205 protein-coding genes, 2 tRNA genes and 1 pseudogene (2 of these 208 cut by a window edge) are annotated in these 228835 nt (G+C 65.5%); 106 read left to right on the forward strand and 102 right to left on the reverse strand.

Annotation, left to right across the window (positions count from 1 at the left end):
• From SJY41_RS09600 to SJY41_RS09610, 3 genes are all read right to left on the reverse strand, one after another.
• Nucleotides 1-633, reverse strand: partial view of a tyrosine-type recombinase/integrase gene (locus SJY41_RS09600; RefSeq protein WP_380781177.1) — the 5' portion only. It extends 300 nt beyond the left edge of the window; the window shows 633 of its 933 coding nt (coding positions 1-633); it begins with the start codon at nucleotides 631-633; its stop codon lies off the left edge, out of view.
• 19 nt (nucleotides 634-652) lie between these two features.
• Nucleotides 653-2254, reverse strand: a complete 1602-nt coding sequence (locus tag SJY41_RS09605; protein ID WP_380781179.1) for a hypothetical protein — start codon at nucleotides 2252-2254, stop codon at nucleotides 653-655.
• A gap of 244 nt (nucleotides 2255-2498) precedes the next feature.
• Nucleotides 2499-2633 carry a hypothetical protein gene (locus SJY41_RS09610; RefSeq protein ID WP_258191373.1) on the reverse strand — a complete coding sequence of 45 codons (135 nt, stop codon included), beginning with the start codon at nucleotides 2631-2633 and terminating at the stop codon, nucleotides 2499-2501.
• Between the two features lie 79 nt (nucleotides 2634-2712).
• Here SJY41_RS09610 and SJY41_RS09615 point away from each other — a divergent pair, with 79 nt between their 5' ends.
• From SJY41_RS09615 to SJY41_RS09625, 3 genes are read left to right on the forward strand one after another with little or no spacing between them, the layout of a single operon-like run.
• Nucleotides 2713-3267, forward strand: coding sequence for a shikimate kinase (locus tag SJY41_RS09615; protein WP_380781182.1), 555 nt, complete (start codon nucleotides 2713-2715; stop codon nucleotides 3265-3267).
• Nucleotides 3264-4364, forward strand: a complete 1101-nt coding sequence (aroB, locus tag SJY41_RS09620) for a 3-dehydroquinate synthase (RefSeq protein WP_380781185.1) — start codon at nucleotides 3264-3266, stop codon at nucleotides 4362-4364. Before SJY41_RS09615 ends, aroB begins: the two co-directional genes overlap by 4 nt.
• A complete protein-coding gene (locus SJY41_RS09625) occupies nucleotides 4364-4504 on the forward strand; it encodes a DUF2256 domain-containing protein (RefSeq protein WP_121904050.1) in 141 nt (46 codons plus the stop codon). Before aroB ends, SJY41_RS09625 begins: the two co-directional genes overlap by 1 nt.
• 159 nt (nucleotides 4505-4663) lie before the next feature.
• On the opposite strand, the gene SJY41_RS09630 is transcribed toward SJY41_RS09625, so the two are convergent.
• From SJY41_RS09630 to radA, 5 genes are all read right to left on the reverse strand, one after another.
• Nucleotides 4664-4993, reverse strand: a complete 330-nt coding sequence (locus tag SJY41_RS09630; protein WP_380781187.1) for a DUF423 domain-containing protein — start codon at nucleotides 4991-4993, stop codon at nucleotides 4664-4666.
• The gene (locus tag SJY41_RS09635; RefSeq protein WP_380781190.1) at nucleotides 4990-6753 is read right to left on the reverse strand and encodes a cation:proton antiporter; all 1764 of its coding nucleotides are present in this window, start codon (nucleotides 6751-6753) and stop codon (nucleotides 4990-4992) included. The genes SJY41_RS09630 and SJY41_RS09635 overlap by 4 nt, the downstream gene beginning before the upstream one ends.
• A complete protein-coding gene (locus SJY41_RS09640; protein ID WP_380781193.1) occupies nucleotides 6753-7184 on the reverse strand; it encodes an iron-sulfur cluster assembly scaffold protein in 432 nt (143 codons plus the stop codon). The genes SJY41_RS09635 and SJY41_RS09640 overlap by 1 nt, the downstream gene beginning before the upstream one ends.
• Nucleotides 7181-7750, reverse strand: a complete 570-nt coding sequence (locus SJY41_RS09645) for a CvpA family protein (protein ID WP_380781196.1) — start codon at nucleotides 7748-7750, stop codon at nucleotides 7181-7183. The genes SJY41_RS09640 and SJY41_RS09645 overlap by 4 nt, the downstream gene beginning before the upstream one ends.
• Before the next feature lie 379 nt (nucleotides 7751-8129).
• On the reverse strand, nucleotides 8130-9500 hold the full coding sequence (gene radA / locus SJY41_RS09650; RefSeq protein ID WP_380781199.1) for a DNA repair protein RadA: 1371 nt from the start codon (nucleotides 9498-9500) through the stop codon (nucleotides 8130-8132).
• Nucleotides 9501-9603: 103 nt separating this feature from the next.
• Between radA and SJY41_RS09655 the strand changes: the two genes are divergently transcribed.
• Complete coding sequence (locus tag SJY41_RS09655; protein ID WP_380784100.1) at nucleotides 9604-10755, forward strand: glycosyltransferase family 4 protein; 1152 nt, start codon at nucleotides 9604-9606, stop codon at nucleotides 10753-10755.
• Nucleotides 10756-11067: 312 nt separating this feature from the next.
• On the opposite strand, the gene SJY41_RS09660 is transcribed toward SJY41_RS09655, so the two are convergent.
• Entirely contained in the window at nucleotides 11068-11358 is a 291-nt protein-coding gene (locus SJY41_RS09660) for a DUF2218 domain-containing protein (RefSeq protein ID WP_380781201.1), read from the reverse strand.
• Complete coding sequence (locus SJY41_RS09665; protein WP_380781202.1) at nucleotides 11355-11945, reverse strand: PadR family transcriptional regulator; 591 nt, start codon at nucleotides 11943-11945, stop codon at nucleotides 11355-11357. Before SJY41_RS09665 ends, SJY41_RS09660 begins: the two co-directional genes overlap by 4 nt.
• Nucleotides 11946-12238: 293 nt before the next feature.
• Between SJY41_RS09665 and SJY41_RS09670 the strand changes: the two genes are divergently transcribed.
• The 5 genes from SJY41_RS09670 to SJY41_RS09690 all read left to right on the forward strand — a co-directional run bounded on the left by SJY41_RS09670 (nucleotide 12239) and on the right by SJY41_RS09690 (nucleotide 16021).
• The gene (locus SJY41_RS09670; RefSeq protein ID WP_380784101.1) at nucleotides 12239-13558 is read left to right on the forward strand and encodes a replication-associated recombination protein A; all 1320 of its coding nucleotides are present in this window, start codon (nucleotides 12239-12241) and stop codon (nucleotides 13556-13558) included.
• Nucleotides 13555-13896 (forward strand): MmcQ/YjbR family DNA-binding protein, encoded by a 342-nt coding sequence (locus SJY41_RS09675; protein ID WP_380781204.1) that lies wholly within the window; start codon nucleotides 13555-13557, stop codon nucleotides 13894-13896. The genes SJY41_RS09670 and SJY41_RS09675 overlap by 4 nt, the downstream gene beginning before the upstream one ends.
• Entirely contained in the window at nucleotides 13880-14755 is an 876-nt protein-coding gene (locus SJY41_RS09680) for a hypothetical protein (RefSeq protein ID WP_380781206.1), read from the forward strand. The genes SJY41_RS09675 and SJY41_RS09680 overlap by 17 nt, the downstream gene beginning before the upstream one ends.
• 32 nt (nucleotides 14756-14787) lie before the next feature.
• A tRNA-Thr gene (locus SJY41_RS09685) sits at nucleotides 14788-14863 on the forward strand.
• A gap of 234 nt (nucleotides 14864-15097) precedes the next feature.
• On the forward strand, nucleotides 15098-16021 hold the full coding sequence (locus tag SJY41_RS09690; RefSeq protein WP_380781207.1) for an acyltransferase family protein: 924 nt from the start codon (nucleotides 15098-15100) through the stop codon (nucleotides 16019-16021).
• A 223-nt stretch (nucleotides 16022-16244) separates the two neighbouring features.
• Here SJY41_RS09690 and SJY41_RS09695 read toward each other — a convergent pair whose 3' ends face one another.
• Entirely contained in the window at nucleotides 16245-17450 is a 1206-nt protein-coding gene (locus SJY41_RS09695) for an MFS transporter (RefSeq protein WP_380781209.1), read from the reverse strand.
• A gap of 102 nt (nucleotides 17451-17552) precedes the next feature.
• Between SJY41_RS09695 and SJY41_RS09700 the strand changes: the two genes are divergently transcribed.
• Nucleotides 17553-18461, forward strand: a complete 909-nt coding sequence (locus SJY41_RS09700; protein WP_380781211.1) for a LysR family transcriptional regulator — start codon at nucleotides 17553-17555, stop codon at nucleotides 18459-18461.
• A gap of 120 nt (nucleotides 18462-18581) precedes the next feature.
• Here SJY41_RS09700 and SJY41_RS09705 read toward each other — a convergent pair whose 3' ends face one another.
• Entirely contained in the window at nucleotides 18582-21668 is a 3087-nt protein-coding gene (locus tag SJY41_RS09705) for a TonB-dependent receptor domain-containing protein (protein WP_380781213.1), read from the reverse strand.
• A 248-nt stretch (nucleotides 21669-21916) separates the two neighbouring features.
• Between SJY41_RS09705 and SJY41_RS09710 the strand changes: the two genes are divergently transcribed.
• From SJY41_RS09710 to nagE, 6 genes are all read left to right on the forward strand, one after another.
• Entirely contained in the window at nucleotides 21917-22912 is a 996-nt protein-coding gene (locus tag SJY41_RS09710; protein WP_380781215.1) for a N(4)-(beta-N-acetylglucosaminyl)-L-asparaginase, read from the forward strand.
• A gap of 13 nt (nucleotides 22913-22925) precedes the next feature.
• Entirely contained in the window at nucleotides 22926-23702 is a 777-nt protein-coding gene (locus SJY41_RS09715) for a copper homeostasis protein CutC (protein WP_380781217.1), read from the forward strand.
• 79 nt (nucleotides 23703-23781) lie between these two features.
• Nucleotides 23782-24846, forward strand: a complete 1065-nt coding sequence (locus SJY41_RS09720; protein WP_380781219.1) for an SIS domain-containing protein — start codon at nucleotides 23782-23784, stop codon at nucleotides 24844-24846.
• On the forward strand, nucleotides 24843-25985 hold the full coding sequence (gene nagA, locus SJY41_RS09725; RefSeq protein WP_380781221.1) for an N-acetylglucosamine-6-phosphate deacetylase: 1143 nt from the start codon (nucleotides 24843-24845) through the stop codon (nucleotides 25983-25985). The genes SJY41_RS09720 and nagA overlap by 4 nt, the downstream gene beginning before the upstream one ends.
• A 71-nt stretch (nucleotides 25986-26056) precedes the next feature.
• A complete protein-coding gene (gene ptsP, locus SJY41_RS09730; RefSeq protein WP_380781223.1) occupies nucleotides 26057-28552 on the forward strand; it encodes a phosphoenolpyruvate--protein phosphotransferase in 2496 nt (831 codons plus the stop codon).
• Nucleotides 28549-30252 (forward strand): N-acetylglucosamine-specific PTS transporter subunit IIBC, encoded by a 1704-nt coding sequence (gene nagE, locus SJY41_RS09735; RefSeq protein ID WP_380781225.1) that lies wholly within the window; start codon nucleotides 28549-28551, stop codon nucleotides 30250-30252. Before ptsP ends, nagE begins: the two co-directional genes overlap by 4 nt.
• Nucleotides 30253-30402: 150 nt before the next feature.
• On the opposite strand, the gene galA is transcribed toward nagE, so the two are convergent.
• Together galA and SJY41_RS09745 are read right to left on the reverse strand one after the other, a co-directional pair.
• The gene (gene galA / locus SJY41_RS09740) at nucleotides 30403-33315 is read right to left on the reverse strand and encodes a beta-galactosidase GalA (protein ID WP_380781227.1); all 2913 of its coding nucleotides are present in this window, start codon (nucleotides 33313-33315) and stop codon (nucleotides 30403-30405) included.
• Nucleotides 33316-33333: 18 nt separating this feature from the next.
• Nucleotides 33334-34071, reverse strand: coding sequence for a GntR family transcriptional regulator (locus SJY41_RS09745; RefSeq protein WP_380781229.1), 738 nt, complete (start codon nucleotides 34069-34071; stop codon nucleotides 33334-33336).
• A 251-nt stretch (nucleotides 34072-34322) separates the two neighbouring features.
• On the opposite strand from SJY41_RS09745, the gene SJY41_RS09750 reads away from it, so the two are divergent.
• The 9 genes from SJY41_RS09750 (at nucleotide 34323) to SJY41_RS09790 (ending at nucleotide 48803) form a co-directional block, all read left to right on the forward strand.
• Nucleotides 34323-36644, forward strand: coding sequence for a beta-N-acetylhexosaminidase (locus SJY41_RS09750; protein ID WP_380781231.1), 2322 nt, complete (start codon nucleotides 34323-34325; stop codon nucleotides 36642-36644).
• Nucleotides 36644-39229, forward strand: coding sequence for a glycoside hydrolase family 2 protein (locus tag SJY41_RS09755; protein WP_380781233.1), 2586 nt, complete (start codon nucleotides 36644-36646; stop codon nucleotides 39227-39229). The genes SJY41_RS09750 and SJY41_RS09755 overlap by 1 nt, the downstream gene beginning before the upstream one ends.
• Nucleotides 39226-41760 (forward strand): glycoside hydrolase family 3 C-terminal domain-containing protein, encoded by a 2535-nt coding sequence (locus tag SJY41_RS09760; RefSeq protein WP_380781235.1) that lies wholly within the window; start codon nucleotides 39226-39228, stop codon nucleotides 41758-41760. The genes SJY41_RS09755 and SJY41_RS09760 overlap by 4 nt, the downstream gene beginning before the upstream one ends.
• 11 nt (nucleotides 41761-41771) lie before the next feature.
• Nucleotides 41772-43202 carry a glycoside hydrolase family 125 protein gene (locus SJY41_RS09765; protein WP_380784102.1) on the forward strand — a complete coding sequence of 477 codons (1431 nt, stop codon included), beginning with the start codon at nucleotides 41772-41774 and terminating at the stop codon, nucleotides 43200-43202.
• The gene (locus tag SJY41_RS09770) at nucleotides 43199-45496 is read left to right on the forward strand and encodes a GH92 family glycosyl hydrolase (protein WP_380781237.1); all 2298 of its coding nucleotides are present in this window, start codon (nucleotides 43199-43201) and stop codon (nucleotides 45494-45496) included. Before SJY41_RS09765 ends, SJY41_RS09770 begins: the two co-directional genes overlap by 4 nt.
• A gap of 19 nt (nucleotides 45497-45515) precedes the next feature.
• Nucleotides 45516-47438 (forward strand): alpha-L-fucosidase, encoded by a 1923-nt coding sequence (locus tag SJY41_RS09775; protein WP_380781239.1) that lies wholly within the window; start codon nucleotides 45516-45518, stop codon nucleotides 47436-47438.
• 42 nt (nucleotides 47439-47480) lie between these two features.
• Nucleotides 47481-47774, forward strand: coding sequence for a DUF1330 domain-containing protein (locus SJY41_RS09780; protein WP_380781241.1), 294 nt, complete (start codon nucleotides 47481-47483; stop codon nucleotides 47772-47774).
• Between the two features lie 133 nt (nucleotides 47775-47907).
• Complete coding sequence (locus tag SJY41_RS09785) at nucleotides 47908-48180, forward strand: hypothetical protein (protein WP_380781243.1); 273 nt, start codon at nucleotides 47908-47910, stop codon at nucleotides 48178-48180.
• 77 nt (nucleotides 48181-48257) lie between these two features.
• Nucleotides 48258-48803: a glycine zipper 2TM domain-containing protein gene (locus tag SJY41_RS09790; RefSeq protein WP_380781245.1), complete on the forward strand. Its 546-nt coding sequence runs from the start codon at nucleotides 48258-48260 to the stop codon at nucleotides 48801-48803.
• 153 nt (nucleotides 48804-48956) lie between these two features.
• Here SJY41_RS09790 and SJY41_RS09795 read toward each other — a convergent pair whose 3' ends face one another.
• Entirely contained in the window at nucleotides 48957-51083 is a 2127-nt protein-coding gene (locus SJY41_RS09795; RefSeq protein WP_380781247.1) for a prolyl oligopeptidase family protein, read from the reverse strand.
• A gap of 58 nt (nucleotides 51084-51141) precedes the next feature.
• Between SJY41_RS09795 and SJY41_RS09800 the strand changes: the two genes are divergently transcribed.
• Nucleotides 51142-52557, forward strand: coding sequence for an MFS transporter (locus tag SJY41_RS09800; RefSeq protein WP_380781249.1), 1416 nt, complete (start codon nucleotides 51142-51144; stop codon nucleotides 52555-52557).
• 339 nt (nucleotides 52558-52896) lie between these two features.
• Here SJY41_RS09800 and SJY41_RS09805 read toward each other — a convergent pair.
• Nucleotides 52897-53376, reverse strand: a pseudogene (locus SJY41_RS09805) (DUF885 family protein); the annotation flags it as partial.
• A 60-nt stretch (nucleotides 53377-53436) separates the two neighbouring features.
• On the opposite strand from SJY41_RS09805, the gene SJY41_RS09810 reads away from it, so the two are divergent.
• Complete coding sequence (locus SJY41_RS09810; protein WP_380781251.1) at nucleotides 53437-54261, forward strand: alpha/beta fold hydrolase; 825 nt, start codon at nucleotides 53437-53439, stop codon at nucleotides 54259-54261.
• Nucleotides 54262-54399: 138 nt separating this feature from the next.
• Here SJY41_RS09810 and SJY41_RS09815 read toward each other — a convergent pair whose 3' ends face one another.
• Together SJY41_RS09815 and eno are read right to left on the reverse strand one after the other, a co-directional pair.
• Nucleotides 54400-54726: a septum formation initiator family protein gene (locus SJY41_RS09815; RefSeq protein WP_380781253.1), complete on the reverse strand. Its 327-nt coding sequence runs from the start codon at nucleotides 54724-54726 to the stop codon at nucleotides 54400-54402.
• 133 nt (nucleotides 54727-54859) lie between these two features.
• Nucleotides 54860-56140, reverse strand: a complete 1281-nt coding sequence (gene eno, locus SJY41_RS09820) for a phosphopyruvate hydratase (RefSeq protein ID WP_380781255.1) — start codon at nucleotides 56138-56140, stop codon at nucleotides 54860-54862.
• 169 nt (nucleotides 56141-56309) lie between these two features.
• Between eno and SJY41_RS09825 the strand changes: the two genes are divergently transcribed.
• The 5 genes from SJY41_RS09825 to SJY41_RS09845 all read left to right on the forward strand — a co-directional run bounded on the left by SJY41_RS09825 (nucleotide 56310) and on the right by SJY41_RS09845 (nucleotide 58275).
• A complete protein-coding gene (locus SJY41_RS09825) occupies nucleotides 56310-56825 on the forward strand; it encodes a hypothetical protein (protein ID WP_380781257.1) in 516 nt (171 codons plus the stop codon).
• Between the two features lie 4 nt (nucleotides 56826-56829).
• Nucleotides 56830-57183: a phage holin family protein gene (locus SJY41_RS09830; protein ID WP_380781259.1), complete on the forward strand. Its 354-nt coding sequence runs from the start codon at nucleotides 56830-56832 to the stop codon at nucleotides 57181-57183.
• Nucleotides 57180-57452 carry a phosphatase gene (locus tag SJY41_RS09835; RefSeq protein WP_380781261.1) on the forward strand — a complete coding sequence of 91 codons (273 nt, stop codon included), beginning with the start codon at nucleotides 57180-57182 and terminating at the stop codon, nucleotides 57450-57452. Before SJY41_RS09830 ends, SJY41_RS09835 begins: the two co-directional genes overlap by 4 nt.
• Nucleotides 57453-57521: 69 nt before the next feature.
• Nucleotides 57522-57983: a hypothetical protein gene (locus SJY41_RS09840; protein WP_380781263.1), complete on the forward strand. Its 462-nt coding sequence runs from the start codon at nucleotides 57522-57524 to the stop codon at nucleotides 57981-57983.
• 64 nt (nucleotides 57984-58047) lie between these two features.
• Nucleotides 58048-58275 (forward strand): DUF4170 domain-containing protein, encoded by a 228-nt coding sequence (locus tag SJY41_RS09845; RefSeq protein ID WP_380781265.1) that lies wholly within the window; start codon nucleotides 58048-58050, stop codon nucleotides 58273-58275.
• 438 nt (nucleotides 58276-58713) lie between these two features.
• Here the strand turns inward: SJY41_RS09845 and SJY41_RS09850 are convergent, their stop codons facing one another.
• The 5 genes from SJY41_RS09850 to SJY41_RS09870 form a co-directional block, all read right to left on the reverse strand.
• The gene (locus SJY41_RS09850) at nucleotides 58714-59364 is read right to left on the reverse strand and encodes a rhomboid family intramembrane serine protease (RefSeq protein ID WP_380781267.1); all 651 of its coding nucleotides are present in this window, start codon (nucleotides 59362-59364) and stop codon (nucleotides 58714-58716) included.
• 5 nt (nucleotides 59365-59369) lie between these two features.
• Nucleotides 59370-59846 carry a transcription elongation factor GreA gene (greA, locus tag SJY41_RS09855; RefSeq protein ID WP_056052861.1) on the reverse strand — a complete coding sequence of 159 codons (477 nt, stop codon included), beginning with the start codon at nucleotides 59844-59846 and terminating at the stop codon, nucleotides 59370-59372.
• A gap of 75 nt (nucleotides 59847-59921) precedes the next feature.
• On the reverse strand, nucleotides 59922-63254 hold the full coding sequence (gene carB, locus SJY41_RS09860; RefSeq protein ID WP_380781269.1) for a carbamoyl-phosphate synthase large subunit: 3333 nt from the start codon (nucleotides 63252-63254) through the stop codon (nucleotides 59922-59924).
• A gap of 2 nt (nucleotides 63255-63256) precedes the next feature.
• Nucleotides 63257-64048 (reverse strand): hypothetical protein, encoded by a 792-nt coding sequence (locus SJY41_RS09865; protein WP_380781271.1) that lies wholly within the window; start codon nucleotides 64046-64048, stop codon nucleotides 63257-63259.
• Nucleotides 64041-65354, reverse strand: coding sequence for a carbamoyl phosphate synthase small subunit (locus SJY41_RS09870; RefSeq protein ID WP_380781273.1), 1314 nt, complete (start codon nucleotides 65352-65354; stop codon nucleotides 64041-64043). The genes SJY41_RS09865 and SJY41_RS09870 overlap by 8 nt, the downstream gene beginning before the upstream one ends.
• Nucleotides 65355-65495: 141 nt before the next feature.
• Between SJY41_RS09870 and SJY41_RS09875 the strand changes: the two genes are divergently transcribed.
• From SJY41_RS09875 to SJY41_RS09900, 6 genes are read left to right on the forward strand one after another with little or no spacing between them, the layout of a single operon-like run.
• Nucleotides 65496-65948 (forward strand): GatB/YqeY domain-containing protein, encoded by a 453-nt coding sequence (locus tag SJY41_RS09875; protein WP_380781275.1) that lies wholly within the window; start codon nucleotides 65496-65498, stop codon nucleotides 65946-65948.
• A 59-nt stretch (nucleotides 65949-66007) separates the two neighbouring features.
• On the forward strand, nucleotides 66008-66493 hold the full coding sequence (locus SJY41_RS09880) for an endonuclease domain-containing protein (RefSeq protein ID WP_380781277.1): 486 nt from the start codon (nucleotides 66008-66010) through the stop codon (nucleotides 66491-66493).
• Nucleotides 66484-68346, forward strand: a complete 1863-nt coding sequence (dnaG, locus tag SJY41_RS09885; RefSeq protein ID WP_380781279.1) for a DNA primase — start codon at nucleotides 66484-66486, stop codon at nucleotides 68344-68346. Before SJY41_RS09880 ends, dnaG begins: the two co-directional genes overlap by 10 nt.
• Nucleotides 68346-70373: an RNA polymerase sigma factor RpoD gene (gene rpoD / locus SJY41_RS09890; protein ID WP_332799572.1), complete on the forward strand. Its 2028-nt coding sequence runs from the start codon at nucleotides 68346-68348 to the stop codon at nucleotides 70371-70373. Before dnaG ends, rpoD begins: the two co-directional genes overlap by 1 nt.
• A 40-nt stretch (nucleotides 70374-70413) precedes the next feature.
• Nucleotides 70414-71979, forward strand: coding sequence for an AbiV family abortive infection protein (locus tag SJY41_RS09895; protein ID WP_380781281.1), 1566 nt, complete (start codon nucleotides 70414-70416; stop codon nucleotides 71977-71979).
• Nucleotides 71980-71988: 9 nt separating this feature from the next.
• Nucleotides 71989-72528, forward strand: coding sequence for a pseudouridine synthase (locus tag SJY41_RS09900; RefSeq protein WP_380781283.1), 540 nt, complete (start codon nucleotides 71989-71991; stop codon nucleotides 72526-72528).
• Nucleotides 72529-73497: 969 nt separating this feature from the next.
• Here SJY41_RS09900 and rplS read toward each other — a convergent pair.
• Nucleotides 73498-73890, reverse strand: a complete 393-nt coding sequence (gene rplS / locus SJY41_RS09905) for a 50S ribosomal protein L19 (RefSeq protein WP_031395442.1) — start codon at nucleotides 73888-73890, stop codon at nucleotides 73498-73500.
• Nucleotides 73887-74618 carry a tRNA (guanosine(37)-N1)-methyltransferase TrmD gene (trmD, locus tag SJY41_RS09910; protein ID WP_093399579.1) on the reverse strand — a complete coding sequence of 244 codons (732 nt, stop codon included), beginning with the start codon at nucleotides 74616-74618 and terminating at the stop codon, nucleotides 73887-73889. The genes rplS and trmD overlap by 4 nt, the downstream gene beginning before the upstream one ends.
• A gap of 108 nt (nucleotides 74619-74726) precedes the next feature.
• Between trmD and SJY41_RS09915 the strand changes: the two genes are divergently transcribed.
• Nucleotides 74727-75632, forward strand: coding sequence for an NAD(P)/FAD-dependent oxidoreductase (locus SJY41_RS09915; RefSeq protein WP_380781286.1), 906 nt, complete (start codon nucleotides 74727-74729; stop codon nucleotides 75630-75632).
• Between the two features lie 87 nt (nucleotides 75633-75719).
• Here the strand turns inward: SJY41_RS09915 and rimM are convergent, their stop codons facing one another.
• From rimM to ffh, 3 genes are all read right to left on the reverse strand, one after another.
• Nucleotides 75720-76220: a ribosome maturation factor RimM gene (gene rimM / locus SJY41_RS09920; protein WP_380784103.1), complete on the reverse strand. Its 501-nt coding sequence runs from the start codon at nucleotides 76218-76220 to the stop codon at nucleotides 75720-75722.
• 283 nt (nucleotides 76221-76503) lie between these two features.
• The gene (rpsP, locus tag SJY41_RS09925) at nucleotides 76504-76950 is read right to left on the reverse strand and encodes a 30S ribosomal protein S16 (RefSeq protein ID WP_187504196.1); all 447 of its coding nucleotides are present in this window, start codon (nucleotides 76948-76950) and stop codon (nucleotides 76504-76506) included.
• Nucleotides 76951-77073: 123 nt separating this feature from the next.
• Nucleotides 77074-78627: a signal recognition particle protein gene (gene ffh / locus SJY41_RS09930; protein WP_380781288.1), complete on the reverse strand. Its 1554-nt coding sequence runs from the start codon at nucleotides 78625-78627 to the stop codon at nucleotides 77074-77076.
• 343 nt (nucleotides 78628-78970) lie between these two features.
• Here ffh and SJY41_RS09935 point away from each other — a divergent pair, with 343 nt between their 5' ends.
• From SJY41_RS09935 to ispZ, 4 genes are all read left to right on the forward strand, one after another.
• The gene (locus tag SJY41_RS09935; protein WP_380781290.1) at nucleotides 78971-80596 is read left to right on the forward strand and encodes a putative bifunctional diguanylate cyclase/phosphodiesterase; all 1626 of its coding nucleotides are present in this window, start codon (nucleotides 78971-78973) and stop codon (nucleotides 80594-80596) included.
• Nucleotides 80597-80843: 247 nt separating this feature from the next.
• Entirely contained in the window at nucleotides 80844-82091 is a 1248-nt protein-coding gene (gene mtaB / locus SJY41_RS09940; RefSeq protein WP_380781292.1) for a tRNA (N(6)-L-threonylcarbamoyladenosine(37)-C(2))-methylthiotransferase MtaB, read from the forward strand.
• Nucleotides 82088-83023: a signal recognition particle-docking protein FtsY gene (gene ftsY, locus SJY41_RS09945; RefSeq protein ID WP_380781294.1), complete on the forward strand. Its 936-nt coding sequence runs from the start codon at nucleotides 82088-82090 to the stop codon at nucleotides 83021-83023. The genes mtaB and ftsY overlap by 4 nt, the downstream gene beginning before the upstream one ends.
• A 186-nt stretch (nucleotides 83024-83209) precedes the next feature.
• On the forward strand, nucleotides 83210-83812 hold the full coding sequence (ispZ, locus tag SJY41_RS09950) for a septation protein IspZ (RefSeq protein WP_380781296.1): 603 nt from the start codon (nucleotides 83210-83212) through the stop codon (nucleotides 83810-83812).
• A 224-nt stretch (nucleotides 83813-84036) separates the two neighbouring features.
• On the opposite strand, the gene SJY41_RS09955 is transcribed toward ispZ, so the two are convergent.
• Nucleotides 84037-84651: a superoxide dismutase gene (locus SJY41_RS09955; protein WP_380781298.1), complete on the reverse strand. Its 615-nt coding sequence runs from the start codon at nucleotides 84649-84651 to the stop codon at nucleotides 84037-84039.
• Nucleotides 84652-84855: 204 nt separating this feature from the next.
• Here SJY41_RS09955 and SJY41_RS09960 point away from each other — a divergent pair, with 204 nt between their 5' ends.
• A complete protein-coding gene (locus SJY41_RS09960; RefSeq protein ID WP_380781300.1) occupies nucleotides 84856-85278 on the forward strand; it encodes a BLUF domain-containing protein in 423 nt (140 codons plus the stop codon).
• A gap of 4 nt (nucleotides 85279-85282) precedes the next feature.
• Here SJY41_RS09960 and SJY41_RS09965 read toward each other — a convergent pair whose 3' ends face one another.
• The 6 genes from SJY41_RS09965 to SJY41_RS09990 all read right to left on the reverse strand — a co-directional run bounded on the left by SJY41_RS09965 (nucleotide 85283) and on the right by SJY41_RS09990 (nucleotide 91904).
• Nucleotides 85283-86434, reverse strand: coding sequence for an energy transducer TonB (locus tag SJY41_RS09965; protein ID WP_380781302.1), 1152 nt, complete (start codon nucleotides 86432-86434; stop codon nucleotides 85283-85285).
• Nucleotides 86435-86493: 59 nt separating this feature from the next.
• Nucleotides 86494-87291 carry an SDR family NAD(P)-dependent oxidoreductase gene (locus tag SJY41_RS09970; protein WP_380781304.1) on the reverse strand — a complete coding sequence of 266 codons (798 nt, stop codon included), beginning with the start codon at nucleotides 87289-87291 and terminating at the stop codon, nucleotides 86494-86496.
• Nucleotides 87292-87306: 15 nt separating this feature from the next.
• A complete protein-coding gene (locus tag SJY41_RS09975; RefSeq protein WP_380781306.1) occupies nucleotides 87307-88071 on the reverse strand; it encodes an SDR family oxidoreductase in 765 nt (254 codons plus the stop codon).
• Nucleotides 88072-88348: 277 nt separating this feature from the next.
• Nucleotides 88349-89392 carry a phosphotransferase family protein gene (locus tag SJY41_RS09980; protein WP_380784104.1) on the reverse strand — a complete coding sequence of 348 codons (1044 nt, stop codon included), beginning with the start codon at nucleotides 89390-89392 and terminating at the stop codon, nucleotides 88349-88351.
• Nucleotides 89393-89409: 17 nt separating this feature from the next.
• Entirely contained in the window at nucleotides 89410-90492 is a 1083-nt protein-coding gene (locus SJY41_RS09985) for a Zn-dependent alcohol dehydrogenase (RefSeq protein ID WP_380781308.1), read from the reverse strand.
• Between the two features lie 128 nt (nucleotides 90493-90620).
• Complete coding sequence (locus tag SJY41_RS09990; RefSeq protein ID WP_120299191.1) at nucleotides 90621-91904, reverse strand: acyl-CoA dehydrogenase family protein; 1284 nt, start codon at nucleotides 91902-91904, stop codon at nucleotides 90621-90623.
• Nucleotides 91905-92060: 156 nt separating this feature from the next.
• On the opposite strand from SJY41_RS09990, the gene SJY41_RS09995 reads away from it, so the two are divergent.
• Nucleotides 92061-93305, forward strand: a complete 1245-nt coding sequence (locus SJY41_RS09995) for a TetR family transcriptional regulator (protein ID WP_380781310.1) — start codon at nucleotides 92061-92063, stop codon at nucleotides 93303-93305.
• A 223-nt stretch (nucleotides 93306-93528) separates the two neighbouring features.
• On the opposite strand, the gene SJY41_RS10000 is transcribed toward SJY41_RS09995, so the two are convergent.
• From SJY41_RS10000 to SJY41_RS10010, 3 genes are all read right to left on the reverse strand, one after another.
• Nucleotides 93529-94836: a spinster family MFS transporter gene (locus SJY41_RS10000; RefSeq protein WP_380781312.1), complete on the reverse strand. Its 1308-nt coding sequence runs from the start codon at nucleotides 94834-94836 to the stop codon at nucleotides 93529-93531.
• A gap of 706 nt (nucleotides 94837-95542) precedes the next feature.
• On the reverse strand, nucleotides 95543-96340 hold the full coding sequence (locus SJY41_RS10005) for an SDR family NAD(P)-dependent oxidoreductase (protein ID WP_380781314.1): 798 nt from the start codon (nucleotides 96338-96340) through the stop codon (nucleotides 95543-95545).
• Nucleotides 96337-96951: a glutathione S-transferase family protein gene (locus tag SJY41_RS10010; RefSeq protein WP_380781316.1), complete on the reverse strand. Its 615-nt coding sequence runs from the start codon at nucleotides 96949-96951 to the stop codon at nucleotides 96337-96339. Before SJY41_RS10010 ends, SJY41_RS10005 begins: the two co-directional genes overlap by 4 nt.
• A gap of 74 nt (nucleotides 96952-97025) precedes the next feature.
• Between SJY41_RS10010 and SJY41_RS10015 the strand changes: the two genes are divergently transcribed.
• The 5 genes from SJY41_RS10015 to SJY41_RS10035 all read left to right on the forward strand — a co-directional run bounded on the left by SJY41_RS10015 (nucleotide 97026) and on the right by SJY41_RS10035 (nucleotide 102128).
• Entirely contained in the window at nucleotides 97026-98612 is a 1587-nt protein-coding gene (locus SJY41_RS10015) for a class I adenylate-forming enzyme family protein (RefSeq protein WP_380781318.1), read from the forward strand.
• On the forward strand, nucleotides 98609-99385 hold the full coding sequence (locus tag SJY41_RS10020; protein WP_380781320.1) for a thioesterase family protein: 777 nt from the start codon (nucleotides 98609-98611) through the stop codon (nucleotides 99383-99385). The genes SJY41_RS10015 and SJY41_RS10020 overlap by 4 nt, the downstream gene beginning before the upstream one ends.
• A 110-nt stretch (nucleotides 99386-99495) precedes the next feature.
• Nucleotides 99496-99996, forward strand: coding sequence for a hypothetical protein (locus tag SJY41_RS10025; protein ID WP_380781322.1), 501 nt, complete (start codon nucleotides 99496-99498; stop codon nucleotides 99994-99996).
• Between the two features lie 66 nt (nucleotides 99997-100062).
• Entirely contained in the window at nucleotides 100063-100782 is a 720-nt protein-coding gene (locus SJY41_RS10030; protein WP_380784105.1) for a response regulator, read from the forward strand.
• 38 nt (nucleotides 100783-100820) lie between these two features.
• Nucleotides 100821-102128, forward strand: coding sequence for an ATP-binding protein (locus tag SJY41_RS10035; RefSeq protein ID WP_380784106.1), 1308 nt, complete (start codon nucleotides 100821-100823; stop codon nucleotides 102126-102128).
• A 121-nt stretch (nucleotides 102129-102249) separates the two neighbouring features.
• Here the strand turns inward: SJY41_RS10035 and SJY41_RS10040 are convergent, their stop codons facing one another.
• From SJY41_RS10040 to SJY41_RS10050, 3 genes are all read right to left on the reverse strand, one after another.
• The gene (locus SJY41_RS10040; RefSeq protein ID WP_380781324.1) at nucleotides 102250-103530 is read right to left on the reverse strand and encodes an MFS transporter; all 1281 of its coding nucleotides are present in this window, start codon (nucleotides 103528-103530) and stop codon (nucleotides 102250-102252) included.
• A complete protein-coding gene (locus SJY41_RS10045; RefSeq protein ID WP_380781326.1) occupies nucleotides 103530-105653 on the reverse strand; it encodes a M3 family metallopeptidase in 2124 nt (707 codons plus the stop codon). Before SJY41_RS10045 ends, SJY41_RS10040 begins: the two co-directional genes overlap by 1 nt.
• Before the next feature lie 233 nt (nucleotides 105654-105886).
• Entirely contained in the window at nucleotides 105887-106603 is a 717-nt protein-coding gene (locus SJY41_RS10050; RefSeq protein WP_380781328.1) for a Crp/Fnr family transcriptional regulator, read from the reverse strand.
• A gap of 101 nt (nucleotides 106604-106704) precedes the next feature.
• Here SJY41_RS10050 and gntA point away from each other — a divergent pair, with 101 nt between their 5' ends.
• Together gntA and SJY41_RS10060 are read left to right on the forward strand one after the other, a co-directional pair.
• Nucleotides 106705-107421 (forward strand): guanitoxin biosynthesis heme-dependent pre-guanitoxin N-hydroxylase GntA, encoded by a 717-nt coding sequence (gntA, locus tag SJY41_RS10055; protein WP_380781330.1) that lies wholly within the window; start codon nucleotides 106705-106707, stop codon nucleotides 107419-107421.
• A complete protein-coding gene (locus SJY41_RS10060) occupies nucleotides 107414-108001 on the forward strand; it encodes a DUF1989 domain-containing protein (protein WP_380781331.1) in 588 nt (195 codons plus the stop codon). The genes gntA and SJY41_RS10060 overlap by 8 nt, the downstream gene beginning before the upstream one ends.
• Nucleotides 108002-108016: 15 nt before the next feature.
• Here SJY41_RS10060 and SJY41_RS10065 read toward each other — a convergent pair whose 3' ends face one another.
• From SJY41_RS10065 to SJY41_RS10075, 3 genes are all read right to left on the reverse strand, one after another.
• On the reverse strand, nucleotides 108017-108688 hold the full coding sequence (locus SJY41_RS10065; RefSeq protein ID WP_380781333.1) for a cell wall hydrolase: 672 nt from the start codon (nucleotides 108686-108688) through the stop codon (nucleotides 108017-108019).
• A gap of 87 nt (nucleotides 108689-108775) precedes the next feature.
• Nucleotides 108776-108860 (reverse strand) — tRNA-Leu (locus SJY41_RS10070).
• 67 nt (nucleotides 108861-108927) lie between these two features.
• The gene (locus tag SJY41_RS10075; protein ID WP_380781335.1) at nucleotides 108928-110436 is read right to left on the reverse strand and encodes a YifB family Mg chelatase-like AAA ATPase; all 1509 of its coding nucleotides are present in this window, start codon (nucleotides 110434-110436) and stop codon (nucleotides 108928-108930) included.
• 168 nt (nucleotides 110437-110604) lie between these two features.
• On the opposite strand from SJY41_RS10075, the gene SJY41_RS10080 reads away from it, so the two are divergent.
• The 11 genes from SJY41_RS10080 to SJY41_RS10130 all read left to right on the forward strand — a co-directional run bounded on the left by SJY41_RS10080 (nucleotide 110605) and on the right by SJY41_RS10130 (nucleotide 119436).
• Nucleotides 110605-110856, forward strand: coding sequence for a hypothetical protein (locus SJY41_RS10080; RefSeq protein ID WP_380781337.1), 252 nt, complete (start codon nucleotides 110605-110607; stop codon nucleotides 110854-110856).
• An 87-nt stretch (nucleotides 110857-110943) separates the two neighbouring features.
• Nucleotides 110944-111078, forward strand: a complete 135-nt coding sequence (gene rpmH / locus SJY41_RS10085) for a 50S ribosomal protein L34 (protein WP_031393806.1) — start codon at nucleotides 110944-110946, stop codon at nucleotides 111076-111078.
• Between the two features lie 56 nt (nucleotides 111079-111134).
• Entirely contained in the window at nucleotides 111135-111491 is a 357-nt protein-coding gene (rnpA, locus tag SJY41_RS10090; protein WP_380781339.1) for a ribonuclease P protein component, read from the forward strand.
• A gap of 196 nt (nucleotides 111492-111687) precedes the next feature.
• Nucleotides 111688-111945 carry a membrane protein insertion efficiency factor YidD gene (yidD, locus tag SJY41_RS10095; protein WP_380781341.1) on the forward strand — a complete coding sequence of 86 codons (258 nt, stop codon included), beginning with the start codon at nucleotides 111688-111690 and terminating at the stop codon, nucleotides 111943-111945.
• Entirely contained in the window at nucleotides 111942-113651 is a 1710-nt protein-coding gene (gene yidC, locus SJY41_RS10100; protein WP_380781343.1) for a membrane protein insertase YidC, read from the forward strand. Before yidD ends, yidC begins: the two co-directional genes overlap by 4 nt.
• A 71-nt stretch (nucleotides 113652-113722) precedes the next feature.
• The gene (gene yihA, locus SJY41_RS10105; protein ID WP_093399584.1) at nucleotides 113723-114340 is read left to right on the forward strand and encodes a ribosome biogenesis GTP-binding protein YihA/YsxC; all 618 of its coding nucleotides are present in this window, start codon (nucleotides 113723-113725) and stop codon (nucleotides 114338-114340) included.
• Nucleotides 114341-114422: 82 nt separating this feature from the next.
• The gene (locus tag SJY41_RS10110) at nucleotides 114423-115847 is read left to right on the forward strand and encodes a S41 family peptidase (protein ID WP_380781345.1); all 1425 of its coding nucleotides are present in this window, start codon (nucleotides 114423-114425) and stop codon (nucleotides 115845-115847) included.
• A 368-nt stretch (nucleotides 115848-116215) separates the two neighbouring features.
• Nucleotides 116216-117211 (forward strand): phosphatase PAP2 family protein, encoded by a 996-nt coding sequence (locus SJY41_RS10115; protein ID WP_380781347.1) that lies wholly within the window; start codon nucleotides 116216-116218, stop codon nucleotides 117209-117211.
• A gap of 9 nt (nucleotides 117212-117220) precedes the next feature.
• Nucleotides 117221-117892, forward strand: coding sequence for a glutathione S-transferase family protein (locus SJY41_RS10120; protein ID WP_380781348.1), 672 nt, complete (start codon nucleotides 117221-117223; stop codon nucleotides 117890-117892).
• Nucleotides 117893-117902: 10 nt separating this feature from the next.
• Nucleotides 117903-119030 (forward strand): succinyl-diaminopimelate desuccinylase, encoded by a 1128-nt coding sequence (gene dapE, locus SJY41_RS10125; protein ID WP_380781350.1) that lies wholly within the window; start codon nucleotides 117903-117905, stop codon nucleotides 119028-119030.
• 130 nt (nucleotides 119031-119160) lie between these two features.
• Nucleotides 119161-119436: a hypothetical protein gene (locus SJY41_RS10130; RefSeq protein ID WP_380781352.1), complete on the forward strand. Its 276-nt coding sequence runs from the start codon at nucleotides 119161-119163 to the stop codon at nucleotides 119434-119436.
• Nucleotides 119437-119458: 22 nt separating this feature from the next.
• On the opposite strand, the gene SJY41_RS10135 is transcribed toward SJY41_RS10130, so the two are convergent.
• On the reverse strand, nucleotides 119459-119716 hold the full coding sequence (locus tag SJY41_RS10135; protein ID WP_380781354.1) for a hypothetical protein: 258 nt from the start codon (nucleotides 119714-119716) through the stop codon (nucleotides 119459-119461).
• A gap of 362 nt (nucleotides 119717-120078) precedes the next feature.
• Between SJY41_RS10135 and SJY41_RS10140 the strand changes: the two genes are divergently transcribed.
• A complete protein-coding gene (locus SJY41_RS10140) occupies nucleotides 120079-121152 on the forward strand; it encodes a lactonase family protein (RefSeq protein WP_380781356.1) in 1074 nt (357 codons plus the stop codon).
• On the opposite strand, the gene SJY41_RS10145 is transcribed toward SJY41_RS10140, so the two are convergent.
• From SJY41_RS10145 to SJY41_RS10175, 7 genes are all read right to left on the reverse strand, one after another.
• Nucleotides 121145-121420 carry a hypothetical protein gene (locus SJY41_RS10145; protein ID WP_380781358.1) on the reverse strand — a complete coding sequence of 92 codons (276 nt, stop codon included), beginning with the start codon at nucleotides 121418-121420 and terminating at the stop codon, nucleotides 121145-121147. The two genes, SJY41_RS10140 and SJY41_RS10145, sit on opposite strands and share 8 nt — an antisense overlap.
• Before the next feature lie 133 nt (nucleotides 121421-121553).
• Nucleotides 121554-123098 (reverse strand): DHA2 family efflux MFS transporter permease subunit, encoded by a 1545-nt coding sequence (locus SJY41_RS10150; RefSeq protein WP_380781360.1) that lies wholly within the window; start codon nucleotides 123096-123098, stop codon nucleotides 121554-121556.
• 286 nt (nucleotides 123099-123384) lie between these two features.
• Nucleotides 123385-124569, reverse strand: coding sequence for an efflux RND transporter periplasmic adaptor subunit (locus tag SJY41_RS10155; protein ID WP_380781362.1), 1185 nt, complete (start codon nucleotides 124567-124569; stop codon nucleotides 123385-123387).
• Nucleotides 124566-125975, reverse strand: coding sequence for an efflux transporter outer membrane subunit (locus SJY41_RS10160; RefSeq protein WP_380781364.1), 1410 nt, complete (start codon nucleotides 125973-125975; stop codon nucleotides 124566-124568). The genes SJY41_RS10155 and SJY41_RS10160 overlap by 4 nt, the downstream gene beginning before the upstream one ends.
• A complete protein-coding gene (locus SJY41_RS10165) occupies nucleotides 125972-126442 on the reverse strand; it encodes a MarR family winged helix-turn-helix transcriptional regulator (protein ID WP_380781366.1) in 471 nt (156 codons plus the stop codon). The genes SJY41_RS10160 and SJY41_RS10165 overlap by 4 nt, the downstream gene beginning before the upstream one ends.
• Nucleotides 126443-126593: 151 nt before the next feature.
• Nucleotides 126594-130118, reverse strand: coding sequence for an autotransporter domain-containing protein (locus SJY41_RS10170; RefSeq protein WP_380781368.1), 3525 nt, complete (start codon nucleotides 130116-130118; stop codon nucleotides 126594-126596).
• Nucleotides 130119-130394: 276 nt separating this feature from the next.
• Nucleotides 130395-130535 (reverse strand): hypothetical protein, encoded by a 141-nt coding sequence (locus tag SJY41_RS10175; protein WP_380781370.1) that lies wholly within the window; start codon nucleotides 130533-130535, stop codon nucleotides 130395-130397.
• A gap of 131 nt (nucleotides 130536-130666) precedes the next feature.
• Here SJY41_RS10175 and SJY41_RS10180 point away from each other — a divergent pair, with 131 nt between their 5' ends.
• Nucleotides 130667-131029: a hypothetical protein gene (locus SJY41_RS10180; RefSeq protein ID WP_380781372.1), complete on the forward strand. Its 363-nt coding sequence runs from the start codon at nucleotides 130667-130669 to the stop codon at nucleotides 131027-131029.
• A gap of 212 nt (nucleotides 131030-131241) precedes the next feature.
• Complete coding sequence (gene acnA / locus SJY41_RS10185) at nucleotides 131242-133926, forward strand: aconitate hydratase AcnA (protein WP_380781374.1); 2685 nt, start codon at nucleotides 131242-131244, stop codon at nucleotides 133924-133926.
• A 592-nt stretch (nucleotides 133927-134518) separates the two neighbouring features.
• On the opposite strand, the gene SJY41_RS10190 is transcribed toward acnA, so the two are convergent.
• From SJY41_RS10190 to SJY41_RS10235, 10 genes are all read right to left on the reverse strand, one after another.
• Nucleotides 134519-135391 carry an S-methyl-5'-thioadenosine phosphorylase gene (locus SJY41_RS10190; RefSeq protein ID WP_380781376.1) on the reverse strand — a complete coding sequence of 291 codons (873 nt, stop codon included), beginning with the start codon at nucleotides 135389-135391 and terminating at the stop codon, nucleotides 134519-134521.
• The gene (locus SJY41_RS10195; RefSeq protein ID WP_380781378.1) at nucleotides 135388-136779 is read right to left on the reverse strand and encodes an amino acid permease; all 1392 of its coding nucleotides are present in this window, start codon (nucleotides 136777-136779) and stop codon (nucleotides 135388-135390) included. Before SJY41_RS10195 ends, SJY41_RS10190 begins: the two co-directional genes overlap by 4 nt.
• A gap of 305 nt (nucleotides 136780-137084) precedes the next feature.
• Nucleotides 137085-137438 carry an iron-sulfur cluster assembly accessory protein gene (locus SJY41_RS10200; protein ID WP_332754289.1) on the reverse strand — a complete coding sequence of 118 codons (354 nt, stop codon included), beginning with the start codon at nucleotides 137436-137438 and terminating at the stop codon, nucleotides 137085-137087.
• 112 nt (nucleotides 137439-137550) lie between these two features.
• Nucleotides 137551-138012 carry an SUF system Fe-S cluster assembly protein gene (locus SJY41_RS10205; protein ID WP_380781380.1) on the reverse strand — a complete coding sequence of 154 codons (462 nt, stop codon included), beginning with the start codon at nucleotides 138010-138012 and terminating at the stop codon, nucleotides 137551-137553.
• The gene (locus SJY41_RS10210; RefSeq protein ID WP_380781382.1) at nucleotides 138009-139256 is read right to left on the reverse strand and encodes a cysteine desulfurase; all 1248 of its coding nucleotides are present in this window, start codon (nucleotides 139254-139256) and stop codon (nucleotides 138009-138011) included. Before SJY41_RS10210 ends, SJY41_RS10205 begins: the two co-directional genes overlap by 4 nt.
• Entirely contained in the window at nucleotides 139253-140374 is a 1122-nt protein-coding gene (locus SJY41_RS10215; protein WP_380784107.1) for a SufD family Fe-S cluster assembly protein, read from the reverse strand. Before SJY41_RS10215 ends, SJY41_RS10210 begins: the two co-directional genes overlap by 4 nt.
• A 2-nt stretch (nucleotides 140375-140376) precedes the next feature.
• On the reverse strand, nucleotides 140377-141120 hold the full coding sequence (gene sufC / locus SJY41_RS10220; RefSeq protein ID WP_056489234.1) for a Fe-S cluster assembly ATPase SufC: 744 nt from the start codon (nucleotides 141118-141120) through the stop codon (nucleotides 140377-140379).
• On the reverse strand, nucleotides 141107-141475 hold the full coding sequence (locus SJY41_RS10225; protein ID WP_380781384.1) for a hypothetical protein: 369 nt from the start codon (nucleotides 141473-141475) through the stop codon (nucleotides 141107-141109). The genes sufC and SJY41_RS10225 overlap by 14 nt, the downstream gene beginning before the upstream one ends.
• Nucleotides 141472-142962 (reverse strand): Fe-S cluster assembly protein SufB, encoded by a 1491-nt coding sequence (sufB, locus tag SJY41_RS10230; protein ID WP_380781386.1) that lies wholly within the window; start codon nucleotides 142960-142962, stop codon nucleotides 141472-141474. The genes SJY41_RS10225 and sufB overlap by 4 nt, the downstream gene beginning before the upstream one ends.
• A gap of 130 nt (nucleotides 142963-143092) precedes the next feature.
• Nucleotides 143093-143521, reverse strand: coding sequence for an SUF system Fe-S cluster assembly regulator (locus SJY41_RS10235; RefSeq protein ID WP_380781388.1), 429 nt, complete (start codon nucleotides 143519-143521; stop codon nucleotides 143093-143095).
• A 439-nt stretch (nucleotides 143522-143960) separates the two neighbouring features.
• Between SJY41_RS10235 and SJY41_RS10240 the strand changes: the two genes are divergently transcribed.
• The 3 genes from SJY41_RS10240 (at nucleotide 143961) to SJY41_RS10250 (ending at nucleotide 149089) form a co-directional block, all read left to right on the forward strand.
• Nucleotides 143961-144989, forward strand: coding sequence for a quinone-dependent dihydroorotate dehydrogenase (locus tag SJY41_RS10240; RefSeq protein WP_380781390.1), 1029 nt, complete (start codon nucleotides 143961-143963; stop codon nucleotides 144987-144989).
• Nucleotides 144990-145358: 369 nt separating this feature from the next.
• Complete coding sequence (gene ggt / locus SJY41_RS10245; protein WP_380781392.1) at nucleotides 145359-147107, forward strand: gamma-glutamyltransferase; 1749 nt, start codon at nucleotides 145359-145361, stop codon at nucleotides 147105-147107.
• Nucleotides 147108-147304: 197 nt separating this feature from the next.
• Nucleotides 147305-149089 (forward strand): AMP-dependent synthetase/ligase, encoded by a 1785-nt coding sequence (locus SJY41_RS10250; protein ID WP_380781394.1) that lies wholly within the window; start codon nucleotides 147305-147307, stop codon nucleotides 149087-149089.
• A gap of 157 nt (nucleotides 149090-149246) precedes the next feature.
• On the opposite strand, the gene SJY41_RS10255 is transcribed toward SJY41_RS10250, so the two are convergent.
• Nucleotides 149247-152159, reverse strand: coding sequence for a M16 family metallopeptidase (locus tag SJY41_RS10255; RefSeq protein WP_380781396.1), 2913 nt, complete (start codon nucleotides 152157-152159; stop codon nucleotides 149247-149249).
• A 250-nt stretch (nucleotides 152160-152409) separates the two neighbouring features.
• On the opposite strand from SJY41_RS10255, the gene SJY41_RS10260 reads away from it, so the two are divergent.
• The 13 genes from SJY41_RS10260 (at nucleotide 152410) to SJY41_RS10320 (ending at nucleotide 162170) form a co-directional block, all read left to right on the forward strand.
• The gene (locus SJY41_RS10260; protein WP_380781398.1) at nucleotides 152410-153195 is read left to right on the forward strand and encodes an aspartyl/asparaginyl beta-hydroxylase domain-containing protein; all 786 of its coding nucleotides are present in this window, start codon (nucleotides 152410-152412) and stop codon (nucleotides 153193-153195) included.
• Between the two features lie 315 nt (nucleotides 153196-153510).
• On the forward strand, nucleotides 153511-154083 hold the full coding sequence (locus SJY41_RS10265) for a NifU family protein (protein ID WP_380781400.1): 573 nt from the start codon (nucleotides 153511-153513) through the stop codon (nucleotides 154081-154083).
• A complete protein-coding gene (locus SJY41_RS10270; RefSeq protein ID WP_380781402.1) occupies nucleotides 154083-154673 on the forward strand; it encodes a malonic semialdehyde reductase in 591 nt (196 codons plus the stop codon). The genes SJY41_RS10265 and SJY41_RS10270 overlap by 1 nt, the downstream gene beginning before the upstream one ends.
• Nucleotides 154674-154796: 123 nt before the next feature.
• The gene (gene tsaB, locus SJY41_RS10275; RefSeq protein ID WP_380781403.1) at nucleotides 154797-155414 is read left to right on the forward strand and encodes a tRNA (adenosine(37)-N6)-threonylcarbamoyltransferase complex dimerization subunit type 1 TsaB; all 618 of its coding nucleotides are present in this window, start codon (nucleotides 154797-154799) and stop codon (nucleotides 155412-155414) included.
• Complete coding sequence (locus SJY41_RS10280) at nucleotides 155414-155902, forward strand: GNAT family N-acetyltransferase (RefSeq protein WP_380781405.1); 489 nt, start codon at nucleotides 155414-155416, stop codon at nucleotides 155900-155902. The genes tsaB and SJY41_RS10280 overlap by 1 nt, the downstream gene beginning before the upstream one ends.
• A gap of 74 nt (nucleotides 155903-155976) precedes the next feature.
• Nucleotides 155977-156399: a Fur family transcriptional regulator gene (locus SJY41_RS10285; protein ID WP_056047123.1), complete on the forward strand. Its 423-nt coding sequence runs from the start codon at nucleotides 155977-155979 to the stop codon at nucleotides 156397-156399.
• A gap of 43 nt (nucleotides 156400-156442) precedes the next feature.
• A complete protein-coding gene (locus tag SJY41_RS10290; RefSeq protein ID WP_380781407.1) occupies nucleotides 156443-157117 on the forward strand; it encodes a lysophospholipid acyltransferase family protein in 675 nt (224 codons plus the stop codon).
• Between the two features lie 295 nt (nucleotides 157118-157412).
• On the forward strand, nucleotides 157413-158729 hold the full coding sequence (gene miaB, locus SJY41_RS10295; protein ID WP_380781409.1) for a tRNA (N6-isopentenyl adenosine(37)-C2)-methylthiotransferase MiaB: 1317 nt from the start codon (nucleotides 157413-157415) through the stop codon (nucleotides 158727-158729).
• A gap of 305 nt (nucleotides 158730-159034) precedes the next feature.
• Nucleotides 159035-160039, forward strand: coding sequence for a PhoH family protein (locus SJY41_RS10300; RefSeq protein ID WP_380781411.1), 1005 nt, complete (start codon nucleotides 159035-159037; stop codon nucleotides 160037-160039).
• 48 nt (nucleotides 160040-160087) lie between these two features.
• The gene (locus tag SJY41_RS10305) at nucleotides 160088-160345 is read left to right on the forward strand and encodes a type II toxin-antitoxin system VapB family antitoxin (protein WP_380781413.1); all 258 of its coding nucleotides are present in this window, start codon (nucleotides 160088-160090) and stop codon (nucleotides 160343-160345) included.
• Between the two features lie 2 nt (nucleotides 160346-160347).
• Complete coding sequence (locus tag SJY41_RS10310) at nucleotides 160348-160737, forward strand: type II toxin-antitoxin system VapC family toxin (RefSeq protein WP_380784108.1); 390 nt, start codon at nucleotides 160348-160350, stop codon at nucleotides 160735-160737.
• A 9-nt stretch (nucleotides 160738-160746) separates the two neighbouring features.
• Nucleotides 160747-161262, forward strand: coding sequence for an rRNA maturation RNase YbeY (gene ybeY, locus SJY41_RS10315; protein ID WP_380781415.1), 516 nt, complete (start codon nucleotides 160747-160749; stop codon nucleotides 161260-161262).
• An 8-nt stretch (nucleotides 161263-161270) separates the two neighbouring features.
• Nucleotides 161271-162170, forward strand: coding sequence for a hemolysin family protein (locus SJY41_RS10320; protein ID WP_380781417.1), 900 nt, complete (start codon nucleotides 161271-161273; stop codon nucleotides 162168-162170).
• A gap of 236 nt (nucleotides 162171-162406) precedes the next feature.
• Here SJY41_RS10320 and SJY41_RS10325 read toward each other — a convergent pair whose 3' ends face one another.
• Nucleotides 162407-163888, reverse strand: coding sequence for a glycosyltransferase (locus SJY41_RS10325; protein WP_380781419.1), 1482 nt, complete (start codon nucleotides 163886-163888; stop codon nucleotides 162407-162409).
• A 143-nt stretch (nucleotides 163889-164031) separates the two neighbouring features.
• Here SJY41_RS10325 and SJY41_RS10330 point away from each other — a divergent pair, with 143 nt between their 5' ends.
• Nucleotides 164032-165360, forward strand: a complete 1329-nt coding sequence (locus tag SJY41_RS10330) for a PQQ-dependent sugar dehydrogenase (protein WP_380781421.1) — start codon at nucleotides 164032-164034, stop codon at nucleotides 165358-165360.
• Between the two features lie 51 nt (nucleotides 165361-165411).
• On the opposite strand, the gene SJY41_RS10335 is transcribed toward SJY41_RS10330, so the two are convergent.
• A complete protein-coding gene (locus tag SJY41_RS10335) occupies nucleotides 165412-165957 on the reverse strand; it encodes a pyridoxamine 5'-phosphate oxidase family protein (protein ID WP_380781422.1) in 546 nt (181 codons plus the stop codon).
• A gap of 88 nt (nucleotides 165958-166045) precedes the next feature.
• Here SJY41_RS10335 and SJY41_RS10340 point away from each other — a divergent pair, with 88 nt between their 5' ends.
• Together SJY41_RS10340 and SJY41_RS10345 are read left to right on the forward strand one after the other, a co-directional pair.
• On the forward strand, nucleotides 166046-166252 hold the full coding sequence (locus tag SJY41_RS10340; RefSeq protein ID WP_380781424.1) for a type II toxin-antitoxin system CcdA family antitoxin: 207 nt from the start codon (nucleotides 166046-166048) through the stop codon (nucleotides 166250-166252).
• Entirely contained in the window at nucleotides 166252-166548 is a 297-nt protein-coding gene (locus SJY41_RS10345; RefSeq protein ID WP_380781426.1) for a CcdB family protein, read from the forward strand. Before SJY41_RS10340 ends, SJY41_RS10345 begins: the two co-directional genes overlap by 1 nt.
• A gap of 3 nt (nucleotides 166549-166551) precedes the next feature.
• On the opposite strand, the gene tldD is transcribed toward SJY41_RS10345, so the two are convergent.
• Both tldD and SJY41_RS10355 read right to left on the reverse strand, forming a co-directional pair.
• Entirely contained in the window at nucleotides 166552-167979 is a 1428-nt protein-coding gene (gene tldD / locus SJY41_RS10350; protein WP_380781428.1) for a metalloprotease TldD, read from the reverse strand.
• Between the two features lie 18 nt (nucleotides 167980-167997).
• Nucleotides 167998-168231 carry a zinc-finger domain-containing protein gene (locus tag SJY41_RS10355; protein ID WP_380781430.1) on the reverse strand — a complete coding sequence of 78 codons (234 nt, stop codon included), beginning with the start codon at nucleotides 168229-168231 and terminating at the stop codon, nucleotides 167998-168000.
• A gap of 286 nt (nucleotides 168232-168517) precedes the next feature.
• On the opposite strand from SJY41_RS10355, the gene SJY41_RS10360 reads away from it, so the two are divergent.
• The 3 genes from SJY41_RS10360 (at nucleotide 168518) to SJY41_RS10370 (ending at nucleotide 172260) form a co-directional block, all read left to right on the forward strand.
• Nucleotides 168518-169456 carry an ABC transporter ATP-binding protein gene (locus tag SJY41_RS10360; RefSeq protein WP_380781432.1) on the forward strand — a complete coding sequence of 313 codons (939 nt, stop codon included), beginning with the start codon at nucleotides 168518-168520 and terminating at the stop codon, nucleotides 169454-169456.
• Entirely contained in the window at nucleotides 169453-171030 is a 1578-nt protein-coding gene (nadB, locus tag SJY41_RS10365; protein WP_380781434.1) for an L-aspartate oxidase, read from the forward strand. The genes SJY41_RS10360 and nadB overlap by 4 nt, the downstream gene beginning before the upstream one ends.
• Before the next feature lie 117 nt (nucleotides 171031-171147).
• Nucleotides 171148-172260 (forward strand): serine hydrolase, encoded by a 1113-nt coding sequence (locus tag SJY41_RS10370; protein ID WP_380781436.1) that lies wholly within the window; start codon nucleotides 171148-171150, stop codon nucleotides 172258-172260.
• 54 nt (nucleotides 172261-172314) lie between these two features.
• Here the strand turns inward: SJY41_RS10370 and SJY41_RS10375 are convergent, their stop codons facing one another.
• The 5 genes from SJY41_RS10375 to hflK form a co-directional block, all read right to left on the reverse strand.
• A complete protein-coding gene (locus tag SJY41_RS10375) occupies nucleotides 172315-173559 on the reverse strand; it encodes a M20 family metallopeptidase (protein WP_380781438.1) in 1245 nt (414 codons plus the stop codon).
• A 173-nt stretch (nucleotides 173560-173732) separates the two neighbouring features.
• Entirely contained in the window at nucleotides 173733-175376 is a 1644-nt protein-coding gene (locus SJY41_RS10380) for a helicase HerA-like domain-containing protein (RefSeq protein ID WP_380781440.1), read from the reverse strand.
• 110 nt (nucleotides 175377-175486) lie between these two features.
• Nucleotides 175487-177043, reverse strand: a complete 1557-nt coding sequence (locus SJY41_RS10385; protein WP_380781442.1) for a Do family serine endopeptidase — start codon at nucleotides 177041-177043, stop codon at nucleotides 175487-175489.
• A gap of 103 nt (nucleotides 177044-177146) precedes the next feature.
• Nucleotides 177147-178013: a protease modulator HflC gene (gene hflC, locus SJY41_RS10390; protein ID WP_380781444.1), complete on the reverse strand. Its 867-nt coding sequence runs from the start codon at nucleotides 178011-178013 to the stop codon at nucleotides 177147-177149.
• Complete coding sequence (gene hflK / locus SJY41_RS10395) at nucleotides 178010-179140, reverse strand: protease modulator HflK (RefSeq protein ID WP_380781445.1); 1131 nt, start codon at nucleotides 179138-179140, stop codon at nucleotides 178010-178012. Before hflK ends, hflC begins: the two co-directional genes overlap by 4 nt.
• A gap of 70 nt (nucleotides 179141-179210) precedes the next feature.
• On the opposite strand from hflK, the gene SJY41_RS10400 reads away from it, so the two are divergent.
• The 4 genes from SJY41_RS10400 (at nucleotide 179211) to SJY41_RS10415 (ending at nucleotide 181515) form a co-directional block, all read left to right on the forward strand.
• A complete protein-coding gene (locus SJY41_RS10400; protein ID WP_380781447.1) occupies nucleotides 179211-180161 on the forward strand; it encodes an Mrp/NBP35 family ATP-binding protein in 951 nt (316 codons plus the stop codon).
• A 110-nt stretch (nucleotides 180162-180271) separates the two neighbouring features.
• Nucleotides 180272-180703: a CoA-binding protein gene (locus SJY41_RS10405; protein ID WP_380781449.1), complete on the forward strand. Its 432-nt coding sequence runs from the start codon at nucleotides 180272-180274 to the stop codon at nucleotides 180701-180703.
• Between the two features lie 55 nt (nucleotides 180704-180758).
• Nucleotides 180759-181094, forward strand: a complete 336-nt coding sequence (locus SJY41_RS10410) for a hypothetical protein (protein ID WP_380781451.1) — start codon at nucleotides 180759-180761, stop codon at nucleotides 181092-181094.
• 10 nt (nucleotides 181095-181104) lie between these two features.
• The gene (locus tag SJY41_RS10415; protein ID WP_380781452.1) at nucleotides 181105-181515 is read left to right on the forward strand and encodes a hypothetical protein; all 411 of its coding nucleotides are present in this window, start codon (nucleotides 181105-181107) and stop codon (nucleotides 181513-181515) included.
• A gap of 285 nt (nucleotides 181516-181800) precedes the next feature.
• Here SJY41_RS10415 and SJY41_RS10420 read toward each other — a convergent pair whose 3' ends face one another.
• Nucleotides 181801-183090 (reverse strand): homoserine dehydrogenase, encoded by a 1290-nt coding sequence (locus SJY41_RS10420; protein ID WP_380781454.1) that lies wholly within the window; start codon nucleotides 183088-183090, stop codon nucleotides 181801-181803.
• Nucleotides 183091-183181: 91 nt separating this feature from the next.
• On the opposite strand from SJY41_RS10420, the gene SJY41_RS10425 reads away from it, so the two are divergent.
• Nucleotides 183182-185929 carry a [protein-PII] uridylyltransferase gene (locus tag SJY41_RS10425; protein ID WP_380781456.1) on the forward strand — a complete coding sequence of 916 codons (2748 nt, stop codon included), beginning with the start codon at nucleotides 183182-183184 and terminating at the stop codon, nucleotides 185927-185929.
• Nucleotides 185930-186080: 151 nt separating this feature from the next.
• On the opposite strand, the gene SJY41_RS10430 is transcribed toward SJY41_RS10425, so the two are convergent.
• From SJY41_RS10430 to SJY41_RS10445, 4 genes are all read right to left on the reverse strand, one after another.
• Entirely contained in the window at nucleotides 186081-189008 is a 2928-nt protein-coding gene (locus SJY41_RS10430) for a TonB-dependent receptor (RefSeq protein ID WP_380781458.1), read from the reverse strand.
• Between the two features lie 519 nt (nucleotides 189009-189527).
• Complete coding sequence (gene infC / locus SJY41_RS10435; RefSeq protein WP_031396176.1) at nucleotides 189528-190058, reverse strand: translation initiation factor IF-3; 531 nt, start codon at nucleotides 190056-190058, stop codon at nucleotides 189528-189530.
• A 100-nt stretch (nucleotides 190059-190158) separates the two neighbouring features.
• Entirely contained in the window at nucleotides 190159-192150 is a 1992-nt protein-coding gene (thrS, locus tag SJY41_RS10440) for a threonine--tRNA ligase (protein WP_380781460.1), read from the reverse strand.
• Between the two features lie 240 nt (nucleotides 192151-192390).
• Nucleotides 192391-193206, reverse strand: coding sequence for an LD-carboxypeptidase (locus SJY41_RS10445; protein ID WP_380781462.1), 816 nt, complete (start codon nucleotides 193204-193206; stop codon nucleotides 192391-192393).
• Nucleotides 193207-193258: 52 nt separating this feature from the next.
• Here SJY41_RS10445 and murC point away from each other — a divergent pair, with 52 nt between their 5' ends.
• The 7 genes from murC (at nucleotide 193259) to SJY41_RS10480 (ending at nucleotide 198235) form a co-directional block, all read left to right on the forward strand.
• Nucleotides 193259-194683, forward strand: a complete 1425-nt coding sequence (gene murC, locus SJY41_RS10450) for a UDP-N-acetylmuramate--L-alanine ligase (protein ID WP_380781464.1) — start codon at nucleotides 193259-193261, stop codon at nucleotides 194681-194683.
• 25 nt (nucleotides 194684-194708) lie between these two features.
• The gene (locus tag SJY41_RS10455) at nucleotides 194709-194963 is read left to right on the forward strand and encodes a DUF6356 family protein (RefSeq protein ID WP_380781466.1); all 255 of its coding nucleotides are present in this window, start codon (nucleotides 194709-194711) and stop codon (nucleotides 194961-194963) included.
• A gap of 192 nt (nucleotides 194964-195155) precedes the next feature.
• Nucleotides 195156-195560, forward strand: coding sequence for a hypothetical protein (locus tag SJY41_RS10460; protein ID WP_380781468.1), 405 nt, complete (start codon nucleotides 195156-195158; stop codon nucleotides 195558-195560).
• Complete coding sequence (locus SJY41_RS10465; protein WP_380781470.1) at nucleotides 195557-195766, forward strand: helix-turn-helix transcriptional regulator; 210 nt, start codon at nucleotides 195557-195559, stop codon at nucleotides 195764-195766. Before SJY41_RS10460 ends, SJY41_RS10465 begins: the two co-directional genes overlap by 4 nt.
• Nucleotides 195763-196698: an alpha/beta fold hydrolase gene (locus SJY41_RS10470; protein ID WP_380781472.1), complete on the forward strand. Its 936-nt coding sequence runs from the start codon at nucleotides 195763-195765 to the stop codon at nucleotides 196696-196698. Before SJY41_RS10465 ends, SJY41_RS10470 begins: the two co-directional genes overlap by 4 nt.
• Nucleotides 196699-196718: 20 nt before the next feature.
• Nucleotides 196719-197489, forward strand: a complete 771-nt coding sequence (locus SJY41_RS10475) for an alpha/beta hydrolase family protein (protein ID WP_380781474.1) — start codon at nucleotides 196719-196721, stop codon at nucleotides 197487-197489.
• Nucleotides 197486-198235 carry a hypothetical protein gene (locus tag SJY41_RS10480; protein ID WP_380781475.1) on the forward strand — a complete coding sequence of 250 codons (750 nt, stop codon included), beginning with the start codon at nucleotides 197486-197488 and terminating at the stop codon, nucleotides 198233-198235. Before SJY41_RS10475 ends, SJY41_RS10480 begins: the two co-directional genes overlap by 4 nt.
• A gap of 40 nt (nucleotides 198236-198275) precedes the next feature.
• On the opposite strand, the gene SJY41_RS10485 is transcribed toward SJY41_RS10480, so the two are convergent.
• Entirely contained in the window at nucleotides 198276-199379 is a 1104-nt protein-coding gene (locus SJY41_RS10485) for a fatty acid desaturase family protein (RefSeq protein ID WP_380784109.1), read from the reverse strand.
• Nucleotides 199380-199579: 200 nt separating this feature from the next.
• Between SJY41_RS10485 and SJY41_RS10490 the strand changes: the two genes are divergently transcribed.
• Nucleotides 199580-200731, forward strand: a complete 1152-nt coding sequence (locus tag SJY41_RS10490; protein WP_380781477.1) for an N-acetyltransferase — start codon at nucleotides 199580-199582, stop codon at nucleotides 200729-200731.
• Nucleotides 200732-200825: 94 nt separating this feature from the next.
• On the opposite strand, the gene SJY41_RS10495 is transcribed toward SJY41_RS10490, so the two are convergent.
• The 9 genes from SJY41_RS10495 to SJY41_RS10535 form a co-directional block, all read right to left on the reverse strand.
• A complete protein-coding gene (locus tag SJY41_RS10495; RefSeq protein ID WP_380781479.1) occupies nucleotides 200826-201623 on the reverse strand; it encodes a transporter in 798 nt (265 codons plus the stop codon).
• Nucleotides 201624-201634: 11 nt separating this feature from the next.
• Nucleotides 201635-202405, reverse strand: a complete 771-nt coding sequence (xth, locus tag SJY41_RS10500) for an exodeoxyribonuclease III (RefSeq protein WP_380781481.1) — start codon at nucleotides 202403-202405, stop codon at nucleotides 201635-201637.
• 5 nt (nucleotides 202406-202410) lie between these two features.
• Nucleotides 202411-202749, reverse strand: coding sequence for an iron-sulfur cluster insertion protein ErpA (gene erpA / locus SJY41_RS10505; RefSeq protein ID WP_380781483.1), 339 nt, complete (start codon nucleotides 202747-202749; stop codon nucleotides 202411-202413).
• 276 nt (nucleotides 202750-203025) lie between these two features.
• Complete coding sequence (locus SJY41_RS10510; protein ID WP_380781485.1) at nucleotides 203026-203844, reverse strand: M23 family metallopeptidase; 819 nt, start codon at nucleotides 203842-203844, stop codon at nucleotides 203026-203028.
• 248 nt (nucleotides 203845-204092) lie between these two features.
• The gene (locus tag SJY41_RS10515) at nucleotides 204093-204545 is read right to left on the reverse strand and encodes a peroxiredoxin (RefSeq protein ID WP_380781487.1); all 453 of its coding nucleotides are present in this window, start codon (nucleotides 204543-204545) and stop codon (nucleotides 204093-204095) included.
• Nucleotides 204538-207222 carry a bifunctional [glutamine synthetase] adenylyltransferase/[glutamine synthetase]-adenylyl-L-tyrosine phosphorylase gene (locus SJY41_RS10520; protein ID WP_380781489.1) on the reverse strand — a complete coding sequence of 895 codons (2685 nt, stop codon included), beginning with the start codon at nucleotides 207220-207222 and terminating at the stop codon, nucleotides 204538-204540. The genes SJY41_RS10515 and SJY41_RS10520 overlap by 8 nt, the downstream gene beginning before the upstream one ends.
• Nucleotides 207223-207522: 300 nt before the next feature.
• Nucleotides 207523-208176 (reverse strand): sigma-70 family RNA polymerase sigma factor, encoded by a 654-nt coding sequence (locus tag SJY41_RS10525; RefSeq protein ID WP_380781491.1) that lies wholly within the window; start codon nucleotides 208174-208176, stop codon nucleotides 207523-207525.
• 97 nt (nucleotides 208177-208273) lie between these two features.
• Nucleotides 208274-208411 carry a hypothetical protein gene (locus SJY41_RS10530; RefSeq protein ID WP_380781493.1) on the reverse strand — a complete coding sequence of 46 codons (138 nt, stop codon included), beginning with the start codon at nucleotides 208409-208411 and terminating at the stop codon, nucleotides 208274-208276.
• A 76-nt stretch (nucleotides 208412-208487) separates the two neighbouring features.
• Entirely contained in the window at nucleotides 208488-209291 is an 804-nt protein-coding gene (locus SJY41_RS10535; RefSeq protein WP_380781495.1) for a response regulator, read from the reverse strand.
• Nucleotides 209292-209354: 63 nt separating this feature from the next.
• On the opposite strand from SJY41_RS10535, the gene SJY41_RS10540 reads away from it, so the two are divergent.
• The 3 genes from SJY41_RS10540 to SJY41_RS10550 all read left to right on the forward strand — a co-directional run bounded on the left by SJY41_RS10540 (nucleotide 209355) and on the right by SJY41_RS10550 (nucleotide 211805).
• Nucleotides 209355-209744 (forward strand): NepR family anti-sigma factor, encoded by a 390-nt coding sequence (locus SJY41_RS10540; protein ID WP_380781497.1) that lies wholly within the window; start codon nucleotides 209355-209357, stop codon nucleotides 209742-209744.
• Between the two features lie 95 nt (nucleotides 209745-209839).
• The gene (locus tag SJY41_RS10545) at nucleotides 209840-211372 is read left to right on the forward strand and encodes a sensor histidine kinase (protein ID WP_380784110.1); all 1533 of its coding nucleotides are present in this window, start codon (nucleotides 209840-209842) and stop codon (nucleotides 211370-211372) included.
• A 298-nt stretch (nucleotides 211373-211670) separates the two neighbouring features.
• Nucleotides 211671-211805, forward strand: a complete 135-nt coding sequence (locus SJY41_RS10550; protein ID WP_380781499.1) for an entericidin A/B family lipoprotein — start codon at nucleotides 211671-211673, stop codon at nucleotides 211803-211805.
• Nucleotides 211806-211866: 61 nt separating this feature from the next.
• Here the strand turns inward: SJY41_RS10550 and tatC are convergent, their stop codons facing one another.
• The 8 genes from tatC to SJY41_RS10590 all read right to left on the reverse strand — a co-directional run bounded on the left by tatC (nucleotide 211867) and on the right by SJY41_RS10590 (nucleotide 222545).
• Complete coding sequence (gene tatC / locus SJY41_RS10555; protein ID WP_380781501.1) at nucleotides 211867-212655, reverse strand: twin-arginine translocase subunit TatC; 789 nt, start codon at nucleotides 212653-212655, stop codon at nucleotides 211867-211869.
• Nucleotides 212656-212698: 43 nt separating this feature from the next.
• The gene (gene tatB, locus SJY41_RS10560) at nucleotides 212699-213211 is read right to left on the reverse strand and encodes a Sec-independent protein translocase protein TatB (RefSeq protein WP_380781503.1); all 513 of its coding nucleotides are present in this window, start codon (nucleotides 213209-213211) and stop codon (nucleotides 212699-212701) included.
• Between the two features lie 53 nt (nucleotides 213212-213264).
• A complete protein-coding gene (locus SJY41_RS10565) occupies nucleotides 213265-213510 on the reverse strand; it encodes a Sec-independent protein translocase subunit TatA (RefSeq protein ID WP_380781505.1) in 246 nt (81 codons plus the stop codon).
• A 35-nt stretch (nucleotides 213511-213545) separates the two neighbouring features.
• A complete protein-coding gene (gene scpB, locus SJY41_RS10570) occupies nucleotides 213546-214136 on the reverse strand; it encodes an SMC-Scp complex subunit ScpB (protein WP_380781507.1) in 591 nt (196 codons plus the stop codon).
• A complete protein-coding gene (locus SJY41_RS10575; protein WP_380781508.1) occupies nucleotides 214133-214873 on the reverse strand; it encodes a segregation and condensation protein A in 741 nt (246 codons plus the stop codon). The genes scpB and SJY41_RS10575 overlap by 4 nt, the downstream gene beginning before the upstream one ends.
• A 257-nt stretch (nucleotides 214874-215130) precedes the next feature.
• Entirely contained in the window at nucleotides 215131-216132 is a 1002-nt protein-coding gene (locus tag SJY41_RS10580) for a glycoside hydrolase family 3 N-terminal domain-containing protein (protein ID WP_380781510.1), read from the reverse strand.
• Between the two features lie 228 nt (nucleotides 216133-216360).
• A complete protein-coding gene (locus SJY41_RS10585) occupies nucleotides 216361-220455 on the reverse strand; it encodes a translocation/assembly module TamB domain-containing protein (RefSeq protein WP_380784111.1) in 4095 nt (1364 codons plus the stop codon).
• Nucleotides 220456-220520: 65 nt separating this feature from the next.
• Nucleotides 220521-222545 carry a BamA/TamA family outer membrane protein gene (locus tag SJY41_RS10590; protein WP_380781512.1) on the reverse strand — a complete coding sequence of 675 codons (2025 nt, stop codon included), beginning with the start codon at nucleotides 222543-222545 and terminating at the stop codon, nucleotides 220521-220523.
• A gap of 130 nt (nucleotides 222546-222675) precedes the next feature.
• Here SJY41_RS10590 and SJY41_RS10595 point away from each other — a divergent pair, with 130 nt between their 5' ends.
• Nucleotides 222676-222873, forward strand: a complete 198-nt coding sequence (locus SJY41_RS10595) for a hypothetical protein (protein ID WP_380781514.1) — start codon at nucleotides 222676-222678, stop codon at nucleotides 222871-222873.
• 256 nt (nucleotides 222874-223129) lie between these two features.
• On the opposite strand, the gene SJY41_RS10600 is transcribed toward SJY41_RS10595, so the two are convergent.
• Genes SJY41_RS10600 through nadC form a run of 3 tightly spaced genes read right to left on the reverse strand, consistent with a single transcriptional unit; the run spans nucleotide 223130 to nucleotide 225220 of the window.
• Nucleotides 223130-223843 carry a ribonuclease T gene (locus tag SJY41_RS10600; protein WP_380781516.1) on the reverse strand — a complete coding sequence of 238 codons (714 nt, stop codon included), beginning with the start codon at nucleotides 223841-223843 and terminating at the stop codon, nucleotides 223130-223132.
• Nucleotides 223833-224294, reverse strand: a complete 462-nt coding sequence (locus SJY41_RS10605; RefSeq protein WP_380781518.1) for a hypothetical protein — start codon at nucleotides 224292-224294, stop codon at nucleotides 223833-223835. The genes SJY41_RS10600 and SJY41_RS10605 overlap by 11 nt, the downstream gene beginning before the upstream one ends.
• Nucleotides 224295-224344: 50 nt before the next feature.
• On the reverse strand, nucleotides 224345-225220 hold the full coding sequence (gene nadC, locus SJY41_RS10610) for a carboxylating nicotinate-nucleotide diphosphorylase (RefSeq protein WP_380781520.1): 876 nt from the start codon (nucleotides 225218-225220) through the stop codon (nucleotides 224345-224347).
• A 162-nt stretch (nucleotides 225221-225382) separates the two neighbouring features.
• Between nadC and SJY41_RS10615 the strand changes: the two genes are divergently transcribed.
• Nucleotides 225383-225532 (forward strand): hypothetical protein, encoded by a 150-nt coding sequence (locus tag SJY41_RS10615; RefSeq protein WP_380781522.1) that lies wholly within the window; start codon nucleotides 225383-225385, stop codon nucleotides 225530-225532.
• A gap of 51 nt (nucleotides 225533-225583) precedes the next feature.
• On the opposite strand, the gene nadA is transcribed toward SJY41_RS10615, so the two are convergent.
• The 4 genes from nadA to grxD all read right to left on the reverse strand — a co-directional run.
• Nucleotides 225584-226567: a quinolinate synthase NadA gene (gene nadA / locus SJY41_RS10620; protein ID WP_380781524.1), complete on the reverse strand. Its 984-nt coding sequence runs from the start codon at nucleotides 226565-226567 to the stop codon at nucleotides 225584-225586.
• 27 nt (nucleotides 226568-226594) lie between these two features.
• Nucleotides 226595-227320 (reverse strand): DUF4230 domain-containing protein, encoded by a 726-nt coding sequence (locus SJY41_RS10625; RefSeq protein ID WP_380781525.1) that lies wholly within the window; start codon nucleotides 227318-227320, stop codon nucleotides 226595-226597.
• The gene (locus tag SJY41_RS10630; protein ID WP_380781527.1) at nucleotides 227302-228159 is read right to left on the reverse strand and encodes an MBL fold metallo-hydrolase; all 858 of its coding nucleotides are present in this window, start codon (nucleotides 228157-228159) and stop codon (nucleotides 227302-227304) included. The genes SJY41_RS10625 and SJY41_RS10630 overlap by 19 nt, the downstream gene beginning before the upstream one ends.
• 507 nt (nucleotides 228160-228666) lie before the next feature.
• Nucleotides 228667-228835 carry the 3' portion of a Grx4 family monothiol glutaredoxin gene (gene grxD, locus SJY41_RS10635; protein WP_380781529.1) on the reverse strand. 155 nt of this gene lie beyond the right edge of the window, so the window shows 169 of its 324 coding nt (coding positions 156-324); the start codon falls outside the window, past its right edge — the gene reads right to left on this strand; the stop codon is at nucleotides 228667-228669.

A 228835-nucleotide genomic window follows, 5' to 3' on the forward strand; every position in this document is an offset into this window, starting at 1 on the left:
CTTGCCGGAGGGAAACAGCCAGGCGCGGTCGGCGGGAACGTGCATCCGCCAGACCGCGACCGCTGCGCGCGCGCGATCGGATATCGGGACGAGCCGCTCGCGGCCACCCTTGCCCCGCAGGATCAGGAAGGGGCGGTCGGGATGGACCGCGTTACGCGGCAGGCTGACCAGTTCGGTCGCGCGCAGGCCCGAGCCGTAGAGAAGCTCGAACAAGGCCGACAAGCGCAGGTCGTTCGGGTCGAGCGGGTCTCGCTCCTCGCGCTCGGCAACCGCGGCGAAGAGGCGGTCGACGTCGGCATGGCTCAAGACCTTCGGCAGCGGGCGTGCGGTGCCGGGGCGGGGCAGCGCCTTGCCGGGGTCGTCGGGACGGTGACCTTCATCGGCGAGGAACGCGTAGAAACGCCGCAGCGAGGCCGACTTCCGGCCGACCGTCGAGCGGGAAAGCGAAGACCAGCCCCCGGCAAGCGTCTCGATCGCCGCCGCATCCGCCTCGACCAGATTGCCGTCGAGAGCTTGCGAGGCGAGCGACAGGTCGCTGCGGTACGCGGCGATCGTGTTCGGCGCCGCGCCCGCCTCCGCTGCCATCATTTCCAGGAAACGGTCGATCAGCGCGCGGTCGCCGGCCAGACTCATGCGCTTGCGCTCGATAGGTTCACGCTCTCGCGATCGCCTCGGCAGCGATCATTCGCGCTTCGCCATCAAGGCCGACGCCGCGGAGTGCGCCGACGATTCGGTACAAGGCCTCGGGCGGAATATCCTTCCAGCTCGCAGCCTGCATGCCGATCGCGGCGAGCAACACGACAGTGCCCGGCTGCCCGTCGCGCGCCGCCCGGTCCAGTGCGCGGGTCCAGGCGTTCTCCGCACCGATCCGGACGTTGAGCGATTGTGCCGCGCGTTCGATGTCGCCCTGGCTCAGCCGGCCCAGCCCGGCCAGGCCCGCGAACAGCATGCGTTGCTTGAGTGCCGAATCGCCCTCGCCGCCCGTGTAGGACGCAAGGTCACCATAGCTCAGTCGACGATAAGTGTCGGGGTCGCTGAGCATGATCATTGCCCAGGCATCGCTGCCGACCGGGACCGTTCCCAGCCACCGCGCGGCGGTCCGATCCATTCCTGCCGACAGCATCGACGCGACCAGGTGATCCGCATCCGCCTTGCCAAGCGCCGGATTCATGCGCGCCGCCGCGCGCGCCGTGAGCACCAGCCGGGCATAGGTGGGCCGCGCGTTGGCGCCCCCCCAAAGCTGGCGCATCGCGGTCAGGCGTGCGTCGGGGTTGCGGTCGACATACGCGGTCTGGAGATCGGTCGCGGTGGCGCTGGCAGCGCTCTGCACGTCGTCGTCGTTCGCCGCCGCGGCGTAGATATCCACGAGCGCTGCATTGGACAGAACACCCTGCCCCGCAGCGGCTTCCGCGGGCACGAGCCGATTACCCAGCGCAACCGAAGGCGACAGCGCCTGCCAGTATCTGACCTGCGGGCCGGCCGTCGCATAGAGTTCGTCCGGCACCGTGACGCCGGTCGCCATAGCGAGGCCGAATCGCCATGCGGTCAACTGGTCGACACCGTTCCATTCGATCGTGACGGCCTGGCGTCCCTGGGCGCCGGCGCCGACGACTTTTTGGGCCAGCAGCATGTCGATGCCACTGGCCACGCCCCGGCGTTTGGCGGTCGCGATCAGCGGCCCGGCCTGCGCGGGATTGCCGGAAAGTCCGGCGCACATCGCTTGTGCCATCGTCCAGCCGCGTGACGGCGCGTAGCGCATCGCGCCGGAGACCAGCGGACACAGTCCGGCCGGATCGCCAGCCGCAAGCGCCGCGTTCATCGCGACCTGGAAAAGCTTGGGCGTGTAGTTGTTGGTATCGACGCTCTGCGCGACCGCGCGCGCGGCGTTCGATTCCCCCATGCGCAGCAGCAGCCAGCTACGTTCGGCGGCAAAGTCCGCGCCGTTGGTTCGTCTCGGCGTATCGACGCGGGAGACCAGCGCGCGGCGCAGCAGGATCGACAGCCAGCGCGACGGGAGCGGCGCGCTGAGGCGGCGCATCAACGTCTCGACATATTGCCCGTCGGCATCGCCGAATGCAGCGGTGTCGAAACCACCGTTACCCGACGTGACGGGGCCGACGCTGGCCAGCGAGCGCCGCGCAAAATCCGGCATCTCGTACTGCGCCGTCGTCGCCGGATCGATGGCCGGCGGCGCAGTGACGGCCGTCGTGGCCGGTGCCGCATCCACCGTCGTCGGCGGCAGCGGCTGAACCATCGCGCCCGGCTGGCCCGACGCCGGTGGCGCCACCGGCGACGCAGGCGCGGGCACCGCGCCCGACGGCTGCGACGGGCCGGTCGGACGACCCGGCTGTGCCGGCCGCGGTGCTGGAGCCGGCGTCGGCTCACCGAACCCGGGCGGCAAAATCGATTCGGGGCGATCTTGTCCGATTGCCGGCGCCAGCGCGATCGCCCCGGTGACCACCAGAGCGCCGACGGCAACCGCCGCCGTCAGCGTCGCCTTAAGAGAGGTTCGCAAGCGTCACGGCCTTTTCGACGTGGCTTTGCGGACGCTCGGTCGCACGCCCTGCCAGCAGGAACAGGCCGCCGACCACCACGACCAGAACGACGACGACCGAGACGATGAAACGGGACATGGCGGCGTAACCTTGCAATAAAACAACACGCGCCAAGGCTTTTGCCCTCGCGCGGTGCCGCTGTATAGCGCCCCTTACGATGTTGCAAAGCCACAACCCCGCCTCGGGTGGCCCCCGCCCCTCCCCGATCGATCGGCCGATCGTGCTTGTCGGGCTGATGGGCGTCGGCAAGACCACCGTCGGCCGCCGCCTGGCGGTGCGCATGAACCTGCCGTTCGTCGATGCCGATCACGAGATCGAGGCGGCCTCGGGGATGACCGTGGCCGAGATATTCGCCAAATACGGCGAGGACTATTTCCGCGACGGCGAGCGCCGCGTCATCGCCCGGCTGATCGATGGCACGCCGAAGATCATCGCGACCGGTGGTGGTGCGTTCATCAACGACGACACGCGCGCACTGATCCTGCGCGACGCGGTGTCGGTGTGGCTCAGCGCGCATCCCGACATCCTGGTCGAGCGGGTCGGGCGGCGCGATACGCGGCCGCTGTTGCGTAACCGCGATCCGGGCAAGGTGCTCGCCGAACTGGCGCGCGTCCGCAACCCGATCTACGCGCAGGCGCATATCCATATTGTCAGCAACAAGACGCCGCACGAAGCGACCGTCGCCGCTATCCTGAGAGCGCTTGGCCGATGAAGACCGTTACCGTCGAACTGGGTGCGCGGACCTATCCGATCCATATTGAGGCGGGCATTCTCGCACGCGCTGGCGAGTTTCTCGCGCCGCTCGCGAAGGGCCGGCGCGTGGCGATCGTCACAGACGAGAATTTAAGCGTACATATGGCGACCGTGCAGGCTTCGTTAATTGCGGCGGGGATCGCCTCCGAGGCTATCGTCCTGACGCCGGGCGAAGGCAGCAAGAGCTGGGCGACGCTGGAGATGCTGTGCGACCGGCTGCTCGGATTAGGGGTCGAACGCGGCGATCATGTCGTGGCGCTGGGTGGTGGCGTGATCGGCGATCTGGTCGGGTTCGCATGCTCGATCCTGAAGCGCGGCTGCCAGTTCGTGCAGATTCCGACGAGCCTGCTCGCGCAGGTCGACAGCTCGGTCGGCGGCAAGACCGCGATCAACACGAAGGCCGGCAAGAACCTGATCGGTGCGTTTCACCAGCCGGCGATGGTGCTGATCGATCCGCAGGTGCTCGACACGCTGCCGATTCGCGAGTTGCGCGCCGGCTATGCCGAGGTCGTGAAATACGGGCTGATCGACGATTTCGCGTTCTTCGAATGGTGCGAGGCCAATGGCGCCGCGCTGCTGGCGGGCGATCTGGCGCTGCGTGAGTACGCGATCGCGCACAGTGTTTCGGCCAAGGCTCGGATCGTTGCGGCGGACGAGCATGAGACGAACGGGATCCGGGCGTTGCTCAACCTCGGGCACACGTTCGGACATGCGCTGGAGGCCGAGACCGGGTTCTCGCAGGCACTGATTCACGGTGAAGGCGTGGCGGCAGGCTGTTCGCTCGCGTTCGGATTTTCGGCCGCGCAGGGGATTTGCTCAGGGCAGGACGCCGAGCGAGTCGCCGCACATTGGCGTGATGCAGAGCTTCCGGACGGTCTGGCGGCCGCAGGCGTCGGCGCGAGCGGGGCACGGCTGGTGGATCACATGCGGCACGACAAGAAGATGGCGGCGGGAACCCTGCCGTTCCTGCTCGCGCGGGGGATCGGGCAGACGTATCTCGACAAGTCCGTGGACCTAGCCGACGTCGAGGCGTTCCTCGACGCGCAGCCACGCTGATGCCGAACGGTGTCGCCAAGCAGAACCTGCCGACCAAAATGTGTCCGGCTTGCGAGCGGCCGTTTACGTGGCGCAAGAAGTGGGCGCGGGATTGGGACAGCGTGATCTACTGCTCCGACGCGTGTCGGAAGAAGCGGTAGTTCTTTGATCCTCCCCCGCTAGGGGGAGGTGGCTGGCACTTGCCAGACGGAGGGGGAGGCAAGCGATAACCACCGTTGCGCGTTCCTCCCCCTCCGTCACCTGCGGTGACACCTCCCCCTGGCGGGGGAGGATCGTAAGAGCGAGCTGCCGTTCGCTGGTCAGGTCCGCGCTGCACTCCAGGCCAGCCATAACCAGCCACCGATCAGCAGCGCGCCGCCGATCGGCGTGATCGGTCCGAGCCATCGCCCGCCACCGGCCGCAAGACCATACAGCGACCCGGCGAAGAGCGCTCCTCCGATAACGAACAACCAAGCCGCACCACGCGCGTCCATCTTCAGCGCAACCAGCGCGGCGACCGCGTGGATGAGCTGATAGTGGCTGCCGGTTTTTAACAATTCGCGCGCGGCGTCGCTTGCCCAGTGGGAGCCCATCGCTCCCGCCGCGACCGCGATCGCGCCTGACAGTGCCGCGAGAATGGCGATAATCATTGCGGGTCGTTCCCCCAGGGAAAGCGTTGCGCGGTCTCGGTGCGGGCGGCGCGGATGTCCCCGGACGCGATCTGGAACTGCAACCGTTCCTTGTCGCGCGCGCGGTACATTTCCTCGGCACGGTCGATGTCGGCGGTCGCGATACCCAGGCCCTTCAGCGCCAGCCGTGCCATCTTCACCGCCGATTCGAGCACCTCGCGGACGACCGCGTTCGCCGACGTGTTCTTCAGCTTGACCAGCGCCCGGCGGTCGAATGCCCGGACATAGATGGCCGCGTTCGGGAACGCCTCATGCACGCCCTCGATCGTGTCCGGCTCGAGCTGATCGCCGTCCATGCAAAAGCAGATCAGCTCCGCCTCGGCAGCACCCGCTTGCCGCAACAGGTCCAGCCGCGTGCCGTCGCCGTAATAGACCTTCGCGCCGAATTCGCTGGCGATGTCGATCATCTCGATATCCGTGTCGATCAACGTGACCGGGATATCCTGCGCGAGCAGCATCTGGCCGACCGTCTGGCCGAAGCGACCATAACCGACGATGATCGCGTTGGCGCCATCGACCTTCGGCCCATCGCGCTCCTGGTTCGCGGCGATCGGCTCGGTGCGGAAGCGCGTGGTAATGCCCATCAGGAACGGCGTGGTCGCCATCGACAGCGTGATGATCGCGCCGAACAGGCTGGCCGCCTGCGGTTCGATCAGCAGCCCGGCCTGCGCCTGCGCGAACAGGACGAAGCCGAACTCGCCGCCCTGGCTGAGCAACAGGCCGAGCGCGAATGCCTGGCGCCAGGTCATCTTGAACGCCATGCCGATCGCCATGATGACGCCGGTCTTGGTCAAAATCAGCGCCGCCGCCATCGCCATCACGAACAACGGGCGCTCGGCGATCGCGTTCAGATCGAGCACCATGCCGACCGCGAGGAAGAAGAGGCCGAGCAGGATCGAGCGGAACGGCTCGACGTCGGCCTCCAGTTCATGCCGATACGGGCTGTCCGCCAGCATCACGCCGGCGATGAACGCGCCCAGCGCAGTGGAAAGCCCGAGCCATTCCATGATCGCGGCGCTGGCGATGACGGTGAACAGGCCGGCGAACACGAACATCTCGCGCTCGCCGAGATTGCCGATCAGGCGAAAGAACGGCCGCAGGAGGAACCGTCCGGCGATCACGAGCCCGACGACCGCGAGCACCGTGTAGATCGCGAGCAGCCAGCCGGGAGGTGCATGCGCGTCGGCAGGGTTGCGGCTCATCGCGGCGACGATCGTGATCAGCGGCACGATCGAGAGGTCCTGGAACAGCAGGATCGAGAAGGCGCGTTCGCCGAACGGGGTCCGCATCCGACCGGACGAGCGCAGCATCGGCAGCACCTGCGCAGTCGACGAGAGCGCGAGCGGGAGACCTAGTGCGAGCGCTGCCGGGAGCGAGAACTTCGCGCCGACCCAGACGATCGCGGTGATCGCGAGCCCGCAGATCACGACCTGCAACGCGCCGAGCCCGAATATCTCCTCCTTCATCCGCCACAATCGCGACGGATTGAGTTCGAGCCCGACGATGAACAGGAGCAGCGTGATGCCGAGTTCGGCGAACCCGAGCTTCGATTCCGCATCGCCGACCAGGCCGAGCACGTGTGGCCCGACGACCGCACCCGCGACCAGATACCCCAGCGTCGCGCCGAGCCCGAGCCGCCGGAACAGCAGCACGAACATCAGCCCGAAGCCGAGCAATACGACGCCGTCCCGCAGCAGCGACGGCGACGTTCCCTCCGCCATCAGACTTTCGCCTTTGCAGCGGCATCGGCAGCCTCGGCCGCGGCTTCGAACGCGAGCCGGATCGACGGGTGACGCGCGGTATAGTCGAGCGCGGGGGTGAAGATATCCATCCCCGGCCAATCGGGTGCATCGCCTTCGCGCGCAAGCCAGGCCGTCAACGCATCGCGCGCCGCGGCGAGTTCGGCGGGCGTGCGGCCGAGGATGTTCGACGCCAGCAGCGACGAAGATGCCTGGCCCAGCGCACAGGCGCGGACCAGCAGGCCAACTTCGCTGACCTTGCCTGCATCGTCGACGGCGACGTCGATCGTCACGCGACTGCCGCAGATCGGCGAGCGGCGTTCGGCGGTCGCCATTGGCTCGGACAGGCGTTCGTGATGCGGGATCGAGGCGGCGAGGCGCAGGATCTCGGCGTTGTAGAGGGGCGCGCTCATGGTTTCGGCTCGCTTGCGGTATCGGATTTGGGAGGCGTCGGCGTGTGCGCGCCGAACACCGGCTGGCCGCGACGACGGCGATCGACGAAATCGGCGATGCTGGCGCTGGTCGCGTTGAGCAGCGGATAGGTGCGCGACTTGGTCATCCATTCGGGCCGGCGCGAGGCTCCACCGCTCATCGTGTCGATGACGAGGGTCGCGAGCAGGAACACGAGGCTGGCGAGGATCAGGCCTTTCAGAGCGCCGAAGCCGAAACCGAGCGCGCGGTCGACGGGGCCGAGGATCGAGGTCCGCGTCCGCGCGCCGATCGCGTTGGCGACCAGGCGGCCGCCGATATAGGTGACCCCGGTGATGATCGCGAAGGCGAGCACCGCGGCGCCGCTGACCGTGCCGATCATCGGCGTCAGCGCGGCGGCGAGCGGGATGTGAAACAGCTTGAGCATCGCCACCATCGCGACCCAGGCGAACATCGACAGCACTTCGGTGACGAACCCGCGGATCAGCCCGAGTACCGCAGACCCGGCGACGGCGATCAGGACGACGATGTCTAGGGCGGTGAGGTTCATGGGTGATGGAATAGGGACGCCGGAGGCGAACCGCTAGTGCGAGGTTGGGTTTGCGGCGGGACATTGGGCGACTCGACACTTGCACCCTCTAGGCAAGCCCCTCCCCGGCGGAGGCCGGGGTCCAGTTGGGGAACGTTGCCAACTGAAGTCCGCGCCTCGTTACTGCGACCTTGCCAACTGGGCCCCGGCCTCCGCCGGGGAGGTACATTTGTTCGTCTGAGTAGCCACCGAACAAGTCCGGGGTGACGGGGGAAGAGTGACCGCGGGAAGAAGGCAGTCGTCCGCCTACCCCACACCCCACACCCCCTCTCTTGTTCTCCCGCGAAGGCGGGAGCCCAGACTGGATCCCCGCCTTCGCGGGGAAACAATGTTCGAACGCCTACCCCCGCCCCATCATATGGTCGACGAACGAGGCCAGCGTCTTGAAGCCCGACAGCTTCATCCCACTCTTCTCGCCCGTCATGGATGCGGGCACGAGCGCGCGTTCGAAGCCGAGCTTGCTCGCCTCCTTCAGTCGCAACGGGCCATGCGCGACCGGGCGGATCTCGCCCGACAGCGCAACCTCGCCGAACGCGACCGCATCGACCGGCACCGGCCGCTCCGACATCGCCGAGATCAGCGCCGCCGCCACCGCCAGATCCGCCGCCGGATCCTGCACGCGGTAGCCGCCGGCGATGTTGAGATACACTTCGGCGCTGGAGAAGCTCAGCCCGCAGCGCGCCTCCAGCACCGCGAGAATCATCGCCAGACGCCCCGAATCCCAGCCGACCACCGCACGCCGCGGCGTCGCACCGGACGCGAGGCGTACGGTCAGCGCCTGGATCTCGACCAGCACCGGCCGCGTGCCCTCCAGTGCCGGGAACACCGTCGCCCCCGTCATCGCATCGTCGCGGTGCGTCAGGAACAGCGACGACGGGTTGCCGACCTCCGCCAGCCCTTCGGTCTGCATCGAGAACACGCCGATCTCGTCGGTTCCGCCGAAGCGGTTTTTGATCGCGCGGAGGATGCGGTACTGGTGGCTGCGCTCGCCTTCGAACGACAGCACGGTGTCGACCATGTGCTCCAGCACGCGCGGGCCAGCGATCGAGCCGTCCTTCGTCACATGTCCGACCAGCACCACCGCAGTGCCACGCTCCTTGGCGAACCGGATCAGTTCCTGCGCCGACGCGCGGACCTGGCTGACCGTGCCGGGTGCGCCCTCGATCAGGTCGGAGTGCATCGTCTGGATCGAATCGATCACCAGCATCGCGGGCGGCCGCGTCTGCAACGTCGTCAGGATGTCGCGCGTCGAGGTTGCCGCGGCCAGCTGCACCGGCGCATTGCCGAGCCCGAGCCGACGCGCACGCAGGCGCACCTGGTCCGCCGCTTCCTCGCCAGAGACGTACGCGACCGACTGCCCCGCGAGCGCCATCTTCGCCGCCGCCTGCAACAGCAACGTCGACTTGCCGATCCCCGGATCGCCACCGATCAGCGTCGCCGATCCCTCGACGAAACCGCCGCCCAGCGCACGGTCGAGTTCGGCGATGCCGGTCGCCATCCGGTCGGGCAGCTTGATCTCCGCATCGAGCCCGACCAGCTGGATCGCGCGGCCGCCGGTCTGCAGGTTGTGCTTCGAATGGAACGGCGTGGCGGCGGTGTTCGCCTCCTCGACCAGCGTGTTCCACTCGCTGCAATCGCTGCATTGCCCTGCCCAGCGGTGCGACACCGATCCGCAGGCCTGACATACGTAACGCTTCTGGGGTTTCGCCATGGGCCCGATGTACGAGAACGATACGGGAACATCAATGGCGGGCGGCCAGCGTATGGTACAGATTCAGTGGCGCTTGGCGGCACACGGCGTTATCCGCGCGACGATGCACGCCACCGATCTGCGCATCGCCCTGTTCAGCGGCAACTATAATTACGTTCGCGATGGCGCGAACCAGGCGTTGAATTTGCTCGTCGGCCATCTGCTGTCGCAGGGCGTCACGGTGCGGGTCTATTCGCCGACCAACGCCAAGCCCGCCTTCCCGCCGACCGGCGACCTGGTCGCGGTGCCGTCGTTGCCGCTCCCCGCAGGACGCGGCGAATACAAGATGGCGCGCGGGCTGCCGGCCGCGATCCGCCGCGATCTCGATGCGTTCGCGCCGAACATGATCCACGTGTCGGCGCCCGATTTCCTCGGGCATCGCGCGATCAGTTATGGACGCCGCAACGGCATCGCCACGGTCGCCTCGCTGCACACGCGCTTCGAGACCTATTTCCGCTATTACAAGATGGCGTTCTTCGAGCCGATCATGGTGAAGATCCTGACGCGCTTCTACAACCGGGTCGACGAAGTGCTGGTGCCGGGGCGCGGCATGGCCGAGATCGTCCGCGACTGGGGCGTGGCGACGCCGACCGCGATCTGGTCGCGCGGGGTGAACCACGACCGCTTCACGCCGACGCGCCGCGATCTGGCGTGGCGGCGCGAGCGCGGGATCGCCGACGGTGAAATCGCAGTCGGTTTTCTCGGGCGTCTGGTGAAGGAGAAGGGTCTCGACGTCTTCGCCGACGTGATCCGGACGCTGGAGCAGCGCGGCGTGCCCCACAAGGTGCTGGTGATCGGCGAGGGTCCGGCGCGCGACTGGTTCGCAAGCCACGTGCCGGGCGCGGTGTTCGCAGGCTTCCAGTCGGGCGACGACCTGGGCCGTGCCGTTGCGTCGATGGACGTGTTCTTCAACCCCAGCGTGACCGAGACGTTCGGCAACGTGACGCTCGAGGCGATGGCGGCGGGTGTCCCGGTGGTCGCCGCACGCGCGTCTGGAGCGGTCGGGCTGGTCGACGACGGCGTGACCGGATTTCTGGTGCCGCCGACCGATATTGCCGGGTATGCCGATGCGATCGGGCGGATCGTTTCGGAGCCGGGGCTGCGCGAGACGATGGGGTGGGCCGGGCACGACAAGGCCGCCGGCTATCGTTGGGACACGATCAACCAGGCGGTCTTGGATGCGTATATCGAGGTGATGGCCCGGCGCGGGGCGTAAGCCGCACCATCGTCTCCGGTCGCCTTGCCCGTATTTGCACCCAAACCCCGAGCCACCTCGACCCCGTCACCCTCCCCCAATAACCGTCACCCTCCCCCAATAACCGTCACCCTCCCCCAATAACCGTCACCCCAGCGAAAGCTGGGGTATCCCTGTTGGCGGGGGCTGCGACCCGAATAGGGAGATCCCAGCTTTCGCTGGGATGACGGTACGGGGTGATGACGGTCGGGGGACTGACGGTCGGAGGCTGATGGTCCGAGGCCGATGGTCGGGAGCCGATGGTCGGGGGCCGATGGTCGCGGGAGCGTCCGCTTAAACCGCCACCCAGTCGAACGTCAGCGGCGCCTCGCGAAACGCGAAGCGGTCGAGGTGGCTGGAGACCACCCCGCGCATCCGGTCGACGTCCTCGCCCTCCGGCACCGTCAGCGCGACGTCGAGCGTCTCGCTGTCGGCGCGCATCTCGAGCACCGCGCCGCTCGGGAAGGCGATGCGACCTTCTTCCTCCGAGAACGTCACCTCCATCTTGTGGCTCCAATGCTTGGCAAGCTGCTGGAGATACTTGCTCGCCGAGTGCGTCGGGACGCGTGCTACCGAGACGCTCACTTCAAACGCTCGATCTTCTGCGCGGCCTCATCGAGCAACGCCGCGACTTCGTGCAGCGTATCTTCGTTGACGTCCTCACGCATCAGCCGGTGCTGGAGCACCTGCCGCAGATTGCCCATCGCCCGCCGGATCGGCGCGCCATCGGTCCGCTCGGACTCCGCCCCGACCGCTGCCAGCCGGGCGAACAAGCCGTCCACCACGGCCGCATTCTCGGCCAGATGCGCGCGGCCCTCGTCGCTTGCCGCAAAGCGCTTCTTCGCGCCTTCCGACTGCTGCTCCTCGATCAGCCCCATCTCGTCGAGCATGCTGAGCGTCGGATAGACGACGCCCGGGCTCGGCGCATAGCCACCCCCGGTCAGCCCCTCGATCTCGCGGATCAGGTCGTAGCCGTGGCGCGGTGCATCCGCGATCAGCTTCAGCATCACGAGCTTCAGCTCGCCGCCGTCGAACAGCCGCCGCCGACCACCGGGGCCACCGCGATGACCGTGTCCATGCCGGCCGTGACCGTCGTGACCCGGCCGACCCCGACCTTCGCCGTCAGCCCGCGGGCCGCTGGTCCAGGCTCCATATCCCATACCAAAACGCATTTGAGTGTTCTCCGATATATCTTTGTTCATGAGTTGCGATATATCGCAGACTGTTTCTGGTTCAAGGGGTGGACGAAAAGATTCGCCTTTCTCCAGTCCGTCATCCCCGCGCAGGCGGGGAATTAGACCCTCGGACCGAGCGAGTGGCGTTGCCGCCAGCCAGTATGGATCCCCGCCTGCGCGGGGATGACGGACGGGTGTGGGTGGCGATCGGATGACGAGGCCTGAAGATGACGCGCGCGCGCGGGCCCAGACGGATGGGCAAACCGCCACCCCGCCCCTATCTTGCCGGAATGGCCGACCTCTTCGCGGGCTTCGAACCCGCCGCCCCTACCGAAACGCATCCCGAAAACGCGCCGCTCGCCGATCGCCTGCGCCCGCGCACGCTAAGCGAAGTCGTCGGGCAGGATCACATCACCGGCCCCGAAGGCGCGATCGGCAGGATGGTGTCGGCAGGACGACTGTCCTCGATCATCCTGTGGGGCCCGCCCGGCACCGGCAAGACGACGATCGCCCGGTTGCTGGCCGACGCGGTCGACCTGCGTTTCGTCGCGATCTCGGCGGTGTTCTCCGGCGTCGCGGACCTCAAGAAATCCTTCGCCGAGGCGCGCGAGCACGCCAAGATCGGCAAGCGCACCTTGTTGTTCGTGGACGAGATCCACCGCTTCAACCGCGCGCAGCAGGACGGATTCCTGCCCTATGTCGAGGACGGCACGGTGACTTTGGTCGGCGCGACCACCGAGAACCCATCGTTCGAACTCAACGCCGCTCTGCTCAGCCGCGCGCAGGTGCTGATCCTCGAACGGCTCGGCCGCGGTGCGCTCGAACAGCTGCTCGACCGCGCCGAGACGGAGATGGCGCGCCCCCTGCCCCTCACCCCGCCCGCCAAGGATGCGCTGATTGCCAGTGCGGACGGCGACGGCCGCTTCCTGCTCAATCAGGCGGAGACGCTGTTCTCGGTCAACCTGCCCGAACCGCTCGATCCCGCCGGGCTGTCGGCGTTCCTGCAACGCCGTGTCGCGGTGTACGACAAGGATCGCGAGGGCCATTACAACCTCATCTCCGCGCTCCACAAATCGATCCGCGGGTCGGACCCGCAGGCCGCACTCTATTACCTCGCGCGGATGCTGACGGCGGGCGAGGAACCGCTGTTCCTGCTCCGTCGCCTGACCCGCGCCGCGGTCGAGGACATCGGCCTCGCCGACCCGCAGGCGCTGGTCCAGTGCATCGCCGCCAAGGACACCTACGACTTCCTCGGCAGCCCCGAAGGCGAACTCGCGATCGCGCAGGCCTGCGTCTATCTCGCGACCGCACCCAAATCGAACGCGGTCTACAAGGCGCAGAAAGCGGCGTGGAAATCGGCCCGCGAGACGGGCTCGCTGATGCCCCCCGCGTCGATCCGCAACGCGCCGACCAAGCTCATGCGCGATATCGGCTACGGCAAGGGCTATGCGTACGATCACGATGCGGAGGATGCGTTCTCCGGCTCGGACTACTGGCCCGACGAGATGAGCCCGCAGACTTTCTACACCCCCACCGAACGCGGTTTCGAGAAGCGCCTGTCGGAGCGGCTCGCCTATTGGGACGGCCTGCGCACGGAAAAACGGTCGTGAAGGATTGGGATGCGGTCGCGAAGTATGCGCTGTCGCTGCCCGATACCGAGGCATCGACGTCCTACGGCCAGCCCGCGATCAAGACACGGGGCAAGATGTTCGTCAGCACCGGCCATGTCGACGGCAGCTTCCATGTCCGCAGCCCGCACGACGAGAAGGCCGTGCTGCTCGCGACCGATCCGGACAGTTTCTGGCAGACGCCGCATTACGAGCCCTGGCCCGGCCTGCAGGTGCGCTACGGCACGAGCAATCCGGTCCGGGTCGCCCGCGTGATCGCCCGCGCGTGGTGGGATCAGGCCGCCGCGAAGCAGCGAAAGGCCTATGGCGATCGCCCCTGACCGGTTCGGCCATTTTGCCGCGATCGACTGGTCGGGGGCGGTCGGTCCTCGCCAGCCGGGGATCGCCGTTGCGATCTGCGCGCACGGGTCCGAAGCACCGACGCTGATCGAGCCCGACCGCGGCTGGTCGCGCACCGCCGCGCTGGACTGGCTCACCAACGCGATGCCGACGGACACGCTGGTCGGGCTCGATCTCGGGCCGTCGCTTCCGTTTGTCGACCGGGATGCGTTCTTTCCGGGCTGGGCGGACAGTCCAGCAGAGGCCCGATCGCTATGGGCAGTGGTCGAGCGCATCTGCGCGGACGATCCGCATCTCGGCGCCAGCAGTTTCGTCGATCACGACGAGATCGCCCGGCATCTGCGTCGCCACGGCGGGCGCAAGGGCGAGTTCTTCGAAGGCCGCGGCCGGCTGCGCGTGACCGAGGAGGCACAGCGTCGACAGGGACTTAGCCCTACCAGCAACCTGAATCTTGTCGGTGCGGCGCAAGTCGGCAAGTCGAGCCTCACCGGCATGCGCGTGCTGCACCGCCTCGCCGGCCGCATACCGATCTGGCCGTTCGACCCGCTGCCGTCGCAAGGCGCGGTGATCGTCGAAATCTACACCACCATCGCCGCGCGTGCCGCCGGTATCCGCAAAGGGCTCAGCAAGATCCGCGACGCCGCCTCGCTCGACGTGGCACTGGCCAACCTCGGCAGCCAGCCGCATCGGCCGCTCGCCCGCTACGACGACCACGCGACCGATGCGATCCTCACCGCCGCCTGGCTCCGCGCCAACGCCGATCGCGCCGAACTGTGGACGCCGACCGCGATGACGTCGCATATTGCGCAAACCGAGGGCTGGACCTTCGGCGTTTCTTGAAGCATTGGGCGCTCACGCCCGACGCGCACCGGGCCGGTTTAGCTCAGTTGGTAGAGCGCCAGTTTTGTAAACTGGATGTCGCGGGTTCGATTCCTGCAACCGGCACCATCTTTTACCGCCATACCCACCGCATCCCGCGGCACGAACGATCCGCCAGCTTCCGCGAGGCGAGCGCCTTCGCCTCGTGCGCCGATGCACGAGATCCTTGCTACGGGCCGCCGCGTGCGGCGGACCTCCGGGTCAATCACCTAGCATAATCTTGGCAAATAGCTCAAAGATGAAATCGTGGCGAAGAGCTGCGGGCTCCGCTAATTTGTCCAAGATTCTGTTGCTGGGGAAATAATGGCAAACGAGACAAGCGATTCGCAGCGAATCCAAAAGTCTCGATCCGATCGCAATCAATGGATCGAGACGCTTCGTGTCATAGCAGCTTTCGGGATCGTCTGGTTCCATGCAGCAGCACCTGGTTATTCGATTGCCTATGCCGGATTGGTTGTATTCCTTGTTTTATCATCATATTTTGAGACGCTTCGAACGACCAATAGTATAAGTGCGGGTGCACTTTTATTCAGGCTGGGTGTACCCTGGCTATTCTGGATGGTGGTGTTCGGCGCCTTCCGTATTGCGCGGCATCTTCCTTTGTTTCCAACGGAGTTAGGTCTTGTATCCGGCTTGCTCTACGGAACAAAAGCGCATCTGTGGTTTATGCCGTACCTTCTTGCGAGCACACTGGCGCTGCGCGTGTTACGCCGAACACGTATCTGGAGCATGCTGCCGGTTATAGCGTTCGGTCTGTCGCTAGTCGCCTTGGCCACCGTCAGCGTCTGGAGACCGGGATCCCTGTCGGCCGGACCGCCATGGGCGCAGTATGCGCAGGCGCTCACGCCGACATTATTTGGAATCATACTCATCCGCGGCCGGGGCATGGCCAGATGGATGACCGCCGTCATCATAACAGCGATGCTGGGCATTGCGTTGCTGCCGTTCTCCGGCGTGGGCATCCCGTATTTTATCGGTTGCGGGGCGGTGATGGCCGCGTTGATCGCGCAAGCGTGGAGGCCTCTTCGCACGACCATCCCAAGTCGCATTTCGACCCTTCTACTCGGCGTCTATCTTATCCATCCCGCGATATTGATGGTGACCCGGCCACTGACAACGCGTTTCGCCCTGGCGGGCGTCACGGTGACGTTTCTGCTCTCGCTCGGCATCGTCTGGACGATGCGCCGTTTCGGCGGTCGTTTCGGCAGATTCGTCACCGGCAGCTGACGGGGTAAGTCCTGTGCTTCGTACGCCGCGCTGACGATACCTACCGTTGATGTTGACTCGGCACTTTTCTCCGCCGGGGTCGCCGCAGGTCTGCTACGCGACAACCAACACCGATCGTGATGGTCGACAGGTCCCCGCCCAAGCGGCCGACGCCAGAGCGACGCACGGGACTGGTCGCGCCCAAGCTCAGCCATCAGCGTCCCCTGCGCCAAGACCACGTCGGTCAGTCGTTATTCCGAACCTTCAGCCGGTTCACCACCGGCGTGACCAGCACCGCGAGGATCGCGATCGCCGCGGCGACATAGCCGACCGCCCCCAGCCCGAGATGCTGGATCACCGAGCCGCCGATGATCGCGCCCAGGCCGATCCCGGCATTGGCCATCGACACGTTGAGCGTGCCGGCCAGCGCCTGTGCATGGCTCGCCGACTGCATCACGCGGACCTGGCAGATCGGGTAGAGCGCGGTATTGGCGATACCCCATACGGCAAGCGCGATCGCGAGCCAGACGTGCGAGCCGGCGGCCAGCGTCGTCGCGGCCATGCCGACCGCCAGTATCAGCGAGGTGATCGCCGTCACCATCAGCGGCCCGCGCCCGACAAACTGTCCGCCGAGCCAGTTGCCGGCGAGCCCGACGATGCCGAAGCCCATCAGCCACCAGCCGACCTGCCCGACCGGGATGTGCGCGATCTGCTCCAGCGTATCGGCGAGATAGGTGTAGGCGGTGAACATCGCGGTGAAGACGATCACCGACAACACCACGTTGCCGAGGAAATACGGGTCCTTGAGGATTCGCGCCTGCTCCGCGAGCTTCACCCGCGCAGGACGCGCCAGGGTCGGCATCACGACGAGCAGCAACACCGCCATCAGCAACGACAGCCCCGACAGGCCCCAGAACGTCCCGCGCCAGCCGAACGCGGTCGACGCCAGCGTGCCGAGCGGAATGCCCAGCACCATCGCCCCGGAGATGCCAAGATAGACGTTGGCGACCGCCTTGCCCGCCTTTTCCGGTCCGGCGAGTTCGCCTGCGGTCTCGCTGGCCGTGCCCCAGAACACCGGCAGGGCGAGCGCCGGCAGGAAGCGGGCGAGGCCCAATACCCAGATATCCGGCGCGGCCGCGGCGAGTGCGTTGGCGCCGGCGAAGATCACCAGGATCACCACGAACAGCCGCTTGCGCTCGAAATGCGAGAGCATCGCGGTCAGGAACGGCCCAGCCAGCATGACGGTGAACGCGAACAGCGTCACCAGCTGACCAGCGACGGCGACCGATATGCCGAGATCGCGCGACAGGCTCGGCAACAGGCCGACGATGATGAACTCGGTCGTGACGATGACGAAGGCGGAGATCGCCAGCAGCAGCACGGCCAGGCCATGCCCCGCGGATTTCGCATCCGGCGATGCGGCGGTGACGGGACGGACGGGGGACGACATGGGCAAGCTCCTGAATCGTGCCTCCTCTACGCGCGACGAAAAGCAACGTCGTGCGGCAAGTTTTCGCGTATGGCGGGACAATAATTCCAGAATAGGCGTCCCATGATCCCCTCCGAACGCCTCAAGGGCATCGAAGCTTTCGTCTGCACCGCCGATGCGGGCAGCTTCACGGCTGCGGGCGTGCGCCTCAATCTGACGAATTCCGCGGTCAGCAAGAGCGTGGCGCGGCTGGAGGCGCGGCTCGGCAGCCGGCTGTTCGAGCGTACCACGCGCAAGCTGACGCTGACCGATGTCGGCGCGGCGTTCTACGAGACCTGCGTCCGCGTGCTGGGCGATCTTGCCGATGCGGAGGCCGTGCTGGCTTCGCACCGGTCGGAGATCGTCGGGCGGCTGAAGGTGGACGTGCCGATCGCGTTCGGGCGGATGCGGGCGATGCCGCTCTTGCTGGCGTTTGCCGAGCGGCATCCGAACCTGCGCCCGAGCATCACCTTTACCGACCGGAAGGTCGATATCGTCGAGGAGGGTATCGATGTCGCGATCCGGATCGGCGCATCGGAGCCATGGCCGGACAATCTCGGCCATCGCCACATCGGCAGCGAGCGCGTGATCTTCTGCGCGGCGCCCGCCTATCTCGATCGGCGCGGACGACCGAAGGTGGCCGACGACCTGGCGCGGTTCGACTGCATTCTCTATGGTCGCGGCGACGGCAGCACGATCAACTGGCGCTTTGCCGACGGCAATGGCCGGATCGAGGAAAGGCCGATGGAGGCGCGCATCATATTGGGCAGCGCGGAGGCGCAGGTCGGCGCGGTCAAGGCAGGGTTCGGCATCGCGCAACTCGCGACGTGGCTGATCAAGGACGAACTGGAGCGCGGCGAACTGGTCGAGATCCTGCCCGAACTCGCGACCGTCGGCCTGCCATTGAACCTCGTCTGGCCGCGGAGCCGACAGCTGAGCCCGAAGGTGGATGCGTTGCTGGCAACATTGACCGCCGGTCTCAGCATCGACTGACCGACGGAGACGCCCTGGGGTTCGGGCGCCGTCACCGGTCCCGCTTGGAAACGTCGACGGCGCCGGTACCCTGCAACGATCGTTGCAGGGTACCGGCGCCGGGAGAACGTCCGACGTCGATCAGAACTTCATCGTTGCGCCGACCGCGAGGTTACGGCCGAGCGAGTCGTAGCGCGCGGGGATCGTGTTGCTGCGGGCAAGGCTGATGTCGTACGAATTCGCCAGGATCGGCGGGTTCTTGTCGAGCAGGTTGTTCGCGATCAGGCGCAGCGAGAAGCTGCGGTCGATCTGGAACGTCATCGCAAGGTCGAAATAGCTTGCAGGGGCGATGTGGTAGAACGTCGTCCGTGCCCGCTCCGGCGTGCCGCCGATCGCTTCGTCACCCGAATTGTCGGCGCTGGTGAGCGAACCGACATAGCGCCAGTTGAACGAGGTGCTGAAGACGCCGTCGCCGGTCGTGTAGGTCGTGCGCAGGCCATGTGACCACTTCGGCAGCAACTGGCCGCAACCATTGCCGTAATAGCCGACGCAGTTGCGCTTGGGCTGGAGCGGCGAATCCTGGCTGCCCGCGAACGTCGTCAACGAGCCGTTGAAGTTCCAGTCGACCTTGCCAGCGCCGCCGAGGCCGAGCGTGTATTGTGCTTGGAAATCGATGCCGCGTGCGATCGACTTGTAATAGTTGGTCGTGCCCTGGCGGATGAAGCCGCTGGTCGGGTTGCTGCTGGCCGGTGCGTAGAGGATGCCGGTACCGGGCTGACGGACGATGCCCGAGCAGAAGAACGGATCGCCGTTCGAGCGCTGGCAGCCATCGGTGTAATAGGTATAATCGTTATACCCCAGCGAGTTGTCGATCTTGATCTGATAGCGATCGACCGAGAACACCAGCCCGCGGATGAAGCTGGGCTTCACCACCAGGCCATAGGTCAGCGTGTAGGCGGTCTCCGGGTCTGCGGTGTAGCCCCCCGACTGGACGGTGCACTGGTTGCCGTCGCCCTGGTTACACAGCAACGTCGGGCTGCCGTACAACGCGTCGGACAGCCCCGTGGCGCGGCAGACGTCGCGCGATGCGACCGGCGAGCCGTAGGTGATCGCGCCGGTGGTCGGATTGGTCGTGACGGTGGGTGCGCAGAAGTCGTTCTGCGACCCGCCCTGAAGGCCGTAGCTGATGTTCTTCGCCTGCGCGGTCTCGATGACCGTCGGTGCGCGCTGCGCCTTGTTGTACGATCCGCGGAACGTCAGATCGCTGACGGGGGCGTAGATGCCCTCGATCTTCCAGGTGTTGAAGGTGCTGGGGTTGCCGCTGTACTTCGACACGCGGTAGCCGCCGTTCGCCTGCAACAGGTGCGCGAAGGGACGATCCTCGATGAGCGGGGCCTGTACCTCGATGTTCGATTCCCAGACGTTCTGCGACACGTCGAGGTCGCTGCCGCCATTCATGTCGCGGTACGCGGCATCGGCGGTCGAGGTGTAGTTGTCGTTACGGTATTCCGCGCCAAGTGCGATCGCCACGCCCTGGTTGGCGAACGGCGACGTGATGCCGTATTTGCCGAGATCGCCGGTGACCGAGATCAACCCGTCCCACAGCGTACCGACACCCTTGGTGCTGCCCCCGGCGGTGGTGAACAGCCACTCGGCGAGCGGCTGGCCAGGCGTGTTGGCGGTAAACGCGTTGAACGGAACGCAGCCCGCCACGCCACTTGCGCAGGTCGCCACGCCGTTGACGTTGACGACGTCGAGCGACTGGTTGACGCGGTCGTAGTTCGGCAGGTTGCCGTAGTTCACGACCTGCTTGTTGCGCGCATAGACGCCGCCGACATCCCAGGTCCACGCATCGCCGACCTTGCCGCGGAAGCCGCCGGTCGCCCGGATGCCGCTGTTGATGTAGGTATCGGGAATGTCGGCCAGGTCGCTGAAGCGATAGCGGAGTTCGATCGGTGCCTTCGTGTTGGTACCGGCCGCGGCACCGCAGATCGCGGTCGCCTGAGACCCCGACAGATACGGGTTGTTGCAGTTCACCTGGTAAGGCTGATCGCCATAGACGGTGTAGCTGTAGATCCGCGCCGGATAGACGTTCTCGGACTTGTCGCGGAACCAGATGCCGGACGCGTATGCCTCGATATCCGAGGTGATATCCGCGCTTATGAAGCCACCGGCGTTCCACCGCTCCGATGCGCGCTGATAGGAATAGCCGTCATACGGATTGGTCGCGTTGCCCGCGCCGACGCCGTAGGGAACGAAGGTGTGGGTACCTTTCGGGTCGTTCACATAGGCGGCACCGCTATTCGCACCCGAACGCGGCGAGATATAGCCGCTCGGCGAATAGGTCGACAGCGAGCACGACAACGGACCGTCCTTGCCGGTCTGGATGAGCTGGCACGCCGAGCTCGAACGCGCGTCGTAATCGACGATGTCGGTGTGACGATAATTGACGAAGCCCGACAGGCGAACCGCACCGTCGAACAGCTTCTTGCCGGCGGTGACGGTGATGTCGGCCCGGCCGCCGTCATCGGTCATGCCGCGCGGGCTGCCGAAGCTGTTTGCGCGCGCCAACGACGACACGATCGTGTCCTTGTTGTCATGATTGTAGAAATTATAGTTGCCGTCGACCTGAAGCCCTTCGAAATCCTTCTTGAGGATGAAGTTGACCACGCCGGCGACCGCGTCGGAGCCATAGACCGACGAAGCGCCGCCGGTCAGCACGTCGACGCGCTCGAGCAGCGACGGCGGGATGATGCCGACGTCCTGGCCGTTCTGCGTGCCAAGCCGCTTGCCGTCGATCAGGACGAGCGTACGCTCGAAGCCGAGGCTGCGCAGCTTGATGCGCTGGCGACCGTCGGAATCCTGGTAATTCTGCTGTGCGTCCGGCGCGATCTGCGGCAGCCGGTTCAGCACGTCCTCGATGTTCGTCGGAGCCTGTGCGCGGATGTCCTGTGCGGTGATCGAGGTGATCGGCGCCGCCGACGTCATGTTCGGACGCTGGATGCGCGAACCGGTGACGACGATCGAATCGTTCGATCGGTTATCATCGCCGACCGCCGCGGTTGCGGTCGTCGCGTCGGCTGCAACCTTGGCTTCGGCCGGAGTCGTTGCCGCAGCCTGAGCCGGCGTTACGCCGCCTGCCGGAACGTCCTGCGCCATGGCAGGCAAGGCCGAGAACGCGAGCGATCCCACGAGGGCGATCCGCGAAACAGAATGTCCGAACTTCATATTTACCCCTTTTTTGGCCCGATCGCGCGATGACGCTGTATCGGGTTGCAACGACAGGTTCGGTCGATTCTGGAATTCAGTCAATGCCTAAACAATACCTCTTTGGAACATTTACGTTAAAATGTTTCAAATCGGCGTCATGACTGGCGGAGGCGACTATCGTGCGATAGCGTAGCCTTCGAATGCTGATGGGGGATTCCATGTTCAACACGCGACGATCGCTGCTCGCAGGCTTGGGTAGCCTGGGTATGATACCATTCGTGACGATCCCGGCGAAGGCGCGTGGTCGCGCCGCGGCCACCGGAACGGCGCCCATGTCTGCCGGTCGGGTATCGGGCGCGGTCATCCTGTCGACCTGGGATTTCGGCGCCGCCGCAAACGCCGCGGCCTTTGCGCGACTGCGTTCCGGCGGGACGTTGATCGATGCGGTCGAAGCCGGCGGGATGGTACCGGAAGCCGATCCGACCAACCACAGCGTCGGGTATGCCGGCTATCCGGACCGCGACGGGCACGTGACGCTCGACGCGGTCATCATGGACGATGCCGGTGGCGTCGGTGCGGTCGCCGCGCTGGAAAACACGGTACACGCGATCTCGGTCGCCCGCCGCGTGATGGAGCGTACGCCGCACACCCTGCTCGTCGGCGAAGGCGCGACCCGGTTCGCGCGCGACCAGGGGTTTCCGCAACAGTCGTTGCTCACGCCGGACTCCGAGAAGGCGTGGCGCGACTGGTTGAAGACCGCGAAATACCAACCTGAGGCCAACAGCGAAAACCGGATCACGCGAACACCCGGCGGGGCGCTCGACCACGATACCATTGGCCTGCTCGCCCGTACCGCCGACGGACGCATGGCGGGGGCGTGCACGACCTCCGGCATGGCCTTCAAGATGCGTGGTCGGGTCGGCGACTCCCCGCAGGTCGGGTCGGGCCTGTATGTCGAGGCCGGCGTCGGCGGCGCGACGTCGACCGGGCTCGGCGAGGAAGTTACGCGGGTCGCGGGATCGGCGCGCGTCGTCGCCTCGATGCGCGCCGGCGCGACGCCGCAACAGGCCTGCGAAGAGGTCGTCCGCCACATCGCCAAGCTGCGCGGCGACGCCATTCGCGGCGTCCAGGTCGGCTTCCTCGCGCTCGACACGAAGGGCAATGTCGGTGCGTTCTGCCTGCTGCCGGGCTTCACCTACGCCGTCACCGACGCGCAGGGCACGACGACGGTGCTGAAGGCCCGATCGCTGTTCCAGGCGTGATGCAGCCGTGAGAATGCTCGAAGTCTGCGTTGAAGATCTCGACGGCATCGACGCCGCCCTCGCGGGCGGCGCCGATCGCATCGAATTGTGCGCGGCGCTTTCGGTGGGCGGTCTCACGCCGCCCGCGTCGCTGGTCCGCGCGGCGGCGCAGTTCGACCGAGACATAACGGGTGACGTTCGCGCCCTGCCCGCTCACCTGCTCGCGCGGCCACGCGAAGGCGGGTTCGTCTACACGCCGCGCGAGCAGGCGCTGGTCGCCGACGACATCCGCACCGCCGCCGAAGCCGGGCTGGCCGGCGTCGTGCTCGGCGCGCTCGATGACGACCGCCGCCTCGATCTGGCCGCGCTGTCGGCATGGGTCGCCCACGCTCGGATGCTTGGGGACGCACGCGGGCGCGCTCTCTCTTTGACCCTGCACCGCGCGTTCGACCTTTGCCGAGACATGCCCGCGGCGATGGAGGCCGCCATCGCGTTGGGTTTCAATCGGATCCTGACCTCGGGCGGCGCCCCGAAGGCGATCGACGGCGCCGCCATGCTCGCCCGGCTGCATCGGCAATCCGCCGGCCGCATCGTCATCCTTGCCGGCAGTGGCGTCTCGCCAGCGACGTTACCGGCGATCCTCGAAACCGGTGTGCTCGAAGTCCACGCATCCTGTCGGATACCCGTGACGCTGGACCCCGATCCGGACGCGATCCGCTTCGGTTTCGTGTCCCCCGGGCGCGGTGCCACCGACCGGAACACGGTGCGAACACTGGTAAATATGATAGCGGCGCAAGCCACGCTTGAATAATACCAATCTATAACTTACTCAAACTGGTCTGGGTTGGGAGTTCCTGTGTCTCCGCCCACAACAATCGAAGCGAGCCGCAATGCACGAAGCCTCTTCCCCGCCACCGATCGCCGAACACGCGACTCTGATGTTCCGCGAGGCGGCTGAGTTGGCCGACGCGGTCGCGCGGATGCTCGCTGCCAATGCCGCGACGTTTGCCGCGCTCGGCGCGCGATTGCGCGATACGCCGCCAGCGGTCGTCGTGACCTGCGCGCGCGGCTCGTCCGACCATGCCGCGGTGTATGGCAAATACCTGATCTGGACCAAGACGGGGATCCCGGTCGCCGCGGCGGCACCGTCGGTCATCTCGCTCTATGACGCGCCGATCGGTACCCGCAACACGCTGTGCATCGCGATTTCGCAGAGCGGTCGCAGCCCGGACCTGCTTGCCACGGTCGCCGCGCAAAAGGCGGCCGGCGCGCATGTCGTCGCGCTGGTCAACGACGAGACCTCGCCGCTCGCCGCCACTGCCGACACGCTGATCCCGCTGAACGCCGGCGCTGAAAAGTCGGTCGCCGCGACCAAGTCGTATATCTGTTCACTCGCCGCGCTGGCTGCGTTGACGACCGAATGGGCGGACGACGATGCGCTGCGTGCCGCGGTCGCCGCACTGCCGGCCGACCTCGCGCGAGCGTGGACGCTCGACTGGTCCGCCGCGGTCGAGCCGCTGCGGACCGCGACCAACCTGTTCGTCATCGCGCGTGGCTTCGGCTTCGGCATCGCCAACGAGGCGGCGCTGAAAATGAAGGAAACCTGCGCGCTGCACGCCGAATTGTTCAGTTCGGCCGAGGTTCGCCACGGCCCGATGCAGCTCGTCGACGATGGCTTCCCGCTGCTGGCGCTCGCCACCTCCGACAGCGTTGGCGACGGCGTTCGCAGCGCGGCACAGGAATTCGCGGCGCGCGGCGCCCGAGTCCTACTCGCCGATGCTGGCCTCGACGGAAGCTCGGACGACACCGTGCTGCCGGCACTCGCCGCGCATCCGGCGATCGAACCGATCCTGATGATCCAGAGCTTTTATCGCATGGTCAACGCGCTGTCGCTTGCGCGAGGGCTCAACCCCGACGCACCGTCGCATCTCAGCAAGGTGACGCGCACGCTATGACGATCTTCCGGTTCTTCAACGGCCATGTGGCTGCCGCAACGGGTGTCCTGACCGACGCGACGATCGTCGTCGAGAACGGGCGGATCGTCGATATCAGCGCATCGTCCGCCGACCATGACGCCGCCACCGCGATCGATCTCGACGGCGGCTGGCTGATGCCCGGCTTCATCGATACGCAGGTCAACGGCGGCGGCGGCGTGCTGTTCAACGATACGCCTACGGTCGAGGGTATCGCCGCGATCGGCGCGGCGCACCGGCCGTTCGGCACCACCGCGTTCCTGCCGACGCTGATCAGCGACACGCCCGACGTGATCGCGCTCGCGCTCGATGCAGTCGATGCAGCGATCGAGGCCGGTGTCCCCGGCGTGCTCGGCATCCATATCGAAGGACCCGTGATCAGCCCGGACCGCAAGGGGATCCACGATCCCGCGCGGTTCCAGGACCTCGACGATGACCTGCTCGCGCTGCTGACCCGCCCCCGCCTCGGCCGGGTCATGGTGACGCTCGCACCCGAGCGCGTGACCGCGGCGCAGATCGCGACGCTGACGGCGGCCGGCGTGCTGATCAGCATCGGCCACAGCAACGCCGACCACGCGACCGCCTCGGCCGGCATTGCGGCCGGGATCACCGGCGTGACGCACCTGTTCAACGCGATGTCGCCGCTGGTTCACCGTGCGCCGGGCGTCGTTGGTGCGGTGCTCGACGACCAGACGGTGTATTGCGGGATCATCGTCGACGGCTTCCACGTCGAGGACTCGGTCCTGCGGATCGCGTTGCGCGCCCGGCCGCACGACCGGTTCATGCTGGTGTCCGATGCGATGCCGTGCGTCGGTGCGGCGGAGAAGTCGTTCGTGCTGCAAGGCCGCGAGATCCATGTCGAAGGCGGTCGCTGCGTCGGCGCCGACGGCACGCTGGCAGGCTCCGATCTCGACATGGCGGGCGCGGTCCGCAACACCGTCGATCGGCTCCGCGTGGCCCCGGAAACCGCGGCGGCGATGGCGGCGACCTATCCGGCGGCGTTCCTGCAACTGTCCGACGATCGCGGCACGCTTCGCGCAGGGCTGGTGGCCGACTGGGTCGTCCTCACCCGCGACCTGCAACCCGCAAGCACCTGGATCGGCGGCGTCGTCCAGGACTGACCTGCCGCCGTCCGCCCGTCGCGCTTCCCCGTCGGCGTCGAGCCCATCCCTTCTGGCATCGAGAACGCACCATGGCCTCCATCCTCCTGACCGCGCCGATGCAGGGCTGGGCAACGCCGATCGAGGAGGTGCCCGACGCGGTCTTCTCGGAACGGATGCTGGGTGACGGCGTCGCGATCGATCCGACCGGCGACTGTCTCTATGCTCCGTGCGCCGGCACCGTGCTGACGCTGTTGCCGAGCGGCCACGCGATCACGCTCGCGACGCCCGAGGGTGCGGAGATCCTGATCCACATCGGGCTCGACACGGTCGCGCTCGGCGGACGCGGGTTCACCCCGTGCGTCGCGGTCGGCGACACGGTCGAGCGCGGTGCACCGCTGATCCGCTTCGACCTCGACCTGCTCGTGCAAGAGGCTCGCGCGGTCGTCACGCCGATCGTCGTCGTGAACCCAGACCGGTTCAGCATCGTCCACGCAGTCTCCAGCGAACTGGTCGCGGTCGGCGATCCGCTGATGACCCTGGAACCCAGCGATGTGGTCGCACGCCGCGAGACGAATCAGGACGGCGCGACGCACGAACGGGCGGTCGTCGTTCCGCTCCCGCACGGCATCCACGCCCGCCCCGCCGCGCGCCTTGCCGCGACCGCGAAGCGCTTCGACGCCGACGTGACGCTTGCATCCGGCGACAAGACCGCCAACGTTCGCAGCCCGATAGCCCTGCTCGCCCTGGCAATACGCCACAACGAGACGATCATTGTCACCACAGCCGGCGCCGATGCCGCCACCGCACTCGCCGCGATCTGCGACCTGATCGAAAGCGGCATGGACGAGTCCGCCGAAGCCCCCGCCCGCGCGCCCGTCGCCGCCCCCGTGCCGGCCCGCCCCGCAGTCGACGGCGCGTTGACCGGCGTCACCGCGGCACCCGGCCTGGCAATCGGCCGTGCGCGCTGGTTTCGCCCCGCCGACATCGTCGTCCCCAAACAGGGCGAATGCATCGCCGTCGAGGAAGCTCGCTTCGATGCGGCCGTTACCACGCTCTCGACCCGGTTCGCGGACCGCGCTCGCACGGCGACCGGTCCCGAACGCGCGATCGTCGAGGCGCACGCGGCAATGCTCGACGATCCCATGCTCCACGAGACGACGCGCAGCGGCATCGCCCGCGGCGAGAGCGCCGGCCATGCGTGGCGCGCCGCGATCCGTCCGCAGGCCGACGCGTTGCGCACCAGCAGCGATCCGCGCCTCGCGGAGCGCGCCGACGACATGCTCGATCTCGAACGCCAGCTGCTCGCGCTGATCGCCGGGGTCGAGAACACGCCTCTGTCGTTCCCGCCCGACACGATCCTGCTCGCGGAGGACCTGCTGCCGTCGCACGTCTTGTCGCTGGACCGTGCGAACATCGTCGGCTTCTGCGTCGAGCGCGGCGGCCCGACCTCGCACGTCGCGATCCTCGCCGCGACGATGGGCCTCCCCGCGCTGGTCGCGATCGGGTCGCCGTTGAACGCCGTTACCGATGACACGCCAGTAATCCTCGATGCCAGCGAAGGCCTGTTGCGGATCGATCCCGACGGCGACACGCTCGTCGCCACGCAGGTCCGGATCGTCCAGGCGCAGGTCCGCCGCACCGAAGCGCTCGCGCGGGCCGGCGAACCCTGCCGCATGGCCGACGGCACCAGGATCGAAGCGTTCGCCAATCTCGGCGCGCTCGGCGATGCGCATCTCGCTGTCGAGAACGGCGCGGAAGGCTCGGGCCTGTTGCGCACCGAATTCCTGTTCCTCGAACGCGATGCCGCGCCGACGGTCGCCGAACAGACCGCCGATTACCAGGCGATCGCCGACGCGCTCGACGGCCGTCCGCTGATCGTCCGCCTGCTCGACATCGGTGGCGACAAGCCCGCGTCGTATCTGCCGATGGCGCCGGAAGAGAACCCCGCACTAGGCTTGCGCGGCATCCGCGTCGGGCTCGCGCACCCGCAGATCCTGGAGGACCAGGTTCGCGCGATCCTGTCGGTAAAGCCCGCCGGACAATGCCGCATCATGGTGCCGATGATCGCCAGCCTCGACGAACTGCGCGCGGTCCGCGCGGTGGTCGACCGCGTCGCCGCAGAGATCGGCATCGTCGACCGCGTGCCCGTCGGCGTGATGATCGAGACGCCCGCCGCCGCCGTTACCGCCGACCTGATTGCCGCAGAGGCCGATTTCCTGTCGGTCGGCACCAACGACCTCACCCAATATACGCTGGCGATGGACCGCGGCAACGCGGCCGTCGCGAGCGGGATCGACGGACTGCACCCCGCCGTCCTCCGGCTGATCGCACAGACCTGCAAGGGCGGCGCGGCGCATGGCCGCTGGACCGGCGTGTGCGGCGGGCTCGCGTCAGACCCGCTCGCCGTCCCCATCCTGATCGGGCTCGACGTCACCGAACTCTCGTCCGCACCATCGCTGGTCCCCGAGATCAAGGCGCTGGTCGCGACGCTGACGATGGAGGCGTGCCGCGCGCATGCCGCCGCCGCGCTGCAATGCGGGTCCGCCGCCGAAGTCCGCTCGCTCGCCCGGGAGTTCACCGCATGAAATCGATCCTCGAAGCCCTCCAGCCGCTCGGCCGCGCGCTGATGCTGCCGATCGCGGTGCTGCCGATCGCCGGCCTGCTGCTGCGCCTCGGCCAGCCCGACCTGCTCGACATCGCCTTCATCAGCGCGGCGGGCGACGCGATCTTCTCGCACCTCGGGCTGCTCTTCGCGATCGGCGTCGCCACCGGGTTCGCGCGCGACGGCAACGGTGCCGCGTGTCTCGCCGGCGTCGTCTGCTTCCTGGTCGCGACCGAAGCCGGAAAAGTCCTGATCACCGTTGCGCCCGAAGTATCCGCAGGGCTGACCGGCGTTTCCGCCGACCTCGCCGTCGCGGCGTGGAAGGCCAAGGCGATGGCGCGGCTCGACGTGCCGATCGGCATCCTGTCGGGGCTCGCGGGCGGGACGCTCTACAATCGCTATTCGACGATCAAGCTGCCCGAATATCTCGCTTTCTTCGGTGGGCGCCGGTTCGTGCCGATCGTCAGCGGCGTGGCGGGTCTCGTGCTCGCGGCGGTGTTCGGCTTCGGCTTCTCGCTCCTGAGCCAGGGCGTCGACCAGTTGAGCGTCGCGATCACCGGCAGCGGTGCGATCGGCGTGTTCGTGTTCGGGCTGCTCAACCGCCTGCTGCTCGTCACCGGGCTGCATCACCTGCTCAACAACATCGTCTGGTTCGTCGCCGGCGATTACCACGGCACCTCGGGCGACCTGCGCCGCTTCTTCGCAGGCGATCCGTCGGCCGGGATCTTCATGGCCGGCTTCTTCCCGGTGATGATGTTCGGCCTGCCCGCCGCGTGCCTCGCCATGTACCATTCCGCCAAGCCCGAGCGCCGGAAGGCGGTCGGCGGCATGCTGCTCAGCCTCGCGCTCACCTCGGCGCTGACCGGCGTCACCGAGCCGATCGAGTTCAGCTTCATGTTCCTCGCGCCCGTGCTCTACGCGGTGCACGCGGTGCTGACCGGCCTGTCGATGGCGCTGATGGACCTGCTCGGCGTCAAGATGGGCTTCGGCTTCTCGGCGGGGCTGCTCGATTACGTGCTGAATTTCGGCAAGGCGACGCGACCGCTCGTCCTGCTGCCGGTCGGCGCGGTGTATTTCGTGCTGTATTACGGGCTGTTCCGCTTCTTCATCCGCAAGTTCGACCTCGCGACGCCGGGGCGAGAAACCGAGACCGTCGCCGCGGTGACGACCCCCACGGCAGGCGGGCGCGGGGCGGCGTTCGCGCAGGCGCTCGGCGGCGGGGCGAATTTGACCACGGTGAGCGCGTGCACGACGCGGTTGCGGTTGATCGTGGTCGACCAGTCCGCGGTCGACGATGCCGCGCTGAAGGCCCTCGGCGCGCGCGGTATCCTGCGCCCGTCGAACTCCGCGCTTCAGGTTGTGCTCGGGCCAATCGCCGATGTCGTCTCGATGGAAATCCGCGATGCGCTGGCACTGGGTGGCGATGTGGCGATCAAGCCGGCGGCGGCTTTCGTGGAGGATATGATCAGCCTGTCGTCCGCAACCGAGGGCGCGCTCGGCGGTGCGGCGAACATCCGCAGAGCCAGCCGCCACATCGGTCGTTTGCGCGTCGAGCTGACTGACGCCGGGCTAGCGGATGATGCAGGGCTGGTGAAACTCGGCGTTCGCGCGATCGCGCGGCCGGCACCCGGTCAGGTGCATCTGCTCGCGACCGATGTCGTGCTTATCACGCTGGCACGCTAGACTCTGATACTGATCCTCCCCCGCCAGGGGGAGGTGGCTGGCGCTTGCCAGACGGAGGGGGAGGAAAGGGAAACGCCCGTTGCGTGTCCTCCCCCTCCGTCGCCTCCGGCGCCACCTCCCCCCGGCGGGGGAGGATCGAGCATGTATGCTTTAGCGCGCTAACGGCTCCATCGTTACCGCGCCGAGGATGCCCGAAACCCCATCCGCAGCCGCTTCCACCACCAGCACGATCTGGCGCACGCCGCCGCCCGCCGGCAACGCCGCCTCGAGCGGCCCAGCCTCCACCCCAGTCTTCAAGGCGAGCCGCCGGCCATCGACCCACAGCTCGGCCTTACCCGCGATCGCGGCGAAGCGGATCGTGCCGCCCTCCGCACCGATCCGCCGGCACGGCGTCACGCTCGCGCGGTACAGCCGCCAACGCCCCTCCGCCGCAGCCTGAACCGGCGTACCGCTCCGCACGAACGCCCAGCTGTTATTATCCCCATCGATCGGCGCCAGCGCAGAATCGGGCCGCGCAGCGAACGCCGGCGAGCGTCGCCACTCCCGGATCGCCTGCCCACCATAGGTCGCAGCCATCTGCGCCCGCGGTACGATCGCTGCCCGGTCGATCACCAGCCGCGCAGGCTTGAGCCCCGGCGCGGTAGCGGTCATCACGATCCGCCCCCGGCCCGTCCCCGCCTGCACGATGACCTGCGCCAGCCCGTTGAACAACGACCGCGCATTGCCCTTCTCCGGCTCATGGCTGTTCGGATCGCCATTCCCGACACCGATGATCGCCGCGCCATCGACCGAGAACCGCGTCGGCAGGTTCGCGGTCGGTACGTGACGCCCGGCGGCATCGATCGCGTCGATCGTCACCGGCTGCGTATCCTCGTCGTCGCCCGCCATCACGGTCCGCGCCGGCGTCAAGCGCAACGCAACCGGCTTGCCGACAGTCTCGTGCGCCGCAGTAGCGACGACCTTGCCGCCACGCATCGCGACAACCTCGATCCGCCCCGGCGCGTAGAGCACGCTGAACTCGTTGCCCATGATCCGGTCGACCGCCTGCTCGCCGACCGTCTGCCCGTTCAGCCGCAACGCGACGCGCTCGGCATTGCTCATCACCAGCACCACGACCGGCTGCCCCTCGCGTCCAGGCCAAGTCCAGTGCGGCGTAAGACTGACGACCGCAGCATCATCCACCCAGTGCGCACGATGAATATCGAACGCAGTCTTCGGGAACCCGCACAGGTCGAGGATCCCGAAGAAACTCGAGATCGTCGGCCATTCATGCGGCGTCGGTTCGCCGTGATAATCGAACCCGGTCCACACGAACCCGCCCGCGACGAACGGGCGATCGGCGATCTTCTTCCACGTCGCGCGGTGCGTATCGCCCCAGCTCGCCGCCTCGACGTCGTAGGACGACTGGACATGCTCGGCCGGATCGCTCGCGAAGGCGCCGCGCGTTTCATAGGCGCTGGTATCCTCCGAGCTCGTCATCGGCTTGGTCGGGTTGAGCTGGTGGAACCGGTCGTAATCGCCCTGGTAATAGTTGAAGCCGACCACGTCGAAAATGCTCGACACGTTGATCGGATCGAAGAACGCGCCGTTCATCGCGCCCGTCACCGGCCGGCTGTCGTCGAGCGCATGCGCCGCGTGCGCCATCCGCCGGAGCATCTCGACGCCCGCCTCGGTGCCCTGCATCGGCTCCTCGTTGAACACCGACCACAGGATGACGCTCGGATGGTTGCGATCGCGGCGGACCATCCATTCGAGCTGCGCCATGTAGTCGGGCGCCGGATTGAACTGGCGGTTCTCGTCCATCACGACGAAGCCCATCGCGTCGCACAGGTCGAGCAGTTCGGCGGCCGGGGCGTTGTGCGAACAGCGGATCGCGTTACAGCCCATCGCCTTCAGCCGCTCCAGCCGCCAGCGCAGCAGCGCATCGGGGATCGCCGTGCCGACCCCGGCATGATCCTGATGCAGGCACACGCCCTTGAGCTTCACCGACGTGTCGTTGAGCAGGAAGCCCCGGTCCGCATCGAAGCGGATCGTGCGGAAGCCGACCGGTATCCGCCGCTCATCCACGATCGCGCCGTCGCGCAGGACATGCGTCACGACGGTATAGAGCGTCGGCGTCTCGATCGACCAGATGCGCGGGGCAGGCACGGCCAGCGTGACCATCGCGGTCGCGCGCTCCAACGACAGGACCGTCGCGGTCGCCTGCGCCCCCGCCACGCGCTTGCCCTCGGGATCGAGCAGCGCGACGTCCACCGTCACGCCGACCGACGCGTGATCGATGCTGCCGAGCGTCACTTCGACCGGCACGCTCCAGGCGCCACTCGCGGCGCGCCTCGGATCGCAGTGCACGCCGTCCGTCACGATCGCCACTGATGCCCGGCGGATCAGCCACGCATGGCGATAGATCCCCGCGCCTTCGTACCACCAGCCCTCCATCGCCTGCGCATCGACGCGCACCGCGATGACGTTAAGGTCGTCGCCGAACCGCCCGAATGGCGTCAGGTCGATCTCGACGCTGTTATACGCCGACCAGTTATGCGCCACGACGCTGCCATTGACCCAGACCGTCGCGTTGGTCGCGATCCCGTCGAACTGCAGCCCGATCGTCTTGCCGCGGTCCGCCGGGTCGAGCCGCAGCGTCCGTCGGTACCAGCCGATACCGCGTGCACGGAAGCCTTGCGAGATGCTTGCGGTCTTCACGAACGGCTGCGCCGACGCCCAGTCATGCGGCAGGCGGACCGACTGCCAGTCGGAATCGTCATACGCCATCGCCGCGGCGCCGAGTGCGTTGCCCGCCTTCACGCTCAGATACGTCGTGTTGTGGCCTTCGGGCGCGGGCGCGATCACGTCACCCTCGTGGAACAGCCACCCGCGCTCGATCAGTGTCCGCGACGGATCCTGCACTAGCGCGCGCGACGGCAAGGTCCGCGACGGCTGCGGCATGGGCAGCGCGCCGGCACTGCCCTGCGCCTTGATGCTAGCCGCGAACCCGGTCTCGATCGGCCCTACGACCAGAGAAGCACCGGCGCCCGCCGTGCCAACAAGAAGCTCACGTCGGTTCATCGGTGCTCTCGGTAAAGGTCAGATATCGGCGAGTTCGGCGACGAAGTCGTACGCATCGCCGCGGTAATAGGAGCGGGTGAACTCCGCGGCGCGGCCATCGCGCAGGAAGCCGCGGCGCTCGATCAGCAGCCCGGCATGGCCCGCGTCGACGCCCAGCATCCGCGCATGCTCGCCGCCGAACGGCACCGCGCGCAGGCGTTGCAGCGCGCGTACCGGCCGGCTGCCGGCGTTCTCGAGCGCGGTGTAGAGCGAGTCATCGACCACCTCGACCGACGGGAGGCAATATCCCGCGATGGTCGAGAATTCGAGCGCCATCGCCTCTTCGTCGGCATAGCGTATGCGGTTGAAGCGGAACACCGCCGCGCCCGGCGACAACCCCAGCGCCATCGCTTCCTCCGGGTTCACCTGCCCCGCCGAACGCGAGATCCAGCTGCTGCTCGACGTTCGGCCGCGCGCCGCCATGTCCTCGCTGAACGACGACAGCTTCGAGAAGCTTTTCTCGACGCGCCCGGCGACGAACGTCCCCGCCCCGCGCCTGCGCGTGAGGAGCCCTTCCTCGACCAGTCCGCCGATCGCCTTGCGCACGGTGATGCGCGAAACGTCGTACTCGACCGCGAGATCGCGCTCGGCCGGGATCGCATTGCCTTGTACCAACAGCTTTTCGCCGATCGCGTTGCGGATCAGTTCCTGCAACTGGAGGTAGAGCGGCGATGGATTTCCCTTGCGAAAGCGTCCGATGTCATCGGAAAACGCCATGTATTCCCCCTCCGACCGGCAACCCAAAGCGAGCCTTGCCGCGTCCTTTGCGGTAGCGTAGCCAAGGACCGCGTGCTGGGCAACCAGACTAAATCCATGGGCCATATTGGTATGTTCGGTGACCGCGTCACATACGATCGCCGGCCCTAGTAGCGCAACCTTGCCGCCAAATGACAGGGTTGTGTATGGACTTATATTGGTTACATTCCTCGACCAGTGGCCGTCAGGAGCCGATACAGGGAGCAGTCGACATGCGCGCAACCGCGAACCGAAATGCCGGGCGCTTGCTGGTGGCGACGGCACTGCTTCCCGCCGCTCTCTGCGCGGTCCCGGTCTGGGCGCAGGACCGCCTGCCGCTGGTACCGCAGCCCTCGACAATCACCCGCACCGCCGGCAGCTTCACGGTCGCCAACGGTGCGACGATCGCCGCGGATCCGTCCGACGCCGGTGCCGCCGCCGCAGTGCGCCTGCTCGTCGCGCATGTGAAGACCGAGCGCGGGCTTGCTCTCCAGATGTCGCCGAATGGCACGATCCGCTTCGTCCGCGATGCCGCGATCAAGGGCGCCGAAGCGTACCGGCTGACCGTCGACACTTCGGGCGCCAGGATTACCGCGTCGGGCGACGCCGGGCTTCTCTACGGCGCGATGACGCTCGCCCAGCTCATCAGCCCCGATCGCGCGTTCGGCCAGCCGGTCCGCATCCCGGCAGTGACGATCGACGACGCCCCCCGCTTCGGCTGGCGCGGGCTGATGGTCGACACCGCGCGGCATTTCCAGTCGCTGCCGTCGATCTACGCGATCGTCGACCAGATGGCGTCGGTGAAGCTCAACACACTCCACCTCCATCTGTCGGACGACCAGGGCTGGCGGTTCGAGGTGAAGGCGTATCCCAAGCTCACCGAGATCGGCAGCATCCGCACCAGCCCCTCGACCGGCGAAGCACCCGGCACGCGCGTCGGCGGTTTCTACACGCAGGACGAACTGCGCAAACTGGTCGCCTACGCCGCCGAGCGCGGCATCGTGATCGTCCCCGAGATCGACCTGCCCGGCCACGCACAGGCGCTGGTCGCGGCCAATCCCGAGCTCGGCGTGATCGGCGACACGCCTGAGGTCAGCAACGCATGGGGCGTCAACCCGTACCTCTTCAACCCCGGCCCCAAGGGCATCGCCTTCGTCAAGACGGTGCTCGACGAACTGATGGCGGTGTTCCCCGGCACCTATGTCCACCTCGGCGGTGACGAGGCGGTCAAGGACCAGTGGGAACGCAGCCCCGAGGTCCAGGCGCAGATGGCGAGGCTCGGCATCAAGGACGAGAACGGCCTGCAAAGCTGGATGATCGACCAGTTCGGCACTTATCTGGCGAACAAGAAGCGTCGCCTGATCGGCTGGGACGAGATCCTCGAGGGCGGCCTGCCCGCGTCGGCCTCGGTGATGTCGTGGCGCGGCGAGAAGGGCGCGGTCGATGCCGCCAACCAGAACCACGACGTCGTGCTATCGCCTGCCCCGACACTGTATTTCGACAATCTGCAGAGCGACCGGCGCGACGAACCACCCGGTCGCCTCGCAATCCAGTCGCTCGCAACCGTCTATAACTACGAGCCGATGCCGGCGGGCATCTCGGCGGACAAGGCGCAGCACGTGCTCGGCGCGCAGGCCAATCTGTGGAGCGAGTACATCGTTACGCCATACCAGATGCAGCACCTGATCTTCCCACGCGCCGCCGCGCTCGCGGAAATCACCTGGTCGGGCAAGGACAAGCGCGACTTCGCCGGCTTCCTCGACCGGGTCCAGCCGCAGATCCGGCGCTGGCGCAAGTCGGGGCTGGAGGTCGCGGACAGTGCGTTCGCGGTCGGCTACACGCTCGACGGCACGCGCGGCGATGCGCTCCGTACCAACCGCGCGAAAGTCGTGCTCGCCACGCAAGCGCCGTACGGCACGATCCGCTACACGCTCGACGGCAAAATGCCGACCGCACGCTCGCCCGCCTACACCGCACCGCTGTCGGTTAAGCCCGGCGTGTCGATCCGCGCCGCCGCGTTCGATGCGAGTGGCCAGCCGGTCGCCGAACCCAGCCTGTTCGAGACCGGTCGCCAGGCCCTGCTCACCCGCACCGCGTCCGACATGATCGCCTGCCCCGAGGGATCTCTCGGCCTGCGCCTGCCGCTGACGTCAGAGGCGCAGGGCAATGCGCCGGTGTTCAACGCCGACATCTTCGACACCTGCACCGCCTACCCGGCCGCGCCGATGGACGTCGCCAAGGGGTTCGCGATCGATATCGCCCGCCTACCGCGCAACTGGGGCCTCGCGCACGACGTCTCCAAGGTCCGCCAGCATTACAACGTGACGCCGCACGGCGAGCTGATGGTGCTGGTCGGCTGCACCGTGAAGGGCACGAAACCGGTGATCGCGGGCACGTTCCCACTGCCCGATCCAAAGACCGCGCCGACCCGCTTCAGCGTGAAGGGGAATTTGCCGACGATCACCGGAGACCGCGACATCTGCCTGCAATTCACCGCCCCCATTTCCGACCCGTTCTACGCGGTCGAGCGCATGACCCTGTCGGAGACACGCTGATGCGTCGCTGGTTCGTCCTCCCCCTGATCGCGCTCGCCGCGCCTGCGCTCGCCTCGCCCAAGACCGTCGTGCCGCTCGACGGCGCGTGGCAGGTGCGGATCGATCCGACCGACACCGCCGCGACCGCCGCGCACAAGCGCGAGGCCACGTGGCTGCCGGCGGCCGTCCCCGGATCGGTGCAGCAGGACCTGATCGCGGCGCACCGCGTGCCCGATCCGTTCAAGGGCACCAACGAGGCGGCGATCCAGTGGGCCGGGCTGACCAAATGGCAGTTCCGCCGGGAGTTCGATGTCACCCCGGCGATGATGCAGCGCAATCACCTCGACCTCGTGTTCGACGGGCTCGACACGTTCGCGACGGTCAGCGTCAACGGCACGGTCCTGCTGACCACCGACAACGCGCACCGGCGCTGGCGCGTGGACGCGCAGCCGGTGCTGAAGGTCGGGCGCAACGAGGTGCTGGTGACGATCGCCTCGCCGATCCGCACCCTCCAGCCGATGGTGCTCGCCGAGAAGAACCCGCTGCCCGGCGAATATGACAGCGCGTTCGGCGACGAGCCGAAGGGCAAGCAGACCTCGCCCTATATCCGCAAACCCAAATACAATTACGGCTGGGACTGGGGTCCCCGCATCGTCAACACCGGCATCTGGCGGCCGGTCCGGCTGGAGATCTGGGACGACGCGCGGATCGACACGCTCCGTGTCGACCAGGAAGCACTGACGCCGACCGAAGCGCGGCTGTCCGCCAAGCTCGACATCGCCGTCGAGACGCCCGGTGTCGCGACGATCCGCGCCGCGGTTACCGGGCCGGACGGCAAGACGGTCTCGGTCGACCGGACGGTGACGCTCGTCAAAGGCAACAACGCGGTCTCGATCCCGCTGGCGATCGCGGATCCGAAACGTTGGCAGCCGGTCGGTTACGGCGCGCAGCCGCTCTACACCGTCACCGCCTCGCTGGGCGGCGCGGAACCGACGCCCGAGGACAGCGTGACGAAGCGGATCGGCCTGCGCACGGTCGAGTTGATCCGCAAGGACGGCAGCTTCGGGTTCAAGGTCAACGGCACGCCGATCTTCGCCAAGGGCGCGAACATCATCCCGTTCGACAGTTTCCCGGCGCGCGTCACGCCCGCCTACATGGAAACGATCCTGAAGGGCGCGCGCGACGCCAACATGAACATGGTCCGCATCTGGGGCGGCGGGACCTACCTCAACGACGCGTTCTACGACATCGCCGACCGCATGGGCCTGATGGTGTGGCAGGACTTCATGTTCGGCGGCAGCGTCACCCCGCCCGACGCAGCCTTCCGCGAGAACGTCCGGATCGAGGCCGAGGAACAGGTCGCGCGGATCGGATCGCACCCCTCCGTCGTGCTGTGGGCCGGCGGCAACGAGGTTTTGTCGGGCTGGGAAAACTGGTCCGACCGGAAAGCGTTCAAGAAGGCGGTCGGCGCCGACGAACAGGAGCGCATCGGCGCTGGCATGGCCGTGCTGTTCGACCGCGTGCTGCGTGAAGCCGTGACGCGCAACGCGCCCGGCACACCCTATTGGCCCGGCTCGCCCTCGACCAACTACGAGGGTCCCGTGGACACCGACAAGGACGGCGACCGCCATTTCTGGGACGTCTGGTCGGGCTCCAAGCCGGTCGAGAACTATCTCGACAGCTGCCCGCGCTTCATGTCCGAATACGGCTTCCAGTCGATGCCGGACCTGTCGACGATCCGCGAATTCGCCGGCAAGGGTACGCTCACCGCGGACACCCCAGTAATGAAGGCACACCAGAAGTTCCTCGCCGGCGAAGGCAATGAGCGCCTGATGATGTACCTGCGCGATCGGTTGCGCCCCGCGCGCGATTTCGCCGATCTCGTCTACCTGACGCAGGTCAACCAGGCCGAGGCGATCCGCATCGCCGCCTCGCATCACCGCGCCTGCCGCCCGGTGACGATGGGCTCGCTCTACTGGCAGCTCAACGACGTCTGGCCATCGATCAGCTGGGCGAGCATCGATCATGCCGGCCGTTGGAAGCTGCTCAACTACGCCGCCCGGCGGTTCTTTGCGCCGCAAGCGATCGTCGCCGAGCGGAAAGACGGCGCGACGCGTATCTCGCTGATCTCCGACGCGACCACGCTGGTCGACTCCCGCTGGCGGGTCCGGACGATGACGATGGACGGCAAGGTGTTGAAGGACACCACCGCAGCGCTGATGCTCGAGCCGCTCTCGTCGAGGCTGGTCGCGACGCTGTCCGACGACGCGCTGTTCGGTGCTGCCCCGCCGACCGGCAGCTACGCGGTCGCCGATCTGCAGCTCGATAACGGTGCCACGAGCCGGGCGATCATCGAACGCGCGCTGCCCAAGGACATGGCGTACCCCGACCCCGGCCTCAGCGTTCGCTGGACTGGCACCGACGTGAAGATCACCGCGACCAACCTGGCCCGCGCGGTCATGCTCGATTTCGGCGTCGTCGCCGCCCAGCCCTCCGACGACGGCTTCGACCTGCTGCCGGGCGAGAGCGTCACCATCCATGTCGTCTCCGACGCCTCCGCCGCTACCTTGCGAAAAGCGCTTACCCTGAGGACCCTCGCCCGATGATCTGGCTCCTGCTCGCATCCGCCGATCCGGTGGCCACTGCCGTCGCGCAAATGTCGCTCGAACAAAAGGCGGCGCAGTTGCAGAGCACCGTCCCCGCCGATCCGAAGGCCGGACTGCCCGCGTACGACTGGTGGAACGAGGGGCTTCACGGCCTCGCGCGCAACGGCCACGCCACCGTCTTTCCACAGGCGATCGGCATGGCCGCGACCTGGGATACCGCGCTGGTCGCGAAGATCGGCGACGTCGTCGCGACCGAGGCCCGCGCGCGCTTCAACGCGCAGGACGTCGGCGCGAACCGCCGGATCTACGAAGGGCTGACGATCTGGTCGCCCAACATCAACATCTTCCGCGATCCACGCTGGGGCCGCGGCCAGGAAACCTACGGCGAGGACCCGTATCTGACCGGTCGCCTCGGCGTCGCGTTCATCGGCGGGTTGCAGGGCCCCGACCCGCTCCACCCCAAGGTCATCGCCACCCCCAAGCATTTCGCGGTGCACAGCGGCCCCGAAGCCGGACGCGACAGCTTCGACGTCGATCCCAGCCCCTATGACCTGGAGGCGACCTACTTCCCCGCGTTCCGGCTCGCCGTGACCGAAGGCAAGGCGCAGTCGCTGATGTGCGCCTACAACTCGATCCACGGCGTCCCCGCCTGCGCATCGTCCGCATTGATGGTCGACCGGCTGCGGCGCGACTGGGGGTTTAAGGGCTTCACCGTGTCGGACTGCGACGCGGTGTCGAACATCAGCCTCTATCATCACTACCGCCTCGACGCCGCCGGCGCCGCCGCCGCCGCGATCAAGAGCGGCACCGACGTGAATTGCGGCAGCGCCTATGCCGCCCTCCCCGCCGCGGTCCGTCAGGGTCTCGTCACCGAAGCCGAGGTCGACACCGCCCTCACCCGTGCGTTCGAAGCCCGTCGCGCGCTCGGCATCGCGTTCGGCGGCGCCAATCCGTGGCGCAGCATCGGCACCAACCAGGTCGACACCTCCGCCCACCGTGCGCTCGCGCTCGACGCGGCGCGGAAATCGATCGTCCTGCTCAAGAACGACGCCAACCGCCTGCCGTTGAAGCCCGGCAGCCGGATCGCGGTGATTGGCGCGGACGCCGACGATCTCGGCGTGCTGCAAGGCAATTACCACGGCACCGCGGTCGCGCCCGTCACCCCGCTGGAGGGCATCCGCAAGCAGTTCGGCGGCGCCAACGTCCGCTACGCGCAAGGCTCGTCGCTCGCCGACGGTGCAGCCGTCCCCGTCCCCGAGACCGTCTTCGCCGGCGGCCTGAAGACCGAATATTTCACCGCACAAGCGGGCGTCGGCGCACCGACCCTGACGCGCACCGATCGCCACATCGACATCGACCACAACCGCGCGAGCCCCGCCCCTGGCCTCGCCAAGACGTTCGGCGTGCGCTGGACCGGGACCTTCACGCCTCCCGCCGCCGGCACCTATCCGCTGGTCGTCGACGTCCCCGCCTGCTGGAAGGATTGCTCGACGCACGACGCGGTCCGGCTCTGGATCGGCGATCGCCAGCTCTCGGCCGGCGAGGTCAAGAAGGGCCGCGTTGAGGTCACGGTGACCAGCGATGGCAAGCCTGTCCCGTTCCGCCTCGAACTCGATCACCGCAGCGACGACGAAGGCGTCCGCCTGCTCTGGAGCCCCCCCGCACAGCCGTTGCTCGATCAGGCCGTCGCCACCGCGCGTGATGCCGACGTGATCGTCGCCGTGATGGGCCTCTCGCCCGATCTCGAAGGCGAAGCACTCTCGGTCAGCGTCCCCGGCTTCGTCGGCGGCGACCGCACCGACATCGGCTTGCCTCCAGCGCAGGTCCGCCTGCTCGAAGCACTGAAGGCCACCGGCAAGCCCATCGTCCTCGTCCTCACCAGCGGCAGCGCGGTCGCGGTCGATCCGGCATCGGCCGACGCGATCCTCGCTGCCTGGTATCCGGGCCAGGCCGGCGGCACCGCGATCGCCGAGACGCTGGCGGGGCTCAACAACCCGTCGGGCCGCCTTCCTGTCACCTTCTACAAGACCACCGGCGACCTGCCCGCGTTCACCGACTACACGATGAAGGAGCGCACCTATCGCTACTTCACCGGCACGCCGCTCTGGGGTTTCGGCCACGGCCTGAGCTATACCAATTTCGCCTACGCCGCGGCCAAGCCCGCCCTCAGCGTCGCCGCCGGACAGCCACTCACCGTCACCGCCAAGCTGTCGAACACCGGCAACCGCGCCGGCGAAGAAGTCGTCCAGGCCTACCTCGTAGCGCCCCCGGCCAAGGCCGGCGGATCGACCACCCCCGTCCTCCAGCGCCAGCTCGTCGGCTTCGGCCGCGTCGCGCTCAAGCCCGGCCAGTCGCGCGCCGTACCGATCACGATCGATCCCCGCTCGATGAGCAGCGTCGCACGCGACGGCACGCGGACGATCGTCCCCGGCGCCTACCGTCTCTATATCGGCGGCGGCCAGCCCGGCGACGGCGCGGGCCAATGGAGCGACCTCACGATCACCGGCGCGACGGTGGAGTTGCCCAAGTGAGCGCGTCGACCATGGACCGCCGCACTGTCATGGCCGGCGGCGTCGCCGGTGGCCTCGCGCTCGTCGGGACGCCCGCCTTCGCCGCCCGCCCCTCACTGCCGAGCAAGCGCCCCACGCTCGCCGACCGCAACGTCACCAGCCGCTCGGTCGAACGCGAGATCGCGCGCGTTTCCGCCCGGATCGGCGACCCGAAGCTGCGCTGGATGTTCGGCAACTGCTACCCGAACACGCTCGACACCACGGTTCGCATGTCGACGATCGGCGGCGCCCCCGACGCGTTCGTCATCACCGGCGACATCCCCTGCCTCTGGCTTCGCGATAGCTCCGCGCAACTTCGCCCCTATCTCCATCTCGTCCGCGACGATCCGGCGTTACGCACGCTCTTCCGCGGCCTGATCGCGCGCCAGTCGCGCTCGATCCTGATCGACCCGTACGCCAACGCGTTCATGGAAAGCCCGACGGCGAAGACCAATCTCAGCTGGGCGCTGAAGGACCAGACCGAGATGAAACCCGGCGTCGCAGAGCGCAAATGGGAGATCGACTCGCTCTGCTATCCGATGCGCCTCGCCTACGGCTATTGGCAGGCGACGCGCGACGCGACCCCGTTCGACGCGACCTGGGCCGAGGCGGCGCGCGCGAGCATCCGCACCTACCGCGAGCAACAGCGCAAGGACGATCGCGGCCCCTACAGCTTCCTCCGGTCCTCGAACCGCAATATCGAGACGATGGCGCTCGAAGGCTGGGGCAATCCTGCCAAACCCAACGGCCTGATCCAGTCGGGCTTCCGCCCCTCGGACGATGCTTGCCTCTACCCGTATCTGATCCCGTCCAACCTGTTCGCGGTCACCACCCTGCGCGAACTCGCGGTCGTCGCGAACGAAGCGCGTCACGACACCGCGCTCGCCGCCGATGCGACCGCGCTCGCGAACGAAGTCGAGGCGGCGCTCGTCGCGCACGGCCGGATGCGCCTGCGCGACGGTAGCGAGGTCTGGGCATACGAGGTCGATGGCTTCGGCAACGCCGTCTTCATGGACGACGCCAACGTGCCGTCGCTTTCCGCGCTCGCGTATATGGGCTGCGTCCCCGCCACCGATCTGCTCTGGCGCCGCACCGCCGATGCCGCCTGGAGCGACGCCAACCCCTATTTCTTCAAGGGCAGCAAGGCCGAGGGGATCGGCGGACCGCATGTCGGGCTTGGCCAGATCTGGCCAATGTCGCTGATCGTCCGCGCGTTGTCCGGCGCCGACGACACAACCGTCCGCGCGTGCCTGCGGATGCTGCGCGACACCGATGCCGACACCGGCTTCATCCACGAGGCGTTCGACAAGGACGATCCCGCCAAGTTCACGCGCTCCTGGTTCGCCTGGGCCAACGGCCTGTTCGGCGAACTGATCGTTCAGCTTGCGAACACCCGCCCCGCACTATTGGCGAGCGCACTATGAAGATCACCCGACGCGCCCTGCTCGGCTCCAGCGGTGCGCTGGCGATCACCGGCGCGATCCCCGCCGCCGCACGGTCCGGAAAGGCCGCGCCCAACCTCTGGATCGGCACCGGCGGCGACGGCCATACCTATCCCGGCGCGACGATGCCGTTCGGAATGGTCCAGGTCAGCCCCGACACCGATACCGAGAATTGGGCCAACTGTTCGGGCTATCATCACGGCGACCCGACCATGATGGGCTTCTCGCACACGCATCTGTCGGGCACCGGCATCGCCGACCTGATGGACGTGCTGGTCGTCCCGGGCCGCGGTGCGGTCAAGCTGCTGCCCGGCGCACCCGACAAGCCCGGCGAAGGCTATCGCCAGACTTACACGCAAGAAGTCACCGAGCCCGGCTATTACGCGGTCACGCTGGGCAACGGCGTCCGCTCCGAACTGACCGCGGAGACGCGTGTCGGCTGGCAGCGTCACCACTTCCCCGCCGGCCCCGGCCACCTTCTGGTCGATCTGGGCAACTACCGCGACAGTCGCCCCGGCGAAGGTCCGCTGATCGACGAGGGCCGGATCGAACTCGATACCGACGGCACGCTGACCGGCAGCCGCCGGACGTTCCGCTGGGCGAAGGGCCGCCGCATCCATTTTGCGATGCACGTGTCGCCAAAGCCCGACCGGATCACGCTCTACGCCGACACGCAGAGCGTCAACGGCGCGATCGTCACCGCCGACCGCGTCCGCGCGGTGCTGCATTACGACAATGCGGGCGCCGCACCGATCGTCGTCCGCACCGCCGTCTCCGCGGTCGACATGGCCGGCGCGCGCACCAACCTCGCCGCGTCCTATTTCCGCGAGTTCGACGTCGCGCGGCGCCAGGCGATCCGGAACTGGGCCGACACGTTGAAGGTCGTGAAGGTCGAGGGCGGCACCGACGATGCGCGCGTCATCATGACCACCGCACTCTACCACGCGATGATCGCGCCGACGCTCTTCTCCGACGTCGACGGCCGCTATGTCGGGCTCGATCGCGAGGTTCACAGCGTGCCCGCCGGCGAGCAGGCGTACAGCACCTATTCGACCTGGGACACGTATCGCACGCTCCACCCGCTGCTGACTTTGGTCGCACCCGACCGCGCGAAGTCGCTGGTCCGCGACCTGATCCGCCAGACGCAGCAAAGCGCGTACGGTCCGCCCTGCTGGCCGCTCCAGGGAGTCGAGACCGGCACGATGATCGGCTGGCATTCGGTCGCGATCATGGCCGAGGCCGCGGCAAAGCGCATCGACGCCGACTATGCCGCCGCATGGCCCGCGATCCGAAAGCGCGCGTTCGATCCCGCCGCCCCCGACCTCGTCAACAGCCGCGCGCGCGGCACCTATATCGAGCGCGGCTACCTCCCCGCGGACGTCGTCGACGAGTCGGTCAGCCGGACTCAGGAATACGCCTATGACGACTGGGCGATGGCAACGCTCGCGCAGAAGGCCGGCGCGAAAGAAGACGCCGATCGCCTGCGTCTCCGCAGCCGCAACTACCGCAACGTACTCGATCCAACGATCGGCCTTGCGCGACCAAAGCTCGCCGACGGCAGCTGGCTGACGCCCTACGACCCGATCCAGCTCGGCCATACCAAGCGCTACCGCGATTATACCGAAGCGAATGGCTGGCAGACGACCTTCCTGAACCAGCACGACCTCTACGGCCAGATCGCGCATTTCGGCGGCGACGCGAAGTTCGCCGCCAGGCTCGACGCGCTGTTCGCCGCGCCGTCGACGCTACCCAAGGACGCGCCGCCCGACATCTCCGGTCTGCTCGGCCAATACGCGCACGGCAACGAGCCCGATCAGCATGTGCCGTATCTCTACGCCTATGTCGGCCAGCCGTGGAAGACGCAGGCGCTCGTCCGCAAGCTGCTCGCCACGATGTACCGCAACGCGCCCGACGGGATCATCGGCAACGACGATTGCGGCCAGATGAGCGCGTGGTTCGTGATGTCCGCGCTCGGCGTCTACCCGGTCGATCCGGTCGCGGCGGTCTACGTGTTCGGCTCACCGCTGTTCACCCACGCCGAGGTCCGCGTCGGCAAGGGTCGCAAGCTGGTCGTCGACGCCCCCGGCAACCGCGCCGACACGCCCTACGTCGCGGCGGTCCAGTGGAACGGCAAGCCGTGGACGAAAAGCTGGATATCGCACGCCGATCTCGCGGCTGGCGGCACGCTCCGCTTCACGATGTCTGCCACGCCGAACCCTGCATTCGGCGCCAAGCTCGCCGACCGACCGCCCTCGTTCGGCCAGCCCGCTGCCTGAGCCTCTCCCGGAGACGATGATGACCGAAGTTTCCCGCCGCCTGCTGCTCGCCTCGGGTCTAGCCGCCAGCGCCACGCCCGCGATCGGTGCCGGCCGCGAAACCGCGCCGAAGCCTTGGGGCGCGACGCCCTCGAAACGCCAACTCGCCTGGCACGCGCGCGAGCAATACGCGTTCGTCCATTTCTCGATCAACACCTTCACCGATCGCGAATGGGGCTATGGCGACGAGGATCCGAAGCTGTTCGATCCGTCGGACTTCTCGCCCGACCAGATCGTCGCCGCCGCCAAGGCAGGCGGGATGCGCGGCATCATCCTGACCGCCAAGCATCATGACGGTTTCTGCCTCTGGCCGACGATGCTCACCGAACACTGCATCCGCAACAGCCCCTACAAGGACGGCAAGGGCGACATCGTCGGCGAGATGGAACGCGCCACGCGCCGCGCCGGGCTCGATTTCGGCCTGTATCTCTCGCCCTGGGATCGCAACCACGCCGAATATGGTCGGCCGGCCTATGTCGAGTATTTCCGCAAGCAGGTGGTCGAACTCTGCACGCGCTACGGCACGCTGTTCGAATTCTGGTTCGACGGTGCGAACGGCGGTGACGGCTATTACGGCGGCGCACGCGACACGCGGAAGATCGACGCGCCGAAATACTATAACTGGCCGTCGATCGTCGCGCTGGTCCACGAGCACCAGCCGATGGCCTGCACCTTCGATCCGCTCGGCGCGGACCTGCGCTGGGTCGGGAACGAGGACGGCGTCGCGGGCGATCCGTGCTGGCCGACCATGCCGAACCACCCCTATGTCCAGTCCGAGGGCAATTCGGGCGTGCGCGGTGCCACGCTCTGGTGGCCTGCCGAGACCGACGTTTCGATCCGCCCCGGCTGGTTCTACCACGCCGACGAGGATTCGAAGGTCAAGACGCCCGCGCGCCTGATCAAGCTCCACGACGAATCGGTCGGTCGCGGCACCAACCTCAACCTCAACCTGCCGCCCGACCGTCGCGGCCGCCTCGCCGACATCGACGTCGAGACGCTGAAATCGTTCGGCACGGCGCAGGCCGCGACCTTCGCCACCGATCTCGCAAAGGGCGCCGTCGCATCGGCCAGCCACGTCCGCGGGAAGACCTATGCGGCGAACACGGTGCTCGACGGCAACCGCGACACCTACTGGTCGACGCCCGACGCCGTCACCACGCCGACGCTGACGCTCGACCTCCCGCCGGGTCGCGCGTTCGACCTCATCCGCCTCCGCGAGTATCTCCCGCTCGGCATACGCGTCACCCGCTTCGCGATCGATGCGGAGATCAACGGACGATGGGAAAAACTCGCCGAGCATTCGGGCATCGGCCCGCAACGCATCGTCCGCCTGGAATCGCCGATCGCCCCTCGCCGCCTCCGCTTGCGCATCCTCGAAGGCACCGCCTGCCCCGCGGTCCGCGAAATCGCGCTGTTCCGCCAGGTCGCACCCGCTCCCGTCGCCCCGGTCCGAAACACCGACACGACCACCGTCGTCACCAGCCGCTGGTCGATCGTCACCGCGACCGCGCCGGGCGCCAAGGCGCTGCTCGACGACGACAGCGCGACCGCCTGGACCATGCCCGCGCCCGCGCCCGGCACACCCGCCTCGGTCACGATCGACCTCGCCGCGACCGAAACGCTCGCCGGGTTCGTCCTCATCCCCTCCCGCGCGGTGATGGCAAAGACCGCCCCGCCGAAAGGCTGCCAGGTCGAGGCGAGCACCGACGGCAAGACCTGGCAGGACATCGCCAAGGGCGAACTCCCGAACATTGCCTACGCGCTTGCCGCTCAGCGTATCGCCTTCGCCCGACCGATCGCCGCCCGCTACCTGCGCTTCTCGTTCGCCGAAACTGCCATCCCAGCGCAACGGCTGGCGATCGCGGGCCTTGGCGCGTTCAGGCCGAAACCTGGCGCATCTTGATCGGCAACGATGTAATCGTGCCGGTGCAGAAGGAGAATGATGATGGCGGCCTATGTCGTGTTCGTGCGTAACGAGATTACCGATCCTGCCGAGATGAAGCAGTATCAGGCGAAGGCGCCGGCGGCCCGTGAAGGGCGCACGCTGAAGCCACTGGCGTTCTACGGTGCCGTCGAGACGCTCGAAGGGCCGACCGTGGACGGTGCGGTCATCCTGGAATTTCCGGATCTGGCCGAGGCGCATGCCTGGTATGACAGCCCGATCTATCAGGATGCCTTGCAGCACCGCCTCAAGGGCGCCGATTACCGGGTCTTCGTGATCGAGGGTGTTGCGGCCTGACCACCGCGCGGGGGTCGCAAACTGCGGCTCGAGCGGACAACCTGTACGCCAGCCGACAATGTCGTTCAGGAACGATGTCTCTCGACAGCCGTATCACCGGCACAGCCCGATCGTCGGGCCGAGAGGACGTATCATGAAGTTCACGCACATCATTGCCGCCGGGCTTGCCTTCGCGACGCTCGGCCTCGGCGCCGCAGCGCCTGCCGAAGCACAGCGCGACCGCGGCTACAGCCAGCAGCACGACAACCGCGGCGACCATCGCGATTTCCGCGGCAACGACCATCGCGGCGATCGCCACGACGACCGTCGCTATCGCGGCCGCGGCAACGATCGCCGCAACTGGAACAATCATCGCCGCTGCCGCACCGAATGGCGCCATCATCGTCGCGTGCAGATCTGCCGCTGATAGATCTTGAAATCGAGCGGGTGGTGGCGCGATGCTGCCGCCCGCTCTCGTTGTGACCATCTAGAAGGATCCGGATCATGAAGCGTTTTCTCGGCACGGCTGCACTGATCGCTGCCACCTGCCTGTCCGCTGCAACGCCCGCGCTAGCACAGAGCAGCGCCGACGACGCGCGCTTTGCCGCAGCTCAGTCGCGACTCGACAGCGAATTGCAGATCTTCCGCCAGGAATTCGATCGCTACCAGTCGGTCCGCGGCAACCGTGGCGGTTACGCACCGCAGGGCGGCTATCGCCAGGCACCCGACCGCGCGGGGCAGGATCAATATCTCGACGAGCGCGATGAGGGCAATTACGATCCTTCGCGCTACTACCGCGCCGGCCCGAATTATCAGGAGCGCACGCTGTCGTCGAACGACCGCGTCTATGCCGGGCAGGACGGCAAATATTACTGCAAGCGCAACGACGGCACGACCGGGCTGATCATCGGCGCGGCTGGTGGCGGCATCCTCGGCAACGTGATCGACGGCGGTCGTTCGCGCACCGTCGGCACGTTGCTCGGCGCGGCTGTCGGAGGGCTCGCGGGCCGCAGCGTGGATCAGAACAATAGCCAGGTCCGCTGCCGCTGATCGGTCGCCGGACCTGATCCTCCCCCGCAAGGGGGAGGTGGCGCCGAAGGTGACGGAGGGGGAGGACACGCAACGGCGGTGTCGCTTACCTCCCCCTCCGTCAGGCTGTGCCTGCCACCTCCCCCTGGCGGGGGAGGATGAGGATAGCAGCTACTATTTCGCCGGCCCGACCAGCTTCTGCGTGAAATACGTCATCTGCAGCGCCTGCAACCTAGCCCCCTGCTCGATATCCGCATCCCCCGAATGCCCGCCGGCGGTATCCTCATAATAGAGATACGGCAGCCCGTACTCCTTCAACCGCGCCGCGAACTTGCGCGCATGCTGCGGCCCGACCCGGTCATCCTTGGTGGTCGTCCAGATATACGGCTCCGGATACGCGACGCCCTTCCTGATGTTCTGATACGGCGAGATCGTCTCGAGGAACGCCTTCTCCGCCGGCACCGTCACCGAGCCATATTCGTCGACCCAAGACGCCCCAGCCGCGATCCCCTCATACCGGATCATGTCGAGCAGCGGCACCTGGATCGTCACCGCCTTCCACAGGTCCGGATGCTGGTTGAACTCGACGCCCATCAACAACCCGCCATTCGACCCGCCATAAATCCCCAGCTTGGCCGGACTCGTCAGCTTCCGCGCGAACAGGTCCTTGGCCACCGCCGCAAAGTCGTCATAGATCACCTGCCGCTTCGTCTTCCGCCCGGCATCATGCCACTTGGGCCCGAACTCGCCACCACCACGGATGTTGGCGAGCACATACGACCCGCCCCGCTCAAGCCAAAGCTTGCCGGTGCTCCCCGAATAGCTCGGCGTCATCGACACCTGGAAACCGCCATACGCCGTCATGATCGTCGGCGTCGTCCCGTCGAGCGTGATGCCCTTCTTGTGCACCACGAAATACGGCACCTTCGTCCCGTCGGTGGACGTCGCCTCGAACTGCTCGACTACGTCGTTCGACGCATCGAACTTCGGCGGCAGAGTCTTGATCGGCTTCGGCGCAGCACCCGTCGCCGCATCCAGCGAATAGAGCGAGGTCGGCGTCAGGAACCCGGTCACCGTCAGATACGCATCGTCGCTGCGATCGGTCGTGCTCGCGACGTCGATCGAAGCATTGTCGGGTAGCGCGATCGGCTTGGCGGTCCAGCCCCCCGCCCCATGCGTGTAAACCGACGCGCGGCCACGGACGTTGTCCGACACCACCAGCAACAGCTTCGACTTGGTCAGCGCCATCCCATCGACCGACTGGCGCGGCCCCGGTGCGAATACGATCGTCGGGTTGATCGTGCCCTTCTCGACCTCGGCAAGCGGCGCCGACGCGACCGCCCCCTCGGGGATTTTGCCCCAAGGGTCACTGGTCGAGAAGATCACCTGTCCGTCGATCATGCCAACCGGAAACGTCCGGTCGGGCAACGCCAACGGCCGCGTCCCCGCCGGCGTCCACACCAGCTTGTCCGCACCGAAGAACGTCTTCCGCCGCTGGATCACGACCAGCCGATTGCCCTTCTCGTCGGTCAGCACGTCCGCGCCGGTCGCCCCATGGTCGGTCGCCGCGCCGCGATACACCTCGGTCGCGGCGGTCAGCGGCTGGCCGCGCTTCACCTGCTTCAACACGAAGGCGTAACCCGACTGCGTCGTTGTCCCCGCCCCCCAGTCGCGCGCGACCAGCAGCGTATCCTTGTCGACCCAGCTCGCATCCTGTTTCGACTTCGGCAGCGTGACGCCGCCCTCGACGAATGCCCCGGTCGACAGGTCGAACTCGCGATACGTCACCGCATCCTCGCCACCCTCCGACAGCGCGACGAGGCACAGCCGCTCCTCGGGCTGGAGGCAGGTCGACCCCTTCCACACCCACTGCTTGCCCTCGGCCTTGCCCAGCGCATCGAGGTCGAGCGCGGTCGTCCATTTCGGCGTCGCCGACGCGTAGTCCGCCGCGCTCGTCCAGCGCCACAGCCCATGCGGATGCTCGGCATCGCGCCAGAAATTATAGATCCGCCCGAACATCTGGTTCGGCATCGGGATGCGATCCTTTGCCGACGCGATCGCCAGCGCCTCGGCATAGAAGGTCTTGTAGCGCGGATCGTTCTGCAGCCGCGGGAGAGTCTTCGCATTCTCCGCCTCGACCCAGGCGAGCGGCTTCGCGCCGTCCTTGTCCTCGAGCCAGATATACGGATCGGCAGTGTTCGTTTTGGTCATCGGTGCGACTTGGGCAAGCGCGGCACCGCCCGCAAGTCCGGCGCCACCGCTCAATATCGTCGCCGCAAGCATCGAAGCCAGAACCCGCATCACCGTATCTCCCTGATTTGCTTGGCGGGATACATGCCGAGGTCTATCGCGGTCCGCAATGCAACCGGAACAGATATCGGCGGCCGACGGCCTGCCCAAACCGCGCCGCTTCGTCGCGATCGCCGCAATTTCGGCAGGCACCGCGCTCACCATCATCGACGGCGGCATCGCCACCGTCGCGCTGCCGACGATCGCGCGCGACCTGCACGTCGGCAACAGCGCGGTGGTGACGGTCGTCACCGTGTACCAGCTGATCCTGGCGATGGCGCTGCTCCCGTTCTCCGGCCTCGGCGACCGCATCGGCCTGAAGCGCATGTACCAATATGGCCAGCTGCTCTTCACCGTCGCGACATTGCTGTGTTTCTTCGCGAAGAGCCTGCCGTTCCTGCTCGTCGTCCGCGCCGCGCAAGCCCTGGGTGCCGCAGCCGCGCTCAGCGTCTCCTCAGCGCTGATCCGCTCGATCTACCCGACCAAGCAGCTCGGCCGCGGACTCGGCATCAACTCGGTGGTCGTCTCCAGTTCCGCGGCACTCGCCCCGACGATCGGCGGTCTGGTCCTCGCCATCGCCCCCTGGCCCTGGGTGTTCGCCAGCGCCGTACCGTTCGCGATCGCGTCGCTCTTGCTCGGCCGCGCACTACCCGAACCACGGAAACACGACGAACCCTTCGACGTCCTCGGCGCGGTCATGTGCGCAGCGATGATAGGCCTCGTCATCGGCGGCGCGGAAAGCGCGGTCCACGGCGACAGCCCGATCGTCTCCGCCGCGATCGTCCTGACCGGCGCGGTGATCGGCTGGTTCTTCGTAAAGCGCGAACAGGGCGAGACCAAGCCGATCCTGCCGATCGACCTGCTCGCGCGGCCGGTGCTCGCGCTGTCGGCGATCGGTGCGTACACCGCGTTCATCGCGCAGATGACATTGCTGCTCTCGACGCCGTTCCGCCTGACGCACGCCTACGGCTTCAGCGCGGCGGAAGTCGGCGCCGCGATCGCGCCTTGGCCGCTCGCCAACATGTTCGTCGCGCCGCTGTCGGGGTGGTTGTCGGATCGCTATCCGGCCGGGCTGCTCGGCGGGATCGGCATGGGCGTATCGATCTGCGCGCTGCTGCTGATCGCGTTCATGCCGGTCGACCCGAGTTATTTCGACATCGCCTGGCGAATGGCGTTGTGCGGCTCGGGGTTCGGGATGTTCATGGCCCCGAACGCGCGGTTGATCATCGGCAGCGCCCCCCGCGAACGCGCAGCAGCGGCTGGCGGCCTCGTCTCGACGGTTCGCCTGGTCGGCCAGACGACCGGCGCGACCCTGGTCGCCGCCCTCTTGGCGATGGGCGTAGGCGCGGGCATGACCCCGCCTCTCGTCGCAGCGGGCCTAGCGCTGGTGGCAGGCCTATGCAGCCTGAGCCGCCTCCGCCCCTCGATCCGCAACCCGCCGACCGAAGAAACACAGGACGTCCAGCCGGCTTCCCAAGCGCGGTGACCTACTCCCTCTCCCCTCCGGGGAGAGGGTCGGGGTGAGGGGCAGCCAAGCAGCGCTCCGCCCGGAACAGCCCCTCACCCCAGCCCTCTCCCCGGAAGGGGGAGAGGGAGCAGCAAGAAGATGTTCACCCGCGAAGGCGGATGCCAAGCCTAGGTCCCTACCTTCGCGGGGACACAAGCTTTGGTTTGGGAAGCCTTTACCCCAGATGCACCACCCCGGCGGAGGCAGGGGCCCAATTGGAAAGGTCGGCATAACGGAGGACTGCGCTTCGTTAGCGACGCTCCCCAATTGGGCCCCGGCCTTCGCCGGGGTGGATGGGAGAACGATCGCTCCCCCCCCTCAGAAAGCAGCCGTCGCCTTGGCCTCCCCCATCATCGCCGCCCGAACCAAAGGAATCGGTGGCCCGCCATAACTCAGGAACTGATCATGGAACGCCTTCCAGGCCTTCCGCCCGCCCCGCGTCGCGGTCCAATCCGCCCGCAGCTTGCGGATCATCAGCTTGCCCATAGTATAATTCAGATACGCCGGATCATACGTCCCCCGCGCCGCCTGCTGCTTCGCGTTCCCCTCGTCCTGGTAACACTCGTCGACGAACATCCGGAACGACTGCTCCTGCGTCATTCCCTTCGCATGCATACGGATCGCCGAAAGATACCGGCAATCCCGCAGCAGAGCGTTCGAGATCTGCCCGACATGCGTCTCCGCATCACCGTTGTTGAGCCCCGCTTCCCACATCATTTCCTCGGCATAATGCGCCCACCCTTCCGCAAACGCATACCCCACGAACAGCCGCCCAAAGAGCGACGGACGCCAGTGTGCGGAACGGCAAAAGCGTTCGGCCGTTAAGGCTGCATCTACCACGAGAGACTGGACAGCTTCATGCCCTATGTAAAAACCCGTGACGGTACAGACATTTACGTCAAGGACTGGGGCACGGGTCGCCCGGTGATCCTTACCCACGGCTGGCCGCTCAACGCCGACAGCTGGGACGCGCAGGCGATGGCGCTCGCGCAGGCCGGCTTCCGCGCGATCGCCTACGACCGCCGCGGTTTCGGTCGCTCGGGTCAGCCCTGGACCGGCTATGATTACGACACGCTGACCGACGACTTGGCCGACGTCATGGAGGCCACCGGCGCGACCAGCGACGCGACGATCGTCGGCTTCTCGATGGGCGGCGGCGAGATCGCCCGTTACATGAGCCGCTACGAGGGCAAGGGCGTGATCGCCGCCGGGCTGATTTCGTCGGTCGTCCCGTACATGCTGAAGACCGACGACAACCCGGACGGCGTGCCCGAAGAGACGCTTGCCAGCATCGGCGCAGGTATCGAGAAGGACCGGCCAGCGTTCTTCAAGACGTTCCTCCAGCAGTTTCTCGGCGTCGGGTTCATCACTTCGCCGGTCAGCGACGAGGTCGTCGACTGGGTCTGGGGGCTCGCGATGCAGGCCGGGCTTCATCCAACGCTGGAATGCGCCAAGGCGTTCGGCCACACCGACTTCCGTCAGGATCTGGCGGCATTCCGCGTACCGACGCTGGTTGTCCATGGGACGAGCGACAAGACTGTGCCGATCGACGCCACCGGCCGCGCCGCCGCCAAGGGCATCGCGGACTCGCAACTGGTGGAATATGACGGCGCCCCGCACGGCCTGACGATTACGGAGAGCGATCGCTTCACCAACGACCTGCTGACGTTCCTGGGTCGGTAATTTCTGAATCCTCCCCCGCAAGGGGGAGGTGGCAGGCGCTTGCCTGACGGAGGGGGAGGAACAGGAAACCGCTGTTCCGTATCCTCCCCCTCCGTCACCTGCGGCGACACCTCCCCCTGGCGGGGGAGGATCGAAAGACTAGTTCCCCAGTGGCACGATGACCTCGTCCGGATGCGCGACGTTCAGCTCCTTCCGGACCATTTCGTCGACCATATCCGGGTTCGCATGGTCCGGGTTCAGCAACGCCACCCGGTTCTTGAGGACCTCGCGCTTGCGGTCGAGCGCTGCGTAGTCCAGCTCCCGTTTCGCAAGCTGGCGCTTATAGTCGCCATAGGCGAACATCCCGTTCGGCCCGAGCACGGCATACGCGCCGAAGAACGCCATCAGCGTCAGCCCCAGCGCCGGCCACGCGGCCTTGCGCATCGTCTTCCGCAGCTTGCTGGTCTTCGTCGTCACGCGCGCCATGTCGTCCTCCGGTACTCCAAACCCACTTCGTCACCCCGGACTAGTTCCGGGGTCCACCGTCCCGCACAATCAAGTCTGTCGATCATGCGGGACCGTGGATGCCGGAACAAGCCCGGCATGACGGATGGGGCAATCAGCCCCCGATCAGGATGTCGCGACCCGCATAGCGCGCGGCATCGCCCAGTTCTTCCTCGATCCGGATCAGCTGGTTGTACTTGGCCAACCGGTCCGACCGCGCAAGGCTGCCCGTCTTGATCTGCCCGCAGTTGGTCGCAACCGCCAGATCGGCGATCGTCGAATCCTCGGTCTCGCCCGAACGGTGCGACATCACCGCGGTGTACTTGGCCCGCTGCGCCATCGACACCGCCTCCAAAGTCTCGGTCAGCGTGCCGATCTGGTTGACCTTCACCAGCAGCGAGTTCGCATAGCCGCCGTCGATCCCACGCTTCAGACGCTTCGGGTTGGTCACGAACAGATCGTCGCCGACCAGCTGGACCTTGTCGCCGATCAGGTCGGTGAGCGTCTTCCAGCCCTCCCAATCGTCCTCGCCCATGCCGTCCTCGATCGAGAAGATGGGGTAACGACGCGTCAGGTCCGCAAGATACTCCGCCATCTCCGCGCTTTCGAGGATCCGGCCCTCGCCCGAGATGTCGTACTTGCCGTTCTTGTAGAACTCGGTCGCCGCGCAATCGAGCGCGAGCATCACGTCCTCGCCGGGCTTGTACCCTGCCTTCTCGATGCTCGACATGATGAAGTCGAGCGCCTCGGTGGTGCTGCCGATGTTCGGTGCGAAGCCGCCCTCGTCGCCGACGCTGGTCGACAGGCCCTTCTCGCTCAGGCCCTTCTTCAGCGTGTGGAAGATCTCCGAGCCGCAGCGGACCGCCTCGAGGATGTTCGACGCGCCGACCGGCACGATCATGAATTCCTGGAAATCGATCGGGTTGTCGGCATGCTCGCCGCCGTTGATGATGTTCATCATCGGCACCGGCAGCAGATGCGCCTGCACGCCGCCGACATAGCGGTACAGCGGCAGGCCACGCGCCTCGGCCGCAGCCTTGGCGACCGCGAGGCTGACGCCGAGGATCGCGTTCGCGCCCAACCGGCCCTTGTTCTCGGTGCCGTCGAGTTCGATCATCGCGCGGTCGAGGTCCGACTGGTCCTCCGCGTCCATGCCGAGCACGGTGTCGGTGATCTCGTCGTTGACCGCGTCGACCGCCCCGTCGACGCCCTTGCCGCCCCAGCGGCTCTTGTCCCCGTCGCGCCGCTCGACCGCCTCGTGCGCGCCGGTCGATGCGCCCGACGGCACGGCCGCGCGACCGAAGCTGCCGTCTTCGAGCAGGACGTCGACTTCGACGGTGGGATTACCCCGGCTGTCGAGGATCTGGCGTGCATGAAGGTCGATTATTGCGGTCACGTAACGATGCTCCTACAAATCCCGTGATAGTCGGGTACCCGGGTCGTTCGCGCAGCCTCTACCGTCTCGCGCCGACACGGGCAATCATATCGCGCAATCGCGCCCACAGCAGGGAACCGCGCGCCGACCGACGGGGTTTGAGACTGTAACAATTTCGAAAGGGATGGCCATGGCCGACACCAACGCAACACCGATGAGCGATGCCGATGTCTCGACCTCGACGGACCTGACGTCCACCGAGCCACTGAAGGGTGCCACGAACGACGGCTCTGGCGACAATGTCGATGGCGCGGCGACCAGCAAGGCATCGGATGCCAAGCAGTTGATCAAGGACAATGCGAGCAAGTACGGCACGCAGGCTGCCGACAAGGCGCGCACCTTTGCCGAGGACGGCAAGGCTCGCGCCGGCACGGCACTCGATCAGCTCGCACAGCTGCTGACCGACGCCGCCGGCCAGGTCGATGACAAGCTCGGGTCGCAATATGGCGGCTACGCCCGCACCGCCGCCGACAGCGTCTCGACGTTCTCCGAACAGGTTAAGGCAAAGGACGTCGACCAGCTCGTCGACGACGCCCGCGAACTCGTTCGCAAGTCGCCCGGTGTCGCGGTCGGCGTAGCCGCCGCCCTCGGGTTCGTCGTCGCCCGACTGGTTCAGTCGGGCATCGACTCGAACACGAAGGCCTGAGCGCTTGTCGGATCCGGTGAAGTTCGCGGTCGAGGAGGACGAGAGCCTCGCGTCGATCGTCGGCCGTCTGGCCGGTGAGGCACGCGGTCTCGCGACCGCCGAGGTCGCGGTCTACAAGGCAAAGTTCGGCGAGACCGCCAGTGCGTACAAGACGGCGGCGATGTTCTTCGCGGTCGCCGGCGTGCTGGCGCTGGCCGCGCTGATCGCACTGCTGGTCGGTGCGATCTTGACGCTGGCGACCCTGGTAGGGCCTGGTTGGGCGACCGCGATCGTCGTCGTTGCGGTGCTGGCGATTGCCGGCATCCTGGCGATGATCGGCAAGTCGAAGCTTCAGACCAAGAGCGAGCCCGCATCATGACATCCGCCAAAGTCGCCGCCGCAGAGATCGAAGCCGCCCTCGCTCGCCAGCGCGTCATGATGACGCTCGAACAGTTGCAGGACCGGCTCAATCCCAGGAAACTCGCGCTGAACGCCGGCCGCGACGTCGCCGATGCTGGCACGGCCGCGCTGAACGCCAGTGTCGACACGGTGAAGCGCAATCCCGGCCCCGCCGCGGGCTTTGCCGCGGTCGCCGGGCTGTTCCTCGCGCGTCACCAGATCGTTGGCCTGTTCCGTCGAGGCCGTTGAAATCCTTGAAACCTACACGTCCCGGCTTGCGTTGAAACCGACGCAGCTCGCCACCGGAAGGACCGTATCATGACCGACTCCGACACCAATCATTCCGACAGCCGCCTCCGCGACGGCTATGACAGCGTTCGCGAGACCGCCTCGAAAGTCTATCACGACGCCAGCGACAAGGCCGCCGAAGCGCTCGAAGCATCGAAGTCGACCGCCAAGCGAACCGTCGGCAGCCTCGAATCCAACCCGCTCGGTATCCTCGTCGGCGGTCTGGCAGTCGGCGCGCTCGCCGGCGCGCTGATCCCGCGTTCGGCGCGCGAGAAGGAATTGCTGGCACCGATCGGCAAGCGCATCGGCGAGACGATCGTCGCAGCGACCGCCGCCGCCAAGGACGCCGGGCGCTCCGAGCTGGGCGAACTCGGCCTGACCAAGGACAATGCGCGCGATCAGGCCAAGGGCTTGCTTGAGGGTATCGTCAAGGCCGTGACGACGGCCGGTACCGCAGGTGCGAAGGCGGTTTCGCAAAAGCCTGTAGCCTAAGGGTTCAAACCGCGGGTCGAACACGCTAGGGAGGCGGCAACCCCCTCCCTAGGAAAGCAAGCCCATGAGCAAGCTCCACCTCGTATTCGGCGGCCGCGTCAGCGACCCGCGCACCCTGGATTTCAACGATCTGAGCAAGATCGAATTCGTCGGCGTCTATCCCGATTACGCCAGCGCCGAAAAGGCCTGGCGTGCTGCAGCGCAGCGCACCGTCGACGACGCCGAGATGAAATTTGTCGTTGTACACCTCCACCGCATGCTCGAACCGAACCTCGGTGCGACTGCAGCTTGAGCTACTCCGGATCCGTCATTCCCGCGAAGGCGGGAACCCATACTGGCTGGCGTAGCAACCTGATCGCAACGACATAAGCTATGGATCCCCGCCTTCGCAGGGATGACCGTTTTGGCAATACCCGCCTGACGATCAAGTTCGCGTGAAGCGGCCTCTCTCGTCCCTCTCCCATCGGGAAGAGGGAGAGACGCCAAAGGCGGCGATAGGTGAGGGCACGCCAAGCAGGACTACGGCTACGAGCCCCCGCGGTCTCGCTAGTTCGCGGCTTGGGCAGTAGCCCTCCCCCACCGCGTTCGTGCTGAGTAAAGACCGAGTAGCTCCGCAAGGAGCGTATCGAGAGCTCGTATCGAAGCACAGGCCCGGTACGCCAACCCATCCTTCGATACGCCGCTTCGACAAGCTCAGCAGCTACTCAGGACGAACGGTGTGGCCGGCTGCTCAAGCCGCCCGGTAATGCCACAGCAGCAAAGGCCGAGCCAGTACCAGCCCCGCCAAAAACCCACCGATATGCGCGCCAATAGCAATCGGCCCACTAGCTCCAACCGAAGCCCCAAACCCGGCCAGCCCCATCAGCAGCTGGATCCCGATCCACGCGGCAGCCAGCCAAACGACATGCACGACCCCAGCCGGCACCGGCCCGATCGCCCGCGGCCGCCGCTCGCCATACAACAGCGCATAAGCCCCAACGACCGCCGAAATCGCGCCCGAAGCGCCAATCATCGGCGCGGTAGACTCAGGCCCGAACGCCCAATGCCCCGCCGCCGCCGCATACGCGCCCAGCACATACAGCACGACCAACCCGACCGTCCCCAGCGCCTTCTCGACGAACTGCCCGCAATACACCAGCATCACGAGGTTCAGCGCGATGTGCGCCCAACCGCCATGAATCAACGTCGCAGTCAGCGGCGTCGCCCAGGACGGCACCACGAACATATGCTCGCTAGGAATACCAAGATCGGTCATCCGCAACGGGATAAACCCGGCGTTCACCGCCCAGTAGCCAAGCGATCCGCTTAGCACCAGGAATCCCGAGACGATGACCGTCACGATCGTGATGATCGCCGTCGCCCGCGTCTCGAAGAATTGCATAAGGCTCAGATGAACTCGATCTTGGAGACGACGTAATAGCGCTCGCCAGCCGGCACCGTGACCTCGACCTCTTCGTCGAGCTTGCGGCCGATCAGCCCACGCCCAAGCGGCGAATTATACGAGATCCGCCCGGTCTTCGCATTCGCCTCGGTCTGGCCGACGATCTGATACTTCACCGGCTTGTCGTTCTCGTCGAGCAACGTCACCGTGGCGCCGAACACGACCTTGTCGCCCGACAGGTCCTTCGGATCGATGATCTGGGCACGCGACAGCTTGTCCTCGATGTCGGAGATCGATGCCTCGACCTGTCCCTGACGCTCCTTCGCGGCATGATATTCCGCGTTTTCGCTCAGATCGCCGTGTGCGCGCGCCTCTTCGATCGCGTCGACGATCGTCGGACGTTCGGCTTTCAGGCGCTTCAGATCCGCACTCAGCGTCTCATAGCCTTCCTGCAGCATCGGCATCTTTTCGACGGTCGCCATCATCTCGTCCCCAAATCCATTTCCCCGCGCGAGGCCCTGTACCAGCCCCGCCCACACATCATTCTCATGTCGGGATCAGTCGTGCGACTGCGAATAATAGGATTGCAGCGGCCGTACTTCAAGGCTGTGCGTCGAAAGCTTGGCGATCGCCTTCGCCGCTTCGAGCGAAGCGGGCGCGGTCGTGAAGTACGGAATGCGTTGTCCCAGCGCGGACGCGCGGATCGGCTGCGAGTCCTTCAGGCTCTGCCACCCCTCAGTGGTGTTGAAGATCAGCGCGATATCGCCGTCCTTGATCCGGTCGACGATATGCGGCCGCCCCTGCGCGACCTTGTTGACCTTCTCCACGGACAGCTCAGCGCGCGCCAGATGATCCGCCGTGCCCCCCGTTGCGACGATCGAGAACCCGGTATCGATCAAGGCCTTAACCGCCTCGACGATCATCGCCTTGTCGCCGTCCTTCACGCTGACGAACACACAGCCCTTGGTCGGCAGGATCGTCCCGGCGCCAAGCTGAGCCTTCGCGAACGCGATCGTGAAGTCGGGATCAATCCCCATGACTTCACCGGTCGACTTCATTTCCGGCGACAACACCGGATCGACGCCCGGGAAACGATTGAAGGGGAACACCGCCTCCTTCACCGCATAATAGTCGATATGCCGGTCGATCTTGGGGAGGTTGACCAGCTTCTCGCCCGCCATCACGCGTGCGGCGATCTTGGCGATGGGCGCACCGATCGCCTTGGCGACGAACGGCACGGTGCGCGACGCGCGCGGGTTGACCTCGATGAGATAGACCAGGCCGTCCTTTACCGCGAACTGGATGTTCATCAGGCCGACCACCGACAGGGCATGCGCAAGCGCCACCGTCTGCCGCTCGATCTCGGCGATGATCTCCGCCGACAGCGAATAAGGCGGGATCGAGCACGCCGAGTCACCCGAATGGACGCCCGCTTCCTCGATATGCTGCAACACGCCCGCGACCACCACGTCGGTCCCGTCGCAGATCGCGTCGACATCGACCTCGATCGCATCGCGCAGATACTGGTCGATCAGCACCGGCGAGTCGCCCGACACCTGCACCGCGGTCGCGATGTAATGCTCGAGCTGCCCGATCGTATCGACGATCTCCATCGCCCGGCCACCAAGCACATAGGAAGGCCGCATCAGCACCGGATAGCCGATCCGCTCCGCCGCCGCGACCGCCTCGTCCCGGCTCCGCGCGAGGCCATTGGCCGGCTGCAACAGCCCGAGCTTGGTGATCAGCGCCGCGAACCGCTCACGATCCTCCGCCAGATCGATCGCGTCCGGCGTCGTCCCCAGGATCGGGATGCCCGCAGCCTCGAGCGCCCGCGCCAAGTTCAGCGGCGTCTGCCCGCCGAACTGCACGATCACGCCCACCAAAGTGCCGTTCTGCTGCTCGACATGCAGGATCTCCAGCACGTCCTCGGCGGTCAGCGGCTCGAAATACAGCCGGTCGCTAGTGTCGTAATCGGTCGACACCGTCTCCGGGTTGCAGTTGACCATGATCGTCTCATAGCCCGCATCCGCCAGCGCGAAGCACGCATGGCAGCAGCAATAATCGAACTCGATCCCCTGCCCGATCCGGTTCGGGCCGCCGCCGAGAATGACGATCTTCTTGCGATCGGTAGGCTCGGACTCGTTCTCGGGCTCGCCGAAGCTCGGCGCCTCGTAGGTCGAGTACATATACGGCGTCTTCGCATCGAATTCGGCCGCGCACGTATCGATCCGCTTGAACACCGGCCGCACGCCGAGCTTCAGGCGATGCTGGCGCACCTCCTCCTCGGTCACGCCACCGGTCATCGCCTTGACCACCTCGTGGATCAGCCCCGAGCCGCGCGCGATCCCGCGGTTCATGCCCCGCAGATTGGCGGATTGCAGCGCCAGCCACGCGAGCCGCTTGTCGCTGAACCCCATGCTCTTCAGACGGCGCATGCCGGGCGCGTCGATCGGCAAGCCGTCCTTCATCACCTCGGCCTCGGCCGCGATGATCTCGGCGATCCGCTCCAGGAACCATGGATCGTACTTGGCGATCGCATGCACCTCGGCAACCGTGAAGCCCTCGCGCAAAGCCTGCGCCGCGACCAGCAACCGGTCCGGCGTCGCGACGGCCAGCGCCGCCTCGATTTCCGCCCGCGGCGCCCCGACCAGATGATCGACCTGGTTGAACCCCGACAGGCCCGTCTCGAGCCCGCGCAACGCCTTCTGCATCGATTCGTGGATGTTGCGACCGATCGCCATCACCTCGCCGACCGACTTCATCGCGGTGCCGAGCGTATTCGACGCGCCCTTGAACTTCTCGAACGCGAACCGCGGAATCTTCGTGACGACGTAATCGATCGTCGGCTCGAACGCGGCAGGCGTTGCGCCGGTGATGTCGTTCTCGATCTCGTCGAGCGTGTAGCCGACCGCCAGCTTCGCCGCGACCTTCGCGATCGGGAAGCCGGTCGCCTTCGACGCCAGCGCCGACGAGCGCGAAACACGCGGGTTCATCTCGATGACGACCAGCCGGCCGTCCTTCGGATTGACCGCGAACTGAACGTTCGAACCGCCTGTTTCGACACCGATTTCGCGCAACACCGCGATCGATGCGTTGCGCATGATCTGGTATTCCTTGTCGGTCAGCGTCAGCGCTGGCGCGACCGTGATCGAGTCGCCGGTGTGGACGCCCATCGGATCGACGTTCTCGATCGAGCAGATGATGATCGCGTTGTCGTTACGATCGCGCACCACCTCCATCTCGTATTCTTTCCAGCCGAGCAGCGATTCCTCGATCAGCACCTCGGTGGTCGGCGACAGATCGAGCCCGTTGCGGACGATCGCGATGAACTCCTCGCGGTTGTACGCGATGCCGCCGCCCGATCCGCCCATCGTGAAGCTCGGCCGGATGATCGACGGAAGCCCCGTCTTCTCAAGGCCTTCGAGCGCTTCCTCGACAGTATGTGCGATCGCCGAGCGCGCGCTTTCCAGCCCGATCCGGTCCATCGCGTCGCGGAACTTCAGCCGGTCCTCCGCCATGTCGATCGCATCGGCATCCGCCCCGATCATCGTCACGCCGAACTTCTCCAGCGTACCGTCATGGAACAGCGCGAGCGCGGTATTCAGCGCGGTCTGGCCGCCCATCGTCGGCAGGATCGCGTCCGGGCGCTCCTTCTCGATGATCTTGGCGACGATCGCCGGCGTGATCGGCTCGACATAGGTCGCGTCGGCCAGCTCGGGATCGGTCATGATCGTGGCGGGGTTCGAATTGACGAGGACGATACGATAGCCCTCCTCCTTCAACGCCTTGATCGCCTGCGTGCCCGAATAATCGAACTCGCACGCCTGGCCGATGACGATAGGTCCTGCGCCGATGACGAGGATCGAGGAGATGTCGGTGCGTTTTGGCATGTTCAGAATCCTAGGAACTTTGCTATCAGCAGCAGCAGAGCGGTCGCGGCTGTGCCTACGAGCGCTCCACCGGCCTCTTTTCCAATCCATTCGAGAGTATCACGGGCGCGCCGATAGGCTAAATTTGCGCGCACGGCTTGTCCCGAAAACGCAACCCTTATTTCAGCAACTTCGGAGGCCGCCGCCTGAGCTTGATCGGGCGTCAGATTTCCTAAATCGTTTCCGGTAGCCAACTGATGATGAAGCGATTGAGCACTCGCGACAATTTCAGCAACCTCGGGACTGTTGTGTGACAGCATCACCACCCGATCACTCGCGGGAATAACACTGCCTAAGGCGAACCCGGCCTTCAGCTTTTCAATCATTAGAGCGGCCCAATCATCGCCGAACTGGGCATATTTACGAAGCGCGTCGTATCGATCATACAACTCTAGATATTTAAACGAACGGCGCTCTGCTGCGTTAATACCAGAATGTGGATCCTCAGCGGTATCGATGATCTGATTGTATGCCGCCTGTTCCCGAGTCACTGCTTCAATAAAAGAACCGAATTTGTCCGGCGAAACTCTTATAAAAGATCCAGTTATGGGATCATCTTCAATGTACGAAATGTCGCAACGGTTTAGCATCCTGACTGCGGACCGAACTACATCACGATCGATTTGACGATCGAGTACAAAGCTAATCCGCTCGTCTATTTCATCTCGGGGCACGGACAAACCGTGGCCTCCTGCTCCCTTGGCCATATAGAGCAGAATGACACCACAGTACCCTGCCAGCTGGTCATCAGTCACCGCGTAACTGCCCAACAAACCGTTCAAAGAGATACAAGCTGTCCTGCGGCCCTGGACTCGCTTCCGGATGATACTGTACGGAGAACGCGGGCTTGTCGGTAAGTTCCAGCCCCGCATTCGACCCGTCGAACAGCGACACGTGCGTCTCGCGGACATTCGCGGGCAGGCTCTCCCGCTCGACCGCGAAGCCGTGGTTCATGCTGGTGATCTCGACCGCGCCGTCGGACAGGCGCTTGACCGGGTGGTTGGCGCCGCGGTGGCCCTGGAACATCTTGGTCGTGGTCGCGCCGACCGCGAGGCCGAGCAACTGGTGGCCGAGGCAGATGCCGAACAGCGGCTTGCCCGTCTCGAGCAGCTGGCGGATCACCGGGACGGCGTATTCGGCGGTCGCGGCGGGATCGCCGGGGCCGTTCGAGAGGAAGATGCCGTCGGGGGCGAGCGCCATCACGTCTTCGAAGCTGGCGGTGGCGCTCACGACGGAGACTTTCGCGCCTGCCTCGACAAGGTTGCGGAAGATGTTGCGCTTCGAGCCGTAATCGATCGCAACGACGTGGGGCTTCTGGCCTCCCCTCCCGCTTGCGGGAGGGGATTGAGGGGTGGGCTCGCGCTCACCTGTTGGTGCGACCGTGGAAGAAGGCTCAATCGCGCCGTCGTCTGTCGAGGATGGCGCGAGCCCACCCCCGGCCCCTCCCGCTTGCGGGAGGGGGGAAGAAGAATAGCCGAAGCCCAGCTTCCAGACACCGCCGGGCGCATCCTCGCCCCAGCCATAATGCATCTCGGTCGACACGTCCTTGGCGAGGTCCATGCCCTCCAGCCCCGGCCACGCGCGCGCCATCGCCAGCAGCGCAGCCACGTCGAACTCGCCGCTCGCCGAATGCGCGATCACGCCGTTGGGCGCGCCCGCCACCCGGATCCGCCGCGTCAGCGCACGCGTGTCCACCCCCGAAAGGCCGATCCGCGCATGTCGCTTCATCCAGCCATCGAGACCCTCGACCGCGCGAAAACTCGAGGGCTGCGTCACGTCCTCGCGGACGATGATGCCGAGCGCGTGCGGGTCGTCCGCCTCGACGTCGTCGGGGTTCGCGCCGACGTTGCCGATGTGCGGAAAGGTGAAGCAGATCATCTGCCCGGCGAACGACGGGTCGGTCAGCACCTCCTGATAGCCGGTCATCGCGGTGTGGAAGCACACTTCGCCGACCGCACTGCCCTCTGCGCCGAACCCGCGACCCCAGATCACGTCGCCATTGGCGAGGACCAGGACGCCCGTAGCTCCAGCGGGCATGGCAATAGGATTGGTGTCGGCCATCAGGCTGGGCACTCTCTTTACGTTGACGATGTCGCTAAGTGGTGTCCGCTAAGGCCGGCGTGCCGCAGCGTCAATCTGTTAAACGGGCGGCGGACGCGCTATCCCGTCTGGCTACGCACGAACCACCTGAAAGACCAGTACATGATTCGCGACGACATCAAGGCTGCGCAGCTGACCGCCATGAAGGCCGGCGACAAGCCGAGCCGCAACGCTATCTCGTTGATCCAGGCTGCGATCAAGAACCGCGACATTGAGGCGCGTACGGGGAAGGCGCCCGAGAGCGACGACGCGCTGGTGGTCGAAGTGCTCCAGAAGATGGTCAAGCAGCGCCGCGAGTCGATCGAGATGTTTTCGAAGGGCGGCCGCCAGGAGCTCGCCGATGCGGAGACGGCCGAGGTCGCGGTGATCGAACGCTTCCTGCCGCAGCAGATGAGCGAGGCGGAAACGAGCGCTGCGATCGAGGCGATCAAGGCGGAACTCGGCGCGACCGGAATGAAAGACATGGGCCGCGTAATGGCGGAGCTGAAGGCTCGCCACGCAAGCGAGCTGGACATGAGCAAGGCAAGCGGCCTGGTAAAGGCGGCGCTGTCGTAAATTCTGCTCCGCTCGCGGGAGGGGTCGGGGGAGGGCAGCGCCACACAGGAGACGGAGCATTGGAACAACGCACCCGCATCCGAACACTCCGCACCAACCCCACCCGCGCCGAAAGCGCGCTGTGGCAGCACCTCGCCGCACGCCGAACCTCCGGCGTGCGGTTCAACCGCCAAGTCCCGATCGGCCCGTTCATCTGTGACTTCGTTTCCCGCGCAACGAAGCTCGTGATCGAGGTCGATGGCGGCCAGCATGACTGGCAATCCGACGACGACGCCCGGCGAACGCACTTCATCGAACAGCAAGGCTACCGTGTGATCCGGTTCTGGAACAACGATGTGTTGGAGCGGATGGAAGGCGTGGTGGCCGAGATCGGGCGTGTGCTTGCGGAACGCCCCTCCCCTAACCCCTCCCGCAAGCGGAAGGGGGACTCGGTTCCGCTCGCCGCAAACGCAACCCCCATTCTACTCCCCTCCCGCCTGCGGGAGGGGTCGGGGGAGGGCTTGGCCGCAAACCCCACCCCCACCAAAGTCACCCCATGGCGCTAACCCCACAATTCCTCGACGAGCTCCGCGGCCGCACCTCGCTCTCGGCGCTCGTCGGCAAAACCACCAAACTCACCAAGGCCGGTCGCGAGCACAAGGGGTGCTGCCCGTTCCACAACGAGAAGACGCCCAGCTTCTACGTCAACGACGAAAAGGGCTTCTACCACTGCTTCGGCTGCTCCGCGCACGGCGACGCGATCAAGTGGATGACCGACCAGCGCGGCCTCCCCTTCATGGACGCGGTGAAGGAGCTCGCGCAGGCCGCCGGGATGGACATGCCCGCGATGGACCGCCAGTCCGCTGCCAAAGCCGAACGTGCCAAGGGCCTGCACGAGGTGATGTCCGACGCCGCCGACTGGTTCACCGAACAACTGAGCGGCCTCCCCGGCACCGAAGCCCGCGCCCTGCTCGACCGCCGCGGCATCAAGCCCGAGACGGCGCGCGCGTTCGGCATGGGGTTCGCCCCCGACAGCCGCGGCAAGCTCAAGACCGCGCTGAAGGATTACGGCGACCCGATGCTGGTCGAGTCCGGCATGCTCATCTCGGTCGAGGGCAAGGACCCGTACGACCGGTTCCGCGGCCGCCTGATGATCCCGATCCGCGACCCCCGCGGCCGGACGATCGCGTTCGGCGGGCGCGTGCTCGACGGCGGCGAGCCGAAGTACCTCAACTCCCCCGACACGCCACTCTTCGACAAGGGCCGCACGCTCTACAATCTCGACAAGGCCGCCCCCGCCTCGCGCAAGTCCGGCCGCGTGCTGGTGGTCGAGGGCTATATGGACGTCATCGCGCTAGCCCAGACCGGCTTCGGCGAAGCGGTCGCGCCACTGGGCACCGCGCTCACCGAAGCGCAGCTCGAACGGCTGTGGCGGATGGTCGACGTCCCCCTGCTCTGCTTCGACGGCGACGGCGCCGGCCAGAAGGCATCCCTCCGGGCCGCCCACCGCGCGCTCCCGCTACTCGCGCCCGGCCGCAGCCTCGCCTTCGTCACGCTCCCGCAAGGCCAGGACCCCGACGACCTCGTCCGCGCTGGCGGTCCCGCCGCGTTCGAGGCGCTGCTGAAAACCCCCGAACAGCTCGTCGACCGGCTCTGGGCGTCCGAAGTCGCCGCCGAGGCGCTCGACACCCCCGAACAGCGCGCCGGTCTCAAGCGCCGCCTCCACGAACTCGCGGAAGGCATCGCCGACCCGTCGGTGAAGCAGCAATATCACGCAGAGTTCAAGAACCGCTTCTACGAGCATTTCAAACCCGTCCGCGCCCCCTTTGTGCCCAGAGGCGAGCGACCGAAAGGCGGCTGGAAGCCCCCGGCGGCCCCCGTCACCGAAGACGCGAAGGCCTTCCTCGCCACCGGCATCGACCGCGTCCTGGCGAAGGCGGTGCTCGCCGGGCTGATCCGCCACCCGGTCGAGATTGCGCGCCACATGGAGGTGCTCGGCTCCCTCCAAATGATCGACGGCGCGCTCGGGCGATTGTTCGAAGCGGTCGTAGATGTTGCACTTGAGGACCAGAAGCTTGATAGCGGGCGACTTCTCACCATATTGGCGAGGTCCGGTTTCAATTCAGTCGCGAGTGACCTGTTGAGAGCCGATACGATGCCCTATTCGTTCACGCAGACCACGGCCGATCCAGCCCGCGTCCGTGCCGACCTCGACGAGGCGATCGCGATCATGGTCGCCCGCCCTGAGGTAGACGCGGCACTGAAGCAGGCGACCGCGGCGATGCAGACGCACTTCACCGAAGATGCGTTCGAACGACAAGTGGCTATGGTAAGAGAGAAACAGGCGTTGGAAGTCCGACTTGCAAATCTTGTACAGTCGAACGAAGACGCCCGAGCGTTGGGTACCGAGGGCGATTGATGGCTAAGGCGAACATGGCGGAACCCGCCGAGACGAACGAAACCGGCGATGCGCCGCTGATCGACATGAACGATGCGTCGATCAAGAAGGTCATCGCGCGCGCCAAGAAGCGCGGCTACATCACCTATGAGCAGCTCAACGAAGCGCTGCCGCAGGGCGAGATGTCGTCCGACCAGATCGAGGACATCAGCGCCGCGCTGAGCGAGATGGGCATCAACATCGTCGAGAACGACGAAGCCGGCGAGGACGGCGAGACCGAGCCCGCCAAGGACGACGAGGACGAGCCGGAGGCCGCCGACGCGGATGCCGACACAGGCCCCGCGATCGAGAAGAAGAAAGAGACCATCGATCGCACCGACGATCCGGTCCGCATGTACCTGCGCGAGATGGGCGCGGTCGAGTTGCTCAGCCGTGAGGGCGAGATCGCGATCGCCAAGCGCATCGAGGCGGGTCGCGACACGATGATCCTCGGCCTGTGCGAATCGCCGATCACCTTCAACGCGATCATCGACTGGTCGACCGCGCTGAACGAGGGCACGATGCAGCTGCGCGAGATCATGGATCTCGACGCCATGCTGTCGAAGGACCCCGCCCCCGAAGCGATGGCCGAGGACGGCGAAGCCGACGACGGCGAGATCAGCGAGAAGAACGCGGGCCCCTCGTTCAAGGAAGAGGCCGAGCCCGAAGAACCGTCCGCCGACGAGGACGAGGACGGCGAGCGTCGCACCCCGCGCGCATCGGACGACGAGGAGGAGGACAACACCCTCAGCCTCGCGCAGATGGAAGAGCAGCTCAAGCCGATCGCGCTCGAGCGGTTCGCCAGCATCACCGCGCTCTACAAGAAGTTCAGCAAGATCCAGCAGAGCCGCGTCGACGCAATGGGCATCGGCGGCGATTTCTCCGCGGCCGACGAGCGCAAGTATCAGAAGCTGCGCGAGGAACTCACGGCGGAAGTCGAGAGCGTCCAGTTCCATAACGCCAAGATCGAATATCTGGTCGATCAGCTCTATGCCTATAACCGTCGCCTGACCGCGCTGGGCGGCCAGATGCTGCGCCTCGCCGAGCGCCACAAGGTGCCGCGCAAGGACTTCCTCGATCGCTATATCGGTCACGAGATCGACGAGAACTGGCTGACGACGGTCAACAAGGTCGACAAGAAGTGGACCGCGTTCGTCGCCAACGAGGGCGAGGCGGTCGAGCGCATCCGCGCCGAGATCGCCGACATCACGCAGCAGACCGGCATGGCGCTCACCGAGTTCCGCCGGATCGTCAACATGGTCCAGAAGGGCGAGCGCGAGGCGCGCATCGCCAAGAAGGAGATGGTCGAGGCGAACCTGCGGCTGGTGATCTCGATCGCCAAGAAATACACGAACCGCGGCCTTCAGTTCCTGGATCTCATCCAGGAGGGCAATATCGGCCTGATGAAGGCGGTCGACAAGTTCGAGTATCGTCGCGGCTACAAGTTCAGCACCTATGCGACGTGGTGGATCCGCCAGGCGATCACCCGCTCGATCGCGGACCAGGCGCGGACCATCCGTATCCCGGTCCACATGATCGAGACGATCAACAAGCTGGTCCGCACCAGCCGCCAGTTCCTCCACGAGCAGGGCCGCGAGCCGACCCCGGAGGAGATGGCCGAGCGCCTCTCCATGCCGCTCGAGAAGGTGCGCAAGGTGATGAAGATCGCCAAGGAGCCGATCAGCCTCGAAACGCCGATCGGCGACGAGGAGGATTCGCATCTCGGCGACTTCATCGAGGACAAGAACGCGATCATCCCGGTGGACGCCGCGATCCAGGCGAACCTGAAGGAGACGGTTACGCGGGTGCTGGCGTCGCTCACCCCGCGCGAGGAGCGCGTGCTGCGCATGCGCTTCGGCATCGGCATGAACACCGATCACACGTTGGAAGAGGTCGGCCAGCAGTTCTCGGTCACCCGCGAGCGCATCCGCCAGATCGAGGCGAAGGCGCTGCGGAAGCTGAAGCATCCGTCGCGTAGCCGGAAGATGCGGAGCTTCCTCGACCAGTAATTGGTTTGAAAGTTGCTGACAGAGAGACGGGCTGCGGGCAATGTACCGCAGCCCTTTTTCTGCTGAAACGGGCACAATGATGCCCCGATTTCGGCAAAGGATAGAAATGAGTGAAAACTTACTTCGCAACCGGCAACATTGCTTAGATCACGCTCAAGGCTTCGTGACCGCAGCCGAACGCATTGTCGCGACGGGTTTTCACCATATTGTGTATCATTTGAGCCTGCTAGCGCTCGAAGAAGTTGGCAAGTCCAGCATGATCGCAGGTATGATCGCGAACGCCGGAAGAGCCGACGACGGGTGGCTTACGAAGGCTTTTGGAAACCATGAACGCAAACTTCAGTGGGCTATCTGGTCGCCATTAACAAAAATTGATCCTGCAGATTTCGAGAATGCACGTAACTTTGCTGAGCGCGCGCACGCAATGCGTCTTGCTTCACTTTACGTTGATCCCAAAGCTGAAATCGCCGACATCCCAGCGCGCGATGTAGTGACGGCGGATGATGCAGCAAACGCGCTAGCGCTAGCTAAAGTACGTTTAGAACTCGAGTGCGCCCGCGGCTCTCCAGACCCCCTCAACTGCGCTACCGATAAAGATCTTAACTGGTTCCTTGACACGATGGCAGATGCTGACCGAGCAGGTCAGTTGCTCAGCAAGCATTTTGTCGATCGCTATAATGAGTTTGATGGCAATGCTCGGGAATGGATCGAATGGGCACGTGAAGAATTTGATCGCAACGAAAAAGAATCACAGGCACTTATACAATCCGAACTAGCCAAACCAGCTATTCCCGTTGGAAAGTCTAAGCCAAAATGGCGCGCGAGTACGACGGTATACTCGTCATCTCACTCACTGCGGCCTAAAGTTCTTCAGCACTGGAACAAAAATATTGACGTAGTTCAATTAATTTGGACCGGTAAAAAGAATCAGTTTACGGTTCAGGTCAATCTCAATGATAACTTACCGCTACCTACGCTTGCAGCGCGGGCTGTATCACTCGCAAAGCTCGTAACGGCCTGCTTGAATATTGGCTCGATTGGCTATTTTTGGTTTCAGCAATCGGGCTTTGAGCGCCGTATGTTTGACGAAGTCCGAGACCTTGAGAATAATCGGCGAATAGATTTCGAACCGAAATGCAGTTTTTGGGACGACTCCAAGGCGGTGGCTCTTACCGATGAACATATTGACCATGCTACCCGCTGCATGATGGCGTTCGCCCCCTTGTCCGAGGAGGATGCTCAGTCGATCTTTCGTCCGTACTACGACGGCCTTGCTTTGATGGCAAAATCAGACATCTTCTATGATTTTGATACGACCGCTCGGCGAGCCTTTACTGGAAGCCTAGCTGGTGCCTTCGCAAAATATGAAAACTGGAATGGAAAAGACGAAGACTTTCGGGCCTGCTATACGAAAGCTTTTGAACCCATTATCAAAGCCGAAGAAGACAGAAATCAGATGTTCAAGGTGCTGACCCTCGAAGGCGATCCAAATGAGACCTCACTAGCGAACCTGCGCTCAGCAAAACAATTAACGGATTTATATCTTATAACGGTGAGCAAACGTACCTGGAAGACCATACTTGGCAGTGGTCAAGCAGCGCAATAAAGCCCTGACATGCCCCGGGTAATCCTGTTCAACAAACCGTACGACGTGCTCAGCCAGTTCACCGACGTGAACAGTCCGACCCCGCGCGCGACGCTGTCGCAGTTCGTCGATGTGCCGGGCGTCTATCCGGCGGGGCGGCTCGACCGCGATAGCGAGGGGCTGTTGCTGCTGACCGACGACGGCCGCCTCCAGGCGCGGATCGCGGACCCGAAGTTCAAGCTGGCCAAGACCTATCTCGTGCAGGTCGAGGGCGATGCCGGCGAGGACGCGCTCGATCGGTTGCGCGGCGGCGTACTGCTGAAGGACGGCCCTGCCCGCGCCGAGGTCGAGCGGATCGCCGCGCCTGACCTCTGGCCGCGCGTGCCGCCGATCCGGGTCCGCGCGAGCATCCCCGATTGCTGGCTGAAGATAACGATCCGCGAAGGCCGCAACCGGCAAGTCCGCCGCATGACCGCCGCGATAGACCACCCCACGCTGCGGCTGGTCCGGTGGAGCATCGGCGACTGGACCCTGGCGGGTCTGGCGCCCGGCACGTGGCGCGACGCCTGACGGGGGCTTGAGGCGGGCTGACGGGTGCGTGGGGGCCACCTGCGGCGCGGGCGCTCATAATGCACGCCCATCAGCTGCGCAGCGTTCGCGACTGCGAGCGGAACGCCTCCCCACCCACGCCGTCATCCTGACGAAAGTCAGGACCCAGAGCCAAGCAGCGCGGCGTTTGGGATCCTGGGTCCTGACTTTCGTCAGGATGACGGAGAAGGGCATGTTCACGCGAAGGCGCTAAGGCGCAAAGAGAAGCAGCTTATTTAGCGCACTTGCCCGGTCTTCTCTTCGCGCCTTAGCGCCTTCGCGTGAATCCAGTCCTTGAGCTGCGCTCCGTGGCGCAATGTGATCATAAGTCCCGAGGATAGCGTTCCCCGCCCGCGAGGGGAGTGCGTTGCGTGACGCGCCGAAATTGCATGGTGCCACGACGAAAACTCCCTCCCCTTCAGGGGAGGGTCGGGGTGGGGCATGTCCACGCGAGCGCGCTATATGTGGCAAGGCCTCGTGCGGTCCAGACAGAGGCGATCCCGATCCGCCAGCAAGACGTGTTTCCCCGCGAAGGCGGGGACCCAGACTGGGCTCCCGCCTTCGCGGGAGAACAAGGAAGCGCAAGTCGCGCCTGCAAAGGAAGCGCGTCCCTGTCCGACCGAATAACCTCCCCCATGCTCTGAAGGACTGGGCAAGCGTGCAAACACCACCACCGCCGCTGGCCGACGCGCCAATCCGCTGTCCTACACGCGCCTCGGAGCGCACCTTCAGCGGATGCCCAACCCCGCCCCTATCCCGCATGCATCACCCTCGGCCCAGAACGCCCCTATCGACCCCCATATCAGGCGATGTGCAGAACGCTGTGAGACTGTGAACTTCGTGCACTTCCGCACTGCAGCATCGGCGCAAAACACTGATTTCAGGCGCACAACGAAAAAGGGCGCGGGGACCATCGCCCCCGCGCCCTTCTTCAACTCGAACAGGCTCCGATTACTCGGCGGCTGCGGTGCCCTTTGCAGGGCGCATGTCGCGACGCTCGGCGATACGCGCTGCCTTGCCGGTGCGGCCACGCAGGTAATACAGCTTGGCGCGACGCACGGCGCCCTTGCGGACGACTTCGATCGAATCGACGTTCGGCGAGTAGAGCGGAAAGACGCGCTCGACGCCCTCGCCGAAGCTCATCTTACGCACGGTGAAGTTCGAGCCCATTCCCTTGTTCGAGCGCGCGATGCACACGCCCTCGTAGTTCTGAATACGCGTGCGCTCGCCTTCGACGACCTTCACGCCGACCTTCAGCGTGTCGCCGGGGCGGAAATCGGGGATCGTCTTGTTGGCCAGGAACTTCGCGATGTTCTCGGCTTCGATCGTCTGCAACAGGTTCATGTCTCGTCCTCGTGTCGCTGCGCGCCAGAGGGCGACTGGACCCGAACGCCCTCATGGCGCTCCCAAAGGTCCGGTCGCCGTGACCGTGTATCGATCTCCGCGCGGCGTTTGCGCCATGCAGCGATCTTCGCATGATCCCCCGATCGCAGCACCTGCGGGATCGTGCGCCCTTCCCATTCCTGAGGTCGGGTATAATGCGGATATTCGAGCAGCCCCGTTTCGAAGCTCTCGTCATCCCCACTAGAAGCCGCGCCCATTACGCCGGGCAGCAGCCGAATGCAAGCATCGAGCAGCACCAGCGCCCCCATCTCGCCGCCCGACAGGATGTAGTCGCCGATCGAGACCTCCTCGATCTCCCGCGCCTCGAACAGCCGTTCGTCGAACCCCTCGAACCGGCCACAGAGAATGGTGACGCCGGGGCCCTGCGCGAGTTCGCGAACCCGCTCCTGCGTGAGAGGCTTCCCCCGAGGAGTCATGGCCAGCACCGGCCGCCCATCGGCAACGCTATCGATCGCCGAGGCTACGACGTCGGCACGGAGCACCATCCCAGCGCCGCCCCCCGCCGGCGTGTGGTCCACCGACTTGTGCTTGTCCGTCGCAAAGTCCCGGATCTGCACCGGCGAGCAGGACCACCGCCCCTCCCCCAGCGCGCGGCCCGCAAGCGACGTCCCCAGCGGCCCCGGAAACATCTCCGGATACAGCGTCAATATCGTGGCAGCGAAAGTCACAGCGTCCAATTCTCTATGCGTTTGCGCCAGCGTGCGGCGCCGAATGCGCCCAGCACCTATACGGATCGGCGCGGTGGAACAATTACGCTGGCGAAACGCTCGCGGCGAATGGACGATTGCATCATCATCGGCGCCGGCCCGGCAGGCCTCACCGCGGCGATCTATCTCGCGCGCTTCCACCTCTCGATCCGCCTGTTCGATTGCGGCAGCAGCCGCGCCGCGCTGATCCCGTGCACGCACAACCATGCCGGCTATCCCGAAGGCATCCGCGGCACGGACCTTCTCGCCCGTATGCTGGCGCAGGCGGAAACCTATGGCGCAGTCCGCGAGGGTGTGCGGGTAGACGCGATCGAGGTGGACGACGACGGCTTCACCGTACGACTCGGCGATCGCCGCGCGCGAGCCCCTAGCGTGCTGCTCGCCACCGGAGTCGTGAACAACCGTCCGAACATGCCCGACGCCATCCACGACGAAGCGCTGGAGGCGGGGTTGCTCCGCTACTGCCCGATCTGCGACGGCTACGAAGTCACCGACAAGCGCGTCGGCATAATCGGCACCGGCGACCACGGCATGCGCGAGGCGCTGTTCCTGCGCGGTTACACAAAGGACGTAACGCTGATCGCGCCCGAGGGGAGCCACGATCTCGATCCGGCATGCGATGCGGCGCTCGATGAAGCCGGGATCGTCCGCGTTGGGGGGCCATGCGGCGGCTATGCGATCGAGGGCGACAAGCTCGCGCTAGACACGGTCGAGGGGCGATTGTCGTTCGACAGCATCTATCCGGCGCTCGGATCGGTCATCCGCTCCGAACTGGCGGTCGCTGCTGGCGCGCGTGCCTCGGACGATGGCTGCTTGGAGGTCGACTCGCATCAGCGCACATCAATCCCCGGGTTATTCGCCGCCGGCGATGTCGTGAAGGGCTTGGACCAGATCAGCCACGCGATGGGTGAGGCAGGCGTCGCCGCAACGACGATCCGCAACATGCTCGCCGAGCAACGGCCTTTACGTCGGTAGTCGCTACTCTACTTGTTCTCCCGCGAAGGTGGGGGCCCAGACTGGGCTCCCGCCTTCGCGGGAGAACATTGGAACGCTAGTTCCGGTCTACTCGACGGTGAAAGACGATTCCACGACTAGCCGCTCTGCATTCCACTCCGGCACCGCCTCGACGCGCATCGGCACCATAAAGCGCTTGCCGGGCTTCTCGTCCACCGGAAGGCGTTCGATCTCGATCACGTCGCCCGCACCGAAATTATCGATCGCGACCACGCGGCCAATCGCCTCGCCATCCGTCGAGACAACGTCGAGCCCAATCAGATCGGTGTGATAATATTCGTCGTCTGCCAGCGGAGGCAGTGAGGACCGCGGCACCGTCAGTTCGGTTCCGCGCATCGCCTCGGCGGCGTTGCGATCCGCGACCTCGGCGAAGCGCGCGATCATGCCGTTGTTGCCGTTGCGGGCGGATTTCAGCGACAGCGCACCGTTGTTGAAGCTCTTATAGTTGCCGAAATTCTCGGCGAAGACCTTCAGCCGCACTTCGCCACCGATGCCGTGCGCACCGATGACGACGGCGAGCGTGACATCAGCCTTGCGCGGAGCCTTCATCGCGACCGGGAGTGTCGTCGGAGCCTTCGGCGGGGTCGTCGGCGGAGACGCCTTGGTTGGTGGCATCTTCGATGTCCTCGGGTGCGGGGGCTGTGCGGGGGTCGGTTTCGGGGGCCATCATGCGCTCCTGTTCGGGGTTACCGAAAAACAACGCACGAACGGCCGATCGGGTGCGGTCGGCGACCCGTGGTCGGCGCGGGAGATGCCTCCCGCCCGCCGTCACACCGGAGGTGTTCCGGCATGACGAAGAAAGGGCGGAGCAATCAAGCCCCGCCCCCAGATTTTACGAAGCGCTGGTGGCGTCTTCGATTTCGGCAGCAGCGACCTGCTCGGTCTCTTCGTTGCTGCCCGTAGCAGGTGCAGCCTTCGCAGCAGCTTCCGCCTCAGCAGCTTCAGCCGCCTTGGTCGCACGCTCTTCAGCGCGCTCGGTGGCCTTTTCGCCGGGCTTGCCCTTGTTCGGGTTGTTGCGGGCCGAACGCTCGAGCACGCCAGCCTGGTCGAGGAAGCGCGCGACGCGGTCGGTCGGCTGCGCGCCGACGCTCAGCCAATGCTTCGCGCGGTCGGCGTCGAGCTGCACGCGCTGCTCGTTGTCCTTGGCGAGGAGCGGGTTGTAGTTGCCGATCTTCTCGATGAAGCGGCCGTCACGCGGGCTGCGCGCGTCGGCAACGACGATCTTGTAATACGGACGCTTCTTGGAGCCACCGCGCGCGAGGCGAATGTTGATTGCCATGATATTTTCCTTCTGGATTTAAACGTCACCCCGGCGAAAGCTGGGGTCTTGTGGTTGTCAGGTCCCTCGCCCTCACCGGGAGATCCCAGCTTTCGCTGGGATGACGGTTAGGTTGGGGGTTGGTTATTTCTTCTTCAGAAAATCGTCGAAACCGGCAGGCATCTGCGGCATCTTGGGGCCACCAAGCCCCGGCAGCCCCCCGCCAGACATGCCGCCGCCGCCCGGCAGGCCACCGGCACCAGCCTTGTTGAGCATGTCGCCCATCTGCGGCCCGCCGATCGCATTGCCGATCCCGCCAAGGCCGCCCCCAAGGCCGCCCTTGCCGAGCATCGCCATCATGCCCTTCATGCCGCCCATCTTCTTGATCTTCTTCATGGCGGTCGACATTTCGAGGTGCATCTTGAGCAGCTTGTTGACCTCCTGGACGGTTGTCCCGGAGCCCTTGGCGATGCGGATCTTGCGCTTGGCGTTGATCAGTTCGGGCTTGTTGCGCTCCTTAATCGTCATCGAGCCGATCATCGCGTCCATGTGCACCAGCACCTTTTCGCCACCGACCGACGCAACCGCGCCCTGCGCCTTCTTCATGCCGGGAATCATCCCCGCCAGCGCGCCGAGCCCGCCCATCCGCTGCATCTGCGCCAGCTGGGCGCGCAGGTCGTTCATGTCGAACTGACCCTTGGCCATCTTGGCGGCCATGCGCTCGGCGTCTTCGGCCTGGATCGACTCCGCGGCGCGCTCGACCAGGCTGACGACGTCGCCCATGCCGAGAATACGCCCAGCAACACGCTCCGGATGGAACGCCTCGAGCGCGTCCAGCTTCTCGCCGGTACCCGCAAACTTGATCGGCTTGCCAGTGACCGCGCGCATCGACAACGCCGCGCCGCCGCGGGCATCGCCGTCCATGCGGGTCAGCACGATACCCGTCAGCGGCACCTGATCGCTGAAGTTCTGCGCGACGTTGACCGCGTCCTGGCCGGTCAGCGAGTCGACGACCAGCAGGATCTCGGCCGGGTTCGCGACGTCGGCAACCGCCTTCATCTCGTCCATCAACGCCTGGTCGACATGCAAACGACCCGCGGTGTCGAGCATCAGGACGTCATAGCCCTGGAGCTTGGCCGCCTGCATCGCGCGCCGAGCGATATCGACCGGCTGCTGGCCAGCCACGATCGGCAGCGTCGCGACGTCGATCTGCGTACCGAGCGTCGCCAGCTGCTCCTGCGCGTTCGGGCGATTGACGTCGAGCGACGCCATCAGCACCTTCTTACGCTCGCGACCGGCCTGTCCGAAATTGGCCTGCCCCGCCGCCAGACGCTTGGCGATCTTGGCGGTGGTGGTCGTCTTGCCCGAGCCCTGGAGGCCGACCATCATGATGACCGCCGGCGGCGTGACGCCCAGCTCGAGCTCGACGGCATCCGAGCCGAGCATCTCGACCAGCGCATCGCTGACGATCTTGACGACCTGCTGCCCCGGCGTGACCGAGCGCAGGACGTTCTGGCCGATCGCCTTCTCGGTCGCCTTCTCGACGAACTCGCGCGCCACGGGCAGCGCGACGTCGGCTTCGAGCAGCGCGACGCGCACTTCGCGCATCGCCGCGCGCACGTCCGCTTCGGTCAGCGCACCCCGGCCGCGAAGGCGGTCGAAGACGCCGCCAAGTCGATCGCTCAGGCTTTCGAACATCGAAATACTCCCATACACCGTTACCAAACGCAAAAGCGCCGGCGGGCGAAACCTCGCCGGCCAGCGTGCATCCTTGGATGCTCGTCCAATGCGCTCCGTAACGGAACGTGGGGCGCCACCTACTGGAATGCCAACCCGAACGCAAGCTGATCGCACCTTGCCGGCAACTGACCGCTGACGCGGACGGGATCTTCGTGGGTCGCGACTGATATTCGCTCTCCCACTGCGCCACATGCGGCCGCGATGACGACTAATATCGCCTCGAATTCATAATGGTTTTAACGCCTCCTACATTTCTTTCGGGCAAACCCGGTCGATCAACGACCGTACAGGCTAACAGGCAATGCCCATTCCACTGGCGGCGACTCGTTCGCTCCGCCATATCAGCCGCGAATTCATGACCGGTGCCGTCACCGGCGGCGCCGTGCTGTTGTTCGTCGGCACCGGCGGTACGGTCTTGCTCAAGGCCATGGAGCGCCTCAATGGCGGTCATGAGATCGTCGACCGCACATTGGTCGCCGTGATGCTGCTGAACGTCGCGTTGATTCTGTTCGGCTGGTTTCGCTATCGCGGCCTCGCCGACGAACTCACCCAGCTCACCAATGCCGGCCGACGCGCGAATGCCCTGTTGCAGCACGATCCGCTGACCGGCTTCCTCAATCGCCGGAGCCTGATCGAGCAAGGCGCGGTTCTCTTCAACGGCGCGCGCCGCCGCGGCAAGACAATGGCCTTGCTCAACATCGACCTCGACCACTTCAAGACCGTCAACGACATGCACGGCTATGCCGCCGGCGATCTGCTGCTTGCACACGTTGCCAAGACGATTGGCGAGATCATGCCGAGTTCAAGCCTGCTTTCGCGGCTTGGCGCAGATGAGTTCGCCTGCGCCTTCGTCTTCGACTCCTCGCAACCGCGCGTCGTCGACCGACTGGCCGAACGCCTTCTTGCCGGCCTTGCCCAGCCGTTCGTGACCAACGGTACCGAGATCCATGTCGGCACGTCGATCGGCATAGCCCGCTCCGACCTGGATTGTACCTCGATCGACGCCTTGTTGCGCACGTCGGATATCGCGCTTCACGCCGCGAAGTCGGCCGGCCGCAATCGGCATGCGTGGTTCGACCACGCAATGGAACGTTCGTTGCAACTGCGCGGGGAACTCGAAGCCGGATTGCGCAGCGCGATTCCCCACAATGAAATCGTCCCGTATTTCGAGCAGCAGGTCGATCTCAATACCGGTCGGATCACCGGCTTCGAGGTGCTCGCGCGGTGGGAGCATCCGACGCGCGGCACGATCGCGCCCGATGTCTTCATTCCGATCGCCGAAGAGATCGGCCTGATCGGCGACCTGTCGCTTTCCATGATGCGACAGGCGTTCGCCGCCGCACGCGACTGGGACGCCGGATTGACGCTGTCGGTCAACATCTCGCCGTTGCAACTCCGTGATGCCTGGCTGCCTCAGAAGATCATAAAGACGCTCGTCGAGACCGGTTTCCCCGCCAGCCGGCTTGAGATCGAGATTACCGAGAGTGCGCTGTTCGACAATGTCCCGCTGGCCCAGTCGATCGTGGGTAGTCTCAAGAATCAGGGCATCCGCTTGGCGCTCGACGACTTCGGCACCGGCTATTCGAGTTTGGCGCATCTGCGGGCACTGCCGTTCGACCGGATCAAGATCGACAAGAGCTTCGTCGCATCGATCCTCGACAATCCGGAAAGCATGGCGATCGTCAACACTATTGCGCGCCTAGGTGACAGCCTCAACCTGCCCACCACTGCTGAAGGCATCGAAACCGCGGCGATCGAGGACCGGTTGCGGGGTATCGGCTGCACCAAGGGTCAGGGCTATCTCTATGGGCGGCCGCTGGGTGCGGCTGAGGTTCGTCGGTTGCTGGCCGAGAAGCGCCTTCTGGCACAGCGCCCCGACCGCGATGCGCCCCCGCCGCGCGGAATTGCGCCGCGTTTGGCGGGCTGACTGGAAGCGGTAGCTTTACGTGCCCACCTCACCCCTTCCAGAGCACCATCCTGGCGAAGGCCGGCACCGAGCTAGAAAGGTAACAGTAACGACGCGCACCGCGTTGTCATTCCCGTCCCCCAACTAGTTCCCGGCCTCCGCCGGGGTGGTTACTCGTGCAGTGATGCACGCAGCCATTGATAACGGAACGCGGCCCGCTAAACCGCAAACCGTGGACTTCGCCTCCCGCCGCTCCTAAATCGCGCGCATGTCACCCGCCCCCGCGCCAGAGGTCATCAGCCTCGGCTGCCGCCTCAACATCGCCGAGAGCGAGACCATCCGCGCGCTCGTCGCCGGGCGGGACATGGTCGTGGTCAACAGTTGCGCGGTCACCAACGCCGCCGTGAAGGCAACGCGCGTCGCCATCCGCCGCGCCAAGCGCGACCGCCCCGAAGCACAGATCGTCGTCACCGGGTGCGCCGCGCAGATCGATCCGGCCAGCTTCGCCGCGATGCCCGAAGTCGACCGCGTCATCGGCAACGCCGACAAGCTCATGTCGCAAGCTTGGACTACCGATACCGCGGTCGTCGTCTCCGACATCATGCAGGTTCGCGAGACCGCCCTCCATCTCTCCGCCAGCTTCTCCGCCCACGCTAGAGCGTTCGTCGAGGTCCAGAACGGCTGCGACCACCGCTGCACCTTCTGCGCGATCCCGTTCGGCCGCGGCCCGAGCCGCTCGGTCCCCGCCGGCGCGGTCGTCGACCGGATCGCCGGCCTCGTCGATGCGGGCCACCGTGAGATCGTCCTGACCGGCGTCGACCTCACCAGCTACGGCCCCGACCTCCCCGGCGCGCCGACGCTCGGCCATCTCGTCGAACGCATCCTGCGTCACGTCTCGAAACTCGAACGCCTGCGCCTATCCTCGCTCGACGGTATCGAGATCGACGACCGCCTCTTTACACTGCTGACGACCGAAGCGCGGATCATGCCGCACGTTCACCTCTCGCTCCAGGCCGGCGACGACATGATCCTCAAACGGATGAAGCGCCGCCACTCGCGCGCCGAAAGCGTCGCACTCGTTGACCGTCTCATAACCGCGCGCCCCGACATCGCGATCGGCGCAGACCTGATCGCCGGCTTCCCGACCGAGGACGCGGCGATGTTCGCCAACACGCTCGCGCTGATCGACGACTGCCACATCGTCCATCCGCACATCTTCCCCTATTCGCCGCGCGCCGGCACCCCCGCCGCCCGCATGCCGCAGGTCGAGCCCGAAGTCCGCCGCCACCGCGCCGCCCTCCTTCGCGGCGCCGGCGAAATATCGCGCGCGAACTGGCTCCGAACTCTCGTCGGCACGCGCCAAGACATGCTCGTCGAACGACCCGGCGACCGCGGCCATATCGGCAATTTCGCCGAAGTGGCACTGGACGAACCCGCCATACCCGGCGACATCGTCCGCATTACGATCACCGGCGCAACGTCCGACCGCCTCAGCGCAACACGAGAACCATCATGAGCACCACCCCAACCTGGCACGACAAGCTGATCGGCGGCTTCAAGCGCACCTCCGACCGGCTCGTCGGCAACCTCGCCGGTCTCGGCGGCGCGCGGCTCGACAATGCGACGCTCGACGACATCGAGGAAGCGCTGATCGCCTCCGATCTGGGCCCCGAGACCGCCGGTCGCATCCGTGGCCGCCTCGCCGACGGCAGCTTCGAACGCAACATGGAAGAGCTCGGCATCCGCGTGATCGTCGCGGAAGAGGTCGAGAAGGTGCTCGCCAAGGTCGCCAAGCCGATCGAGATCGACGCGTTCCCGCGGCCGCAGGTGATCCTCGTCATCGGCGTCAACGGATCGGGCAAGACCACCACCATCGCCAAGCTCGCGCATCTATTGATGGAGCAGGATTACGGCGTGATGCTGGCCGCAGGCGATACCTTCCGCGCCGCCGCGATCGGCCAGCTCCGCACTTGGGCCGAGCGCGTCGGCGTGCCGATCGTCACCGGCCCCGAGGGCGGCGACGCAGCGGGCGTGGTGTGGGACGCGGTCAAGAAGGCGACCGAGACCGGCATCGACGTGCTGATCGTCGACACCGCCGGCCGCCTCCAGAACAAGCGCGAGCTGATGGACGAACTCGCCAAGATTCGCCGCGTGCTGGGCCGCATCAATCCCGACAGCCCGCACGACATCGTCCTGGTGCTCGACGCGACCACTGGCCAGAACGCGCTCCAGCAGATCGAGGTCTTCAAGGAGGTCGCAGGCGTCACTGGCCTCGTGATGACCAAGCTCGACGGTACCGCACGCGGCGGCGTGCTGGTCGCAGCGGCGGAGAAATACGGCCTCCCGATCCACGCGATCGGCATCGGCGAGGGCATGACGGACTTGCGCCCGTTCGATGCGAACGAGGTGAGCCGGATCATCGCAGGGGTGGAGAGCGTTCGGAAGTAATCTCTCCCTCCGTTCGCCCTGCGCCCTCGTTTTCCGTTCGCCCTGCGCCCCTCTTTTCCGTTCGTCCTGAGCGTAGTCGAAGGACCGGCCCGTTTGTGGCATGTCCTTCGACTACGCTCAGGACGAACGGTATTCTGGATTGATCTCGTGACCCTCACCAAGCCCCCCCTATCCCCCGGTCTCCGCATGGCCATCGACTACGGCCCGCTCGCGATCTTCTTCGCGGTGAACTTCCTCACCCCCGGCGTGCCGATCGTCCGCGTGATCGCCGCCACCACCGCGTTCATCATCGCCACCGTCGCCGCGATGATCGTATCGAAGGTGAAGGCGGGGCATATCTCACCGATGCTGTGGCTGTCGGGCGCGCTGATCGTCGTGTTCGGCGGGCTGACGATCTATTTCCACGACCAGCGCTTCATCCAGATGAAGCCGACGATCATCTACGCGATGTTCGCCGCTATCCTGCTGTTCGGGCTCATCACCGGGCGCCCCCTGCTCCAGACGCTGCTGGAAAGCGCCTATCCCGGGCTTACCGCGGAAGGATGGCACAAGCTGACTCGCAACTGGGTCGTCTTCTTCATCTTCATGGCGGCGCTCAACGAATTCGTCTGGCGCTACACGCTCGCGCATTGGGGCAAGGATGCGGGCTGGGATTTCTGGGTCGGCTTCAAGCTCTGGGGCGCGATCCCGCTGACGCTGGTCTTCGCGTTCGCCAATATCCCGATGCTGCTGAAGCATGGATTGCAAACGGGCGACAAAGCCGTCACCGACCTGCCGCCCGAAGGGTAACTTCGCCCGATACGGTCATCCGACCCTATCGCCGTCATCCCAGCCTGACCCGTCATCCGAGTCTCGCCCGTCATCCGAGCCTCGCCCATCATTCGAGCCCAAACCGTCATCCCAGCGAAAGCTGGGATCTCCCCGTTTCGGCCGACACGACCACCAACGGGGATACCCCAGCTTTCGCTGGGGTGACGGACTTCAGGCGGTAAAGGATCTCAGACGGTCTTAATTCAGCCAGCAACCTTGGCGTAGCGCTCACCCACGACGTCCCAGTTCACGATGTCCCACCAGGCCTTCAGATAGCCCGGACGGTCGTTCTTGTACGTCAGGTAATAAGCGTGCTCCCACACGTCGTTACCCAGCAACGGCGTGCCCGGCTCCTTGGCATCGTCCATCAGCGGGTTGTCCTGGTTCGGCGTGCTCGTCACCTTCAGCTTGCCCGACGCGTCCGCGATCAGCCATGCCCAGCCCGAGCCGAACTGCCCAGCACCCCTGGTGTTGAACTCGTCCTTCAGCTTGTCGAGCCCACCGAAATCGCGCTCGATCGCCTCGGCCAGCTTGCCCGACGGTGCCTGGCCGCTCTTGACCGCCATCGTCTTCCAGAAGAAGTCGTGGTTCCAGAAGCCGCCACCATTGTTGCGCACCAGCGGCGGCTGCGACGAGATCACCGACAGGATCTCCTCGATCGTCTTTCCCTGCAGCGATGCGTCCTTCTCGACGCCTTCGTTCAGCTTGTTGGTGTACGCGGCATGATGCTTGTCATGATGAAACTGCATCGTCTCCTTGTCGATCACCGGCTCGAGCGCGTCATAGGCATACGGCAGCGGTGGGAGTTCGAAAGCCATGGGGTTTCTCCTTTATGGGGTCGGACGGTCAACGCCCGCGCAGCCCAAATGCTCCCCGGCACCTCGTTACGCAAGCGTACCCGTCGATCGCTCTTGGCTGATTGCCTGCCAAGAGCCGTCGCCGATATCGTGCCTAGCATCCAATTAACTCCGTGTTTGCAAACCCGAACTAGGCTGGACTCGACACCACGAAGAGTTTTGGCCATGCAGCGACTTCTTTACATCAGCACCGCACGCACGACCGTGACGCAAGACATGATCGACGACATCCTGCGCGTCTCCCGTCGCAACAACGCTGCGGCAGGTATCACCGGGTTGCTCGTCGTCGGCGGCAAGCGCTTCCTTCAGGTACTGGAGGGTACCGACCTCGCCATCGCGCAGACATTCGACCGGATCCAGCGCGATCCGCGGCATTTCGCGATGGTGAATCTGGCGCGACAGAGCATCACCGAGCGCAGTTTCGGCGACTGGGCGATGGGCTATCATACCGGCGGCACCACGACCTCGGACGATCCATCCACGATGGTCGCTGCACTGATCGCGCCGATAGAAGACGCGACGCTACGCGGCTATTTCAGCGGTTTCGCCGATCTTCACATGGCCACCAAGCCCGCAAAGGCCGCCTGAGCCATCAATAGGACGGCTGCGGTGGATCGAAGACGACCGGCGGTCCACCGGGCCTGCGCGTCGTCGGTCCCATCTTGAACAGGACGCGGTCGACGCAGCCGGTATAACCGACCGACGACGGTACGCGCTTGGCGGAGGCGATGATGCGCATAGCCTCTTCGCCGAACTCCGCGGACGGCTGTGCGTCCAGGATCCGGACGTTGCCCGTCGCACCCCATGACGCGACGTCGTAGCCAATGACCGCCCAGCCCTCGATCGAGCGACGCCGAAAGTTCGGCGGATAGTTGAGCGTCGGCGGAACCGCCCACTGCGCCCCGCCCGGGCAGGTCGCGCCAGCTGGTCGGAAGCTCGCCTCTTCCGGCGTGGGCGGCGGCGGCAACGTGGCGGCGGCGAGCCAATAGGGATATTGGCACCCCGTCCGCGCCCCAGGCGCGAACCGCGACTGCGCAACGGCCTTCAGTGACGCCGCCTCCAATGCAGCATTGCCGTTGCCCGCTACCGGCTTCAGGTGAACCGGCTTGCCGCTCTTGCCGAGATCGTAGCCGATCATGGACCAACTCCGCTGCCCCGGTTGCTTCGGCAGGCCGTCGAACGCGGGGAAAGCGCGCAGGCGGACCTGCGGAACGGGATCGAAACACGTCGATCCGGCCGGCTTGGTCCGCGCCCACATCGCTGCGGTCGGTGGTTGCGGCGGAAACAGCGTATACGCCATCACCGACTGAACGGGCGCCGCTTCGATCGGCCAAGCCTCGGGTACGAAGGTTAGGCTGCAGGCGCCCTGCGGAGCGCCCGCCGCGAACTGGCTGACGGCAAGCGCCGGGCTCAGATCCTCGAAACCCGGCGCATAGTCTGAAGACAGTCGCTTGATGCCGCCCGGTCGCCCTTTCGCATCGATCGTGAAGCGATACTCGAACGATTTGATCGGCGATGTCGCTCCGCCCCAGCTCATCGCCGGCATTGCCGCCGGAGCCCGCGTAAAGGCAATCGGGTTACCAGCGCATCGGACGTTGCGGGCCGTCCAAGTCACGAACATCTCTCGCGGCGCAGCACGGACATAAGGCGCGATCGGAAGCGGTGGCGCATTGAGCACCGCGCGCTGGGCTGAGGTAGCGCTGCCGCATAAGACCATCGACAGAGCAAACAGAGGCAGTCTCATCGCACGACTCCACACTATATCGCGCATCGTGCCGCGCCCGCGTTACGTCCGCAAGCCGGTCACGCCGCGGTCTTGCCATACTCCTGCCGAGTCACCGGATGGCTCGACGAGAGGCCGCCGTCGACCGCGATCGCCTGGCCATTGACGTAGCTGGCGTCGTCGGAGGCAAGGAACAGCGCAACCTTCGCCAGTTCCTCGGGCTGCGCGCCGCGGTGGAGCGGGTTGAGGCGGCCGACGCGGTCCATCTTGTTGGCCTCACGCGCGTAATCGAACACGGGCTTGGTCATGCCGGTCTCAGTCAGGCCGGGGCAGATCGCGTTGACGCGGACGTTCGAGCCGGTGAGTTGCTGCGCGGAGACGGCAGCGAGGTTGATGACGCCGGCCTTCGACGCGGAATAGGCTGGCGAGCCCGCGCCGGAGCGGATTCCGGCGACGCTGGCGGTGAGGACGATCGCCCCCTTCCCCCGTTCGGCGATGCGCGGGGCGGCGTGCTTGATCGCGAGAAACGGACCGATCAGGTTGACGCGCAGCACCTCGGTGATCAGCGCGACGTCGGTATCGAACAGGTTCGCCATGCCGCCGGAGATGCCGGCGTTGGCGAACATCACGTCGAGCCCGCCGAAGCTGTCGCAGGCCAGCGCGATCGTGCGGATCACGTCGTCCTCCAGCCCTGCATCCATGCGGATCGCCTTGGCCGTGCCGCCAGCCTCGCCGATGAGCCGCGCTGTCTCGTCCGCCCCCTCGGTCTTGTCGGCGACGATGACCTTGCCGCCCTCGGCTGCAAACAGGAGCGCGGCGGCGCGGCCTATGCCGGAGCCTGCGCCGGTGACGATGATCGATTTGTCGGTAAAGCGCATCGCATGGTCCTTCGGTTAAATCGTGACGCCGCCGTCGATGACCATCGTCTGGCCGGTCATGAAGTTGCTTGCCGACGACGCCAGGAAGACGACCGCGCCGGCGATCTCCTCAGGTTCACCGATCCGGCGCAAGGGAACGCTGGTGTTCGCCGCCTCGATCCGCTGCGGGTCCTCCCACAGCGCCCGCGCGAAGTCGGTCTTGATCAGCCCCGGCGCGATGCAGTTCACGCGGACGTTGGACGGGCCGAACTCGACTGCGAGGTTGCGGGCGAGCTGCATGTCGGCGGCCTTGCTGATGCAGTACGCGCCGATCACCGCGGAACCACGAAGCCCGCCGATCGAGGAGATGATGACGATGCTGCCGCTGCGGCGCTCCAGCATCTCGGGCGCGACCATCTGGATCAGCCAGTGGTTGGAGACGATGTTGTTGTCGAGGATCTTCCGGAACTGGTCGTCGGCGATGCCGGCTTGCGGGCCGTAATAGGGGTTCGAGGCGGCGTTGCAGACGAGCACGTCTATCTTGCCGAACGTGGCACGCGTTTCGTCAACGAGGTGCTGGAGACCTGCCTTGTCGGAGATGTTGGCGGCAATGGCGATCGCGGTGCCCTCCCCGTGCTTTGCGTTGATTTCCGCCGCGACGACGTCGCACGCCTCCTGCTTGCGGCTGGAGATCACTATCTTAGCGCCGTGCTTGGCCAGTTCGCGCGCAGAGGCAAGGCCGATCCCGCGGGAAGATCCGGTGACAATGGCGACCATTCCGGTCAGGTCGAATTGCGACATCTTCTTCTCCTGTTGCGCGAACGAGCACCACACTCCTCGCCAGTCGCCCCATCAAATTCGTCACCTCACCAAGTCCGTCACGCTACCAAGTCCGATACCCCACCAAGTCCGTTGCCCCACCAAATCCGTCACCCCAGCGAAAGCTGGGGTATCCCGGTTGGCGGTCGCTGCGACCCGAATGGGGAGATCCCAGCTTTCGCTGGGATGACGTAGGGGTGAGGGTGAATGACGGAGCCCATCGAGAGCGCAGGATCCACGCCACGCTCGACGTCATGCCTCACGCCCCTGCCCTCACCGCAAACCCCCAGGCCGCGTCGGCCAACCCGTGGATCTTCGCGACCGTCTTCTCCGCCTGCGCGCTCGACGCAGTGCCGTCGACGATGCGCTTCTTGATGCCCTGGACGATCCCGGTCAGGCGGAAGAGGTTGTAGGCGAAATACCAGTTGAGATCGGGCACGCCATCGCGGCCGGTGGCGGCGCAATAGCGCTCGACGACCTGCTCTATCGTCGGGATCCCCGTCTCCGGCCCGGTCATGCCAAGCACGCCCGAGCGGCCCTCAGGCTCGGTCACCCAACTCATCAGCAAGTAGGAGAAGTCCGCCAACGGATCCCCCAACGTCGACAATTCCCAGTCGAGCACCGCGATGACCTTCGGCTCCGAGGCTGCGAAAATCATGTTGTCGATGCGGTAGTCGCCATGGACGATCGAGGTCCGCGTTTGCTCGGGTAGCGTTCTTGGCAACCATTCGATCAGCCGCTCGACCGGCTCCATATGCTCGGTCTCGGCAGCGCGATATTGCTTGGTCCAGCGGCCGACCTGGCGTTCGAAATAATTGCCGGGCTTGCCGTATTCGCCGAGCCCCGCCGCCGCGTAATCGGTATTGTGGAGCGCGGCGAGCGTGTCGACCATCGCCTCGTAATGCGCGGTGCGCTCGGGCGGAGTCGCGCCGGGCATCGATCCGTCCCAGATCGTCCGCCCCTCGACCATCTCCATGACGTAGAACGCCGAACCGATCACGCCCGTATCCTCGCAAAGCCCGTAGGGGCGCGGGACGGGGAAGCCGGTCGGATGCAGCCCGGCGATGACTCGGTATTCGCGGTCGACGGCATGCGCGCTCGGCAGGATCGGGCCGAACGGCTTCCGTCGCAACACGTAGGCGCGGTCGGGCGTATCGAGACGATAGGTCGGGTTGGACTGACCGCCGGCGAACTTCGCGTAGGTGAGCGGCCCGGCATAGCCCGGCACATTGGCAGTCATCCACGTTTCAAGCGCGTCGAGGTCGAGCTTGTCGCGCTCGCCGACTTCGATCGTGCCGACCATGCTGGTTGCCGCGTCGGTCACGAGAAGGTGATCACGCTGCGAGTAGTATCGCCACGACGCAGTTCGTCGAACGCGTCGTTGATCCGTTCCAGCGGCATCCGGTCGGCGATGATCGTGTCGAGATCGAGCAGCCCCCGCATGTAGAAATCGACCAGCCGCGGAATATCGACCGGGAAGCGGTTCGAGCCCATGAAGCCGCCCTGCAGACGCTTGCCCGACAGCAGGTCCATTGCCGACAGCCCGACCTTCTCGCCGAGCGGCATCATGCCGAGGATCGTCGCGGTGCCGCCGCGCCGCAGCACCTTCACCGCGGTCGCCGCCGATTGCGCGCGCCCTACTGCCTCGATCGCGTGGTGCACGCCGCCCTTGGTGATCGCGACGACCTCGTCCGCAGCGGTGTCAGACAGCGCGTCGATGCTGTGTGTCGCGCCGAGCTTCTCTGCCATCGCGCGCTTCTCGGGCACGGGATCGAGCGCGATGATCTTCCCCGCGCCTGCGATCTTGGCCGCGTTCACGGCGGCGAGCCCGATGCCGCCGCAGCCGACCACGCAGACCGTCTCGCCCGGCGTTACGTCGGTGGTGTTGAACACCGCCCCTGCCCCTGTCGTGATCGCGCAGCCGAGCAACGCCGCACGGTCCATCGGCATGTCGCGGTCGATCGCAACGCAGGCATGTTCGTGGACCAGCATCATTTCGGCATAGGCGCTGAGGTTGAGCATCTGCGCGATCGGTCGGTCGCCGAGCATGAGGCGCGGTGCGGCGCCCTTCGGCCGGCGCACGCTGGCGTCGATACATAATGACATCCTGCCGGTGACACAGAACTCGCACTGGCCGCAAAATGCCGAGAGACAGGTCACGACATGGTCACCGACCTTCACGCCGCGCACTTCCTCGCCGACCGCCTCCACTACGCCGCAAGCCTCGTGCCCCGGAATGGTCGGCATCGCGTGCGGATAGGCACCGTCGACGAAATGCAGGTCGGAGCGACAAACGCCGACCGCCATCGTGCGGATCAGCACCTCGTGCGCCGTCGGCTTCGAGACGGTCACGTCCTCGATGCTGAGCAGAGTGTTGGCTTCGAAAAGGACTGCGGCTTTCATGGGTAGTCAGGCTCCGAAAATTGGCGGGCGGACAATCAAAATTCCGTTCGTCCTGAGCGCAGTCGAAGGACATTGCCCCAAGCGAGCCGGTCCTTCGACTTCGCTCAGGACGAACGGGGAGGATGGGTTTACCGACTCACCCCGACATCCCCGCTCGACACGCCACCCTTGCGAAAATCGCCATATTTCCCGAACTCGTTGCGCGCGATCGAGCGGTTGTGGACCTCATCCGGACCATCCGCGAACCGCAGCGTCCGCATCGCCGCCCAGTCATGCGCCAACCGGAAATCGCCCGAGACACCCCCGCCGCCATGAGCCTGGATCGCATCATCCAAGATCCGCAACGCCATGTTCGGCGCCGCCACCTTGATCATCGATATCTCGATCTGCGCGGACTTGTTGCCGGCCTTGTCCATCATGTCGGCGGCCTTGAGGCACAGCAGCCGCGTCATCTCGATGTCGATGCGCGCCGTCGCGATACGCTCCTCCCACACCGAGAAGTCGGCGATCCGTTTCCCGAACGCCACCCGGTCGAGCAACCGCCGCGCCATCGCCTCGATCGCGGTCTCGGCAACACCGATGGTCCGCATGCAGTGATGGATCCGGCCCGGCCCAAGCCGCCCCTGCGCGATCTCGAACCCGCGGCCCTCGCCGAGCAACACGTTCTCGACCGGCACGCGGACATTCTCCAGCACGACCTCCCCATGCCCGTGCGGCGCATGATCATAACCATACACCGACAGCATCCGCTTGATCGTCACGCCGGGCGTATCCATCGGCACGAGAATCTGGCTCTGCTGCTGGTGCCGCGAACCCTCGAAGCTCGTCTTGCCCATGACGATGGCGATCTTGCAGCGCGGATCGCCGACGCCGCTCGACCACCACTTAGTCCCGTTGATGACGTAGTGATCGCCGTCGCGCACCATGCTCGTCTCGATGTTGGTCGCATCGGACGACGCCACCGCAGGCTCGGTCATCAGGAACGCCGAGCGGATCTCGCCGCGCATCAGCGGGCCGAGCCACATGTCCTTCTGTTCGCGCGTGCCATAGCGGTGAAACACCTCCATGTTGCCGGTATCGGGCGCCGAACAGTTAAAGCATTCGCTCGCCCAGCCGACCTTGCCCATCTCCTCCGCGCATAACGCATATTCGAGATTGGTGAGCTGCGTGCCTTCGAACTCGAACGAATCGTCGACATGCGTCTGGCCCGAATGCGGCGGCATGAAGAAATTCCAGAGCCCGGCGGCCTTGGCCTTCTCCTTCATCTCCTCGATCACCGGAATCACCTTCCAGCGCTCGCCCTCATGCGCCTGCTGGTCGTAATCGGCCTGACGCGGGCGGATATTCTGGTCGATGAAATCGCGGACCCGATCCCGGAAATACGTCTCTCGTTCGCTCAGCGTAAAATCCATGCGGGCTCTCCAATCGTCATCGCTTTGGAGGCGAGTTAGACCATACCGCGTATTCGGTAAAGCGTGTGGAGCGGTCCGGAAAGCATGTTTTCAAGTCCGCCCTGAAAGCGCCTAAAAAGCACTGTATCTTCAAATCGAAGCTGTTAGGGTGTTTCGATGAAGGTTCCGGCAGACGTCAGCGACGAGAGCGAACAGGGGACTAAGCGCTTCCGTGCGAAACGGGACGCAATCCTCGCCGCAGCGGCCGAAGCGATCAACGAACAAAGTGCCAAGGGCATGACGTTCGCGGACGTGGCGCGGCGCGTCGGGCTCAACACGACCAGCGTTACCTATTATTTTAAGCGCAAGGAAGACCTCGCCGCCGCCGCGTTCGAGCACACGCTGGAATCGTTGATCGCGATGCTCGACATCGCGATGGAGGAGGCGACGCCGGAGGAGCGCGTGCGGCGCTATCTTGCGCTCAACATGGCGCGGCTCGGGCGGATCCAGCGCGGCGAGGAGAGGGCGTTCGCGGTCCTCTCCGATCTGCGCGCGACCGAGGATCCGATGCGCAGCCGCCTGATGACCGGGTGGCGTGAGGTGTTCCGCCGCACCCGCCTGCTCTGGGGCCCGACCTCGTCCCGCGCGCAGACCGATCTTAACGGCGCGCGCGCGCATGTGCTGCTCGAGAATACGTTCTGGTTGCCGATCTGGCTGACCCGCTACGAGCCCGATCAATACGGCCGTGTCGAAGAACGGCTGATGGACGTGTTCGCGCATGGGATCGCCGGCAAGGACGTCAAATGGGCCCCCACCCTGCTCGATCTGAGCCATGACGAGGCGGAGCCGGGCCGCGAGGCGTTCCTGCTGGCCGCCACCCGCCTGATCAACGAACTCGGCTATCGCGGTGCGTCGGTGCAAAAGATCGCGTCCGAGCTGAACGTGACCAAGGGCAGCTTCTACCACCATCTCGATGCGAAGGACGACCTCGTCATCGCGTGCTACCGCCGCAGCTTCGACACGATCGCCGATGCGCAGAGCCGCGGCGAAGCCGAGGGCGGGAGCTTCTGGCACAAGCTGTCGAGCACGGTCGCGACCTTGCTCGACGTGCAGTTCGCCGAACGTGGGCCCCTGCTGCGCACCACGGCGCTCAGCGGCCTGCCGGTCGGCGTACGCAATGCGATGGTCGAGCGTTCGAACGGCATCGCGCGGCGCTATGCGGGCATGATGATGGACGGCATCGGCGAAGGCTCGATCCGCGCGGTCGATGCGCTGATCGCGGCGCAGGCGTTGATGGCGCTGCAGAACGCGGCGTTCGACATGCGCAAATGGGCCTCGACCATGCCGCGCGAGCGGGCGATCGCGATGTACGCCTCGACGCTGATGTTCGGGCTGTTCGACGATAGGATGGCAGCAAACTAACCGTCGCAACTCGGCGACTGCGTCCGTCTCCATACCACGCATTGTTCCGACGGATCGACGCCCCCCGTAACGCGGGGTAACGGCACGCGCCCAGATCCAGCCGGTCCTGAAGGACGTGGCGCTCGGAGTTTGCCGGAAGCCCCGTCAGTCAACGGCACCAACGCGAACGGCGGCCCAACCGCTTGAACGCGATTTGCGCGCCGGGACCGATAGTGCGAACGACCTATCGCGCCCCACGGTCCTCCGCGCGCTTGAGCAGCACGCCGGCGCGCCAATAGTGAAAGAGCGCCCAAGGCGTCATCAACACGATGATCACCAGCGCGTACCGCAGGGAGTCTCCGCCGAAACCGGGCTTGAGCACATCGCTGAGCCAGCCGACCAAAGTAGGCCCCAGGCCCAGCCCGACCAGATTGATGACCAGCAGCGTGATCGCCGCCCACATCGCGCGGATCTGCAACGGCGCGAGATGCTGGATCAGTGCGAAGCTCGGACCGAGATACGAGTTCGCGAAGATCAGGTAGATGAAATAACTGCCGATCGCGATGAACGGCACGTCGATCAGGTAGAACGCCAGCGCGAACGGCAGCGACAGGCCCTTCATCACCAACACCACCCACGCCTGGACATGCAGGCCATGGCGCTTCGCCAGAACGTCTGCGATCTTGCCGCCTGCGAGCGCGGAGATCGCCCCGAACAATGCGCCCGGCAACGCGATATAGCGTGATACGTCCAGCATCGACAGCCCGAGCGAACGCTGCATGAAGCTCGGTCCCCAGCCGGTCAGCGCATAGCCGATCATCGAGGTCAGGGTAACGCCGACCACGAGATGCCGCGCGGGGGCGCTGGCCCACATCGACGCGAACCCTTGTGCGACACTCGGTATCGGCCCTGCCTCCACCGCGCGAGCCGCGTCGGAAAGGCCGCGCCGGGGCTCGACCATGAACAGGCGGACGAGCAGCGCCAGAATAATGCCCGGCAAACCGACGGTCATCATCGCGACCCGCCAGCCATACGAGTGCGCAACGACGCCGCCGATGAGCGTACCAAAGCCTGCGCCCAGCACCACGCCGAGCGAATATACCGCCATCGCACTCGCGCGCTTCTCGGGCGGGTAGAGATCGGCGATGATCGAGTGGCTCGGAGGGCTCGATCCGGCCTCGCCGATCCCGACGCCGATCCGGAAGAGCATCAATTGCGTGAAACTCTGCGCAAGGCCGCACAGCGCGGTCATCGCGCTCCAGATCGTCAGGCTGGCGGCGATGATGTTGCGGCGACTGGTCCGGTCCGCCAGCCGCGCAACCGGGATGCCGAGCGTCGCGTAGAAGATCGCGAAGACCAGGCCGGACAGCAGCCCGAGTTGCGTATCGGTCAGCAACAGGTCCGCCTTGATCCGCTCGAGCAGAATCGCCAGGATCTGGCGGTCCATGTAGCTGAAGAAATAGGTGAAGGTCAGCAGCGCAAGCGTCAGCCCCCGTCGCTTCATAGCGAGTGCATCGGCGATCTCGGGATGGGACTGATACGCTGCGGCCATTACGATACCCTGATATCTAAATCGCGCCCATGCTAGGCGGACGGACACATACCAGACAAGGGATACCGGTAATAATCGTGGTTTGCCGCCGTCGCTGCACGGCAAAATCGCTCGCGGGCGACGCAGATCGCGGCTGCAAAGCGTCCAGTAAGAGGAGATTTTTGGGAAGAAGGACGGCGGGAGGTCCGGCCATCCGCCAGCCTCCCGCCTTATCCCCTCTCCAACCTCGTCCAGCAGCGCGGCTCATGGCCAGCGCGCTCAGGATGTTTGTCGACACAAGACCGTGCCGCAGCCACCCAATCTTCAATCTCGTCCGAGTGCCGTGCGCTCGTTTCCGGAACTGAGGTCCCGGTATGGCTGCGATCTGGCACAGAAACCCGACATTGCAAAGCGCATTATGTTTGATCGAAATTGATCCAGTCCTGGAACCAAAGAGGCGACCACTTGCCAGTTCGCCCGCCGTACCGTTTCTGCCGTAACACCAGGGAGTTACCTGCGTGATCCACCTGCTTACTGGAGACCGCAACAGAATGCCCGCGATAGTCGGTCATATCCCGGCCGGCGCGGAAACTGACGACGTCAAACTGATCGCAGTCTTCGAATCAGGCCCGATCCTCCGGTACCTGGCCGTTCAGTTCAGCGTCGGCAAGATCTCATCCCCGAAAAGGAGACGCCATTCACGGCGCCGCGCGCATCTCGTGCGCGTTCACCCCTCCCGCCCCGGTCGCCTCGACAACGCCACGTCCAGATGCCCGCCGCCATCCAGCAACAGTATCTCGCCCGTCATCGCGCGACTGAGCGGATCGAGCAGCATCTCGATCGGCCCTGCAACATCGTCGGGGCCGGTCGCGAACCCCATCGGTACGGACGCAGCAACCTTGGCGTTGAGTTTGGCGAACCCATCCTCGCCCAACCGCTTCTCGTACCAGCCGGTCGCGACATAGCCGGGAGCGACTGCGTTGACGCGGATTTCCGGCGCCAAGGCTCGCGCAAGGCTCTTGGTCATCGTCACCAGCGCGCCTTTCGACGCGGCATAGGCGACCGACGATCCCATGCCGAATACGCCCGCCACGCTGGCCACGTTGACGACCGCGCCGAACGGGCTCGCGCGCAACGCAGGCGCACAGGCGCGGATCATCTGGAACGGCGCGACTGTGTTGAGGCGGTATATGTCGATGAAATCCTCGGCATCGAGCGCGTCGAGATCCTCGTGCGCGGCGAACTTGGTCCGGCCGGCATTGTTGACGAGGAAGTCGATCCGACCGAACGCGTCGATGGCTGCCGTGGCAAGCGCGCGGCAGGCGGCGTCGTCAACGATGTCCGCCTGTACCGCGATTGCGCCCTGCCCGACCTCGGCGGCCAGCGCCTCGGCGTCGTCGCGGCTGCTGGCATAGTTGATGACGCAGTGGACGCCGCGTGCCGCGAGACGCCGGACGACGGCCGCGCCGATCCCGGTGCCGCCGCCGGTGACGATCGCGACCGCGCCTTGCATAGCCGCGCTCATGCCTGCGCGCTCGGGCGAGCGGACGCGCGCGCGTGCCAAGTGCTCAAATGCGTCAGTTCATCGGGCATCCCCACGCCGACGAAGGTGGCAAAATCGATCGTCGTCAGCAGGACGATGTCGGCGATCGTGAAACGCTCGCCATCGAGCCATTCGCGGCCGTCGAGCACGTGATCGAACTCGGCCATCGCGGCCAGCACGCGCGGGCGCTGGCTCTCGCCGAACTCGGTATATTGCGGCTGGACGATCCGCGCGGTCCAGGGGTGCGTGTGCAGCCAGACCATCGACAGCGGGGTCATCAGCCGCAACTCGATCCGCCGCGTCCACATATCGATCTCGGCGATGTTGTGCGCGCCGTGCCCGAACAGCGGCGGTTCGGGATGGAGTACCTCGAAATAGCGACAGATCGCGACGCTCTCGGTCAGCACGCGGCCATCGTCGAACGCGAGCGCCGGCGTCTGCCCGAGCGGATTGATCGCCAGGAACGGGTCTGCCTTGTGCTCGGCCTTGGGAATCGAGATTTGCGCCATCGGCACGCGGACATGCTTTTCGGCAAGAAAAATGCGGACGCGGCGCGGGTTCGGCGCGGGCAGCGCGCTATCGTAAAACAGCAAGCGGGTCTCTCCTCGACTGACTTTTCGAATATCGCGTATGGCATTGCGGATCGCGTTCGCCTAGCGGTGCCGGGATGACGACTGCCGCAGAGATGCTCGCCACCGGCTTTGCCACCTTGCCGGACCTGATCCACATGCACGCCCGCGAGCGTGGCGACCGCGTCGCGGTGGCCGACGCGCAGGGCAGTATTGACTATGCGACACTCGACGGCCTGATGAACCGGGTCGCGGCGGCGTTGCAGCGCGACGGGGTGGCGCCGGGCACCGCGCTGGCGATCGTCGCGGCGCCAACGACGGATTATGCGGCAGTATTCCTTGGTGCGGTACGCGCAGGGTGCGTCGCAACGCCGATCGCGCCGTCCGCCACGCCGGCGGCAATCGCGGCGATGATTGCGGATAGTGGAGCGCCGCTGGTGTTCCTGGATATGGAGAACGCGCGGGCGCTGGACGGGCAAGAACTGACGGCTAGCGTCGTATTGTTCTCCCGCGAAAGCGGGAGCCCGGACTGGGCTCCCGCTTTCGCGGGAGAACAATCTTTTCAGACCTTCGAGGAGTGGCTCGCTCCCTCGGAAGCTAAGCCGACCCCAGTCACGATAGCACCCGAAGACCCGTTCAACATCATCTACTCCTCCGGCACCACCGGCACGCCCAAGGGCATCGTCCAGAGCCACGCGATGCGCTGGGCGCATATCGCGCGCAACACCGCCGCCGGGTTCGACACCGCAGTCACGATGATCGCCACCCCGCTCTATTCGAACACCACGCTCGTCAGCTTCCTGCCGACCCTCGGCTGGGGCGGCACCGTCGTGCTGATGGGGAAGTTCGACGCGCGCGCCTATCTCGAACTCGCCGAACGCTACCACGCCACGCACACCATGCTGGTCCCGGTCCAGTATCAGCGGATCATGGCGCTGCCCGATTTCGACGACTTCGACCTGTCGGCATTCCGCTTCAAGACCAGCACCAGCGCGCCGTTCTCCGCCGCGCTGAAGGCCGACGTGGTCGCGCGCTGGCCGGGCGTGCTGGTCGAGTTCTACGGCATGACCGAAGGCGGCGCGAGTTGCGCGCTGAATGCGACCGCCAACCCGACCAAGCTCCACACCGTCGGCCAGCCGATGCCGGGCCACGAAATCCGCCTGATCGACGACGACGGCGCCGAGGTCGCATCCGGCGAAATGGGCGAGGTCGTCGGTCGCAGCCCGGCGATGATGAACGGCTATCACGGCCGTACCGAGGCAACGCGCGATGCCGAATGGTATGACGGGGACGGCAACCGCTACATCCGCCACGGTGACGTCGGACGGTTTGACGAGGACGGCTTCCTGACACTGATGGACCGCAAGAAGGACCTGATCATCTCGGGTGGCTTCAACATCTATCCCTCCGATCTTGAGGCGGTGCTTGCACAACACCCGGCCGTCGCGGACTGCACCGTGGTGGGCGCTCTGTCCGAAGCCTGGGGCGAGACGCCAGTCGGCTTCTACGTCCCACGCGCCGATGCGACCGAAGACGCATCCGCAATCCTAGCCTGGGTGAACGGCCAGCTCGGCAAGACCCAGCGCCTGTCCGCGCTCCACGTCGCCGACGAGCTCCCCCGCAGCGCGATCGGCAAGGTGCTCAAACGCGAACTCCGCGACCGTCTGACGGGGACCGGTGCATGACCAGTCTCAAACAGGCGATCGATGCGCTGGAACCGGTCGAAGGCGGCTGGCGTGGGACCGTCCCCGAAAACTGGTTGCAGGGGCGGACGGCATACGGAGGCTTTTCCGCCGCGCTCGCGCTCCATGCCGCACAGAATTCGGACACCGAACTGCCCCCGCTGAGATCCGCGCAAGTCTCGTTCATCGGCCCGCTGTCGGGCGATATCGTGATCCGCGCGAGCCGACTGCGACGCGGGCGAAATGCCGCCTTCGTTCAGGCCGACGTCACGAGCGAGGCCGGGCTAGGGCTTCGCGCGACGTTCGTGTTCATGGGCGCGGTGGCATCGCGCGTCGATCGCCAGGCGGGCGCCGCACCCGACTTTCCGATGCCACAACCCGATACGCAGACTTTCCGTGGCCACAGCGCAGTCGCGTTCTCGCGGAACTTCGACCTGCTCGATCGCCGCGACGACAGCGTCGGGCCGGCGGAATGGCTGCGCTGGGCGCGACTGGTCGAGCGCGAGAACCTCGATCCGATGGTCGAACTCATGGCGGTCGCCGACTGCCTGCCGCCCGCCGCGCTGAAGCTGCTCGGCGGCCCCGCCCCGCTCAGTTCGATGACGTGGCTGCTCAACATCCTCGGCCCGCAGCCGGTGACGCGCGACGGCTGGTGGCTGCTCCGCGCGACCACCGACTATACGAAGGACGGCAGCTCGAGCCAGCAGATGGCGATCTGGAACGCCGACGGCACGCCGGTCGCCGAACAGATGCAGAGCGTCGCGATCTTCGCCTGAGGCGACACATTTTGCGACAGTTTTGTCATGGTCCGACAAACGCGTGGGACAGGTCGCGTCGATAAGGCCAGCATCGGGTGGGGATATGCCTCACCGACTGGAGACCTCCGATGCGCACGATCATCCTCAGCCTGGCCGTCGCCGCGAGCGCGCTGACCGCCGCCGCCTGCAGCGCGCAGGCTGCGCCTTCTACGCCTGCCATTCAGACTCGTGCCGAAGCGATCGCGCAGGCCGACGCACGGTTCGCGCAGATGGATACCAACCACGACGGCCTGGTCAGCCCGACCGAGATGCAGGACTACCGCGCGGCGATCCACGACCGGATGATCGCCCGCGGCGGTGACGACTCCGCGCGCTCTGGCAGTGCCGGGCATGGCGGCATGGGTCGCCACATGGGCTCCGACGGCAATGCGAAGACCGGGGCCAGCATGACCGGGGCGAGCATGACCAAGGCCGAGTTCGACGCCCGCGCCGGCCAGCGCTTCGACCGGATCGATGCCAATCACGACGGCGTCATCGACGCGACCGAACGCGCCGAGATGCGCCACGTCGACCGTCGCGAACGGGCCGAGGGCAAGGCGCGCGCCCCCGTGGCCAATCCTGCGCAGTAACCCGAACGCGGGCAAGCAACGGACCGGCGCTTCCCCTGGACACCCACCATGCTAGACGTCGACCCCATGGGAGATATGCCGCATCTGCTGCTCGTCGACGACGAGCGCTCGATCCGCGAGCCATTGGCCGTGTACCTGACCAAGCAGGGTTTCCGCGTCACGCAGGCGGGCGATGCCGAGGCGGCACGGACGCGGCTGACGGCGTATGCGATCGACCTCGTCATCCTCGACATCATGATGCCCGGCGAGGACGGGCTGTCGCTGTGCCGTCACATCGCCGCGACCAGCGACGTACCGGTGATCCTGCTGACCGCGCGTGCGGAGGAGACCGACCGGATCGTCGGGCTGGAGATGGGCGCGGACGACTATGTCGTGAAACCGTTCTCGCCGCGTGAGTTGGCAACGCGCGTGAAAGTGGTGCTGCGCCGGGCCACGTCCGGCGGCTCGCGCCAGCACGCCCCGGAAAGCAGCTCCTACGGGTTCGCCGGCTGGGTGCTGAAATCGGGCGAGCGTGCGCTGATCGACCGCGAGGGCGTGTCCGTACCCCTGTCGACCGGCGAGTATAATCTGCTGCTGGCACTCGTCACCCGCCCCCGCCAGGTGCTCACGCGCGACCAGTTGCTCGACCTGACCCAAGGCCGCGAGGCCGCCGCCTTCGACCGCGCGATCGACAACCAGATCAGCCGCCTGCGCCGGAAAATAGAGGCGGATGCGAAGACGCCCGAGTTGATCAAGACCGTCTGGGGCGGCGGCTATACGCTGGCCGCCGAAGTCACGCGCCTGTGAAGCGATTCCATCCCTGGCCGCGCAGCCTTGCCGGCCAGATGGCGTTGCTGATCGCGCTCGCGCTGTTCGTGGCGCAGGCGATCAACTTCGGCCTGATCGTACGCGACCGGGCCGAATTCCGTCTTGCCCAGGCGACACGACCGGTCGCGACGCGGATCGTCGACGCGCTGGAGCGCGAGGCGCATGCCGGTCGCGCGCTGACGGCAGATCGTGGCCGCGTCCGCCGCGTTGCCGCCAATCCAATCCCTCCCAAAGGCTATGAGCGCCATCCCGAAGTCGTCGCGGAACTGCGTCGCCAGCTTTCCGATCAGGGTCTGACCGTGGGCCGCATCGATACCGGCCTGCGGGCCGCGTCCGCCGATGTGGACGCAGGCATGCATCGGCGCGAACGGAGCCGCCGCGACGACCGACAGGACGGCATGCTGCTGATCGCGGTCGAACAGCCCGGCCGCGGCTGGCTGGTGATCACCGCGCCCTGGCCAGAACCCGGCTGGCGCTTGATCTTCGCGCTGCTCAGCCAGACCGCGATCCTGTATATCGCCGTGCTGCTGCCCGTCTTGTGGATCGCCCGGCGGATGTCGCGCCCCCTGCAGGATCTGCGGCGGGCCACCGAAAGCTTCCGGCCCGGCGATCCGGGTACGCCAATGACGCCGCATGGCCCTGATGACGTGGTCGCGCTGATCGTGGCGTTCAACGCGCTTCGGCTGCGCGTGACGGCGATGCTCGACGAGAAGGACCGTATGCTCGGCGCGATCGGCCATGACCTGCGTACGCCGCTCGCCGCGCTGCGCGTGCGGATCGAATCGGTGGAGGACGACACCGATCGCGCGAAGATGATCGACACGGTGGCGGAGATGAACCGGACGCTCGACGATATCCTGTCGCTCGCGCGGCTCGGGCGACCGAGCGAGCCGCTGACAGACGTCGATCTGGCGGCGCTGGTAGATGCGGTGGTCGAGGATTTCCGCGACATCGGCAGCGACGTGAGCTTCGTCGAGGCGGACCGGCTACGGATGCGGCTACGTCCGTCGCTGATCCGCCGCGCGGTCCGCAACCTGATCGAGAATGCGGTGAAATACGGCGTGTCGGCGGAAGTGCGCGTCGAAGCAGATGCCCGCTGCGTCGCGATCATCGTCGCCGACCAGGGTCCCGGCATTCCCGAGGATCGGATGACCGACGTGTTCGACGCGTTCACAAGACTGGAGAGTTCGCGCAACCGCGAGACCGGTGGCATCGGCCTGGGTCTCGCCCTCGCTCGCGCGATCGTCCGCGAAGCCGGCGGCGAGATCCGTCTGATCAACCGCGCAACCGGCGGTCTCGACGCGATCATAGAACTGCCGCGCTAATCCTTCTGCTCCCTCTCCCCTCCGGGGAGAGGGTCGGGGTGAGGGGCAGTTCCAGGCGCCACACTGCTCGGCGACCCCTCACCCCAGCCATCTCTCCAGAGGGGCGAAGGAGCAGCACACCTCAGTCCTCGGTAATCCGGCTATGCGCCCGCGTGTCGCGCATCCGCAGATACACCACCAGCGACACGCCGATCATCGCCGTCACGTACCAGTAGAAACCACGCTCCATCCCCTCGTTCTTGAGCCACAGCGCGACATATTCCGCCGTCCCCCCGAACATCGTGTTGGCCAGCGCATAGGGCAGCGCCACGCCCAGCGCGCGGATGTGCGCCGGGAACAGCTCCGCCTTCACCACCGCGTTGATCGCGGTGTAGCCCGTCACGATGAACAACGCCGCGACCACCAGCGCGAACGCCAGATAGGGATTGGTCGCCGTCTCCAGCACGGTGAAGATCGGCACCGTGAACACCAGCCCCGCGACGCCGAACCCGACCATCAGCGGCTTGCGCCCGATCCGGTCCGACAACGCCCCCGCGACCGGCTGGAACGCGGCATACAGCGCCAGCGCCGCGGTCATGATCAGCGTCGCGGATTCGCGGCTGAACCCGCTCGTGTTGACCAGGAATTTCTGCATGTACGTGGTGTACGCGTAGAAGGCGAGCGTACCGCCCGCGGTCAGCAACATCACCGTGAACGCCTCGCGCGGATATTTACTGAACAATTGCCAACCGCTCGACTTCGGCGCGCCATCGGTCTTCGCCTTGGTATAGCTCTCGGTCTCGAGCAGCCCGCGACGGATGCGGAACACGACGATCGCCAGCACGCCGCCGACCGCGAACGGAATGCGCCAGCCCCACGCGTCTAGCTGCGCGGTGTCCAGCGTCGATTGCAGCAATAGCAGCACGCCGAGCGCGAGCAACTGCCCCGCGATCAGCGTGACGTACTGGAAGCTGGAGAAGAAACCGCGGCGCGATTTCCTCGCCATCTCCGACAGATACACGGCACTCGCGCCATATTCGCCGCCGACGCTGAGCCCCTGTATTAGGCGCGCGAACACCAGCAGCGCAGGCGCCACCCAGCCGATCGTCGCAAAGCCCGGCGTGATCGCGATCAGGAACGAGCCCGCGCACATCAGCGTGACCGACAGCGTCAGCCCCGCCTTGCGCCCGCGCCGATCGGCATAGATGCCCATCACCCACGCCCCGATCGGCCGCATCAGGAAGCCGACCGCGAACACCGCCGCGACGCTCATCAGCTGCGCGGTCGGGTTGCCCTTCGGAAAGAATACCGGCGCAAAATACAGGCCGAACGCGGAATAGACGTACCAGTCGAACCACTCGACGAGGTTGCCCGCCGACCCACCGAGGATCGACTTCAGCCGGGTCTTCTGGTCGCGCTCCATCACTTCACCCCCTGGGTCGGAAAGCCGCGCTTCTTGAGAAGAGCGTTCACGTCCGGATCGCGACCACGGAACGCGCGATACGCCTCCGCGCGATCGGTCTCGTTACCCGTCGACAACAGGATCTTCGCGAACCTGTCCGCCGTCGCCTTGTCCCACGGACTGCCCGCCTCCTCGAACGCCGCGAAGGTGTCGGCGTCCATCGTCTCGGACCACAAGTAACTGTAATAGCCCGCCGAATAGCTGTCCGACGCGAACAGATGCTGGAACTGCGGGATACGGTGCCGCATCACCAGCTGCTTCGGCATGCCGATCTCGGCCAGCGTCGCCGCCTCAAACGTGTCTGGATCGATCACGCCGTCAGCCACGGTGTGGATCTTCATGTCGACGATCGCGGACGAAAGATATTCAGTGGTCGCAAAGCCTTGGTTGAAGGTGCGCGACTTTTCGATCTTGTCGAGCAGGTCCTGTGGCATGGCGGCCTTGGTCTGGTAATGCCGCGCATATTTGTCGAGCACGTCGCGGGTCAGCAGCCAATGCTCGTTCACCTGGCTCGGATACTCGACGAAGTCGCGCGGCGTGCCCGCGAGCCCCGGATAATAGACGTTCTGCAGCATCGCGTGGATCGCATGGCCGAACTCGTGGAACAGCGTCTGCGCATCGTCGAGGCTGATCAGGATCGGCTCGCCGGGCGCGCCCTTGGCGAAATTGTTGTTGTTTGACGACAGCACGAGCTGCGCCGGGGCTAGGCCCCGCTGCCCACGATACGTGTTCGCCCACGCACCCGATCGCTTGCCGGTCCGCGCAAAATCATCGCGGTAGAACAGCCCGACGTCCTTGCCGGTCTTGTCCGTCACGCTCCACACCCGCATGTTCGGCTCGAACACGGGTACGGTGCCAGTGATCTCCTTGAAGTTCAGCCCGTACAGCCGGTTTGCGGCATACAGCGAACCCTGAAGAATGTTGCCGAGCTCGAAATACGGCTTCAGCTGCGCCTGATCGAGATCGTACCGGGCTTTACGCACCTTCTCCTGGTAGAAGCGGTAATCCCACGGCTCGATCGTCAGCGAGGTACCGGCGACCTTTTGCATATCCGCGACTTCCTCGGCCACGCGCGCCTTCGCGGCTGGCCAGACGCGCATCATCAAGTCCATCGCCGCGGCGGGCGTCTTGGCCATCGTATCCTGCATCCGCCAGTCGGCATGCGTCTTGAACCCGAGCAGATGCGCACGGTCGGCGCGGAGCTTCACGATCTGCGCGATCGTCGCATTCGTGTCGTTGGCATCGCCATTGTCGCCACGATTGATGAACGCGCGCCACACTTTCTCGCGCAGCCCGCGATCGGTCGCATAGGTCAGCACCGGATCGACCGCCGAGCGCGTGTTAACTATCGCGAAGCCCGGTAGCTTCCGCTCGGCAGCAGCAGCCTTGGCCACCGCCTTCACGCTATCCGGAAGGCCAGCGAGTTGCGCTTCGTCGGTGATCGAGATCGCCTTGCTCTCATCGGCGAGCAGCTTCTCGCCGAACGTCGAGAACGCGGTCGCGAGTTGCTGGTTATACTGCGAAAGCTTTGTCTTCTGCGCGTCGGTAAGCTTGGCGCCCTGCCGCACATAGCTATCGTAGATCCGCGTCACGAGCCGGATCTGCTGCGCGTTCAAGCCACTCGAATTGCGGCTCGCGTAGATAGCCTGGATGCGCGCGAACAGCGGCTTGTCGAACGTGATCGCGTCCGACGCGGCCGAGAATTTGGGCGACCATTCGCGGTCGAGCTTCTGATACGCCGGCGTGTTCATGTTGCCGGTCATCACGCCGAACAGCGTCATAACCCGGCCGTAACGCTGGCCCGCAAGCTGCATCGGCACGATCGTGTTGGCGAAGGTAGGTTCGGCCGGATTGTCGGCGATCTTGCGGTATTCCGCGGCGCGCTCGGCGAGCGTCGTCTCGAACCCCTGCGGGAACAGCTCGGGGCGAACCCTGTCCCAAGGCGGCACTCCGCCCATCGGCCCGGTCCAGTCGGCGAGCAAGGGGTTCGCGACGGGCGTCGTCGAGGTCGCACCGGTCTGCGCCACGATCGACGTAGACGCGATCAGCGCAACGGCACTGGCGGCAAGGTATAGAAACGGCACATGGATCTCCCGGTCGATGTCCCGGGTATCATAGAGACAAAGTTACGTAGCGGAAGGCACGGGCGCGATCCAAGCCGTGCTCGTCCGTACCGAAACGCGATCCGCATGACGCAGGTGCGGCTCGTAGATCCCGAGCATCGTCGCAGCTTGGGCCACGGAAATTCAAGGTCGGGGGACGTTCGCGGCCGCGGATTTCGCGCGCTAGGTTCCACTCGCGAACTCGCCCGTCGTGCTCAGTCGCCCCGGAACCCGTACAAATATTGCGGTTCGAACTCTGCGACGGTGGCAAGCGCTTTCGGATCGATGATACGCACTTCGTTGGCCTTGAACGTGAGCAGGTTCTTCTCACGAAGCGCGCGCAGCACCCGATTTACATGGACGCCGGTCAAGCCGGTCGCCTCGGCGAGATCGGGTTGGGTCATCGGCAGCGCGAACCGGCCGTCCGCCGCCAGCCCGACCATCTCGAGCCGCGTGTTCAGTTCGCAGAAAAGATGCGCGATCCGCCCTTCCGCGCCCAGCCGACCAAGCCGGAATATCCATTCGCGGTGCATCGCCGCGTCCAGCAACGTGCTGAACCAAAGTTTCTGTGTCAGATGCGGATAGCGCTCGGTGACCGTCTTCAACGTCGCATGATCGAAACACGCCACTTTGACCGGACCCAGCGTGGCGATGTCGTGGTCGAGGCGCTTCATGGGAAACGCATGGAGATCGACGAAATCCCCCGGCACGTGCACCGCGACCAACTGCCGCTGCCCCTGGCGATCGTCCATGTACCGACACACGAACCCTTCCAGCAGCAGCGTGCTGGTATCGATGAGATCTCCGGCGCGGACGATCTGCTTGCGGGCCGGAATTTGCCGCACCGATCCGATGCTGTCCTCCAGGACGCGCTTTTCGTCTTCGCTCAACTCATGACGGCCGCGGCCCATGAGAAACTTTTCTGAGATCATCCAAGCCCCTTCTTCGATCGGTCCCGTACCGCCGGGCGGCATAAAAGAACAGATTGGGATTCGTACTGATACACATCAAAACTCGTGGCGTGAGCGAAACAATGACATCGCTCGGGGGTTCCACCCCGACCATGTATCAACCAGCATTTCAAAACGATCACCCGCTCGCGCGCAAATTCATCGCGAACGTGCAGGCGCCGCAATTCCCGTGCGTCGGCGCAAAGTCGGCGCTTGCCAAGGGCCAGATGGACATCATCGTCGCGCGCGACGTTCGCTCCGCGTGGGACGACATGCGGATCTCCCCCGCGCTCGGCGAGACCGTCCGCAAATATCGCGAGGACCGGGCGATCTTCCGGACGCTGATCGTCCTCTTCGAAGCGCCCGCCTTGTTGTCCGAAGAAGAGTTCGAAGCGCACCTCTGGGCGCGGGCGCAGTCGTTGAGCGACAAGGACGAGTGGCTCGGTTACCGTCCTGATCCTTCGGTGAGCAGCGATCCGGACGATCCCCATTTCTCGCTGAGCTTTGCCGGCGAGGCGTTCTTCGTGGTCGGCCTGCACCCGAATGCCAGTCGTCCGGCGCGAAAGTTCGAATCCCCGGCGATGGTGTTCAATCTGCACGACCAGTTCGAGGTGCTGCGCGACCAGCAGCGCTATGACAAGCTGCGCTCGTCGATCCTCGCGCGCGACCTCGAATATGCGGGTTCGATGAATCCGATGCTGGCGCGACACGGCGAATCGAGCGAGGCACGCCAATATAGCGGGCGGGTCGTCGACGAATCCTGGAAATGCCCGTTCAAGCGAGGTGACGCGCGTGGCTGACATCAAGACGATCCCGCCGCGTTCGGGTGCGGGGTTCACGCTCGACAAGGGCCAGACTCTGACCGTGATCGATCCCGAGGGGCGTCAGGTCTCGGACCTCCTCGCCTACAATCGCGCCGACGTGCGCGAAGCGATCTCGTCGGGCCGAACGCTGGATTACGCCAGCCGGCTGTACCTGACGACCGGCGACCTGCTTTACTCGAACCGCAGCAACGTGATGCTGGAGATCGTTTTGGACGATGTCGGACGGCATGATTTCCTGCTGACGCCATGCTCGAAGGAAACCTTCGCGATCATCTACGGCGACACCGATCCGCATCGCGGTTGCTTCGGCAACCTCGCCGAGGCGCTCGCCCCGTGGGACATCGAACCGGACCAGATCCCGGTCGCGTTCAACTGTTTCATGAACGTGCCGATCAACGGCGAGACAGGGACGTTCACCGTCGAACCTCCGCTGAGCAAGGCCGGCGACACGATCGTGTTCCGCGCGGCGATGGATCTGGTGATCGGCATGACCGCGTGCTCGGCGCTGCAATCCAACGGGGGCAGCTTCAAGCCGATCCAGTACCGGATCGACTAAGCTTAGACGGCACGTTCAGCGCCTTTGGTAAAAGATGTGCGACTTAACCGTCGCCACCTTTACCAGCGATCCGCGCCAATACGGTACGAGCCAGTCGGTATGGTAATGGGTCGCGCCGCCGACCGGGGAATAGACATAGCCGTTCAGTGCCCGCTCGGCCGCATGCCGCGCCTGCTCCCAGCCGTCATGCTCGGGGCGACGTGCCTGCGATCCGTCGCAGGTGAACGAGAACTGGCACCCGGTCTTGCGGTCGGCCCCCTGATAGACGACCCCGCACACGGTCTTGGGAAAGCCGCGTGCGCCGACCCGGTTGAGCACGACCTGGATGACCGCGCGCTGACCCTCGCGATCGCTGCCGGCTTCGTAGAGCGCCACGGTCGCCAGGCATTCCGTCGCCTGCAGGCGTGCGGCTGGGCCGCCGACAAAGCGAAACGGTTTTGCGCGTTTGCGTTTGTCGGTCGCGATCGGGACCAGCGCATTCGACGCGCGCGCCTGCGCCATCGTCAATCGTGGCTTACGGTGCGCAGTCGTGGTTTCGGTTGGCCATGGCAGGTCCGTCAGCGACCCGAAGATCGCCGCGAACGCGACCACGGCGCCGAGCAGGAGAAGCCAATGCTCGGACGAAGGCCTCAGCCTGGACTGGTTGCGCCGCCGCGATGAGACATATCGGACCGGTCGCTTCGCCATCCCGCGTCCTTACCGACGAAATTTTTGCAAGGAAACGATCGGAATGTTGCTCGCCCTTAGGGTCAAAGCCGGATCGCTGGAAAGAGATGGTGCCCCTGGCCGGAATCGAACCAGCATGCCTTGCGGCAACCGATTTTGAGTCGGTCGCGTCTACCAATTTCGCCACAGGGGCAGCGGCGGGTTGGCTAGACGAAGCTTTCGTCCGCCGCAAGCCACTTGGTGCCGCAAAATGCGTGCCCTCAGTTTCTTGGCGGCTGCCGGCGGTAGCTGAGCGCTTCGGCGATATGGATGCGGCCAACGGTTTCACTGCCGGCAAGGTCGGCAATGGTGCGGCCGACCCGGAGGATACGCGTATAGCCGCGGGCAGTCAGGCGCATCGCTCCGGCAGCTTGCGCGAGCAGTCGACGGCCGGCTTCGTCGGGGGTGGCTACCGCATCGAGCAGCGGGCCGTCGGCTTCGGCATTGGTACGGACCGGATGGTCGCGGTAGCGGTCGGTCTGGATCGCCCGCGCGGTAGCCACGCGGGCGGCGACTTCGGCGGACCCTTCGGTCGGCGGCGGCAGGATCAGGTCGGCGGCGCTGACGGCCTGGACATCGATATGAAGATCGATCCGGTCCAGCAGCGGCCCTGACACCTTCGCCTGATAGTCGGCCGCGCATTTGGGCGCTCTCGCGCAGGCGAGGCTCGCATCGCCGAGGTGGCCACACCGGCACGGGTTCATCGCGGCGATCAGCTGCACCCGCGCCGGGAAGGTGACGTGCGCATTGGCGCGAGCGACGCTGACGGTTCCGGTCTCCAGCGGTTGGCGCAGCGAATCGAGGACCGCACGCTGGAATTCGGGAAGTTCGTCGAGGAACAGCACGCCGAGATGCGCGAGGCTGACCTCGCCGGGCTTCACCTTGAGCCCTCCCCCGGTCAGCGCCGCCATCGATGCGGAATGATGCGGGGCACGGAACGGGCGCGTGCGGGTCAGGCGACCGCCGGTCAGCGTGCCGGCGACCGATTGCACCATCGATACTTCCAGCGCTTCGGCGGGATCGAGCGGCGGCAGGATGCCGGGCAGGCACGAGGCCATCAGCGACTTTCCCGACCCGGGCGGACCGACCATCAGGAGATTGTGCGCGCCGGCCGCAGCGATCTCCAGAGCGCGCTTCGCGGTTTCCTGTCCTTTTACCTGGCGGAGATCGGGGCCGTGACCGGCGGGTTCGGCGACACCGGGCTTGGGCGGACTAAGAAGGCCGTGGCCCTTGAAGTGGTTCAGCAGCGTCAGGAGATCGGGCGCGGCGATCACCTCGATCTCCCCCGCCCAAGCCGCCTCGGAGCCTTGAGCCGCGGGACAAACCAGCCCCTTCCCTATCTCCGACGCATGGAGCGCCGCCAGCAGCACGCCCGGCGACGCAGTGATCCGCGCGTCGAGCCCGAGTTCACCAACGATCACGTAATCGGCCAAGGCCTCGGCATCGACCACGCCCATCGCCGCGAGCAAGGCGAGCGCGATGGGTAGATCGAAATGCGATCCTTCTTTCGGAAGATCGGCGGGCGACAGGTTCACCGCAATACGTTTGGGCGGCAGCGACAGCCCCATCCCGGCGATCGCGCCGCGCACGCGTTCGCGGCTTTCGCCGACTGCTTTGTCTGCCAAACCGACCACGTTGAAGGCGGGAAGTCCTGGAATCAGCTGGACTTGCACCTCGACCGCGCGCGCTTCCAGCCCGAGATACGCCACCGTCGCAACGATCGCTGCCATGCCCGCTCCCCCGCGACACGACGTCACGCCTTATTCATACCCGATTTGCCATGTCTGCAAGCATGAGCGGCAGAACGCCGTCTTGCGAACCTAATACACCGGACCCACATGCCCTCCGTGAAAGCAGTCCGCTCCCCCGTTCTTCGCATCGGCCAGTTAGGGCTCGGTGTGCTGTTGATCCTGGGCGCGCCGCTGCTCGCACCGCTGCCGGGACCTGCCGGGATATTCCTGTTCGCGGGCGGGATGGTGCTGGTCCTGCGCAATTCACGGTGGGCGCGGCTGAAATGGGCGCGATTGAAGCGCCGCTGGCCCCGGACAGGACATTTCGTCGATCGGATGATGCGTCGGCAGAGCGCGATGCGGCGGCATGAGCGGGCCAAGGCGGTCAAAAACGCTACCGTCGCGCCGGGTGTGAATTGACTTACCCCGCCCCTTTCCGTAAGCGCCCAGCCATCAAGGCCGTCCCTGTGGCGGCCGTTTTCTATTTGATGACCTAGGGAATGACCAATGAAGCGGACCTTTCAGCCGAGCAACCTGGTACGCGCACGCCGTCACGGCTTCCGCGCACGGATGGCGACGGTCGGCGGCCGGGCAGTGATTCACGCACGCCGCGCCCGCGGTCGCAAGAAGTTGTCGGCCTAACCATTCTAGACAAACGCCGCGATTTTCTCGCGGCGAATGCGGGGAAGCGCGCACCGATGCCAGGATTCGTCCTGCTCATGCGTCCCCGCGATGACGGTGACGACACGATGCGAATCGGCTTCACCGTCACCAAGAAAATCGGCAACGCCGTCGTCCGGAATCGCATGAAACGGCGGTTGCGGGCGTTGGCGCGTGAGCTGTTGACAGAGCGCGGCATTGCCGGGGCCGATCATGTGTTGATCGGGCGCAACGGCGGCGTCGAGCGGGATTACGCTTTGTTGCGGACCGAGCTGGGTAAGGCTTTTCGTAAGGTTACGCCGCAAGCTGCTGACACGCCAGCAGGTAAGGTTGCCACCCCCGCGGACACCACCACCCCGGCGAAGGCCGGGGCCCAGGTGGGAAAGCGGCCGTGATGCAGCACCGCCCTTCGTTAGCTGCGTTCCCCAACTGGGCCCCGGCCTCCGCCGGGGTGGTATCTAAGATTGGGTGGCGCGGTGCAGAACGGGCGATTGCCCCCCGCCCCTTGTTCTCCCGCGAAGGCTGGAGCCCAGACTGGGTCCCCGCCTTCGCGGGGAAACAATCTAAGGGCCTCCAAGGCTCGGCCACATCGTGCTAGCCCGCCTTCTCATCCTCATTGCGCGCGGCTGGCAACTGGGCCCCTCCCTCGTCCTGCCGTCGAGCTGCCGCTATGATCCTTCGTGTTCCGCCTATGCAATCGAGGCCGTTGGGCGCTATGGCGCGCTCAAGGGAGGCTGGTTGGCGGCGAAGCGTATCGCGCGTTGCCATCCTTGGGGCGGGTACGGACCTGACCCAGTTCCCGGCCATGCCCCAGATATCGACAAGAAACTGAAAGACGCCGCCCTGTGAAAGACGACAAGCAGAATTTCGTGCTGTTCGCGGTGATCGCGGCGCTGATCCTGTTCGGATGGCCGCTGATCCAGGGCAAGTTTTTCCCGACCGCGAATCCCCCGGTCACGAAGATCCAGGGCGGCAAGACCACGGCCGTCGCGAACCCCGCAGCCGATCCCGCTGCCGACGGCGCCGCCGCGATCGGCGATCGCAACGCGGTGATCGCCAGCACGCCGCGCATCCGCATCGAGACGCCCCGCGTGTCCGGCTCCATCAACCTGAAGGGCGCGCGGATCGATGATCTCGTGCTCAAGGGCTATGACGAGACCGTTGCGAAGAACTCGCCGCCGATCCGCCTGCTTTCGCCCGCCGGCGCGCCCGACGCGTATTTCGCTAGCTTCGGCTGGCGTGCGCAGGGCCTCGCCCCGCCCGCCGCCGACGCCGTCTGGACGCCGTCGGGCGCCACCACGCTGACGCCGACCACGCCGGTCACGCTCGACGCGACCAACGCCACCGGCCAGCGCTTCCGCATCCAGATCGCGGTCGACCAGGATTACATGTTCACGGTCCGCCAGACCGTCCTCAACGCCGGCACCGCGCCCGTCCCCGTCGCCACCTATGGCCTCGTCAACCGGGTCGGCATCTCGAAGGATCCGTCGTCGATGACGATCCATGTCGGGCCGATGTCGGTCGACAATGGCGGCGCGCACTACCGCCCGAACTACAAGGACATCGACGCCGCGGCGCAGAAGTTCACGACGACCGGCGGCTGGCTTGGTTTTGCCGACAAATACTGGCTGACCGCGATCATCCCGGACCAGGGCCAGGCGTTCGACGGCCAGTTCCGCGCCGGCGCCAACAAGGCGTACCAGGCCGATTACGCGCTACAGCCCAAGCAGGTTGCACCCGGCCAGTCGATCACACAGGTCTCGCGCTTCTTTGCCGGCGCGAAGGAAGTCCGCCTGCTCGACCGCTACACCGATCAGGCCGGCGGCGTCGCCAAGCTCGACTACGCGATCGACTGGGGCTGGTTCCGGATCGTCGAGAAGCCGATCTTCTATTATCTCGACTGGCTGTTCCGCATGGTCGGCAACTTCGGCGTTGCGATCATCCTGCTGACGGTAACGATCCGCGGCCTGCTGTTCCCGATCGCCCAGCGCCAGTTCAAGTCGATGGCCGCGATGCGCGCCGTCCAGCCGAAGATGAAGCTGCTGCAGGAGAAGCATAAGGACGACAAGGTCCGCATGCAGCAGGAAGTGATGGCGCTGTACAAGGCGGAGAAGGTCAATCCGCTCGCGGGTTGCGCTCCCACGCTGCTCCAGATCCCGATCATGTACGCGCTGTACAAGGTGCTGATGCTGACGATCGAGATGCGTCACCAGCCGTTCGTCGCGTGGATCAAGGATCTGTCCGCGCCGGATCCGCTGACGCCGCTCAACCTGTTCGGCCTGCTCGCGTTCACGCCGCCGCACATGATCGCGATCGGTGTCGTGCCGATCATCCTGGGCATCAGCATGTACTTCCAGTTCAAGCTGAACCCGACGCCGATGGACGACACGCAGAAGCAGGTCTTCGCGTTGCTGCCATGGGTGCTGATGTTCGTGATGGCGCCGTTCGCGGTCGGCCTCCAGGTGTACTGGATCACGTCGAACTGCCTGACGATCATTCAGCAGAAGCTGTTATATGCCCGCCATCCGGGCCTGAAAGCGCCGGTGACCAAGTGAACGACGTTCCCAACCCCGGCGCGAACCTCGGTCCAGACCTCGAGCAGACCGAGGCGCCGTTCACGCCCGAAATGCTGGAGCATGCGCGGAAGTTGTTCGCCGGCCATGTCGGTTTTCTGAAGTCCGCGCCGACGCTGGAGTTCCTGCCCGATGCGTCGGTGCCGGAGGTGGCGTTTGCCGGCCGCTCGAACGTCGGCAAGTCGTCGCTGTTGAACGCGCTCACTGGGCGCAACTCGATGGCGCGCACGTCGAACACGCCGGGCCGTACGCAGGAGTTGAACTTCTTCGACGTCGGCGCGCCGCTCGCGTTCCGCCTCGTCGACATGCCCGGCTACGGTTTTGCGAAGGCGCCCAAGGACGTCGTCAAGAAATGGCGCTTCCTGATCAACGATTTCCTGCGCGGACGGGATGTCCTCAAGCGCGCGCTCGTGCTGATCGACTCGCGCCACGGCATCAAGGACGTCGATCGCGAGATCCTCGAGATGCTCGACAAGGCGGCGGTCAGCTATCGCATGGTCCTGACCAAGGCGGACAAGATCAAGGCGTCCGAGCTGGTCGATGTCACCGAGCGCACCGCGATCGAAGCCCGCAAGCGTCCGGCCGCGCATCCCGACATCCTCGTCACGTCGAGCGAATACGGCATGGGTATTCCCGAGCTTCGTGCGGCGGTGGTTGAGGCCGTCAGCTAAAAGAACGACTGCGGATCGGTCTGTTGTTTTCGGCTGACACACTGTGTCAAACTTCGTAGCTTCCCGACAAAGGGGAGTGTGTATGCGAGTGCGTTTCGGGGCGATGCTGGCGATGGCTGCGATGCTGTCGGGCTGCGGGGGTAGCGACAGCGGGAATGTTTCGACGGGCGGCAGCACGCCCTCACCGACCCCGACGGCAAGCGCCGGGTGTTCGTTGCGCGAGCGCCAGGATTGGGCCGCGGCGCAGCTGCGCGAATGGTACCTGTTCCCGGACACCCTGCCCGCAAGTCTCAGCCCCACGCCCTACACGACCGTCGACGATTATATCGACGCGCTGACCGCGACCGCGCGGGCACAGCGCAAGGATCGGTATTTTACCTATCTGACGTCGATCAAGGACGAGAACGCCTATTATAATTCCGGATCGAGCGCGGGCTTCGGCTTCCGGCTCGGTATCGATTCGACCAATCGCCTGTATGTCATCGAATCCTTCGAAGGCGCGCCCGCACTGGCCGCCGGACTCGATCGCGGGACGGAGATCGTGGCGGTGGGCACGACGACCTCGAACCTGCGGACGATCACCGCGATCATGGCGGCGGAGGGCAGCGCCGGTCTGACGACGGCATTGGGGCCGGACACCGTCGGCACTTCCCGCGTTTTCCAGATCGCCGATGCCGCGGGCACGCGCACGGTGACCGTTGCCAAGTCCGATTTCACGCTGCAGCCGGTGTCGTCGCGCTACGGCACGCAGATCATCCAAGATGGCGGACGGAGCGTCGGCTACGTCAACCTGCGCACCTTCATCTCGACCGCCGACCCGGCGTTGCGTCAGGCGTTCGCGCGCTTCCGTGCGCAGGGCATCACCAACGTCATCGTCGACCTGCGCTACAATGGCGGCGGGCTGGTCGCGACGGCCGAGCTATTGAGCGACCTGATGGGCGCGAACCGATCGACGTCCGAGGTCGTCGACTACACGACCTTCCGTACCGAGAAGGCGGCGAACAACAGCACGCGCTTCTTTGCGCCTCAGCCCGAATCGATCGCGCCGACCAAGATCGCCTTCATCGGTACCGGCGGCACCGCGTCGGCGAGCGAATTCGTGATCAACGCCTTCATCCCGTACCTGCACGCGAACGCGGCGCTGATCGGCACCAACACCTTCGGCAAGCCGGTCGGGCAGATCGCGCTCGACAAGCCCGACTGCGACGACCGTCTGCGCGTGATCGCGTTCGCGACACAGAACGCCGCGCGACAGGGCGCCTATTTCGACGGGTTGGCGACGAAGGTCGAAGCGAGCTGTCGCGCGAACGACGATATCGGTTATCCGCTCGGCGATCCGCGTGAGGCATCGACGCGGCAGGCGCTGGACTTCCTGGCAGGGCGTAGCTGCACGGCGATCGCCGGCACCGCGAGCGCACAGTCCGCGCGGACCACCGTCGTACGCCAGGACCTGCTGATGTCCACCGCACCGAGCACGGCCCAGCGCATGGTGCCCGGTTCGTTCTAGGCGGGCGGCGGCGGCCAGCGGCGCCGGTAAATGGCGCTCGGGCCTTGCCGCTGGAATTTCGGCGGTCGGCACTCGGCACTCGGCCGCATTCCCCCAGTCCGTCACCCCAGCGAAAGCTGGGGTCTCCCGCGTGGTGGATGACGGATGCCAAACGCGGAGATCCCAGCTTTCGCTGGGATGACGGCTGCGCAGATCGCAAAGGTAACCAAAGGCGGTCGCCTGTCCGACAGGAGATCACCACCGTCACCACCGCCCACCGTGAACCGTAGCGTACAAGCGCCCTCAACCGACTCCGTTCAGCCAAGCGAAAGCCGGCTGGGCCGACGACGCCGACTTGTTCTCCAGAATGTGATACGCCCACGCCGACCATGATTGACGTCTCGATTACAGCGCGTTCCCCGATCGCCGACATCCGCCGCGAAGCCGCGTACGCCACCCCCGCGCTACCCGATTATGGCTGGTGGATCGGTGGCGGCATGATCGCCAGCTTGGCGGCGCTGGCCGGGATGATGCACCTCGCCGGCCTGTCGATCGATCCGTCGAACGTCGACAATATGCCGTTCTACGTCGCTGGCCTGATCCTGCTGGTCCTGCGATTCGGGCTGCGCAACAATAACTGGCGCCATGCCCGCGCGGTCGCCGATTGCGCCGAATATTACGGCGTCTTCACGATGCTCGCGCTGATGGGCGCAGTTGCGAGCTACCCGGTCGCGACGATGACCGGGGGCTTCCACGATGCGGCACTCCAGCGCATCGACGTGATGCTGCATTTCGACTGGCTCGCCTGGTACCGGCTGGTCGCCGCGACGCCGGTCCTGCAATGGCTGGGGCTAGCGGCCTATCGCAGCATCTACCTGACGCCTGCAATCCTGTTCGCGATCTTCGCGTTCGCCGGCGACCGGGTGGCGGCGCACCGCTTCCTCGCGGTCTTCTGGCTGACCGCGATCGGCACGCTCATCCTCTACGCGTTCATGCCCGCGGTCGGGCCGTTCTCGTATCTGTGGCATCATCCGATCGCCTACATGCCCGAGAGCGAACAGTGGCAGCAGGGGCTGATCCCGGCCCTGCGCGCCCATACCGAGCGGGTGGTCGATCTCGGCCATCTGCGCGGCATCGTCTCCGCGCCGAGCTTTCATGCCGCCGCTGCAACGCTGTACATCAACGCCGCCTGGCGGATGCCGCGACTGCGCTGGCCAGTGCTCGCGCTGAACGCCGCGATGCTGTTGTCGACGCCGGTCGAGGGCACGCATTACCTGATTGACATCCTGCTCGGCACGATGGTCGCGCTGGCGGCGATCGCGACGCTGCACCGGATCATGCCGCGGGAGATCATGAGCGTTGCCGCGGCACACCCGCCCCGCTAGTCCAGCCTCATGAAACTGATCATCGGCAACAAGGCCTATTCCTCGTGGTCGCTGCGCGGCTGGCTGGCCTGCAAGCAATCCGGGCTTCCGTTCGAAGAGGTGGTCGTGCCGATGTACGACGCCGATTGGGAAAAGCGCCGCTCCGGCGACGAGTTCGCGCCATCGTCGGGCAAGGTGCCGATCCTGTGGGACGACGACGCGGTCGTGTGGGACAGCCTCGCGATCGTCGACTACCTCGCCGATAAGGTCGGGCGTGAGCGGTTCTGGCCCGAGGACAACGCCGCACGCGCGATGGCGCGGTCGATGGCGGCCGAGATGCATTCGAGCTTCCAGGCGCTGCGCCGCAAGCACAGCATGAACGTGCGCCAGGTATTCCCCGCGCGCACGCCCGACGACGACGTGGTCGCCGAGCTACAGCGGATCATGGAGATCTGGGCCCAGGCACGCGCGCGCTTCGGCGGTGACGGCCAGTTCCTGTTCGGCCAGTTCGGTGCAGCGGACATCATGTTCGCACCGGTCGTCACGCGGATCGTTACCTATCAGTTGCCGATCGCGCGCTTCGCCGCGGGTTACATGCAGGCGATGTTCGAGCATCCCTTCATGCAGGACTGGATCGCCGCGGCGCAGGAAGAGGAATGGGTGCTCGAGCAATATGAGCAACCCGTGACGACCCCTGCCTGATCGACCCGACATGATCGACCCGGTCGTGTTAGCGCAGGCGCTGATCCGCGCGGACAGCGTCACGCCGGCACGTGGCGCGGTGTTCGACGTGCTGGAGGCGGCGCTGGTGCCGCTGGGTTTCGCCGTCGACCGGTTCGTGAGCGGCGAAGCCCCTGACGGGCCGGTCGAGAACCTGCTCGCGGTGCGCGGCGACGGCCCGCGCCACCTCGCGTTCGCGGGTCATGTCGACGTCGTCCCTGCCGGTGACGGCTGGACCGGATCGCCGTGCTCGGGCGAGGTTCGCGGCGATCTTCTCTACGGGCGCGGTGCCGTCGACATGAAGGGCGCAGTCGCCGCGTTCGTCGCCGCCGCCAGCCGCAACGACGCCGTTCGAGACGGGGGCACGCTGTCCTTGATCATCACCGGCGACGAGGAAGGTCCGGCTACATACGGCACGGTCGCTGTGATGGAGCGCATGGCGGCGCGCGGTATCGTCCCCGATCTTTGCCTGGTCGGCGAACCGACCTCCGTGGCGCGGCTTGGCGACATGGTGAAAATCGGGCGTCGCGGCTCGGTCAATATCTGGATCGACGTTCCCGGCCGGCAGGGGCACGTCGCCTACCCGCACCTCGCCGACAACCCGATACCCAGGCTGATCGCGATCCTCGCCGAGATCGAGGCCGTGATCCTCGACGAAGGGACCGACTGGTTCCAGCCGTCGAACATCGAGGTCACCGACCTCGCCGTCGGCAATACGGCGCACAACGTCATTCCGGCAAAGGCTTCGGCACGTTTGAGCATTCGCTTCAACGACCGTCACCGCGGCGAGGACCTGATCGCGCGCATCCGCAAGATCGCGCACTCTCACGCGGACAATGCTGTGGTCAGCGGGCGCGTCTCGGGCGAGGCATTCCTCACCAAGCCTGGCGCGTTCTCCACCCTGCTATCGGATGCGATCGTCGCGGCGACCGGGATCCTGCCAGAACTCTCGACGACCGGAGGCACGTCCGATGCCCGCTTCCTGTCGAAACTCTGCCCGGTCGTCGAATTCGGCCTCATCAACGCGACGATGCACAAGATCGACGAAGCGGTCGCGGTGGCAGACCTGCGGACGTTGACCGATATCTACGATAGCGTGATCACTCGCGCGTTGCGCTGACGGCGCGGATGCTACGGCTGTCGCTCGGCACCGTATCGGTGTATTCTGACCCGAATCCGATGCGTTAACCAGCATATTAATCGAAGATACAACTAAACTAGATCAAGTTGCCCGGGCCATGGAGGTCAATATGAGCGACGAAACACCGGCTGAAGGTGCCAATGTACGCGCATGGCGCCTACAGGTCTCGTACCATCACAAGCGGGCGGCGCAGGAGGACAAGCTTGCGGAATCTTCGCAGACCGAGACCGGCCGTGCCGCGCATCTTGCCCTCAGCGAGCGACATCTTCATCTCGCGGCGTCCGCCGAACGCGTCGTCGCCATGCCCGATGCGGAACGGCCACAAAGCTCGTCGCTCCAGCATACCGGTTGGCTGATGCGCGAAAGCTTCGGCGATGCCGAATAGGCGTGCGCGCTACCCGACCGGTTCAGACGATATCGGTCTTGCCCAGGTTGATTCCGTCATACAGCGCCAGCAACGCTGCGACCTCCTCGACTACGGTTTCCTGCTCGGCGCGCCACCGTTCGGTCGCGTCGTGCGACGGTATGCCGTCCTGCCCGTCATGCAGGGTAAACCCCTGATCTATCAACCAGATCGCGTCGGTCGCCCGCGAACGCTGACGTCGCAGGTGATAGACCCATTGCTCGATGATCCCCGAAGGTACCAGTCTATCCAGATCGCCCATCGCGTCGGGTTAGGCCAACGTCATCGACAATACCAGCCGTCGGATCGGCGTTTCGACGAGGCGGCAAGAATGGCCCTGGTCCGTCCGGATACTCGCGGGCGTGCTACGCTCGATCCTCGCGGGACATGCGCCGGCAACATACCCGGCATACCATTTGACCGATGAACTATCTGCCGCACCCTTCCGTGATCGAACGTCGCATGGACGATCAATCGGTGCTGGCGCGCCGCGCGCCGACGGCGACGATCGCACGCATGCATGAGGATCTTGCGCGATTGTACCGGGACCAACTGATCGCGCTGCTCAAGCGCTGAGGTGAAATGTGATGCTGCTGGGCACGTCTCCCGGTTAGAAGCCGGGCGATGACATCGCCCGATAACCGCTCCGCCACGCCCGATCCCCGATCGTTATGGATCGGAACGTACGACGGCGGAGGTGGCGCCGGCCTGTGTCCACTGCAATTGAACGCAAACAGCCTCGCCGCGGGCCTAGCCTATGACGGCGCCTATGACGGCGCGCGAAACGCCGCGTTCGGTGTCTATTCCTCGCGGTTCGACCTCCATTACTTCGTCGACGAGCAGGACGACGGGGCGATCGGCGTTCACCGCCGCACGGAATCGGGTTGGCTTCGGCTTGCGCGGATCGGCAGCGGCGGCGCGGCGCCCTGCCACGTCGCGCTCGACCAGACGCAGTCCTGCGTAGCGGTCGCCAACTATGCCAGCGGGAGCGTCAGCGTATTTCGACTGGATCGCACCAGCGGCCTGCCGGTCGAACCGCCGATCATATACGTCAACGCCGGCAGCGGCCCGAATGTCGAACGCCAGCAGTCACCGCACGCGCATTGGGTTGGCTTCAGCCATGACAATCATTGGCTGTACGCGACCGATCTCGGCACGGATGCGGTGCTCGCATTCCCGTTCGACGAAGATTCCGGGACGCTCGGCACGCCGGTTACGGCGTTCGGTGCAGCGGCTGGATCGGGGCCCCGGCACATGCTGCTGCATGGCCGTCATCGAAACGTCGCGTATCTGGCCTGTGAACTCGACAGCACACTAGTCGTGCTGGACGTCAACGATGGCGCGCTCCGCCGCCGCGCTGCACTCTCGACGCTTCCCGCCGCGTGGCAGGGCGCGAATATTCTCGCGCATATCGGCGCGAACGCCGCAGGCGATCGGCTCTACGTGTCGAACCGCGGCCATGACAGCATCGCGGTCTTCGCGCTGGACGACGACGGCGATCCGCATCTCATCCAGCACGTCGCCAGCGGTGGTGCTTCGCCGCGTGTCTTCCTGCTGCTGGAGGACATGCGGCGGACGGTCGTGGTGCACGAACGCGACCACCGCGTCACGATCCTCGACATCCTGTCGGACGGGACGCTGGCCCCGACCGACATCGCGGCCCATGTTCCGGGCGCCGCGTTCGCGTTCGTCAGCTGACGCTGGCGATCAGCAGCGTCAGTTCCTCGCGGACCGGGTTCGCCTCGACCGGCACCGGCTTCAGGGCGCGGCGCTTGACCGGGTAGGAGGCGCGTACGGCATCGCACAGGTCCTTGACCGATACGCGGACGCAGGCCCCCTCGTCGCAGACCAGGCGCGGCTTGCTCGTCGACAGCACGCACGTCACCGGTGCGCCGGCCCATGCCGGGACTGCGCTGGCCAGCAGGCATAGCGATGCAATCCGCAAAGCGGTTGTCTTGATAATCATGTGTCTGGCCCCCCACAGGCGGTTCGTTTTGGTGAAGCCACCGTTAGGGACCAACTGGTTGCGATAGTGTTTCGATCGTCGGCCAATCGTTCCGGCACGGTTTCGGTCATAAGGAAATGACAGATACCCCGGCTTAGTCCGCAGCGATCGGCCCCTGCGGCGGATCGGCGCGACGCGTGAACCAGACCAGGACGATCAGCGCGAGACACAGCCAGGACGACAGCCGGAACAAATCCGTCGAGGCGAGCAGATACGCCTGCCCGACCATCTGTCGCGTGATCGCTGCCGCCGCCTGGACGTCGGTAAGCCCCATCCGCGCCAGCCCCTCGCGCGCCATCTGGTACGGCGACGCCGCGCCCACCGCCTCCGACAGCCGGCTCTGGTGCAGCGTCTCGCGGCGATCCCAGGCGGTAGTTATCAGCGACGCGGCAAAGCTGCCCGCGGTGATGCGGGCGAAGTTCGAGATGCCCGTCGCGGACGGCAGCCGTTCCGCCGGGATACGGTCGAACGAAATCGTCAGCATCGACAGGAAGAACGTGCTCATCGCGATCCCCTGCACCAGCATCGGCAGCATCAGGTCGTAGAAGCTCGCATAGGTCGTGTAGCCCGAGCGCAGGTAATAGGAGTAGCCGAACGCCGCGAACGCCACGCTGGCGAGGATTCGCGCATCGAACTTGCCCGCAAGCTTGGCGACGAACGGCGTCAGGATCACCGCGACCGCACCCGACGGGGCAGCGACCAGCCCGGCCCAGGTCGCGGTATAGCCCATCTGCGTCTGCAACCAGAGCGGCAGCAGCAGCGTGTTGGCGAAGAACACCGCATAACCGAGGCAGAACGCGGTCGTGCCGATCGCGAAATTGCGGTTCTTGAACAGCGACAGGTTCACCGCCGGGTTGGCATCCGTCAGCTCCCAGATCAGCCAGCCGACGAAACCGATCGCGGCGATCACGGTAGCGATGACGATCCGGTCGGCCGCGAACCAGTCGTCGTTCTTGCCGAGATCGAGCACGATCTGCAACGCGCCGACCCAGATCACCAGCAGGATCAACCCGACCTGGTCGATCGGCAGTTTGCGCGTCGGCGTGTCGCGCTTGCCCAGCTTGTTCCAGCAGACGAACGCCGTGAACACGCCAAACGGCACGTTGATCAGGAAAATCCAGCTCCAATGGTAATTGTCGGAGATGTAGCCGCCGAGGATCGGCCCCATGATCGGCGCGACCAGCGTCGTCATCGACCAGATCGCCAGCGCCGTCCCGCGTTTGTGCGCGGGGAAGATCGCGATCAGCAGCGCCTGGCTGCCCGGAATCATCGGCCCCGAGACCGCGCCCTGGAGCACGCGGAACCCGATCAGCGACGGCAGGTCCCATGCGATCCCGCACAGGAACGACGCGATCGTGAACAGGAACACGGACACGCAGAACGTCCGCACCACGCCGAACCGGCCCATCAGCCAGCCCGTAAGCGGCACGGCCACACCGTTGGCGACGGCAAACGCGGTCACGATCCACGTCGAATTATCGCTCGATACGCCGAGATTGCCGGCGATCGTCGGCAGCGACACGTTGGCGATCGTCGTGTCGAGCACCTGCATGAACGTGCCCAGCGCGAGCGCGAAGGCGGTGAGCGCGAGCGATCCGCCGACGAGGGGGGCGGGACCGGGACCAGAGGGCGCGGCCATTATGCAGCGCTCCGTTTTGAGCAAGGTACCCCAGCGGAGACGCCCCCCCGGCGAAGGCCGGGGCCCAATTGGGAAACGTCGCTGATGAAAGGCGGCGTTCCGTTACGACCACCTCTCCAACTGGGCCCCGGCCTCCGCCGGGGTGGTATTCCAAGCAAAGCGGACCGCCCGTTCCCTGTTTCCCCGCGAAGGCGGGGACCCAGACTGGGCTTCCGCCGTCGCGGGAGAACACGGACGCGGGAGCCGCCGCTCGTTTCCACCCACGCGGTCTGCCAAAGCACGATCATCACCGGTTAGCCGCGATGATCTGCCGGATCTTCGCATCGACCGCCGCATCCCCCTGCCCGGTCGCGAGCCCCTTGTACGCGGCGACCGCCGGCCGCCCGACCATCGTCCCGGACTTGTCGGCGGTACCGACCGTCGCATTCACCGACAGTCCGACCCGCAACGGGTTCCGTCGCAACTCCTCCTTGTCGAGCGCGATCCGGACCGGCACGCGTTGGGTGATCTTGATCCAGTTCCCGCTCGCATTCTGCGGTGGCAGCAGCGCGAACGCGTTACCGCTTCCCGCCCCCAGCCCGACGACATGCCCGTGATAGACCAGGTCGTCGCCATACATATCGGCGGTCACCGTCGCCGGCTGTCCGATCCGCAGATCACGCAGCTGCGTCTCGCGGAAGTTCGCGTCGACCCACACCCGATCGAGCGGCACCACCGCCATCAACGGCATCCCCGCCGACACCTGCTGGCCGAGTTGCACCGTCCGCTGCGCCACGACCCCGTCGATTGGCGCGACGACGTGCATGTGGCTGCGCGTGATCGCCGCGCGCCGATAGGCTGCGATCGCCGCCATCACCGCCGGGTTGTTCGAAACAGTGGTTCCCGCGACGCCGTTCTGCGACTGCGCCTGCTGGCTCCGCGCGAGTTGCAGCGTCGCGCTCGCCACCTTCACCTGGTCCGCCGCATGGCTCAGTTCCTCACCCGAGATCGCGCCTTCGGCAGCAGCGCCTCGCCGACGAGCGAGATCGTTCCGCGCCCGCGCCAGTTCGGCCTCGGCCTGCACCACCGCCGCACCGGTCTCGTTCACCTTCGAAAAGTCCGACCGCGTCGACCGCACCGCGCGCGCCAGTTCGGCCTCCGCCGACGCGACACCGACATCCGCCGTCGCCGCATCGAGATCGATCAACGGCTGCCCCGCCTTCACCACCTGGGTGTTGTCGGCGTAGATCGCAGTCACCTGCCCCGGATCGCGTGCAGTGATCGCCACCACGTCGCCCGCGACATACGCGTCGTCGGTCGCCTGCGCAGGCGCGGCGAGCAGGAAGTGGAACACCGCCCACACGATCGCGGCGATCACGACGACCACGCCCAGGATCGTCAGCGCGCGCTTGCGCCCCTGCGGATTACCGGCGGGAGCAGCTGGTGCCGCAACAGGTGCCGAAACAGGTGGGGGTGTCTGCGTGTCGGTCATCGGTTCAAATCCTGCAAATCGAAACCACCGCCCAGCGCCAGCACCAGCTGGACGCGCTGTTGCGCGGCATTGGCGGCAAGGTCGGCATCGGCCTGTTCGGCGGCGAGCAGCCGCACATCATTGTCGACGAGATCGAGTCGGCTATCGAGTCCGCTCGACACCCGTATCGCGTTCAATCGCCCGGTCTCGGCATAGCCGCGAACCACCTCGCGTTGTCGCGTCCGGTCGGCATCCAGCGCACCGATCCGCGCGACCGCATCCGCCGCCTCGCGCACCGCGCCGACGACCCGGTCGTTGTAATCGGCGGTCGCCAGATTCAGCACCGCAGTCGCGCCCGCCAGATCCGCCTTCAGCCGGCCATTGTCGAAGATCGGCAGGTGGATCGCCGGCCCAGCACCGACCGTCCCCGCATCGAGCGACACGAGATTGCCGAGCCCGATTGCCTGGAACCCCGCCAGCGCCGCCAGGTTCACGTTAGGATAGAACGCCTTCCGCGCCACCTGGCGCCCGGCTGCAGCCGCCTCGATCCGCGCCTGTGCCGCCGCGATGTCGGCCCTACGCGCAAGCAGGTCGGCGGGAACCGTCGCAGGCAGCGGCAAGACCGCGTCGAGCCTCAACGCAGTCGCACCGATAGCCACGGCGTAATCCACCCCCCGCCCGGCAAGCGCCGCCAGCGCATTCTTCGCCAGCACCTGCCCCGCCTCCGCGCGCAGCAAAGCCTGTCGGGCCTGCGCCAGCAACGTCGTCGCCGCCTGCGCCTCCAGCTTGCTGCTCAGCTTGTTGCGGATCCGCACGTTCACCAGCCGCAACGTATTTTCGCGCGTCGCGATCGTCCGCCGCGCGATCCCCGCCTGCGCCTCGGCGCGTTCGAGGTCGATATACGTCTGCACCACCGCGCCCGACAGCGCCAACCGCGCCGCCGCCACGTCGAGCGCCGCCGCCCGCACCGAAGCCCGCGCACCGACGATCGCCGCCTTCTGCCGCCCGAACAGATCGAGGTTCCAGCTGAGGTTCGCCGCCGCCGTCCCGACGAACCGCGTCGTCCCCGCATAGGGCGGCGGAATGGTGTAGCGCCCGCTCAGCCGCGCGAACTGCTCCTGGGCATCGAGCGTCACGTCCGGGCCGTTGTCCGCACGCCGCGTCGACAACACCGCCTGCGCCTGCGCGACCCGCGCCAACGCAGCGTCCAGCGACGGATTACCCGCCACCGCATCGCTCACCAGCCGATCGAGCTGTGGATCGCCAAACCCGCGCCACCAATCCGCCGCGATTACCGGCGCCCGGTCCGCCGCAAGGCCCAGGGTGCTGGCCGATAGCGGCTCTACGATCGCCCTGGACTCGGGAATTGCGCATCCCGTCAACAGCCACGCGACCGTCACCGGCACGAGTGCGATGCCTATCTTCATGGTCGAAGTCCCTCGGTCAAAGCATCGTCCAGCGTGGTGCGAAGTTTCTGCATCAGTTCGATGAGCGTCTCTATCTCGGTCCTGTCCCAGCCCGTCAGCAGGGTGTTCCAGTATTTGATGATAGTATCGCGACACCGGATCGCGACCGCTTCACCGTTTGGCGTCAGTTCGAGATTGAGCACCCGCCGGTCGTCGCTCGCGCGCGACCGCGTTACCCAGCCATTTTGCTCCATGGCATCGACCAACCGGGTCGTCGCACCCTTGTCATGCGCGAGATCCCGCGCGAGGTCGGCACAGGTCGCCGCGCGCCCGGCCAGGATCGACATGAGTGCCGACCACTGCGTGCCCGACAGCCCCTCTGCCACGAAGACGGGCTCGATCAGGCTCTGCCCGATCTGGTGGATCCGCCGCGCGAGGTAGCCGAGTGAACAGTCCGGCCCGAAATCAGTTTTCGTGTAAAACGCCATATGGTTGCCATGGCAACCATTGCCCAGGCAGTCAATTGCGCGTTTTGCATGTTGAAGGGTTTCGATCGTCGCCTGCTCGAAACGAAAAAGGCCACCCGCGCGTACGGATGGCCCTTTTCGTACCGGCGCGACCCGGCGGCAGGTCAGTCGATCAGAAGCGCAGCGTGATCGATCCCTTGTAGGACTGGTTCGATACGTCCTTGCGCTCGACGGTCGTGTCGGCGCCGACCGACACGTCCACCCGGTCGCCGACCAGCGTCAGTCCTGCGCTGATCTCACCCCAGTTCTTGTCCCGCCCGGCCAGCGCGAACAGCGCATTCGGGCCGATCCCGCCGACGAAGTTGGCGCCGAACACGCCCGGCGTCGACTGGAAGTCATGGACGAAGTTCGCCGCCGCATAGGGCTTGATCGAAGCGCCGCCGCTGAGCGTCAGCCCGGCACGTCCCTGCAGACTGTCGAAGCTGTCGCGATCCACGAACAGCGCAGGCCCGCCGCCATTCTCGACCGACTTGCCGAAGCCGATATGACTTGCCCGGATCGACACGCGCGGGCCGACCTTCAGCATCGACAGGTCGAACGCCTTGCCGAGCCCGACTTCGCTCACCACGGTCAACGCATTGTCGGAGCTGCGCAGGCGGTAGTTGGTGCCGACGAACCCGACGCTGCGATCGGTCTTCGCGACGAATGCGCCCGCGCTGAACTGCGTATCGAGGACGATCCCCGATGCGCTCTCGAGCTTGCCGTACAGCGTGCCTTGAAACAGTTCGCCCTTGGCGCGCTGTGCGATTCCGCCAGTGGTGCCGTCGGTGTTGGTGTACGAGAACGAGAAGCCGATTACGCTGCCCTCGCCTGCCTGCTTCTCCAGCCCGGCAGCGACGAAATACCCATCGAACGTGTCGCGCCCGCCTAACGGATTAGTCCCCGGCATCGACCGGCTATGGCCGTCGATATACCCACCGGCGATGAAGCCGCCCATGTCCTCGGGCAGCTTGCCCTCCTGGAGCACCGTACCGCTCGAATCGCTCATCATGCCCTGCCCGCCAGGCATGTCGCTCGCCATCAGCGATGCGACCTGGACCGGCTTGCCGATCATCGCCAGCGTGCCGCCAAGTCCGCCCCGCGTGTCGATCTGTGCGATGTGGTCGCGGTAGAAACGCGACGCCGTGTCCACCGAGGCGATGCCGAGACTCGTCTTCAACGTTTCCGCGCGAGGAGCGAGACCCTCGAGCGTCGAGCGGATCGTTGCGGCGTTCTGCAGGTCGAGCGAACCATACACGCCGCTCAACGCCGCGTAGTTCGACCGGTTCTGGTCGAGCAGGCCTGCATAGGCGGACTGGACCGGCGTCGCGGCGACGACGTTGCGGTACTGCCCGGCGAGGATCCGCACCTGGACCGAATTGGCGGTGTAGACATAGCTCGGCGTCAGGATTGCGCTGAACGGCGTTGCCGCGCCGAAGCTGCCGGTGATGCCGCCCTGCGCGGTCACGATCGTGTAGAGGTCGTTGTACCGGATCGTCTGGCCCGCGACCGGCGCGAAGCCGACCTTGCCGCCCAGATTGACGATCCCGTTGGTCGCCGCGCCCGCCGCGTTGAAGGTGGTCGCGACGAACGCGAGCTTGTCGGACGTGCCGTTCGGCCCGAGATCGATCAACAGGTTCGTTCCCGACGCCAGCACGCCGTTGCCACCGACCGTCAGCGTGCCGATCGTTCCCGTGGTGCCCGGCGCGATCATGCCGGCGACGCTGGTGAAGAACGGCGTGTTGATGCGGCCCGATCCGGTCAGCAGGCCCGACAGCATGAAGTAATCGCCCCGCGTCGAGATCGTCCCGTCGTTCTGGACGACACCCGTCACCTGGTTGATCGTCATCAGGCTGGTTAGTGATCCTGCCGCCGTCACCGCCAGCTTCGCCGTGCTGCCCGCGACCGTGAACTTGTCGACCGTTACCGCCGAGCCGAGCGTGGTCGTGCCCGCTGCCGACAACGTCACGTCGTAATAACGTGCGCTGCGCTGGATCGTCCGGTCGGGATCGATGTTGTTCGGCACGAAATTGGTCGCACCCGGCAGGCCGTTGGCCAGCGTCGGCGACAACACCGCCAGTGCTACCGCATCGCCTCCAGCTTGTGCGACGTCGTCGGCGTTGCTCAGCAGCGTCCCGTCGGCCTTGCCCCCGTGCGCCACGGTTTCGAGGATCAACCCCGCCGCCGCGGCACCGGATGTCGGCGCCTTGGCGGTCGTCGCCGCCACCGCCGGCGCGTCGCTCTTGGTCGTCACCGGTACGCCGTCGACGGTCTCGATGCCCGTCTTCACGTCGATGCAATCCGTGTCGAAACAGACCTGGCCGAACTTGTTGCCGTCACCGGCGATTCCCGCACCGGGGGTGGTCGGCACGCCGTTGACCAGCTTGCCATCGACGATGATCTGGTAATTCGGATCGAGCGCGGTCACCCAGTGGGACGCATCGGTCCACGACCCGTCGCCAGCCTTCGTCTGGGCATAGCGATACGGGTTATTGGCTGCGATATAGTCGGAGAAAAGGTACAGCGGCTGATAAAAGCTCTGTGTGCCATAGGCGCCGAACGGGGTCTCACCGTAGAACCGGCTGCCACCCGACAGCACGCCGATCACGACCTGCTTGGCGAACGTGCGATCGAGGATCAGCGGACCACCCGAGTCGCCGCCCGCCGTCGTGCCCTCGTTGGGCAACGCGTCGTCCTTGAACAGGTTGAAGTCGTATGGGCTCGCTGCCGCCGTGCCGCGACGCGGATCGTCGAAGTCGAGCTGGTACAGGTTCTGCGGCAGAGCGTCGGTCGATCCGAACAGGAATGCGTCGCGGTCGTCGAACGAGCCGAGGATGCCGATCGTGTTCTCCGCGATGCGGCGACGGTAGTCGATGCCATTGGTATCGCCCGTCACCGTGCCACCCTGACCACTGCGACCATAACCCGTGATCGTCACATGGTACCCGGTGCCGGCCGTGTCGCTGATCGCCGCCGGCGCAGGCAATGCGGACAGCAGCAATGCCCAGGTCGGCACGTTGGCCGCTGGCGTATCGAGCGTCGCGATCGCGACGTCGCCCTGGATAAAATTCTGCCCGAGCCCGAGCTTCAGCGAGTCGGCGTTATAGACGACCTGGTTGACGTTGTAGAGGAAGTTGGCGGTGCTGGTCTTGAACTGGTTGGGGTTGGCCGCACCCGTTGCAGTGGTGCCCAGGTACCAGTCGCGTACGGCCGGCAAGTTGTTCTGCGCAAAGCCGAACGCGATCGGGATACCGCCGCCCTGCGACCCATAGCCCCAGGGATCCTGAGCGCCGGTACCGGCGTCGTTCTCGTTGACGCAGTGCGCTGCGAAGATGACCGTCCGGGGGTTGATCAGCGTACCGGTGCAGATGCCGAGCCCCCCGCTGGCCGACGCGATCGTCATCTGGCCGACGCCGTTCACGCCGTTGGCCGGATCCTGTGCCGATGTCGGCGTACCGGGCGCACTGATGACGATGCTCGGCGCATTCACGAGGTCGACGGGGTTGAGCGAACTGCCATAGGATATCGTATCGGCACCGGTCGGGCGATCCTGTGCCGATACCATTGTCGGGGCGAGCGCCGATGCCAGGAGCGCGGTCGATGCCAGCAGGCTCGTGCGCACATGGCGCGACACGGCACGCAAGGTAACATTGGTCATCTGGATCCTCCTGATTAGCGCCGTTTCGTCCGAAACGTGCGTTCTTTCATCGAGGGTATGGCTGCGATTTTTTGAACGCAATCGACGAAAGGTTCAGAACCCGGAGCGTGTCACAATCTGTAATATTTGCTGTAAATTTGTCACAGATCAGATGGTTGACGGCAAGGAAGGTAAGTGAAGTTCGCGCATGCACCTGCCCTTCGGCCACGCGTTGTTCCTTGCATCGGCGTAGGCCGGACTACCGCCACGCAATCGACGGCGTGGTGAAAGTAACGATTAGCCGAGCGTTCGATCGAGCCGGTCGAGGCATTCCGCGAGGAGCGCAGCAACGAGGTGACTCCGTTGCTCATCGGCAATTGCCAACGCATGCGTGATCGCGGTGCGCAGCGCAGCGGTTTCGTCATGCATTGTGGTCATGAGACGTGATCGGCCTTGATCCACGCGAACGCAATGGTCTGAGTTATGTTCCGTCTATTAAATTTACGTTTTAGGACCAGAATGAACCTTCGATATGGCTTTTACGTGTGACGGTGGCGTAGGCTTTGACCATGGCGCATGATCACGATGAAAATCTCGACTCGGCACAAACTGCCGAAAACCTCCTTCAGGTTCGAGGTTTGCGTTCTGATATCTTTCCCAGCGAAATATTCGACGAACATGCCTGGAACATGATGCTGCGCCTGTTCGTCGCGCAGTCGAAGGGAGATGCGGTGTCCGAGGCCGATCTCATCACCTTGACCGCGACGCCGTCTGGTGTCGGGCAGCGCTGGCTCGCCCATCTCGTCGCCGATAACCAAGTCGAGCCGTATGCAGACGGCGATCCGGTCGTTCTTACGCAGCCGGCGCTAGATCGAATGGATCGATTTCTGCGCATGTCGAGCGGAATCCATCAGTCTGACGGCCCCGCCTGATCGACGGCTGATACCCGCCTGGTAGACAGCAACGATCGGGAGTGACGTTTAGCGCGCGACACTGGCAACCGCACCCTTCCCCGATCGGCTCCCCCTTGCTAAGGCGCGCGCAGTAACAGCATTTTTTGCTCGGTTCCCGGCGCGCCCGCGTGGCCTTCATGGCTGCTTTCCCCTCGGCGCCCGGCGGCCCGACGCCCACGGGAAGGACCCCTATGACTGCCATTGGCCAGGATACCCTCAAGACCCGCACCAGCCTTTCGACCGGCGGCAAGTCGTACGACTACTACAGCCTCGCCAAGGCGTCGGAACAGCTTGGCGACATCAGCCGCCTGCCATTCTCGATGAAGGTGCTGCTTGAGAACCTGCTCCGCTTCGAGGACGGCGTCACCGTCACGCGCGACGACATCCAGGCGATCGTCGACTGGCAGAAGGAACGCCGCAGCGACCGTGAGATCCAGTATCGCCCCGCCCGCGTACTGATGCAGGATTTTACCGGCGTTCCCTGCGTGGTCGACCTCGCCGCGATGCGCGACGCGATGACCAAGCTCGGCGGCAACCCCGAGAAGATCAACCCGCAGGTCCCCGTCCACCTCGTCATCGATCACTCGGTGATGGTCGACGAGTTCGGCACCCCCCAGGCGTTCCACGACAACGTCGACCTTGAATATGAGCGCAACATCGAGCGCTACGAGTTCCTCAAATGGGGTTCGAAGGCGCTCGACAACTTCCAGGTCGTCCCCCCCGGCACCGGCATCTGCCACCAGGTGAACCTCGAATATATTGGCCAGGCCGTCTGGTCGTCGGCGTCGTCGGGTGACCACGGCGACGGTACCATGATCGCGTATCCCGATACGCTGGTCGGCACCGACAGCCACACGACGATGATCAACGGTCTCGGCGTGCTCGGCTGGGGCGTCGGCGGGATCGAGGCCGAGGCCGCGATGCTCGGCCAGCCCGTGTCAATGCTGATCCCCGAGGTCGTCGGCTTCAAGCTGCTCGGCAAGCTCAACGAGGGCATCACCGCCACCGATCTCGTGCTCACCGTCACGCAGATGCTGCGCGCCAAGGGCGTGGTCGGCCGCTTTGTCGAGTTCTTCGGCCCCGGCCTGTCGTCGATGACGCTCGCCGATCGCGCGACGATCGCCAACATGGCGCCCGAATACGGCGCGACCTGCGGCTTCTTCCCGATCGACGACAAGACGCTCGACTACATGCGCCTCACCGCGCGCTCGGACGAGAATGTCGAACTGGTCGAGGCCTATGCCAAGGCCAACGGCTTCTGGCGTGACGAGAACGCCGAGGATCCGGTGTTCACCGACACGCTCGAACTCGACATGGGCACCGTCGTCGCCTCGCTCGCCGGCCCGAAGCGTCCGCAGGACCGCGTCAGCCTCAACAAGGTCGACGAGGTCTTCAACAGCGACCTCCACAAGCTGTACCACAAGGAGCAGCCCGCGCGCGTCGCCGTCGAAGGCCGCGAGCATGACATCGGTGACGGCGACGTCGTCATCGCCGCGATCACCAGCTGCACCAACACGTCGAACCCGTCGGTGCTGGTCGCCGCCGGTCTCGTCGCGCGCAAGGCGAACGCACTCGGCCTCAAGTCGAAGCCTTGGGTGAAGACGTCGCTCGCCCCCGGTTCGCAGGTCGTCACCGACTATCTCGACAAGGCTGGCCTGACCGCCGACCTGAACGCGCTCGGGTTCAACCTCGTCGGCTATGGCTGCACGACCTGCATCGGTAACTCGGGGCCGCTCGCGCCTGCGATCTCGGCCGCGATCAACGAGAACGACCTCGTCGCCGCGTCGGTCCTCTCGGGCAACCGCAACTTCGAGGGCCGCGTGTCGCCAGACGTCCGTGCCAACTTCCTCGCCTCGCCACCGCTGGTCGTCGCCTATGCGATCAAGGGCACCGTCACGACCGACATGATCGAGACGCCGCTGGGCCAGGGTTCGGACGGTCAGGACGTGTATCTGCGCGATATCTGGCCGACCAACGAGGAAGTCCGCACGACGATGGACGCCAACATCGACGCCGGCATGTTCGGCGCGCGCTACGGCGACGTCTATGCGGGCGACGCCAAGTGGCGCGAGATCGACGTCACCGGTTCGGACACGTACCAGTGGCGCGCAGGGTCGACCTATGTCGCCAACCCGCCCTACTTCGACGGCCTGTCGATGACCCCCGCCCCGGTGCAGGACATCATCGACGCCAAGCCGCTCGCGATCCTCGGCGATTCGATCACCACCGACCACATCTCGCCGGCCGGTTCGATCAAGGCGGATTCACCCGCTGGTCGCTTCCTACAGGAGCATCAGGTCAGCAAGGCGGACTTCAACAGCTATGGCGCACGCCGCGGCAACCATGACGTGATGATGCGCGGCACGTTTGCCAACATCCGCATCAAGAACGAGATGGTCCCCGGCATCGAAGGCGGCATGTCGAAGTACGACGGCGAAGTCATGGCGATCTACGACGCCGCGATGCGCTTCAAGCAGGACGGCACCCCGCTGGTGATCGTCGCCGGCAAGGAATACGGGACCGGCTCGTCGCGCGACTGGGCCGCGAAGGGCACCAACCTGCTCGGCGTCCGTGCAGTCATCACCGAGAGCTTCGAGCGCATCCATCGCTCGAACCTGGTCGGCATGGGCGTGCTGCCGTTGCAGTTCGCCGAAGGCACCGATCGCAAGACGCTCGGTCTCGACGGGTCGGAGACGTTCACGATCCTCGACGTCGCGAGCATCCGCCCGCGCCAGGACGTCACCGTCAAGATGACCCGCGCCGACGGCACCAGCGAGACGTTCCAGACCAAGTGCCGCATCGATACCGTCAACGAGCTGGAATATTTCCTCAACGGCGGCATCCTCCACTACGTCCTGCGCAAGCTGGCCGCGTAAGACTTGCTACGTCGTCCCGGAGCGATCCGGGACGACGCCTAAGCCGAGACTGACGCCGACGCCGACGCCGACGCCGACGCTGACGCTGACGCCTTCAGCAACCCACAACTACCGTCATCCCAGCGAAAGCTGGGATATCTCCGTGAGGCCTACGTCGCCCACCACGAGGGATATCCCAGCGTTCGATGGGATGACGTGCTTGGGATGATCGAGGGAGCACCGGCTCGGCGGCTCGCGCACGTCCCGAACGAAAAAATGCGGGGCGATCGCAAGGATCGCCCCGTAGTTCAGGGAGAAGACCGGGACAGGGGAGACCCGGTCAAGTCGCCGTCCACAGGGGGAGAGGGGCGGCGACCCACTCCCTTTCGTCCCGATATGTTGCAGCGATATGTCGGACGGGGCGACGGACGAACTTTTAGTTAAGCGCTGCCAACCTGTTCTCCCGCGAGAGCGGGAGCCCAGGGTTCCAAGCGTCAACACTAGCGACCCCTGACCTCACCCTCGCCACCTTCGGCGTCTCCCCTCTCCCATCGGGAGAGGGAAGGGGCCCGCCGGCTCTTGCCGGTGGGAAGGGTGAGGGCAAGGTCAAGCCTCAGCCTCGGGAAAGCGCCCGCCCCGCCACCGCATCCAGCTTCGCCACCAACACAGGATCGCGCGCGTCCCGCGCCGTAATGATCGCGCTATCCAGGCATGTATCGATCGGCGAAGCTTCCCGATCCACCGGCAACGCACGCAGCAACGCCATCACCATCGCCCGAGCCTTAGCCGCATTCGCACCAAGCTGTGCCACGACCTGCGCGACGTCGACGCCCGCCTCGTCCTCGCGCCAGCAGTCGTAATCCGTCACCATCCCGACCAGCGCGTACGGAAGCTCCGCCTCCCGCGCGAGTTTCGCCTCGGGCATCGCCGTCATCCCGATCACGTCGCAGCCCCATTGCCGGTACAGCAGGCTTTCCGCACGTGTCGAGAATTGCGGGCCTTCCATCGCCAGATAGGTCCCGCGGTCGTCGACCTGCGCGCCAGCCGCCCGTGCTGCGTCGACCGCATATCCCGAAAGCCGCGGACACACCGGATCCGCCATCGAGACATGCGCCACCAGCCCACTCCCGAAAAAGCTCGACGGCCGCCCCTTGGTACGATCGATGAACTGGTCGACGATCGTGAAGCTGCCGGGCGGGCGCTGCTCGACCAGCGAACCGACCGACGACACCGCCAGCACGTCGGTCACACCCAGCCGCTTCAACGCATCGATGTTCGCGCGGGCGTTCAGCTCGGACGGCGAAATCCGATGCCCCCGCCCATGCCGTGGCAGGAACGCGACGCCGACATGGCCTACGCGGCCGGTGTAGATCGCGTCCGACGGTTCGCCCCAGGGCGTCTCGACCGTCCGCCAGCGCCCGTCCTCGATCCCGTCGACCGCGTACAGTCCGGAGCCGCCGATGATCCCGATCGTCCAGCCGGTCACTCCGCGAGCGCTCGCGGACGTGCATAGACGAAGTAAATCACCAGCCCGAGCAGGTTCCAGAGTCCGAAATACAGTTGCGTCTTCGAAGGCAGGCTGAAGAACAGATACAGGCACCCGAGGATACCGATCGTCCCTACCAGTGTCGCAGCCGGTGCCCGGAACGTCCGCACCGCATCGGGCGCACGGCGACGCATAACCAGCATGCACGCACACACCGCAACGAATGCCGCCAACGTGCCCGCGTTCGCCAACGCAGCGATCTCGGCGAGCGGCAACAGCCCAGCGATCACCGCAACGATTGCCGCAGTGATCCAGGTGATGCGGACGGGGGCACCTCGCTTGGAGACCTTGGCGAGGCTCAACGGCAGCAACCCATCACGCGCCATCGTGAAGAAGATGCGGCTCTGGCCGAACAGGAAGGCAAGCAGCACCGTCGGCAAGGCGATGACGGCAGAGGCTCCCAGGAAGGTCGCAAACCCCGGTTGGCCGATCTCGCGCAGGATCAGCGCGAGCGGCTCGGCGCTGCCGGCGAACTTGGTGTAGGACAGCGCACCCACCGCCGCGACCGCCACAAGGATGTAGATCGCGATGCAGGCCACCATCGACCCGACGATCCCGATCGCGAGATCGCGGCCGGGGTTCTTGGTTTCCTCCGCGGCGGTCGAGATCGCGTCGAAACCGTAAAAGGCGAAGAAGATGATCGCAGCCGCCGCCATCACCCCGCGCTCGGCGCCATCGGGCTGCACGGCCTTGGGAAAGCCGTAGGGCATGAACGGGTGAAGGTTGGCCGCGTTGAAATAGTGCAACGCGATGAACACGAACACCGCGAGCGCGATCATCTTCACGCCTACCAGCACCGCGTTCAGCGTCGCACTCTCGCGCGTGCCGAACGACAGCACGCCGGCCACGACCGCAATGATGAAGATCGCGGGGACGTTGAGGATACCGCCAAGCTCAGGGCTGAGCGTCAGCGCCTCGGGAAAGCCGAACGCGCCACGCAGCAATGGCGCCGCATAGCCCGACCAGCCGACCGCGACGGTCGACACCACCAGCGAATATTCCAGGATCAGCGACCAGCCGATCACCCACGCGATCAGCTCGCCGAGCACGACATAGCTGTAGGTGTACGCGCTGCCCGACGCGGGAATCATCGTCGCCATCTCGGCATAGGCGAGCGCCGCGCAGGCACAGATTCCGCCGGCGATGATAAAGGACAGGATCACGGCGGGTCCGGCGAGCCCCGCGCCGACGCCGATCAGTGTCAGGATGCCGGTGCCGACGATCCCACCGACACCCATCGCCACCAGATGCGGCCACGACAAGGTCCGCGCGAGCTGATGCTCGGGCGGCTGCTCGGTGACGATTTTTCGGCGAAGCAGGCTGGCCACGGATATCCCCTCTTGTTGCCGCGGGGAGTGGCACAGGACGGGACCGGGGGGCAAGGCCAGCGGCCAATCACTACCCCAGCGAAATCTCCTCCCCGGCGGAGGCCGGGGTCCAGTTGGCAAGGTCATCGTGACGATGCGCAGCGCTATGTCAGCAGCGTTTCCCAACTGGGCCCCGGCCTTCGCCGGGATGGTAGAAGAGTCGCCGAAATCGAACGGTAGTTCGAACCTCCCTGTTCTCCCGCGAAGGCGGGAGCCCAGCCTGGGTCCCCGCCTTCGCGGGGACACAAACTACCTAACGGTGGCAGTCAAACGGTGAAGCTTTCCCCGCACCCGCATGCCCCCTTGGCGTTGGGGTTCTGGAACACGAACCCGGCAGTGAAATCGTCCTCGACCCAGTCCATCGTCGACCCGATCAGATACAGGATCGACCCGCCATCGACGAACAGCGTGCCCCCCGGCGTATCGATCCGCTCGTCGAAAGGCTTGGCCTCAGTCACGTAGTCCACCGAATAGGCCAGCCCCGAACACCCGCGCTTCGGCGTCGACAGCTTCACGCCGATTGCATCCGCCGGAGCCCGCGCCATAAGGTCGGCGATCCGCGCATGCGCCGTCGCCGTCAGGTTCAGCGCCGCCGGCCGTGCTCGCAATGTCGTCGCCATCACCAATTCCTTCTGCTCCCCTCCCGCCTGCGGGAGGGGTCGGGGGAGGGCTTGAACAGCAGCGTTCCGCTCTCCCCTCCCCTAACCCCTCCTGCAAGCGGGAGGGGAATGATTACAGCATCCCAAGCTCTAGCTTGGCCTCGTCCGACATCTTCTGCGGATCCCAAGGCGGATCCCAAACCAGGTTCACTTCTGCAAACCCGACCCCCGGCACCGACCCGACGCGCATCTCGACCTCGGCCGGCATCGATTCCGCCACCGGGCAATTCGGCGTCGTCAGCGTCATCGACACCACCGCATGCCCGTCATCCGTCACCTCGACGCCGTAGATCAGCCCCAGATCATAGATGTTCACCGGGATCTCGGGATCATAAATCTCCTTCAGCGCATCGATGATCGCATCATACACCGCGCCACCAGGCTCGCCGGGCGAATCCACCTGCGGCTTCTGCGCCAGGAAGCCCGCGAGATAATCGCGCTTGCGCTCCGCATCGGAGTCCGTCTCCATCACGACGCGCGCCTTCGGCGGCGATGCGACGGCATCCACTTCCTCGATCTCGAACCGATCGCTCATTTAAAGATCCTCGTTACTCGCTCGATACCGCGCACCAGCGCCTCGACGTCCGCCGGCCCGTTATACACGCCGAAACTCGCGCGCGCCGTCGCATCGACGCCCAGCGCCTCCATCAACGGCTGCGCACAGTGATGGCCGGCGCGGATCGCGACGCGCTCCTCGTCCAATATGGTGCCGATGTCGTGCGGATGAACCCCCTCGATCGTGAAGCTCACGATCCCCGCCGAGTCCGCCGGGCCGTAGAGGCGCACCGAATTGATCCCCGACAGCGCGTCACGCGTCGCCGTCACCAGCGCGCTCTCATGCGCGTGGATCGCGTCGAGCCCGATGCTATCGACATAGTCGATCGCCGCATGCAGCCCGAGCGCGCCGACGATATGCGGCGTCCCCGCCTCGAACCGTCCGGGCGGCGGCGCGTAAGTGGTCTTCGCGAACGACACCTTGTCGATCATCGACCCACCACCCTGGTACGGCGGCATCGCGTCGAGCAATTCCGGCTTGGCCCACAGCACGCCGATCCCGGTCGGCCCGTACAGCTTGTGCCCGGAGAACACGTAGAAATCGCATCCGATCGCCTTCACGTCGACCGTGATCCGCGGCACCGACTGGCACCCATCGAGCAGGATCTTCGCGCCGACCGAATGCGCGATCTCGGTCGCGCGCTTGGCATCGAGCACAGAGCCGAGCACATTCGAGACATGCCCGAGCGCGACCAGCTTGTGTGCCGGCGTGATCATCCGTTCCATCGCGTCGAGATCGATGCGGTGGTCGGGGGTCAACGGCAACACGTCGATCGCTGCGCCGACGCGCTCGGCGATCATCTGCCACGGCACGATGTTCGAGTGATGCTCCAGCATCGAAAGCATGATGCGATCACCCGCCTTCAACTGCGTCCCGGCCCAGCACTGCGCGACCAGATTGATAGCCTCGGTAGCACCGCGCACGAACACGATCTCGTCCGCCGAACCTGCGCCGATGAACCGAGCGACGGCCTTCCGCGCGGCCTCATAGGCGACCGTCATGTCCGCCGAGCGCTGGTACACCCCGCGGTGCACGGTGGCATAGGTCTCGCCATACGCCCGCGTAATCGCGTCAACTACCGCCTGCGGCTTCTGCGCAGTCGCGGCGGTATCGAGATACGCCCAGCCCTCGGGGATCGCCGGGAAGTCCGACAGGCGATCCAAGGCCTTCCCTCCCGCTTGCGGGAGGGGTCGGGGGAGGGCTTGGTCGATGGTAATACTCATGATGAAGCCCCTCCCCCAACCCCTCCCGAAAGCGGGAGGGGAGCAGAAAGCGCCCGCTCCAGCCACGCATCCGCGTCCGCCACGAAAGCATCCCGCACAGTCTCGTCAGCAATCTGCACGAACGCATCGCCAACGAACGCGCGCGTGAGCAGTGCCTGTGCCTTGGCATGCGGAATGCCGCGGCTCTGCATGTAGAACAGCGCGCGCTGATCGAGCTCGCCGACCGTCGCGCCATGCGCGCACTTCACGTCGTCCGCGAAGATCTCCAGTTCTGGCTTCAAATTCACTGTCGCGGTGCGCTGCAACAGCAGCCCGCGGAGCGACTGCACGCCGTCGGTCTTCTGCGCATCGCGCGCCACCTCGACCCGCGCCGCAAGGCTCGCCGTCGACTTGTCCGCAGCGACCGCACGCCAGATCTGCTTGCTCTGCCCGTTTAGCGCCGCATGCCGCACCGACACCGCGCACTCCTGCCGCTGATCGTTCCGCGTCAGCAACGCGCCGCCATATTCGGCAAACGCATCGTCACCCGTCACGGTGATCGCGCCGTCAATCCGCGTCCCGGCATCGCCCGCGCCGAGCACCGTCACGATCAGACTCGCCTCGGCACCGACGTCGACCTCGTCGCGCAACGATACAAAGCCGCTGGACTGAAGCAACCGCACTGCCCGCGTCAGCTTAGCACCCTTACCAAGCGCCATCCGCGTAGACCGGTTCGACCAGCCAATCCCGACATACGTCTCGACGACCGAAGCGCTCGCGCCATCGGCCAGCACGATCTCCGCCGGAAGCTGGTTCTCGCCGCCCGTCGCGATGTGGACGATCTGGAGAAGCTCAACGCCGGAATTCGCCTCGACCCGGATCGACCAACCGTTGCCCGTTGTACGACGACCGAGCGCATGCTCGCCGCCGTGAATCGCCGTCATCGTGACATGGCGCAGATCGCTCCGACCCTGATCCAGCACGCCGTCAACGAACAGCGCACGCGCACCCGGCAGGTCCATAAACCACGCATCCGCGTCCAGCGCGGCACCGCGCGGCAGTCCGGCCGCCGCCGCAATCGCCGCCGGATCACCCCAACGCCACGATTCCTCGCGCGTCGAGGGAAGGTCGAGCAGCATCGTCACGCGGCGATCCCCACATAGCCTTCGCTCTCGAGCTGCTTGGCGAGATCCTTGCCGCCCGAGCGGACGATCTTGCCGTCCGCCAGCACATGGACGAAGTCCGGCTCCACGTAATCGAGCAGCCGCTGGTAGTGCGTGATCAGCAGCACCGCCTTGTCGGGCGCGCGCATGATGCGGTTGATGCCGTCGCCGACGACGCGCAGCGCATCGATGTCGAGCCCCGAGTCGGTCTCGTCGAGGATCGCGAACTTCGGGTTGACGATGCCCATCTGGACCATCTCGTTGCGCTTCTTCTCGCCGCCCGAAAAGCCGACGTTCACCGGCCGCTTGAGCATGTCGTAGTCCATGCCGAGCAGATCCGCCTGCCCGCGCGCGAGCTTCAGGAACTCGCCCCCCGACAAAGGCTTCTCGTCACGCGTCGCGCGCTGGGCGTTGAGCGCCTCGCGGAGGAACTGGACGTTCGACACGCCGGGGATCTCGACCGGATACTGGAAGCCGAGGAACACGCCCGCCGCGGCGCGCTCATGCGCCTCCAATTCGAGCAGATCGACGCCGTCGAACGTCACCGAGCCCGCGGTGACCTCATAACCGGGCCGCCCGCCAAGCACATAGCCCAGCGTCGACTTGCCCGCCCCGTTCGGACCCATGATCGCGTGCACCTCGCCCGCGTTCACTTCGAGCGACAGGCCCTTGAGGATTTCCTTGCCATCGATCTCAGCGTGGAGGTTTTCAATTTTCAGCATGTTCAACTCTCGGAACTTTCCAATTTTCAGGCAGCGTGTCGAAGCTGCCCCATAAATGCCATTTGCCATCGCCCTTGTGGAATGAAGCGAAGCCCCATTCAGGCGGGTCGGGCCAGCCAAACCAGTCACGATCGAACAAGAAAAATCGTTCATCACGCGCTTCGGCAATAAAGCCCGTGCCCATCGCGCGAATCCAGTCGAGGTCATCACTTAACGCGTCTTCGGGAGGCCAATCGTAAGTTTGTGCGGGTTGCCATTCTAGCGGGAGACGAATGCGCTCATGGAACCCGCACTTCATAGAACGCGAGCGCAGGAACCCTAACTTCCAGGGAATGGGCTCCCAACCAAAACTCACCCCACGGAGCCTTCGAGCGAAATCCCCAGCAGCTTCTGCGCTTCGACCGCGAACTCCATCGGCAGCTGCTGCAGCACCTCCCGCGCAAAGCCATTCACGATCAGCGCGACCGCCGCCTCCTGGTCCAACCCGCGCGACATCGCGTAGAACAGCTGGTCCTCGGAGATCTTCGACGTCGTCGCCTCATGCTCGATCTGCGCGGACGGGTTGCGGACCTCGATATACGGCACGGTATGCGCGCCGCACTGGTCGCCGAGCAGCAGGCTGTCGCACTGTGTAAAGTTGCGCACGCCCTCCGCAGTCGGCGCGACCCGCACCAGCCCGCGGTACGTGTTGTCCGAACGCCCCGCCGAAATCCCCTTCGACACGATCGTCGATCGCGTATTCTTGCCGAGGTGAATCATCTTCGTGCCGGTATCGGCCTGCTGGCGATTGTTCGTCACCGCGACCGAATAGAACTCGCCGACCGAGCCATCGCCAAGCAGCACGCACGACGGGTATTTCCAAGTGATCGCGCTGCCGGTCTCGACCTGGGTCCAGCTGACCTTCGAGTTCTTGCCCTGGCACAGCGCACGTTTGGTGACGAAATTGAAGATCCCGCCGACGCCGTTCTCGTCGCCTGGATACCAGTTCTGCACGGTCGAATATTTGATTTCGGCATCGTCGAGCACGACCAGTTCGACCACGGCGGCATGCAGCTGGTTCTCGTCGCGCATCGGCGCGGTGCAGCCTTCGAGATACGAGACGTACGATCCCTTGTCCGCGACGATCAGCGTGCGCTCGAACTGCCCGGTATTCTCGGCGTTGATGCGGAAATACGTCGACAGCTCCATCGGGCAGCGCACGCCCTCCGGGATGTAGACGAACGTGCCGTCGGAGAAGACCGCCGAGTTCAGCGTCGCGAAATAGTTATCGCGCTGCGGCACGACCTTGCCGAGCCATTTCCGGACGAGCTCGGGATATTCCTTGATCGCCTCGGAGATCGAGCGGAAGATGACGCCCGCGGCCTCGAGCTCCTTGCGGAACGTGGTCGCGACCGAGACGCTGTCGAACACCGCATCGACCGCGACGCGACGCTTGGGCGTGCCGTCCTCGTTCAGCGGGTCCTCGACCACGCCGGCCAGCATCTTCTGCTCGCCGATCGGAATGCCGAGCTTCTCGTAGACGCGCAGGATCTCGGGATCGACCTCATCGAGCGACCCGAGCTTCGGCTTCGCCTTGGGCTCCGCGTAATAATACGCGTCCTGGTAATCGATCGGCGGCACGTTGAGCTTCGACCAGTCGGGCGCCTCCATCGTCTGCCACAACGCGAACGCCTTCAGCCGCCAGTCGAGCATCCACTGCGGCTCGCCCTTCTTGGCGGAAATGAAGCGCACCGTGTCTTCCGACAGACCCTTCGGCGCGAATTCCTGTTCGATGTCCGAGAAGAAACCCCACTCGTACGTCTTGTTCGCGGCGGCGTAGGCCTCTGCGTTCCGGGTAGCCATTATCTGTCCTCGGCCGCAAAGCGGCTCTCTAAAATCTCCGCGTCTCCGCGTCTCCGCGTGAACAAAACTGATTCACACGGAGCCGCGGAGGCGCGGAGGAAAAGGTGAAGCGTTGCGCGCGATGTGTTCTTCATGCGGGCACCTGTAAAACCGGGGTTTGCGAAAGGCTGGCGAGCGACACGCCGGCGAGCGCACCGCGGACCGCGCCGTTGACGGCGTTCCAGTGCGGCTTCACCTTGCAGGTCTGCTCGACGCAGCAATCCTGCGAGGCGCCATCGACGCATGAGGTCAGCGCGATCGGCCCCTCGACCGCCTCGATGATGTCGGCCAGCGAGATCGACGCGGGCGGCCGCGACAAGCGAAAGCCACCGCCGGTACCGCGCGTGCTCTCGATCAGCCCCGCCGCGGACAACCGGCTCACCAGCTTCTGCACGGTCGGCAGCGGCACGCCGGTCTCCTCGGCGAGCAGCGTCGCGTTCAGCCGCGCGATACCGCCGCAATGACGCGCCGCGGCGCTCATCATCACGACCGCATAATCGGCAAGGCTGGAAAGACGCATGGAGGCTTCGGAGTCCAATCGGACCGATATGATCCGATTGGTCAAATGGGCTTTGTGCGCCGCAGCGTCAACCCGTGGAGCCGTGCTAACGACTCGCAACTGAACGCCAGTGAACACGTGCCCCCGCGTCCTACATCGCACGTCGCACGTCGCACGTCGCACGTTGCAGGTCCCACGTCCCACGTCCCATGTCCCTCCCCCCGTCGCCCCCCGTCACCCCAGCGAAAGCTGGGGTCTCCCTGTTCGGGTCGGGCGCCTTGAACGAGGAGCCCCCAGCTTTCGCTGGGGTGACGAATAGGATGGGGTAGGCGACGGACGGGTGGGTGACGGACGGGTGGGTGACGAAACGGAGCGGGTGTCGCAAGCCGGCGGGACGAACGGGCCGACCCCACCAGGGTAACGGCTTGACGCTACCGGTATGGAAAGCAAGGACGAGCGCATGGCCTTCTACCACCCGATCCTGTTCCGTCTCGACGCCGAGCGCGCGCATACCCTCACCATCGCCGCACTCGCCGCATGGGGCCGGGCCGGCACGCCGCTAGCCCCCAGCGTGCCGCACCTCGCGACGACCGTGGCGGGGATCGCCTTCCCCAATCCGGTCGGCCTGGCGGCGGGCGTCGACAAGGATGGTCGCGCGATCGACGGTTTCTTCGGGTTGGGCTTCGGCAGCGTCGAGATCGGTACGCTCACACCGTTCGCCCAGCCCGGCAATCCCAAACCCCGCATCTTCCGCCTCCCCGAAGACCGCGCCGTCATCAACCGTCTCGGCTTCAACAACGGCGGCCTCGACGCGGCGCTCGACCGAGTACGTTCACCGGGCGGCGAAGGCGTTCTCGGCATCAACGTCGGCGCCAACAAGGACGCGTCGGATCGCACCGCCGACTACGTCCAAGGCGTCACCCGAGCCGCGCCGCACGCCGACTACATCACCATCAACATCAGCTCCCCCAACACCCCCGGCCTCCGCGATCTCCAGCACGGTACGGCACTCCGCGATCTTCTAGCGGCCTGCACTGCGGCAAAAGGGGAAACCCCAATCTTCCTAAAAGTCGCCCCCGACCTCGAACCCGCCGACATCGATGACATCGCCCGCGCCGCGATCGACAACCGGATCGACGCGCTGATCGTCAACAATACGACGATCTCCCGCCCCGGCCTGCGCTCGGCCAACGCGAAGGAAACCGGTGGCCTGTCCGGAGCCCCCCTCGCCCCGCTAGCCCGGCAACGCCTGTCGGATTTCCGCAAAGCGACCGGCGCGGCGATGCCGCTGATCTCGGTCGGCGGCATCGGCAGCGCCGCCGAAGCCTATGCGCGCCTCCGCGCGGGCGCGAGCCTCGTCCAGCTCTATACCGCGCTGGTGTACGAAGGCCCCGGCCTCCCCGCCCGCATTCTCCGCGAACTGGATGCGCTGCTGAAGCGCGACGGCGTCGCCTCGGTCGCTGACGCGGTCGGAGTTGACGCCCGCTAATCTATCCCTCTCTCCGCCCCTAGCCCCCTCGCCCCCACGCCCCCACGCCAAATCCGTCATCCCAGCGAAAGCTGGGATCTCCCGGTAAGACGATCGTCGCTCGTCAAACGAGAATACCCCAGCGTCCGCTGGGGCGACGACGTGGGGCGGGGGGCGAAGGAGTTGGGGAGGTATGACGGAATGGAGAGCGACGGAATTGGGCGAACGCCTGAGTTGGGCAGCTAACGGAGTTGGGAAGCTAGCGGAGTTGGCGGGCGACAAACCGGCGTCGAGGTCTCGGCATTCGTCAACGAGCCGACCACCGAACTCGCCAGCACGCATCCGGTTAACGCCTTGCCTCATACCCGAACCGCGCTAGGCTCCCCTGCGATGAAGACTTCTCTCCTAGCGCTCGCCCTCCTCGTCCCAACCGCCGCCGCAGAGGCGCGCCAGCCGGCCCCGGCACCCGCCCCGGCGAAAGACCAGGGCATGGTCAGCGCGGCCGACCCACGCGCCGCCGCCGCCGGCGTCGAGATCCTCCGCGCCGGCGGCAGTGCCACCGACGCCGCGATCGCCACGATGCTCGCGCTCAACGTCGTCGAGCCGCAAAGCTCGGGAATCGGTGGCGGCAGTTTCTGGATCAGTCACGCGGCAGGCGGCGCGCTCAGTACGATCGACGCGCGCGAAACCGCGCCGGCGGCGGCGACCGGGCGATGGTTCTACGGCGCCGACGGTCAGCCGCTTTCCCACGAGGACGCGGTCCCCGGCGGTCGCAGCGTCGGCATCCCCGGCGCACTCCGCGGCATGGCGCTCGCGCACCGCACCTCGGGCAAGCTCCCCTGGGCGCAACTGTTCGCCCCCGCGATCCGCCTCGCAACCAACGGCTTCCAGGCCTCCCCGCGTCTCGTCAACGGCATGAAGGCCTATGGCGACCACATCACGCCCGAGACGCGAAAGCTCTTCTCCGCCCCCGACGGCTCGCCGGTTGCGATCGGCGCGACGATCAAGAACCCTGAGCAAGCCGCCCTCCTCCAACGCATCGCCACCCAAGGCCCCGACAGCTTCTACGTCGGCCCCGAGGCGCAGAAGATCGTCGCCGCGGTCAACACCGCCGCGCGCAACCCGTCGAAGATGACGCTCGGCGATCTCGCCAGCTACGACGCAAAGTCGCGGCCGCCGGTGTGCATCAAATACCGCGTCTACCGTGTGTGCGGGATGGGCCCGCCCTCGTCCGGCGGCATCACCGTGCTGATGATCCTGAAGCAGCTCGAACGCTTCGACATGGCGGGGCTCGGGAAGGGCAGTGCGAAGGCCTGGCATCTGTTCGCCGAGTCCTCGCGCCTCGCCTATGCCGATCGCAACCTGTACGTCGGCGATCCTGATTTCATTCGTGTGCCCGTGACTGGCATGCTCGACGCCAAATATCTCGCGTCGCGCTCCGCGCTGATCTCCCCCACCACGACGATGGCGGACGTCTCCGCCGGCTCGCCCCCCGGCGCTCCCGCCCGCACGCGCGCGCCGGTCAGCGAAGTCGCCGGCACCACCGACATCGCGACCGTCGACGCCCGCGGCAACGTCGTCGAGGTGACCACGACGGTCGAGGGGTATTTCGGCTCCGGACTGACCGTCGACGGCACCGTCCTGAACAACCAGCTCACCGATTTCGATATCGTCCCCGAACAGGACGGCAACCTCGTCGCCAACCGCGTCGAGGGCGGCAAGCGGCCGCGCAGCTCGATGAGCCCGACGATCGTCTACGGCTCCGACGGCAAGGTCCGGCTGGCGGTCGGCGCTGCCGGTGGCTCGACGATCATCGCGCAGGTGGCCAAGGCGATCGTCGGCGTGTTGGACTGGAAGCTGTCGGCGCAGGACTCGATCGCGCTCGGACTCCTGTATGCGCCGGGCCACGTGGCGGCGGCGGAAAAGGGTACCGAGCGCGAAGCCATGGTTCCCGCATTGCAGGCGTTGGGAGAGACCGTGCAGATCGCCGCGCTGGGTTTGAAGGCGAACGCGATCGAGCGCGTCGGCGGCAAATGGGTAGGCGCGGCGGATCCCCGCAGCGAGGGCGTAGCAATCAGTCAAGACGGCACCGTCACCCAAATCCAGCGTGTCGGCGCCCTCCAGCGCGCGCCCGAGTGACACCCGTCTGACCCTCCGTCATCCCCGCGCAGGCGGGGATCCATATGCTCAGGCGTCGGCGAACTTTCCGCCAAGTCAGCCAGTATGGGTTCCCGCCTCCGCGGGAATGACGACGCGGTTTGGAACGGCTATACCACGCCAACAAACGAGCAGTCCCACCAAGGCCAGCAAGCTCGCAGAGCGCGTCAGGAGAGAAAATGCCCCGCCAGCTCGAACAATTCCCGAACCTCGTCACGATGTTCTTCGCGCGCGCCGCCGAGAAGGGCGACGCACCGTTTCTCTGGACCAAAGCGAGCGGCGCCTGGACCGCCACCAGTTGGGCCGAAGCCGCCCGTCAGGTCGCTGCTCTAGCCACCGCTCTAACCGCGATCGGCCTCAAGCGCGGCGACCGCGTCATGCTGGTCGCCGAGAACCGTCCCGAATGGTGCCTCAGCGACCTCGCGATCATGGCGGCGGGGTGCATCACCGTGCCGACCTACGTCACCAACACCGAACGCGATCACCTCCACATCATCGAGAATGCCGGCGCCTGCGCGATCATCGTCTCGACCGCGAAACTGGCGAAAACCCTCCTCCCCGCGGTGATCCGCTCGAACCAGGCGCAGACCGTGATCGGCCTGGAGGACATGAAGGTCCCCGCCGGAATCGACTTCCACAACTGGCATACCCTGGTCGCCGCGCACCAGACCGCGCCCGAAACCGCCGCCGCCCGCGCCGACTTCACCCGCGAAGACCCCGCCTGCATCATCTACACCTCGGGCACCGGCGGCGCGCCACGCGGCGTGATGCAGCACCACGGCGCGATCCTCCACAATTGCGCCGGCTGCGCCTCGGTCATCTCGGAGGATTTCGGTTGGGACGACGAGGTCTTCCTGTCGTTCCTGCCCTTAAGCCACGCCTACGAACACACCGGCGGCCAGCATTTTCCGATCTCGCTCGGTGGCCAGATCTATTACGCCGAAGGCCTCGAAAAGCTCGCCGCCAACATCGAGGAGACGCGGCCTACGATCATGTTCGTCGTCCCCCGCCTGTTCGAAGTCCTCCGCACGCGCATTTCGAAGACGATCGAGAAACAGGGCGGCGCGTCGGCGTATCTGCTGCGCCAAGCATTGGATATCGGCGGCAAGCGCTACGCCGGCCGTCTCCGCCTGATCGACCGACCGATGCAAGCGGTGGTCGCGACCATGTTCAAACCCAAGATTTCGAAGAAGTTCGGCGGCCGGCTGAAAGCGATGATCTCGGGCGGCGCACCGCTCAATCCCGAGGTCGGGCTCTTCTTCGAGGCACTCGGCCTCACCTTCCTGCAGGGCTATGGCCAGACCGAAGCCGCCCCCGTCATCTCGTGCAATCGCCCATCGGCTGGTGTCCGGATGGACTCGGTCGGCCCGGCGCTCAACGACACCGAGGTCCGGATCGCCGAGGACGGCGAGATCCTGGTGCGCGGCGAACTCGTCATGCACGGCTATTGGCGCAACGACGCCGAGACCTCGAAGGTTCTGAAGGACGGCTGGCTCCACACCGGCGATATCGGCGAGATCGACGAGCGCGGCCGGATCCGCATCACCGATCGCAAGAAAGACCTGATCATCAACGACAAGGGCGAGAACGTCGCCCCGCAAAAGGTCGAGGGGATGCTCACGCTCCAGCCCGAGATCGCGCAGGCTATGATCGTCGGCGATCGGCGGCCGTACATGGTCGCGCTGGTCGTGCCCGATCCGGAATGGACGCAGGAATGGTGCGCGAAGAACGGCGACGCGTGCAGCTTCGCGCGTCTGGCGGAGAACAGCGAGTTCCGCACCGCGCTGGGCGCCGCAATCGAGCGCGTGAACAAGGACCTGACGGTGACGGAGCGCATTCGCCGCTTCGTGCTGGCGGACGGCCCGTTCACGATCGAGAACGAGCAGCTGACGCCAAGCCTGAAGATCCGGAGGCATGTGTTGAAACAGACGTACGGCGAGCGGCTGGACAGCCTCTACAAATAACCCTCTCCCCTCCGGGGAGAGGGAGGGGCCCGCGCGCCCTTGCGCGTGGGAGGGTGAGGGGCGTGAGGCTCGCAAAGCCTCCGCCAACTCCCCTTACCCTTCCGTCGCCGAACGGCGCCTCCCTCCCTCTCCCCGGCGGGGAGAAGGACTTAGAACCTCACTTCTTCGCAGGCGTCGCAGCCGGCACCACGGCCATCGTCCAGTCCTTCTCCGGCCGCAGGTACTTCGCCGCCGTCGCCTGCAACTCGACCGGCGTGGTGGCCACCAAGTCCGAAGCAATCCGCTGCGTCGCCGCGATCCGCCGCGGATCGAACGTCGCCCCGCCCAGCTGCTGCAACCAGAACTGGTTCCCGGTCGAGGCACGCAGGATATACTGCCCCATCGGCTTCTTGATCCGGTCCAGCTCGTCCGCCGCGATCGGCGTCGACACCAGTTCCGACGCGATCTGGCGCGCGATCTGGAAGAAGAACGACACCTTCTCCGGCGCCACCTGCCCGATCGCGACCATCCGGCCGCCGGTGGTCATCCCGACCGGCCACTGGCTCGACACGTTCGGGCTGTAGCTCGCACCCGCCGCCTGCCGCAGCCGCTCGAACAGCCGATCGCTGAACACCTGCGCCAGCACGTCGAGACGCCGCGCCTCGACGATGTTGTCGATCCCCCCGCCAGTCGGCCACGCGATCACCGCTGCCGCCTGGTTCTCGGGGCCGGTATGCGCGCGCATCACTGGCGTTGCATTATGCGCGGGGAAGCCGACCGGCGCCCCTACCGTCGACACCGCCGTCCGCGGCCTCATCGTCCCGAACGTCTTGCCGACCGCAGCAATCGCATCCTCGGTCTTCACGTCGCCGAAGATCGAGACTTCGATTGGCCCGGTCTTCAAGATCGGCTCCCAGAACGCGCGGAAGTCCTTGGCGTTCAGCGCCTCGACGGTTGGCTTCGACGGCGTCCCCCAACGCGGATCACCCGCGCGCAGCAAGCCTTCGAGGTCGCGCGACAACACGCCGTCGGGGGACGAGTCATATCCCGCGAACCCCGCCAATGCCGCAACACGTGCGCGCGCGACCGGCGCTGGATCCCACGCCGGGAACGCAAGCTTGGCCGCCATCAGCCGCAACTGATCCGCATAATCCGCCGGCGACGTTATCGCGCTCAGCGTGAACGCATCGTCGTCGATCCCGAAGTCGAGCCCGATCCGCCGACCCGCGGTCAACTGGTCGAGATCGCCCTGGTCGAGCTTGCCGATCCCCCCCGCGACCAGCGCGAGGTCGCCAGCCCAAGCCGGCGTCGCCCGGTTCGACGGGATCGCGGTATAGCCGCCCCCGAACCGCACGCGCACGTACACGCGCCCGGTCTCGCCTGCGTTCGGGAACAGCAGCACACGCGTGCCGTTGGCGAAGTTCACCTGCTCCATGTCGAACGCGGTGATCTTCTCGCGACTCGCAACGACGCCCGGCTTGCCGAGCGACGGCAGCTTCGAGAAATCGACCGCCGCCTGCGCCCGACGCTTGCCGGCTAGACCCGACACGTCCGCCTTCAATGCGGTAGCCAGTTTGGCCGCAGCGCCTGCGTCAGGCGTCTGCGTATTCACGAGAGCGCGCGTGGCGGTACCTTCGAAGATCGCCTTGCTCGACGCGAGCAGCGTGGCAGGCGTGAACATGCCCTTCGCCTTGGCGTCCTGCAAAATCTTGTACGACGTCTCGGGCCCGGCCACCGTCTCGCGAATATCGAGCGCGCCGACCATGTCGTCCGCCTGCTTCGACCCCGCCTCGACCCGCGCGGTCTCGACGCTGGTCCGCATGATCGTGTCGAAATCGGCATATTCGCGGTCGACCTCGGCCTGGCTCGGCGCGTTGGTCTGCGCGTCGGCGATGACCGCGCGGACGTCCTTCAACGCCGCCTCCCAGTCGGTGCCGATCGGCACGATATTGACGCTGGTCAGGTTCGCCGAGCGCGACACATCATCGATCGACACGCCTGCCTGCAGGTAGCTGCCGCCCGCCCGGGCCCGCGTCTCCAGACGTCGGCTGATCAGCCGCGTCGCCAGCACGTCGACCAGCCGCTCCTGGTTCATGATCGCGGTGTCGTCCTTATACTCCCAGGGCCGCACCACGCCGAGCGTCACCACCGCCGGAATTGCCGGCTCGGCGATCGTCGCGGAGACCAGCGCCTTCGGATCGGGCTTGCCGAAGCTGGGGGCCGGCGTGAACGGTCCGATGCCCTTCCAGTCGGCGAAGTTCTTGACGATCAGCCGCCCGAACAACGCCGGATCCATGTCGCCCGAGATGATGACGACGGTGTTCTCCGGTCGATACCAGCGATCGTGGAACGCCTTCACGGTCGCGCCGGTTGCCGCCTCCAGCGTCTTGATATTGCCGATCGGCGAGCGATCCGCGAGCGGCTGCCCGGCGAAGAACGTCGCGCGGATCGCATCACCGAACCGCACCTGCGGGCCCGGCTGCTCGCGCTGTTCCGCCAGCACGATCGGGCGTTCGGCGGCCACCGACACGTCCGTGATCGTCGGCTTCTCCATCATGCCGGACATGATCTTCAGGCTCTCGTCGAGGCCCGACTCGGTTGCCGACGGAAGATCGAGCTTGAACGTGGTCGAGGTCGGCGTCGTCTGCGCGTTGGTGTCCGAACCGAAGGTCGCGCCAAACCGCTGCCACACCCGCTTCGCTTCGCCGTCCGGCACGTATTCGGAGCCACGGAACGAGAGATGCTCGATGAAATGCGCGAAGCCCTGCTCGCTGTCAGTCTCGTTCAGCGATCCCGCATCGATCCGCACCCGCACCGAAACCTGGCCGGGGGGGACGCCGTTCTTGCGCACCGCGAACCGCATGCCGTTCGGCAACGTCCCGAACTTCCATGCCGGATCGCGAGTGAGATCGCTGCCCTTGTAGAGCCACGCAGTCGTGTCGATCCCCCTAAGCTCGGGAAGCGTCGGCGCTTCCCTGGCGGGAGTGGACGCGGCCTGCTGCGTCGCCATCTGCCCGCTCGCGGGGATCGCGAGGCCGAGGATGACGGGGAGGAGGACGGGAGCGCGATACAAGCGCGAAAAGGACACCATGTCTCACCTGTAGCGCCCCCGCGGGCGCATCGCCAGCGCCACCCTCGACGATGCGCCTCGACATGCGCGCGGATGCCATCATTTCGTCCAACACCGGCGGTATGTCGTGACCGAACAAGGAGATCGGTGCCGCGAGGCGCCGGGATACAGGGTAGAGATGACGGTCGAAGCCGAACTGGGCCAATCTTCATTAGGGGCGTCGTCATTGTGGCGGGATTTGGGCGAGCCGGTCGCGCGCCGCACTGCTCGAATGCCCGATCTCAAAATCATCTCCGGCGCCCCCAAGCCGGGCGCGCCGATGGTCGCCGAAGCCAACCGCCCGCTGATCATCCGCGTCGGCAAGCACTTACGCGGTGTGTTCGACCGGATGATCGCCTCGTCCTCGCTGGTCGCGAACGACCCGGTCCTCGACGTCCGCGACTTCGCCTGGACCGCGGTGCTGCGGGAGAACTGGACCGCTATCCGCGACGAGGCCGTCCGCGTCGCGCTGCAAGGCGAAGCCTCGCCCAGCCTGGCGACGATCTCGCCCGATCACCGCTCGATCGCCGAGATCGACAAATGGCGCTCGTTCTTCCTCTACGGCTACGGCTATCCGATCGACGAGAGCCTAGCCCGCTGTCCGCACACGGCCGCCGCCGTCGCGCGCATCCCCGGTCTCAACAGCGCGTTCTTCTCGATCCTCGCGCCGGGCACCCACATCCCCGAACACCGCGGGGTGACCAAGGGCCTGATCACCTGTCATCTCGGCCTGATCGTGCCCCGCGATGGCGACGTCCGCATGCGCGTCCACGACCGCACCGTCCGCTGGGCGGAAGGCGAAACACTGGTGTTCGACGACACCTATCAGCACGAGGTCTGGAACGACACGACCGGTACGCGGGTGGTGTTGCTGATCCAGTTCGAACGCCCCCTGCGCAATCCGGGCAAGTGGATTGCCGACCTGTTCCTAGGCGTCGTCCGCCGCTCCGCCTTCGTCCAGGACGCGGTCCGCAACATCGGCAGTTGGAACGCTGCGGTGAAACAGCTGGACGTTTGATACTTCACTTACCCAAACCGATCCAAACTCAACCAACCAACCCAACCCAACCCCACTCGATCCAACCCAATCGCCGTCACCCCAGCGAAAGCTGGGGTATCCCGGTTCGAGCCACCCGCTTCCCGACGAGGATACCCCAGCTTTCGCTGGGGTGACGGCAAGAGACGAGCGGCGTTAACGAGACTGGGCGAGGGGATCTCATGCCATCGCGTGCCAAGCATGTTCTCCCCAAAAGACCCCGCCCCACACCCCCAGAAAGAAACCGTTTCCCGTTCCACGCTTGATCCCCCGCCCCCGCGGGGCCACATGGCGCATATGCTCATCGAAACGGAATCCACCCCCAACCCGTCGACGCTGAAGTTCCTGCCGGGACGCACCGTCATGGAAGCCGGTACGCGCGACTTCGCTACCCCCGAGGAAGCCGAAGCGAGTTCGCTCGCCGACGCGATCTTCGGGCTGGGCGACGTCACCGGCGTGTTCTTCGGCCGCGATTTCGTCTCGGTCACCGCCGCGCCCGGCACCGCCTGGTCGGACCTCAAGCCCGACGTGCTCGCGATCCTGCTCGATCACTTCTCCGCCGCGATGCCGCTGTTTCGCCCGGCGAGCGCAGGCTTCTCCGTCCCCAGCGAAGAAGCGATCCTCACCGACGATCCGGCTGATGCGGACATCGTCGCGCAGATCCGCGAACTCATCGACACGCGCGTCCGCCCTGCGGTCGCGAACGACGGCGGCGACATCGTCTATCGCGGCTTCGACAAGGGCAAGGTGTTCCTCCAGTTGCAGGGCGCCTGCGCCGGCTGTCCGTCATCGAGCGCCACGCTGAAGAACGGCATCGAGCAGCTCCTGAAATACTACGTCCCTGAAGTCACCGAAGTGAGAGCCGTTTGATGCCGAAACTCGACGACACCGTCCTCGACGCGGTCTTTCGCGACGCCCGCAGCTATAACGGCTACACCGATCAGCCCGTCGCCGAATCCGAACTGCACGCGATCTGGGAACTGATGAAGTGGGGCCCGACGTCGGCCAACCAGCTTCCCGCGCGCCTGATCTGGGTGACTAGCGACGAAGCCAAGCAGAAGCTGGCGGATGCGTGCAGCGCGCAGAACCAGCCGAAGATTCTCAACGCCCCCGTGTCGGTGATCATCGGCATGGACACCAATTTCCACGAGCATTTGCCCGAGCTGTTCCCGCACGCCGATGCGAAATCGTGGTTCGACGGCAATGCCGAACTGCGCGAGGCATCGGCCTTCCGCAACTCGACGCTGCAGGGCGCGTATTTCATCATCGCTGCGCGGATGCTCGGGCTCGATACCGGGCCGATGTCGGGCTTCGACGCGGGCAAGGTCGATGCGGCGTTCTTTACCGACACGCCGGCGGTGCGGACCAACTTCATCTCGACGCTCGGCCACGGCGACCCCGCGACGATCTTCGCCCGCTCGCCCCGCCCCGACTTCGCGAAGTTCAACAGCATCGCGTAACTGGGAGGGACCTGCTCCCTCTCCCCTGCGGGGAGAGGGCTGGGGTGAGGGGCCGTTGGGGAGGACAGCGCTCGCGGCGCCCCTCACCCTACCCTCTCCCCTGAGGGGAGAGGGTAAGAAGTAATGCGCACGTTAGTAATCGAGACATCCACCACCGCGTGCTCGGTCGCCCTGATCGAGTCCGACGCCATCATCGCCCGCGCGCATGAAGTCGTCGGCCGCGGCCATGCCGAGCGCCTCATCCCGATGATCGCCGAACTCCCGGAAGGTGGCCGCGCCGACCGCATCCTGGTCGGTTGCGGCCCGGGCAGCTTCACCGGTGTCCGTGTCGGGATCGCCGCCGCCCGCGGGCTCGCGCTCGGTTGGGGCGCGGAGATCGCCGGCTTTTCCTCGCTTCCGCTTATCGCCGCCGCCGGTTTCGCCGACCGCTTAACCGACGATATTGCGGTGATCATGGAAGGCGGGCATGGCGAGGTCTTCATGCAAGCGTTCTCCGCCGATCTGTCGCCGCGGTCCGACACGGTATCGCTGAAGCCCGACGCAGCGTTCGCCGCGCTGGCAGGACGGCGGGCAGTCGGCAACGGCGTCCACTGGCTTGCCGCGCTCGACGACAGTTTGGACCTCACCGAAGCGCTTCCGGATGCGGCCTCCGCGATCCTGTTGCCAGCAGCGCTGATCGCGCTTGCGCCAAGCCCGATCTACGGCCGCGCACCCGACGCCAAACCCTCGGTCCCCAAATAATGGCGACGCGCCAGGCTGCCACCCGAACCGTCACGCTCCGCACCGGCGACGCGCGCGATCTCGCGATCGTCGACGCGCTGATGACCGAGGCGTTCGACCCGCGCTACGGCGAGGCGTGGACGCGCAGCCAGTGCCTCGGCGTGCTCGCACTGACCGGCGTCCACCTCACGATCGCGTTCGTCGACGACTTCCCCGCCGGTTTCACGATGACCCGGTCGGTCGCCGACGAAGCTGAACTGCTGTTGATCGCGGTCGCGCCAGACTATCGCCGCCGCGGCGTTGGCACGGCGCTGATCCGCGCGGCAATTGCCGACTGCTCGGTCGGCAACATCGCGAAACTCCATCTCGAGGTCCGCGCCGGCAACGACGCGGTCAAGATGTACGGCGCGCACGGCTTCATCAAGGTCGGCGAGCGCCGCGCGTACTACCGCGGCAAGACCGGCGTCGCGTTTGACGCACATACCTATTCGAAAGTTATCAACGCTTAAGGCTTATTGCGAGTCACTATCCCTTTTCGCAACAGCGCGAACGTCCTACATGGGGTGCAACGAGGGAATGAACCATGCCGCGCAAGATCGATCTGGAAGCACTCTGCAACGAGAAGGGCCTGCGCATTACCGAGCAGCGCCGCGTCATCGCACGCGTGCTGTCCGAGGCTGACGACCATCCCGACGTCGAAAAGGTCTATGAGCGCGCGTCGCAGATCGACCCTGGCATCTCGATCGCGACGGTGTACCGCACCGTGCGATTGTTCGAAGAAGCCGGCATCCTCGACCGCCACGATTTCGGCGACGGCCGCGCCCGCTACGAGCCTGCACCCGAGGCGCATCACGATCACCTGATCGACGTTGAGAGCGGCAAGGTCATTGAATTCGTCGATCCCGAACTCGAGCAGTTGCAGAAGGCAATCGCGGAGAAACTGGGCTTCCGGCTGGTCGATCACCGCATGGAACTCTACGGCGTCGCCCTCACCCGCAAGGACTGACACGATCGGCCGGATCCGCCTTGGCGCGCGGTTGGCGGCGCTGTTGCTGGCGTTAGTCTTGGCGCTGCCGTTGCATGGTATGTGGCGGCTGGTGGGGCGCAAGTCGCCGTGGCCGCCTCGCTTTCTCGGGTTGGTCGCGCGGATCGTCGGCGCCAAGGCGCATGTCGCCGGTACCCCGCTTCGCCACGACGTGGTCTTCGTCTCGAACCATCTGAGCTGGATCGACATCCTCCTCCTGTCGGGGGCGACCGGCACCGCGTTCGTAGCAAAATCCGAACTTCGCAGCGCACCGCTGGTCGGCTGGCTCTGCACGCTAAACCGCACCATCTTCGTCTCGCGTGCGGACCGTATGGCGGTCACCGCCCAGATCGCCCAGATCCGCGACGCGTTGGCGGCCGACTGGCCCGTCACCCTGTTCCCCGAGGGCACGACCGGAGACGGCACCACCCTCCTTCCCTTCAAAGCCGCGTTGCTGGCAGCCCTCGACCCGCCCCCACCCGGTGTGAAGGTCCAACCGGTCCGCATCGACTATGGCGCGGCCACCGACGAACTCGCCTGGGTCGGCGACGAGCCCGGCCAACACCACGCCGCCCGCGTTTTGAAGCGGCGAGGCACATTCGTCGCGACGCTGCACTTCGCCGAACCCTTCGACCCCGCAGACTACGGCGACCGTAAAGCCATAGCCGCAGAAGCCCGCCGCCGCATGGAAGCGCTGTAGCCCGAACGCAAAGTGTTCCCCCGCGAAGGCGGGGGCCCAGTCTGGACTCCCGCCTTCGCGGGAGAACAAGGGAGGGAAGCTCCTACCTATCCCTAATCTCAGCCGCCACCCCGGCGAAGGCCGGGGCCCAGTTGAAAAGGTCTATGTAACGGGGCGCAGACCTTAGTCAGCAACGTCCCCCAACTGGACCCCGGCCTCCGCCGGGGTGGTGCAAATCGCCAAGCGCCCTTCCACGCTCTACCAACCTGACAACGCCCCCTCCCCCCAAGCCCTCAAATCCGCTACACGCCCCCGCATGTCTGCCCCCAAAACCTTCCACGTCAAATCCTTCGGCTGCCAGATGAACGTCTACGACGGCGAGCGCATGGCCGAGCTCATGGCCGCCCAAGGCCTCACCCAGGCCGACGCTATCGACGCCGACGTCGTCGTCCTCAACACCTGCCACATCCGCGAACGCGCCACCGAAAAGGTCTATTCGGACATCGGCCGCCTGCGGAAGGACCAACGCCGCAAATCCGGCAAGACGCCGATGATCGCGGTCGCCGGCTGCGTCGCGCAGGCCGAGGGCGAAGAGATCTTCACCCGCGCCAAGGTGGACATCGTCGTAGGCCCGCAAGCCTATCACAACCTGCCCGATCTCGTCGCCAAGGCCGCCGCCGGCACACCGTCGCTCGACACCGACATGCCGCTGCTGTCGAAGTTCGGCGCGCTCCCCGCGCGTCGGAAGGTCGCCCCCTCGGCGTTCCTCACCGTCCAGGAAGGCTGCGACAAGTTCTGCACCTACTGCGTCGTCCCCTACACGCGGGGCGCAGAGATCAGCCGGCCGTTCGCCGCGATCGTCGACGAAGCCAAGGCGCTTGTCGACGCCGGCGCGCGAGAGATCACGCTGCTGGGCCAGAACGTCAACGCGTGGTCGGAGAATGAGCGCGGCCTGCACGACCTGATACGCGACCTCGACGGCATCCCCGGTCTCGCGCGGATCCGCTACACCACCAGCCACCCCAACGACATGACCCAAGGCCTGATCGACGCACACCGCGACATCGAGACTCTGATGCCGTTCCTCCATCTGCCCGTCCAGGCCGGCAGCGACCGCGTTCTCAAGGCAATGAACCGCAGCCACACCCGTGACTCCTACCTCCGCCTCCTAGACCGCGTCCGCGCAGTCCGCCCCGACATCGCACTCTCGGGCGACTTCATCGTCGGCTTCCCCGGCGAAACCGACGCCGAGTTCGCGGACACGCTGAGCCTGGTCGACGCGGTCGGCTACGCACAGGCCTACAGCTTCAAATACAGCCCCCGCCCCGGCACCCCCGCCGCCTCGATCGTCGAGCAGGTCCCGGAGACCGTGATGGACGAACGCCTCCAGCGCCTCCAGGCCGCCCTCAACCGCGACCAGCACGCCTTCAACGCCGCCACCGTCGGACGTCAGTGCACCGTTCTGCTGGAGCGCGCGGGGAAGCTTCCCGGCCAGCTGATCGGCAAATCCCCGTGGCTACAATCGGTCCACCTGATCGGCGACCACGCGATCGGCGACCTCGTCGACGTGACGCTAGGAGCGGCTGGCCCCAACTCGCTTACCGGCATCGACCGCGTGCGCGAAGCCGCCTGAACCCCTTCTGATCCTCCCGGCAAGGAGGAGGATCAGAAGGTGCCCAAAGGCGCTATGGCAACGCGAGCGAACCTTCGTTCGAACTCTCGCGATTTCGCTGTTCTACACCCCGATCGCCTGCCACACTCGCACCCGATGCAGCTTCGCCCACGCGACTCGATTCATCTCTCGGCCAGTGCTCCGGCGCGGCTTGAACGCGTCGCTTGGCGTTCTCATCTTCAGTCCGACGCCACCTCGATCGCACTGTGCGTTGGCCTGATCCGGCCTAACCTTCTTTTTCAAAAGCCTGCCCCCGAAAGGACCGCATGAGCCGTAAACCCGTTCCCGCCCAGTCCGGTGACCGCGCCCGCGTCGAGCTTCTGTTCGACAAGCCCCAATTGCTCGTCCGGCTGTTCGGCCAGTACGATCAGAATCTGGTCGCGCTCGAAAATCGCCTCGGCGTCTACATTACCGCGCGAGGGAACAAGATCGGCCTGGAGGGCACCGCTGAACAGGTCGCGATCGCCCGCGACGTGCTCCACGATCTCTACGCCCGCATCCAGCGTGGCGAGGACGTCGACACCGGCCTCGTCGATGCCTCGATCGCGATGGCGGACGAGCCAGTGCTTGCCGGCATCATCCGTGCAGACGCTGGCGGCGGCGGCGCCCCACCGATTATGATCCGCACACGCAAGAAGACGATCGTGCCGCGGACGCCGGCGCAGGCGCACTACATGCGCGAACTCGCCAACAACGACATGATCTTTGCGCTTGGACCAGCAGGTACCGGCAAGACCTACGTCGCGGTCGCACAGGCCGTGCAGCAGCTCATCACCGGTAGCGTCCAGCGCCTGATCCTCTCACGTCCCGCGGTCGAAGCCGGCGAACGCCTCGGTTTCCTACCCGGGGATATGAAAGAGAAGGTCGATCCGTATCTCCGCCCGCTCTACGACGCACTCTACGACTGCCTTCCTGCGGAACAGGTCGAACGTCGCATCGCCAGCGGCGAGATCGAGGTCGCTCCGATCGCCTTCATGCGCGGCCGCACGCTCGCCGACGCGTTCGTCATCCTCGACGAAGCGCAGAACACCACGCCCGCGCAGATGAAGATGTTCCTCACTCGATTCGGTCAGAACAGCCGCATGGTGATCTGCGGCGATCCGAAGCAGGTCGACATCCCAGGTGGTGTCGCGGCGTCCGGCTTGGCAGATGCCGTCCGGCGGCTCGAAGGCGTCGAGAGCATCTCGATGTGCCGCTTCACTGTCGGGGACGTCGTCCGTCACCCGATCGTCGGCCGCGTCGTCGAGGCCTACGAAGGAACCGATGGTTGATGCTTGGGATATCCCGGAGTATGTCCGGGATATCCCAGGAGCATGACGATGACGTCTCTCTACATCAAGGATAACGAAACCGCCGAACTTGCTGCTGAGCTTGCGGCGCGGCTGGGTGTCACCAAGACCGAAGTCGTTCGTAATTTGCTGCGTCGTCAGAAAGCGGAATTGATGCCGTCGACTCCGCTGCTCAGCATGTGCGAGCGCTTGGACGCATGGCGCAGCGCTCACCCCCTAGGTGAACCGACTGGCCTTAAAGCCGACAAGGCCTTTTTTGACGAATTATGGGGCGAGGAACCGGATTGACCGTGTTCGTCGATGCCTCCGCGCTTGTAGCGATGATCGTAGGTGAACCGGAGCGCGATGCTTTGATCACCCGTGTCGAACATGACGGAAATTCCTTGTGGTCGGCCATGTCATGCTGGGAGACGGTGTCCGCTCTTCGTAGCTCCTATCGGTTTGATATCGATGTGGCTCGCGGTGAAGTGGAGAACACCGCTCGCGTGTTGGCTCTTCGCCTTGTCGCAATCGGCGAGGGCGAGTTATCTACGGCGCTCGACGCTTATCAAATTTACGGCAAGGGCCGCCACCCCGCGAAGCTGAACATGGGCGATTGTTTCGCCTATGCCTGCGCGAAAACCCATGGTGCGGAACTTCTCTACAAGGGTAATGATTTCGCCCTGACCGATCTCGCCTGAAGGACCTGCATGCTCGAAATCGCGCTCTCCTCCGACGCTCCGTGGCCTGAAAAAGGGCAAGATTGGGAATCACTCGCCCTGCGCGCAGCGACAGCTGCGATCGAGCGGACCCCACACGGCGAACTCATCAAAAGCGCCGCGACCATCGAAATCTCGATCCGGCTCGCATCGGACGACGAGGTTCATACGCTCAACAAGCAGTATCGCCAGAAGGATAAGCCAACCAACGTCTTGTCCTTCCCGATGGTCCAGGCGGACCTGCTCGACACCGTCAGCCAGAACTCCGACGACGGCGAAGTCCTGCTAGGCGACATCATCCTCGCGCACGGTGTCTGCGTAGCCGAGGCCGCCGAGCGCGGAATCTCGGTCGAGGATCATGCGATGCATCTGATGGTGCACGGCACGCTGCATCTGCTAGGCTATGATCACATCGAAGACGACGAGGCCGAGGGCATGGAGCAGATCGAACGCGACGCGCTCGCGGCGCTCGGCCTCCACGACCCTTATCTGATAACAGAGGACTGACGACCACGATGGCCGATGGCCCCAATGCCGGAAACGGCGATAGTACCGACAGTATCTGGCGCGGGCTGAAGGGCCTGATCTTTGGTACTCCCGACGAATCACTGCGCGATCAGCTCGAGGATGCGATCGACCGGCACGAGGGCGATCCCGCTCCCGACGCCGTCGGTGATCTCACCCCGCTCGAGCGCCAGATGGTTCGCAACCTGCTCCATTTCGGCGAGCGCGATGCCGGCGACGTCGGCGTCCCGCGTGCCGACATCGTCGCGGTCGAAGAAGGCATCAGCTTTGCCGATCTCGTCCAGCTCTTCGCCGAAGCGGGCCATAGCCGCCTGCCGGTGTACCGCGAAAAGCTCGATACGATCATCGGCATGGTCCACATCAAGGACGTCTTCAACATCCTCGCGACCGGCGCCGAGCATCCCGCCTCGATCGCCGACCTGATCCGCGAGCCGCTCTACGTCCCCATGTCGCGCGGTGCGCTCGATCTGCTGGCCGACATGCGCCAGAAGCGAGTCCATCTTGCCGTCGTGCTCGACGAGTATTTCGGCACCGAGGGTCTCGTCACGATCGAGGATCTGATCGAGGAGATCGTCGGCGACATCGAAGACGAACATGACGACGCGCCGGAAGCGTTGCTCGTGCCGATCGATGGCGGTGCATGGGATGCGGACGCGCGCGCCGAACTCGAGGACGTTGCGCAACTGATCGACGCGCGGCTTGCCGAGGCGGACGGTGACGTCGACACGCTTGGCGGACTCGCGGCGTTGCTTGCAGGGCACGTTCCCCGCATCGGCGAATGCGTGGATCACCCGAGCGGGTGGAAGTTCGAGATCACCGAGGCCGATGAACGCCGCATCAACCGGCTGCGCCTGCATCCACCGGTCGTGCCGCTAGAGGACGACGATTGACGGGATAGCGTCTGACCGTCGCCTCTTCACGGTGTGCTGCCGCTGTCTTGGCCGAGCCAGGATGGCAGTAGCGGACGACAGGAGCCGAAACGTAGGGACCCGGCTTTCGATCGGGAGTAGCCGTCCAGTCTTTCGATCCGGCATTTGCGTCGCGATTCCAAGGTCGGCGACCCGAAGCCCAAGCAGCATTTACGCAGTTCGCCGTGTATTCGTCGCAAAGGCCGATCAACAGCCTATCAGCGCTCCCTATCGCCGGGTCCTACCACCTCGCCGGCATTCGATCGTCGGGTTTCACGGTACGCGGCGGCGCTGCTGCAGCCGAACGCCACCAGCAGCAGCAGGAACGGCGTCGCAAAATCGCGATGACGCTCGCCGAACTCGAACCACACTCCGAAGACCAATGTCTGCGCGATGCAGGCGAGTACCAACAGTGAAGCCAGCGCCCCCCCTGGAGCCTTGCGGATGTATGTCGCGAACGCCGCGCCAGCCAACAGGCCGAGATGGGCGGCTTGCGACACGCCGAAGACGATCGCCGTAATCGCCGGCGTGATCGACGGACGCAGGTCGGCAAACCGCGACGCTCCCGACTCAGCAACGCCCCAGGCCCGCAGCGCCTTGGTGGCGGTGAGGCGCACGAACGTCACCGGATGAGTAAAAATCCACTCGACCGCGAGCGCCGCGGCGGCCTTGCTGAGCTGGATTTCCGGCATACCGTCGAGCTGTCGGGGCGGAGCCATCCAGTGACCGGTCGCATCCGGGTTGTTGCCGATCCACAACCCATAGCCACCCGCGCTGGTCAGCGGTACGAAACCGCCGAACAGGATTGCGTTGCGGATCCACCATGGCATCAGGACCAGGACTGCGAACGGTACGGCGCGCAAGCCGATCGCGATCATCCGCCGCCATCCGCAAATGGTCGCGGCAACGAGGCCGAACAGAACGGCCAGGGGTGCCTCGCCGGGTTGCGTCAAGGCAAGCAGGCCTGCAGTCACTCCAAGCGGTACTGATGCGCGCCACCACCGAGCGCCGGTTCCTGGATCGCGTTGCGTATCATCCCCTGCGGACCGTACCGCTTGCAGCTTCGTCTCCTGGGCAATTTTGATCCATTGCAACGCCAGCAACACGGCGAGCAGAGCGCAAACGCCCTCCTTCTGCGCAAGCGGTGCCGACGACAGCACGGACGGCCAGATCAGGTACAGCCACGCCGCCGCGATCCCCGCGGACCGTCTTCCCAGTCGCTGCGCCAACGCGATCATCGCCGCTGCGGTCGCCAGGTCGACCACCGTGCCGATCAGCGTCAGCGAACCGGTCGACAGTCCCATCGCCGCCCCCCAGGCAGAGAGAAGGATCGGATAGACGGGCGGATACAAGGCGCGCGTCTCGACGCCCATGAACGGGTCGAAGATGACCAGCCCTCGCCCTTCGGACAAATGCTGCGCAAGTATGACGTAGCTTCGCGCGTCGCCGAGCGGAGCGCGGCCGTCGACCAGCAACGCCATGCCGATCCGCAACGCGATCGCGAGGACGGCCATGGTCGCCAGCATCGGGATCGGCGAAGTCCGGCGAAGCATCATCAGCGGCAGCGCGGCGATCGCCAGCCACGCAGCCACGATGACCAACGCCGATGGCGAAACATGCCAGTCGCGCCACAAGCCGGGAAGCGAGAACGCACCGTAAGCGGCGAACGTCACTAGCGGCAGCGCGACCACGACACGCATCGCGCGCGATCCCGCGAATGAACGGTCGGATACCATGGTCGGCAGCTTAGCCCGTGAAAGGGTTGAGGAACGCTGAAACGCAGCGTCACGCAGATGCGCATTTGCGCCTTTCGCAGGCTTCGGTGTGCGACTATCCTCGACCGATGCGCAAACACATTCTCATCGTGCTCGGCCTGATCCTGCTCGTGATCGCCGCGGGTGTCGCCTATGTTGCCTGGCCCGACACCGCCGAACTGTCGGTCGACCAGGTCGCCGGCAAGCTGCCCAAGATCACCGATCCCCGCATCCAGACGATCCCGACCGTCAAGGTGGCCAAGGTCGTCGGTTGGCAGAACGGCGCGATGCCGACGCCCGCCGCCGGACTGAAGGTCCAGCCGTTCGCGACCGGCCTCGACCACCCGCGCTGGATGTACCGCCTGCCCAACGGCGACGTGCTGGTCGCCGAAACCAACTCGCCCCCGCGCGAAGGCGGCGGCATCACCGGCTGGGTGATGAAGGTGCTGATGGGCCGCGCTGGCGCAGGCACGCCGTCCGCCAACCGCATCACGCTGCTGCGCGACGCGGACGGTGACGGCGTTGCTGAGACGAAGTCGGTGTTCATGACCGGCCTCAACTCGCCGTTCGGCATGACCTTGCTCGACGGTCAGCTCTACATCGGCAACACCGACGCGCTCGTCCGCGTGCCCTACACCGACGGCGAAACCAAGATCACCGCCAAGCCCGAACTGGTCATTAAACTCAACCCTGGCGGCAATCACTGGGCCCGCAACGTCATCACTGCAGCCGACGGCAAGACGCTGTACGTCGGCGTCGGCTCGTCGACCAATATCGCCGAGAACGGCATGGACGCCGAGAAATACCGCGCCAACATCCTGCAGGTCTGGCCGAAGGACAAGAACTGGCGGATCTACGCCGCCGGCCTGCGCAATCCGAACGGCATGGCGATCAACCCGAAGTCCGGCGGCCTCTGGACCGTCGTCAACGAGCGTGACCAGCTCGGCTCCGATCTCGCGCCCGATTACCTGACGCAGGTCGAGTTCGGCGATAATTTCGGATGGCCCTGGTATTATTGGGGCGGCTATCCCGACAGCCGGGTCGAGCCGAAGAACCCCGCGCTCCAGCAATATTCGAAGCGTCCCGACTACGCCCTCGGACCACACGTCGCGGCGCTCGGCCTGACCTTCTCGACCGACGCGAAGCTCGGCGATCGTTTCGCCAACGGCGCATTCGTCGGCGAACACGGCTCATGGAACCGCAAGCCCGTCTCGGGCTACAAGGTCGTCTACATTCCCTTCGGCGACACCGGCTTCCCGGCGGCGAACGTGAAGCCCGTCGACATACTAGGCGGCTTCTTGAACAAGGACGGCGACGCGCGGGGGCGTCCTGTCGGTGTCATCATCGACAAGATCGGCGGGCTGCTGGTCGCAGACGATGTCGGCAACGTGATCTGGCGGGTCAGCGCCGGCAAGTGATCATAGGGGGCGAGCGCGAGTTCGCCCCTAACGTCGGACCCGGTCGGTACCTTACGGCGCGATGGTCTCAACCCGCACGGGCAGCCCGTCGATGCTCTTCGTCCGTCCGGCCCATTTCGCCAGTCGCTCGGTGCCAGCCTGCGCGGCGTGATATTTCGACAGTGTCTCGCGCTCGCGGTCCAGCGTCATGAACGGCACGCCCCACCCGCAACTCGTCTGCACCTCGTCGACATCGATTACGAAGATCTGCCGCGTCCCAGGCAGATGCGTGAACTGCGCATACAGGTCGGTCCACTCGGCATCCTGCGGCAACACCGCGCGACCCTTGCCGTAGATGCGGAAGATCAGCGCCGGCTGGTCGAACGCGCAGAACATGATCGTGATGCGTCCGTCCGCCGCCAGATGCGCGTTCGTCTCGTTCCCGGAGCCGCCAACGTCGAGATACGCGACCGTCTTCGCATCCAGCACGCGAAAACTGTCCATCCCCTTGGGACTGAGATTGATCCGCGCACCCTCGGCGGCGGTCGCAACGAAGAACACCGGCTGCCGAGCAACGAAAGCACGATGCTCGTCGGTGAGCGCGGGGAAGAATTCCATCGGTCGGCTCCGAATTGACGCGCGGCAGGCAGGCGCATACTCTGTGCGCATGAGACATGATCCAATCGCCACCGGCAAGCGCAAATCCGTGAACCTGTCGCTCGATACAGGTATCGTTGCAGCGGCACGAGAAGCGGGGATCAATCTGTCACAGGTCAGCGAGGCTGCAATCCGCGCGGCGGCAAAGCGTGTGCAAGAAGAAAAATGGCGCGAGGAGCATCGCGACTGGATCACGGCAAACAACGCCTGGATCGAAGAGAATGGCCTGCCGCTCGATCGATATCGATTGGCTTGATGGCGCGCTTCGACGTCTACCCCGCACCCGAAGGAGGGTATTGGCTCGACTGCCAGTCCAATTTGCTATCGGACTTGAACAGTCGTTTCATCGTACCTCTCCGGTTGTACGCCGATGTGCCCGGTGGAGATCGACGGTTGAACCCGGTCTTCGCAATTCACGGCACCGAATACGTCATGCAGACGCACCTGGCAGCCGCGATTTCGACGAAACTGCTGTCCGAGCCAACAACATCACTCGTCGAGCACGAATACCGGATCGGCAGCGCGATCGACATGCTGACGGGCAGTTACTGAAGGCTAGGCCGCCGTCCCGCCAACGGTAAGCCCATCGACCAGTAACGTCGGCTGCCCGACGCCCGCCGGCACCGATTGCCCACCCTTGCCGCAAATCCCGATGCCCTCGTCGAGCGCAAAGTCGTTACCGATCCCGCGCACCTTGGTCAGCGAACTCGGCCCGTCGCCGATCAGCGTCGCGCCCTTGATCGGTGCGCCAAGCTTGCCGTCCTCGATCAGATACGCCTCGGTGCAGCTGAACACGAACTTGCCCGACACGATATCGACCTGCCCGCCGCCGAACGCCTTGGCAAAGATGCCTTTCTTCACGCGCGACAGCAATTCGGCCGGATCGTCGTTGCCGGCCTTCATGAAGGTGTTTGTCATCCGCGGCATCGGCGCATGCGCGTAGCTCTCGCGGCGCCCGTTACCGGTCGCCTCGACGCCCATCAGTCGCGCGTTGAGGCGGTCCTGCATGTAACCCTTGAGGATGCCATCCTCGATCAGCACGGTCTCGCGCGTCGGCGTGCCCTCGTCGTCGATTGTCAGCGACCCGCGCCGATCCTGCAGCGAACCATCGTCGACCACGGTAACACCCTCGGCCGCGACGCGTTCGCCGATCCGCCCCGAGAACGCCGACGTCCCCTTGCGATTAAAATCGCCCTCCAGCCCGTGACCGATCGCCTCGTGCAGCAGGATGCCGGGCCAGCCATTGCCGAGCAGCACCGTCATCTCGCCGGCAGGGGCTGCAATCGAGTCGAGATTGACCAACGCCTGCGACAAGGCTTCGTCGATCGCCCTGTTATACGTCTCCGGCTCGAACAGGTCGTTGTAGAGATAGCGCCCGCCGATCCCGTAGCTGCCCGTCTCGCGTCGCCCGTTCTGCTCGGCGACGATCGACACGTTGAGACGCACCAACGGCCGAACGTCGGTCGCGATAAAACCATCTGCGCGGACGATTTCAACCACCGACCACGTCCCCGACAGGCTGACCGACACCTGCGCCACGCGAGGATCGCGCGCGCGCGCTGCGGCGTCGATCGTCTGGCACAGGTTCACCTTGTCGGCGAACGGCACCAGGTCGAGCGGATCGGCAGCGGTGTAGCGGTGATGGTTCGTGCCCTGCGGTGGCCCCGCCTTCGCGCCCACGCCCGGCTCGATCAGCGCCATCGTCTCGGCAGCGCGACGAATTGCGGCAGGCGTCATCTCGTTGGAATGCGCGAATGCGGTCATCTCGCCCGACACCGCACGCAGACCGAAGCCCGAGCTGGTATCGTACGACGCGGTCTTTAGCCGGCCGTCGTCGAACCCGAACGCCTCTGCCTTGCGATATTGGAGATACAGCTCGCCGTCATCGGCGCGGGCGAGCGCCTTGGCGGTCAGCGCCTGCGCCTGCTCGGGGTCCAGAGTATCGCGGTAGAGAAACGAACGGGGGTCTGCAGCTATCGTCATCCGATAGATATAAGAGGCTTAGCGCCCCGCGCCATCCCCGTGATCACGCAAAGTCGACCGGTCCGCACCGTCCGCAGGGCCGCCGACCAGGATGAAACGCCGGTCGCAATAGCCGCAGTCGACATAGCCGGTTTCATCGATCTGCAACCAGACGCGCGGATGGCCGAGCGCAGCGCCGCCGGGAATGTCGGTAGCGCCGTCACAGGCGACGCGGGCGTGGGTGACGCGGGTGGTTTCGAGCGGCGGATGCATGAGGCGGCGATAGCAAGCGCGGGCGGGGCCGGCAATTGCTTCTTCCTTCTGTCAGCTACGAAGGGAGAAGGAAGGTTGGGTTCGCGCAGAGGCGCAGAGGACGCTGAGGTGTTGCACCCAGCCTATCGGTCGGTAGACATCATAAGCTGTTCCGCAGGTAAATGATTGAACGGTCGCTTCGCGACAAACGCGACACCTCCGTGTCACCTGCGTCTCTGCGCGAACAAATCTTCTTTGACACTCCCCAGGGGATGACCCGCCCGCGACGCCCCGCTATGCCGCAACCATGACCGAAGCTGCGATCGCCATCACGAACCTCTGCAAAACCTACGCGCCCGTCGGCACGGCCGAGCCCAAGCGCGCGCTAGATGGGGTGACCTTCGACGTGCCGCGTGGCCAGATCTTCGGACTGCTCGGCCCCAATGGCGCGGGCAAGTCGACGCTGATCAACATCCTCGCCGGCCTCGTCAACAAGACCGACGGCAGCGCGGTGATCTGGGGTTTCGACACCGACCAGCACCCGCGCAACGCCAAGGCATCGATCGGCATCGTCAACCAGGAGATCCTGTTCGACCCGTTCTTCTCGCCGTTCGAGACGCTGGAGATCCAGGCTGGACTTTACGGCGTCCCCAAGGCGAAACGCCGCACGATGGAACTGCTCCGCGCGGTACATCTGGAAGACAAGGCCCACGCCTATGCCCGCACGCTGTCGGGCGGGATGAAGCGCCGGCTGATGGTGGCGAAGGCGATGGTCCATTCGCCCCCTGTCCTCGTCCTCGACGAACCGACAGCGGGCGTTGATATCGAACTCCGCCAGCAGCTCTGGACCTACGTCCGCAGCCTCAACCAGGCGGGCGTGACGGTGGTCCTGACCACGCACTACCTCGAGGAAGCCGAAGAACTCTGCGACCGGATCGCGATCATCAACAACGGTCGCCTGATCGCGAACGAACCGACCCGCGAACTGGTCGGGAAGGCGCAGGAGAAGATCGTCGCCGTCACTGTCGACCGCGACGTGACCGATATTCCCGCCAACGCGTGCTTCCAAAAGATCGCGCTGAAGGGCACCCGCACGCTCGAAATCACCTACAAGAAGGACCGCGTGAACGCCGGCGAAGTCCTTGCCGCGATCCAGTCCGGCGGCTTCGGCATCGTCGACGTCTCGACCAAGGAACCCGATCTGGAGGACGTCTTCCTCAGCCTGACTCGCGCCGCCAACGCATGACGAGCGACATCCTGATCGTCGGCTCGGGCGCTGCCGGGCTGACTGCCGCGTTGAACCTCGCCGACCGTTTCAAGGTCACCGTGCTGGCCAAGGGGGCGCTCAACGAAGGCTCGACCGCTTGGGCTCAGGGCGGGATTGCCGCGGTGCTCGAACCCGGCGACACGTTCGAGAACCATGTGGAGGACACGATGGTCGCGGGCGCGGGGCTCAATGACCGCGCGATCGTCGAGATGGTGGTCGAGGGTGCTCCCGCTGCAATCGAGCGACTTACACATCTCGGCGTGCCGTTCGAGACCGAAGGCAACGCGTTGCATCTGACGCGCGAAGGAGGGCACTCGCATCGTCGCATCGTCCACGTCGCCGACGCGACCGGCTGGGCGGTGCAGGAGGCATTGCAGAAAGCCGCCGAAGCGCATCCGAACATCACCCTCGTCGCCGATCAGATCGCGATCGACCTCGCTACCGGCCGCCACGAGGAACGTTATTCTGGCGCCGGCAATGTCTGGGGCGTCTACGCAGTCGACCGTCACACCGAGCGCGTCGCGCTATATACGGCGCGCGCAACCATTCTCGCGACCGGCGGCGCTGGACGGACCTATCTGTTCTCGACCGCCCCGCGCGGCGCGACCGGCGACGGCATCGCGATGGCGTGGCGCGCGGGCGCCCGCGTCTCCAACATGGAGATGATGCAGTTCCACCCGACCTGCCTCTACAATCTGGAGGTCAAGAATTTCCTGATCACCGAAGCGGTACGCGGTGAAGGTGGCCGGTTGATCAACCCGTCGACCGGCATGCGCTTCATGGCCGACTATGATCCGGAGCGGATGGAACTCGCGCCCCGCGACGTCGTCGCCCGCGCGATCGATGCGGAGATCAAGCGTGACGGTCTCGACTATGTCCACCTCGACATCAGCCACATGCCGGCCGACTTCATTCGTCACCATTTTCCCAACATTCACGAGAAGCTGCTGAGCCTTGGCATCGACATGACGACCGACCCGATCCCGGTCGTCCCCGCGCAGCACTATACCTGTGGCGGTATCGTCATCGACGAGCACGGCAAGACCGACCTGCCCGGGCTGTATGCGGCGGGCGAGTGCACCGAATCCGGTCTCCACGGCGCCAACCGGCTCGCGTCGAACTCGCTGCTCGAATGCTTCGTGTTCGGCGAAGCGGCGGCCGACAGCATCGCCGCGGCGTGGGACAGCCTCCCCCCGCCCCCGCCGATCCGCCCGTGGGACGAAAGTCGGGTAACCGACTCCGACGAAGAGGTCGTGATCAAGCAGACCTGGACCGAAATCCGCCGCTTCATGTGGAATTACGTCGGCATCGTCCGCACCACGAAGCGGCTCGAGCGCGCGCAGCACCGGATCAAGCTGCTCAACGACGAGGTTGCCGAATATTACCAGCATTTCCGCGTCACGCCTGACCTGATCGAGCTGCGCAACCTGCTCCAGACTGCCGAGCTGATCGTGCGTTCCGCGCTGCATCGCCATGAAAGCCGCGGGCTACACTTCACGCTGGATTATCCGTTCATGCTGCCGGAGGCGATCGATACGGTTCTCGTTCCCTGAACTGGTCGCGATTCGGCGCACCCGTCGCGCGGTTCGTCGCAGCGGCGTACCGTTGCGGTTTCGCGCGCACGATCAACGGATAAGGGTCTTGTCTTCAGTGCAGGGCGTTCAACCAACATGACATCGGCGAGTGCGTTCAAGCGATTTGTGGCCACCGCAATGTTAGGCGTGGCGCTCACCGGATGCGGGTCGGCCTCGCGGCCCAGCCCGCCGGCGGTCGGACCTTTGCATCAGGGGGAGGGCTTCGTCTCGATCCCGGTCCCGCCGCCGCTGCCGCGAACACCGCGTCCTGCTCCCGCCAGCCTAGTCAACGCGATCTCCGAACTACAGAGCGGGTTTCAGGGCAAGGCGGGGATCGCGGTGCGTGCGGTCGACGACGGCTGGACGGTCGAAGCGGGCGGTCGCCAGTTGCTGCCGCAGCAATCGGTCAGCAAGCTCTGGGTCGCGCTGACAGTCATGGACCTGCGCGATCAGGGTCGCCTTCGCCTCGACGAGCCGATCGTTGTCCGCCCGCAGGACCTGACGCTGTTCCACCAGCCGATCGCGATGCTGGTGAAGGGCGACGGCTATCACACGACGATCAGCGACCTTCTCTCGCGCGCGCTGACGCATAGCGACAACACGGCGAACGACCGATTGCTCACGCGCGTCGGAGGGCCATCCGCGGTACGGTCGATGATCGAACGCAAGCAGCTGGGCGCGATCCGGTTCGGCCCTGGCGAGCGCATGTTGCAAAGCGGGACCGCGGGTCTGATTTGGCAACCCGCCTACGCGGTCAATGGCGGTTTCCTGACGGCACGAAACAAGCTGTCCCCCGCCGCGCGCGAGGCTGCGCTCAACGCGTACGTCCGCAACCCGCCCGACGGTGCTGCGCCGATCGCGATCGCCGATGCGATCGCCCGGCTGGCAAAGGGTGATCTGCTGTCGGAAACCTCGACCAAGATCCTGCTCGACACGATGGGCCGGTCGGTCACCGGCCGTGCCCGCCTGCGCGCCGCGCTCCCCGGCGGCTGGGAGATCGCGCACAAGACCGGCACCGGCCAGGACCTTGGCCGCCGCAACGCCGGCTTCAACGACGTCGGCCTCCTCACCGCACCCGATGGGCGTCGATATGCAATCGCCGTCATGATCGGCGACACCATCCGCCCGATGCCGGAGCGGCAGCGGCTGATCCAGGCGGCAGCCGCGGCGGTCGCCAGTTACGCAGGGACCACGCGAGCGTCGAACTAAGGCCAAGGTCTAGCTGTAACGCCTCCCCTGAATCGAGGGTGACGGGAAAGACGGTCAGTCGAAGCCGTTTGCCAGGAACCGCTCCGCCACTGCGCAATGCATCGCGATGCCGTGCGCCATCACGCGCTCGTCGATCGTCATCTTCGTGTTGTGGAGCGGCGGGTTGGTCCGCGGATCGCTGCCCTCGGGCGCGGCACCGATGAAGGCCATCGCCCCCGGCAGCTTCTGGAGCACGTAGGAGAAGTCCTCGGCGCCCATCATCGCCGGCATCACCTGATACGCGCCCTCGCCGCCGATCGCGGTCGCGCACGCTTTCATCAGGTCGGTAGCGCGTTCGTCGTTGACGGTGACCGGATAGCCTTCCTCGATCGTCGGGGTACCAACGGCGCCGTGCGCCGCGGCGATGCCCTCGACCATGCGGATGAAGGCGGCGCGGACCTGTGCCCGCGTTCGTTCCGAGAGCGTGCGCATCGTGCCGAGCATCTCGACGGTCGACGGGATGACGTTGTGCGCGGAGCCCGCGTTGAGCTTGGTGATCGAGAGGACGGCGGGATCGGTGACCGCCACCTGTCGAGCGATGTAGGTCTGGAGTGCAGTGACGATTTCGCAGGCGATCGGCAGCGGATCGAGGCAGTCGTGCGGCATCGCGGCATGGCCGCCGCGCCCGGTGATCGTCGCCCGGAGCGTGTCGGTCGACGCCATCAGCGTGCCCGCGCGGCTGACGACGTGGCCCATCGGCATGTTGGGCGAGATGTGCAGCGCGAAGCCAGCCTCGGGCAGCGGCGAGTCGAGCAGGCCATCGCTGATCATGTGGCGGGCGCCATGATGGCCCTCCTCGCCCGGCTGGAACATGAACACGACGGTGCCGGGCAGCGCATCTTGCCGCGCGCAGAGCGCCTTGGCCGCGCCGACCAGCATCGCGGTATGGGAATCGTGGCCGCAGGCGTGCATCGCGCCGTCGATCTTCGAGGCGAACGGCAGGCCGGTCTCCTCCTGCATCGGCAGCGCGTCCATGTCGCCGCGCAGCAATACCGTGCGGCCGTTGCCGCCCGCATTGCCACCGCGGCCGCCGCGCAGGATCGCGACGAAGCCGGTGGTCGAGGTGCCTTCGCGGATCTCGAGGGGGAGGCCGGCGAGTGCGGCCTTCACCTTGTCGGACGTGCGGGGGCAATGCAGGCCGACTTCGGGATCCGCGTGGATTGCGCGGCGGAGTGTGATCGCGTCGTCGAGACTGTCCTCGCCGATGGCGGTCCAGTCGGTCGGGGTCCAGTCGGTGGTGGATTCGAAATCGAGGGACATCGGAAACTCCTGTCTAGCATTTGAGCCCCACCCCGGCGGAGGCCGGGGCCCAGTTGGGGAACAGAGGTAACGGCGGACGGCGATCCGTTACATCGACCTTGCCAACTGGGCCCCGGCCTTCGCCGGGGTGGTGTTCGTTTAGGGGGCAGCCCGCCCCTGATTATGGGGACAGTCTACCCCCGGAACAGTCCGCCTAAAACCCCGCGCAGCACGGTACCTACCAGGCCACCGCTCGACGACGACCGTCGCGACTTCGTCCCGAACACCTGCTTGCCGATCTCGTTAGCCACCTGCCGCCCGATCGACGAACTCGCCGCCCGGGTCGCCGAGGTCGCCATCTTGGTCCAGGGCGAGTTCGCCGCCTCGCGGTCGGCCTCGCGCTGCTGCCGGTCAGCCTCGCGCTGGTCCGCAACACGCGCCCGCTCCGCCTCTTTCGCCGCCTTGGCATCGACCTTGGCCTGCGCGGCGGCCGTCTTCTCCGCCTCGGTCGTCGCCTTCACCTCGGTCGCCGCGGCGCTCGCCTCCTTGGTCTTCGCCGCCAGCAGTTCCTCGGCCGATTCGCGATCGACCAGCGTGTCGTATTTCGCCCCGACCGCGTCCGTCTCGATCATGACTTTCCGCTCGGCCGGCGTGATCGGCCCGACACGCGACGCGGGCGGCTTGATCAGCGTGCGTTCGACCGGGGTCGGTGAACCGTCCGCCTGCAGCAACGACACCAGGGCCTCGCCCACTTTCAACTCGGTGATGATCGTCGCGACATCGACGCCCGGGTTGGCGCGGAACGTCTCGGCTGCCGAACGCACCGCTGCCTGATCCCGCGGCGTGAACGCACGCAATGCATGCTGGACGCGGTTGCCGAGCTGGCCCGCGACGGTATCGGGAATGTCGATCGGGTTCTGCGTGATGAAGTACACGCCCACCCCCTTCGAGCGGATCAGCCGGACGACCTGTTCGATCTTCTCCAACAGCGCTTTCGGCGCCGCGTCGAACAGCAGATGCGCCTCGTCGAAGAAGAAGCACAACACCGGCTTGTCGGGGTCGCCGACCTCGGGAAGATGCTCGAACAATTCGCTCATCAGCCACAGCAGGAACGTCGAATACAGCTTTGGCGAGGCCATGAGCTTGTCGGCCGCGAGGATGTTGACGATGCCCCGCCCGCGATCGTCCACGCCGATGAAGTCGTTCATCTCCAGCGCGGGTTCACCGAAGAAATTCTCCGCGCCTTGCGTGCGCAACTGGAGCAGCGACCGCTGGATAGCACCGATCGACTGTTTCGAGACGTTGCCGTAGGTGGTCGTCAGTTCGTCGGCGCGCCCTGCGCACTCGGTCAGCATCGCCTGCAGATCGTCGAGATCGATCAGCAGCAGTCCTTCCTTGTCGGCGACGTGGAAGGCGATCGTCAGCACGCCCTCCTGCACCTCGTTCAGGTCCATCAGGCGTGACAGCAGCAGCGGCCCCATTTCGCTGATTGTGGTGCGGATCGGATGACCCTGCTCACCGAACAGGTCCCAGAATTGCACCGGGTTGTCGGCATAGGCCCAGCCGTCGTCGCCGATCGCCTTGGCGCGCTCGGCAAAGGTCGTGTGTGTCTTGGCAGTCGGCGAGCCGGCCATTGCGAGGCCGGAAAGATCACCCTTCACGTCGGCGACGAAGCACGGCACGCCGTTCGCCGAGAAGCCCTCGATGATCCCCTGCAGCGTCACCGTCTTGCCGGTGCCGGTTGCGCCCGCGATCAGGCCGTGTCGGTTGGCGCGCTTCAGCTCCAGCGTCTGCGGCTTGCCGTCCACGCTTGCGCCGATGAAGATGCCGTCGCTCATACTTGTCGTCCTCGTAACCTAGCGCCGACCCTAACCCCGCGGACCGCAAAGAAAAAGGACCGCCGCTCGGGAGAGCGACGGTCCTTCCAATCAGTCATGCCGGTAGTGCGTTACTTGATCTTAACCGGCAGGAACTGCGCCGGGCTGCGACCACGCTTGACCTGAAGCAGAACCTGCGGGCGACCGGCGGTCTTCGCGGCATTAACCGCGTTCTGAAGATCGGCTGCAGTACGAACGGGCGTGCCGTTGACCGAGATGACGACGTCACCGCGCTTGAGCTTGCCGTAAGCATCGCTGGTCTGCGCAACCACGGCGATAACGACGCCCTGCGTGGTCGCGTCGACCCCAACCGCCTGCGCGATCGCAGGGGTTAGCGGCTGTACGCCGATCCCCAGCGCCGCACCGGCGGCCGGTGCGACCGCGGTGCCTGCATCATCGTCATCGTCGCCATCATCGCTACCGAAGCCCTGCGCATCGCCACCCAACGTTGCGGCAAGCTTCTCTGCGCTCGGACGCGGTGCAACCACGACGCTCGCAGCCACCGGCTTGCCGTTGCGCAGGATGTCCAGACGCGCCGTCGCGCCGGGCTTCACGTTCGAGACGAGATACGACAGCGACTGGTCGACCGTCACGGCCTGCCCGTTGACCTTGGTCACGACGTCGCCTGCACGCACGCCTGCCTTCGCCGCCGGCCCGCCGGCCGTCACGTCGTTGATCAATTCGCCCTGGTTCTTGGCGATGCCCAGCGCCGCAGCGGTATCTTCGTTGATCGTGCCGCCCGGCTGCAGCTGAACGCCGATATAGCCGCGCTCGATCGTGCCGCCCTTCATGAACGTGGCGATGATCGGCTTGGCGACCGCCGCCGGGATTGCGAAGCCGATGCCGATATTCCCGCCCGACTGACTGAAGATCTGCGAGTTCACGCCGATCACATTGCCGTTCAAATCGAACATCGGACCGCCGGAGTTGCCCTGGTTAATCGATGCGTCGGTCTGGATGAAGCGGTCGTACGCGCCGCCCTGACCGGTGACGCGGTTGATCGCCGAGACGATGCCCGCGGTCACGGTGCCGCCGAGGCCGAACGGCTCGCCGATCGCAACGACCCAGTCGCCAACACGCGCGCCGTTAGAATCGCCGAACTTCACGAACGGCAGGTTCGTGGCATCGATCTTCAGCAATGCGAGATCGGATTCCTGATCCTTGCCGATGACCTTGGCGACATATTCCTTCTTGTCGCTGAGCGTCACGGTGATCGAGTCGACGGTCGCACCTTGCGCGCCCGGCGAGATGACGTGGTTGTTCGTCACGACATAGCCGTCGGGCGAGATGAGGAAGCCCGAACCGAGCGAGGCGCCCTCGCGCTTCACGGGGGCACCGCCCTGAGCGCCGCCGCCCATGCCGCCGAACAGGTCGCCGAACGGGGTACCCGCGAACGGATTGGCCTGCTGCTTCTGGACGATAGTCTGCTTGGTCGAGATGTTGACGACTGCAGGCTGGAGCCGCGCGACCATGTCGGCGAAGCTCATCGGCGCGCCGGGTTTCGGCGAGACCGCCTGGATCGCGCCCGGCTCGTTCTGCGCAACCTGCGCACCGCTTGGCTGAAGCGCCAGCGTCGCGGTCGCGCCGCCGAGAAGAAGGGCGCTGGTGATAGCGTAGGCGTAACGCACTAGGATGTTGTCCTCTCGTTTCATCGTTCGAAACAGGTAGCCCTTAGGCAAGCCGTGCTGAACGATGCTTGAATATGAACCGGTATCGAAAGGTTCCGCAGGCTTAACGCCCGCGGCCCTCGAATTCCCTCAGGTAACTGTTGTTCGGCGAAAGAATGATCGAGGTCGATCCTTCCGGCGCCGGCCCGCCATCCGCGCCGAACGTGTGGCGGTACGACTGCATTGCGCGGTAGAAGTCGTAGAAGTCGGCATCCTTGCCAAAGCTCTCCGCATAAATCTTTGCAGAATCCGCGTCGGCCTGGGCACGAACGATCTGTGCCTGCTTCTGACCTTCCGCACGGATTGTGATCGCCTCCTGCTGGCGTGCACTCGACATGCGCTTGAGGGCGCTTTCGAGCGGCAGGCCGACGGGGAGGTTCGCCTGCTTGATGCGAACGTCGACGACCTCGACGCCGTACTGACTGGCGACGCGCTGGAGCCCCTTCTGGATGTTGTCCATCAACTCGGAGCGCTCGGGGCTCAGCAACTCGACGAAGCGCCGCTTGCCAAGTTCGTTTCGCAGTGCCGAACCCAGGATTGGCCGAAGCTGATCGGGAATCCGGTCCTCGCTGCCGACCGCGTTACGCATCTTGCGCGGGTCGACGATCCGGTAGCGGGCATAGGCATCGACTTCGAGACGGAGCTGGTCGGTCGACAACACCAGCGTGTTGTCTAGCTCCAGATCCTGCACGCGCTTGTCGATCCAGACGATCCGGTCGACGAACGGAATGCGCGCGATCAGGCCCGCGCCGGTCTGGCCGAACGGAGTGTTGGGCTGCCACGCGTTGACCGTGCGGATCGGCTGGCCGAAGCGCAGGATCACCGCCTGCTTGGTCTCGGGGACGATCGCGAACGTTGCGGCGGCCAGGATCACCAGCAGCAACGCGACGACACCGGCGACGATCGGATTACGAAAACTCACGGCGTTCACTGAGCAGCTCCAGGCTGAGCTTGAGGCGCGGCCGCAGCGGCGGCCGGCGCAGGCGCGACGTCGGGGTTCGGCAGGCGCTTGGCGTTGGACAGCGGCAGATACGGCACCACCCCGCCCGGCGTCTCGACGATCGTCTTGTCGCTCTTGGCGAGAACCGCTTCCATCGTCTCGTAATACATCCGGCGGCGCGTCACTTCAGGCGCAAGCTTGTACTGCTCGTAGACCTTGTCGAACGACGCCGCCTCACCCTGCGCGCGCGCCACGACCTGCTGAGCGTAGGATTTCGACTGGTTGAGGTTAGCGATCGCTTCCTGCTGCGCGGCCGTAACGGCGTTGAAGTCCTCTACGATCCGTGCGGGCGCGGCGGCCTGCTTGATCGCGACGCCCTGGATACGGACGCCCGACTTGTAGTCGTTGAGAATCTGCTGCGTCAGTTCGGCGACGCGCTGCTCGATCACGGTACGGCCGGTGCCGATCGCCTGTTCGAGCGTCGTGGTCGCCACCACCGCACGCATCGCGCTCTCGGCGGCGGCACGGACCGTCTCGTTCGGCTCGGCAAGCTGGAACACGTAATCGCGCGGATCGGAAATATCCCAACGCACGGAATAGGCGAGATCGATGATGTTCTGATCACCGGTCAGCGTCAGATTCTCGCCGTCGCCAACGGGGAAGTTGTCGGTGCGGATCTTCTGCACGTCGACGACCGTCACGTCGGCGATCGGCGCCGGCATGGTCAGCCGAACGCCCGGATCGAGCGTGCCTGCATACTTGCCGAAATACGTGACGACGCCGCGCTGCTGCGGACCGATCTGATGCACCGAAGTGAACAGGACCCAGACAACCGCGATGATCGCGACGCCGATCGCCCACAGTGCACGGGCATTGGCACCGGACGGAAGGCCACCGAAGCCGCCACTACCGTCCCCGCCGCCGCCCGAGCCACGCGCCTTGCGCAGGAACTCGTCGAGTGCGGTCGGCTTCGCGGCAGGCTTGCGACCGCCGGGTGGTAGTGCCCAGGGGTTGCGCGGGCCGCCGTTACCGTCGTCACCCGAGCCGCCCCAGGGGCCTTTCGGTGTTTCGGTGGCGAGGATATCGGGGCGCCGGAACCAGCGCGAGAAGATCGTCATACTGACCTTTATAGGTGTGCGGCGGCGGAAAAACAGTGCCAAGCGCCGCAGCCGCCCCTATCTGCGCCGCATGATCGACATCGAAGCGGTAAAGTCGGCAGTCGCCGCAGTATCCGGCCAACGCGCCACCGTGCGGCTCGAGGGCACGCGGATCGGCATCATCATCGATGCGACCGGACTTGATCCGCAAGCGCGTGATGCTCTGGAAGCCACCGTTCGCATGGCCGCGACGCAGCCGAATGTGTCCGAAGTGCGCATTGCGATGACCGCCGAGCGTTCCACTAGGCGGCTGATCGCGGTCGCGAGTGGCAAGGGGGGCGTCGGCAAGTCGACGCTCGCCGCCAACCTCGCCATCGCGATGTCGCGTGCCGGTCGCCGCGTAGGGCTGGTCGACGCCGACATCTACGGCCCGTCGCAGCCGCGGCTGATGAACGTCGAAGGCACGCGACCGACCGCCAAGGACAAGGTGCTCGACCCGGTTCCGACTCCGTACGGCGTGCCGTTGCTGTCCATGGGCCAGCTGGTCGAGCCCGGCAAGGCGATCGCCTGGCGTGGACCGATGGCGGCGGGCGCGCTCGGCCAGCTGGTCGAGGCGGACTGGGGCGCGACCGATACGCTCGTGCTCGATTTGCCGCCCGGCACCGGTGACGTCCAGCTGACGATGGTCCAGAAATACCGGCCAGCGGGCGCGGTGATCGTCTCGACGCCGCAGGATCTCGCGCTGATCGACGCCCGCCGCGCGATCGACCTGTTCGAGAAGGCCGGCATTCCGATCATCGGGTTGGTCGAGAACATGGCCGGCTATATCTGCCCGCATTGTGGCGAGGCGTCCGACCCGTTCGGCAATGGCGGTGCAGAGGCGGCGGCGCGTGAACTCGGCATCCCGTTCCTCGGCCGGGTGCCGCTGACGATCTCGATCCGCACTGCCTCGGACGCTGGCACTCCCCCCGCCGCAGACCCTGCCGATACGGTCTTCATGCCGATTGCCACTCAGGTCGTCGCATGGCTCGGAAAACTGTGAAACCGGCGGGCAGTATCGGCGTTGTCTGATTACCGGTCGTACCCGACGCGTAGAGTCGCGGTACGAGCGGCCCAGGATTTTCCTATTATTGTGACTTTGGGAGAGCATCGATGCCATTGACCGCCGATGCCGACATCAAAAGCTTGCTCGAAGGCGCTCGCACGATCGCGCTGATCGGTGCTTCGGACCGTCCCGACCGCCCTTCCTACGGTGTGATGGCCAAGCTTCAGGCGCACGGCTACCGCGTGATCCCGGTCAATCCGCAAATCACCGGCGAGCATATCCACGGCGAATTCGTCTTCCGTGATCTGTCGCAACTGGGCGATCCGATCGATATCGTCGACATCTTCCGCAACTCGGCGGCGGCCGGCGAAGCGGTCGACCAGGCGATCGCGGCGGGTGCCAAGGCCGTGTGGATGCAACTCGGCGTGGTGAACGAAGACGCGGCCGCGCGCGCCGAAGCCGCCGGCCTGCAGGTCGTGATGGATCGCTGCCCGGCGATCGACATTCCTCGACTTGGTATCGCGCGTATCGAGCAGTGACGCTTGCTGTTCCGGGCAATCGCGGCCACGCTGCGGCACGATCCCGGAGGCGCTGATGCTCGCGATGCTGCTGTCGATACTGATCGACGATCCGCTTATTGCTGCCGCCAGGGCGCGCATGGCTGCCGAGCAGCCCTGTATACAGCGTGCTGACGAAACCGACATCACCGTCTGCGGCATGCGAACCGCCGACCGGTTCCGTGTCCCCTTCGTGGTGCATGATGCCGGCGATCCCCGACATGAGACTGTTCACAACGAACGAACACGTCTGCTTAACCGCACCTCGCCGCTTGACGATCTCGGTCCGTTTCAGGTCGGCGGAGGTATGGCCGGCGTCAGCATGACGGTCGGCGGCGAAGGCGGTACGTCTTTCCGCAAGCCTGCACCATAGAGCGCCGCTGATGTACGCCCTACTCCTGACTGCGCTACTCCAGGCGGCCACGCCCGACCCGGTGCCGCAGCGTTTCTCGATTCTGGTCGATCCCTGTGCCGCCGCGTCGAAGGATGGGAACGAGATCGTCGTCTGCGGCGCTCCTGCGACAAGCAGCCCGCGGCTGCCGATGCGCGACGATCGTGGCCCGCCCGACCACGCGGTCGCCTCCAATCCCGAACTGAGTGCTGAGCGTGCGCTGAATCTGGCAAATACGCCCTGTGCGGCGAGCCAACGCGGTTGCCAGGTCGGGTTCGGCCCGCCGATCGTACCGATCGCCAAAGCCGCCGTCGGTCTCGTCAAGAGCGCGCTTGCGAAGAAGCCCGACAAGACCGGCCGCGTGCGGATCGATCTCGACGGCCCAGTCGGCACCGTGAACTAGAGAAGATCGACCCTTCAGGGGTATCCGTCCGCACTCGCCAAAGCAGCAAAGGCCCGTTTGGCCATGTCGCTTCCGATACTTTTGCTTCGACACTCGATGACGGCCGCTGCTTGAGACACACCCGGCGAAGGAACGGCCGTGTCCGCCGCGAAAGCGGAGCCCGTGGCTGGGCTCTCGCCTTCGCGGGAGAACAAGGCGGCTTGATATGCCACTGGACTGCAGATCCGTCCTGACGTCAGACCCTTAAACGGCTAAGCCCATAGCGTCGAAGCAGCCCCTGCCCGCTCAGTCCAGAATATGCATCCACATCGGCTGTCCCACAAGGCTCTGGGAACCGCGCAACTTTTCCAGCGCCTGCGCGATCGACCGTTCGGGGCTCTCATGCGTCACGATCGCCACCAATACGCTGCCATCCGCGATCGCACCGCGCTGGATCAGGCTCTCGATCGATACACCTGCATCGCGCATCGCTGCTGCGATTTCCGCCAGCACGCCCACCCGGTCCGCCACGGTGAACCGTAGATACGCCCGACCTCGCCGCTCCCCGCTATCCGCCCTGGGAGCCGCCGCCAGCGACGCGACCGGCATTGCGAACGGAGGCCCGAACTCGCCGCGGGCGATATCGATCAGGTCCGCCACCACCGCGCTGGCGGTAGGGCCGTCGCCCGCACCCGCACCCTGGAACAGCAGCCGGCCGACGAAATTGCCCTCCGCGACTACCGCGTTCAGCGATCCCGTGACATGCGCCAACGGGTGATCGATCGGTACCAGATGCGGATGTACGCGCTGGAACAGTCCGTCCGCGCCCGCTTCCGCCAAGCCCAACAGTCGTACGCGATAACCGAGCGCCGCAGCCTCGGCGATGTCCGCACCCAGCACGTGCCGGATGCCGCTCACCGCGACGTCGTCGAACGCGGGCTGCGTGCCGAACGCCACCGCCGCAAGGATCGACAGCTTGTGGGCCGCATCCACCCCATCGATGTCGAAGCTCGGATCGGACTCGGCAAATCCGAGCGCTTGCGCTTCTGCGAGTACCTCGGCGAAATCGCGGCCCTCCGATTCCATCTTCGACAGGATAAAATTGCAGGTGCCGTTGAGGATGCCGTACACCCGGGCGATCTCGTTGGCCGCAGCGCCCTCACGCAGCCCCTTGATGACGGGAATGCCGCCAGCGACCGCCGCTTCGAACTTCATCGCAACGCTCGCCGCCTCTGCGGCCTGCGCGAGTTCGAGTCCGTGATGCGCGATCATCGCCTTGTTCGCGGTGACGAAATGCCGCCCCGCCGCCAACGTGCCGCGAGCAAGTGTCAGCGCCGGACCGTCCGATCCACCGATCAACTCGACCACCACGTCCGCGCCCGGCTGTTTCGCCAGCGCGGTCGTGTCGTCGACCCATGCAAAGCGCGACAGATCGACGCCGCGATCCTTCCCCCGGTCGCGTGCAGAGACCGCGACGATCTCGATCTCGCGCCCGGCACGTCGCGCAATCAATTCACGGTTTGCATCGAGCAACCGGATCACTCCGCCGCCGACGGTACCCAGTCCCGCAAGGGCTACGCGCAATGGTTCGCTCATTTTCGTCCTCCACTCGGGCGTCCGGTTACGTTTCGCCGGGCGTTTGCGCAATCCTGATGACGATCAGCGCGTTGCATCCTATCTGACGCTTATGACAGGCCGCTTCGATCACCTTCCCAACCGTCGCACGATAATTGATCGTCGCGCGGTCGCCGAAACCATTGCCGCCCTGGAAGGCGAGGACGCCGTCATGCTGCGTCGCGCCGCGACCGGGATACTCAAGGCCGCATTGGATACCGGCCGGATCGAAGTCGAACGCAGGTTGGTCGAACATCCCTCGCGCGGGTTGGAGGCTGCCGGCGCTCAAGCGTATCTGATCGACCAGTTGCTGCGGGTGCTGTTCGACTTCACCGTTCAGCGACTTTATCCGCTTCCCAATCCGACGTCCGGTGAACGGCTGACGTTGATCGCGGTTGGTGGCTATGGCCGCGCCGAGATGGCGCCCCATTCCGATGTCGATATCGGCTTCCTCACTCCCGGCAAGCAAGTGGCCTGGGCCGAACGCGTCATCGAATCGATGCTCTACGCGCTCTGGGATCTCGGCCTGAAGCTAGGCCAATCCAGCCGCTCGCTCGACGAAATGGTTCGCCAGGCCAAGGCCGACGTCACCGTCCGTACCGCTTTGCTCGAAGCGCGGTACGTGTGCGGCGATACCGAACTCTACGAACAGGCGTCGCATCGCTTCAAGACCGAGGTCCAGGCCGATACCGCGCGTACCTTCATCGCCGACAAGCTTGCCGAACGCGACGCCCGCCACAAGAAGATGGGCGACACGCGCTACGTCGTCGAACCCAACATCAAGGAGGGCAAGGGCGGCCTGCGCGATCTTCACGCTCTCTTTTGGATTGGCAAATACATCTACGACGTCCAGCGCGCCGCCGAACTGGTCGAGGTCGGACTATTCACCAAGGCCGAATACCGCCTGTTCCACCGCGCCGATAATTTCTTTCAGGCCGTGCGCTGCCACCTGCACAGCATCACCGGCCGTGCCGAGGATCGCCTGACCTTCGACCTGCAACGCGAGATCGCGGACCGGATGCGCTTTTCCGACCGTCCGGGCAAATCGAAGGTCGAGCGGTTCATGCAATTCTACTTCCTGCAGGCCAAAACCGTCGGCACGCTCAGTGGCGTCTTCCTTGCACATCTCGACGAGAAGTTCGCTGCCCGAGGACGGCGCTTCGGCTTGCCGACGATCCGCCGTTCGCCGCGCAAGCTGAACGGTTTCGTACTCGATCGCGGCCGCCTAGCGCTTCCCAGCGACGATTTTTTTCAGGCCGAGCCCGAGCGCCTGATCGAGATCTTTCAGCTTGCCGACAAGCATGGTGTGGAGATCCACCCGCTCGCCATGCGGGCTGCGGCGCGGGACGCGAAGCTGGTCGACGACGTTCGCGCCAGCCCTACCGCAAACGCCTTGTTCCTCGACGTGCTGACATCGCCGCGCGATCCCGAACTGGTGCTTCGCTGGATGAACGAGGCGAGCGTCTTCGGTCGTTTCGTGCCCGATTTCGCGCGCGTCGTCGCGCAGATGCAGTTCGATATGTATCACCACTACACGGTGGACGAGCACACGATCCGCGCTATCGGCCTCCTAGCGCGGATCGAGCGCGGCGAACTCAAGGACGACCATCCGCTGGCCAGTGCGATCTTCGAACAGATCGTATCGCGGCGCGCCCTGTACGTGGCGGTATTGTTGCACGATATCGCCAAGGGTCGCGGCGGTGATCATTCGATTCTCGGTGCGGAGGTGGCGCAAAGGCTCTGCCCCCGGTTCGGACTGACGCCGGCGGAAACCGAGACCGTTGCCTGGCTGGTACGCTGGCATCTGCTGATGTCGGCGACCGCGTTCAAGCGCGACCTGAGCGACTTCAAGACGATTCTCGACTTTTGCGACGTGGTACAGAGTCCGGAACGGCTGCGCCTGCTGCTCTTGTTGACGATCGTCGATATTCGCGCGGTCGGTCCCGGCGTATGGAACGGGTGGAAACGCCAGTTGCTCGGCGACCTTTACGAGGCGGCGGAAGAGGTTTTGCGGCTCGGCCACAAGCAGAAGGGACGTGCCGAACGGATCGCGGCAAAGCAGTCGCGCCTGCGCGACGAACTCGGCTGGAACGAAGAGACGTTCGCGACTTTGGTTCGCCGGTTGCCCGAAGCGTATTGGATCGCCGAGCCGGAGGACGTGCTGGTGCACAATGCACGGTTCCTGGCGAGCACGGGCGATGCACAACTCGCGATCGACGCGCATGTCTATCCCGGTCGCGGCGCGACGTTGGTGACGATCTACGCCGCCGATCATCCGGGCCTGTTCTACCGTATCGCCGGCGCCATTCATGTCGCCGGTGGCAACATCATCGATGCGCGCATCCATACGACGCGGGATGGCATGGCGGTCGACAACTTCCTGGTTCAGGATCCGTTCGGCCGGCCCTTTGACGAGACCGGTCAGCTCCTGCGGCTCAAGACGGCGATCGAGGATGCGCTTGCGAACCGCGGCAAACTCGCCGACCGGCTCGTCGCCAAGCCGCTTCCAAGGACGCGGGCCGAAGCCTTCGACATCGTGCCCAATGCCCTGGTCGACAACAAGGCTTCGAACCGCTTTACCGTAGTGGAGGTGAACGCACGGGATCGCCCTGCGCTGCTCAATCGACTCGCCAATGCGCTGTTCCAGTCGAAGGTGACTATCCACTCCGCACACGTGGCGACCTACGGCGAGCGCGCGGTCGATACGTTCTATATCACCGACCTGACCGGTGATCGCATTACCGCGCCCGCTAGGCTACGCACGCTCGAGCGGCGATTGCTCGCCGCGGCGGCAGGCGAAGAGATCGATCTGGCGGCGTAAGACCGAACCGGAGGACCTAAACACGCCGCAATGGGGCGGCTCGTACTATGAGTTTCCGCGGCACCCCGGACACACCGCAGCACCGCTGCAAGCGCACGAAAGCCGGCCCACACCAAAATGTGGACCGGCTTTGTTTGCGTAGTTGCCTAGATCAGAAGCGCGAACGCAGGGTCAGGCCATAGGTCCGCGGCTCGGCGAGGAATGCCGAATACAGCGCGTTGCCGGTACCGCCGAAGCGCGCCACGTTCGCGGACGATCCCGCACCTTGGAACGGCGTGTTGAACGCGACCTGGATGTAGTTCTTGTTGAACACATTCTGTGCCCAGAACTCCAATGCCCAGGCCTGGTCCTTGCCACGCAGGCCAACGCGCGCATTGACGAGCGCGAAGCCGTCCTGCTTCTTCTCCGGCGCCAGATCGGAACCCGTATTATAGTCCGAGGTCAGGCGGCTATCGACATAGAACAACCCCGACATCCCGTTTGAGCCGATATCCGGCGTCCAGGCGAACGACGTGGTGACGACATTCTTGGGTGCATTCGACAACTGGCTGCCAGGAAGCAGGAAGAGCGCGCGATCGAGCGCCTCGCCGGTCGTCGAGCTGCCGATCAGGTTCTTGCGGAAATGCGTGTCGGCATAAGTGTAGCCCGCCGTAAACGTGACCTGCTTGATCGGCGACATCGTCGCTTCCAGTTCAACACCCTGCGAAATCACGCCTGGCTTCTTCGACCGGTTCGTGGGGCACGTGCCGGTCTGCGCACCGGTGACTGGGTTGAACCCGTTGTCGGTGTCGAGGCCGTTCAGATTGTCCTTACAGGCTTCGATGTTCTGTACGACGAAGATCGAGCCGTTGAACGTGTTCAGCTGGAAGTCGGTGAATTCTTCGCGGAACGCGGCAACGTTGAAGGTGAAGCCGCGCGTATTGAACTTCGCACCGACCTCGTAATTGTTCACCTTCTCGGCGTTGAAGCGCAGGCCCGCTGCATCGGCATTGGTTCGCGCCGACAGCACGCCGTTGACACCGCCCAGATCCGAACGATCAAGGTTGTAACCACCGGCCTTGTAGCCCTTGGCGTAGGACGCATAGGTCAGCAACTTCGTGAACGGCTTCCATGACAGGACTGCCGTGCCGGTAAACTCGCCGTCGCCAAAGCTATCATTGAGATTGAGCGCGTTCAGCGCCGGGCTGGAATTGCCCGTGCACGTCAGCGTGACGATGCCCTGCGCGAACGCGGTTGCGCCGCTCTGCGACATGGTCAGCGGTGCCAGAGCGGCCTGCTGAATCGGGCAGACGGTATTGTTGTTGTTGAACTTGGCGCTGAATTTCTTCGTTTCGTGCGTGTAGCGAAGACCACCGGTCAGCGACAACGTATCGGTCAAGTGCAGGATGTTGTGCGTGAAGAACGCATAATTCTCACTCTTCTGCCGGTAGATCGAGCCCGCGTCGCCGACGCTGTTCACGCCGCCGCCCAGGCCGACGCCACCGGTCAGACGGTCGAGCGCCGACGTGATCAGAGGACCCGCAAACGCACCGAACGCACCATTCAGCGTCGCCCGTCCGGCGGCGCTCAAGCAACCCGGGTTGTTCTGGTTCTGCAGGGCGACGTTGGGGCTGACCGTCGCGACGAGGCGGCAGGCGGCGAATTGCCCGTATTGCGCACCGAACGACGCGTTGTCGACGAGCTTCAGCTTCTCGTTCGAATAGAAGCCGCCGACCAACCAGTCGAGCTTGTCGTTGAACAGCGAGCCCTGCAGGCGCGCTTCCTGCGTGAAGGTCTTGAACTGACGATACGCGTTGCCGTCGTCGGCACGGTGGGTCAGATCGATGTTGGTATAGTCGATATCACTCGCATTGCCCGACTTGTACTCGCGGTACGCCGTGATCGAGGTGAAGGTAGCGCCGCCCAGATCCCAATCGGCCTGCAACGAACCACCGTAATCCTTGGTCAGGTTCCGATACGTCTGGCCCGGCGTGACGGCGACCTCACGGCTGTACGGATCGGGCGTGTTGCCGGCCAGCGGGAACACCGCACCCTGGCGACGCAGGATGTCGACGATGCGGTTCGTCGTGTTGTTCGTGACTGCGCCGTCGGTGTTGACCGTGGCGAAGAACGGCGCGACGCCGGCTGCGTTCGCGGTCGGGTCGGTCGTCTCGACCTGGTTGTAATAGACCGCGCCGCAGCAGCTTTCCTTGCGGTGCGAATAGTCGCCGATCAGGCGGAAGCTCAGGGTATCGGTCGGCTTGAACAACAACTGGCCGCGGACGAAATAACGATCGCGGTCGTTGACGCGGCTCTCGCTGCCGTTGGCGGCGGTGACGTTCTTGTAGAAACCGTCGCGATTTACGTAAACGCCGTCGAGGCGAAAGGCGAGCTTGTCGGCAATCAGCGGTCCGGTGATGCCGCCGGCAAGGCGCTTCTGGTCGTAATTACCATAGGTCGCCTCGGCGTTGCCGTGCCAGTCGAACTCAGGCGAGCGGGTGATGATGTTGATCAGGCCGGCCGATGCGTTGCGACCGAACAGGGTGCCCTGCGGCCCGCGCAGAACCTCGACCCGGTCGATTTCGCCGAGCTCGTTCAGGCCGACGCCGGTACGGCTGCGATAGACGCCATCGATGAAGACCGCGACCGAACTCTCAAGGCCAGGGTTGTCGCCGACCGTGCCGATGCCGCGGATACGCGCCGATGCGTTGGATTCGTTGCCCGTGGAGGAGATCAGCAGCGATGGCGCCAACTGGTTGAGCGACCGGATGTCGCTGCCCCCCGAATTCTGCAGGGCTTCCTGACCGACTGCCGAGACAGCGATCGGGACGTTCGACAAACGCTCCGATCGACGGGTGGCGGTGATGACGATGTCGCTCGCATTCCGCCCCTCATCTTCCGCCGCGCTGGCACTGGCACTGGCCGCGCGAGTCGTGTCGGCGTCCGTCGCGTTATTGGTCTGTCCGGCTACCGATGCATTGGCCGTTCCCTGCGACGGCGACGTCTGAGCTTCGACCGTCGTGGTCGCTTGCTGGGCAAACGCCGGAGCGGCGATGGCCGTGGTCGCAGCGGCGGACAACAGATATGCGATCATACGCATCGGCATTCTCTCCCTGTAGCGTTCGAATGTTTTCGAACTTATGGTTTGGCCGATAGGTAGAGATATTCAGCCCTGTACGTCTAGTGATTTCCGCATACGGAAACATATTTTTGAACATTGTGTCTCCAAACCGCCACAGAGCGACAGCCGACAAACCCTAGTTTCGAATTGCAACTGTTTCGGACATCGGCGTGCAGGCATCGTCGCCTCGATTGCGCAGGACGCCGCCGAGAGTGCGTGTGGCGATGATAGGGGCGGCGATCGCCCTGACGGTGAAGAGACGTTCGCGGAACGTCGGATACCCAGGTCGCGGTATGATCGCGCCCTCGTGGACGCCTATGGGTGCAGTGGCGACGATGAGGTACCAGGAGCGAAAATAGGTCCTAGGGTTGCCGGCCGATCGAAAGATGCGAGATCGTAGCTCTGCCAGTACGACTCCGAACGCAAAAAAGGCCGGCCGGCCCGTTCAGGACCAACCAGCCTTCCATTCCCGTAGTTGCGGCCTGAGCCGCCGCGCCATTACTTCGGTGCCAGCACCATCAGCATCTGACGGCCTTCCATGCGCGGATACGCCTCGATCTTGGCGATCTCCGCGACGTCGTCCTGAACACGCTTCAACAGGTTCATGCCAAGCTGGCCGTGGCTGAGTTCGCGACCGCGGAAGCGCAGCGTGATCTTGACCTTGTCGCCCTCGCCGATGAAGTCGTTCACCTTCTTCATCTTCGTGTCGTAGTCATGGTCGTCGATGTTCGGACGCATCTTGATCTCCTTGATCTCCTGCGTCTTCTGCGACTTGCGTGCGAGGTTCGCCTTCTTCTGCGCCTCGTACTTGAACTTGCCGACATCGAGGAACTTGGCGACGGGCGGATCGGCGTTAGGCGACACCTCGACCAGGTCGAGGCCATGCTCGGCTGCCTGCTCGATCGCTTCGCGCGTGTACATCACGCCCAGATTCTCGCCCTCGTGATCGATCACGCGGACCTTCTGGCTCTGGATGAATTCGTTGAATCGCGGGCCGTTCATTGCGGGCGTCTGCATCGGCCGGCGCATCGTGGGAGGACGTATGGGGTTTGCTCCTGAAGTTTCTGACGAAGTATTTGGGCCGGCCTATAGCGCAGAAACGTCCACGCGAAAAGCCGGCCCCGTTGGATCACATATCGGGTGCGCGAGCCTCGATCGCAACCCGTCCGGCCGCGTCGCCGACCGACATCATCTCCTGGCCCTGACTGCCAAGACGGCGGATCGCGACGGTGCCCTCGTCCGCCTCGCGCTTGCCGACCACGAACAGCAGCGGCACCTTGGCCAGCGAATGCTCGCGCACCTTGTAGTTGATCTTCTCGTTGCGCAGGTCGGTCTCGACGCGGAGCCCGGCCTTGCGCAACGTCGCGGCGACCTCATGCGCATAATCGTCGGCGTCCGACACGATCGTCGCCACCACCACCTGCACCGGCGCCAGCCAGAGCGGGAAGCGGCCGGCATGATGCTCGATCAGGATGCCGATGAAGCGCTCGAACGTACCGAGGATCGCGCGGTGAAGCATTACCGGGCGATGCCGCTCACCATCCGCGCCGACATACGACGCATCGAGCCGCTCGGGCAGCACGCGGTCGGACTGGATCGTGCCGACCTGCCACGTCCGACCGATCGCGTCGGTCAGGTGGAATTCGAGCTTCGGCGCGTAGAAGGCCCCCTCTCCCGGCAGTTCCTCGAAGTTCGCCTTGATCGTGTCGCTCAGCCCCGACTGCATCACCGCTTGGCGCAGTTCCGCCTCGGCCTTGTCCCACATCGCGTCGTCGCCGAACCGGTTGTCGGGGCGCAGCGCCAGCTTCACCGCGTAGTCCTCGAAGCCGAGGTGCTTATAGACGCTGTCGAGCAGCTCGCAGAATTTGCGGACTTCCTCGACCAGCTGATCCTCGCGGACGAAGATATGCGCATCGTCCTGCGTGAACTGGCGGACGCGCATGATGCCGTGCAGCGCGCCGTGCGGCTCGTTGCGGTGGCAGCACCCGAACTCGGCCATCCGGATCGGCAAGTCGCGGTACGACTTGATCCCCTGCTTGAAGATCAGGACGTGCGCCGGGCAGTTCATCGGCTTGAGCGCCATCAGGTCGCCCTTGCCCGACAGGATCGCGCCCTCGTCCTCGACGTTGGGGATCTCGTCGGGGACGACGAACATGTTCTCGCGGTACTTACCCCAGTGGCCGGACTGCTCCCACTGCTTGGCATCCATCAGCTGCGGGGTCTTCACCTCGGCATAGTCCGCGGCATCGAGGCGGCGGCGCATATACGCCTCGAGCTGGCGCCAGAGCACGAAACCCTTGGGGTGCCAGAACACCGAGCCTTGCGCCTCCGACTGAAGGTGGAACAGGTCCATCTCCGCGCCGATCTTCCGGTGATCGCGCTTGGCGGCTTCCTCGAGACGGAAGAGATGCTGGTCGAGCTGCTTCTTGTTGAGCCAGCCTGTGCCGTAGATGCGTGACAGCATCGCGTTCTTCTGGTCGCCGCGCCAATAGGCTCCACTCACGCGCGTCAGCTTGAAGGCGGCGGGGTCGAGCTTGCCGGTCGATGCCATATGGGGCCCACGGCACATGTCGAGCCACTCGCCCTGACGGTAGATCGTCAGTTCCTCGCCCTCGGGCAGTTCGGCGGCCCATTCGGCCTTGAAGCTCTCGCCCTGCTGCGTCCAGCGATCGATCAGCTGCTGGCGCGACCAGACCTCGCGCAGGAACGGCTCGTTCCGGGCGATGATCGCGCGCATCTCGGCTTCGATCGCGGGCAGGTCCTCGTCGGTGAACGGGCGGTCCTTTGGTGCGAAGTCGTAGTAGAAACCGTCGTCGGTCGCGGGACCGAACGTGATCTGCGTGCCTGGGAACAGATGCTGGACCGCTTCGGCCATGACGTGCGCGAGATCGTGGCGGACGAGTTCGAGCGCATCCGCCTCGTCGCGCGCGGTCACCAGCGCGAGCGCGGTATCGCCCTCGAATGGCCGGTTGAGATCACGCACCTGCCCGTCGATGCGCGCGGCGAGCGCGGCCTTGGCGAGGCCGGGGCCGATCGCTGCGGCGACGTCTGCGGGCGTAGTCCCGGGCGCAACCTCGCGGACGGAACCGTCGGGCAGCGTAATGCGGAACATGGCGGACATGGAGGACTTTCTCGTACTTGGAAGAGCGCGGCTTATGCCGTCGCACTGCCTATATAGGCAACCCGCTTCGCCGGAGCCACCATGAGCGGCGTTTCGACAATTACTCCGTCATCCCAGCGAAAGCTGGGATCTTCCGGTTCGGGCCGAAGCGCCCACCGACGGGGATACCCCAGCTTCCGCTGGGGTGACGGACGCGGGCGGGTGACCGCGTGGATAGTTCCGCCGCTGCGCGTGCGAACGTCACGCCATGCCGAACGGCACCACGTGGTTCGCCTGCGTGTGGCCGATCTCCGCGCGACCAAGATACTGTACGCCCATGTCGCGACTCCAGCGGACCATCATATAGTCGAGCGTCTCGCCCCAGGGCGGATCGTTCTCCTGCACCGCCGTCACGGCGCCCAGCCTCAGCCCGGCGATACCCTTCAACTGCGTCGCATTGGCGAGTTTGAAGAGCATCCGGTCGATACTGTACATCGCCTCCGACACCTCTTCGACGATCAGCACATGGTCGGTGAGGTCGGGCAGCCACGGCGTACCGATCAGGGAGGTCAGGATGCTGAGGTTGAAGGCCGCGGACGGGTGTCCGTCGAGGCCGGGCTCCAGCCCTGCCCGGTCGCCGCGCGCCAACCAGCCCAGCGAGCGCGCCACCGTTGCCTCGCCGTCGTGCCGGTTGACGTCGCTGACCATCGGACCGTGCACGGGCCGCCCGATCCGTCGGGCGTAGAGCGCGCCGAGCAGGAAGCCGACGTCGGAATAACCGAGATACGTCTTGTGGCGCGCCGCACGGCCAAGTTCGGGCATGACCATCGCGAGGATGCGGTTGGCGCCGTAGCCGCCGCGCAGGAACCAGAGCGCGTCGAACGCCGGATCATTGGCATATTCGAGAAACGCCGCCGCACGCCGGAAGTCCGAGCCGGCGAAATGGCCGTCGGTTTCCAGGCATTGCGGGTGGAAAACGAGTTCCACTTCCGGAAACGCGGTCGCCGCGTAGGCGGTGATCCTGGCGATCGCCGCGGGGTTGGCCCGGCTCGACGCGGCGAGCACACCGATGCGCATTGTTCGTGTTCCCGACCTTGCCCCGTTACCAAACCGCCCATATCGCGGCGTCATGGATATCGGCAAACCCTCATTCGCCCCCTCGTTCGACCGGCCCTGTTTCTTCGTCGGCATCGGCGGCAGCGGCATGATGCCGCTCGCGATGATCCTCGCGGGGCGCGGCGCGACCGTCGCAGGCTCCGACCGCAATCTCGACCAGGGACGCGTGCCCGCCAAGTTCGACGACCTCGCCGCCAAGGGCGTCGCGCTGTTCCCGCAGGATGGCAGCGGCATCGTTTCGGCGGACCAGCTCGTGATCGCCTCCGCCGCGATCGAGGCGAGCGTGCCCGACATGATCGCAGCGGAGGCACTCGGCTGCGCTCGCTCTACCCGCGCGGCGATGCTGGCGTCGCTGTTCAACGACAGCCGGTTGCCGATCGGCGTGGCGGGCACGAGCGGCAAGTCGACCGTCACCGGCATGATCGGCTGGATCCTGCACGCCGTGGGCCGCGATCCGACGGTGATGAACGGCGCGGTGATGAAGAACTTCGCGAGCCCCGATGCGCCGTTCGCGAGCGCGCTGGTCGGCGAGGGCGAGGCGTTCGTCAGCGAGGTGGACGAGAGCGACGGGTCGATCGCGGGCTATGCGCCCAAGATTGCGGTGCTGAACAACGTCAGCCTCGATCACAAGTCGCTGGAGGAACTGCGGGTGCTGTTCGGGGACTTCATCGCCAAGGCCGAGACCGCGGTGGTGAACGCCAACGATCCGGATGCCGCCGCGCTTGCTTCACGCCTGCCGCGCGGGCGGGTCACGACGTTCGCGATCGATGCGTCGGCCGACCTGCGAGCTGAGAATTTGCAGCCAGCGCCGTTCGCGATCCGTTTCGACATCGTCTCGCGGGGTGTACGAACCCCGGTGAAGCTGGCGGTGCCGGGGCGGCATAACGTGTCGAACGCGCTGGCGGCGATCGGGGCGGCGATGGCGGCGGATGTTTCGCTTGCCGATGCGGTGAAGGCGATCGCGGGGTTCACCGGCCTGCGTCGCCGGTTCGACTTGGTCGGCGAGGCAGGCGGGATCGCGGTGATCGACGATTTCGGGCACAATCCGGACAAGATCGCCGCGACGCTGGATACGCTCCATGCCTTTCCGGGGCGGCTGTTATTGTTGTTCCAGCCGCACGGCTATGGGCCATTGAAGGTGATGGGGCGCGAGCTCGTCGCCACCTTCGTCGAGCGGATGGCGACGGACGATGTGCTGATCCTGCCGGACCCCGCCTATTACGGCGGCACCGTCAGCCGGGAGGTCACCAGCGCCGACATCGTCGCGCAGATCGCCGCCGCCGGGCGCGATGCGCGGTACATCGTCGACCGTGCGGACGCCGCCGCGGCGCTAGTCGCCGAAGCGCGGCCGGGCGACCGGATCGTCGTCATGGGCGCGCGTGACGATACGCTTAGCGCATTGGCGGCAGGCATGGTCGACGCGCTGGCCGCTCGCTGATATACGCAGAACCAGGAGACCGCTCATGTTCCGCCGCCTGTTCCTCGATCATCCCACAACCGTCGGCGAAAGCTATGCCGAGCATTTCGGCGTCGCCGGACGCTTCGGCATGACGATGATCGTCGGCGGGTTGGGCGCGCTGGTTCATGCGTTCGTACCGGCGCTGTGCAAGACACGCGGGAGCGACACGGTCGCCGAACTGCACCGCCAGATGGTCCTGAAGCGCGGCGCCGTGGCAGCCGATCAGGTGCAGATGAAGACGGTCGAATTCATCATCTGACGCGTGTCCGGCGGGCTGCGGAAGCGCTCGATCCAAAAAGAAGGTTAGGCAGGGTTAGGCCAAGAGCGCGTTTGCTCTTGGGGTGCTCCTGCACGTCCATAGAACAAGCGGGCGCTACACCTTGTAAAGCGCCATTGACAAAATGCACATTTTTAGACAAGCATCCTTTACTGATTCGAAAGGGAGCTTTCCATGACCAAGAGTCCGGCGATACGCCGCTACAACCGACGCGTAATCATCCTGATGCTCATCTACGCAGCGATCCTGATGGCGGTCGTCTACAGCTTCGACCGGCACCTGCTGAGCGGGTCGCTGGCGTATCTGGTGGCGATCCTGCCAGCGCTGCCGATCATCGGCGTGTTCTTCGCGATCGGCCGCTACCTGATCGAGGAGACGGACGAATATGTCCGCATGCTGACGATCCGCCAGACGCTTTACGCCAGCGGCTTCGCGTTGAGCATCGCGACGGCCTGGGGATTTCTCGAGGCGTTCGACCTCGTCGGCCACATCGAATCCTATTACATCGCGGTGCTGTGGTTCGCCGGGCTCGGGTTCGGCAGTTGCATGAACGCGCTGACGAAACCGCACGAGGCATGAAGAACCGCCTGAAAGTGCTGCGTGCCGAGCGGGACTGGAGCCAGGGCGACCTGGCCGACCGCCTCGAAGTCTCGCGGCAGAGCGTTAACGCGATCGAGACGGGGCGGTACGATCCATCGCTGCCGCTGGCGTTCAAGATTGCCGAACTGTTCGACCTCGCCATCGAAGACATCTTCACCAGTCCATCGAAGGAGCCCGTGACATGATTTCGCATCTCAAAGCCCGCCTTGTGGCCACCGCCGTCACGCTGCTGATCGTCCTGGATCCGGGCGCGAGCGACGCTCAAGTCGCGCCCGTGCCAGCGCCCGCCATGCGAGTCGACGCGGTCGAGACGCAGATGGCGCATATTTCGGTGCAAACGGCGGGCAAGGGCGCGCCGGTGATCCTGATCCCAGGACTTTCCTCGCCGCGCGCGGTCTGGGCAGGCGTCGTGCCTGCGCTCGCCAAGTCGCACCGGGTGTATATCGTTCAGGTCAACGGCTTTGGCGGCGACGATCCGCGTGCGAACCTCGCGCCCGGTATCCTCGACGGGATCGTCGCCGATCTCCATACGCTTGTCATCGGATCAAAACTCGGCACGCCGGCCGTCGTCGGACATTCGATGGGCGGGCTGGTCGCGCTGATGCTCGCCAAGGCGCATTCGGCCGATGTCGGCAAGCTGATGATCGTCGATTCGCTGCCCTATATCGGTGAGATCTTCGCGCCCGGCGCGACCGTGGCGGCGCTCGAACCGCAGGCCAAGGCAATGCGAGGCGGGATGGCGGCTGCCTATGGCCAGCCGGCGAACCCCGTGGTGACCGGAGCGATGGCGGCGCGGATGGCGCTCAAGCCCACGTCGCGCACGACGGTTGCGGGATGGATGGCGAAGGCGGATGCGCGCGTTTCGGCGCAAGCGATGTACGAGGACATGACCACCGATCTGCGCCCGGCGATGGCATCGATCGCAGCGCCGATCACCTTGGTCTATCCGTGGAACGTCGCCGGCCCGACCAAGCCCGTCGCCGATGCGCTGTACCGCAAGGCCTATGCGAGCGCGCCGCACATGACCTACGTCGATATCGGCGACGCCGCGCATTTCGTGATGCTCGATCAGCCTGCCGCGTTCCAGGCGGCACTGGACGACTTTCTACAGCGCTGAGTGCTCGCTAAGGTGACGGCATGACCGACACCGCCACGCCGCCTGTACCCACGCCTCCTGCCAAGGAGCGGCCTCGCCTCGCCTATCATCATACGCCTGCTGCCGAAGGCGTCACGGGCCCGACGATCGTGTTCCTGTCGGGGTATGCGTCGGACATGATGGGCACCAAGGCGGTCACGCTGGAGGCTTGGGCGAAGTCCGAGGGCCGCCCGTTCCTGCGGTTCGATTATGGCGGCTGCGGACAGAGTGAAGGCGCGTTCGAGGATCAGACGCTGGTCGACTGGCGCGACGATGTGCTGGCGATGCTCGATGCGCTGGTCGACGACGACGGGGCCATCCTCGTCGGATCGTCGATGGGCGGGTGGCTCATGCTGCTGGCGGCGAAGCTCCGGCCCGACCTGGTCAAGGCGCTGGTGGGCATCGCGCCAGCGCCCGACTTCACCGACTGGGGCTTTACCACCGACGAAAAGATGGCGCTGCTGAGCAATGGCCGGATCGAACGCAAGAACCCCTATGGCCCGAACCCGACCGTCTATACCCGTGGCTTCTGGTCCTCGGGCGAGGCCAATCGGCTGATGTTCGGGGAGATCGCGTTCGACGGACCGGTCCGCCTGGTCCAGGGCCAGCGTGACCCGGACGTCCCGTGGCACCGTACCGCACGGCTGGCGGAGTTGTTGCGTTCAGCCGACGTGCAGACGTGGCTGGTCAAGGACGGTGACCACCGCCTGTCGCGCGATAGCGACATCGCACTCATCATCCGGGCGGTCGAGGATGTGATCGCCGCACTATGATCCTGACCCTATTGCTTGCCGCCGCACAGGCTTCCGCCGCCGCCGGCCCCGTGGATCCCCGCGGAGATCGGTTCGCACGATGCGTTGAACTGACGCAGACCGATCCCGCCGCCGCACGCGCCGAAGCGGGCCGGTGGCGGATCAGCGGGGGTCGGTATTTCGCGCGACAATGCGCCGGCCTGGCGTTTTCCGCCGAGAAGAACTGGCCGTCGGCCGCGGCCGAGTTCGAAGAGGCGGCGCGCGAGGCACAGGTGGCGAAGGACGACCGTGCCGCGAACTACTGGGCGCAGGCCGGGAATGCCTGGCTAGCGGCGGGTCAGCCGGCCAAGGCGCGCGTCGCGCTCGACGCGGCGCTCGTGGCGGGCTCGCTGACCGGACTGCCGCTGGGCGAGGCGCAACTCGATCATGCGCGGGCGCTGGTAGCCGCGGGTGATCTGGACGCTGCGCGCGGGGACCTCGATCTCGCCCTGACGACAGCCGGCGACGATCCGCTCGCCTGGCTTTTGTCCGCCACGCTCGCCCGGCGGATGGACAATCTACCCCGCGCGCGCTCGGACATCGCCGAGGCCCTGAAGCGCTCCGCGGACGATGCCTCGGTGCAACTGGAAGCTGGTAACATTGCCGCGCGCTCGGGCGACGAAGCGGCGGCGCGGGAAGCGTGGGGAACGGCGGCGCGGCTTGCTCCGACGAGCGATGTCGGACGGAATGCGGTTACCGCGCTAAGGCAGTTCGACACCACCAAGTAGAAAACCCAGGCGGTAGGTGCGCCCCCGCCTGGTTAGTATCTCAGCGACGAACCATCGTGCTGCGAGCGATCTTGCTTACCAGTCCCGGCAGACCCGGATAGCTCGCCTTGTGATAGGGCGACAGCGCGTCGAGTTCCGCAGAGATCCGGCGATGGGCCTCGCCCAACGCATGGTAAGGCAACCCTGGCAGCAGATGATGCAGCGCGTGATAGCGCAAGCCGACCGGCGCCCACAGCGCAGGCAGAAGGGCTGGCGGCGGAACGTTGACGGTATCGAGATACTGCGCCGTCACAGTCATCGGCTCGCCGTCATTCTCCCAGAGATGCGCAACCAGCGTGCGAACCTGATTGAGCACGGCGAATGCGGACGCCACGCCAAGGATCGTCAAGAATGCTCGCATCGGCAGCACGCCCGTGACGGTAATGCCGATCAGCGTGATCGCCCACAGGCTGGCCGCGATCTCCAGGCGGTTCCAGTAAGTCTTCGCCTCACCCTCAGGACTGCGACGGCGGAATTGCGGGTTGATCGCGAGTGCCGAATAGCGCTCCACGACCATTGTCCGAAGTTTCGGCGAGAGCAGCGACAGCGGCGACAGGATCGCAAACCGCACCAGCAGCGCGATCGGCGCCAATGCCGAGACGACGATGAACAGCGGCAACGTCCACGGCTTCATCAGCGCGAGCGGCAGGTATTCGGGATCCTCGACGGTTCCGTACCGCGTCTTGGCGTGGTGCAGGTTGTGCACGCCTTCGTACATGAACGACGGGGTCAGCATCGGCACGCCGACCAGCATGTTCCAGCCAAGCCGGAAGTTCGGCACCGATGCATGCTTCATGTGACTGACTTCATGGATGAAGCTCAGCCCGCGGTACAGGCCGAGGATCGATGCGATCGCGGCAACGACAGCAAGCGCGGTCGAGTCGGCCGTGGCCGCCACGACGAGCGCACCATAGCCGACCGCCATCGATCCGATCAGATCGGCCCAATAGATTGCCGGGCGCGGCTTCACGAGGTCGCGCGTCAGATCCGCTGCGGCACGCAGCATCGCCTTGTCGTCGGCCACACGGACCATGCCGGCACCGACGATCGGCGCGACGGAAGCTGGAGCGGCCGTGCCGCGAGCGAGGCTGAGCGAGGTATCCATGGGCATGTGCATTGCCCGAAGATAGTGGCCGTAGCGTGGCATTTACAGGTTGCGGGCGCCGTCGCGCCGGGAAGTAAAGTCGATCACCGTGACCGGCTGAAGCGATGGTGTCGGCATGCCGCCGATGACGACGTAGCTGCCACTCGCCTTTGCGTGCCTTGCTGGCTAGATACGATCGACTGCGTATTCAGGAACGACACATGGCCAATCTCATCATCCGACCGGTCGAGACCAAGAAGGATCGCAAGATCTTCGTCGATCTGCCGTTCCGGCTGTATGCCGACGACCCTCATTGGGTACCGCCGCTGAAATCGGAAGCGCTCGGGTTGATTACGCCGGAGAAGAATGGCTGGTTCAGCCATGCCAAGGGGCAGCTGTTCCTGGCCGAAGAGGATGGCCGCGTCGTCGGGCGCATCTCGGCGCATATCGATACGCTCGCCTTGACGATGCCGCCCGAGCAGGGGTTCGGCCCCGGTGTCGGCCAATGGGGCCTGATGGAGGCCGAGCGACAGGACATCTTCCAGGCGCTGCTCGATCGGGCGGAGGCATGGCTGCGCGAACAGGGCATGGCCCGCGCGCTCGGACCGATCAGCATGTCGATCTGGGAAGAGCCGGGCCTGCTGATCGACGGCTATGACCATTCCCCGACGATCATGATGGGCCATGCCAAGCGCGAATATCGCGGCTGGATCGAACGGGCAAACTATATGCCGATCAAGCAGTTGATGACTTACGAGGTCGACGTCACGAAGCAGTTCCCGCCGATCGTCCAGCGCATCATCAAATCGGGCGAGAAGAACGACCGGATCACCATCCGCAACGTCGACAAGTCCAAGTTCGAGGAAGAGGCGGCGATCATCCTCGCGATCCTCAACGATGCGTGGCGGGACAATTGGGGTTTCGTCCCGCTGACCCCGCCCGAGATCAAGGACGTCGGCGTCAAGCTGAAGCCGATCGTGTTCAACGACCTGATCCGCATCGCCGAACTGGACGGCAAGCCCGTCGCCTTCATGATCACGCTCCCCGACCTGAACGAGGCGATTAAGCCGCTGAACGGCAACCTGCTTCCGTTCGGCTGGATCAAGCTGTTGTGGTGGCTACGTAAACCCAAGGTGCGGACGGTGCGCGTGCCGTTGATGGGTGTCGTCAAGGAATTGCAGGCGTCGCGGATGGCGAGCCAGCTGGCCTTTATGATGATCGAATATATCCGCCGTGCATCGGTCGAGCATTACGACGCGAAGCGCGCAGAGATCGGCTGGATCCTCGACGACAATCAGGGGATGCGCTCGATCGCCGAGACCATCGAGAGCCGGATGAACAAGGTGTATCAGGTGTACGAGCGGACGCTGTAGCGGGTACGCTATCCTCCCCGGCAAGCGGAGGATGATCGGGGCTGGATCTTGAACGTCACCACCGCTCCCGAGGCAGGAGCAGTCCGACCAGCCTCTAGAACCTCCGTGAGACCCCGGCATAGACGCGCGCGTCGGGCGTGTGATCGTTCAGCCCCGCGGCGCCGAACACGTCGAACTGCAGGTCGTCGGTCGCTGACCATGCCAGTGACAGCGCCGCCAGCGTCTGCGTCGCGTGTTCTTCGGGATCGTCGTCGCGCAGCGCCTGCACTTCGCCGGTGAGCGTGAAGTCCTTGTTTAGCTTTACCGCCAGACCCGCGGCGGCACTGTAGGCCAGATGCCGGCCATTGCCGTCCTCGTCGACCGCGGCGTCGATCTCGGGACTGAGATCGAGCGATACGGTATCGGAAATTTCGTACGTGACGGGGATCAGGAACCCTGCGCCCCAATCGCCCGCACCGATCTGCGAACGGCCAACCGGCAGCGTGACATAGGGCAGTACCGCGACCGAGAAACCAGCGCCGTCCGGATTATGGAGGTTTGCCTTGAGCCCGAGCGACACGTCGCCAACACCGTTCACCGAATCGACACCGGTCGAATCGCGCATCCGATCATGCCCGAACGGCGTCCAGCCGATGCGCGCCTCGATCGTGTCGCTGACGCCGACGCGGACCAGCGTGTCGCCGAACAGGATGTTATCGTCGCGCGAACCGGGCTGATCGTCGCGCGTCCAGTCGGCGATCGACGTCTCGACCGACACGCGACCTTTTGCCATCGTGCAGGCAGGCGTATCGATGCCGGGCCGTTCGGGGCAATATTCGCGATCCTGCGCACTGGCACTCGCCGCCTGCAGCGCAGCGAGCGATAGCAGCGTGATCCCCAGTGTCTTTCTCATGCCATACGCCTTCATCGCAGCCGCACCCAGGTTGGCGCGTGATCGCTGGCCTTCTCGCGGCCGCGGTACGCCTTGTCGACGCCGGCATCGATCATGCGGTCGGCGGCTTGCGGGCTGAGCAGCAGGTGATCGATGCGGAACCCGGTGTCGCGCTGCCACGCACCGGCCTGATAATCCCAGAACGTCCACACACCGCCCTTTGGGAACTGCGTGCGAAGTGCATCGGTCCAGCCTTGCGCGACCAGTGCGCGGTAATGCTCGCGGCTTTCGGGCTGCATCAGCGCATCGTCCTGCATAGCGCGGACGGAATAGGTGTCGTCGTCATTGGCGATGACATTGTAATCGCCCGCCAATACCACCGGCACTTCCTCGGCGAGCAGGACGCGCGCGCGGGTCGCGAGGCGGTCCATCCAGCGGAGTTTATAGTCGAACTTAGGCCCCGGCTGCGGATTGCCATTGGGCAGGTAGAGCGCGGCGACGATCAGGCCGTCGACGTTCGCCTCGATGTAGCGGCTGTGCTCGTCCTCGGGTTCGCCTTCGAGTCCGCGCTGGCGCACTTCGGGCGTGCGACCCTTGGCGAGGATCGCGACGCCGTTCCAAGCCTTCTGACCGTGCCACACCGCCCCATAGCCGACCGCCTCGATATCGGCGATCGGGAAGGTCTCGTCGCTCGACTTCAGCTCCTGGAGACAGACGATGTCGGGCTGTTCTTCGGTGAGATATTCGATCAGGCGGGGCAGTCGCGCCTTGATGCCGTTGACGTTGTACGTGACGATTTTCATGCCCGTCACACCGAGAAGCTGGAGCCGCAGCCGCAGCCGGAGGCCGCGTTCGGGTTCTCGACGCGGAAGGCGGCACCCGACAGCGACTCGACATAATCAACCGCGCATCCGCGAACCAGATCGATGCTGACGCTGTCGACGACCAGACGGACGCCATCGGTTTCAGCGATCACGTCGTCGCTTTCGGCGATATCGGCGAACCCGAACTTGTACTGAAAGCCTGAACAGCCCCCGCCGTCGACCGAAAGCCGGAGGATCGCCGGCTTCCCCTGCTTGGCGGCGATTGCTGCGACGCGTGCCGCAGCGGAGGGGGTAAGGATGATGTCTTGAACCAGCGTTGCCATCCAGCGGAGATAGGGGGTTGCGCTATCCGCGGCAACCTCAGGCTATCCGTCCTGTACCGGCCTTGTCGAACGCGGAAGCGCCCGATCCGCGGCCACCGCAACACTCATTATCCCAGCGAAAGCTGGCATTCCATGATGTTGATCTGTCCCCGCGGAGGGAGATCCCAGCTTTCGCTGGGATGACGGGGATATGTAGAGGCGTTCATCCCGTGCGCGTTCCGCTTCTGCAAGGATGACGAAGAGCGACCTATACTGTCGTATAGATTGCCCCTGCGATCAGTCCTGCGCGGCGGGACCGCTCGTCGAGACGGGGATCGCATTGACCGAGCGGTCCTGTGCGGCGAGCAGATAGTCTGCCGTCGTCAGGAACGGGATCGGGTTGACGGCGTGGCCGTCGATACGGACTTCATAGTGAAGATGCGAACCGGTCGAGCGGCCGGTCGAGCCCATCAGCGCGATCAGCTGACCACGCGTCACGTGAGCATTGTCGGCGACGAGGATGCGGGAAAGGTGACCGTAGCGGGTCGCGATGCCCTTGCCGTGGCTGATCTCGACCATGTTGCCGTAGCCGCCCAGCCGACCCGCGTGCGCGATGATGCCGTCGGCAGTGGCGTAGATCGGCGTACCGATCGGGCCGGGAATGTCAACGCCGGCGTGCATTGCAGCGGTGCCGCGGAACGGATCGGAGCGGATCCCGAAATTGCTCGTGAACGAAAGAGCATGCACGGGTTGAACCGACGGAATTGCAATCACGCCCTGCTGAGTCGCGTCGAGCTTCTTCCAGGTCTGGAACAGCGTCCGGAACTGCGCGTCGGCACGAAGATCAGCGGTGGCCTCTTCCGCATTGGCGGCGATCATAGGACCACCCATGCTGCTGGTATGAACGGCTGTGACCGGTGCGGCGTCGGCAGGTGCCGTACCATGCGCCTCCGCCGTCGTGCCGTGGCCAGCGAAGCCGAGGGTAATAGCGCCGATCGCCGCCAGGGCCGCATGACGCGTGGCGATAACGCCGATGTGAGAAAGCGAACTGGATTTACGCGTCGCGAACACACCCTTGAGGCGCGTCACGATGGCTGCAGCGGTAAAATCGACCATTGATCCCCGACAAAAAAATGCAGGGCCGTTCGCCCCCAAGCGGACGGCTCCGAAACTCTGTCCTGACTCGCAGCCCCTCCGCGCACCAGACGATGTAAGTTAGGCCGCATGACACCGCGCGCGGCAAGAGGCGCAGCGTGATCGCGCGGCGGAGCGGCAGGTTGATACGGCGAGTTGATGCCCAAACGCGGGAACGATGACGCGTTGAGGTGAACGGCCAAGAATTCCGGGAGGTTGCGCGGCGGCGATCAGAGAAGCGTTGCGGCAGCCAGAACCGCCTCGGCATGGCCGCTGACACGCACTTTCCGCCAGACCTTCGCCAGGCGGCCATCCGCGCCGAACAGGAACGTCGCGCGTTCGATGCCCATGTATTTGCGACCGTACATCGCCTTCTCGACCCAAACGCCGAACGCTTCGCAGACCGTGCCGTCGACGTCGCTGGCGAGCCGAACGGTCAGCGCGTGCTTGGCAGCGAACTTGGCATGGGCCGCCGGGGTATCCCTGGAGACGCCGACGACCGCAACGCCAAGCCGTGCGAAGTCGGCCGCAAGTGCCGTGAAGTCCTTCGCCTCCGTGGTGCAACCGGCGGTGTCGTCCTTCGGGTAGAAATACACCACCAGCGGCACGCCGAGGCCGGCGAGCGGGACGGCAGCGTCATCGATCGTCACCGCCACGTCGGGGATCGTCATACCTTCATTCATCCCGCTCTCCCGTCACGCCTGCCCAGAACCGGCGGACCTCCTGCCGGGTCGACTCCAGCGTGGCAAGGACGGCCGGCCAATCGGCGACGCCGATCGCGCGCGCGATAAGGTCCTCGGTTGCGTGCCCCGGTGGCGTGGCATCCGGCGCGACCAGTCGCAGCGTGACCAGCAGTCGCGTCAGCACGTCGTGCGCGGTCCGCATCGGTGGCGGCACGAGACCCATCTCCACCAATGCGGCGATCGCTGTGCCCAGGTTCGGGTCCAGGCCCGCCCGATGGGTCAACTGAACGACGTGAACCGCGAATTCGACATCGACGAGGCCACCGGGCAGCAGCTTGGCGTCCAGCGGTCCCTTTGGCGGTTTGTGCGCGGCCATCTCCGCCCGCATCGACCGCGCCTCGCTGACGATATCCCGTACCGGTCGGTCGCCTTCCAGGACGTCGCGTACGATCGCGGCCACCGCGTTCCTGGCATCGCGCGACCCGAACACCGGCCGGGCACGCGTCAACGCCATGTGCTCCCAAGTCCAGGCATCCTCGCGCTGATAGCGCGCGAAACTGTCAAGGGTGACGACCAGAGGCCCCTGCCCGCCCGACGGCCTGAGCCGGGTATCGATCTGATAAAGCGGGCCCGCCGCAGTCGCCACCGAGAGCGCCGCCGTCACTCGCTGCGCGAGGCGGTTGTAATAAAGGGTCGCACCGAGTGGCTTCGCACCATCCGATTCGTCAGCGAAATCGCCGGTAAACAGGTAGACCAGATCGAGATCGGACGCGTGCGTTAGCATTGCGCCCCCCATGCGACCGAGCGCGAGGACGACCAGTTCGCTGCCGGGAACACGACCGTGCGCTTTTGCGAACTCAACGATGGTCGCGCGAGCGAGCACGCCGATCGCGGCTTCGGCGACACGGGCATAGCCGGCGGCGACGTCCAGCGGGTCCGATACGCCGGCGACGATCTGCGATCCGAGCGCGAACCGTAGATCGCCAACGACGCGGCGGACATAATCGAGCCGAGCCTGGTAATCGCCGCTGGGCTCGCCCGCCGACATGATCGCTTCGAGCGCCGCGACATCCCCGACCGGTTCGAACGCACTCGCGTCGATCAGCCCGTCGAGCAGATCGGGCCGCCGCCCCAGATCGTCCGCGAGCGTCGGTGCATGACTGAGGATCGCCGCCAGCAGGGTCGCCAAGCCCGGTCGTGCCTCCAGCAGACGGAAGATGTTGATGGCACTCGGCAGGCGCTCGAGCAACGCGTCGAGCCGCAACAAGGCCGCTAGCGGGACCGGCGCCGCCGCGAGCGCGGGAACGAGCGTCGGCAGAACCGCCTCCAGTGCCTCGCGCGCGGCGGGGCTGCGAAGCGCCGGGTAGGCCCCGCCCCGCCACGCCTCGATCCGCCGGCGTGCGTTGTCGGGCTCATCGAACCCGGCTTCCGCAAGATCCGCTTCGAGCGTGACAGGATCATGGGAAAACGCAGGTCGGACGGTATCGTCCAGCGCGTCGTAGATTCGACCCGTCGCCGCAACGCGCGGCGCCAGCAACGCGAGCAGTGCCCCCGAATCGTCGAGGCCGTGGAGTCGGGCGACACGGTCAAGCGCATCGCCCGCGGGCAGCGCATGGGTCTGGCGGTCGTCGATCATCTGCACGCGGTGCTCGATCGTCCGCAGCACCGTGTAGCCATCGATCAGCGCCGACGATTCCTCCGTGCCGATCCAGCCGGCCTCTGCCAGCCGCGCGAGCGCGTCGCGGGTCGCGGGAGCCCGAAGGACGGGATCCCTGCCGCCGTGGATCAACTGGTGGATCTGCGCGAAGAACTCGGCCTCGCGGATACCGCCGCGGCCTCGTTTCAGGTCATAGCCCGGACCGAACGCCTGTCCTCGCGAATGATGGTCGCGGATCCGCGCGGAGATGCCGCGGATTTCGCCGATCGCACCGAAATCCAGCGCGCGGCGCCAGACGAACGGCCGGATCGTGTCGAGGAACCGCTGGCCGAGCGCGATATCGCCTGCCGCCGCCCTTGCCCGAATGAACGCGGCCCGTTCCCATGGCAGTGCCTGCGCCTCGTAATAGCTGATCGCAGCCTCGACCGGCAGCGCGATCGGGGTGATCTCGGGCGATGGCCGCAGCCTCAGGTCGACCCTCAGGACATAGCCGTCGCCGTCGCGGGCCTGGAGCAGTTCGACGACGCGCTTGCCGATCCGCACCGCGGCCTGTTCCGGATCCTCGCGCGGGCGGCACGGTACCGTCGCTGGATCAAAGAGCAGGATCGGATCGATATCCGATGAGTAATTGAGTTCACAGCTGCCTTGCTTGCCCAGCGCGATCGCGGTGAAGCCGATCGGCTCGGCACCCGGTGTCCGTTCTTCGATCGCGGTTCGGATTGCGGTATCGAGCGCGTAGTCCGCAAATCGCGTCAATGCGCCGGTTACGGCGGTGAGATCGAGGATGCCTGCAAGATCGCCGATCGCGACGTTCAACGCGATGGCACGACGCTCCAGCCGAAGACGCTTTGCGACCGGCATGTCCGGTTCGCTGCTGGAGGCGCCCAGTTCGAGATGCCCTGCGGTCAGCCGTGCGGCGAGAACAGGCTCGCGGTCGAGCGCAAGAGATAGAAACGGTGACCAAAGACGAGCCCGTTCGACCGCGTCGTTTATCGCACGTTCATCCGTATTAACGACCATCATCCAATACTATACCGACCGTTTACACGGTGTCACGGGATAGCAACAAAATCGCGAAATGATCGTTATAGTTGCCATGACCTACGCATCTCTAACCATCAAACGCGAAACGAGCGGCCAAATAGTCGTCGGACGGCCAAATGCAAGTGACAGTATTGGACATGCTTTGCGCAGCGCATTCACAGACTCACCGTCGGTACCCGATGAAATGGCGCAAATGCTCCGCAGACTTGATGCAATGTCGCACCGTCTGAACTGAGATCGGCGCCCAAGACGGTACGGCAAAACCGTTAACCGTCCTCAACGACCCCGACTGAGTTCTTCCACGTCACCCATGATCGAATCGAGCGCTGTCTTGCTCGTATCGGTCTCATGGTCGCGACGCGATGGCAACGACCCGTCACTCAGGATGGTCTCGAGCGCGACACGGCCACGCGCAACCCGGCTCTTGATGGTACCGACCGCAACGTTGCAGATCTCGGCCGCCTCCTCATACGCGAAACCACCTGCGCCGACGAGGATCAGGGCTTCGCGCTGAGGCTGGGGGAGATGCATCAGAGCGCGCTGCATGTCGCCCAGCTCGACGTGACGATCCTGGCTAGCAGGTGCTGCAAGGATGCGATCCGCGACCAGATCGTCCCACTCGCCCTTGAAACGGGCGCGACGCATCTGCGACAGATACAGGTTGCGCAGAATGATGAATGTCCACGCACGCATGTTGGTGCCGGCCTGAAACCGCAGCCGTGCCGCCCACGCCTTCAGCAAGGTTTCCTGCACGAGATCATCGGCCAGATCACGGCTGCCCGACAGCGACCGACCGAAGGCACGGAGGTGCGGAATGACCTGCGCCAGCTGAACCTTGAACTCGGCATCCGACAGCGAGACATGCTCGACCGGGACGACGACGTCGTCGATGTCATCCTCGGCGTCGGTACGCGGAGCAGGCTGGGTCATGGTAATCCGATCAATCCCGATAAAAGACTGCCGAGCACAAGCGACAGACATAGACGTACGTCGCGGGGAATGCCAGCGACGCGTCAGGCGATTCTAGTCAGCGAAGGACGAGAAAGCTAAATATAACAATCACCAGCACCAGCGAAATCGCCAGGATGTAGCGGGTCATGTGCGGGGTTGCCCCTGCACGCGCGTCATCGGTTTCGAGATGAATTCGTTCGTTGGGATCAGCCATGACAGGTCAAACTCGCGAAAACCGTTTTGGGTCCGTAACCGTTTCACGATCACGGACCTGATTTGGCGACAGACGGTCAGGCGGCGGGAACCGTCGCCTGGTCGAAGAACAGCGCCTGGCTGATTGCAGCCTTTACCGTCGAACGCTGGAACGGCTTGGTGATCAGGAAGGTGGGCTCGGGACGTTCACCGGTCAGCAACCGCTCGGGGAATGCGGTGATGAAGATCACCGGAACCTCGAACTCGGCGAGAATATCCTTCACGGCATCAATACCAGAGCTGTCGTCGGCGAGTTGAATGTCCGCCAGAACGAGGCCGGGACGGTTTTCCATCGCCAAGGCCACCGCTTCGTCGCGCGTGACTGCAACGCCGGTAACGTCGTGACCCAGATCACGAACGATCGTCTCGATATCCATCGCGATGATCGGCTCGTCCTCGATGATCAGTACCTTAGCGCGCGTCTGGTTCTCGATTTCCGAAAGGGCGTCCGCGACCAGGTCGTCGACTTCGCTCGTCTCGACTTCGATCAGATAGGCGGCATCCTCAGGCGTGAAGCCCTCCATGGCCGTCAGCAGAAGCGCCTGGCGCGACAGCGGAGTCATGCGGGCGAGGCGTGCCCGCGCAACGGCTTCGTGACCCTCGTTATCGGTTGCGCTCTCATCGGCAACTTCGTCGAAATTCGCCGAGTTCCAGATCGCCTGGAACATCCGGTACAGGCCCAGGCGGGGATCGACGTCGCGCGGAAACTCTTCCGGCGCCGCGACGATCGCCTCCAGCGTGGCCCTTACGTATTTATCGCCGTGCATCTGGCTGCCGGTCAGGGCCCGGCCGTAGCGCCGCAAGAAGGGAAGATGCGGTGCAAGTTGCTGTCCAAGAGACATGGGTAACGAATACTCCCTGATCCTACGCGGCCCCTCATGTGTCGGGTGGCTCGCGTCATTGCAATGGTGTCGGTCGAAAATGCCACGCCCCCGCGTGATCACTACCAGTCGCTGGACTTGCCGGCGTCAGGCAGGAATACACGGGGATGCGTATTTTTCGCTCGGACGTGGAACCATCGAGATGCTATTTGGTTTCACGACCATCTTTCGCGAGCGTTCGACACGGTGCCGGTTGGTACCGCGACGCTGGTTGTCACTCGATTGGTTTGCGTCGTGCAGGGGGAAGTTTTGAGTTTGGGCCACGACACGGAGAACACAGTGCCTGCCACGAAGCCCGCCAAGGTTCAGAACAAGGACCAGCAGATGGGTTCGGCATTGCGCTCGGTTTATCAAAAGACCGTGGACGAGGCGATTCCGGACGATCTGCTCGATCTCCTCGGTAAGCTAGACTGACGGCGGGCCGAGTGCCCCTGTCACCGAATGCCGACTTGGTTTCCCCCGACCCGGTTCCTGCGCCTTACCGGAGAATAATTCCGGCGATTGGTCGGCTGACGACCGGTGCGAAGATTTTTCTCATCATCAGCGCAGCGCTGCTGCCGCTTGCCTTGATCGCGGTGTTTGCGACTTTGCAGACGACGCGGCTCGCCGATGCCGAGGCGCGTGCACGCTTGCGCGTTACGGCCGACGAAAGCGCGCGCGCGATCGCGATCGAGCTGGTCGGCGACATGACGGCGCTCAGGGTCGCAGTCACCGCCTTGGGAACCGACCCCTCCGACGCACCGAGTTGCGCACGCGCGCAAGGTGTTTTCGCCCAGCAATCCTCCGCCGGCACCCGTTTTATCATTGCCGACCGGCAAGGCCATGCCCTGTGCGGCATGCCGTTACCCAATCCGGTCGCCCTGCGCGGCTCGGACATGCCGGTCGCGGCCGCGATCGTACCGGGCCGCGGCCTGTTGCTGGCCATCTCCGGTCCGAACGGCAACACGACGGCGCGAGCGTTCTTCCCGCGCGAGTTCCTCGAAGAGGTCGGACGGCCGTCCACCCGTGCGTCGGCATTCAGTAGTGCGATCGTACTCGACGAGGACTCGCTTTACCTCGAGACCATCGCGGACGAGCGCCCGCTCGATCGCATGGAAACGATGCGTACGGATATCGGCGTCGCCGGGCTGGCGTTGCGCACCAGCATCCGCAGCGCGCCGGTAACCTCGTCGCTCATCGTCGCGATGTTGCTTCCCCTGTTGATGTGGATCGCTGCAGCCAGCATTGCCTGGTTCGTCGTCGACCGGTTGCTGATCCGACCGCTACGCCGACTGCGCGGCGCGGTCGCGGCCTTCACCCCCGGCGAGGAACTCGATTTCGGCACGGTCCGGACACTGCCGGCGCAGGAGATTCGGGAATTGGGCGAGACGTTCCAGGCGATCAGCCGTACCGTTGCGCTGCATGAAGCCGGGCTCGCGGAGGGCCTCGTGCGGCAAACCAAGCTGACCCGCGAAGTCCACCACCGGGTAAAGAACAACCTTCAGGTCATTTCGAGCCTGATCAATTTCCATGCCCGCAGCGCCCGCAGCGCAGACGCCACCGCCGCCTATTCCTCGATCCAGCGCCGCGTCGACGCACTTGCGGTCGTGCACCGCAACCATTTTGCGGAGCTCGAGGAGAACCGCGGGCTCAATCTACGCACGATGATCGGCGAACTGTCCGCCAACATCCGGGCCACCGTGTCGGATCGATCGCACGGTCTGGGCATCACGCTCGATATCGACCCCTATCTCGTCAATCAGGACGTGGCCGTGGCCCTGGCGTTTCTGGTCACCGAAACGATCGAACTGGCGATGAGCTGCGATCCCGCCGCCCAGATCCGCATCGTCGTGAAGCCGGCGGACAAGCTGGTCGACAAGCCCGATCGCGCGCTGCTCCGTGTAGTGTCCCGCGCACTGGTCGAAAGCGACACGTTCCGCGAGGCCTTGTCGCGCTATGGTCGGGTCATGGAAGGCCTTTCGCGCCAGCTGCGGTCGCCATTGCACCATGATCCGCTGGTTGGCGCCTATGAGATTGCGTTTGCGATTACCGGTCGAGACTAGAGAGTTTCTGCGGGCGAGAACGCCGGCCTACTGCAAAATAAGCTTTTTGTAGATAATCGTAAAAAACCGGGAACTCGCTTTGGCAAACGCCGTTCTACACTTCGGATAGCGACATTATGCCCCCCCGCTCTCGCTGTCCAGAACACAGGCCCGGTAGCATCACCCTCCCCCCCGGTGATGCTGCCGGGCCTTTATTCATTACAGCTTTCGATGCGCATGACGGTTCCGCCTACGGAACGAATGACGCGCCCGATCATTGCTGCACGGTGGCATTCAAGCCCTTCTTGAAGGAAGTATTATGCGTAAGTTGGTTGGACTGGCGATTGTGGCCAGCGCTCTGATGGTGTCGGCATGCAACACGATCGAAGGCGCAGGCAAGGACGTGAGCTCGGCAGGCAAGACCGTTGCCAAGACCGCGGACGGCGCCAAGTAAGCCTTTGCGCTTTGAGTAGCGAATGGGGCCCGGTGGATCGACACCGGGCCCCATTTTCGTGTCAGCCTTCGACGATGTCGGTACCGTCGGACTCGCCATCGCGAACCTTGGCCTTCGCCCGGCTGCGCTCGGTGAACCAGATGCCGATCAGCGCGAACTCGTACAGAATGACGAGCGGAATCGCGAGCAACAGCTGAGAGCCGATATCCGGCGGAGTGAGTACCGCGGCAATCGCAAACGCCGCGACGATTGCGTAGCGTCGTGCACCGATCAGCTGCTTGCGCGTCACGATTCCCGCGCGCTCCAGCAGCATCAGAAGGATCGGCAGGAGGAAGGCGAGCCCGAAGCCGAACAGGAACTGCATCGTGAACGACAGATAGTTGCCGATCCCCGGCAGTGCTTCGCGGTGGATGCCGCCGACCATGCCGTCGAACCCGAGCAGGAAGTGCAATGCCATCGGGATCGCGACGTAATAGGCCATGGCCGCGCCGGTCAGGAACAGCACCGGCGTCGCGAGAATGAACGGCAACAGCGCGTTTTTCTCTTTCTTGTACAGGCCGGGTGCGACGAACTGCCACAGCTGGTTGGCGATCACCGGGAACGACAGCATCATCGCCGCGAAGAACGCGACCTTGATCTGGACGAAAAACGCCTCGAAAATCTCGGTATAGATGACCTTGTTCTGACCGGCAGCCAGCAACGGATGGACGAGGAATCCAAAGATATCCTCGGCGAAATACATCGCGATCGCAAACGTCACGACCAGCGCGGCGATGCAATACAGCAATCGCCGCCGCAACTCGATGAGATGGTCGAGCAACGGCGCCCGGCTTGCGTCGATCTCGCTCATGCTCTGCTCTTGGCCTTATTCAGGGCGGTCACGCGTGTCTTGCTCATGAGGACGCTACGTCGGACTTGCCGGCCTTGTCCTCGGGGAGCGGTACGGACGTGTGCACGTCGAGCTTTGCGGGTTCATGCTCGGTTACCGGGCCCGTCGCATCCGAATGGTAGGTCGATCCGGCGGCACCGGGCGCTTCCGCTGCGGCAACTACCGGTTTTTCGACCATCACCGGCTCGGCGGTATGATCTTCGTGATACCCGTCGGTCTCGGGCGAATGCACGACCTGCGCGGAATCGGCATCTGCCGAATCCGCCGGGTTGCCGTCCGTCTGCGGATGCTCGCGCATGATCCGCTCGTTTTCCGACGCCCAGCGCTTTTCCATTTCCTCGAGTTCGGCTTCGCGGACCATCGAATCGAAGCCCGAGCGAAACTGCCGGGCGACGCCGCGCGCCTTGCCGACCCAATAGCCGACGACGCGCATCGCCTTGGGCAGGTCTTTCGGACCGATCACGACGAGCGCGACGAAGGCCACGAGCAAAAACTCGGAGGGCGCGATATCGAACATTCAGCCGCGCCTATCTAAGGTCGTCAAATCTGCCAGCTTCAAGCACAACGGCTTCAAGCAGGACGGTCGTCACGGACGCGATTGCCGTCACGATCAAAAGCAGGATCGGCGGTCTTCTGCGCTTCGATGCGCGCCGACGGCTTGGCCGGCGTCTCGTCGTCATGCTCCGACATGCCCTTCTTGAAGTTCTTTACACCCTTGGCGACGTCGCCCATCAGGTTCGAGAATCGGCCACCGCCGAGAAGAAGGATCGCGACGACCGCGAGGACGAGCAGGTGGATCGGGCTGAAACCGCCCATGGCACTTCTCCTGAAAACTGGACTCTATCTAGGCGTCATCCCGCGTCTTTGCCAGACGTCTCGCCATCTTCGCGATCTTCGAGGCGATCAAAAGCGAGATCGACCGGATCGAGCAACCCGGCAGCACGCAGATCGTCGATTCCCGGCAGGTCGCGGCGGCTCTGCAGCCCGAAATGCGTGAGGAATCCGCCGGTCGTGCCGAACAATAACGGCCGTCCTGGCACTTCACGTCGACCCGCAGGTTTCACCCAGCCCGCCTCCATCAATACGTCCAGCGTACCCTTTGAGATCTGCACACCGCGAATCGCCTCGATTTCCGCCCGCGTCACCGGTTCGTGATAGGCAATGATCGCCAGCGTCTCGATACCGGCGCGGGTGAGTCGGCGCGGCTCCCCGCGATCGCGGCGCAGCATGTGCGCCATGTCCGGCGCGGTCTGGAACTGCCAGCGGTCCCCCCGTCGAACGATCCCGATGCCGCGGCGCGCATAGTCGGTCGTCAGCCGGTCGAGCGCCGCGCGGACATCGCCTACACCGACATGCGCGCGGATTGCTTCGATCGAGAGTGGCGTTTCCGCCGCGAACAGTACGGCCTCGACCGCGCGGGTGAAATCGTCAGCCGGGATCATGCCGTCCTCGCGCGGAGATATAGCGGCGCGAACGGCGATGCCTGGCGCAGTTCGATCTTTCCCTGCCGCGCGAGTTCGAGCGCCGCGACGAAGCTCGACGCGAGTGCAGATCGTCGCAAGCGCTCGCCCTCTTCCAGCATGGCGGCTTCGGGGAGGAAGCTTTCGATCACGCTCCAGTCGATCCGTTCGCCGACCAGCATCGACACCCGCTCCAGCGCAGCCTCCAGCGTCATCACCTCGCGGTCGACGACGACGTGCATCACCGGCCGCGTCCGCGCGGAAATTCGGCCATACGCCGCGATCAGGTCGAATATCTCCGCCTGCCACGCAGCCTTGCGCACGGTCCGCAACCCCTCCGGTGCGCCGCGCCGGAAAACGTCGCGGCCGGTCCGGTCCCGCGCCATCAGCCGGGCGCCGGCCTCGCGCATCGCAGCCAGCCGTTCGAGCCGACGCTGCAGTCGGAGCGCGAGTTCTTCAGGATCGGGCTCGGCGAGCGGGTCGCGGGGCAGCAGCAGCGCCGATTTCAGATATGCCAGCCACGCCGCCATCACGAGATAATCGGCCGCGAGTTCCAGCTTCAATGCTCGCGCGGTCTCGACATAGGCGAGATACTGCTCGACCAGCGCGAGGATCGAGATCTTCCGCAGATCCACCTTCTGCCCGCGCGCGAGCGACAGCAGCAGATCGAGCGGGCCTTCCCACCCATCGAGGTCCAGCGTCAGTTGGGCGTCGTCCATCGGCGGACGCTACAGCATCGGGCGGAACGGGACATCCGAGTTATCAGTATGGACTGCCCGCGAGATGACGGTAACGGTTCGTGGAAGCGAAACTTTGACGCATGCGGTTGCTGCATCGGTATTTTGCATACCGAAAGTGTTTGGACCGTCGCACTCTTCGACGATGCCAAAGCCATGAACTTTATCATGCGCCGTTGTTGCCAATCTTTATTGCACAGGCGCTGCGCGTCGGTTGGTCGGCGGCGACTTCGTGGACGCTATGCACGCGCCAGCAAGGCGTCGCGGGTGGCTATCAGCTCGTCAAAATCGCCCTTTGCGCTGCCGACCGACGCCATCGCCCGGTCGAGCCGCGTGCGCGAGGCTTCGGAGATTTCGCCGAGGCGGCCGGCTATCTCGACCATCTCATCCATGCGAGCCCAACAGTCGAGCACTAGGTCGCAGCCTGCGGCGATCGCGCCGGCCGCCTTGTCGCCGGCGGTGCCGGACAGCGCTTTCATGTCGATGTCGTCGGTCATCAACAGGCCGTCGAAGCCGATGCGCTCGCGGATGATGCGCTCGATCACGGTCGGCGAGAGCGTTGCGGGGCGGTCGGAGTCCCAGGCGTCGAACACGATGTGCGAGGTCATGCCCATCGGCGCCTGGTTGAGCGTGCGGAAGGGTTCGAGGTCTATCTCGAGCTCCGCGTCGGTCGCGGTGACGGTCGGGAGGTGATGGTGCGTGTCTACGCGCGCACGGCCGTGGCCTGGCATGTGCTTCACCACGCCGACAACGCCGCCTTCGGCCAGTCCTTCCAGGGTCGCCCGCCCGAGCGCCGCTACCCGCATCGGGTCCGAGCCGAACGTGCGTGACGCGACGGCCTCCGTCGTATCGGGTTGCGACACGTCGAGCAGCGGCAGGCAATCGACGGTGATGCCGACTTCACTGAGCATCACGCCGAGCGCCTGCGCGTTGGCCCGCGCAGCCTGGATCGCGGTCATCGGCGCGCGCTCATAGGCCGCGTCGAACACCGGACCTGCTGGGAACGCCGGCCATTCCGGTGGGCCCATGCGGGCGACACGTCCCCCCTCCTGGTCGATCAGGATCGCGAGGTCTTCGCGGCCGGCGAGCGCGCGGAGCGAATCCGTCAGGGCGCGGACCTGCGTGCGGTCGACGACGTTGCGCTTGAAGAGGATATAGCCGGCGGGCTCGCATTCGGCGAAGAACGCGCGTTCGGCGGGGGTGAGGACGGGGCCGGACAGGCCGAAGATGACGGGCTTCATGACAGGGTCCTAAACCGAAACGCCTCCCTTACCGTTCGCTCTGCGCGAAGTCGAAGGGCGGGTTCGACATAAAGGTCACCTCCCCGGCGAAGGCCGGGGCCAGTTGGGAGACGGAAGTAACGATGGACGGTCCTGCGTTACGACAGCTTTTCCACCTGGACCCCGGCCTGCGCCGGGGGGAGGTGCTCGCTGGTAGGCTGAATACCCAACGATATCCGACGATATTCCTCAATAATCCTTCGACACGCGGACGTTGGCACTCTGGCGGCCAAGCGTGGAGATGCTCGACAGCAGCGACAGCCAACGGGTGACCTGGAACTCGACCTGCGTTGCCGAATAGCCCTGACCATCGGTGACGATCTCCGCATACAAGCGGCGCGTGACGTATTTGCCCGCCGCGATCGAGGTCCCCTGCCCGGTCTGCGGATCGGCGGGAAGTATGCGCAGGCGGTCAAGACCAGCCGCGCGACGGACCGCGTTGATCGGGTTGAGACCGCTGCCGCCGCCCTGCAATGCCGCGACCGCCGCTGCCAGTTGCAACGCCTCGGGCGCGGACAGATTGGTGATCGAGGTGCCGAACAGCAGCCGCGAGAGGAGTTCATCCTCGGGCAGTGCGGGCGTGCTGGTGAAGCTGATCTCGGGCTTCAGCGCATAGCCGGTCACGCGGATCGAGGCGCTGAGACCGGTCGAATCCGCGTTCGCCTCGATATCCAGCGCCGGGTTGGCCGGGACCTGTCCGTCGAAGCGGATGATGCCGCGTGCCAGCTCGAACTTGCGCCCGGCAAACTCGTAATCGCCGCGGATCAGCGTCGCCCGGCCGGTGATCGCCGGGTTCTCGGGCTGGCCGGCGATCTGGAGATTGGCGGACCATTCGCTGCTGAGACCGAGGCCGCTGACCATCACCTGGTTCGGCGCGCGGGCCTTGATCGCCAGCGTCCAGGGCTTGGTGGGGGCGATGACCTCCTCACCCCCCTCGGGCAGGTTGATCTCGCGGATGTTGAGCTGTGGCACGGCGCTGGCGGCGGTCGCCTGGCCTAGGCGGTAGCGGCTCTTGTCGAGCACGACGTCGCCCGCGATCGTGCCGCCCGCGCCGTTCGACCTGAACGTCAGCGGTCCGGTGACGGTGGCGCCGATATCGTCGCGGTTGATCATCACGGCCTTGTCGGCCTGGAGCTTGAGGTCGAGTCCGATCCCGGCTGCGGCGGCGAATTCGAACCGGCCCACGCCGGTGACGCGCCCGCCCTTGCCTGCGTCCGCGCCGAACCGGTCGATCACGAGGCGCGAGCCGCCGAACCGGCCGGTCGCCTGGACGTTGGTGAGGACTGTGCCGGTGGTGGCGCTCTCGATCCGCGCGCCGTTCGCCTGGACCACGCCGCGGATCGTCGGGTTGGCGAGCGTGCCGGTGACGTCCGCGCCGATCGCGACGGGGCCGGACAGGTCGAACAGCTCGACTCCGGTGAGGCGCCAGAGCGTGTCGGCCGGGCCGCTGTAGCGGAGCTGCCCGAACAGACGGGCGTTGCTGATGCGCGAGCTTAGGTCGCCTTGGCCCAGTGGCGCGAGTTGGGCTTGGGCGCGGCCGATCGTCTTGCCGGCCGATGCGATGACCGCGCGCAGGCCGAGCTTGTCGGGTGCGAGCACCGCCGCGACGCCGACGTCGATCGGGCGTGACGAGAGGACGAGGCCGGCGCGGGCGAGGCCACGGATCGTGAGGTCGGCCTTGCCGGTCGGCGCGGCGCCGTTGGCGGTGGCGAAGTTGAAGCGGCCCGATGCCGAACCGCTGAGGCCGAGGCCGGGATAGCCGATATCGAGTAGCGCGAGCGGCATCCGCGTCAGGCTGGCGTCGATCGCTGTGGTGGTCGCGGTGAAGCGACCGCCGACCTGCGCCTCGCCGCCGCCGAAGCTGAGTTTGGTCGGGGCGAGGTGCCAGCCGTCGTCCGCCTGGGTGAGGACTGCGGGGGTGAGCAGCTTCAGCGGGCGGCCGTCGAGCGTGCCTTGCGCGGAGATCGCGTAGCTGTTCGCGGTGACCTGCGTGATGCTCTGGATGTCGAACGCGCGGCCGCGCGAGCCGGCGATCGACGCGCGGATCGTGCCGACGCCGCCGCGGAGCGAGGCGGTGCCGTTGAACCGGGCGAGGCTGAGTGCGCCGCGACGCAGGCCTAGGCCGGTGGCGGTCGCCTCGATCGAGGTGCCGGCGGGATCGAGTAGCGTGACGAAATCGAGCTTGCCCTGGCGGAGCGCGATGGTGTCGAGCGTCGCGGCTTTCGCGGCGAGATGGCCTTCGATACGCTGGATCTGCCCGACCGGGCGGAACAGGAGTTCGCCCGAAATACCGCCGCCAGCGACCGCAAGCCGGCCGTTGAAGCCGCCATCGACGACCGCGACGTTGCCGCTTGCGCGCGTGCCTGCCACATCGAGCGCGGCAATGGCGATCGTCGCATCAGCGCCCGGCGGCAACAGGATCGCGCCATTGGTGGTGAACGGCCCGAGGCGCGATCCGCCCGCGGCCGTGAAGGCGAATCCCTGCGGTGTCGGATCGAGATGCGCGCGGACGTTCGACAGGCCGAGCGTCGCGTTAGGGCTGGCAAAAACGAGATCGAGCGTCGGCTTGTCGATCTGGCCGTCGAGCACGAGTTGCACCGGGCCGTAGGTCTGCTGGCGCCCGCTGCCTTCGAAGTGGAACGTCCCGTCGCGCCGACGATAGCCGTTGCCGGTCAGCCGGATCTGCGGCGCGGTCAGCACCAAGTTCGTGAAGTGCAGGATGCCGTCGGTGGTGCGTTCGAGGTTGGTGGTGATGCGCGGCAAGCCGCCCGCGAGACTGCGGAAGAAGGCGTTGTCGAGGCGGACCATCTGCGCGGTGCCCTGGCCGATGACGCGCGTGCCGTGGCGGTTCGGGCCGGGGACGACGCGCAAGGTCGATTTCACGTCGACGATGCCTAGGCCGGGGATCAGGTAGCGGCCGAGCCCGCCGTTGATGCCGACTTCAAACTGGCCGTTACGCAGGTTGACGATCAGGTTGATGCTGCCGGTAAGCTTGTCGGAGCGCAGGCGGAGCGCATCCCCGGTCAGCAAAATCGGGGTCACGCGGAGCTGGCCGTCGACGGTCAGATTGCGCAGGATGCCGCCGGCGACATTGCCGACACCGGTCACGCGCGCGGCGGTGAAGCGGATCGGGACGGTCACGGGGGCGGCGGACAGGCGCCCCTTGCCGGCGGCGTGCGCGTTCTCGAAACCGGTGTCGTCGAAGGCGAAGCGGCTTGCGTCGAGGCGGTAGTCGAACGCCGCGGTGGCGAACGGACCGTCGAGGATCGCGCGGAGTTCGACGACGTTGCCGCTCATGTTGTCGAACAGCGCGGACGGCCGGAGCAGCCGCACCTTGATCCGCACGTCGCGGTAGGCGTTCGCGCCGAGATCGACGATGCCGGTCGTGTCGATCGCCAGCGCGGGCGTGCGAAGCGAGAGTTGGCCTTCGAGGCGGCGATTGGCGAACCCGGCGGTGCCATTGACTAGGATGCGCGGCGTCGTCAGCCGTTGCAACCTGCCGTGAAGCAACGACGACGGCGCGAGCGTGCCCGACAGCGTGTAGCGCCCGGCGGCCTGCTCCAGCGCGAGATCGACGACGCGCGTCTTACCGATCAGGCCGTTCGCGCGGCCGTTCCACTTCGCCCAGCTGCCGTCGCCGGTCACCGCGAGCGACACGGGGGCCTTCGCTTTGACCATGCGCGCGAGCACGCCGTTCGCTGCGCCCGTTGCCGCGACGTCGATGTCGAAACGGTCGCGGGCGGGCTCGGCGTCGATCCGGAGCTTCAGGTCGTCGCTGCCGGCTACGCGCGCCTTCAGGTCGACCAGCGCTCGGCCGGAGCGGATGTCCGCGCGCCCTTCGAGCGTACCGATCCGCTCGGTCCCGAGGACGCGCCTCGCCAGCGTCAGCCGGCCGACCGAGAGCTTGCCGATATGGATGTCGAAATCGGGCAGGATCGGACCGCGCGTCTTCGACGGCCGAGTGCGCGGCGTGTGCGTCAGGATCGCGCGATCGACGATCAGCCGCTGGATCTCCAGCCGGTTCGAGAACCAGTCGAACGGCGTCCAGTCGAGTGTCACGTTCGGCGCCTGGAAGACGAGCCCGTCGAGGTCGTACACGCGGACGTCGATCAGTCGCGTGTCGCCGTAGACCGACCCGTCGATCCGCCCGACCGTGAAGCGCAGGCCGTTCGCGGTCTTGATCGCGGCGATCCGGTCGGCGACGAAGCGATGGCCGATGTCGGTGTCGACGATCAGCAACGCCGCGCCGAGGATCGCGAGCAGCGCCATGACTGCGCTGGCCATCCAGCGCCACCACGCGATGCGGCGTTTCGGAAGGACGGCTTCCTCGCTCAAAACGACGTCCTCGGTCAAAACGCCTGGCCCAGCGATACGTACACGGCCACGCGGCTATCGCCTGGCTGCGGATTGATGGGGGTGCCGACGTCGAGGCGGATCGGGCCGAAGTTCGAATAATAGCGCACGCCGATCCCGGTGCCGTATTGCAGCCCGGTGAACTTCGGCAGCGCGGAGGTGTAGATGTTGCCCGCGTCGAGGAACGGCACGATGCCGAAACTGCCGAAGACGCGCACGCGGGCTTCTAGCGAAAATTCGGTAAGGCTGCGGCCGCCGATCGGGTCGTTGTTGGGATCGCGCGGACCGATCGACTGATAGCCATAGCCGCGCACCGACGCCCCGCCGCCCGCGTAGAAGCGCCGCGACGGCGCCACCTGGTCGCGCGGTGCGCCCGCGATCGTGCCGAGGCGCGTGCGTGCGGCCAGAACGATTTTCTTGCCGAACGGCTGGTACACGCTGCCGTCGAACTGGGTGCGCGCATAGCCGAACACCGAGCCCTGCAACGAGACTTCGGGGCTGACCCGCCCGCCGAGGCGGAACCCCCTGGTCGGGTTGAGCAAGTCATCCGAGCCATCGTAGTTGAGGCTGGTCGGCAGCGCGCCGATGAAGAACGTCCGGCGCCGCGGATCGCCGGTCGACAGGATGACGTCGCGTTCGTCCGACGCGACCAGCTCGGCGCCCAGGGACCACGTCCAGGTCTTCTGGAAGAAGATGTTGGTCTGACGCTCCAGACTGCCGGCGAGCGAGTACGTCTTCGCATCATAGGCATCGCGGTTGGTATGCGCGGCCGACGCCTGGAACGTCAGCACCCGGTCGCGCGCCTCGAAATTGTTGCGGCGGAACACGACCGAGCCGAGCTGTTCCTGCGTCCCGAGCACGCCGCGCAGCGTCAGCGCGCCCTCGGGCGGGAACAGGTTGCGGTGCGTCCAGCTCAGTTCCGCGCGCGCGCCTTCGCCGGTGCCGTAGCCGAGTTCGCCCGCGACCGTGTGTGGCGGCGCACGGTCGAGCTTCACGGCGACATCGACAGTATCGGGAGTCGCGCCCTGCACGGGCTTCAAGTCGACTGCGGAGACGAGGCTGGTCTGGATAAGCGCACGGCGCAGATCGTCGAGCTTGGCCGCGTCATAGACGTCGCCGGGCGAAAAGCGCGCGATCTCGGCCACGTGGTCCGCACCGAAGACGCGGTTGCCCGGAAGCGCGATGACCTGGCCGAACTTGCGCGCACCGCCGGGTTGGACGGACAGGTCGAGCGTCGCGGTGCGTGTGGCGTGGTCGACGACGATCGCCGGATCGCCGACCTTGGCGAACGGAAAGCCTTCGCGACCGATCTGCGTCGTCAGCTTAGCCTCGCCGGCGACGATCGCGTCGGAATTGACCGGGTCCGCGGGCTTGACGCCGAACGCGGTCGCGAGGCCCGCCGCCTTGTCGCCTGCCGCGGCAATGCCGTCGATCGTGACGCCCTTGAATCTGTAGAGCGTGCCGGGCGTCGCGACGAGCACGACCATCGGCTTCGCGCCGGGCTCGACGCGCGTGACGACGTTTGAATCGTAATAGCCCTGCGCGCGGAGCAGGCTGTTGAGCAGATCGGCATCCTCGCGTGCGCGGCGATCGAGTTGCGCGGCATTGGCGGGCTGGTGGTCGTTCGCGTCGAGCGTCGAGAGCGCAGCGAACCGCTGGCGGAGCAACGCGGAGTCGATCGCGTCGATGCCGTCGATCCGCCACGCGTAGCGGCTCTCGGCATTGGCGTCCGTCGCGGCGATCGTGGTCGCGGGATCTTCAGCGGTGGCCGCAAGATCCGGCCACGCGACACCAATGCCCGGCAGGGCGGCGAGCGGCGAACTCGGGTCGAGTGACATTGGTATGTCGCCAATCTGCGGTATGTCGCCAGCCTGCGCCGAAACCGCCGGTGCTGAGGTTGGCACTGTCTCAGGTGCTGGCGCCGACACGGGAGTCGTCGGAACGGTTTGGGCCGCGGCACCGGAAATCGTCAACACGAGAAAGGCGGCGGCCGGCCCGGCTCGCCCGACGCAAGACACCATATCCGGCTCCTAGCCGGGCTTGTCGTTGCGGAACAGTATGTAGCGCCGTATTTCCGCCACGTTCCGTCCGGCCTCACCGCCGCCGCGTGCGACGCTGGCATCCCGCGGCGGCGCGTGGCAGGACACGGTGATGGCCGACCCAATTTCCCGCGACGATATTCCCCCTCACAAGGATCCCAGCGCTGCGGGCGGGTTCCTCATCGCGCTCGGCATGCTCGGCGGCGCAGGGGTCGGCTTTGCAATTGGCGAGGCGACGCCCGGTTTTCTGATCGGTACCGGTGTGGGCGCCGTTGCGGCGGTGCTCGTTTGGGTGCGGGACAGGCGGTAGCGGCAGTTCCCGCCCCTTCACGCTCCCTCTTCCGTTCGTCCCGAGTAGCCGTCGAGTAGCTCCGTAAGGAGCGGATCGAGATGGCGTATCGAAGGACAGGTCGGCGCGCGGAACCGATGCTTCGATACGCGCCCTCGATACGCTCCAGACGGAGCTACTCGGTCGCTGCTCAGCACGAACGGGCAAGGGGCGAAGCGCAAGTGGGCCGCGCGGTCGTGCTCGGACCGTGCAGCCAACGCGCCTATTCCCGTACCGGTTACCGGCTCCCGCGCCAGATCTGGAGCGGTGCGCTCGGGGAGAGGCCACCCTGATGCACCGGGCAGCGGCGATAGCGGAAGCGGCGGTCGAGGCAGATCCAGACCTCGTCGAGCCAGCCCTGCTTCGTCGCGGTGACGCGCATCATGTCCGGCTTCAGGCCCGGGTTAGCGCCGGCCAAGGCGGTCGCGAACCGGCCAGCAGTCAGCGGTGCACGCGAGAGAGCGTTCATGTCCGGATAGCGCAGCTTGCCGTACAGCCCCGCCGACTGGTTGAAATACTTGGCCGGACGATAGCCGGGCATGCACGTACCGTGCTTCGCCCATTCGTGCTGGAGCAACTGCGCGGACGGTGTCGTGCAAAGGTGCGCGCGAATTACTGGCGGCGGCACGAACTCTGCGGCGTGACAATATTGCGGCCAGTCCTTGTCGATGCCGTCCGGCCACAAGCCGTGAAGCGTGAAGCCGAAGCGATTGCCCGCGCCGCACTGGAACCCCGACGACGCACGGTCGCCATTGTCGCGGCAATATTGCGGCGCCCAGGTGATCGCGAGCGTATAGCTGCCGATCGGGATGTCGCGGCTGGGCTGACTGTCGGACGGGAGATCCGGGTGGACGCGCTCGACCGTCGCCGGGGTCGAGCATTGATAGGTTTGCGCCTGCACCGCGCTTGGCAAGGCCAGCGCTGCGCCAGCCAGGATCATCTTAGCGATCATGCGGCATATCCTCGAAAGTGTTCGGAGTATCGGACTCGGGCAGTTCGCCGAACCACAGTTTTGCGTCCGGCTTGAACAGCAGGATCGCGGCGACGACATACACCCCGTCGGCCGCAAACGAGACGATCGAGGTCGTTCCGATCGTCGTCCGCCCGGTCGTCAGCGTCGCCAGTGACAGGACGACGCCGACCACAGCCAGCGCGGCCAGTACCACGACCACCCATTTCGCCACGACGCTCGGGACGCGTGCGGTAAAATACCAGAGCAACAACGTGATCGCGATACCTGCCACCTGGAACGTCGGCAGGATCCAGGCGACGTGCGCCAGCACTGGGTTGGCGGCGACGATCGCGGTCCGCTCCGGCCAACTCATCGCAGTGACGACCAGTCCCAGCACGAACGAGGCCAGATACAGCCTTTCGTACCGCACGATCGATAGCGGCCTGATCATCGTCCTCATTCCCCTGCCCTGCATCCGGTGCCTCACCACCTGAACGGCGATCAGGCAGTCTTGAAGTCCAACCCTATATCCGCCGCGGGTGCCGATTGCGTCAAGCGACCGACCGAGACATAGGTCACGCCGGTTTCCGCAATCGCGCGGATCGTCCCGAGATTGACGCCACCCGACGCCTCGGTCGGGACTCGTCCGCCAACCAGGGTGACTGCGCCGCGCAAGGTTGCCGGCGCCATGTTGTCGAGCAACAGGTGCGTTGCGCCTGCCGCCAACGCCGCTTCGATCTGATCGACCCGATCGACCTCGACGATGATATGCGTGATGCCCGCCTGCTTCGCGCGCCGGACCGCTTCGGCAACGCCGCCGGCGACCGCGACGTGGTTGTCCTTGATCATTGCCGCATCCCACAGGCCCATGCGGTGGTTCTGCGCGCCGCCCATCCGGGTCGCGTATTTCTCGAGTGCTCGCAGGCCGGGGATGGTCTTGCGCGTGTCGAGCAGGATCGCGCCGGTACCCGCGATCGCATCGACATAGCCGCGCGTCATCGTCGCGATCCCTGACAAATGCTGGACCGTGTTGAGCGCGGACCGCTCGGCGGTGAGCATCGCCCGTCCCGCTCCTTCGAGTCGCATGAGCTCGGTCCCGGCTGGGACCGTCTGGCCGTCCCCCACCAGCCGCTCGACATGCACCTCCGGATCGAGCGTTCGAAAGAACGACTCGGCCAGTTCCAGCCCGGCGACGACGATCGGATCGCGGCTGTCCATGACGCCGGTGAAGCGCGCGTCGGCCGGAATGACCGCCGCAGAGGTGATATCACCGATCGTACCAAGGTCCTCGGCAAGCGTCGCAGCCACGAAACTGCCCGTATCGAAGCCCGGAAGCGCGAAGCCGGAAGCCCCTGGAATGGTCAATTTCGTGTTCACCTGTCGTCTTCCAGTGTATGCGTGTGGATCAGGTGAACGCGGGTGCCAAAAAACGGCGCGTGCGGACAGTCAATTCGCCGCGGTTCGATGGAAGGAATTTTCATGCAACGGGAACCTGTTGGCCTGACGCGAGTTGCGAGCCCGATATCCGAGGATACTGCGATGACGACGAAGACACTGACCGATACCGCGCGCCTGAATGCCTTGCTGGACGAGGCGCTCGCGCTGGCGGATGCGCTGCACCTGCCGATCGCGGCTATTCATATCGATCAGGCGCTTGCGCAGCTCGGCGAGACGACGCCGGCCGGCTGATCCGGGCGGGCGGGCCTGACACCGGCCCCCGATACCAGCCGAGCGCGCGCCTCACCTTGGACCGAGATCACCCTTGCCGACGGTGGTCGACGCCATTTCCAGCATGCGATCCAGGCTCTTCTTGGCCTGAAGACGCAGCCCCTCCTCGATTTCGATCCGCGGCGACAGATCGCGCAGTGCGACGTACAGCTTTTCCAGCGTGTTGAGCGCCATGTACGGGCAGATGTTGCAGTTACAGTTGCCATCCGCCCCCGGCGCACCGATGAACCGCTTGTTCGGCAACGCCTTTTCCATCTGGTGGATGATGTGCGGCTCGGTCGCGACGATCAGCGTGTCGCCGGCCATCGCCAAAGCATAATCAAGGATACCGCGCGTCGAGCCGACGTAATCGGCATGATCGAGGATGATCGGCGGGCATTCGGGGTGCGCTACCACGGGCGCGCCCGGGTGCTGCGCCTTTAACTTCATCAGTTCGGTCTCGCTGAATGCCTCATGGACAATGCAGACGCCCGGCCAGAGCAGCATGTCGCGACCGGTCTTGCGTGCGAGATAGCCGCCGAGATTGCGGTCCGGGCCGAAGATGATCTTCTGCTCGGGCGGGATCTGCGCGAGGATCGTGTCCGCCGACGACGAGGTGACGATGATGTCGGAGAGCGCCTTCACCTCGGTCGAACAGTTGATGTAGGTCAGCGCGATGTGATCGGGATGCTTGGCGCGGAAGGCGGCGAACTGCTCGGGCGGACAGCTGTCCTCCAGGCTGCACCCGGCATCCATGTCGGGCAGGATGACGATCTTGTCGGGCGACAGGATCTTGGCGGTCTCGGCCATGAACCGCACGCCGCAGAACGCAATGACGTCGGCGTCGGTAGCGGCAGCCTTGCGCGAAAGGTCGAGGCTGTCGCCGACGAAATCGGCGAGATCCTGAAGCTCGGACTTCTGGTAATAATGCGCGAGGATGACGGCGTTCTTCTCCTTGCGGAGGCGCTCGATCTCGGCGCGGATGTCGATGCCGGCGAAGTTCTGGTTCAATTCCATGGTCGTATCCCGAGTGTTGCCCGTCTTCTAGCGGCGGTTCCCTAGCACGTCCTGCAGCGAGCGCGAGGTGTCCCAGCGCTCGGTGGTCGCGGTCGGCTCATCAGCGAAGCGCACGGCGACGCTCGCGTCGATCCCCGCGGCCCGTAGCGGCATCGCGAAACTGCGCTCGACCGCGCGCCTGGTGGCGTCGCGTGCGAGCTTGATCATGGCGGGCTCACGCGCCTGGCGAATCAGTTCGAGTTGGCCGGCCCGGCGGTTGGCCGCGTCGAGACGCTTCTCGACGTCGGTGAAGGTGGTGAGCACACCGCCCGAGCCATATTCGCGAACCGCGTTGAGATCGACCTGTGGACCGTCCGCCTCGACCGCGGGCAGGCGCACCGACAACGTCTTGGCGGTCGCGTCCCAGGCGACATCGGCTTGGGTGAGCTTGGCCATGTCGACTTCGTAGCGCACCATGCCGGGCATGATCAGCGTCTTCTCGGTGGTGAAGCCAAGCTGCGACTGTTTCGACGTGACGACGGCGACATAGCGCGCGGCGAAGGCAGAGAGGCGGTTCTGTTCGCGCAGACCCTCCAGACTGGCGCTGGCGATCGTCGTCGGATCGGGAGTGAGGCGATCGCTGACATAGCGCTGAACACCCCAGAGCACGAGCAGACCGGCGAGGACGAGAATGACGACGACGCCCACGGCCTTGGCCAGGAATGGGGCTACGCCGGCCCTGCGTACGGGTTGGGTCACGCTGTCGTCCGCCATGCCTCGCCTTCCTCGATCACCAGTCCACGGGTTTGCAGATCGTAAAGATGCGCCAGCACGGATCGTTCGGCGGCCGCCACGAGGCGCGGGTCGAGACCGACATACATTCGCTCGACCATTGCCGGGATCGACCAGCCGCCCTCGCGGAGCAGGCGCAGAATCTGCCCCTCGCGCTGCTTGCGGTGGCCGAGCATGCCGCGGACGAGACGTTGCGGCTTGTCGATCGCTTCGCCGTGGCCGGAATAATACACCCGGTCGTCCCGCCCAATCAGCTTTTCGAGGCTCGCCATGTACGCCGTCATGCTTCCGTCGGGCGGCGAGACGATCGTCGTCGACCAGCCCATGACATGGTCGCCGGAGAACAGCGCCCGGCTTTCGGGCAGCGCGAACGCGAGATGGTTCGAGGTGTGTCCGGGCGTGGCGATCGCCTCCAGCGTCCAGCCGTTGCCGGTAACGGTATCGCCCTCGGCCAATATGCGGTCGGGCGCGTAGTCGGGGTCGAACGAAGCATCGGCTCGCGCGCCGGTATCATCAAGGTCGAAGGTGGCCGCGCCGACGATCGGTGCGCCGGTTAGAATTTTCAGCGGACGCGTAGCGGGGCTATGGTCACGGTGGTGATGCGTAATCACGATCGCTCTGACCGGGCGGCCATCGATCACCCGCATCAACGCATCGATGTGCGCAGGGGCATCGGGGCCGGGATCGATTACCGCAATATCGCTCGTGCCGACGATGTGCGTCTGGGTGCCGGTATAGGTGTACGGCGACGGATTGGGCGCGAGCACGCGAACGACGAGCGGCTCGAGCTGGATCGGGATACCGGTCGGATGCTCAGCCATGAAGCGGAGATGGCGGCTCCGCGCGACGATGGCAAGACCTTCACGAATTCGCAGCGGTGTCGCTATTCTTTACAACCTGGATAGCCGCAGAACCGGTGTTAACTACTGCCGGCCGCGCAGAACGGTGTGTGGACGTAGTTGGCATGCAGACTGCATCGAGCGTCAGGTCACCGAGCGCGCAGCGTTCACGCAGGGTGGATCGACCGCTTCCTTCCGGTCTCGCGTCGATCCACTCTCCCCGGTGCCCTTTCTAAATATCGGTGCAGTTGATCGTCGAGCTAAGGCTTCTCGCTTAGCCACCCACCGTTACGCCCCCCCCAAAACTACGTCGCCCCCGCGAAAGCTGGGTTTTCCCTCGATTCAGATGCCGCCCGCCTAATGCTGATACCCCAGCTTTCGCTGGGGTGACGATCTGAGGCTCGGTGATGACCTGAGGCTCGGTGACGACTTGAGGCTGAATGACGACTGAGGCCGGGTGACGATTGACGCAGGGACGACGCTCGAACCTCAGCCAGCCTTCTGCGTCTCGAACAGCTGCGCCAGTTCGCCGCTCTCGTACATCTCCATCATGATATCCGAACCGCCGACGAACTCGCCGTCGACATAGAGCTGCGGGATGGTCGGCCAGTCCGAATAGGCCTTGATACCCTGGCGGATGCCCTGGTCCTGCAACACG

It is taken from the genome of Sphingomonas sp. R86520, assembly GCF_042466285.1.
Taxonomy (GTDB): domain Bacteria; phylum Pseudomonadota; class Alphaproteobacteria; order Sphingomonadales; family Sphingomonadaceae; genus Sphingomonas.

What these genes read in the sequence shown, in the direction of transcription:
- SJY41_RS09605 (WP_380781179.1), bottom strand. Translation starts at nt 2,254, where the DNA reads ATGGTTCAGCCGCTGCCGCCGACGACGGTGGATGCGGCACCGGCCACG.
- SJY41_RS09610 (WP_258191373.1), bottom strand. Translation starts at nt 2,633, where the DNA reads ATGTCCCGTTTCATCGTCTCGGTCGTCGTCGTTCTGGTCGTGGTGGTC.
- SJY41_RS09615 (WP_380781182.1), top strand. Translation starts at nt 2,713, where the DNA reads ATGTTGCAAAGCCACAACCCCGCCTCGGGTGGCCCCCGCCCCTCCCCG.
- aroB (WP_380781185.1), top strand. Translation starts at nt 3,264, where the DNA reads ATGAAGACCGTTACCGTCGAACTGGGTGCGCGGACCTATCCGATCCAT.
- SJY41_RS09625 (WP_121904050.1), top strand. Translation starts at nt 4,364, where the DNA reads ATGCCGAACGGTGTCGCCAAGCAGAACCTGCCGACCAAAATGTGTCCG.
- SJY41_RS09630 (WP_380781187.1), bottom strand. Translation starts at nt 4,993, where the DNA reads ATGATTATCGCCATTCTCGCGGCACTGTCAGGCGCGATCGCGGTCGCG.
- SJY41_RS09635 (WP_380781190.1), bottom strand. Translation starts at nt 6,753, where the DNA reads ATGGCGGAGGGAACGTCGCCGTCGCTGCTGCGGGACGGCGTCGTATTG.
- SJY41_RS09640 (WP_380781193.1), bottom strand. Translation starts at nt 7,184, where the DNA reads ATGAGCGCGCCCCTCTACAACGCCGAGATCCTGCGCCTCGCCGCCTCG.
- SJY41_RS09645 (WP_380781196.1), bottom strand. Translation starts at nt 7,750, where the DNA reads ATGAACCTCACCGCCCTAGACATCGTCGTCCTGATCGCCGTCGCCGGG.
- radA (WP_380781199.1), bottom strand. Translation starts at nt 9,500, where the DNA reads ATGGCGAAACCCCAGAAGCGTTACGTATGTCAGGCCTGCGGATCGGTG.
- SJY41_RS09655 (WP_380784100.1), top strand. Translation starts at nt 9,604, where the DNA reads ATGCACGCCACCGATCTGCGCATCGCCCTGTTCAGCGGCAACTATAAT.
- SJY41_RS09665 (WP_380781202.1), bottom strand. Translation starts at nt 11,945, where the DNA reads ATGCGTTTTGGTATGGGATATGGAGCCTGGACCAGCGGCCCGCGGGCT.
- SJY41_RS09670 (WP_380784101.1), top strand. Translation starts at nt 12,239, where the DNA reads ATGGCCGACCTCTTCGCGGGCTTCGAACCCGCCGCCCCTACCGAAACG.
- SJY41_RS09680 (WP_380781206.1), top strand. Translation starts at nt 13,880, where the DNA reads ATGGCGATCGCCCCTGACCGGTTCGGCCATTTTGCCGCGATCGACTGG.
- SJY41_RS09690 (WP_380781207.1), top strand. Translation starts at nt 15,098, where the DNA reads ATGGCAAACGAGACAAGCGATTCGCAGCGAATCCAAAAGTCTCGATCC.
- SJY41_RS09695 (WP_380781209.1), bottom strand. Translation starts at nt 17,450, where the DNA reads ATGTCGTCCCCCGTCCGTCCCGTCACCGCCGCATCGCCGGATGCGAAA.
- SJY41_RS09700 (WP_380781211.1), top strand. Translation starts at nt 17,553, where the DNA reads ATGATCCCCTCCGAACGCCTCAAGGGCATCGAAGCTTTCGTCTGCACC.
- SJY41_RS09705 (WP_380781213.1), bottom strand. Translation starts at nt 21,668, where the DNA reads ATGAAGTTCGGACATTCTGTTTCGCGGATCGCCCTCGTGGGATCGCTC.
- SJY41_RS09710 (WP_380781215.1), top strand. Translation starts at nt 21,917, where the DNA reads ATGATACCATTCGTGACGATCCCGGCGAAGGCGCGTGGTCGCGCCGCG.
- SJY41_RS09715 (WP_380781217.1), top strand. Translation starts at nt 22,926, where the DNA reads ATGCTCGAAGTCTGCGTTGAAGATCTCGACGGCATCGACGCCGCCCTC.
- SJY41_RS09720 (WP_380781219.1), top strand. Translation starts at nt 23,782, where the DNA reads ATGCACGAAGCCTCTTCCCCGCCACCGATCGCCGAACACGCGACTCTG.
- nagA (WP_380781221.1), top strand. Translation starts at nt 24,843, where the DNA reads ATGACGATCTTCCGGTTCTTCAACGGCCATGTGGCTGCCGCAACGGGT.
- ptsP (WP_380781223.1), top strand. Translation starts at nt 26,057, where the DNA reads ATGGCCTCCATCCTCCTGACCGCGCCGATGCAGGGCTGGGCAACGCCG.
- nagE (WP_380781225.1), top strand. Translation starts at nt 28,549, where the DNA reads ATGAAATCGATCCTCGAAGCCCTCCAGCCGCTCGGCCGCGCGCTGATG.
- galA (WP_380781227.1), bottom strand. Translation starts at nt 33,315, where the DNA reads ATGAACCGACGTGAGCTTCTTGTTGGCACGGCGGGCGCCGGTGCTTCT.
- SJY41_RS09745 (WP_380781229.1), bottom strand. Translation starts at nt 34,071, where the DNA reads ATGGCGTTTTCCGATGACATCGGACGCTTTCGCAAGGGAAATCCATCG.
- SJY41_RS09750 (WP_380781231.1), top strand. Translation starts at nt 34,323, where the DNA reads ATGCGCGCAACCGCGAACCGAAATGCCGGGCGCTTGCTGGTGGCGACG.
- SJY41_RS09755 (WP_380781233.1), top strand. Translation starts at nt 36,644, where the DNA reads ATGCGTCGCTGGTTCGTCCTCCCCCTGATCGCGCTCGCCGCGCCTGCG.
- SJY41_RS09760 (WP_380781235.1), top strand. Translation starts at nt 39,226, where the DNA reads ATGATCTGGCTCCTGCTCGCATCCGCCGATCCGGTGGCCACTGCCGTC.
- SJY41_RS09765 (WP_380784102.1), top strand. Translation starts at nt 41,772, where the DNA reads ATGGACCGCCGCACTGTCATGGCCGGCGGCGTCGCCGGTGGCCTCGCG.
- SJY41_RS09770 (WP_380781237.1), top strand. Translation starts at nt 43,199, where the DNA reads ATGAAGATCACCCGACGCGCCCTGCTCGGCTCCAGCGGTGCGCTGGCG.
- SJY41_RS09775 (WP_380781239.1), top strand. Translation starts at nt 45,516, where the DNA reads ATGACCGAAGTTTCCCGCCGCCTGCTGCTCGCCTCGGGTCTAGCCGCC.
- SJY41_RS09780 (WP_380781241.1), top strand. Translation starts at nt 47,481, where the DNA reads ATGGCGGCCTATGTCGTGTTCGTGCGTAACGAGATTACCGATCCTGCC.
- SJY41_RS09785 (WP_380781243.1), top strand. Translation starts at nt 47,908, where the DNA reads ATGAAGTTCACGCACATCATTGCCGCCGGGCTTGCCTTCGCGACGCTC.
- SJY41_RS09790 (WP_380781245.1), top strand. Translation starts at nt 48,258, where the DNA reads ATGAAGCGTTTTCTCGGCACGGCTGCACTGATCGCTGCCACCTGCCTG.
- SJY41_RS09795 (WP_380781247.1), bottom strand. Translation starts at nt 51,083, where the DNA reads ATGCGGGTTCTGGCTTCGATGCTTGCGGCGACGATATTGAGCGGTGGC.
- SJY41_RS09800 (WP_380781249.1), top strand. Translation starts at nt 51,142, where the DNA reads ATGCAACCGGAACAGATATCGGCGGCCGACGGCCTGCCCAAACCGCGC.
- SJY41_RS09810 (WP_380781251.1), top strand. Translation starts at nt 53,437, where the DNA reads ATGCCCTATGTAAAAACCCGTGACGGTACAGACATTTACGTCAAGGAC.
- SJY41_RS09815 (WP_380781253.1), bottom strand. Translation starts at nt 54,726, where the DNA reads ATGGCGCGCGTGACGACGAAGACCAGCAAGCTGCGGAAGACGATGCGC.
- SJY41_RS09825 (WP_380781257.1), top strand. Translation starts at nt 56,310, where the DNA reads ATGGCCGACACCAACGCAACACCGATGAGCGATGCCGATGTCTCGACC.
- SJY41_RS09835 (WP_380781261.1), top strand. Translation starts at nt 57,180, where the DNA reads ATGACATCCGCCAAAGTCGCCGCCGCAGAGATCGAAGCCGCCCTCGCT.
- SJY41_RS09840 (WP_380781263.1), top strand. Translation starts at nt 57,522, where the DNA reads ATGACCGACTCCGACACCAATCATTCCGACAGCCGCCTCCGCGACGGC.
- SJY41_RS09845 (WP_380781265.1), top strand. Translation starts at nt 58,048, where the DNA reads ATGAGCAAGCTCCACCTCGTATTCGGCGGCCGCGTCAGCGACCCGCGC.
- SJY41_RS09850 (WP_380781267.1), bottom strand. Translation starts at nt 59,364, where the DNA reads ATGCAATTCTTCGAGACGCGGGCGACGGCGATCATCACGATCGTGACG.
- greA (WP_056052861.1), bottom strand. Translation starts at nt 59,846, where the DNA reads ATGGCGACCGTCGAAAAGATGCCGATGCTGCAGGAAGGCTATGAGACG.
- carB (WP_380781269.1), bottom strand. Translation starts at nt 63,254, where the DNA reads ATGCCAAAACGCACCGACATCTCCTCGATCCTCGTCATCGGCGCAGGA.
- SJY41_RS09870 (WP_380781273.1), bottom strand. Translation starts at nt 65,354, where the DNA reads ATGGCCGACACCAATCCTATTGCCATGCCCGCTGGAGCTACGGGCGTC.
- SJY41_RS09875 (WP_380781275.1), top strand. Translation starts at nt 65,496, where the DNA reads ATGATTCGCGACGACATCAAGGCTGCGCAGCTGACCGCCATGAAGGCC.
- dnaG (WP_380781279.1), top strand. Translation starts at nt 66,484, where the DNA reads ATGGCGCTAACCCCACAATTCCTCGACGAGCTCCGCGGCCGCACCTCG.
- rpoD (WP_332799572.1), top strand. Translation starts at nt 68,346, where the DNA reads ATGGCTAAGGCGAACATGGCGGAACCCGCCGAGACGAACGAAACCGGC.
- SJY41_RS09895 (WP_380781281.1), top strand. Translation starts at nt 70,414, where the DNA reads ATGTACCGCAGCCCTTTTTCTGCTGAAACGGGCACAATGATGCCCCGA.
- SJY41_RS09900 (WP_380781283.1), top strand. Translation starts at nt 71,989, where the DNA reads ATGCCCCGGGTAATCCTGTTCAACAAACCGTACGACGTGCTCAGCCAG.
- rplS (WP_031395442.1), bottom strand. Translation starts at nt 73,890, where the DNA reads ATGAACCTGTTGCAGACGATCGAAGCCGAGAACATCGCGAAGTTCCTG.
- SJY41_RS09915 (WP_380781286.1), top strand. Translation starts at nt 74,727, where the DNA reads ATGGACGATTGCATCATCATCGGCGCCGGCCCGGCAGGCCTCACCGCG.
- rimM (WP_380784103.1), bottom strand. Translation starts at nt 76,220, where the DNA reads ATGAAGGCTCCGCGCAAGGCTGATGTCACGCTCGCCGTCGTCATCGGT.
- rpsP (WP_187504196.1), bottom strand. Translation starts at nt 76,950, where the DNA reads ATGGCAATCAACATTCGCCTCGCGCGCGGTGGCTCCAAGAAGCGTCCG.
- ffh (WP_380781288.1), bottom strand. Translation starts at nt 78,627, where the DNA reads ATGTTCGAAAGCCTGAGCGATCGACTTGGCGGCGTCTTCGACCGCCTT.
- SJY41_RS09935 (WP_380781290.1), top strand. Translation starts at nt 78,971, where the DNA reads ATGCCCATTCCACTGGCGGCGACTCGTTCGCTCCGCCATATCAGCCGC.
- mtaB (WP_380781292.1), top strand. Translation starts at nt 80,844, where the DNA reads ATGTCACCCGCCCCCGCGCCAGAGGTCATCAGCCTCGGCTGCCGCCTC.
- ftsY (WP_380781294.1), top strand. Translation starts at nt 82,088, where the DNA reads ATGAGCACCACCCCAACCTGGCACGACAAGCTGATCGGCGGCTTCAAG.
- ispZ (WP_380781296.1), top strand. Translation starts at nt 83,210, where the DNA reads ATGGCCATCGACTACGGCCCGCTCGCGATCTTCTTCGCGGTGAACTTC.
- SJY41_RS09955 (WP_380781298.1), bottom strand. Translation starts at nt 84,651, where the DNA reads ATGGCTTTCGAACTCCCACCGCTGCCGTATGCCTATGACGCGCTCGAG.
- SJY41_RS09960 (WP_380781300.1), top strand. Translation starts at nt 84,856, where the DNA reads ATGCAGCGACTTCTTTACATCAGCACCGCACGCACGACCGTGACGCAA.
- SJY41_RS09965 (WP_380781302.1), bottom strand. Translation starts at nt 86,434, where the DNA reads ATGAGACTGCCTCTGTTTGCTCTGTCGATGGTCTTATGCGGCAGCGCT.
- SJY41_RS09970 (WP_380781304.1), bottom strand. Translation starts at nt 87,291, where the DNA reads ATGCGCTTTACCGACAAATCGATCATCGTCACCGGCGCAGGCTCCGGC.
- SJY41_RS09975 (WP_380781306.1), bottom strand. Translation starts at nt 88,071, where the DNA reads ATGTCGCAATTCGACCTGACCGGAATGGTCGCCATTGTCACCGGATCT.
- SJY41_RS09980 (WP_380784104.1), bottom strand. Translation starts at nt 89,392, where the DNA reads ATGGTCGGCACGATCGAAGTCGGCGAGCGCGACAAGCTCGACCTCGAC.
- SJY41_RS09985 (WP_380781308.1), bottom strand. Translation starts at nt 90,492, where the DNA reads ATGAAAGCCGCAGTCCTTTTCGAAGCCAACACTCTGCTCAGCATCGAG.
- SJY41_RS09990 (WP_120299191.1), bottom strand. Translation starts at nt 91,904, where the DNA reads ATGGATTTTACGCTGAGCGAACGAGAGACGTATTTCCGGGATCGGGTC.
- SJY41_RS09995 (WP_380781310.1), top strand. Translation starts at nt 92,061, where the DNA reads ATGAAGGTTCCGGCAGACGTCAGCGACGAGAGCGAACAGGGGACTAAG.
- SJY41_RS10000 (WP_380781312.1), bottom strand. Translation starts at nt 94,836, where the DNA reads ATGGCCGCAGCGTATCAGTCCCATCCCGAGATCGCCGATGCACTCGCT.
- SJY41_RS10005 (WP_380781314.1), bottom strand. Translation starts at nt 96,340, where the DNA reads ATGAGCGCGGCTATGCAAGGCGCGGTCGCGATCGTCACCGGCGGCGGC.
- SJY41_RS10015 (WP_380781318.1), top strand. Translation starts at nt 97,026, where the DNA reads ATGACGACTGCCGCAGAGATGCTCGCCACCGGCTTTGCCACCTTGCCG.
- SJY41_RS10020 (WP_380781320.1), top strand. Translation starts at nt 98,609, where the DNA reads ATGACCAGTCTCAAACAGGCGATCGATGCGCTGGAACCGGTCGAAGGC.
- SJY41_RS10025 (WP_380781322.1), top strand. Translation starts at nt 99,496, where the DNA reads ATGCGCACGATCATCCTCAGCCTGGCCGTCGCCGCGAGCGCGCTGACC.
- SJY41_RS10030 (WP_380784105.1), top strand. Translation starts at nt 100,063, where the DNA reads ATGGGAGATATGCCGCATCTGCTGCTCGTCGACGACGAGCGCTCGATC.
- SJY41_RS10035 (WP_380784106.1), top strand. Translation starts at nt 100,821, where the DNA reads ATGGCGTTGCTGATCGCGCTCGCGCTGTTCGTGGCGCAGGCGATCAAC.
- SJY41_RS10040 (WP_380781324.1), bottom strand. Translation starts at nt 103,530, where the DNA reads ATGGAGCGCGACCAGAAGACCCGGCTGAAGTCGATCCTCGGTGGGTCG.
- SJY41_RS10050 (WP_380781328.1), bottom strand. Translation starts at nt 106,603, where the DNA reads ATGATCTCAGAAAAGTTTCTCATGGGCCGCGGCCGTCATGAGTTGAGC.
- gntA (WP_380781330.1), top strand. Translation starts at nt 106,705, where the DNA reads ATGACATCGCTCGGGGGTTCCACCCCGACCATGTATCAACCAGCATTT.
- SJY41_RS10065 (WP_380781333.1), bottom strand. Translation starts at nt 108,688, where the DNA reads ATGGCGAAGCGACCGGTCCGATATGTCTCATCGCGGCGGCGCAACCAG.
- SJY41_RS10075 (WP_380781335.1), bottom strand. Translation starts at nt 110,436, where the DNA reads ATGGCAGCGATCGTTGCGACGGTGGCGTATCTCGGGCTGGAAGCGCGC.
- rpmH (WP_031393806.1), top strand. Translation starts at nt 110,944, where the DNA reads ATGAAGCGGACCTTTCAGCCGAGCAACCTGGTACGCGCACGCCGTCAC.
- rnpA (WP_380781339.1), top strand. Translation starts at nt 111,135, where the DNA reads ATGCCAGGATTCGTCCTGCTCATGCGTCCCCGCGATGACGGTGACGAC.
- yihA (WP_093399584.1), top strand. Translation starts at nt 113,723, where the DNA reads ATGCTGGAGCATGCGCGGAAGTTGTTCGCCGGCCATGTCGGTTTTCTG.
- SJY41_RS10110 (WP_380781345.1), top strand. Translation starts at nt 114,423, where the DNA reads ATGCGAGTGCGTTTCGGGGCGATGCTGGCGATGGCTGCGATGCTGTCG.
- SJY41_RS10115 (WP_380781347.1), top strand. Translation starts at nt 116,216, where the DNA reads ATGATTGACGTCTCGATTACAGCGCGTTCCCCGATCGCCGACATCCGC.
- SJY41_RS10120 (WP_380781348.1), top strand. Translation starts at nt 117,221, where the DNA reads ATGAAACTGATCATCGGCAACAAGGCCTATTCCTCGTGGTCGCTGCGC.
- dapE (WP_380781350.1), top strand. Translation starts at nt 117,903, where the DNA reads ATGATCGACCCGGTCGTGTTAGCGCAGGCGCTGATCCGCGCGGACAGC.
- SJY41_RS10130 (WP_380781352.1), top strand. Translation starts at nt 119,161, where the DNA reads ATGAGCGACGAAACACCGGCTGAAGGTGCCAATGTACGCGCATGGCGC.
- SJY41_RS10135 (WP_380781354.1), bottom strand. Translation starts at nt 119,716, where the DNA reads ATGGGCGATCTGGATAGACTGGTACCTTCGGGGATCATCGAGCAATGG.
- SJY41_RS10140 (WP_380781356.1), top strand. Translation starts at nt 120,079, where the DNA reads ATGACATCGCCCGATAACCGCTCCGCCACGCCCGATCCCCGATCGTTA.
- SJY41_RS10145 (WP_380781358.1), bottom strand. Translation starts at nt 121,420, where the DNA reads ATGATTATCAAGACAACCGCTTTGCGGATTGCATCGCTATGCCTGCTG.
- SJY41_RS10150 (WP_380781360.1), bottom strand. Translation starts at nt 123,098, where the DNA reads ATGGCCGCGCCCTCTGGTCCCGGTCCCGCCCCCCTCGTCGGCGGATCG.
- SJY41_RS10155 (WP_380781362.1), bottom strand. Translation starts at nt 124,569, where the DNA reads ATGACCGACACGCAGACACCCCCACCTGTTTCGGCACCTGTTGCGGCA.
- SJY41_RS10160 (WP_380781364.1), bottom strand. Translation starts at nt 125,975, where the DNA reads ATGAAGATAGGCATCGCACTCGTGCCGGTGACGGTCGCGTGGCTGTTG.
- SJY41_RS10165 (WP_380781366.1), bottom strand. Translation starts at nt 126,442, where the DNA reads ATGGCGTTTTACACGAAAACTGATTTCGGGCCGGACTGTTCACTCGGC.
- SJY41_RS10170 (WP_380781368.1), bottom strand. Translation starts at nt 130,118, where the DNA reads ATGACCAATGTTACCTTGCGTGCCGTGTCGCGCCATGTGCGCACGAGC.
- SJY41_RS10175 (WP_380781370.1), bottom strand. Translation starts at nt 130,535, where the DNA reads ATGACCACAATGCATGACGAAACCGCTGCGCTGCGCACCGCGATCACG.
- SJY41_RS10180 (WP_380781372.1), top strand. Translation starts at nt 130,667, where the DNA reads ATGGCGCATGATCACGATGAAAATCTCGACTCGGCACAAACTGCCGAA.
- acnA (WP_380781374.1), top strand. Translation starts at nt 131,242, where the DNA reads ATGACTGCCATTGGCCAGGATACCCTCAAGACCCGCACCAGCCTTTCG.
- SJY41_RS10200 (WP_332754289.1), bottom strand. Translation starts at nt 137,438, where the DNA reads ATGGCGACGACATTGCGAGCACGGCCGGCGGCGCTGAACCTGACGGCG.
- SJY41_RS10205 (WP_380781380.1), bottom strand. Translation starts at nt 138,012, where the DNA reads ATGAGCGATCGGTTCGAGATCGAGGAAGTGGATGCCGTCGCATCGCCG.
- SJY41_RS10210 (WP_380781382.1), bottom strand. Translation starts at nt 139,256, where the DNA reads ATGAGTATTACCATCGACCAAGCCCTCCCCCGACCCCTCCCGCAAGCG.
- SJY41_RS10215 (WP_380784107.1), bottom strand. Translation starts at nt 140,374, where the DNA reads ATGCTGCTCGACCTTCCCTCGACGCGCGAGGAATCGTGGCGTTGGGGT.
- sufC (WP_056489234.1), bottom strand. Translation starts at nt 141,120, where the DNA reads ATGCTGAAAATTGAAAACCTCCACGCTGAGATCGATGGCAAGGAAATC.
- sufB (WP_380781386.1), bottom strand. Translation starts at nt 142,962, where the DNA reads ATGGCTACCCGGAACGCAGAGGCCTACGCCGCCGCGAACAAGACGTAC.
- SJY41_RS10235 (WP_380781388.1), bottom strand. Translation starts at nt 143,521, where the DNA reads ATGCGTCTTTCCAGCCTTGCCGATTATGCGGTCGTGATGATGAGCGCC.
- SJY41_RS10240 (WP_380781390.1), top strand. Translation starts at nt 143,961, where the DNA reads ATGGCCTTCTACCACCCGATCCTGTTCCGTCTCGACGCCGAGCGCGCG.
- ggt (WP_380781392.1), top strand. Translation starts at nt 145,359, where the DNA reads ATGAAGACTTCTCTCCTAGCGCTCGCCCTCCTCGTCCCAACCGCCGCC.
- SJY41_RS10250 (WP_380781394.1), top strand. Translation starts at nt 147,305, where the DNA reads ATGCCCCGCCAGCTCGAACAATTCCCGAACCTCGTCACGATGTTCTTC.
- SJY41_RS10255 (WP_380781396.1), bottom strand. Translation starts at nt 152,159, where the DNA reads ATGGTGTCCTTTTCGCGCTTGTATCGCGCTCCCGTCCTCCTCCCCGTC.
- SJY41_RS10260 (WP_380781398.1), top strand. Translation starts at nt 152,410, where the DNA reads ATGCCCGATCTCAAAATCATCTCCGGCGCCCCCAAGCCGGGCGCGCCG.
- SJY41_RS10265 (WP_380781400.1), top strand. Translation starts at nt 153,511, where the DNA reads ATGCTCATCGAAACGGAATCCACCCCCAACCCGTCGACGCTGAAGTTC.
- SJY41_RS10270 (WP_380781402.1), top strand. Translation starts at nt 154,083, where the DNA reads ATGCCGAAACTCGACGACACCGTCCTCGACGCGGTCTTTCGCGACGCC.
- tsaB (WP_380781403.1), top strand. Translation starts at nt 154,797, where the DNA reads ATGCGCACGTTAGTAATCGAGACATCCACCACCGCGTGCTCGGTCGCC.
- SJY41_RS10280 (WP_380781405.1), top strand. Translation starts at nt 155,414, where the DNA reads ATGGCGACGCGCCAGGCTGCCACCCGAACCGTCACGCTCCGCACCGGC.
- SJY41_RS10285 (WP_056047123.1), top strand. Translation starts at nt 155,977, where the DNA reads ATGCCGCGCAAGATCGATCTGGAAGCACTCTGCAACGAGAAGGGCCTG.
- miaB (WP_380781409.1), top strand. Translation starts at nt 157,413, where the DNA reads ATGTCTGCCCCCAAAACCTTCCACGTCAAATCCTTCGGCTGCCAGATG.
- SJY41_RS10300 (WP_380781411.1), top strand. Translation starts at nt 159,035, where the DNA reads ATGAGCCGTAAACCCGTTCCCGCCCAGTCCGGTGACCGCGCCCGCGTC.
- SJY41_RS10305 (WP_380781413.1), top strand. Translation starts at nt 160,088, where the DNA reads ATGACGTCTCTCTACATCAAGGATAACGAAACCGCCGAACTTGCTGCT.
- ybeY (WP_380781415.1), top strand. Translation starts at nt 160,747, where the DNA reads ATGCTCGAAATCGCGCTCTCCTCCGACGCTCCGTGGCCTGAAAAAGGG.
- SJY41_RS10320 (WP_380781417.1), top strand. Translation starts at nt 161,271, where the DNA reads ATGGCCGATGGCCCCAATGCCGGAAACGGCGATAGTACCGACAGTATC.
- SJY41_RS10325 (WP_380781419.1), bottom strand. Translation starts at nt 163,888, where the DNA reads ATGCGTGTCGTGGTCGCGCTGCCGCTAGTGACGTTCGCCGCTTACGGT.
- SJY41_RS10330 (WP_380781421.1), top strand. Translation starts at nt 164,032, where the DNA reads ATGCGCAAACACATTCTCATCGTGCTCGGCCTGATCCTGCTCGTGATC.
- SJY41_RS10335 (WP_380781422.1), bottom strand. Translation starts at nt 165,957, where the DNA reads ATGGAATTCTTCCCCGCGCTCACCGACGAGCATCGTGCTTTCGTTGCT.
- SJY41_RS10345 (WP_380781426.1), top strand. Translation starts at nt 166,252, where the DNA reads ATGGCGCGCTTCGACGTCTACCCCGCACCCGAAGGAGGGTATTGGCTC.
- tldD (WP_380781428.1), bottom strand. Translation starts at nt 167,979, where the DNA reads ATGACGATAGCTGCAGACCCCCGTTCGTTTCTCTACCGCGATACTCTG.
- SJY41_RS10355 (WP_380781430.1), bottom strand. Translation starts at nt 168,231, where the DNA reads ATGCATCCGCCGCTCGAAACCACCCGCGTCACCCACGCCCGCGTCGCC.
- SJY41_RS10360 (WP_380781432.1), top strand. Translation starts at nt 168,518, where the DNA reads ATGACCGAAGCTGCGATCGCCATCACGAACCTCTGCAAAACCTACGCG.
- nadB (WP_380781434.1), top strand. Translation starts at nt 169,453, where the DNA reads ATGACGAGCGACATCCTGATCGTCGGCTCGGGCGCTGCCGGGCTGACT.
- SJY41_RS10370 (WP_380781436.1), top strand. Translation starts at nt 171,148, where the DNA reads ATGACATCGGCGAGTGCGTTCAAGCGATTTGTGGCCACCGCAATGTTA.
- SJY41_RS10375 (WP_380781438.1), bottom strand. Translation starts at nt 173,559, where the DNA reads ATGTCCCTCGATTTCGAATCCACCACCGACTGGACCCCGACCGACTGG.
- SJY41_RS10380 (WP_380781440.1), bottom strand. Translation starts at nt 175,376, where the DNA reads ATGAGCGACGGCATCTTCATCGGCGCAAGCGTGGACGGCAAGCCGCAG.
- hflK (WP_380781445.1), bottom strand. Translation starts at nt 179,140, where the DNA reads ATGACGATCTTCTCGCGCTGGTTCCGGCGCCCCGATATCCTCGCCACC.
- SJY41_RS10400 (WP_380781447.1), top strand. Translation starts at nt 179,211, where the DNA reads ATGATCGACATCGAAGCGGTAAAGTCGGCAGTCGCCGCAGTATCCGGC.
- SJY41_RS10405 (WP_380781449.1), top strand. Translation starts at nt 180,272, where the DNA reads ATGCCATTGACCGCCGATGCCGACATCAAAAGCTTGCTCGAAGGCGCT.
- SJY41_RS10410 (WP_380781451.1), top strand. Translation starts at nt 180,759, where the DNA reads ATGCTCGCGATGCTGCTGTCGATACTGATCGACGATCCGCTTATTGCT.
- SJY41_RS10415 (WP_380781452.1), top strand. Translation starts at nt 181,105, where the DNA reads ATGTACGCCCTACTCCTGACTGCGCTACTCCAGGCGGCCACGCCCGAC.
- SJY41_RS10420 (WP_380781454.1), bottom strand. Translation starts at nt 183,090, where the DNA reads ATGAGCGAACCATTGCGCGTAGCCCTTGCGGGACTGGGTACCGTCGGC.
- SJY41_RS10425 (WP_380781456.1), top strand. Translation starts at nt 183,182, where the DNA reads ATGACAGGCCGCTTCGATCACCTTCCCAACCGTCGCACGATAATTGAT.
- SJY41_RS10430 (WP_380781458.1), bottom strand. Translation starts at nt 189,008, where the DNA reads ATGCGTATGATCGCATATCTGTTGTCCGCCGCTGCGACCACGGCCATC.
- infC (WP_031396176.1), bottom strand. Translation starts at nt 190,058, where the DNA reads ATGCGCCGGCCGATGCAGACGCCCGCAATGAACGGCCCGCGATTCAAC.
- thrS (WP_380781460.1), bottom strand. Translation starts at nt 192,150, where the DNA reads ATGTCCGCCATGTTCCGCATTACGCTGCCCGACGGTTCCGTCCGCGAG.
- SJY41_RS10445 (WP_380781462.1), bottom strand. Translation starts at nt 193,206, where the DNA reads ATGCGCATCGGTGTGCTCGCCGCGTCGAGCCGGGCCAACCCCGCGGCG.
- murC (WP_380781464.1), top strand. Translation starts at nt 193,259, where the DNA reads ATGGATATCGGCAAACCCTCATTCGCCCCCTCGTTCGACCGGCCCTGT.
- SJY41_RS10455 (WP_380781466.1), top strand. Translation starts at nt 194,709, where the DNA reads ATGTTCCGCCGCCTGTTCCTCGATCATCCCACAACCGTCGGCGAAAGC.
- SJY41_RS10460 (WP_380781468.1), top strand. Translation starts at nt 195,156, where the DNA reads ATGACCAAGAGTCCGGCGATACGCCGCTACAACCGACGCGTAATCATC.
- SJY41_RS10465 (WP_380781470.1), top strand. Translation starts at nt 195,557, where the DNA reads ATGAAGAACCGCCTGAAAGTGCTGCGTGCCGAGCGGGACTGGAGCCAG.
- SJY41_RS10470 (WP_380781472.1), top strand. Translation starts at nt 195,763, where the DNA reads ATGATTTCGCATCTCAAAGCCCGCCTTGTGGCCACCGCCGTCACGCTG.
- SJY41_RS10475 (WP_380781474.1), top strand. Translation starts at nt 196,719, where the DNA reads ATGACCGACACCGCCACGCCGCCTGTACCCACGCCTCCTGCCAAGGAG.
- SJY41_RS10480 (WP_380781475.1), top strand. Translation starts at nt 197,486, where the DNA reads ATGATCCTGACCCTATTGCTTGCCGCCGCACAGGCTTCCGCCGCCGCC.
- SJY41_RS10485 (WP_380784109.1), bottom strand. Translation starts at nt 199,379, where the DNA reads ATGGATACCTCGCTCAGCCTCGCTCGCGGCACGGCCGCTCCAGCTTCC.
- SJY41_RS10490 (WP_380781477.1), top strand. Translation starts at nt 199,580, where the DNA reads ATGGCCAATCTCATCATCCGACCGGTCGAGACCAAGAAGGATCGCAAG.
- SJY41_RS10495 (WP_380781479.1), bottom strand. Translation starts at nt 201,623, where the DNA reads ATGAGAAAGACACTGGGGATCACGCTGCTATCGCTCGCTGCGCTGCAG.
- xth (WP_380781481.1), bottom strand. Translation starts at nt 202,405, where the DNA reads ATGAAAATCGTCACGTACAACGTCAACGGCATCAAGGCGCGACTGCCC.
- erpA (WP_380781483.1), bottom strand. Translation starts at nt 202,749, where the DNA reads ATGGCAACGCTGGTTCAAGACATCATCCTTACCCCCTCCGCTGCGGCA.
- SJY41_RS10510 (WP_380781485.1), bottom strand. Translation starts at nt 203,844, where the DNA reads ATGGTCGATTTTACCGCTGCAGCCATCGTGACGCGCCTCAAGGGTGTG.
- SJY41_RS10515 (WP_380781487.1), bottom strand. Translation starts at nt 204,545, where the DNA reads ATGAATGAAGGTATGACGATCCCCGACGTGGCGGTGACGATCGATGAC.
- SJY41_RS10520 (WP_380781489.1), bottom strand. Translation starts at nt 207,222, where the DNA reads ATGGTCGTTAATACGGATGAACGTGCGATAAACGACGCGGTCGAACGG.
- SJY41_RS10525 (WP_380781491.1), bottom strand. Translation starts at nt 208,176, where the DNA reads ATGACCCAGCCTGCTCCGCGTACCGACGCCGAGGATGACATCGACGAC.
- SJY41_RS10530 (WP_380781493.1), bottom strand. Translation starts at nt 208,411, where the DNA reads ATGGCTGATCCCAACGAACGAATTCATCTCGAAACCGATGACGCGCGT.
- SJY41_RS10535 (WP_380781495.1), bottom strand. Translation starts at nt 209,291, where the DNA reads ATGTCTCTTGGACAGCAACTTGCACCGCATCTTCCCTTCTTGCGGCGC.
- SJY41_RS10540 (WP_380781497.1), top strand. Translation starts at nt 209,355, where the DNA reads ATGGTGTCGGTCGAAAATGCCACGCCCCCGCGTGATCACTACCAGTCG.
- SJY41_RS10550 (WP_380781499.1), top strand. Translation starts at nt 211,671, where the DNA reads ATGCGTAAGTTGGTTGGACTGGCGATTGTGGCCAGCGCTCTGATGGTG.
- tatC (WP_380781501.1), bottom strand. Translation starts at nt 212,655, where the DNA reads ATGAGCGAGATCGACGCAAGCCGGGCGCCGTTGCTCGACCATCTCATC.
- tatB (WP_380781503.1), bottom strand. Translation starts at nt 213,211, where the DNA reads ATGTTCGATATCGCGCCCTCCGAGTTTTTGCTCGTGGCCTTCGTCGCG.
- SJY41_RS10565 (WP_380781505.1), bottom strand. Translation starts at nt 213,510, where the DNA reads ATGGGCGGTTTCAGCCCGATCCACCTGCTCGTCCTCGCGGTCGTCGCG.
- scpB (WP_380781507.1), bottom strand. Translation starts at nt 214,136, where the DNA reads ATGATCCCGGCTGACGATTTCACCCGCGCGGTCGAGGCCGTACTGTTC.
- SJY41_RS10575 (WP_380781508.1), bottom strand. Translation starts at nt 214,873, where the DNA reads ATGGACGACGCCCAACTGACGCTGGACCTCGATGGGTGGGAAGGCCCG.
- SJY41_RS10580 (WP_380781510.1), bottom strand. Translation starts at nt 216,132, where the DNA reads ATGAAGCCCGTCATCTTCGGCCTGTCCGGCCCCGTCCTCACCCCCGCC.
- SJY41_RS10585 (WP_380784111.1), bottom strand. Translation starts at nt 220,455, where the DNA reads ATGGCCAGCGCAGTCATGGCGCTGCTCGCGATCCTCGGCGCGGCGTTG.
- SJY41_RS10590 (WP_380781512.1), bottom strand. Translation starts at nt 222,545, where the DNA reads ATGGTGTCTTGCGTCGGGCGAGCCGGGCCGGCCGCCGCCTTTCTCGTG.
- SJY41_RS10595 (WP_380781514.1), top strand. Translation starts at nt 222,676, where the DNA reads ATGGCCGACCCAATTTCCCGCGACGATATTCCCCCTCACAAGGATCCC.
- SJY41_RS10600 (WP_380781516.1), bottom strand. Translation starts at nt 223,843, where the DNA reads ATGATCGCTAAGATGATCCTGGCTGGCGCAGCGCTGGCCTTGCCAAGC.
- SJY41_RS10605 (WP_380781518.1), bottom strand. Translation starts at nt 224,294, where the DNA reads ATGATCAGGCCGCTATCGATCGTGCGGTACGAAAGGCTGTATCTGGCC.
- SJY41_RS10615 (WP_380781522.1), top strand. Translation starts at nt 225,383, where the DNA reads ATGACGACGAAGACACTGACCGATACCGCGCGCCTGAATGCCTTGCTG.
- nadA (WP_380781524.1), bottom strand. Translation starts at nt 226,567, where the DNA reads ATGGAATTGAACCAGAACTTCGCCGGCATCGACATCCGCGCCGAGATC.
- SJY41_RS10625 (WP_380781525.1), bottom strand. Translation starts at nt 227,320, where the DNA reads ATGGCGGACGACAGCGTGACCCAACCCGTACGCAGGGCCGGCGTAGCC.
- SJY41_RS10630 (WP_380781527.1), bottom strand. Translation starts at nt 228,159, where the DNA reads ATGGCTGAGCATCCGACCGGTATCCCGATCCAGCTCGAGCCGCTCGTC.